The sequence below is a fragment of the Citrobacter sp. BDA59-3 genome (assembly GCF_015167655.1).
GTDB lineage: Bacteria > Pseudomonadota > Gammaproteobacteria > Enterobacterales > Enterobacteriaceae > Phytobacter > Phytobacter diazotrophicus.
This window is the reverse complement of sequence record NZ_CP063427.1, coordinates 2933113-3162313: the sequence shown is the minus strand read 5'-3', so window position 1 is coordinate 3162313 and position 229201 is coordinate 2933113. Positions and strand designations below refer to the sequence as shown.

The window sequence follows — 229201 nt, the reverse complement described above, 5'->3', positions numbered from 1 at the left end:
CGGATGCGCAACGTCAGCAGCAGATGCAAAACGTAAACCCGGCGGTTGTGCTGCGTAACTGGCTCGCACAGCGGGCGATTGAACAGGCAGAGCAGGGAAATACCGAAGAACTGGAGCGTCTGCATGCCGTCTTGCGGGAGCCTTATACAGAGCGCAACGATGACTATAGCCGTCGCCCACCGGACTGGGGTAAAAGACTGGAGGTTAGCTGTTCAAGCTGAGCCTCTATTTCGTTAGTATCAGTTTCCCGGCGTGCGTCTGTCGCAACAGATATTCTTGTCCCTGATGTTCAATGACAACGCGCGCCGAATCCCCCAACAGGGTTTTGCTGTTGATGCGGCGATCCTCAGGATGAATAGTGGCTGGGCTGGCAGGTAGTTTCTCTGCCGGAGTGGTCGGCTTATCCTTGTTCGACATTTCACGCTAACTGTTTGGATATGACAATGATAATTATTATTAATACCTGCCGTGCGGGCTGCAAGTAATATTTGGAAAACCAATCATTTGGGGTAGGGGGAAGCGTCCCGCCGGGAGACCCGACGGGAAAAAGGATTACAAACGTGAGGAGACTGCCGCAGCGAGTTTATCGAGCAATACTTCGCTGTCTTCCCAGCTCAGGCACGGGTCAGTGATAGACTGCCCGTATACCAGCGGCTGGCCGCTGACGATCTTTTGCGTACCCTCTTGCAGGAAACTCTCCGCCATCACCCCCGCAATTGCCGTGGAGCCATCACGAATCTGCTGACAGATGTCATCGCAGACTTCAAGCTGGCGACGATGCTGTTTCTGGCAGTTGCCGTGACTGAAATCGACGACCAGTTGCTCCGGCAGATCAAACTCACGCAAAGTTGCGCAGGCGGCGGCAATATCGTCGGCGTAGAAATTCGGTTTTTTTCCGCCACGCATAATGATATGCCCGTAAGGGTTACCGCTGGTCTGGTAAATGGTCATCTGTCCGGTTTTGTCCGGCGAGAGGAACATATGGCTGGTTCGCGAAGCGCGAATCGCGTCTACTGCAATTCGGGTGTTACCGTCAGTACCGTTTTTAAAGCCTACCGGACAGGAGAGCGCCGACGCCATCTCGCGGTGGATCTGACTTTCTGTGGTACGCGCGCCAATCGCCCCCCAACTGATCAGATCAGCAATAAATTGTCCTGTCACCATATCCAGAAATTCGGTTGCTGTCGGTACGCCCAGCTCATTCACTGCGAGCAGGAGTTTGCGTGCCAGTTCGATGCCATGGTTAACGCGGTAGCTGCCGTTCAGATCGGGATCGGAAATCAACCCTTTCCAGCCCACTACGGTTCGCGGCTTTTCAAAATAGGTGCGCATCACAATTTCCAGTTGCGCACTGTGCTTTTGCCTTAACCCCTGCAGGCGACGGGCATAATCCATTGCTGCGTCCAGATCGTGAATGGAGCAGGGGCCAATAATCACTAATAGCCGTTTATCTTCACCGTTGAGGATTTTCTCGATACGGCGACGGGATTGTGTGACATGTTCCGCAACTGCAAGGGAAACGGGATGCCGCTGCGCGAGCTCTGCCGGAGTAACCAGACTCTCGATGCGCGCAGTGCGAAGTTCATCGGTTTTGTTCATCAGAATTCTCAAAATTTTGTGCTCAAACGGCCAAATGCCGGAGGCGATGCGCACACCTTAAACCAATCCTTGCTTAATTCAATAGCAGGTTGTGATGCGCATCACATCGAAGGCCAGCATGATAGCAAAATTGTAACCTATGTACTAGTGTCTTAGTACATGCGGCGGTTAAGCCCCATCATGTCGAGAATTTTGGTGGCGATCTCTTCTACCGAATAGTTGGTACTGTTTAACCAGGGGATCTGATTTTTACGGTAAAGCGCTTCCACCTCTGCCACTTCCATGCGGCACTGGCGTAATGAAGCGTAACGGCTATTTTCACGGCGCTCTTCGCGAATGGCGGCCAGGCGCTCAGGATTAATGGTCAGACCAAATAATTTATGCTGGAGCGGCTTCAATGAAACAGGCAGAACGAGATTATCCATGTCATCGGCAATAAAAGGATAATTAGCTGCACGGATACCGAATTGCATTGCCAGATAAAGGCTGGTTGGCGTTTTGCCGCAACGGGAAACACCCAACAAAATCACCTGGGCCTGATCCAGGTTGCGCAACGAAATACCGTCATCATGAGCCAGCGTGTAATCAATAGCGGCAATCCGCGCATCATATTTCGTCAGGTTGCCTGGATTTAACCCATGGGTACGATGCGCAATAGGTGTCGGGTCGAGTTTTAATTCTTGCTGTAATGGTGCCACCAGTGCCTGAACAATGTCCTGACAGAATCCTTCGCTTTGTAAAATAATGGTGCGGATTTCAGGCAGTACGATGGAATAAAACACTAACGGACGTACGCCCGTCTGCTGATAGATAGCGTCAATCTGGTCCTTCACTGCTCTGGCGCGGCTTTCATTCTCCACGAACGGCAGCGTGATGCTATTGATGGCAACAGGGAATTGCGACATCACCGCATGGCCTAATACCTCTGCGGTGATAGCGGTACCATCGGAAATATAAAAAACCTGGCGATCCACAGCGCTGTCCATTTTACCCTTCCTGATTGTCATGCGTAATTACCTGAAAGCATAAATTAAAGTCATCCATCTGCGTAGCGTCTTTTCTAAATTTTTAAAATGAAACGGTATTTTTGTTTTTAATGAAAAGTATGGTTCATTTTTATTATGCGCTTAAAAAAAGAATGACTTTGAGGATTTTCCGATTATCGAATACGGAATCGTTGACGGGAAAGTGTCCGAAAAGACAAAAATTTAAATTGCTTGAACGATTCACCGTTTTTTCAGCCGGAATATTTATGCCAGGATGAAAAGGTAGTAAATGCTTTATTACCCCATTCAAATATCACAAAAGGATTGTTTAGATGTCCAACAATGGCTCGTCTCCGCTGGTGCTTTGGTATGACCAACTCGGCATGAATGATGTAGACAGAGTTGGGGGCAAAAATGCCTCCCTTGGTGAGATGATTACTAATCTGTCCGGTATGGGCGTAAGCGTACCCAATGGGTTTGCTACCACTGCCGATGCGTTTAACCAGTTTCTCGATCAAAGCGGCCTGAATCAGCGCATCTATGACCTGCTGGATAAAACGGACATTGACGACGTTTCCGAGCTGGCGAAAGCTGGCGCGCAGATTCGCCAGTGGATAGTCGATACCCCGTTCCAGCCGGCGTTCGAAGATGCGATCCATCAGGCATATGTCAAACTGTCTGCTGATGACGAGCAGGCATCCTTTGCGGTGCGTTCTTCCGCAACGGCAGAAGATATGCCAGACGCCTCCTTTGCGGGCCAACAGGAAACCTTCCTGAACGTGCAGGGGTATGACGCCGTGCTGGTGGCGGTGAAGCACGTCTTCGCCTCCCTGTTCAATGACCGTGCGATCTCTTACCGCGTGCATCAGGGTTACGATCATCGCGGTGTTGCGCTCTCTGCCGGGGTGCAACGGATGGTGCGCTCAGACATCGGTTCTTCCGGCGTGATGTTCTCTATCGATACGGAATCCGGCTTTGATCAGGTGGTATTTGTCACCGCGGCCTGGGGGCTGGGTGAAATGGTGGTACAGGGTGCAGTCAACCCGGATGAATTTTATGTTCATAAGCCAACACTGGCGGCTGGGCGTCCGGCTATCGTGCGCCGCACGATGGGGTCGAAGAAAATTCGCATGGTCTATGCACCAACCCAGGAGCATGGCAAACAGGTGCGTATCGAAGACGTCGAACAGGCTAACCGCGATCGTTTCTCGCTGACCAACGAGGAAGTGCAGGAGCTGGCGAAACAGGCTGTGCAGATTGAAAAACACTATGGCCGGCCGATGGACATTGAATGGGCGAAAGACGGCCATACTGGCAAACTATTCATTGTGCAGGCGCGCCCGGAGACCGTGCGCTCTCGCGGTAAAGTGATGGAGCGTTATACGCTGCATGCGCAGGGCAAAATCATCGCCGAAGGGCGTGCGATTGGCCAGCGCATTGGCGCAGGCCCGGTGAAAGTGATTCACGATATCAGCGAAATGAATCGCATCGAAGCGGGTGATGTGCTGGTGACTGACATGACCGACCCGGACTGGGAACCGATCATGAAAAAAGCGGCAGCGATTGTCACCAACCGTGGCGGTCGTACCTGCCATGCGGCCATCATCGCTCGTGAGTTGGGGATCCCGGCGGTCGTCGGTTGTGGCGATGCAACGGAACGTATGAAAGATGGCGATAAAGTGACCGTCTCCTGCGCCGAAGGCGACACGGGCTATGTGTACGCCGAGATGCTCGATTTTAGCGTGAAAAGCTCAAGCATTGATGAAATGCCTGCGCTGCCGCTCAAAATCATGATGAACGTGGGCAACCCGGACAGAGCGTTCGATTTTGCCTGTCTGCCGAATGAAGGTGTCGGCCTGGCGCGCCTGGAATTTATTATCAACCGTATGATCGGCGTGCACCCGCGTGCATTGCTGGAGTTTGACGATCAGGACGTGAAACTGCAAAACGAAATCCGCGAAATCATGAAAGGTTATGATTCGCCGAAAGAGTTTTATGTTGGACGTCTGACCGAAGGCATCGCAACGCTGGGGGCGGCATTCTATCCAAAACGGGTGATTGTGCGTCTGTCAGACTTTAAATCCAACGAGTATGCCAACCTCGTCGGCGGTGAACGTTACGAACCGGACGAAGAGAACCCGATGCTCGGCTTCCGTGGTGCCGGTCGCTATGTCTCCGACAGTTTCCGTGACTGTTTCGCGCTGGAATGTGAGGCGGTGAAGCGTGTGCGCAACGAAATGGGGCTGACCAACGTGGAAATCATGGTCCCGTTTGTCCGTACCGTTGAGCAGGCGAAAGCGGTGGTGGAAGAGCTGGCACGTCAGGGGCTCAAGCGTGGTGAAAACGGACTCAAGATCATCATGATGTGCGAGATCCCGTCGAATGCGCTGCTCGCTGACCAGTTCCTGGAGCACTTTGACGGCTTCTCTATCGGTTCAAACGACATGACGCAACTGGCGTTGGGGCTGGACCGTGACTCCGGTGTGGTTTCTGAGCTGTTTGATGAGCGTAATGACGCGGTGAAAGCCCTGTTGTCGATGGCCATTCGCGCTGCCAAAAAACACGGCAAATATGTCGGTATCTGTGGGCAGGGTCCGTCGGACCATGAAGACTTCGCGGCCTGGCTGATGGAAGAGGGGATCGATAGCCTCTCCCTGAACCCGGACACCGTGGTTCAAACCTGGCTGACGCTGGCTGAACTGAACAAATAATCCATTACTCCCTTACGATAAAACCTCACTTCTTCCGAAGTGGGTTTTTTTTATGGCGGAAATCCGGCTGGAATAAGTAAATTCTTAGCTGAAACAAAATGTGTTTGCGCACGCTTACCTTAGAGATGTGTCAGCAATCGAATTACACTGGCCTCGTTTTAACACATCTGCACGATTTAAATACTCCAGCCTGTCCTTTGCAGATGCCTCTGATCGCATGTGCTGCGTCAGATATATTTTTCTTTTCGTTTTTTCAGGGAATCTGCGCGACCGCGTAAAGCTGTATGAATGTGGCTGCATTGCCATGCTCATACCTTGCGCTTTTATTTTAGTTGGCTACCAGAACTGCAAAAAAATAACGACAGCCTGCCTGCTGATGGTTACGGATACATTTTGCGATCGGTCAGTCAGAAAACTCTGTCAGGTTATTTATATCGAGATGCGAGAATCTTCTATTCACGCATCCCAATGATCTCATCTCAATTAAGGTAAATGCCATGAAACGTTTATTGCTGATTGCGACCGTGCTCTCCTGCATCGCGCTTAACGGCTGCGCATCGTATAACGATCATATTAAAGCGTGCGACGGAGAGGATGTGAGTACCGCGCATCTGGCCTTTGATTATCTGCCGATTGGCGCGCTACTTGATAACGGAACCTGTGCTGTTACCGGCAACGGTGCGCACTTTAGCAACACGGATGGCGCAAAATGAATTTCTATCAAACGGATACGTTAGCGGCAGTCATTGCACGCCTGAAAGAGCTTACCCGCGAATATCATGCTTATGAAAATACGCTGGCGCAGTTATGTGATGAGGGGGAAAAGGCCCTCAGAATACATAGCGAAGACGCATATAACACTTTTATGTCTGAATGTGGTTCAACACTGGCGGCAATTAAGGTAGAACTATGACGCGATTGTTATTATTGTTAACCGCCTGTATTTATTCCTGCGCAGCTATAGCTGGTCCGGTTAATGGGAATTGGCTGACGAAGGAATCCGTTATCTGTATTAACGGTATGAGTGTAATAAAATATGATTACAACCATGCTGAATTAGCCAATACCACACTGGATATAGCAGTGAATGGCAAAACGGTTCGCACGATAAAAGGCCTGAATGTCTTTGACCATTGGGACAGCACATTGGATGCCGTCGAATTTGTCCATTTTAAATATGACGGGAAGGCGTACAACATCTATATCCAGGACAGCAAAGGGGAAGGCATCATGCATTTTGATTACACCAGCCCCGCCGTAGACTGTGCTGTCATGACAGGCGTTAATGTATGAGGTGGCTTATCATTATCGGCTTCTTACTATTTGCCGTATGGACGATTCAGGATGCCCCCCGATGAGACGCGACAGACGTAACCGCGTCACAGAGTTCTTCCCCGCAGGTTCACCTGCCTCACCGCCTGTTTGAGGGATAAAAAAAAGCCCATCGTGGGAGATGGGCAAAGACTACACACAGCAATTCGTTGTTTCACTCAGGGGATTTCCATGCTTATAAATCAAGGTGTTGATTTATAACCGTGACCTTATAGTAGGCCATCCGGGATTTTAGCGTCGATCAGATTCGTCTCATTAGTTAAACGGCGGTTAAGATTTTGCGGGGAAAACGGCGCAAACCTCCTGTCAGGAGGCTTGCGCACGGGAGGGACAGTAAATAAATGATTAGCAGTGCTTCATAATCATCGAAGCTGGCGTATCATATGCGGGTATCATCTGCATCGTGTATCTCTTCCAGCGCGTCATTTTCCTCCGGCCCTGGCATGGGCGCTTCGTTAACCCAGGCGGAAAAGAGTCGCCATGAAACAGCCAGTAACACCGGACCAATAAACAGCCCGATCATCCCAAATGCCACCAGACCGCCAATAACGCCGGAAAGAATCAGTATCATCGGCAGATCGGCCCCCATACGAATCAGCACGGGACGGATAAAGTTATCCAGCGTGCCGACCACGCAACTCCAGACCAGTAACACCGTGCCCCATGTTGAGTCGCCGCTCCAGTAGAGCCAGATAATTGCAGGCACCAACACAACCAGCGGGCCCAGTTGTACCAGACACGTCATCAACATAATGACTGTGAACAGCGTGGCGTATGGCACTCCTGTCACCGCCAGGCCAATCCCTCCCAGTACCGCCTGCACCAGCGCGGTGACAACCACGCCGAGCGCGACAGCACGGATGGCCTGCCCGGCCAGCAGAACGGCAGCATCGCCGCGCCTGGCCGCCAGACGATAGGCAAAATGGCGAATCCCCTGTGCGACCTGCTCGCCGCGCCAGTACAGCAGAGCGCTAAATAGCAACATCAGGGCACAATGCAACATAAAGCGACCGATATGTGCCGCCTGACCGACAAACCATGTGGTGGTCGTGCCGACATAAGGGCGTACTTTGGCAAGTATCGCGCTGCCGCCCATATCCAGCAGGTTGTGCCAGCCGCTATACAGCTTGTCGCCGATCAGCGGAATACTGTTCAGCCACTCCAGGGTCGGCGGTGTCATTTCACCCGATGTAATGGCCTGAATGACCGGACCGCTGTTATCCACCAGGCTATTAACCAGTAGCGCGACCGGAAGAATAAACAGCAGAATTAATAATAATGTCATCACGATGACTGCCAGTGAGCGGCGACCAAACAGCGCGCGCTGTACGCGCAGAAGCACCGGCCAGGTGGCAATAACCACGGTACCCGCCCAGGCGAAACCAAGAATAAAAGGCTGAACGATCCACAAACAGGCGATGATCATAAGGGCTAAAAACAGTACCGACAGCATCACCTGCGGTACATCCCGGGACTGCGATTGAAAGGCCATAAAACGTAATCACCTTAAGTGAGAGGATGCGAAATCAGTAAAGATAATGATTAATGATTTCAGCGGTTTTTGACAGTCTGATTCTGCCCGTAATTCTGGTGGGCGCATAAGAAAAAAATGTGATACAACGATGGATGCTGCAAGCAAACGATTAACTATTCACAACTACTAACAGTCAGGCAGGGTCAAGAGTAATGATCCCACAGATTTCTCAGGCACCGGGTGTCGTTCAATTGGTGCTGAATTTTTTACAGGCACTGGAGCAACAAGGTTTTACCGGCGATACCGCCACAAGTTATGCCGACAGGCTGACCATGGCGACCGACAACAGTATCTACCAATTGCTACCCGATGCCGTTGTCTTTCCCCGTTCTACTTCTGATGTCGCCTTAATTTCACGCATCGCGGCGGAAGCGCGTTTTCAGTCGCTGGTGTTCACACCGCGCGGCGGCGGCACCGGCACAAACGGTCAGGCGCTGAACCAGGGCATCATCGTTGATATGTCCCGCTATATGAACCGCATTATGGAGATTAATCCTGAGGAAGGATGGGTGCGGGTTGAAGCGGGCGTCATCAAAGATCAACTCAACCAGTTTCTTAAACCCTACGGCTATTTCTTCGCGCCGGAACTGTCCACCAGTAACCGTGCGACGTTGGGTGGCATGATCAATACCGATGCTTCCGGTCAGGGATCGCTGGTCTACGGAAAAACGTCCGACCATGTCCTCGGCGTGCGGGCCGTATTGCTTGGCGGCGATATTCTGGACACCCAACCGGTACCCGTTGAACTGGCGCAGACGTTGGGTAAAGCAAATACCGCAGTGGGGCGCATTTACCGCACCGTGTTCGAACGTTGCCGGGACAACCGTCAACTGATTATCGATAAATTCCCCAAACTCAACCGTTTCCTCACGGGGTACGACCTGCGCCATGTCTTCAATGATGAGATGACCGAGTTTGACCTGACCCGCGTGTTGACGGGCTCGGAGGGAACGCTGGCATTCATTACCGAAGCGCGGCTGGATATCACCCGTCTGCCGAAAGTGCGTCGTCTGGTAAATGTGAAATACGATTCGTTCGACTCCGCGCTGCGTAATGCCCCGTTTATGGTGGAAGCGCGCGCACTGTCGGTTGAAACGGTCGATTCAAAAGTCCTCAATCTGGCGCGCGAAGACATCATCTGGCACTCCGTAAATGAACTCATCACCGATGTGCCGGATAAGACCATGCTGGGTCTGAATATTGTCGAGTTTGCCGGTGATGATGAGGCGTTAATTAATGAGCAGGTTACCTCTCTGTGCGCTCGCCTGGATTCCCTGATGGCGGAAGGGGCGGGCGGGGTGATTGGCTGGCAGATTTGTGACGACCTGGCGGGCATTGAGCGTATCTACGCGATGCGTAAAAAAGCCGTCGGCCTGCTGGGCAATGCGAAAGGGGCGGCAAAACCGATCCCGTTCGCAGAAGATACCTGTGTGCCACCGGAACACCTTGCGGACTACATCGTCGAGTTTCGCGCATTGCTTGATAGTCATGGCTTGAGCTACGGCATGTTCGGTCATGTGGATGCGGGCGTATTGCATGTGCGTCCTGCGCTCGACATGTGTGACCCGCAACAGGAGGTTTTGATGAAGAAAATCTCCGATGATGTGGTGGCGTTAACGGCCAAATACGGTGGCTTGCTGTGGGGTGAGCACGGTAAAGGTTTCCGCGCCGAATACAGCCCGGCGTTCTTTGGTGCGGAACTGTACGCAGAGCTGCGCAAAGTGAAGGCTGCATTTGACCCGGCAAACCGTCTCAACCCGGGTAAAATTTGTCCCCCTGCGGGGATTGATGCCCCGATGAAGCAGGTAGATGACGTGAAGCGCGGTAGCTTCGACCGGCAAATCCCGATTGCCGTGCGCTCATCCTGGCGTGGGGCGATGGAGTGCAACGGCAACGGCCTGTGCTTCAACTTCGATGCCAAAAGCCCCATGTGCCCGTCAATGAAAATTTCCGGCGATCGTATCCATTCACCGAAAGGTCGCGCCACGCTGGTGCGCGAGTGGCTGCGTCTGCTGGCCGATCGCGGTATCGACCCGGTGAAGCTGGAAAAAGAGATGCCGGAAAAACGCGCCAGCCTGCGTTCGCTGATTGAGCGTACCCGCAACAGCTGGCATGCGCGTCACGGCGAGTATGATTTTTCGCATGAGGTGAAAGAGGCTATGTCGGGTTGTCTGGCCTGTAAGGCCTGTTCGACCCAGTGCCCGATCAAGATAGACGTGCCGGAGTTCCGCTCTCGCTTCCTGCAACTTTACCACACACGCTATCTGCGTCCGCTGCGCGATCACCTGGTTGCGACCGTGGAAAGCTACGCGCCGTTGATGGCCCGGGCGCCGAAAACGTTCAATTTCTTTATGAGCCAGCCGTGGGTGCGTTCGCTTTCACAAAAACATATTGGCATGGTGGATCTGCCGCTGTTGTCTGTTCCCTCATTACAACGGCAGATGATTGGCCACCGTTCGGCGAACCTGACGCTGGAACAGCTTGAAACATTGAGCGATGCGGAAAAAGCCACTACGGTGCTGGTGGTGCAGGATCCATTCACCAGTTACTACGATGCGCAAGTGGTGGCCGATTTCGTTCGTCTGGTGGAAAAACTGGGCTACCAACCCGTTGTCCTGCCCTTTTCGCCGAATGGCAAAGCGCAGCATATCAAAGGCTTCCTGCAGCGTTTTGCGAAAACCGCACAGAAAACCTCGGATTTTCTCAACCGGGTTGCGCAACTGGGCATGCCGATGGTGGGCGTCGACCCGGCGCTGGTGCTCTGCTACCGGGATGAATACAAGCAGACGCTCGGTGAGAAGCGTGGCGATTTTCACGTCATGCTGGTACACGAATGGTTGCCTTCTGCACTGGAAGGACGTGAGAATCGCGCCATCAGCGGTGAATCCTGGTACCTGTTTGGCCATTGTACTGAGGTGACAGCGCTGCCTGCTTCCGTTTCGCAATGGACGTCCATTTTTGCCCGTCTGGGCGCGAAGCTGGAAAACGTCAGCGTAGGGTGCTGCGGCATGGCAGGAACCTATGGACATGAAGTCAAGAACCACGCTAACTCATTGGGGATTTACGAGTTGTCCTGGCATCAGGCGCTACAACGTTTACCCCGTAGCCGCTGTCTGGCGACAGGCTACTCCTGTCGCAGCCAGGTGAAACGCGTGGAAGGAAATGGCGTACGCCATCCGTTGCAGGCGCTACTGGAGATAATAGGATGATCTGGAAACGTGAGGTAACCCTTGACGCGCTCAATGCGATGGGCGAGGGCAATATGGTAGGACTGCTCGATATCCGTTTTATTGCAATTCATGACGACTCGCTGGAAGCAACAATGCCGGTTGATAGCCGCACACATCAGCCGTTTGGTTTGCTGCATGGCGGCGCTTCTGTGGTGCTGGCGGAATCGCTGGGTTCCGTTGCCGGATATTTATGTACCGAAGGTGAGAAGAAAGTGGTTGGTATAGAGGTGAATGCCAATCATATTCGTTCCGCACGGAGCGGGCGTGTGCGCGGCGTCTGCCGTGCAGTGCATACCGGTAGCCGACATCAGGTATGGCAAATTGATATTTACGATGAGCAGGATAAATTATGCTGCACTTCGCGCCTCACCACTGCGGTCATCTGAGATAAATTTGCGACAGGGAAACCTGTCGCAAAAATTCATATTTTCTTCATTCATTTTCACATTCAGACTTGTCCATTCGTGCTATATTGGGCGGGTTTGAAAACCGCTTCGATGGCCATCGAAGCCAGACGCTGTAACGCATAAAGACCTAATGAAGTGATTCGTTGTTTCCTTAAGCGCTACTCCCTACAGGCTTACAGGTAACAATAATGCATTCATCGTTTAAACGGGCGTTTTTACATCTACGCCATTGGGGCACATGGGCCGGGCTTGGCCTGCTCTGGTTGCTCGTTCAACTGCCTTATCCTCTTCTCTCCCGTCTGGGAGAAACCCTCGGAAAATTAGCCCGTCCTTTTCTTAAACGTCGCGAACGTATTGCCCGCCGCAATCTGGAACTTTGCTTTCCAAATATGGGCGATGAACTCCGCGAAGCAATGATTGAGAAAAACTTCATGTCGCTCGGCATGGCGCTGTTTGAAACCGGTATGGCCTGGTTCTGGTCTGATAGCCGGGTGCGCCGCTGGTTCGACGTGGAAGGTTACCAGAACCTTGTTGCCGCGCAGGCAAGCCAGCGTGGCGTGATGGTTGTCGGTGTCCATTTTATGTCGCTGGAGCTCGGCGGCCGCGTGATGGGGCTGTGTCAGCCGATGATGGCGACCTACCGTCCGCATAACAGCGAGTTGATGGAGTGGGTGCAGACGCGAGGCCGTATGCGTTCCAATAAATCGATGATCGACAGACGTAATCTGAAAGGTCTGGTGAGCGAACTGAAAAAAGGCGAGGCCGTCTGGTTTGCCCCCGATCAGGATTACGGCAGCAAGGGCAGCACCTTCGCGCCATTTTTCTCTGTCGAAAACGCGGCAACCACCAACGGTACTTATGTGTTATCCCGTCTTTCCGGAGCTTCAATGTTGACGGTGACCATGGTGCGTAAGGTGGATCGCTCAGGTTATTCGCTGCATATCGGCAAGGCGATGACCGATTACCCGGCGAAAGATGAACACGAAGCCGCAAGCTATATCAATAAAGTCATTGAACGTGAGATTCTGCGCGCGCCGGAACAGTATTTGTGGATCCATCGTCGCTTCAAAACCCGCCCGCCAGGAGAAGCTTCGCTGTACCTGTAATTCCTGCCCCCGGTCGGCGCACAGCCGGCCGGTTACTGGTTCGCCAGAACGGACTCCGCCAGTTTTTCTCCTGACAAAAGACGACATCGTCCCCCATCCACCCACGATGGATCTGCCGATATTGCTTACGGAGCAGAACACTGCGCCTTTCGCGAAACGTCACATTTTCGCGGCGATAGCGTATTAATCGAGCTCCGGAATCGCCACTTTTTTGAGCTTAATGACGAAGTGATTTTCATGACGGGTAATTTTCGCGCCGTCGTCACAATATTCGGTTGAGAGCTGGAAAAACGCATCCGCGTCAACATCGAACGCCAGTTCGATTTCACTGTACTTCCCTGAGTTAAGCATCTGATAAACTTGCTTTAAGCTGTGTGCTTTGGCTATCGACATGATAAAAGAACCTCAGAAGTGATGACGAAGTGGTTAAAACCTGACCATTGGTTTATAGCAGGCAGTGGCAAAATTTCCATCCGATAAGCAGGGGGCAGCACGTAACGTTAACAGGGAAATTTTACACCTTGAATAATGTTATATTATAACATAACATCATTTCTTTTCGTAAACCGAGGGACGGATTTTGGTCAGCCATTTTGCAAAAACAACGATAGTTCTGGGGACGCTTTTAGTAAGCGCGAATGCCTTTTCTCATGGTCACCATTCACACGGGAAACCGTTGAGTAAAATAGAGGAAAAAGCGGCGAACGGTGAATTTAACGATAGCGATGTCAGGGACAGAAAGCTGACCGACTGGGACGGTATGTGGCAGTCTCTCTATCCTTATCTGCAAAGCGGCGATCTGGATCCGGTGTTGCGGAAAAAGGCAGAGAAAGACAAGCGTAAATCGTTCGATGAACTGAAAGCATACTACCGCAAGGGATATGCCACCGATATCGATACAATCGGTATTGAAAATGGGGTGATGGAATTCCATGTTGGCGACAATGTGAGCGCCTGTAAATATGATTACGCCGGGCATAAAATCCTGACGTATACCTCCGGCAAGAAGGGCGTGCGTTACCTGTTCGAATGTAAAGATGCCAGCAGTAAGGCGCCAAAGTTTGTGCAGTTTAGCGATCATATTATTGCACCGCGCACTTCCACGCATTTCCATATTTTTATGGGTAATACCTCTCAGGAGGCGCTGCTAAAAGAGATGGACAACTGGCCAACTTATTACCCTTATCAGCTTAAAAAAGATCAGATTGTTGATGAGATGCTTCACCATTAACGGAAAATCTGTGCCCGCTTCGGCGGGCCTTTTGCGTCTTCCTGCGCTTTAGTTTCTCCGCCAGCTCTTGTAGCATAGGCCGCTCATCGGCTTTAACGGTATTTGCAGGAGGCAAAGTGTTTGCCGAATATGGTGTTATCAGTTTTTGGTCTTATTTTATCGGGGCGATTTTCATTATCTTAGTGCCTGGTCCGAATACCTTCTTTGTGCTCAAAACCAGCGTGGCGGGTGGGCTGAAAAATGGCTATGTCGCTGCTGCGGGCGTGTTTATCGGCGATGCGGTGTTGATGTTCCTCGCCTATATGGGGGTGGCAACACTTATCAAAACAACGCCAGTATTGTTCAATCTGGTCCGTTATCTTGGCGCGTTTTACCTGCTCTGGCTGGGGGTGAAAATGCTCTACAGTACGCTTTCTCGTAAGGGAAAAAGCGTGAGTGAGCATGAGGTACATAAGGGCGATATCTTCAAGCGTTCGCTGGTACTGAGCCTGACCAACCCGAAAGCAATTTTGTTTTATGTGTCGTTTTTCGTGCAGTTTATCGACATCCATTATACCAACACGGGAATGGCGTTCTTTATTCTGGCCAGTACGCTGGAGTTAATCAGCGTCTGTTATTTCAGCTTCCTGATTATCTCCGGGTCCTATGTGACACAGTTTGTGAAAACGAAAAAACGTCTCGCAAAACTTGGCAACTCTTTAATTGGTCTTATTTTTGTCGGTTTTGCCGCCCGACTGGCAACGCTGCAATCCTGAATAGCATTAAGGCCTGCGTTTAACGGGCCTTATTGCAATGTCCGGGCAGGCTCCCGATTCCACTTTTTTGATGCCAGGGTCAGGATTAATAGTCGTCATCGGTATCTTTTAATCGGGAGCGGATAACGAGGACAGCAAAGATAATGACAATGGCAAGAATGCCCAGGAACCAACGCATGATGACGGCCACTTTGGGTAGAGACACTATTTAGGCATCTTATCATTATAAGACCTGCGTAATGCATTCATTTCGCGTATGAAAACTATGCATAACTGTGTCTTGTTATTTCGCCATACGGAAGGGCAAACCGTGGACCTGTCGTCGGCGCATCACTATTCTGCGTCGAATTTTTGCTATCTGGCGCGCCGCCCCGGTGCTTTTTTCCTGTGTAAAACAACAGCGGTTTTAAAAAACATACTGAATTTCATAATTGCTGCATTGACTGCGAGCATTGATTAAATAACATCGTTTCCCCAACCCTCACTTTTTGTGGTGTGTGATGAAAATCTATCTGGTCCGCCACGGTGAAACCGTCTGGAATGTTGAAAACAGAATTCAGGGGCACCTTGATAGCCCGGTTACGGAGGTCGGTATCAGGCAGATCTCTGCACTGTGTCGGGATCTGGCAGACAAATCCATTACCTCTGTCATCGCTTCACCTTTGGGCCGTTCAGTGACCGCAGCCGGGCAAATTGCCTCGCACTTAGATTGCCCGCTGCACCTTAATCCTGCCCTTGTCGAACGTCATTTCGGCGAGTTAGAAGGCAAACGCATTAGCGAACTGACAGAGAAAGAGCGCGCGCAGGCTGAGGCGATGCTTTCCGGCAGTTTGGCTATCGGGCCGCAAAATGGCGAAGCACTACAGGATGCCACTCAACGAGTCCTTGACGCGCTGTCAGTCTTGTCAGCCCGGCAAAGCAATGTGTGCGTTGTTTCCCACGGGCACGTTATCCAGTCAGTTATCAATACCCTGGTGGGGAATAATGCAGACCATTTTGAGCGGTACGCGCATTTAAATGGCGCTTATTCAGTTCTGTCCTGCCCGGAAAAAGGGCTCACCGTAGAGAAATGGGGCATATCGACCCATCTTTTTTCCCGAAGTAGGCAATGAGCATTTGTTCTGCTGGCGGTTAAATGTGCCGTATCTCGTTGATTATGCATTTTGTGATGCAGTTAACTTTCTGATATCAGGAAAAGTTTTCGAAGATCCCATTTTTAGCTCCCTATCTCAAAAATAGGTATTACCTATACATCTTTTACTGACGCAGACAGACCTTCCTTGCCGCTGAAAATAGCTATTATTTATCAAATCATTAAACAATTTTTCACTTATCTGTAAAGCCTTCGCACAGAGTCTATGCTTATACCATGAGCTTAAAAAACGGGCAGTACACGAATAACCCTTCGGAATAGAGGTTGAAGTGATAATCATTATCACTAACATAGTGTTATGTCCTTCATGATGTATGACGTGAGGTAGAACTATGGAATTGCAATCAGAGACGTTCGACCCGGCAGACTTTTCCTGGCGCGGGCTAACGATGACACCCGCCGCCGCAGAACATATTCGCGGATTAACCCGTAAGCAACCTGACCTGCTGGGTGTCCGGCTGGGCATTAAACAGACCGGATGCGCAGGTTTTGGTTATGTGCTGGACACCGTCACGCAGCCGGATAAAGACGACCTGCTTTTTGAAAGTGAGGGTGCACGACTCTACGTGCCGCTCGCGGCGATGCCATTTATTGACGGCACCGAAGTGGACTATGTGCGCGAAGGTTTAAACCAGTTATTCAAATTTCATAACCCGAAAGCCCAGAATGAATGTGGCTGTGGCGAAAGCTTTGGGGTATAGGCGGTACTATGTCTCGTAATACTGAAGCAACAGATGATGTCAAAACCTGGACCGGGAACCTCAATTATAAAGAGGGTTTTTTTACCCGGCTAACCACTGACGAACTGGCGAAAGGCATTAATGAAGATGTCGTGCGGGCGATCTCAGCCAAACGTAACGAGCCTGAATGGATGCTGGAGTTTCGCCTGAGCGCATTTCGTGCCTGGCTCGAGATGGAAGAGCCGCATTGGCTGAAAGCCCATTACGCGAAACTCGATTATCAGGATTACAGCTACTATTCCGCGCCTTCCTGCGGAAGTTGTGATGATACCTGTGCTTCGCAGCCGGGGGCCGTTCAGCAAACTGGCGCAAATTCTTTCCTGACTGACGAAGTGGAAGCGGCATTTAACCAACTGGGCGTGCCGGTCCGTGAAGGGCGCGAAGTGGCGGTCGATGCCATTTTTGACTCCGTCTCTGTTGCCACCACCTACCGGGAAAAACTCTCCGAACAGGGTATTATTTTTTGCTCGTTTGGTGAGGCCATTCATGACCATCCTGAGCTGGTGAAAAAATACTTGGGTACCGTCGTGCCCTCCAATGACAACTTCTTTGCGGCGTTGAATGCGGCGGTCGCCTCTGACGGTACGTTTATCTACATCCCGAAAGGGGTGCGCTGCCCGATGGAATTGTCGACCTATTTTCGCATCAATGCCGAAAAAACCGGTCAGTTCGAACGCACCATTCTGATCGCGGATGAAGGCAGCTACGTGAGCTATATCGAAGGTTGCTCCGCACCCGTGCGCGACAGTTACCAGCTTCATGCGGCCGTGGTAGAGGTCATCATCCATAAAGATGCAGAAGTGAAATATTCTACTGTGCAGAACTGGTTCCCCGGCGATAACAACACTGGCGGTATCCTCAACTTCGTGACCAAGCGTGCGCTGTGCGAAGGCGAGAACAGCAAAATGTCCTGGACACAGTCGGAGACCGGTTCAGCTATCACCTGGAAATACCCCAGTTGCATCCTGCGCGGCGATAACTCCATCGGTGAGTTCTTCTCCGTGGCGCTCACCAGTGGTCACCAGCAGGCGGACACGGGCACCAAGATGATACACATCGGCAAAAACACCAAATCGACCATTATCTCGAAAGGGATCTCTGCCGGTCATAGCCAGAACAGCTATCGCGGGCTGGTGAAGATCATGCCGGGCGCCACCAACGCCCGTAACTTCACCCAGTGCGACTCCATGCTGATTGGCCCGGATTGCGGGGCGCATACTTTCCCGTATGTGGAGTGCCGCAATAACAGTGCGCAACTGGAGCATGAAGCCACCACTTCACGGATTGGGGAAGATCAACTGTTCTACTGCCTGCAGCGTGGTATCAGCGAAGATGATGCCATTTCAATGATCGTCAATGGATTCTGTAAAGACGTGTTCTCCGAGTTGCCGCTGGAGTTTGCTGTTGAAGCACAAAAATTGCTGGCTATTAGTCTTGAACACAGCGTCGGTTAAGAATTAAGGAATACACATGTTAAGTATTAAAGACCTGCAGGTAAGCGTTGAAGATAAAGAGATTCTGCGTGGCCTGAGCCTGGATGTGCGTCCGGGGGAAGTGCACGCGATTATGGGACCCAACGGTTCCGGCAAAAGTACGCTATCCGCAACGCTGGCAGGACGTGAAGATTATGAAGTTACCGGCGGCAGCGTCGAGTACAAAGGTAAGGATTTGCTCGAACTCTCCCCGGAAGATCGCGCCGGAGAAGGGGTGTTTATGGCTTTCCAGTATCCGGTAGAAATTCCTGGCGTCAGTAATCAATTCTTCCTGCAAACGGCGCTTAACGCCGTACGCAAATACCGTGAGCAGGACGAGCTGGACCGCTTTGATTTTCAGGACCTGATGGAAGACAAAATCAAGTTGCTCAAAATGCCGGAAGACCTGCTGACGCGCTCAGTTAACGTTGGTTTCTCCGGTGGCGAGAAGAAGCGTAACGATATCCTGCAGATGGCGGTGCTGGAGCCTGATTTGTGCATTCTTGATGAAACCGACTCCGGGCTTGATATTGACGCGCTAAAAATCGTTGCCGATGGCGTTAACGCGCTGCGTGATGATAAGCGCTCTTTCATTATTGTGACGCACTATCAGCGGATCCTGGATTACATCAAGCCGGACTATGTCCACGTGCTGTATCAGGGGCGCATTGTGAAATCCGGTGATTTCACACTGGTTAAGCAACTGGAGGAGCAAGGTTATGGCTGGCTTACAGAACAGCAGTAACGCGCTGCAACAGTGGCATCATCTGTTTGAGCAACAGGGTGGGGCGCGCTCAGAGCAGGCGCAACAGCATCTGCAACAAATGCTGCGTTTAGGGCTGCCGACGCGTAAACACGAAAACTGGAAATACACACCGCTCGACGGTTTGCTAAATAGCCAGTTTGTGACCACGGCGGGTGCGTTGAGCGCACAAGAGTGTGATGCACTCGCATTGCCGGTTGATGCCCTACGCCTGGTGTTTGTGGATGGGTATTACAACGCGACGCTCAGTGACGATATAGCCGGTTCTGGCTTCACCGTGACCATTAACGATGACCGTCAGACTTTGCAGGCCCCGGTGCAGCCGGAGGTGTTTTTACACTTAACAGAAAGCCTTGCGCAAAGCATCACTCATATTAGCGTCGGTCGTAATCAGCGGGCGACCAGGCCGCTTCTGCTGATGCATATCACCCAGGGGCTGGGCGGGGCTGAGATGAATACGGCTCATTACCGCCACCATATCTCACTGGCCGAAGGGGCCGAAGCGACAGTCTACGAACATTATGTCAGTCTGAATACGCATCGCCATTTCACCGGCGCGCGGCTGACCATGGACGTGGCGGCGAACGCCCAACTGCATCATGTCAAACTGGCTTTTGAAAACCCGGAAAGCTACCACTTTGCGCATAACGACATGCGTCTTGGCGCGGATGCAGCGGCGCACAGTCATAGCTTCCTGCTGGGCGGCGCGGTGTTACGCCACAATACCAGTACTCAACTCAACGGTGAAAATACCACGCTGCGTATGAACAGCCTGGCGATGCCGGTGAAATCAGAAGTGTGTGATACCCGCACCTGGCTTGAGCACAATAAAGGTTATTGCAATAGTCGCCAGTTGCACAAAACCATTGTCAGCGACAAAGGTCGTGCCGTGTTTAACGGGCTGATCAACGTTGCGCAACACGCCATTAAAACTGATGGACAGATGACCAACAACAACCTGTTGCTGGGACGACTGGCGGAAGTGGACACCAAACCGCAGCTGGAAATCTATGCTGATGACGTGAAATGTAGCCACGGTGCAACGGTCGGTCGTATTGACGATGAACAGATGTTTTACCTGCGCTCGCGTGGCATTGATCAGCAGGCGGCACAGAAGATGATCATTTACGCCTTCGCCGCTGAGCTCACCGAAGCGATCAGCGACGAAGCGCTCAGGCAGCAGGTGCTGGCGCGCATTGGCCAACGCCTTGCGGGAGGCTTAGCATGAGTTTTTCCGTTCACAGCGTACGCGCCGATTTCCCGGTCCTGACGCGTGAAGTTAACGGGGTGCCGCTGGCGTATCTGGACAGTGCAGCCAGCGCGCAAAAACCGAATCAGGTTATTGATGCCGAAGCGGAGTTTTTTCGCCACGGCTATGCGGCGGTGCACAGAGGGATCCATACCCTGAGCGCCGAAGCCACGCAGCGCATGGAACAGGTTCGCACACAAGTCGCCGGTTTCCTGAACGCCCGGATACCAGAAGAGTTGGTTTTCGTGCGTGGCACCACCGAAGGCATCAATCTGGTAGCCAACAGTTGGGGCAACAGTCAGGTGCGGGCGGGCGACAATATCATCATCAGCGCCATGGAGCATCACGCGAATATCGTGCCGTGGCAGATGCTGTGTGAGCGCGTCGGTGCTGAGCTGCGCGTCATACCGCTCAATATCGACGGAACATTACAACGTGAGGCGCTGCCTGGCTTGTTTGATGCGCGTACGCGGCTGTTGGCGGTCACACAGGTCTCCAATGTGCTGGGAACCGAAAATCCGGTAGCGGAAATGATTGCGCTGGCCCATCAACATGGCGCGAAAGTGCTGATTGATGGCGCGCAGGCCATCATGCATCACACGGTCGATGTGCAGGCGCTGGATTGCGATTTCTACGTTTTCTCAGGCCATAAGCTCTACGGCCCGACGGGGATCGGCGTGCTGTATGTCAAAGAGGACATCTTACAGGCTATGCCGCCATGGGAAGGTGGCGGTTCTATGATTGCCACCGTGAGTCTGACCGAAGGGACAACCTATGCCAAAGCGCCGTGGCGTTTCGAAGCGGGAACGCCCAATACAGGGGGAATTATTGGTCTGGGGGCCGCGCTCGATTATGTCAGCGGCCTTGGGCTGGACGCGATTGCTCACTATGAGCAGACGCTAATGCGCTATGCCCTGAATGCGCTGGCGGATGTGCCCGATTTAACGCTCTATGGTCCGCAGGATCGTCTGGGGGTCATTGCCTTTAACCTCGGCAAACATCATGCCTATGATGTGGGGAGCTTCCTTGATAATTATGGTGTGGCCGTGCGAACAGGGCATCATTGCGCCATGCCGCTGATGGCTTTTTATAATGTTCCGGCAATGTGTCGTGCGTCACTGGTGATGTATAACACGCAAGAAGAGGTGGATCGTCTGGTGGCTGGCCTGAAACGTATTCATCAGTTGCTGGGCTAACAGAGAGGCATACATGGCCGTTTTACCCGACAGAGACAAACTACTGCGCAACTTTGGGCGCTGTGCCAACTGGGAAGAGAAGTATCTGTACATCATTGAGCTGGGGCAGCGGTTGCCTGCGCTCAGCGACGAGGCGCACAATCCGGAAAACATTATTCAGGGTTGCCAGAGCCAGGTCTGGATTATCATGCGCCGTAATGACGAAGGCGTGATTGAGCTGGCTGGCGATAGCGATGCAGCCATCGTCAAAGGGCTTATTGCCATTGTGTTCATTCTTTACCAGCAGATGACCGCGCAGGACATCCTGGCGTTCGATGTGCGCCCGTGGTTTGAAAAGATGTCTTTGACTCAACACCTTACTCCATCCCGTTCTCAGGGGCTGGAAGCGATGATTCGCGCAATTCGCTCCAAAGCCGCCAACATTAGCTAAACTAAATAGACAGCTTTCATCCTGTTACGCGAGGTGCATCCGCGCCTCGTTGGTTATTCAGCTTTCGGCCTCTGCCGTGATACAGGACATCCAGCATGAAACGCGCGTCTACTATAACATTGTCTCTTATTGGCGCTTTTAGCGCTATTCAGATGGCCTGGGCTGTGGATTATCCGCTCCCACCGGCCGGAAGTCGTCTTATCGGTCAAAACCAGACTTATACCGTTCAGGAGAGCGATAAAAACCTACAGGCTATTGCCCGGCACTTTGACACGGCGGCAATGCTGATTATCGAAGCCAATAACACTATCGCACCGGTACCCAGAGCGGGTACGGTCGTCACCATTCCGTCGCAAATGCTGCTACCGGATACGCCACGGGACGGGATCGTTGTTAACCTTGCTGAATTGCGGTTGTATTATTATCCACCCGGCAAAGATATCGTTCAGGTCTTCCCGCTGGGGATTGGTCAGCAGGGGCTTGAAACGCCGGTCACAACCACCCGTATCAGCCAGAAGATCCCCAACCCGACCTGGACGCCTACCGCAGGCATCCGCGCGCGTTCGCTGGCGCAAGGCATTGAATTGCCCGCTGTGGTACCCGCCGGGCCAAATAACCCGCTGGGGCGCTATGCGCTGCGTCTGGGGATAGGCAACGGCGAATACCTCATCCATGGTACCAGCGCGCCTGACAGCGTAGGGCTGCGTGTCAGTTCAGGGTGCATGCGGATGAACGCTGCGGATATTCAGTCACTGTTCTCACAGGTGAATACCGGTACGCGGGTCACTATCCTTAACGAGCCGGTCAAATACGCCGTAGAACCCGATGGACGCCACTATATCGAGGTACATCGACCTCTGTCGCAGAACGTCGGGGAGAATACGCAGACGCTGCCTATCTCTTTCCCGGCAGGCCTGGCGAGCACCATAGAGCAGGGGGGAGGTGACAGGGCGCTGATAGACAAAGCGTTATACCGACGTGCGGGTTATCCCGTCGCCATTCCGGCGAACAAAAGCGGCAAGGTAACAGCGGAAAGCGTTGTGTCGGCACAGAATCGTGATGCCAGCGCAGAGGTAAATACGGAAGAAAGCGGGAAGACCGTGACGCAGTAAAAAACAGGGAAGTGTAAATCGCAGATAAAAAAATGGCGCACAATGTGCGCCATTTCATCACAGGTACTCTTACTTACGGTAAGAATGAGCCTGGTTATCCAGACGCTGGTTAGCGCGAGCTGCGTCGTCTTTAGCAGCCTGAACGTCGGAACGGATTGCGTTCACGTCGTTGCTCAGCTGGTCAACTTTAGCGTTCAGAGTCTGAACGTCAGAAGACAGCTGATCGATTTTAGCGTTGCTGGAGCAACCAGCCAGCAGAGTAGAACCCAGGATTACCGCGCCCAGTACCAGTTTAGTACGATTCATTATAAATACCCTCTAGATTGAGTTAATCTCCATGTAGCGTTACAAGTATTACACAAAGTTTTTTATGTTGAGAATATTTTTTTGATGGGAATCCACTTAAATTTGATCGTTCGCTCAAAGAAACACCGACTTTGAATAAAACGTTAAAAAAAGTGTGATAAAACAGCAAGCTTCCATCGGATTCATCTTAGATAATAAGCAGTTTAAATAGTGAAATCCGATTTGCTTTTTTATTCGGGGTGACTTCTGATATATAAAAAAAGCGCCCGAAGGCGCTTTTTTAAACACGAATATTCGTCCGGGTATTATTACAGGACGTGTACAGATGCCGTGTTGGTGGTGCCGCTGGAGACCAGTGCGCCGGAAACCATGACCACAACATCACCTTTCTGCGCCAGACCGCTCTGTACGGCCAGTTCTTTGCCCAGGCGGTAGAAATCATCAGTAGAGGCGATTTCTTCAACCAGTTGCGCGACAACGCCTTTGCTCAGTACCAGCTGACGTGCGGTGGTTTCGTTAGTGGTCAGCGCCAGGATGGTGGCATCCGGGAAGTATTTACGTACTGCACGTGCAGATTTACCGCCCTGGGTTGCAACCACGATCAGCGGGGCATCCAGTTTTTCAGCCGTTTCAACCGCACCACGGCACACCGCTTCGGTGATACGCAGTTTACGGCTGTCGTTGTTGAAATCCAGACGGCTGGTCATGACGCGATCGGTACGTTCGCAGATGGTCGCCATGATGGTCACAGCTTCCAGCGGGTACTTACCTTTTGCGGATTCACCAGACAGCATGACTGCGTCGGTGCCATCAAGGATGGCGTTCGCCACGTCGCCTGCTTCAGCACGGGTCGGACGCGGGTTCTTGATCATAGAGTCCAGCATCTGGGTCGCGGTGATAACCACTTTACGCGCGCGGATACATTTTTCGATCATCATCTTCTGCGCGAAGATCACTTCTTCAACCGGAATTTCTACGCCCAGATCACCACGCGCAACCATGATGCCGTCAGAGGCTTCGAGGATTTCGTCGAAGTTATTCAGACCTTCCTGGTTTTCGATTTTAGAGATGATCTGGATGTTCTCGCCGCCGTGCGCTTTCAGGTGCTGACGAATTTCTTCCACATCAGAACGCTTACGGATGAAAGAGGCAGCAACAAAGTCAACGCCTTGTTCGCAGCCGAAGATCAGGTCTTGTTTATCTTTTTCAGCCAGCGCTGGCAGAGCGATGGAAACGCCTGGCAGGTTAACGCCTTTGTTTTCGCCCAGGTCACCGTTGTTCAGTACTTTACAGATGACTTTGTTGCCTTCGATGGCGGTGACTTCCATGCCGATCAGGCCGTCGTCGACCAGTACCGTGTTACCAACCTGCAGATCGCTGGTGAAACCTTCGTAGGTTACTGCAACGGTTTCCGTGTTGCCGATAACCGTTTTGTCGGTGGTGAAGGTGAAAGTCTGGCCCGCTTTCAGCGAAACATCATTACCGCCTTCGAGTTTGATTGTGCGGATTTCCGGACCTTTAGTGTCCAGCAGAATCGCCGCTTTTTTACCGGTTTTGCTCATTACGTTGCGCAAGTTCTGGATGCGCTGGCCGTGCTCAGCATAATCACCGTGAGAGAAGTTCAGACGCATTACGTTCATTCCTGCGTCCAGCATTTTTGCTAACATCTCTTCGGATTCGGTTTTCGGACCGATGGTGCAAACAATTTTGGTCTTTTTCATGACAGTCTTAGTCTTTAAGTTGAGAAGGATATGGAAATCACGCTCCGGTTAGTGCGAAGCTTCGGAGTCAAACCTGTGTTACGAAAGTTGCGATGCCACAGTCTAAGGATAGGTGACATCAAAAAAGCGTGCAGAGTAATGTGTGCCTGTGTTTCAGCCCAGCCGGGAAAGTCATAATGTAATGGTTGAGTTTTACAGTTCAATGAGCTGAAACCATTCAAGAGTGAATAGAATGCCATTATACGATGAAAATCGGGCAAAAGGAAAATGAAAACGCTGTTTCAAAAATCATCTGGGCAGTTTCACAACGAAGTGTTATCAACGTGTTAAGTTATCACAAAATTGAATTTGCCTTGTTGACGTGAAATTAAAACCTTTGCCCATAAAAAGGCAAAGGTTCAGCAAGGGATACGGATAATGCGATTATCGAATTATGCTAACAAACCTGTAACAAATGCTCAGGCGTTTAGCATACGATGAACAAGGCTTAACCGATTTAGCTATGAAGCAGTTTCAGCGCATGAGCATGAACCTCGGGGCTACCCGCCGCCAGAATATGCCCGCCCGCCTCAGGACGACCACCGCTTAAAGTGGTTACGACGCCGCCTGCCTGCTCAATAATTGGGATTAACGCCACAATATCATAGGGTTGTAGGGAGTATTCCAGGCAGAGATCAATCTGTCCGGCAGCCAGCATCGCCATGGCATAGCACTCCCCGCCGTAACGTGTCATTAGCGCGGCGTCATCCAGCGCAGCAAAATTAACCTCCGGGAAACGGGAAACAGGTTCTGGAGAGGTGATGTGTAAAATCGCCTGATCCACAGAGAGGCCTTTGCGGGTGTTAAGTGGAGCGGTTCCCTGTGGGCCACTGCGCCAGGCTTGCCTGCCATCTGCCCAAAAACGTTCACCGGTAAACGGTTGGCTCATCATGCCCAGATGCCCACGGCCTTCAACGGTCAGGCCAATGAGCGTTCCCCATACCGGAATACCACACAGGAACGGCCGGGTACCGTCAACGGGATCCAGCACCCACTGCAACGGCCCGCTTCCGGTGATCCCGAATTCTTCGCCCATAATTGAATGGTCAGGATAGCGGGTGTCAATGATGGCGCGAATAGCGCGTTCAGCTTCGCGGTCCGCATCGGTCACAGGATCAAAGCGATAACCCTCTTTCGGTTTTGTGTCTACATGCAGATTTAACTGCGAACGAAAACGCGGCAATGTCTGTTTGTCTGCCGCATCAGCAAGCTCATGCAAAAAAGCGATGTCGGGTACAGCGTGGTTCATGATTGAGTCCTCATCAACGAAATTAGCGTCAGTCTTCCATGCTCGTTATTGCTCGATTGTGCATTTTTATTGATTTTTCTTCAAATAATTCTGATGAATTTGTTGCGCAATCAATGTGGGTATGAGGTTTACCAAATAAAGTGAACATAATCGAGCGTATCGGTTCTTGCGGTCTCCCCGTTATCGGATGACAGAAAGTGCAAAGCACAGGACATACAGGCAATGGATACTCAAACACCAGACGTCGTGGACGTATGTATCGTCTCAGGACGAATCCTGGTCAATTATGTCAGAACCCGGAGTGATAAAGATGACGATAAAAGTACTTGGCTATGCCGCACAATCGAGTAAGGCTCCCCTTGCTCCGCACTATTTTGAGCGTCGGGATCCCAGAGCGGATGATGTGGTTATCGATATTCTGTATTGCGGTGTGTGCCACTCCGATTTACATCAGGCGCGCAACGATTGGGGATTCAGTCAGTATCCGCTGGTGCCGGGGCATGAGATTGTGGGTCGCGTCACCCGCGTGGGACCGAAAGTCAGCAAGTTCCAAGCCGGAGATTTAGTAGGGATCGGCTGTATGGTCGATTCCTGTCGCGAGTGTTCATCCTGTAAACAGGGGCTCGAACAATATTGCGAAGAGGGCAACATTCAGACGTACAACGGCATTGACCGCCATGACCACATGCCGACCTACGGCGGTTATTCGCGCTCTATTATCTGTAGTGAAGATTTCGTGTTGCGCATCCCGGAAAACCTGGATGTACAGGCCGTTGCGCCGTTACTTTGCGCGGGCATTACCACCTGGTCGCCGCTGCGTCGTTGGGGCGTAAAAGCCGGCAGCAAGGTCGCCGTCATTGGTTTGGGCGGGTTAGGGCATATGGCGCTGAAACTGGCGCATGCGATGGGGGCGGAAGTGACGTTGTTCACCCGCTCACCGGGAAAAGAGGCGGATGCGCGTCAACTGGGTGCGCAACACGTGGTGCTCTCGACCGATCCGCAACAGATGGATGCCGTGAAGGGGCAGTTTGAGCTGATTATCGACACCGTACCTTATGCCCATGATATCAATCCGTATATGCCAACACTGACGCTGGACGGCACACTGGTGTTTGTTGGTCTGTTAGGCGATATTGAACCGGCGGTCAGTACATTACCGATGATTCTGGGGCGTCGTTCTGTATCCGGTTCGTGTATCGGCGGCATTGCCGAAACGCAGGAGATGCTCGATTTCTGCGGTAAGCACAATATCACGGCGGATTCAGAGGTGATTCGTATGGACCAGATCAACGATGCCTTTGAACGTTTGCTGAAAAGCGATGTGAAATACCGCTTCGTTATCGATATGCAGACGCTGGTGGAATAAATAGCGCATTTGACGGCAGAAAAATCCTGCCGTCTATTATTAATGCACCGGGTAGGTGGACATCTGTGTGGCGAGGACAAATTTCGCCCACTGTTGCAAATACTGCGGGCTGGAATGACACAAAACATACTGCCCGACAGGGGTCACACACTGTTCCACATCATTATTAAATGTCGAAATCCCAACGAAAGTGCCGTCGCGGGCCATCAATGTTTCGAACTGATGCGTGGCTTTGAATCTTCCTGGTCCCAACTGCTGACGGCCGAAGAAATAGGCCTTCCGGTTAACGACAAGACCGTCAGAGCGTTGCTGGGGACCCCAGGTTGTTAACACCTGATCGGGATAGCTACCGAGGTTGGGCGAAATTTTGGGGGTAACAATCTGCTGTTCAAAGGTGATGGAAGCCTGATTGACCTCATGCTGGTTGGCTGCGGGGCTGGCGGAGATAACCTGTTCAAATGTTCCGTTCGTCGTCGCGGCCACACAGACATTGCCCTGTTGTGTGAGCGTCACATCATCCGGTACGGCAAGTGTGGCGCCACTTTCCAGATGCGTCCATAGTTGAAAACGAAAGCCTTGCAGAACATTGATCGGTACAGCGGATACGCTCGCGGTGCTGTAAAGCCGGTTCACGTCATCCGAAGTTTTGGCCGCTTCCTCAAACGTTACGGTATTGCCTTTATTGAACGTCAGACCGCCGCAGGTAACCGTGACGCTCGATACCGGGTTTGTGACAAACGCATAAGTGCTATTCGAGAGACTCACGCTGCCGTTTAGCGGTTCGTTGGACTGCGCAAGGTCATTGAGCAGAGTGGCTGGCCATCCCCAGCTGGCGGGGACCGTCCCGTTTTTCAGCCCTCCGGCAACGATAGCAATAACCCTGCCTTGATCATCGTAAACCGGCCCGCCGGACATGCCCGGGAGCAACTGAGATGAAAAACGGATCACCGATTGCTGAGTGTCGATGTCCGTACCGGAGAGGCTTTGGGTGTTTGCAATCGGTAACCATTGCCCCAGAACTGAGCTGCCCGCGACGCCCATTCGCACATCCTGTTCACCGATGGAAAGCATTCCCAGCCCATACCCCAGCGCCTGATAATCGCTATCCGGATTACCCGGCGAGGTTTGCGACAAACTGTTTTTTGTGGGTGGGGCGTTCACGATTAATAGTGCCAGATCGTTGCGTTTCAGCACCCGCGCCAGTTTGGCCGTTGCGAACGGCTGTCCTGGGGCATTTTCATACCAGAGCTCGATGCTGCTGCACCCCCCAACCACATGCCAGGCGGTAACCACATGTTTAGCATCGAGCCAGGCGAAACCAGTTCCATTGCGCGCTGGCGTGCTGCCATTACAGGATCTGGCCTGAACTAACATCACCGATTGTTCAACTTGCTCGGTGATGTGCGCCGGAACCTTTGCTGAGAGGGTGAAAACGGGGATAGCTGCTGCCAGCAGGACGTAATAGTGGTGTTTACGCATTGTTATTCGACCCCACAAATATAAAACAACGCTGCCTGACCAATTTTTTCACGCCGTTCTGGCGGCAAATGCATGATTTTTTCAGCTAATGACTGCCAGTGCGGCCCTTGTTTTGCAAGCCATGCCATTTGCTCGTCAACCGTCCCACTACGACGCTGGGCAAAGTCACTGCAAAAATCGGGAATGCCGGCATACAATGTCGAGTGTGTCGAACCTGGCGTATCAACGACTTTTACGCCCTCAGCCACCATGCCGTATTTCATTCGCATCACAACCTGTTGGATCCGATTGTCCTCGATACCCAAACGTTTCAGTTCAGAGACAAGCTGTTCCGAGGTTGGGGAGAGGGTGTCATGGGTTCGTATCCAGATACTCACAGGGAGTGTGACGATCATGGCGAGGGCAAAGGAAATAATTCGGGCGTGGTTAAGTGCGCCCGCTGTAAGCTTTGTTGAGCCAGCAAGACCAAAGAAGGCGGTTGCCACTGCCAGGACCGTAGTTAATACCGTTGACGTCACACTGGCTGTCGTTAGCCCAGTGAGAAGACCGGTGAGAACACCTAACGTCAGACCCGCAAAGATATCCGCCAGCATCTGCCTTGCCATGCTTGCCTCCAGGACGTCTAAAACTAGATGCGTGTTACCGTCAGTTCCACGCTGCCATTGTTGTTGCCATACATTTGCCAGGCATCATTGGCAAAGGCATACAAATAGCCGCTCTTTTGCGGCGTAAAAGTACACTCTGAACCAATGCGGAACACCTCATGAGGCAGAAAGTTGGTGGCGTTTTTCGGTGGCGTTTCGGGCAAGACGTCATTGGCGACCATCCCCATTAAGGCAAACCATGGGGCATCTTCTTCACGCCTGGTATACCAGAAATCCGCCTGGTGATTATGTGTCAGCTTTTGATACAGCGCTTCGGCTTTCCCTAACAAAGATGCTGCCATTTGTACCGCTTCTCCCGGCTGAAATTTCCCGTCATTGGTTCCCTGTGGGCCACATATAATACTGCTGTCTTTCCACTCGCCGGTGGCGCTCAGACGATAGGCCACGCCGCCTTCCAGATAGATTCCGGTGGCGTTCCAGTGCTCGCGGGCATAAATCTTCCGGGTGTCGGCTTCGCCTGTTTTTTTTAAGATAATGCCAGGCCAATAAATGCCCTGGAGGATAGAAGGGCAGGTGTGGCGAGTCATGGCAGACGCATGGAAGGGAGATGCGGGTAACTCAAAACAGGGCACATTACGCGGACGGGTTTTCAGTGATGCGAAGACGCCGGTGACAGAATCATGCAATTGATCGAGTGGGTCGGGCTTAAGTTGTTTCAGCACATCGTCCCGGAACTGCAAACCCAGCGCCTTCGCCTCTTCTATCATCCACTCCAGCGCACCGTCGGAGAGGCCGCAACGTGAGTAGCCGCCGCCAATATCGGAATGGACGCCGGGAAACCACAACTGGACAACATCCGCATCAGCAGGTACATCGGTCCACAGCGTAGGGATAAAACTTTGCCTTTTTTCATCAATCGCAACCGCATGACGAGCGTGCCGGATATTGTGGCTCAGCGCGGTGTCATGAAAACGGTAGTTATTGGCGTTGTCGATAAGATTCAGTATGACCATATCATCCGGCACGCCCAGCGCCCCGACGGTATCCCAGACGCCGATAAAATGGACCGGAAGATCGGTTCCATCTTTGTGTAAGGGCCATGCCGGGGCTTTTGTTTGCGGGTCGCGATAGTGGGCAAAAATATCGCTGACGGCAGACCAGATATCGCTCTCACTCATTCCTGCAGGATTCAGTAACCCACAGCGGGAGATCATCCCGGACAAGCTGCGCACGGTATAGGCCCCACGGCTGAATCCAAATAACCAGATGGTTGCACCGGGCTGGTAATTGCGCGCCAGCCAGTTGTAGGCGCTCATAATGTTGTTATCCAACCCTTCACCGGTTCCTCCGCCGACAACACGATTCCACCACCCGCCATCGGTACCGACGCCGGGATGGTAATAAACCTGTTGTTCAGGTATGACGGACAGCGCATTACGCATTTTTACGACGTTGGTGGGGGCTGGAATTCCGTTATCCATTTGATCTGGCGTGTTCCATGTGCCGTCGCAGAATACGATCAGATGCATTTTGGATCTCCAGTTAACCGGAAAAAAAAGTGCGGCTAATGACGATCCAGTAATAGTTTATTGCGGAGTTTTTCGCGTATATCTTTAAAAGAAGACGCTAACCTGCGGGAAATTTGTATTTTCACAGGTGAAAGAGCGGGAATACACGATAAGCGAAACGGTAAATGCTGGCGTTGCGCAAATGGAAATGCGGGATAAACGGAAGAGGGAAATAAGGTGTTACCGAGAATGGTGCGTCCGAGTGGACTCGAACCACCGACCCCCACCATGTCAAGGTGGTGCTCTAACCAACTGAGCTACGGACGCACTAAAGAGATGGTGCGTTCAATTGGACTCGAACCAACGACCCCCACCATGTCAAGGTGGTGCTCTAACCAACTGAGCTATGAACGCATTGTTGTGCCTGACAACGGGGACGAATATTAGCGGCAGCCTTGTGATGTGGCAAGAAGAAAATCGCTATTTTCTACCGGAATGCGCCCGACTGCGGAACTTTTATACATGAACGGCATATTTCACTGATGTTAAAGGATAATGATTGAGCAGAATGCATTTCCGAAGCATTGCTTTGACGATTATCCGCACAGTACGTGATTTTGCGTCTTCCCTCCGGCATTACATTTTATGGCGCAAAAAACCGCAATGCGCCATGTCCTTCGCTTAACGGACAGGAGTAAGCACCGGTTGACCTGTAAAATAGGCCTGCAGGTTATCTAACACTAACTTGAATTCCCCATGCGATAGCCATCAGCAGTGCCATCGCATGATCGGCGACGGAGGTATCACCGGTCCCCGGTCCATGGGTGATGGTGATATTTCGCGCTTTTGCAGCCGATAGATCGATATTTTCATAGCCGGCACCCAGCGCGCAGATGATGTTGAGTTTCGGGAGTGCTGTTATCGCAGAGGCATTGAGGCCGGTCGAACCGTTGGTGAGGACGGCGCGGATGCGCTCGCCGTCGTGTTCTACAACCTTCACACGATCCGACGCTGTGGGGCATAGTGTATTTCAAAGCCCGCAGCGGCATGCCGGGAAAGGTGCTCTGATGCAAGTTCAACCGTAACAAGTAAAGGGATCGACATAACGGAGCCTGAGTATACTCAACTGATTTTAAGGGGAGGGTTAACACATTCAGGAATCTGCGGGAGATATATAGCCTGAGAATGATCCTCATGTCACACAAAAGCAAGCGACGGCCGGGGCTATCGCAAGACAATTGTGTGACAAAAAATCAGGTGAGATAAAACAGATGAACCAGAACCGCGCCAATCAGCAGCCAGCAGGGAAGCGAGAAATAAAAGACGCTTTTATTGTCACGTTCGCTTTTCATGACGAGCAACACCGCAAATGCGATGACCAGTAGCGCGATAAAGACGAGTGTGAGTGGCTTGCTGACGGCAATCATCTTCAGGGCGGTAAACAGAAGCAGAGTGGAGGCTATGGTAAAAAGCTTGATTTTTCGCGTGAAAGCCACGAAACCTATAACAAAGTAAGTTAACGCAACAATGCCAGACATCAGGCGCTCCTTTTGCTGAATGTCTCTCGTTTCACCAGGATGTTTTGGATATCTTCGCGCATTGAAAGCCGGTCGCCTGGTAAGGAAACGTAGCCGCCCGATGACGGCTACGCCGATATTAACGCGCGGCGCGCTGCAAAATGATGGACGATGGCTGGCGCTGCAGGAAACGCATTCTGAGCATCATCAGAATAGCCGCCGACGTCAGCCCAATGATAAAGCCCATCCAGAATCCCGCCGGGCCCATCCGATCAACCACCAGGTCGGTTAACGCCAGTATATAACCTGCCGGTAAACCCAGTACCCAGTAGGCGGTAAAGGTAATAAAGAAGATAGAACGTGTATCTTTATAACCACGCAGAATCCCGCTGCCGATAACCTGAATCGAATCGGAAATCTGGTACAAACCGGCCAGCAGCATCAATTGCGAGGCCAGCGTGACGACCTCAGGATTGTCGTTATAAAGCAGCGCGATATGCTCACGCAGCGCAACGGTAAAGATAGCGGTCAGTACCGCCATGCACACTCCCACGCCAAGGCCGGTGTGTGCGGCTGTTTGTGCGTCAAGCGTGGATCCTTGTCCCAGGCGAAAGCCGACACGGATTGTGACGGCGGCGGCAAGCGACATCGGCAACACGAACATCAGCGAACTAAAATTCAGGGCGATCTGATGACCTGCCACATCCACAATGCCCAGCGGCGATACGAGCAGGGCCACAACGGCAAAGAGGGTCACTTCAAAAAAGAGAGCCAGCGCGATAGGCAGACCAAGCTGTACCAGACGTTTCAGAACGCTCAGATCCGGTTTGCCAGAATGCGTTTCATTGCGAATGTCACGCATGGACCCCGCCCGTTTAACGTACGAGAGCATGGCGACAAACATCACCCAGTAGACCGATGCCGTTGCCACGCCGCAACCCACACCGCCCAGCTCCGGCATGCCGAAATGACCATAAATAAAGATGTAGTTAATGGGAATGTTCACCAGCAGGCCGAGGAAACCCATCACCATGCCGGGTTTGGTTTTCGCCAGCCCCTCGCACTGATTACGTGCAACCTGAAAGAACAGGTAGCCCGGCGCACCCCACAGCAGGGCGCGTAAATAGCCCACGGCTTTATCCGCCAGTTGCGGATCGATGTCATGCATGGCGTGAATAATGTAACCGGCATTCCAGAGCACGATCATTATCAGAATCGACACCGTCGCGGCCAGCCAGAAGCCCTGACGTACCTGATGCGCAATACGCTCGCGACGCCCGGAGCCGTTAAGTTGCGCCACCGTCGGGGTCAGTGCCAACAACAGTCCATGACCAAAAAGGATGGCGGGCAGCCAGATAGAGGTCCCAATGGCGACAGCAGCCATATCGGTGGCGCTGTAACCGCCAGCCATAACCGTATCAACGAACCCCATTGCGGTTTGGGCGACCTGCGCGAGGATCACCGGGATAGCCAGGGCGAGCAACTGGCGCGCTTCTGTAAAGTACTTCTGCACTGAAAACACCTTGGTATAGTTGTTATATGCGATGAATGTTTAATTCATTAAAAATATAGATGTGTCTTCTGGTCCGGGACACTGCGGGGATGGTCAGAAATCCAGCATAGCGTTAAGCATTGCGATCAAATCCTTGTTCATCTTGCTTTTCCGTTTGAGTAAACCAGTCAGGCGATCACGCCCATCGGGTCGGTTGTGAATAAAGGAAAGGCGCCGGGAAAAACCAGCACGTAAAAAGCGTCGGGGTACGGTAACGCGTGCCCGAAAAGTATCGTCGTCTCCCGTCTGTACCCGGGATGTTAACGCGAAGCGGTTGTTTCTTTATTCTATTATCAGAGTTACAGGCAAATCTTACAGCTTGTTGCACATTTTTGCCACGTTAACGATAAGTGAACGTTATCAGTCCCACTGTTTTTGGCAGGGGAGCACTGTACGTCAGTTCCCTTACCTTATGTCTGACATTAAAAAGAGAGGCTGAACATCATGGAATCTGACGCGGCGAAGCAAATTCTTTCGCTCTACGAAAAACATGCTGAAGAGTTCGCCAGGCAGCGCTCTCGTCAGCTATTTGAAAAAAAATGGCTCGACAAATTTATACAGCTACTCCGGCCGGGCGGGCATATTCTGGATATCGGCTGCGGAAACGGAAAACCCATTGCTGAGTATTTTATTGGCAGCGGCTTTACGCTCACGGGCGTGGACGGTTCAGCGGCGATGATTGCACAGGCGCAGGCGGATTTCCCGACGCAACGCTGGATCCATCATGACATGCGGCATCTGGCAATGGATGAGACCTTTGATGGTCTGATAGCCTGGGACAGCTTTTTTCATCTGACACAGAACGATCAACGCGCCATGTTTCCCCTTTTTGCAGCACTTAGCCACCCGGGCAGTGCATTAATGTTTACCAGCGGTACGTCGAATGGCACAGCGATGGGGACATTCGCCGGCGAGCCGCTGTATCACGCGAGCCTCGCGCCTGAGGAATACCGGAAGATCCTGGCACAGCACGGGTTCACCGTTGTCGATGTACAGTTTGAGGATCCGGCGTGCGGTTATCACTCTATCTGGCTGTGTAAGAAGGTGAATTGAGATTATCGTGTGGTTTTATACCTCCCTTGCCATCATCCGCCCCGCGAGGCTGGCAACATGATTTTCCTCCTGTTATTGTGCGTTTTAGAAAACGGCGGTGCCGTAAATGACATACAGGAGTGGTAGGCATGTTTACTGGTATTGTACAGGGCACGGCAAAACTGGTGTCCATCGATGATAAGCCCAATTTCCGAACTCACGTCGTCGAGCTACCGGATCATATGCTGGAAGGGCTTGAAACCGGGGCGTCGGTGGCAAACAACGGTTGCTGCCTGACGGTCACGGAGATTAATGGCAGCCATATCAGTTTTGATTTGATGAAAGAGACGCTGCGCATCACTAATCTGGGTGAGCTGGCGGTCGGCGATGCGGTAAACGTTGAGCGCGCGGCAAAATTCAGCGATGAAATTGGCGGGCATTTAATGTCGGGCCATATTATGACTACCGCGGAAATCGTTAAAATCCTGACCTCCGAAAATAACCGTCAGATCTGGTTCAAGGTACAGGATCCGACGCTGATGAAATACATCCTTTATAAAGGCTTTATTGGGATTGATGGCATTAGCCTGACGGTGGGCGAAGTGACGCCAACCCGTTTCTGCGTGCATCTGATCCCGGAAACATTGCAGCGTACCACGCTTGGCAGTAAAAAATTGGGTCATCGCGTGAACATCGAAATTGATCCGCAAACGCAGGCGGTTGTCGACACGGTTGAACGCGTTCTGGCGGCCAAAGAGGCAGCGGCCGCTGTTGTCAGTAACGACGAATAATCCCGCGAAAAAAGAGTGAGCTAATAAGGGAGAATATGAAAAGTATTCTCCTTTTTTATGCCAGCAGAAAAGGGGTGTTGGTTGATAAGCTGCACGGTATGACAGAAAGAAAAAACCCCGCAAAAGCGGGGTGGGCTGTTAGCGTGCTACGCGAAGTCCGTGTTCAATACCCCGGCTGAATACCACCTGCCAGAGTTGAATATCCCGCGCACGGAAAGCGCCTGCGCAGGCGTTCAGGTAGTAACTGAACATGCGTTTAAACCGTTCGGAATAGTTATCGGCGATTTCTGGCCAACTGGCGAGGAATCGTTCATACCAGGCCATTAATGTTTTATCGTAGTCTGCGCCGAAATTATGCCAGTCTTCCATCACGAAATGGGACTCACTGGCATTCGCTATCTGCCGCACTGACGGAAGGCAGCCATTGGGGAAGATATAACGATCAATCCAGGGATCCACATTATGATCGGTTCGCCGTGAACCAATAGTATGTAGCAGGAAAAGACCATCCGGTTTGAGGTTACGATCAACGACGGTAAAGTAGGTGTCGTAATTTTTAGGACCGACATGTTCGAACATACCGACAGAGACGATGCGGTCGAACTGATCGTTCAGATCGCGATAATCCTGCAGGCGAATATCGACATCCAGCCCCAGACAACGCTGTTGCGCGTGTTTTTGTTGCTCGGCAGAAATAGTGACACCCACGACGCTGACCGCGTAGTTTTGCGCCATAAATTGCGCCAGACCGCCCCAACCGCAGCCAATGTCCAGCACGCGCATCCCTGGCTTGAGCTGAAGTTTTTCGCAAATCAGGCGTAATTTTGCGATCTGCGCGTCTTCAAGGCGCTCAGCATCTTTCCAGTAGGCGCAAGAGTATTGCATCTGCGGGTCCAGCATGCGGGTAAAAAGATCGTTACCCAGGTCGTAATGCTCTTTCCCGACGATCCATGCGCGTTTTTTGGATTGCAGATTAAATAATCTTGCCCCGGCGATACGAAGGGTATCTTTTAAATGACGCGGAAGCTGTTTTTCCAGCCCGGCACGCAAGACTTTCGTAAAAAACACATCCAGCCGGTCACATTCCCACCAGCCGTCCATATAACTTTCCCCCAGTCCGAGCGACCCCTCCTGCAAAACACGTTTAAAAAAATCAGGGTTTTTAACCTGAATATCAGATGCCGACGGCCCATTAACCTGGATACCGGCGCGGCTCAATAACTCGTTTGCGATACGGAACCAGTTATCATCCCGTACGCTAACCTCTTCTATACACGATGAACTCATAACTTCTCCACCACCAGCAAGTGATCAGAACCTTAAAAGAGCGTAGACGCTTTTTGAGGTATGTGAGAAATCTCACGGTTTGCGCCGTGAGGCTGATATCCGACGTAGAACAGAGGAAGGGAGATGACCCTTGCCAGAAAGGCCTTCCATGGACAAACGGGAGCACTCCGGCTCCCGTTAATACTTAATATTTATCGTATTTGTAACTAGCCGGAAAAGAGTATAGGCCTCAAAATCCGGTGATACAACAGAAAACTGTTAGCAAGCTAATCACTAAGCTGTAACATAGTCGCTCATGAAATTACGCGTGCGAGGACGATTCACTGGTTTCATCTGCTTGATAACTCTCACTTTCCTGGCGCTGCATACGGTAGCCAAAAGCGACCAGAACGACCGTTGACAGCATCACGCTGGTGGTGGCGAGCAGCGGTTGGGTAATCAGAGCCGATACCACCAGGCTTGCGACAAAACAAAGCCCTAACTGCAGTGTATTCTGCAAGGCGGCCGCCCGTCCGGTAGCCTGCGGGAAGGGGCGCAACGCCTGAGCTACGACAATCGGATAGATTGCGCCATTTGCCATCGCCATCAGACAGAAGGGGAGCAGCAGGGCGGTCAGTGAGGCGCCAGGCATTAACCCCACGCCCCAGGTTGCCGCAACGCTCAATGCGAAGGTCAGCAGCAACCACGGTAATAAACGGGCACCAGACCATTTCTGCAAGGCGGCGCGACAGCCGTAGCCCCCGACCAGAAAGGCGATGGTTTGCGGCACATAACTCAGGCCGATAACTGCCGGGCCGTAGCCCATTTCATGAAGAATAAACGGTGAACCGGTAAGCCAGGCAAAAAAGCTTGCTGAGCAGGCGGCATAAATCAGCACGTTGCCACGATAGGCTTTATCGCGCAACAGCGCGGCGAAGGTCAGCGCCTGTGCGGTTTTTGCTGGTTTCTGCGCGCCAGGACGCAGACGCAGTGCCGGAAGCATCAATATGACGGTGATAACAAATAATGTGGCGAAGATCGCCTGCCAGGAGAAGTGCGCCAGAATCCAGCTACCAAGCAGCGGCGCAAGGGCAGGCGATAACCCCACCAGCGGCATGATGGTGGCAAAAATGCGGTTTGTACGCTGCGCCGGATAGTGATCTGTCACCAGCGCCTGCCAGGTCACGGCAGCAGCACAGACACCGACCGCCTGGACAAAACGCAACACCAGCAACAAGACAGCATCCTGAACCCACAGCATACCAAGGCAGCCGACGGCGAAAATGGCCAGGCCGCTTAGCAAAATGGGTTTACGGCCATAGCGATCCGACAGCGGTCCCCAGACCAGTTGGGCAACGGCAAAGCCCGCAAGGAACAGGCTCAGCGTCGCACTGACCGCTGCGGCAGAGGTATTTAAATCTTGCTGAATATCGGCGAACGCCGGCAGGTACATATCGGTGGCCAGAAAGCCCAGTACGCTTAAGCCCGCGAGCCAGACTAAAAATCCTTTTCCAGGTTGCATGGCAGATCTCTTTTTTATGGCAGGTTAACAGGGCTCCAGAGTCTAAGGAGTGCAAGTCGGCTTGTGAAACGCTAATATTTGCGCATTGGTTTCAAAATTTTTGCAGGCAGATTATGTGGTCAGAATATTCTCTCGAAGTGGTTGATGCCGTGGCGCGAAACGGCAGCTTTAGCGGTGCGGCGCAGGAGTTGCATCGCGTGCCTTCTGCGGTCAGCTATACCGTGCGTCAGCTTGAAGAGTGGCTGGCGGTGCCGTTGTTTGAACGTCGTCACCGGGATGTGGAGTTGACGCCGGCTGGCGTGTGGTTTTTGAAAGAGGGGCGTTCTGTTATCAAAAAAATGCAGATCACCCGTCAACAATGCCAGCAAATCGCCAACGGTTGGCGGGGGCAGCTATCTATCGCCGTCGATAACATCGTCAAACCGGAACGTACGCGCCAGATGATTGTCGACTTCTATCGCCATTTTAGTGATGTCGAACTGCTGGTCTCCCAGGAGGTGTTTAACGGTGTGTGGGATGCGCTGGCCGACGGGCGTGTCGAACTGGCTATCGGCGCGACCCAGGCGATTCCTGTCGGGGGCCGATTTACTTTTCGCGATATGGGCATGCTGAGCTGGAAATGCGTGGTCGCCCGCCATCATCCGCTGGCGACAATGGCATCACCGCTAAGTGATGATACATTGCGCAACTGGCCCTCACTGGTACGCGAAGATACTTCCCGCTCGCTGCCTAAACGTATCACCTGGCTTTTGGATAATCAGAAGCGGGTTGTCGCCCCGGACTGGGAGTCATCTGCGGCCTGTTTGTCTGCCGGGCTGTGTATTGGGATGGTGCCTGCACATTTCGCCCGGCCGTGGATCGATCGCGGTGAGTGGGTTGCGCTGGCACTGGAAAACCCCTTCCCGGACGCCGCCTGTTGTCTGACCTGGCAGCAGAATGATGCCTCACCGGCGCTGAGTTGGTTACTGAGTTATCTGGGCGACAGCGAAACGCTGAACAGGGAATGGCTGCGGGAGCAGGAGTGAACTGCTCCCGGCAGGATCAACGGCGATAGTCGCGGAACGGACCATCGGCAACCGAGCGGCGTTCAATCAGGCGCGGATGCACTTCAATCGACTGTGACTCTTCACGTTTGTTCACGATACGGTCAAGCAGCATGTTAAACGCGGTTTCCCCCAGCGAGTCTTTCGGCTGGTGAATGGTCGTTAGTGAAGGGGTAAAGAAACGCGAATTGCGTACGTTATCATAACCGATCACCGAAATATCCTGCGGCACGCGCAGGCCCATTTCGTCTGCCGCACACAACGCGCCCATTGCCATAATATCGCCGCCGCAGAACACCGCGGTCGGGCGAGAGGACTGGGTCAGGATCTGTTGCATGGCGCGATAGCCGGACTCCGGTTCAAAGTCACCCTGCACGATCCAGTTTTCTGGCACGGTGATATGGGCCTCTTCCATCGCTTTCATAAACCCGCTCAGACGGCCTGCGCCCGTGTTGCGCTCAAGGGGGCCTGGGATAACGCCAATTTCACGATGGCCGCGTTCAATCAGGTAACGGCCAGCCATATAGCCGCCGGCAAAGGCATTATCGATCACCGTATCGGTAAAATCGGCCTTCGCTTCACCCCAGTCCATGACCACCATCGGAATGTGGCGATACTCTTCCAGCATGCTGAGTAACGATTCCGGATATTCAGAACACATGACCAGCAGGCCATCCACACGTTTTTGCGCCATCATGGACAGGTAGGCGCGCTGTTTTTCCAGGTTATTCCAGGCGTTACCGAGAATAAGGGTGTAGCCTTTCTGGAAACAATTTTTCTCAACCGCCTCGATGATCTCAGCGAAATAAGCCGCCTCGCTGCTGGTCGCCAGCAGGCCAATAGATTTTGTGTGATTGACTTTCAGGCTGCGGGCAACCGCGCTGGGGGAGTAATGTAATTCTTTAATCGCCGCCCAGACGGCGTTACGCGTCTCTTCTGCAACGAAACGCGTCTTGTTAATTACGTGTGATACGGTTGTGGTGGAAACGTTTGCTCGCTTCGCTACGTCTTTAATCGTTGCCATCAGATCTTACTCCAGACCATATCGTAAACTCCTGATAATACATAAGGTAAACGTTTGCCTTCCATCACCCTGTACCCATAGAAGGGATTGCAATACGCCGGGAAAAAGACACTGGACGTCAGGAGGGGAGTCAATGGCCGGTACGCTAATAAATTTAGCGTCGAATTTTGTCTGATCTTGACCAAAAGGGGAAGTGCTAAAACGTGTATCACCCTAAATCCTGCAAGATTTTTACGATTATTTGTGCAAAAATGCGTTACATCACTTTTTGTGTGGAAATTAATAAGGAGAAAAATTGATGAGCACCGACCTGAAGTTTTCTTTAATGACTACCGTGATTGTACTTGCCCTGATTGTTGCTGCCGGGCTGACTGCCGCGCTGCATTGATTTATCCCGAGGGAGAGGCTTCTCTCCCTCGTTTTACTCCTCGATTGTCATCAAATTAGCAATAGTCTTTTCCCATTTCGCTAACTTCTGTTTTTTGTGATTAATGTCATACTTTTGACTTCTGTGACGGTGTCGCGCGTCGACACGGCAATTCCGGAGTCTATTTATGAAAATTAATTTCCCACTGCTTGCCCTGGCGATTGGCGCTTTCGGCATCGGTACGACCGAATTTTCCCCCATGGGGTTACTCCCTGTTATCGCCCAGGGCGTGGATGTCTCGATCCCGGCAGCGGGTATGCTTATTAGCGCTTATGCCATTGGCGTGATGGTTGGAGCACCGTTAATGACGTTGCTGCTTTCACACCGGGCGCGACGTAATGCGCTGGTATTTCTGATGGCAATTTTTACCCTGGGCAATGTGCTGTCGGCACTTTCACCTGATTACACAACACTGATGCTCTCCCGCATTATCACAAGCCTTAACCACGGCGCTTTCTTTGGGTTGGGTTCTGTGGTGGCTGCAAGCGTGGTGGCAAAAGAAAAACAGGCAAGCGCAGTGGCGACCATGTTTATGGGGCTGACTATCGCCAATATTGGCGGTGTGCCCGCAGCAACCTGGCTGGGCGGGGCGATTGGCTGGCGCATGTCGTTCCTGGCGACGGCGGGGCTGGGGGTTATCGCCATGGTCAGTCTCTATTTTTCCTTGCCGAAAGGCAGCGCCGGCGAACGTCCTGATGTACGCAAAGAGCTGGCGGTCTTAATGCGACCTCAGGTGGTTTCCGCGTTGCTGACGACGGTACTGGGGGCAGGGGCGATGTTCACGCTCTACACCTATATTTCACCGGTACTGCACCGTATTACCGATGCCACCCCAGACTTTATCACCGCGATGCTGGTGCTGGTGGGCGTTGGATTCTCCATCGGTAACTACCTTGGCGGCAAGCTGGCTGACCGCTCGGTCACGGCGACCCTGAAAGGCTTCTTGCTGTTATTGATCGTGATTATGGTTGCGATCCCCTGGCTGGCGCGCAGTGAAATCGGTGCGGCAATCAGCATGGTTATCTGGGGCGCGGCAACCTTTGCGGTAGTGCCTCCGTTGCAGATGCGTGTTATGCGTGTGGCACATGAAGCCCCAGGGTTGTCGTCGTCAGTCAATATTGGCGCGTTTAACCTGGGCAATGCGCTGGGGGCAGCGGCAGGGGGGGCGGTGATTTCGGGTGGTCTGGGGTATACCGTTGTGCCGGTCACCGGGGCGATTATTGCAGGTATGGCGTTACTGTTGGTGCTGTTTTCCGGCAGAGCCAGCGCAGAGCGCACCTGCACAGCAGCGGAGTAAAAAACAGGAGGGTTTCCCCTCCTGATGATTACGCGGCGAGGTTCTTCGCGACAAACTCCCAGTTGACCAGCGCCCAGAAATGCTCCAGATAGTTTGGACGGGCGTTACGATAGTCAATGTAGTAAGCGTGTTCCCACACATCCACAGTCAGCAGCGGCGTGGCGTCGGTGGTCAGCGGTGTTCCGGCATTTGATGTCGAAACAATGGCCAGTTTGCCATCGGCGTTTTTCACAAGCCACGTCCAGCCTGAACCAAAGTTCTTCACTGCAGCATCCGTGAATTTCGCTTTAAACTCAGCAAAGCTGCCAAAAGCTTCGGTGATCGCAGCAGCCACTGCACCGGTTGGTTCACCGCCTGCGTTCGGGGCCAGACAATGCCAGTAGAAGGTGTGGTTCCAGACCTGGGCTGCATTGTTAAACACGCCGCCCTCAGAGCTACGAATAATCTCTTCCAGCGTTTTGCCTTCCAGCGGGCTGCCTTTAATCAGGTTGTTCAGGTTGGTGACATAAGCCTGATGATGTTTGCCGTGATGGTACTCCAGTGTTTCCGCAGAAATGTGCGGAGCCAGGGCGTCTTTTGCATACGGTAATGCAGGTAATTCGAACGACATTGCTTCACTCCTTATTGTTGTAATGCACTCAATAACCTTATTGAGTGTAAGGATAGGGTAGCAAATCGAAAGGGGAGAAAAAAGAGAGAGTTACCTGCCGCATTAGCGGCAGGCAGGAGATTAGCGGATGGTTTTTGGCGTAACCACTCTGCGGGCACCCACATAATGACGCTGCCAGTAATCTTCGCTTAATGAGGTAATCTGAATATCCTGGCCGCTACGTGGTGACTGAATGAATTTGCCGTTGCCGACATACACACCCACGTGATCCGCGGTACCACGACCCTGTGTACGGAAGAACACCAGATCGCCGCTTTCCAGTTCCGCAACGTTGACCGGAGAGGCATCACGCAGGTGATACATTTCGTTCGCGGTGCGAGGAATACGGAATTTCACCAGATCTTTATAGGCGTAATAGACCAGACCACTGCAATCAAAGCCGGTCATCGGGGAGGTGCCGCCCCAATGGTAAGGTTTGCCAATCTGATTCATCAGCTTGGACATGGCAGTTTTCTGTACTTTCTGGATGCGGACTTTGTGCGCATCGGAAAGCGCAACAAGTTTGCTGTTTTTCACTTTTACACAGTGCGCTTTATGGCCTTTACGCTTTGTGCATTTTTCCGTCATAGCGGTAGCGGCGATGGGTTTCGTGCTGGTTTTACTGTGACGGGAGGAATTCTTACTGATGGTATTTTTGCTGCTGGTTGACGATTTTTTCGTCACTGCCACTTTTTTATTTCCGGCTTTAGCCGTTGTTTTTGTTTCGGTGCGACTGCTTTTCTTTGATGTTTTTTCTGTGGTGGTTTTTTTCTTACTCTCGGATGCTTTCGCCAGATGCGTTGTCTTATGCACGGCCGAACCTCGCGTCTGCTCGGAAGCATTCGCTAATGGCGTGAAAGTCAACGTGGTGAACAACAAAGCACAGAGCGTGATCGAAGCTGTATGAATTCGCGCCACTGAGCAATCCCCTGATAAGTGCAGGCATTCAATAATGCTTGCGTATGATTTAGAACCGCGTCGATTCTAATCTAAAAAAAGCACAAAAGTTAATAGGGTTTTTGCATCTAAAACTGTGTTTCGTTAGCAAGCGCAAAAAAAATCACCAATTGGCTCTGGAAGAAGCTCAAATGTTGAACTATTGGCGTGCGGTGAAACGTAAGATAAGTGATATTTTAAAAGCAACTTATCGCGACAGACGATAAAATAATGAGTGGTGAACAAAATGTTATTTTCGGTTACGCACCTTAACCGTTACAATGACGACTATCTGCCGAAAAGAAGTTGAAGGAAGCAAGACAATGAGCTCTACCCTTGAAAAAATCCAGCGTCAGATCGCTGAAAACCCGATTCTCCTGTATATGAAAGGCTCTCCGAAGCTGCCAAGCTGCGGCTTTTCCGCACAGGCAGTGCAAGCGCTCTCCGCCTGTGGCGAACGTTTTGCTTACGTTGATATTCTGCAAAACCCGGACATTCGCGCCGAGCTGCCGAAATATGCAAACTGGCCGACCTTCCCGCAACTGTGGGTTGATGGCGAGCTGGTTGGCGGGTGCGACATCGTAATCGAAATGTACCAGCGCGGCGAATTGCAGCAGCTGATCAAAGAGACGGCGGCGAAATACAAATCCGAAGAGCCGGACGCGGAATAATCATCGCAATAAAAAAGCGACCTTCGGGTCGCTTTTTTTATGCCTCGCTATCTGCGATGGGTAGCGGCCAGCCGCCCAGCCGTTTCCAGCGGTTAACTATCTCGCAAAACAGCAGCGCAGTCTGCTCAGTGTCGTACAGCGCGGAGTGCGCCTGGCTTGCGTCAAAATTAATGCCGGCGGTGGCGCAGGCTTTTGAGAGCACCGTTTGCCCCAGCGCCAGCCCGCTCAACGAGGCGGTATCGAAAGTGACGAACGGATGGAACGGATTACGCTTAAGGGATGCACGCTCAGCGGCAGCCATCATAAAGCTGTGGTCGAAGGTGGCGTTGTGAGCCACCATAATGGCGCGATTACAGTTCTGATCTTTAATACCTTTACGCACCATCTTGAAAATAGCGTGGAGCGCGTCGTGCTCGCTCACGGCACCCCGCAGCGGGTTATTCGGGTCGATACCGTTAAATGCCAGTGCTTCCGGCTGCAGGTTCGCTCCCTCAAACGGTTCAACATGAAAATGCAGGGTGCTGTCAGGCATTAACCAACCCTGGTCGTCCATTTTCAGCGTGATGGCAGCGACCTCCAGCAGTGCATCGGTTTTGGCGTTAAACCCGGCGGTTTCAACATCAATCACGACAGGGTAAAAACCGCGAAAACGGTCGCACAGACCGGTAAGTTGGGCGTTATCGGACATTGGAGTCTCTTGCTAAGGGAAAATGGCAGCGCATTATGGCAAATTTTGCGAAGGGATGTAAAACAGCGGGCGCCACAGGCGCCCGTAAAGCATTAATTGCCCAAACCGCGTCCCGCGTCTTTGGCTTCAATCAGTTCGACTTTATAGCCGTCCGGATCTTCAATAAAAGCGATAACAGTGGTGCCGCCTTTTACCGGACCCGCTTCACGCGTTACGTTGCCGCCATTTTGACGAATACGCTCACAGGCTTCTGCCGCATTATCCACTTCCAGCGCGATATGACCGTAAGCGCTGCCCAGGTCATATTTATCTACGCCCCAGTTATAGGTCAGTTCGATAACTGCCGTTTCTGTTTCCGGACCATAGCCCACAAAGGCCAGTGAGTATTTGTATTCCGGGTTTTCACTGGTACGCAACAACTGCATGCCCAGCACTTTGGTGTAGAAATCGATGGAGCGTTGCAGGTCGCCAACGCGCAGCATGGTGTGAAGTAAGCGCATAATGTCCTCTTAAGCGTCAATGAATTGTCATTCGAAACAGAGTTTTAGTATAGCGGCGGATCCCTGCCGCTATCAACGAAGTGATTATAAAGAAGGGTAGTCGGTATAACCTTCCGCGCCACCGCCATAGAAGCTTTCCGGGCGTTGCGGGTTCAGTTCTGCTTTGCGCTGCAGGCGTTCAACCAGATCCGGGTTAGCGATGTAAGCACGACCAAAGGCCACGGCGTCAATCAAGCCTTTCGCAATCAGATCTTCTGCTTTTTCTACCGTGTAGGCGCCAGCACCGATGATGGGGCCGTGGAAACGCTCACGCACTTTGCGACGGAACGCCTCGGTGTAAGGCTGACCGCCTGCCCAGTCCGGCTCGGACATGTGCAGATAGGCAATCCCGCGTTTACCCAGTTCTTCAATAAAGTACAGTGCGTCTTCTTCTTCATTCGGGCCGTTATCGGTGTTCTGGAAGGAACCGATAGGGGAGACGCGAATACCGATGCGATCCGCATTCCAGGCAGCGCTGACGGCATCAACAACTTCCAGCACCAGGCGGGCGCGGTTTTCGATGCTGCCGCCATACTGGTCGGTACGCTGGTTGGCAGACGGTGACAGGAACTGGTGCAACAGATAGCCGTGGGCAGAGTGCAATTCGACTAAATCAAAACCGGCTTCACGTGCGTTGATGACCGCCTGACGAAAATCATTGACGATGCCCGGAATTTCGCTGGTTTCCAGCGCTCGTGGCATCGACGTGTCTTCGCGGGTTGCGTTGCCGTTGGCGTCACGCAAAGAGGTCCGGGTACCTGAACTGATCGCCGAAGGGGCAACAGGTGCCTGGCCGCCAGGCTGCAGGCTGGTGTGAGAAATGCGCCCGGTGTGCCAGAGCTGAACCGCCATATGGCCGTTTTCAGCGTGTACGCCGGCGGTGATTTTTTTCCATGCGGCAATTTGTTCCGGGCTATGGAGGCCCGGCGCGCCTGCATAGCCTTTCGCTTGTGCAGAGATTTGGGTCGCTTCACTGATGATTAGGCCAGAACTGGCGCGCTGGCGGTAGTATTCGCCCATCAGCGGAGTCGGGATATCGCCAGGCTCAATGCTGCGCAGACGTGTCAGCGGAGCCATCAGTACACGGTTTGGGATGGTAATCGCGCCAATTTTCAGCGGCGTAAACAAATTGCTGGACATAAATTCTCCTGAATAGACCGGTCGACTAGTAAAGTGGGAAATAAAAACGCCTGTTAGAGAGGCGCTGCAATAATCGTTTTCGCATGGGCCAGCGCACTTTCCAGCGGCACGGCACTGCGTGAAATCTTAGCCTGCAGATTGGCACCCAGCCACAGGGAATAGAGCACCTGCGCCTGGGTCAGCGCATCACCAGTAAAGGTCAGACACTGATCACGGCGGCCGCTTTCCAGCGCCTGTGCCAGTAAGGTGATAATGCCACTGGCACCTTTGTCCATGGCTTCGCGCATCGTTTCTGACAGGTCACACACCTCGGCAGAAAGCTTGACGGTCAGGCAGCCGCTGATAATCCCCTGATCACAAAACTGGATCAGTGTCTGCTGATAATAGGCGAGCAGACGATCGCGATAGTTTCCTGCGCCTGTGGCAAAATGATCCGTCAGACGCTGGTGATACCCGGCATAATGACGTTCGAGCATCGCAACCCCGAATGCCTCTTTCGAGCGAAAATAGTGGTAGAAAGAGCCCTTCGGCACTTCCGCTGTTTTCAGTAATTCGCTTAACCCCATGCCCGTAAAACCGCGATGCATGCATAAGCGTTCGCCGGTTTCCAGCAGGTGTTCGCGGGTATCGTGTTCAGTATTTCTGCTCATGGGCACAATCTACTAGACCGATTGGTCTATTGCAAGTAGCAATAGATGCGATCTCAATCTTGCAGGTTCCGCGCGCGCAGTCTTCAATAAAGAGAGACGAATACTACAGGAGGCGATGCGTGCCAGAACAACTGGAGTTTTTCCCCGTCCAGAGCCCGTGCCGGGGAATATGCCAGTCAGATGAGCGGGGATTTTGCCGTGGCTGTATGCGCAGCCGCGAAGAACGGTTCAACTGGCAAACCATGAGTGACGCCCAAAAACAGGATGTCCTGCGCCTGTGTCGTCAGCGTTTTCTGCGCAAATTACGGGCGAATAAAGCACTCCCGCCTGAAGAACCTGAGCAACCTTCACTGTTTTGACGCCATAATTGCGTATACTCATGGCAAATTATTGCTGAGGAAGTGGTTATGGTTCAGAGAATTACCCTTGCGCCGCAGGGACCGGAGTTCTCCCGTTTTGTGATGGGTTACTGGCGACTGATGGACTGGAATATGTCTACCCGTCAGTTGGTGAGTTTTATTGAGGAGCACCTGGATCTCGGTGTCACCACCGTCGACCATGCGGACATCTACGGTGGTTATCAGTGCGAAGCGGCTTTTGGCGAGGCGCTCAAGCTGGCTCCCCATCTGCGTCAACGCATGGAGATTGTTTCTAAATGCGGCATCGCCACCACTGCCCGTGCTGAGAATGTGCTGGGCCACTATATCACCAGCCGCGATCACATTATCGCCAGCGCCGAACAGTCATTGGTGAATCTGGCGACCGAACGTCTGGACCTGCTGCTCATTCATCGCCCGGATCCGCTGATGGATGCCGATGAAGTGGCTGAGGCGTTTTTGCATTTGCACCAGAGCGGCAAAGTGAGTCATTTTGGCGTGTCGAACTTCACCCCGGCGCAGTTCTCCCTGCTCCAGTCGCGCCTGCCGTTTACCCTGGCGACCAACCAGGTTGAGATTTCTCCGGTTCACCAGCCGCTGTTACTGGACGGTACGCTCGATCAACTCCAGCAATTGCGCATTCGCCCGATGGCCTGGTCCTGCCTTGGCGGTGGACGTCTGTTCAACGACGAGGCGTTCCAGCCACTGCGTGATGAACTGGCGAAAGTGGCGCAAGAGCTGAATGCCCAGAGTATTGAACAGGTGGTGTATGCCTGGGTGATGCGTCTGCCGTCGCAGCCGCTGCCGATTATCGGTTCCGGAAAAATTGAACGCGTCCGTTCGGCGCTGGGGGCGGCAAGCCTTGAGATGACGCGCCAGCAGTGGTTCCGCATCCGCAAAGCGGCCTTGGGTTACGATGTTCCCTGATAAGCGCTAAGGTGACTTTCCGCCAAATCTTTTTCCCTGGTTTAAACTTACAGGGCAAAAGCCAAAAACGGAGGTCATATGAAGCGTTTTAGTCTGGCAATGTTGACACTGTTCGTCTGCGCCGGTGCGCAGGCGGCAAGTACCGAAGTGAAGATGAACCTCGTCACTGCCGAGGGGACGGGGCAGTCCGTCGGCACGGTGAACATCAGCGAAACCGATAAGGGGCTGAAATTTACGCCCGATCTAAAAGGACTCCCGCCCGGTGAACATGGCTTTCATGTTCATGCAAAAGGATCGTGTGAACCTGCGTTGAAAGACGGAAAACCCTCTGCTGCCGAGGCGGCTGGTGGTCACCTCGACCCCGATAAAACCGGTAAACATGAAGGCCCCGAGGGGATGGGGCATTTAGGAGATTTACCGGTGCTGGTGGTTAACAACGACGGTAAGGCGACCGATGCGGTGGTTGCGCCGCGCCTGAAAAAACTCAGTGACGTGAAAGACAAAGCCCTGATGGTTCACGTTGGCGGCGATAACATGTCTGATTCGCCGAAACCGCTCGGCGGTGGCGGGGCGCGTTACGCCTGTGGTGTTATCCGCTAGCGGAATCGGCCAGTGTGCCTGCTGCCGGGGCTTGCTCCAGTTGCGATAACGAGCAATACAATCGCCAGATAAGCGATGCCAGTTCCCGTGCGGCAGGTTGATGATGGCGTGCCAGCGCATCACAAATCCGTTGCAGTTCGCTAAGCGTTGCGGCCAGTGGGCGCTGTTGCACGCCGCGTTCACTCATCACATCGCGTAACAGACTCAGACAGAGATCCCTGACTTTCGACAAGGGATCTGAGCGTGCCTCCCAGTCGCGCAGTTGCCAGACCACATGCGAGCAGTTGAGCAAAACCACTCCCCAGCGTAATAACCAGCGGCGGGCGAGCGCATCTTTGCTGTTACTCAACTGACTAATATGGTGATAAACCACCGACTCAAATTCATGCTCGCTCATCGTCGGCATTCGGCTGAGCTGGTCGACAAAGCCTCGCCGAAGCGCACGAATATGACGGCGGCTTTTGCGTGCATCTGACCCTGGGCGCAAAACGGCAAAAGAGAGCCACGCCAGCGCCACGCCGAGAATTTTCGCCAGGTCGTCATTTAAAAAATCCGCGAGATCATAGACTGGAGGATTGGTCACCGAAATAAACGATCCCATAAAAACAATCAATTGCCCCCATAATCCGGCCAGTTTGGGCATTTGGAGCTTGAGCAACTGCATCGTGGTCAGCAGTGGCAGCAAAAATAACAAGAACACCCATAAATCGCTGATCTGTACCATCAGACCAAACTTCACGACGAAACTGAATAATGTCAGCAACGCGAGCGTACGTAGAAGAAGCGTCAATGAATTAAACGGGGCGGGAGAAACCGAATAGAGTACGCAACTGATGGCGGCAAGGGTCAGCGCCGCATCGCCGTGCTCCCACTGGCTGGTGATCGTCCAGGCGCCCACCAGACTCAGTGCACAGAAAGTACGTATCCCGCTCCATAGCGCCTCGGCGTTATCGGTAAAGCGCGCCAGAGCACGGCTTCTGGGCAGTGTAAATTCGGTTATCGGGGTGGCATTTTCAAGGCGCGCCAGCCACCGGCTGCTGGCAAGATACAGTCGGCAGAAATAGCGCAAGCGGTGCCAGAAGGCGCGGTGCCGATAGTCGTCGTCATTCACCGGCGCGAGAGGGGCAATAATGCGCGCTACGGTATAAAAGTGCGCACCGGGCCGGGCGAGCTCCGCCAGCAACGTTTCGAGTATTGCTCGCGTATTCTCAGGCGGATGCGGCCAGTTCAATAGCAGGCGGCGCAGGCTGGAGATAACGCTGGTCAGACGTAACTGCTGATGGAGCAGGTGGTTGAGAAGCCGGTTCTGACGACGAAAACGATAGTGGCTCCAGAAAGCCTGGATGCGCAGCAAATTCATGGTCAATATCTGCCCAATCACATTTTCATGGGCGGTGCGGATGGCGTCGGTTATCTCCTGTTGCCAGAGCAGGCTGGCATGTTCGAGCAGGCGGGCGTGCATCTTTTTCAGCGCGCTCAGCAACGCGGTACCGTCAGACGTGCTCGGCATGATCATCATCATCATGCCGCCACAGCAAATCCCCAGCAGCACCTCACAAACGCGCGCCTGGGCGATATCCCACAGTTCGGTGGTGTCCGTAATATTGACCACCGGAAAGGCAATAATCGCGGCGGTGTACCCCGCAAGCTGGAAGGCGTAAGCGACGTTATTACTGAACTGCGCGCAGGCCCAGGTACAAAAACCTATCCATGCGGCCATAGCGAACAGAAACAACCACGGATCGTTAAGCGTATGTCCGGCAATGATCATCGCCGCCGTCGCTCCCAACAGGCTGCCCGCGACGCGACCGAGACTTTTACTGATCACCCCGCCCACGGTCGGAAAACTCACGACGGCGGCAGAAGTCATTGCCCAGTAAGGCTCATCCAGATTGAGGTAATAGGCGACGGTCAGCGCCAGGCACATCGCAATACTGTTGCGCATGGCGTACCGCCACTGAGGACGCGTCGCGGTAAGCCAGGGCAGGGGAAACGCGATTTTCACTTCGCCCCGCCGATCGATACCGTGCAGGTGGTGCCGGACACCAGTGTCACATCGGCGGGCAGGGAATCGAACTGAATCCGAACAGGCACGCGCTGGGCCAGACGCACCCAGGGCACATTCGGCTTGATGTCTGCCACCAGACCGCTGTCGGTCTCGACGCTCTGGTCATAAATTGCCCGACCAATACTGGAAACGTGACCCTGTAACGTGATATTGCCGCTATAGAGAACGATTTGCGCCGCAGCACCTTCGCGAATATGACGCAATTTTGTCTCTTCGAAATACCCCACCACATAAAAAGAGTGGCTGTCGATGAGTGCAAACAGCGGTTGCCCGGCGGTGGCGTAGTTGCCGGTGCGGGTGGAGAGATTGGTTATCCAGCCGTCTACCGGGGCTTTTACCTGCGTTTGTGAAAGCTGCCATTGCGCCTGTTGCAGGGCGGCCTCGGCCGCATTGACGCTCGCCTGCATCGCCTTCACATTGATATTTGCGGTATCGAGATCTTCTGCTGAAATATAATTTTTCGACAAATGGCGGCGACGGTTGGCTTCATTATTGGCTTTGGAGAGATCGGTCTGCGCGCGCGCCAGTTGCGCCTGGGCATTCAGCACGGCAATTTTGTACGGTGTGTCGTCGATTCGGAACAGAATATCGCCCGCTTTAACCAACTGGTTGTCTTTGATATTCAGCTCAGTAATGCTTCCTGACACCTGCGGGGTGATGCTGACCTGCTCGGCGCGGACTTTACCGTCGCGCGTCCAGGGGGCCTGCATGTAGAAGTTCCATAACCACCAGGCAGCGGCGAGCGCCACGGCCAGAATCAGTAACGTCGAAAAGTATTTAAGTGATTTCAGGCGCATAGTTACCACATGATCAAAAAGCCGAGAGACAGACTGATAGCGATCACGAAAAGTGAGAGATCCATCAGGATGGGATGCCAGATATCCCCTGCGTACATCCAGTCACGCAGTAAGCGATGCAAAACCAGCCACACCATAAACCCCAGCAGTACTGCTTTAAAGATAGGGGGAAAGTAGACCGAAGCGCCGAAGATCAGGTCCTGCAGGGGAAATTCCGGGGAGCGAATTGTCAGCGTCAAAAGCGTTAGTCCTTTACAGAAAGGTTCACCGGTTCGTTTTGACGGCGAAGACCGCCAGACGGAGATATTAAGAATGGGCGAACACGGTGAAGGCAGCAATGCATTTGTTTTAGCAATATAAATGCTGCACACTATTCTAAAATGAGTATAATAACTTAGCAAGCTAATTATAAGGAGATGAAATTGGAATCGCCATTAGGTTCTGATCTGGCACGCTTAGTGCGCATCTGGCGTGCTCTGATTGACCATCGCCTGAAACCTCTGGAATTGACGCAAACGCATTGGGTCACGCTGCATAACATTCATCAGCTGCCTCCCGATCAGTCGCAAATTCAACTGGCAAAAGCGATCGGCATTGAGCAGCCTTCGCTGGTGCGTACGTTGGACCAACTGGAAGAGAAAGGGCTTATTTCTCGCCAGACCTGTGCCAATGACCGCCGTGCAAAACGGATCAAATTGACAGAAAAAGCTGACCCGATCATCGAAGAAATGGAAACGGTGATTAAGCAAACGCGGGGCGAAATTCTTTCCGGTATTTCACCGGAAGAGCTGGATTTGTTGATTAGCCTGATTGCCAGGCTGGAACAGAACATTATTGAGTTGCAGTCGCGAGACTAACGCTCAGCTGTAATTAAAAAGCCTCGCATCGGCGAGGCTTTTTTTATCCCAACGTTCAGGTTGTCGCCTGCGAAGGCAGTGATGCCATTAACGCGGGGAGACGGTAACCTGGCGACCATTGCTTGCCAGTGCGACACGCTGGCCTGCGACGAAACGGGAGTTGCCCTGTTTCTGCACAACCATAATGCTGCTGCCATCGTCTTTACGAATTTCCAGTTCCACACCCTGTGATTTATTCATCGCACCCTGTACGCTCTGACCGGCTACGCCACCCGCCACAGCACCCGCCGCTGTTGCAAGAGAACGCCCGGTGCCACCACCCACGGTGTTGCCCAGGAAGCCACCCAGTACCGCGCCACCCAGAGCGCCGACAACGTTGCTGTCGTCACCTCCCTGGATCTGTACCTGACGAACGTTAACAATGGTGCCGTAAGTGACATTTTGTACTTGTTTGGCTTCTGAGGCGGAATAGACATCTCCGGAAAGAGTACTGTCATTAACACAACCCGCCAGAGTAAATCCAACCAGCGTAACTGCCAGTGCACGTAACATCATCTATGAATCTCCTGTTCACCAAAACATGCTCAGTTGAGCATCCGTCATGGTTAAATTATATGGCATTTAGTCACACCAGGTCACATCTTCTGCCAAAACATAGCAAAAATAATAACAATGATGGATTTAACCGGTCCTAAACAAGCCGATTATAAGCGTCTGCCGCTGTTTTTCCTTCAGTGAGCTCTGATTTGATTGTTAAAAAGTATTTGTAATCGATAGCTTTACAAAACACTTTATGGTGGAGTGAGCGTCTAAAGCCCTGCAACGAGGAAGGCGTATGAAATCGGGTCGCTATATTGGCGTAATGTCGGGAACAAGCCTTGATGGTGTGGATGTTGTGCTTGCCGCTATTGATGACAAGATGGTCGCCCAACAGGCCAGTCTCACCTGGCCGATGCCGATAGCGCTGAAAGAGGCTGTTCTGAGCATTTGCCAGGGCCAACCGCTCACCCTGTCGCAACTGGGCCAACTGGATACGCGTCTGGGCAAACTCTTTGCCGAAGCTGTCCTTGCTCTGATGGCGCAAGAACAACTCAGTGCAAAAGATATCGTGGCTATTGGTTGCCACGGTCAAACCATCTGGCATGAACCCACCGGCGATGCGCCTCATACCCTGCAAATTGGCGATAACAATCAAATCGCCGCGTTAACCGGTGTGACCGTGGTCGGGGATTTCCGCCGCCGCGATATTGCCCTTGGCGGGCAGGGGGCACCGCTGGTCCCGGCGTTTCATCATGCGTTACTGGCACATCCCATCGAGCGCCGGATAGTGCTGAACATCGGCGGCATCGCCAATATCTCACTACTTTTCCCGGACAAGCCGGTCCGCGGTTATGACACCGGGCCAGGAAATATGCTGATGGATGCCTGGATTTGGCGTCAACTTGGCAAGCCTTACGATAAAGACGCCCAGTGGGCGAGTGGTGGGAAAGTCGTCCTGCCGCTGCTGCAAAACATGCTCAGCGATCCCTATTTTGCTGCACCCGCGCCGAAAAGCACCGGACGTGAATATTTTAACTATGGCTGGCTTGAGCGTCAGTTGGCTATTTTCCCGGCGCTGGATCCGCGCGATGTCGAAACCACGCTGGTAGAACTGACGGCGGTGACGATTTCCGAACAGGTATTGTTGTGCGGCGGCTGCGAACGGTTGCTGGTCTGTGGCGGGGGGAGCCGTAATCCGTTGTTGATGGCGCGCCTGTCTGCGCTGCTGCCGGGTACTGAGGTCACCACGACGGATGAGGCGGGAATCAGCGGCGATGATATGGAAGCCCTGGCCTTTGCCTGGCTTGCCTGGCGTACGCTGGCCGGTTTACCCGGCAACTTACCTTCGGTAACGGGGGCATCGCAGGCCAGCGTGCTGGGGGCTATCTATCCGGCTAATCCGCGACAGAATCAGAGTTAACTGACTTTCACCCAGGCTGCGTACCGTTAGACTCCGGGGTTTACGGAGGATGTTATTCGCGTCCTCCATGACCAGGACAGTCTCGGGAAAACCTAATGAAAAGAGTGTTAATCGCCTGCCTGCCCGCGCTTCTCGCCGGGTGTAGTTACTACAACCAGTTTGTTGAGCGCATGAATACGGATACGCTTAACTATCAGTGTGACGAAAAGCCGCTTACGGTGAAATTGAACCATCCCCGCCAGGAAGTGAGTTTTATTTATGACAATACGCCGCTGATCCTCAAGCAAGGTCTGTCGGCGTCGGGGACACGCTACACTGACGGTATTTATGTTTTCTGGTCGAAGGGTGATGGCGCCACGGTATACAAGCGCGATCGCATCGTACTGAATAACTGCCAGTTACAAAATCCGCGGCGTTGAGATTTTCGCAAGGGGGGGGCACAATAGCCCCACCTGATAATTCATCTTGCTAACGCCATGTCTGATAACGATCAATTGCAGCAAATCGCGCATTTGCGCCGTGAGTACACCAAAGGCGGCTTGCGCCGCGCCGATCTTCCCTCCGAACCGTTGCCGCTGTTTGAGCGCTGGCTTGGTCAGGCGTGTGAAGCCAAACTCGCCGACCCGACCGCGATGGTCGTTGCGACTGTTGATGAAACAGGCCAACCTTACCAGCGTATTGTGCTGCTCAAGCACTATGACGAGAAAGGGCTGGTGTTTTATACCAACCTGGGCAGCCGCAAAGCCCACCAGATCGAGAAAAACCCGGCTATCAGCCTGCTGTTTCCGTGGCACATGCTGGAGCGCCAGGTCATGGTGATCGGTAAAGCTGAGCGCCTTTCTACCCTCGAAGTGGTGAAGTATTTCCACAGCCGTCCACGCGACAGCCAGATTGGTGCGTGGGTCTCGCAGCAATCCAGCCGGATCTCCGCGCGTGGCATTCTCGAAAGCAAGTTCCTTGAACTCAAGCAGAAGTTCCAGCAGGGCGAAGTGCCGTTACCCAGCTTCTGGGGCGGCTATCGCGTCAGTATTGAGCAAATGGAGTTCTGGCAGGGAGGCGCGCATCGTCTCCACGACCGTTTTTTATACCAGCGTGAAAATGACGCATGGAAAATTGATCGCCTCGCGCCGTAAACCCTGAAAAATGTTGCGCTAAGCGCTGGTGCTCCTGCATCCGGCGCTTTATTCTATGTAACTTTCGCAACTGGCGAAAAGTCGTGTACCGGCAGAGGTGCAGTCGTTTTAAATGGAGAATTTGATGGCAAGCAGTAACTTGATTAAACAATTGCAAGAGCGCGGGCTGGTAGCCCAGGTGACGGACGAGGAAGCGTTAGCAGAGCGACTGGCGCAAGGCCCGATCGCGCTCTATTGCGGCTTCGACCCTACCGCCGACAGCTTGCATTTGGGGCATCTTGTTCCATTGTTATGCCTGAAACGCTTCCAGCAGGCCGGGCACAAACCTGTCGCGCTGGTGGGCGGCGCGACGGGGCTGATTGGCGACCCGAGTTTCAAAGCCGCTGAGCGTAAACTGAATACCGAAGACACGGTGCAGGAGTGGGTGGATAAAATCCGCAAACAGGTTGCGCCGTTCCTCGACTTCAACTGTGGTAAAAACGCGGCGATTGCGGCCAACAACTACGACTGGTTCGGCAATATGAACGTGCTGACTTTCCTGCGCGATATCGGCAAGCACTTCTCCGTTAACCAGATGATCAACAAAGAAGCGGTGAAACAGCGTCTGAACCGTGACGATCAGGGTATCTCGTTTACTGAGTTTTCCTACAACCTGCTGCAGGGTTACGACTTTGCCTGCCTGAACAAACTGCACGGTGTGGCGCTGCAGATTGGCGGTTCCGACCAGTGGGGGAACATCACCTCCGGTATCGATCTGACCCGTCGCCTGCACCAGAATCAGGTCTTTGGCCTGACCGTTCCGCTGATCACCAAAGCTGACGGCACGAAGTTCGGCAAAACCGAAGGTGGCGCAGTCTGGCTCGATCCGAAGAAAACCAGCCCGTACAAATTCTACCAGTTCTGGATCAATACCGCGGATGCTGACGTTTATCGCTTCCTTAAATTCTTCACCTTTATGGACATTGAAGAGATCAATGCTCTGGAAGAAGAAGACAAGAACAGCGGCAAAGCACCGCGTGCCCAGTATGTGCTGGCCGAGCAGGTGACCAAACTGGTTCATGGCGAAGAAGGGCTGGTGGCGGCAAAACGCATTACCGAAAGCCTTTTTAACGGCAACCTGAGCGATCTCAGCGAGGCGGATTTCGAGCAACTGGCGCAGGACGGTGTGCCGATGATCGAAATGGAGAAAGGCGCAGACCTGATGCAGGCGCTGGTAGACTCGGAGCTGCAGCCATCTCGTGGTCAGGCGCGTAAAACCATCGCCTCCAACGCGGTCACCATCAACGGTGAGAAACAGTCTGACCCGGAATATTTCTTCCAGGAAACGGACATTCTCTTCGGTCGTTATACGCTGTTACGTCGCGGTAAGAAGAACTACTGTCTGGTGTGCTGGAAATAACCGGCAGATACGCGAAACATGAAAAAGGAGTGGGAAACCACTCCTTTTTTATGGCAAAAGCGTGGAAGATTAAATCCCTTCTGCGGCCATTGCGGCGGCAACCGCCGGACGAGAGGCCACGCGTTGCATATAGTTGGCAATATTCCCGGCCTGCGGGAAGTTCAGTTTCACCGCTACCGCCCAGCGCAGTACCGTGAACAGGTATGCATCGGCAATGGAGAAGTTTTCGCCGTTAATCCACTGTTGGCCTGCCAGCGCCGCGTCCACATACTCCAGTTTCTTTTCCAGCAGAGCGCGGGCGGTAGGTTTGAACGCTTCCGGCGTATCCGGACGAAACAGGGGAGTAAACCCTTTGTGCAGCTCAGTTGCCACGAAATTCAGCCACTCCAGCGTTTTGTAACGGCTCAGGAACCCCACCGGCGGCAGCAGGTCGCTTTTCGGTGCGCTGTCAGCCACATACTGCATAATCGCCACGCCTTCGGTTAACAGGGTGTCGGCATTGATTGCCAGTGCCGGGATCTGTCCTTTCGGATTGATGGCCAAAAAGTCATCACCATTCTCCAGGCATTTTTTTGCTAAATCCACGCGTGCCAGTTCAAACTCTTTACCTGCTTCACGCAGAACAATATGGGAAGCCAATGAGCAGGCGCCTGGTTTATAAAACAGTTTCATTCTTCACTCCGGTGGTTGAATTCGGGCATAGGTTATTACCTGCAGGTATAAAAAAAAAGCCGTTAACGTGCGTTAACGGCTTTCTGCTGAAACTCTGCGCAATCTTATGCTGTCGCTGTTTCCGACGCTTTCGCGGCTTTATCGCTATCATCACTCTGCGTCATGCGGTTTAGTTTCGGCGCGGCGAGGATCATCAGCGCGGCGATAACAGCAGTCACAATACCGATTTGCAGGAAGACGTGACCGTAGACATCCAGTGACATCAGTGGGTCGGTGACGTTTTCCGGGATAGCCATCTGGTTTGCGACGTAGCCTGCGATGATGTTCGCACCGGCGGTCGTCAGGAACCAGCTACCCATGATAAAGCCCATCAGACGCTGTGGAACGAGCTGTGCCACCATGGCGAGGCCCAGACCGGAAATCATCAGTTCACCGATACTCTGCAGCCCGTAGCTCGCAACCAGCCAGTTTACGGAGACGATACCAGCATCAGAGGCGAACTTCGCGCCCAGCGGCAGGATCAGGAATGCACCTGAACACAGCACCATACCGATGGCAAACTTATACGGCATTGGCAGGGTATCGCCCATTTTGTTATAGATAGCAGCCAGGATCGGGCTACCAATAATAATCCAGAACGGGTTCAGCGCCTGGAACTGCTCCGGTTCGAACGTGATACCCAGCAGCGTATGTTCAACGTTACGAATGGCGAAGAAGTTCAGCGATGTCGGCATCTGGCTGTACAGGACGAAGAAGACAATGGCCTGCAGCATCAGAATGAAAGCGACGATCATTTTACGACGCGCCGCGCCCTGCAGAGCAAATGTCTCTTTTGCGAAAAGGCACACGATGCACAGTGCAACCACACCCAGCACCATACGTGCGATGCCCTGGTTATGCAGCAGCCATGTGGCGATGGTAATCAGGATAGCAACGCCGACGATGGTCGCCAGCAGGTAACCCATACGAACCGGCTCGAAGTCAGGTTTAGAACCGTAGTTTTTGACCCAACGCTTGCAGAACGCGAAGTTCACGATGGTGATCAGCAGACCGACGACGCTCAGGGCAAACGCGGTGCTCCAGCCAAATTCTGCAGCCAGCCACGGGGTAGCCAGCATAGAGAAGAATGAACCGACGTTAACAGCCATGTAATACATGGTGAATGCACCGTCGAGACGCGGGTCATCTTTTGCATAGCAGGTGGAGAGCAGGGAAGACGGGTTGGCTTTAAACAGACCATTACCGACGGCGATCGCCGCCATACCCATATACACGATACTGGCATCATGACCAGACCACGCTACCAGTGCGTAACCGATGGCCAGCACAATGGCCCCCAGCATGATAACGCGCTTTGTCCCCAGAATTTTATCGCCCAGCCAGCCGCCAATAGCGACAAGACCGTAAACCAGCGCGCTAAAAGAGGAAAACAGGGTAATGGAGTCCGCTTCGGACATACCCAGTTGTTTAACCAGGTAGACAGCCATGATCCCCTGCAGACCATAGAAGCCGAAACGCTCCCACAGCTCGATGGAGAAGATCAAATAGAACGCTTTAGGTTGTTTGAAAGCGTTCAGACTCACACTTTCGGTTGGTTTGTTTGCAGTTGACACATAGACCTCTTTTTTTACATCCCATATTAATGGGGTGATTCGAGACGCGATGCCCAGTATTCATCGCGCTTATAATTATTGCGGGAGGGAAAACGGCGGGTAATGTTCCTGATCCTGGGATTCGAGGCAAGGCTTTTGTAATGATCTGTTACATTTATCTTTAGCGATATTATAATCCAGTGTCGGAAATGTTATTCAGAGTTAAATTTTGCAGGGTAATTAAAGGCAGTTTTTTTCACTAATGCAGACCGGTAAAATTTGGTCAAAGGTGATATCTTCTGCTGTTAAGCGGTAATGGCAGTTTATCAGCCTGGTCTGATTATAATTAATGGTCTTATGTGTTGGTTTAACCCCTGCATGACACTCTCTGACCTTGTTTTCGTTCAGCTAAAGATCCTTTTTTTAACACGCTTGCATCAATGTGATAAAAATCACACATCTGTAGAATTTTTTTGTCATAAAAAAACATTGGCTCTGATTAAAAGCTAATAAGCAACAGATAATATGATAAAAATGCGAGTTATGCCGTATAAAGCGCGTTAACAAGAAAACATTACAGGTATGCATTTTTGCTTATAGCAAAGTATGAACAGCAGAACCCATTACTCACGCCTATTGCCTTGTTCATCAGAATGCAGTAGATCAATGTTTTCACGGATTTTTTCCTATAAATGAGCAAGTCGATGACAGTGTTACGCGATACTGTCAAAGTCCTTCTTTCGTAACTCTTTGGAGTCATTTCATGAACGTGCATTCGTGGCTTAACGCACTACATATCATCGCGGCGATAATCTGGATTGGTGGAATTTTTGTCATGGCCACGGCTGCGGCCTGGTGTGCACAGGCGGTGGGCAAAAATGCGCCGACGGCGACAGCGCTGGCGGCATTTGTGCGCAACTGGAGTCGTAAAGTCACCACCCCGGCGATGATCGTGCTGTGGGGCATGGGGCTGGCGATGGTGCTGGCACATGGACAGATGCCGCATCTGTGGCTGATTCTCAAACTGGTGCTGGTGGTGTTGCTGTCAGGTATTCACGGAATGTTATCCGCAACTTTACGTCGCCTTGCTGGCGGTGAAATCACGAAGGTGCCGGGGATGGTGCCACGCGCCACGACCATCGTCATTGTGGCCGTGGCGGTCATCATTTTGCTGGTTGTTTTTAGACCGTTCTGAGTAAAGCGAATTCAGAGCTCGGTTTTGCTCTCGAATTCGCATAAATCTTCGATAATGCAGGAGCCGCAGCGTGGCTTACGGGCGATGCAGGTATAGCGGCCATGCAAAATCAGCCAGTGATGACAATCGACCTTAAATTCCGCCGGGACGACGCTCAGCAGCTTTTCTTCAACCTGCTCAACGTTTTTCCCCGGCGCGAAGTGGGTGCGGTTACAGACGCGAAAAATATGCGTATCAACAGCAATGGTCGGCCAGCCAAAGGCCGTGTTCAGTACCACATTAGCCGTTTTCCGCCCGACACCCGGTAGCGCTTCCAGCGCCGCACGATCTTCGGGCACCTCGCCGCCGTGTTTTTCCACCAGAATACGGCAGGTCTTAATGACGTTTTCCGCTTTAGTATTAAACAGACCAATGGTCTTAATATAGGATTTGACCCCCTCGACACCCAGCTCCAGCATGGCGTGCGGGGTATTGGCAACCGGGTAGAGCAGGGCAGTTGCCTTGTTCACGCTGACGTCGGTTGCCTGCGCAGAAAGCAGTACCGCAATCAGCAGTTCAAAAGGTGAGTTGAAGTTAAGCTCTGTCGTCGGGTGCGGATTGGCATCCCGCAGGCGGGTGAGGATCTCCCGTCGCTTTGTTTTGTTCATCAGGCCTTCCCGGGCACCGTGTGGGCAGTTTCGTCGGCAACGGTCGCTGCACGACGTTTCTTCGTTCTCTCGTCAATCAGATATTTGATGGCCAGCAGCATGCCAAGGCCGATAAATGCCCCCGGCGGCAGCATGGCCAGCAGGAAGGACGAGTCGGTATGGAACACTTCAATACGCAAAACTTTCGCCCAGTCGCCCAGCAAGCCATCCGCGCCGTCAAATAAGGTTCCGTTGCCGAGGATTTCACGAATCGAACCCAGTGTAAACATGGTGCAGGTCGCCCCCATGCCGATGGCAAAGCCATCAAGGGCAGACAATCCCGGGCTTTTTTTGGCAGCAAACGCCTCCGCGCGCCCCACCACGATACAGTTGGTGACAATCAACGGAATAAAGATACCGAGCGACTGATACAAACCGTAGGCATAAGCGTTAATCAGCATCTGTACGATGCTCACCACGGAGGCGATGATCATTACGTAAATAGGAATACGGATTTCAGACGGCGTCCAGTGGCGTACCAGTGAGATCGTAAAGTTGGTCAGCGTCAGCACAAGCGTAGTGGCAAGGCCAAGGCCCAGCGCATTGGTCGCAGTGGAGGTCACCGCCAACAGCGGGCACATGCCTAATAACTGAACCAGCGCGGAGTTATTCTTCCATAACCCCTGGACAATAATGTCTTTAATTTCGCTCATGGTTACTCTCCACAGGTCGGTAAACTGGAAAGTTGTGCGGGCAGCGTCGGCGCGTACAATCCGGCGCGTTTCACCGCATTGACCACCGCTCGCGGGGTGATGGTCGCTCCGGTGAACTGATCAAAATCGCCACCGTCTTTCTTCACTGCCCAGTGCGGGTCATTGGCCCCTGCGATTTTCTTGCCCGCGAAATGGGTGATCCAGTCAGAAAGACGCAACTCTATTTTATCGCCCAACCCCGGCGTTTCGTGATGCTCGATCACGCGGGTGCCAAGAATGGTACCGTTAAAATCGGCGCCTACCAGCAGTTGAATAACGCCGGAATAGCCGTCGGGTGCCGTCGCTTCAATGACCGCAGCGACCGGCGTATCGTCTCTTCGGGCTATATAGACTTTATGTTTGCCTTTCCCCAGCGCCGGGTCATCAACCACATAACAGCTCTCCTGCAAGGCGTTATTATAGATGTCGCCAGGCAATACCTGACCAAACAATGCCTTTTGCTGCTGCACCGCCTGGTCGGCAATGGTCGATTTGGTCAACTGGTGAATTGCTGCTGTCATTCCGGTTGAGGCCGCCGCGAACAGCGTCAACGTCATGCCGTATTTACGCATGGTATCTAGCATGGCGACTCCTTAACGATGGCCGTACACGCGTGGGCGTGTGAAGTAATCAATTAATGGCACGGTAATGTTTGCCAGCAGCACGGCGAAGGCCACGCCGTCCGGATAACCGCCAAAACTACGGATAAGCCAGACCAGTAATCCCGCCAGGGCGCCGAAAATCAGGCGGCCTTTATTGGTTGTCGAGGCGGTAACCGGGTCGGTCAGAATAAAAAACGCGCCCAACATAGTGGCACCTGAGAGCAGATGCAGTTGCGGCGACGCCAGACTTTGTGGTGAGAAAATCCAGCCCAGTGTTGAACAGACAGTCAGCGAAACCAGGAAGGCTACCGGGATATGCCAGCGAATGGTTTTCTGCCACAGCAGGAAGATACCGCCAAGCAGATACCCCAGATTGACCCACTGCCAGCCCGCACCCGCCAGCACGCCGCTGTAAATGGCCGATTTGAGGATCTCATCGACCGGATGTCCGGCATGAAGCGATGTTTTAAAGGTATCCAGCGGTGTTGCCTGGCTGATGCCATCAATCCCCATTCGCAGGCTATCCATCGTATGGCCGGTAGCTGCATGCCCAGTGAAGATGATTTGTACGGCATCCATCAGGCCCGGAACCGTTTTGGCTATCTCAAAAGGTGGTAACCAACTGGTCATCTGTACCGGGAAGGAGATCAGCAGGACCACATAGCCGATCATTGCCGGGTTAAACGGGTTATGCCCAAGGCCGCCATAGAGTTGCTTAGCAATGATAACCGCGAACACCGTACCCAGCACCACCATCCACCAGGGGGTAAAGGGCGGAACGCTGACCGCCAACAGTAAACCGGTCAACAGGGCAGAGTTGTCCCCGAGGATGGCCCCGATTTGCTGTTTACGCAGCCGTAATACCAGCGCTTCTGCCGCCAGCGCACTCCCGCAGGCAAGGATAATCTGCAACAACGTTCCCCAGCCGAAGAACCAAAGTTGTGCTGCAATACCTGGCAGGGTCGCAAGCACGACCAGCAGCATAATGCGCGATGTCTGGCGCTGATTATGGGTATAAGGGGAACTGGCAATTCTGAAAACCATTTAATCCTCGTTAACTGCTTGCTGTGCGGCTTTTTTTGCCTGAACCCGGGCGATAGCTGCCGCTACGGCCGCCTTTCGGGGATCGTCATTTGCGGCAGGCGCTGGTGCGGCCTGCTGTTGTAATTTTTTGGCTTTTGCCCGCGCGATAGCGGCTTCGACGGCTGCCTTACGCGGGTCGACAGGTTCAGCGGCAACGGGGGCCGGGGTTTCCACCGGCACGACGACGTCGCTGGCGCCTTGCTGTTGTAATTTTTTTGCTTTTGCCCGGGCGATAGCGGCTTCGACGGCTGCCTTACGCGGGTCGACAGGTTCAGCGGCGACGGGGGCCGGGGCTTCCACGGGCACAACGACGTCACTGGCCGCTTGCTGCTGCAATTTTTTGGCTTTTGCCCGTGCGATAGCAGCTTCGACTGCTGCCTTGCGCGGGTCGACAGGTTCAGCGGCGACGGGAGCCGCTTGCGTGTCTGTGGCTCCGGCTTTACGGGCTTTAGCGCGTGCAATCGCCGCTTCGACGGCTGCCTTGCGCGGATCGACAGCTTCGCTGGCGACAGCGTTACTTTCCGGCACATCTTGTTGCTGCGCTTTTTCTGCCTGACGTGCGCGCGCCTGCGCCTTACGCGCCTCGCGGGCGGCAATCACCTCGCTATTATCCGGTACGCTTCCGGCCTGAACCACGATGGGTTGCGCGCTGGTGGCCTGTTTTTCACGCACGCGGGCGAGGGCAGCGTCAATTGCCTGCTGATCTTTTGCGGCAGGCTGGACGGCGGCTTTTTTGTGGCGCTCAGCGCGAGCGGCTTTTTCCCGCTCCAGGCGCGCCTGACGCGCCTCAAAGCGCGCTTTAGCTTCAGCGTTGCGCTTTTCTTCCTGCGCAATGGCGTAAATTTCGGCTTTTTCCTGACGAAAATACTGGACCAGCGGGATATTACTTGGGCAGACCCACGCGCAGGCACCACACTCAATACAATCGGACAAATTGTGCGCAGTGGCTTTGTCATGCTGCTGGCCTTTACTGAACCAGTAAAGCTGCTGCGGCAGCAGATCCGCCGGGCAGGCATCGGCACAGGCGCTACAGCGAATACAGCCTTTCTCTTCCTGCTGCTCACCCATTTCACTGGCCGAGGGCGCCAACAGGCAGTTGGTAATTTTCACCACCGGAACATCAAGCCAGGGCAGGGTAAAGCCCATCAGTGGCCCACCCATGATGACCAGTTGTTCAGCGGAGGGACAAAAACCGGCATGTTCCAGCAAGTGACGCACCGGTGTCCCCAGACGTGCCCAGACGTTTCCTGGTTTGCTGACGCTCTCCCCGGTCAGTGTTACCACACGTTCGGTGAGAGGTTCGCCGTCGATAATGGCGCGTTTAATGGCATAAGCGGTGCCGACGTTTTGCATCAGCACGCCAATATCGGATGAACGACCACCGTGCGGAACCTGCTTGCCGGTCAGAATCTGTGTCAGTTGTTTTGCACCGCCGGACGGGTATTTGGTTGGGATGACGCGTAGCTGGATGTCATGCGAACCAGCCAGTACCGCACGCAGCATGGAAATGGCCTGCGGTTTGTTATCTTCAATACCGATCAGCACCTGGCGCGGTTGCAGAATATGCATCAGAATGCGCACGCCTTCGACTATCTGCGCGGCGCAGTCCTGCATCAGGCGGTCATCAGCGGTGATATAGGGTTCGCACTCGGCGGCATTGATAATCAAGGTCTCGATAAGATCGCCGCCACTTTTCAGCTTCGCGCCGGTCGGGAAACCCGCACCGCCCAGCCCGGCAACGCCAAACTGGTGTATACGCTCAATCAGCGCGTCGCGATCGCGAGAGCGATAATCGCTCCAGCCGTCACGTTCAATCCAGCGATCTTCTCCGTCAGCCTCAATAATGACGCTCAGTTCGGGCAGGGCTGAGGGATGCGCGGTAGAGTGGGGGGCAATGGCGACAATAGTACCGGAGGTTGGCGCGTGGACTGGCAACATCCGCCCGCGACCACGGGTCAGCGGTTGACCACGTAGCACGCTGTCACCCACATTGACGCACAGTTCACCCTCAGCACCGATATGCTGTTTTAACGGTATAACAAATCGCGTCGCCAGCGGAAGCTGGCGCAGCGGTGTACCACTGGACTGTGTTTTCATCTCCGGCGGATGGATACCGCCGTGGAAATCCCACAGTTTGTCTTTGCGAAAAGCAGAAAATAACTTAAGCATGTTGTTCCACGGGAATGATGCGCACGGGAATGGCCTGCAGGTCCCATTTCCAACTGGCGGTGGTCGTCTCCACCGGGCGCAGTTCAATACACTGCGTCGGGCAGGGATCCACACAGAGGTTACAGCCGGTACAGAGTTCACTCATTACCGTGTGCATGGCACGGGTCGCGCCGACAATGGCGTCGACCGGACAGGCCTGAATACATTTGGTGCAGCCGATGCAGTTCGCTTCATCAATAATAGCGAGCATGCGTACCGGTTCGGGCACGACGACGTCACCGTCGATAGGCTGCGGCTCCACATTTAACATTTCGGCGATTTTCAGCATCACCGCTTCACCGCCGGGTGCGCAGCGGTTAATTTTCTCACCCTGCAGGCCAACGGCCTCGGCATAAGGGCGACACCCAGGGTAACCGCACTGCCCACACTGGCTCTGCGGCAAGAGATCGTCAATTTTCTCAACGACGGGATCGTCTTCTACCGCGAAACGACGCGAGGCATATCCCAGTACGACACCAAACAACAACCCGAGCACGCTCAGGGCCGCGATGGCAATCCAGATTGCATTCATTACAACTTCACCAGACCACTAAAGCCCATAAAGGCCAGAGACATCAAACCGGCGGTAATGAGGGCAATCGCATTACCGCGAAACGGTGCGGGCACATCGGCGACGACAAGACGTTCACGGATGGCGGCAAACAGCACCATGACCAGAGAAAACCCGACGGCGGCGGAAAATCCGTACAGCGCGGATTGCAGGAAATTATGCCCGAGGTTGATATTTAGCAATGGCACGCCCAGCACCGCGCAGTTAGTGGTGATAAGCGGCAGAAAAATCCCCAGCAGGCGATACAGCGCCGGGCTGGTTTTGCGCACCACCATTTCGGTGAACTGCACCACCACGGCAATAACCAGGATAAACGCCAGCGTACGCAGATAGATGAGATCCAGCGGAATGAGCAGCCAGGTATCGATAATCCACGCGCAGATAGACGCCAGCGTAATAACGAACGTTGTGGCAAGCCCCATGCCCATCGCGGCTTCGAGCTTTTTCGAAACCCCCATGAACGGGCACAGGCCAAGAAATTTCACCAGTACGAAATTATTGACCAGAACGGTTCCGATAAATAGCAGCAGATAGTCTGTCATTATTTGGCCTGAAATAAAAAAAGCCGCCTATTATCGGTCAAACAGCACCGGGCGACAACAGGATAACTGTAAGGTTATTACGGGTTCACAAAGGTCGCTTTGACCCGCTGCGATCGCTTGAAATAGGGCACAATCAGCGCGGCGGCGAGTAATGCCGATAAAAGCCCGCGTACCGCCACGTCGTCAGAAACAGGGGAGAAGGCAAAAGCTTTTAGCGCCAGCAGCACGCTAATCAGTAACCAGATAATCATATGTTTCAGCACGCTACGGCGGCGTTTAAAAAAGGCGATAATCAGCCATAGTGTGTAATACCAGACGCCTGCCGCCAGGGCAAAAGAGGCAAACCAGGTCAACAGTTCCGCCAGGGGCCGTACACCGATGGCGGCAATGACCAGCGGAACCTGAGTTTTAGCGACATCCACGAGCCGCAACGTCTGGCCCAATAACGCGACCAGCAACCAGGCTAAAGGCGCAAGCAGCCAGCCGCCGATTCTTTCTGCAGATGTCGTTACCATGCTTGTTCCTCACAGGCGGTCACTGATTTATCGGCCGAGGAGTATAAAGCATTATGCGCCAGATGCCAGTGGCGTTATTGCACGTAATGCCACACGGACTTTGGTACACGGCCTATATCGAACAGGCGGCCACCGGAAACCAGCTCAGCCCGGCGATGATCGGCGGCGCGATACATGTTAATGATTTCTTCGTTGTCGGTCAGTGTGTAGTTAAGGTGATCGAACAATTTTTCCAGACTTTCAAGTGAGCTGATTTTGCGGAATTTTAATAAATAATCCTGAACGGTCATTTTAAGCGTTATCCATGTTATAAAAAGGCATTAATACATTCGCGGGTATTTCGTTCGAATAATAGTCGGGCTTATCAGGACGTAAATTGTCTCTGAATGTATCGCCATGAAATTAGGAATTTTCTTTAAGGTTAAATGGATGCCAGAACGGCATCCGTCAAGAAGATTAGCGCTCTTCGCCACGCCTGGCAATACGCAACGCAGTACCATAATTAGGTATACCCGCGTTCGCTTCACATTTTATTTTTTCTGCGCGACGATACTCTGTTCCGGCGGCTGGTAATTATCGATATGACTGGCGAACACCAGAAGAACGGTCGAAACACCCAATACAACCCAGCCTGTTAATTCAATAATCCGATTGATGATAGTGGCCATAACTCTACAACTCCCTCAGGTCTGATTTGGGATGTTACCTGGGCGAACAGCGGACGACAAGGGACCGACGCCTGTTTTTGGAAAATTCCGTATCATTAAAGTAATTACATGAGAAACCCTGTTTTCACGGTTAAATTCCTTAAGCGCATATGTCGCTGTTGTCCCTGAAAGAGAGATGGTGTGAAATACACGTTCCAATAACGAGAGGCCGCTTTATGAATGACAATATCCGTGTCGGACTAATTGGTTACGGCTATGCCAGTAAAACTTTCCATGCGCCGCTGATTGACGGCACGCCGGGAATGGAGCTGGCGGCAATCTCCAGTAGCGATGAGTCGAAAGTGAAGGCGGACTGGCCGGCAGTGTCGGTCGTATCAGAACCGAAACATTTATTTAATGATCCGAAAATCGACTTAATCGTCATCCCCACGCCTAACGACACCCATTTTTCGCTCGCCAAAGCCGCGCTGGAAGCGGGCAAGCATGTCGTCGTGGATAAACCCTTTACGGTGACGTTGTCACAAGCAAGGGAACTGGATGCGCTGGCGAAAAGCTGTGGTCGCGTGCTGTCTGTGTTTCATAACCGGCGCTGGGATAGTGACTTCCTGACGCTGAAAGCCTTGCTGGCCGACGGTGCGTTAGGCGAGGTGACCTTTTTTGAATCACACTTTGACCGTTATCGCCCGGAAATTCGTAACCGCTGGCGTGAACAGGCGGGGCCGGGAAGCGGTATCTGGTACGATCTGGCCCCGCATTTACTGGATCAAGCCGTCAACCTGTTTGGTCTGCCTGTCTCGCTGACGGTGGATCTGGCGCAACTGCGTCCAGGCGCACAGGCGACAGATTATTTCCATGCGGTGCTCTCTTACCCACAGCGCAGAGTTATCCTGCATGGCACGATGCTGGCCGCGGCGGAATCAGCGCGTTATATCGTGCACGGTACCCGTGGTAGCTACGTGAAGTTTGGCCTCGATCCGCAGGAAGAGCGCCTGAAATCGGGTGCGAAACTGCCGCAGGAAGACTGGGGATACGATATGCGTGACGGGGTATTAACCCGAGTCAATGGCGATGCCCGTATTGAAGAAACCTGGCTCACGGTGCCGGGCAACTATCCGGCCTATTATGCGGCAATTCGTGACGCGTTAAACGGTGCGGGAGAAAACCCGGTTCCGGCAAGCCAGGCCATCCAGATAATGGAACTTATCGAATTGGGTATTGAGTCGGCAAAACATCGCTCGACGCTCAATCTGACCTGAATAAAAATGCCGCTCAAATGAGCGGCATTTTTTTACCCCTGTAAAACCTTTTCTTTGAGAGCCTGTTTTTCAGCCGCAGAGAGAAACGCGATTTCCAGACCGTTGATTTGCGCCTGGCGAATCTGTTCGCGGCTCAGTCCTGCGGCAGGGGCGGCAACCTGATACTCATGACCAATCTCCACACCCTGCACGGCCGGATCGTCTGTGTTAATCGAGGCCAGTACGCCATGCTCCAGGAAGGTTTTCAGCGGATGTCGTGCCAGTGACGGCACGGTGCTGGTCTGGATATTGGACGTCAGGCAGGATTCGATACCGATACGCTGTTCGGCCAGAAATGCCATCAGTGCCGGATCTTCAATTGCTTTGACCCCATGACCAATACGCTCTGCGCCCAGCTCGCGAATCGCCTGCCAGATGCTTTCCGGGCCAGCCGCTTCGCCCGCATGCACGGTGATATGCCAGCCTGCGTCGCGCGCACGGTTAAAGTGGGGCAGGAACAGACTACCGGGGAAACCCAGCTCATCACCCGCCAGATCCAGCGCTGTGATGCTCTCACGATGAGCCAGCAACGCTTCAAGCTCCTGTAAACACGCAGCTTCACCAAAGGTACGGCTCATGATGCCAATCAGGCGTGCCTCGACACCAAACGCCTGACTGCCTTCGTGCACGCCAGCAATAACCGCTTCAACCACGCCAGCGACAGGCAGATTGTGCGTCATCGCCATGTAGCCAGGGGAGAAACGCAGCTCAACGTAATGCAGACCCTGGCGTGCGGCATCTTCCATATTCTCATAAGCCACGCGACGGCAGGCATCAAGGGAGGCCAGCACTTTTACGCCCCAGTCCAGCTTCGCAAGGAAACTCACCAGATCGGGTTCGTTGGCGGTAACCTGCACGTGCGGCAGCAATGTTTCAAGCGTTTGCGCGGGAAGGGGAAGATTAAACTCACGGCCAAGATCGAGAATGGTTTGTGCCCGAATGTTGCCGTCCAGGTGGCGATGAATATCAGTTAATGGCAAGTTGGTATCAATCATGGTCGCACTCTTATTTTAAGTAAAGTGCGATACATTATACCACATGTCAGCAGCGCATTAGCATTAGTGGTAATAGATTGAATTTATGATGAAGTTTTACGCGTGAAAACGTAAAAATGACCGCGGACTGTTGGCACTTTCTTTATCTCCCCCTGCAGCGATTACAGGGGGAGTCATGACGTTATATTTCTAGCCATTCAGCAGACTAGCGAACAACAAGCACCGGGCATTTTGCGTGGCGGACCACCGCTGCGGCATTTGAACCTAACAAATAGGTGGTCATATCTGGCCGGTGTGAAGCAATGATGATGAGATCCGCTTGAATGGTATCCGCGAGTTTAAGGATCTGATCCTTTGGCGTCCCGGTAACAGCATGCGTCTGCACTTTTTCCATTGGAATTTTAAACGTTTTGACGATTTCATTCAGCCGCGATAACGCCTCTTCTTGCAGGTCTTTTAATTTTGGTAATGCTGCTGAATATGCCAGTCCCAGCGTTGAATAATAAGGATGAGAAGGGATAACCGTCAAAAAATGGACTTTCGCAATATTAATAACGGCGTGTGCCTGAACATACGGGATGACTTGTCGGGTCAGTTCGCTTTCGGAAATGTCGATGGGTACTAATATGGAGCGATACATATAGACCTCCTGTATGAATTCATACAGGCTAAATAGTATGCTATTAGCCACAAAAAAAGTGTATGATTGGTTTCAGTTCCCGGTAAATAACAGCAATTACGACTTTTGTCGTAGCATCGATTTTATTTTTCAAGCGTAACGGTTGAGCGGCGCATATAGCTGAAAAAAGCCCCTTGGGTAAGGGGCTTTAGGGTTACTGCTGCGGCACCGCAGGTTCTACAGGAGCGGTCGGATCATCCGGCGTTTCCGGTGAATCTTCCTGCTGTGGCATTGAGGGCAGGCCAAACATGCCGACAAATTCGTCCAGCGGCATTTTCTCGCCGTTCAGTGTCACCTGACCGTTAGCGTATTGCAGGCTGGTGCCAATGGTGTTGTTTTCGAGGGTCGTAATACGGAACATCTGACCCATTGCCGCCAGGCCTTTTACCTGCTGGCTTGCCAGTTTGGCTGCTTCATCCTGTTGATAGCCTTCCAGCTTCGCAACCTGAGTCATAAACTCAACGGCCATATCCATCGGGATAGTTAGCTTGCTGTCCAGCGACTTAACATTTTTGTCCACTTCCTGGGCCAGCGTCTGCGGCGGCGCGCTAACAGCCGTATCGGCGGCAGGATTTTTCAGGAACAGGGAGAGGTTGAGTGCCGTTTCGCCTTTGCTGTTCTTCCAGCTCAACGGAGCAATGGTGATGACAGGCTCACCTTTTAACAGCAACGGGAAGGCATTAAAGAAGGCTTCCGCCGCCTTTTGCTGATAGAGCGCCGGGTCCTTCATGACATCTGGCTGTGCCATCAACGCCTGTGTCTGAGCGTTATACTGCTGGCTAAACTGGTGCCAGGCTTCGCCGTCAATCTGGCCAATCTTCAGCGTCAGGTTGCCACTGCCCATCTCCTGATTCTGGATTTTCAGGCTCTGGATGGTGTAGTCGAGTTGGCTGTTAATGGTTTTGTTATCTTTCGCGACCTCAGATTTGCCGTTCAGATTCATCCCTTCAATGACCGCCATCTCTTTGTTTTCAATAGAGATAGCCAGCTTGTCCAGCGTCACTTTCTGGCTGCCAACGCGCTCGTTAAAGCTGGCAAGTTGGGTCGAGCCTTCCGTTTTCAGGTTATTGAGGGAAAGCTGAATTTTCTGACCGTATTCGTTAACCGTATCAACCAGCGCGCTCTGCGCCTCGCCGCTGACGGTAACCGCATTGCCGTCTTTATCGGAACTGATGCGGAATTCACCCCCGCTAAAGGCCACTTTCTCGCCCTCTTTTTCCGAGTTAAGCGGGTGCAGCGTGAGATCCGTACGAGTATCGCCACTGTAAGCGATGCGGGTCTCTGCGACGAACGGCGATTGCCCTTTGGCGATATCAAACAGCGGCTTCGTCATCTCATTGTTGACGAGCGTGGAATGTACCGATGCCATCGATGGGATGACGTTCAACTTTTTAAGTTGCGCCAGTGGGAAGGGACCATGATCAATATTTTCATGCAGTACGATGGTCTGGCCCGGCTTAAACCATGGGTTTTCCTTACCCTCGACCGGTTTTACCACCAGTTCCATCTGGCTGCTGAACAGGCCCCGATGGTAGTTTTGAGAAGATAACTCCACGCTGGCCTCAGGCGCGGTACGTTTAATTTGTTCATTCGCCTGGCTGATCATCTCCCCCAGACGGCTTTCAAGCTGTTTCCCCGTGTACCAGGCACCACCTGTCCAGATGATTCCGAGCGCAATAACAACTCCGGCAGCAACCAGCGTTTTTTTCATCGTTATTATCCCTAAAAATAAAACCAGGCGGGATCATCCGCCTGGGTATGTGAAAAGGCTCTGTAGAGCTTAGCAATCCTTGCTAAAAAGTTCAGTAACTAGTTGAGCTTATTGTAGACCCGAGCCAGTCTACCCACACCGCTTACCGTCACAGGCGACTCGCTGGCACTTATAAATGCCGACTCGCCGGGTTTGAGCACCAGAGTCTCATCCCCTTTGCTGAGTACGGCTTCGCCTTCCACACAGAACAGGATAGCCGCGCTCTGCTGCGCAACATCGCTACCGGTGGTAGAGAGGTCATGCAGCGAAAATGCAAAATCATCAACCGGGATCGGGAATTCCAGGCTGTAAGCCTGTTTTACGGGTTGGGTCAATAATTCACTGGCAGCTTTGGGGGTGAATTTCACATTTGCGACCAGTTCCGGAATGTCGATGTATTTCGGCGTCAGCCCTGCGCGTAGTACGTTATCAGAGTTGGCCATGACCTCCAGCGCCACCCCCTGAAGATAGGCATGCGGGGTTTCGGCGAACAGGAACATCGCTTCACCGGGATTAAGTTTCACCACATTGAGCAGCAGCGGGGAGAACAGGCCGCTGTCATCAGGATAAAACTCGGAAATCACACGAATGGTTTCCCACGGTTCGCCCTGCTGGCTATTGAGTGCCGCTTTCAGCACCGCCAGCGCCCGCGATTTTTCATCGCCCTTTAAATTCAACAGGCTGGCGAACAGTTGGCTCAGGCGTTCCGCGCCGGGTTCTTGCAGAAAATGAGCAATAGCCTGGTTGGCGCCCGCCACCGGTTGTAGCAGAGAGACGATTTCGGAGAACGGACGGAAGGCGTTCATCGCCAGGAAGGGCGTCAGTGCAAAGACCAGTTCCGGTTTATGGTTCGGGTCTTTGTAGTTACGCTCGGCCGCATCGAGTGGAATACCGGCGGCGTTCTCTTTCGCAAAACCGATTTCAGAGGCCTGTTTGTTCGGGTGCACCTGAATGGACAGCGGCTGGGCGGCACACAGCACTTTAAACAAAAAGGGCAACTCGCCAAAACGTTCGGCGACTGCGCTGCCCAGCAAGCCTGCTTTGTCCTGTTCAATCACCTCGCGAAGCGAGTGAAGGTTACCCTGCGCGTCCCGCACTTTTGAGCTGCTCCTGGGGTGTGCGCCCATCCACAACTCGGCCATTGGCTGGTTGTCCGGGTTAGCGACGCCATAGAGTTCCGTTAACGCGTTTTTACTTCCCCAGGCATAGTGCTGCACTGAGTTAATGAGTTTTTGCATTATCCCGCCCTTCATCATGGTCAACTTAATTGCACGTATTAAAGCAATAAATTTGTTCGAAGTAATCAGAGCAGGCAAAAAGTCGTACTAGTCTCAGTTTTTGTTAAATAATTGTGTAGGATATGCGGACTCGCTTTTTTGTGGCAGATGGATGTCCTGCCGAAACAATAACCAGTTCGTGCTGTAAGTGAGAGAACAATGTCGAATAAACCTTTTTATTATCAAGAGCCTTTTCCGCTGAAAAAGGACGAGACCGAATATTATTTACTCAGTAGCGATTACGTTTCCGTCGCCGATTTTGATGGTCAGGAAGTGCTTAAAGTCGATCCTCAGGCGCTGACCCTTCTGGCGCAACATGCCTTCCACGATGCCTCTTTCCTGCTGCGCCCGGCGCATCAGCAACAGGTTGCCGATATTCTCAGTGATCCGGATGCCAGCGAAAATGACAAATATGTCGCGCTGCAATTCCTGCGTAACTCCGAGATTGCCGCAAAAGGTATTTTGCCCACCTGCCAGGATACCGGCACAGCCATCATTATGGGTAAAAAAGGGCAGCGTGTGTGGACGGGGGGCGGCGATGAGGCGGCCCTGGCGCGCGGCGTCTATAACACCTTTATCGAAGATAACCTGCGTTATTCGCAAAACGCCCCGCTGGATATGTACAAAGAGGTCAATACCGGGACTAACCTGCCGGCGCAGATCGATTTGTATAGCGTTGACGGCGACGAATATAAATTCCTTTGCATCGCCAAAGGGGGCGGTTCCGCCAACAAAACCTATCTGTATCAGGAAACGAAAGCGCTGATCACCCCGGCGAAACTGAAAGGTTATCTGGTCGAGAAAATGCGTACCCTGGGCACCGCTGCCTGTCCGCCGTACCACATCGCGTTCGTGATTGGCGGTACCAGCGCAGAGGCCACGCTCAAAACGGTCAAACTGGCCTCGACGAAATATTACGACGGCCTGCCAACCGAAGGTAATGAGCACGGCCAGGCGTTCCGTGATGTGCAACTGGAAAAGGAACTGCTGCTTGAAGCCCAGCAGCTTGGCCTGGGCGCACAGTTTGGCGGCAAATACTTTGCGCATGATATCCGCGTGATTCGTCTCCCGCGCCACGGTGCCTCTTGTCCGGTGGGGATGGGGGTATCCTGCTCGGCTGACCGTAACATCAAAGCCAAAATTAACCGCGATGGCATCTGGCTGGAAAAACTGGAGCAGAACCCCGGCAAATACATTCCGGAATCGCTGCGCCAGGCAGGCGAGGGCGAAGTGGTGAAGGTCAACCTTAACCGTCCGATGGAAGAGATCCTCGGCCAGCTCAAACAGTATCCGGTCTCCACACGCCTGTCGCTGACCGGGACGATCATCGTGGCGCGTGATATTGCGCATGCGAAGCTTAAAGAGCTGATGGATGAAGGCAAGCCGCTGCCGCAGTATGTGAAAGATCACCCCATCTACTATGCGGGACCAGCGAAGACGCCTGAGGGGTATGCTTCGGGTTCACTAGGCCCCACCACCGCCGGGCGTATGGACTCGTACGTTGACCAGTTGCAGTCACAAGGTGGCAGCATGATCATGCTGGCAAAAGGCAACCGCAGCCAGCAGGTGACCGATGCCTGCCATAAACACGGCGGTTTTTACCTTGGCAGTATCGGCGGGCCGGCGGCGATTCTGGCGCAAAACAGTATCAAGAGCCTTGAATGTGTGGCCTACCCGGAACTGGGGATGGAAGCTATCTGGAAAATCGATGTTGAAGATTTCCCGGCCTTCATCCTGGTGGATGACAAAGGTAACGATTTCTTCCAGCAAATCCAGTCGGGCCAGTGCGCCCGCTGTGTAAAATAAGAACTGCCGCCCTTCGGGGCGGTTTTTTTGCGCCGGTTAAGCGCACGAAGCAATAAACGTCGTCATAGCAAGCATCAATACTTAAGCTTTGTTTGCAGGTGAGCAATGTCGGTACTCAACATCACTTCGTAACAGGGAGAAAGTAATGACAACGCATCGTAGTGAGAAAGATTCGATGGGCGCGATTGACGTCCCGGCAGACAAGCTGTGGGGGGCGCAAACCCAACGGTCGCTTGAGCATTTCCGCATCTCGACGGAAAAAATGCCGGTCTCGCTTATCCACGCACTGGCACTGACCAAACGTGCGGCGGCAAAGGTCAATCAGGATTTAGGGCTGCTGGCGGCAGAGAAAGCACAGGCCATTATCGAGGCGGCGGATGAGGTGCTTGCCGGAAAACACCCGGATGAATTCCCGCTGGCTATCTGGCAAACAGGATCCGGCACCCAGAGCAACATGAACATGAACGAGGTGCTGGCGAACCGTGCCAGTGAACTGCTGGGCGGCGAGCGTGGCATGGGGCGTAAAGTGCACCCGAACGACGACGTCAACAAGAGCCAAAGCTCAAATGACGTTTTCCCGACGGCGATGCACGTGGCGGCGGTGATTGCCGTGCGCGAACACCTGCTGCCTCAGCTTCTGGTGCTGAAAAAAACGCTCAACGAAAAAGCGATTGCCTTCGCCGATATTGTCAAAATTGGTCGTACTCACCTGCAGGATGCCACGCCGCTAACGCTCGGCCAGGAGATTTCCGGCTGGGTGGCGATGCTGGAACATAACCTCAAACATATCGAACTGAGCCTGCCGCACCTGGGCGAACTGGCGCTCGGCGGTACGGCGGTGGGAACCGGGCTGAATACCCACCCGGAATATGCCAGACGAGTAGCAGAAGAACTGGCCGCCTTTACCCGGCAGCCGTTTATTACCGCACCGAATAAGTTTGAGGCGCTGGCCACCTGTGATGCATTAGTCCACGCCCACGGCGCGCTGAAAGGGCTGGCGGCATCACTGATGAAAATTGCTAATGATGTGCGCTGGCTGGCTTCCGGCCCGCGCTGTGGGATTGGTGAAATTTCTATTCCGGAAAATGAGCCGGGCAGCTCCATCATGCCGGGTAAAGTTAACCCCACCCAATGTGAAGCGATGACCATGCTTTGCTGTCAGGTGTTAGGCAACGACGTGGCGGTCAATATGGGCGGCGCATCCGGCAACTTTGAGCTCAATGTCTTCCGCCCGATGGTCATTCATAACTTCCTGCAGTCGGTGCGTCTGCTGGCCGACGGTATGGAAAGTTTTAACGAGCATTGTGCGGTGGGGATTGAGCCGAACCGTGAACGTATCGACCAGTTGCTCAATGAGTCGCTGATGCTGGTGACCGCTCTGAATACCCATATCGGCTATGACAAAGCGGCAGAAATTGCCAAAAAAGCGCATAAAGAGGGGCTGACGCTCAAGGCCTCGGCGCTGGCGCTCGGCTATCTGACGGAAGCCGAGTTCGATAGCTGGGTGCGCCCGGAATCGATGGTGGGCAGCATGAAGCCCGTTTAATCAGCAAGATAGAGGTGCAGCCGGGGGATAATTAGCGTCAACGGCTGTGCCTGCGGTTTAAAACGGTGCTGGATATTGTCCTCCTGGTAATTCAACAGCTCGCCGATGTCCGGCACTTTCCCGCCATGTTCTTCACTCACCAGCGCAATCAGCGGCGTCGGGCAGGCGTACTGCACCTGCTTTTGCGAATCCGCATACCAGACGCGAGCAATCGGCTGCACCTTTACCGGACGTTTGATTTTCAGGCGAGCCTGCTGCGGTAAAGAGGCAATCGCGGCGTACTCTTGCTCAAGACGCTCCTGCCACTGCTCGCGAGTCCATGGCGCGACGGCGCGCGGCGATTTACGGCTTTTATCAAGCAGTGCAAGCACCTCATCGCGGGTGAAATTCTTGATGATATGCTTGTTAGCCCAGCCAAAGCGCAGGGTGGCGGGATCGCGAATGGCGGTTAACGTGCGGTAGGCATTCAGGGTAATCAATCCGGGTAAATGGCGATGCACCCACTCGAAGCGGGCGGTCGGTGCCAGCCCGGAATCGACGGTCACGATGCGCTCAAAGGTCATTTTCAGGGCATTGATGGTGTTAATGGTCTGCTCCAGTCGGTCGCGGGTCGCCATATCCACCTGATAACAAATGACACCCGGCAAACGCACGGCGGCTTTACTGCTACGGTTTTCCGACTGCTGCTGAATAAACAGATGGGTATAGTGGCGCAGGGCCGCGTCGGCGGCACGCTTGCCCACCCGCTGCTTTACCTGAATGGTGGGCAGCGGCTCGTGCTCCGCGCCTTTGGCGACGTCCGGCAGGGTGAAGACACGGCCCGCCAGTAAACGGCAATCGGAGAGTTGTCCTTTCAGGACGGCCAGTTCCTGTTCGAGCTGGCGAAAAGTGGTGTTCAGGCGTTCTATCAGGTCGTACGCTGCCATTTTATCATTCCTTTAGTTACAACATACTTATGTTGTAGCACACCCTTCCACGCCTTAACACTGTGCACGTCACGCTTTTCAGGTGAGGGAGGTGTCGTGCCAGACCGGCCATTGAAAACAAAAACGGGCGCCGCCTGCATCGCTCTCTTCACATCTCACTTCGCCGCTCATTGCCTGGGCGATGGAGTGCACAATGGCAAGCCCCAGGCCACAACCGCCCGTCGCACGGTCTCTGCTGGGGTCGAGGCGCACAAAAGGCTCAAACACACGGCTACGCTCATCCGGGGCAATACCCGGACCGTCATCTTCGACAATCAGGCTTGCCTGCGAGCCTTCAAGCTGTAATGTCACTTTTACCGTATTCTGGCAGTAGCGCAGGGCATTATTGATGAGGTTATCCAGCACGCGTTCCATCAGGCGCATATCCAGTGAACCATAGTCGCCGGGTTGGTTATGGAGTTCCAGCTGGTGGTCGGGGTTGACGTTGCGGGCATCCAGCATATAACCGTCCAGCCATGCGTTGAGATCGGGCGTGGTCAGTTTCAGTTCTGTCTGCGGACGGTCAAGGCGTGCATAGGTGAGCAGCTCCTGAATCAGTCCTTCGAGTTGCCCGATATCGCGGTTCAGCGCGCTACGTTCGCTATCGCTGAGGTTGTCGCTCATCTCCAGGCGATAACGCAGCCTGACCAGCGGCGTGCGCAGCTCGTGGGCCACGCCATCAATCAACATTTTCTTACTGGCGATCAGAGCGTTGATGTTATCCGCCATCTGGTTAAAGGCGATCCCCAGTCGTTCAAAGCTGGAGGTGCTGTCAAAATGAATGCGCTCTTCCAGATGACCTTCGCCAAAGCGCTGGGCGGCGGATTCCAGCCGCAGCATCTCCTGCCAGTGGGGACGCATCCAGATAAACACCGGGAAAGCCAGTGAGATAGCAATAAACGCCATCAACGCCATATCGAGCAGACGCATTTCATGCAGATAAAAGAGGTAGGGGACCGGGCCGACTGCCAGGACATAGTGGCTGCGTGGAATACGCTGGATAAAGGTGTATTGCGAATCCAGCGCGACAATATCGCCTTCCTGTAGCCGTTGTTGCGCGGGGGCTTCCAGCGTGAACTTGCTCATCGGTTCCACGCGCATGTTAAAGGACAGGTTCAGGTCCAGCTCTTTGAGCGTTTTGTTCCACTGGTGCGGTGGGATTTCACGTAGTTCGCTGCGCATCAGGTACAGCGAACTTTTCATCAAATCGTCCAGCGACTGTCGCCCTGCGCGCTCGGCGGTGAATTTGTAAACCAGCCCGACCAGCATGGTCATCACCAGAAAGCAGACAAACAGCAACAGATAAAACTGGACGAAAAGTTTTTTCATGGCGACACCCGCGAAGAGGACCGGACTCAGTTATCCCAGGCGTGTGGGGCGAAAAGATAGCCTTTGTTGCGCACGGTTTTAATACGGAAAGGCTCGGTGGCGTTATCGAGCAATTTTTTGCGCAGGCGCGAAATGGCCACATCAACACTGCGATCCATTCCGTCATAGGTCACACCGCGCAGATTTTTCAGTAACGCATCGCGGTCCATAATTTGCCCTGCGTGGGTGGCCAGTTCCCACAGCAGATCGAAATCGGCGGTTGAGAGAACAACCTGCTCGCCAGCCAGCAGCACCTGCCTGTTGACCGGATCGATGGTCAGCGTGCCAAATTGCAGCGTCTTATGCTGCTTTAGCGATGACGGCGCGGATTCTTGCTGTGTGGCACCGGCCTGCTGGCGTAAATGCAGTCGCAGACGCGCCAGTAAAACCGCAGGTGGGGTGGTTTTAAGAATGTAGTCGTTCGCGCCCATTTCCAGCGACAGAATATGGTTCATATCACTGTCAAGAGAGGTGAGCAGGACGATAGGGCCGGTCCACTGCTGGCGTAAATCGCGGCACAGTGTCATCCCATCTTTGCCGGGGAGCATGATATCCAGAAGAATCAGATCTGGTTTTTCACGGGCGATGACCTCTTCTGCTCGGTCACCACGCGGTTCAACTATCACATCCATATCGTGTTTGCCCAGATATGCCGCAATAAGTGCGCCCACTTCCGGGTCATCTTCCACAAAAACGATTTTATTCATATATCATCGTGATGAGTCAAAAAGATGAACATACACTGCCTTTATTGATCCTGCCATTAATCTTTTCTAAACAAGCTCCCCATCCGCTATGCTAAAGGCCTTTGTTGGCATTATGAGAAAGGGAACGTGATGGCGCTGGTGATAAAAGCGGCAATTGGCGCGCTGGTGGTGTTATTAATTGGATTGCTGTCAAAAACGAAAAATTACTATGTCGCCGGGCTAATACCGTTATTTCCGACCTTTGCTTTAATCGCCCATTATATCGTGGCGACCGAGCGGGGAGTGGAAGCGCTACGCACCACCATCGTTTTTGGTATGTGGTCCATTATTCCCTATTTTCTATACCTGCTGTCACTGTGGTATTTCACCGGAATTATGCGGGTGGGATACGCGCTGAGCGCTGCGGTACTCTGCTGGTGCCTCAGCGCCTGGCTGCTCATTTTTATCTGGAGCCGCCTCCACTAGCGTAGCGGGCGGCCGCCATCGACGCCAAATGTGCGTCCCGTGACGTAGCAACTGGTCAGCAGATAGTCGACCAGATCGATTATCTCTTTTTCGCCCGGGGCGATTTTCATCAGCGATTTATTGAGTGCCTGCTGACGGTATTCCGCGTCATCATCGTCATTAAACAGGATCAGCGCCGGGGCAATGGCGTTGACTTTCACTTCTGGAGCCAGCTTTTTGGCAAAAGAGCGGGTCATATTATCCAGCGCAGCTTTACTGGCGGCATAGGCGATATGTTTGTCGCTTCCGCACTCAACAACATAATCGGTAAAGTGAATAATATCGCCAGCGGCATGCCCGAATCCGCGCAATAATCTTTCCAGCGCATGGTTAAGTAAGTAGGGGGCATGAACGTGGATCTGCAGCATCCGTGAAAGCACATCGGGCAGCGCAACGCCGGGTTTTTCACCCGCCCAGTCGCCCGCATTGTGAATAATTGCCCGCAGCCCCTCGGTTTTCTCCTTCACGATATCGGCGAAGGCCAGCACCCCTTCATCGCTGCTGAAGTCTGCCTGAACGCACAACGCGCCCGCGGCGGTTAACTGTTCAATCGCCGGATAGAGCGTCCGGTAACTGACGATAATCGGCTGCTGTTGGCTGAGAAAATGGTGGGCGAGGGCGAGACCGATGCGACGGCCTCCTCCGGTAATCAATATCGGGCGTGTCTTCGAGTTTCCCATCGAATGCGTTCTCCTTCTCAACGGGGCGCATACGTTGCTTACCCCATCAACTTCCACGTGGCGGGAACGGCGGCGATCAGTAACAGACCAATCAGCACTCTTTCCCGGCGTTTAAGCAGACTGGCTATGTCATGCGTGTGGCGTGCGTAGATAAAGACCAGCAGCCCCGGCGCATAGAGCACAACCGACAACAGCAAATGCATCGGACCGGATGCATACAGTAACCATAAGCCATAGAGGCTGGCACCGATAGCGACGACGCGGTGCAACGGGCGACGAGAGATTTTCAGTAAAAATGCTCCGACAAGGAAATAAGGAACCAGAATCATCTCTGAGGCAATGGTCAACAGCGTATTGTAATCGGAACCTGTGAGCCAGATCAGCACCAGCGAGACCTGTACACTGATATTGGTTAACCACAGCGACGCCGCGGGCGCATTATTCTTATTCTGTCGGGCAAAAATACGTGGAAACGCCTGATGGGTGGCGGCCAGTAGCGGCACTTCCGCTGCCATGATCGTCCAGCTCAGGTAAGCGCCACAGACCGAGACAATCAGCCCGGCGGCAATAACCACATCGCCCCAGGAGCCCATCAGCCTGACCATCAGGCCTGCCATTGACGGATTACGCATCGCCGCCAGTTCCGGGCGCGGCACCACTCCCAGCGACAGCAGTGTAACCAACAAATAGACGCCGAGGGCAGCCAGCACTGCCAGCAGGGTGGCGCGTCCCACATCGTGTTTGTTGCGCGCGCGGGCGGAGACGACCACAGCGCCTTCAACCCCGATAAACACCCACAGGGTAATGAGCATGGTGTTTTTCACCTGCTCCCATACCGGTACACCCAGGGCGATACCGGAGAAATCCAGGCTAAAGGTATCGTAATGGAAAGCCATGGCCGCCAGCACAATAAACAGGCCAAGCGGCACCAGTTTGGCGAGCGTCGCCGCGAGATTAATACTCGCCGCCGTCTGCACGCCGCGCAGCACTAATGCGTGAACAAACCACAGCAGCAGAGATGCACCTACCATCGCCTGCCAGGTGTTACCGTCGCCAAAAAAGCGCAGTTCTGGCGTATCGGTAAAGAAACTCAGCGCAGAGAAGACAATCACTAAGTAGGAGACGTTGGCGATAACGGCGCACAGCCAGTACCCCCAGGCAGAACAAAAACCAATAAGTTCGCCAAAACCTTCCCGGGCGTAGGTAAAAATACCGCCGTCCAGGTCCGGGCGAAGACGCGTCAGGATAAGCATGGCGAAGGCGAGCAGTAATATCCCCGCGCCGGTAATCGCCCAGCCAATCAATAAAGCCGCGGGGCTGGCGATTTCCGCCATATTTTGCGGCAGGCTGAAAACGCCCGCACCGAGCATTGAGCTTAATACCAGCGCAGTTAAAGCGCTCAGGCCAAGTTTCTTTTCCATGGGTATCCTGTTATGAACGGGCTCAATCCAGAATAATTATTTTGCTTATGCGCATAAAAATGGTGGATATCACTGAGGCGCGGGATTTTACGGAGAGTCGTAATGGCATGCAATGCGTGACGGCTTAATTTCGCGAAAAAAATAAAAGGCGACCCCAGGGCCGCCTTTAAAATGGAGGGTTACTTATTTGTACAAATCAGCACTGATGGTGATGTTGCTACCATTTTCCTGCCACTGGCGGGTGATGTGATAGTACTTGGCACCTTTCGCCGCGGCACGTTTCGCAACCTGATAAGAGATCTCGGTCATGTTGCCGTAGTTACCGGTGAACTTGATGCTGTCGAACGGAACCATCTGCGCAGCCGTGATTTTATTCACTTCTTCGATTTTTTTTCCATCAGGTAACGTGACAGTGTAACGGTTTGAGGTGGAGGATTGTGTTTCAAAGAAACGACCCACTTCAGCGCTCGGCGCAGCGGTAGTTGCAACGCCCGGGATTTCTACTTTCTTGGCTTCTTCACCGCCTTTAGCTAAGGCAGCACGGCCTGCTTCAGAATCACGTGGAATGGCATCCGGGCTCTGCAGTACACGTTTTTTGGCATCAGCTTTATAGATATATGCCGTAATCCGCTGGTTGCCACCTTCGTTGGCATCAACCTGGCGAACGATATAGAAAGAGGCAGCCCCTTTCGCTTTCGCGGCCTTGGTGATGGCATCGTTTACTTCCGGCTGTGAGCGATAGAAACCCTGTACCGTAACGGTATCGAACGGTTCCAGCTCAATAGCATCGGTCTTCGGCAACTCAGTGACGCCATTGATGACCCGCAGTTTTGGCGCATCGGCTTTCGGCGCATCGGCTTTATACAGGTCCGTGGTGACACGCTGGTTGCCGCTCTCACCATAATCGGATGTGTCTACAACATAAAACGAGGCCGCGCCTTCTTTATCAGCACGGCTTGAAGCGGCTTTAACGGCATCGCCAATAGAGTTAAAGCGACCGGTGATAACAACGCGATCGTAGGGCTTCAATGCTGACGCTTGCTCCGGCGTTAACTCTGTCGCTGCGTTGACTGACAGGGTCGTAACGGACAAAAGTGCTGACGCCAGGAGGGTGTACTTAAGCTTCATAAAAATGATCCTTCGCCTTGCGCAAACCAGATACTGGTGTTGTTGTTGACTTAAAAACGTCGCTGATTATTGCATTTAATCAACACGACTGTCTGCGTCATTTTTCACTGAGTGTGCTACACGCCAGACGTTTTACGATAACGTTTAGTGATATGTTGAAAAAACAGGCTGTTGACCTGCAAAAGTCATAAAGCATATGCGTTTTTTAAGTTAATACATTGTTAAAAGAGCAATGTGTAGTGGAGATTAATCATGTTTTACCGCTTCGTCTGAGCGGAATATCGGCTTGTTTAAATGAATTAAAGGGAAATAACCCTGTCAGCCCTGCTACCCGCCCGGTTTTCACAGATAAAAAGAGAATTTCTGTTTTCTGGCGGTAGATCACAGGCGTTATTTTCAGTAGGTTATAGAAAGTTTGTTACTGTTTTATTTTCCGGGATGCAGTCTGTTTATTTATCTCTGGCAGGCAATATCATGCCCGGGCATCACTGACAAACCATCATCTAAAATCGATGGAAGGGAAAACTATGCGTATTGGTGTACCAAAAGAACGGTTGGCCAATGAAACCCGCGTTGCGGCGACGCCGAAAACGGTAGAGCAATTGCTTAAATTGGGTTTCACCGTCGCGATTGAAAGCGGCGCGGGCAAACTGGCAAGCTTCGATGACAACGCGTTTACCCAGGCTGGCGCAACCGTGGTGGACGAAAATAACGTCTGGCACTCTGACGTTATCCTCAAGGTGAATGCACCGACGGATGACGAAATCGCCTTGCTTAATCCGGGCACGACATTAGTCAGCTTTATCTGGCCTGCGCAGAATGCGCCGCTGATGGAGAAACTGGCTGCCCGTAATATTACCGTCATGGCGATGGACTCTGTGCCGCGTATTTCCCGTGCCCAGGCGCTGGATGCATTGAGCTCAATGGCCAACATTGCTGGCTATCGCGCCATTGTGGAAGCAGCCCACGAATTTGGCCGTTTCTTTACCGGGCAGATCACCGCCGCAGGTAAAGTCCCGCCAGCGAAAGTGATGGTCATTGGCGCAGGCGTTGCCGGCCTGGCGGCTATTGGTGCCGCCAACAGCCTCGGGGCAATTGTCCGTGCGTTTGATACCCGTCCGGAAGTGAAGGAACAGGTCCAGAGTATGGGCGCTGAGTTCCTTGAGCTGGATTTCAAAGAAGAAGCCGGTAGCGGCGACGGCTACGCGAAAGTGATGTCCGAAGCGTTTATCAAAGCGGAAATGGAACTCTTTGCCGCCCAGGCGAAAGACGTTGATATCATCGTCACCACCGCATTGATTCCGGGTAAACCGGCACCGAAACTGATCACCCGCGAGATGGTGGATTCCATGAAATCCGGCAGCGTGGTGGTTGACCTGGCGGCGCAAAACGGCGGTAACTGCGAATACACCGTGGCGAACGAAGTCGTCACCACGCCAAACGGCGTGAAAATCATCGGTTATACCGACCTGCCAGGCCGTCTGGCCGCGCAGTCTTCCCAACTTTACGGCACCAACCTGGTCAACCTGCTGAAATTGTTGTGCAAAGAAAAAGACGGCAATGTGACAGTCGATTTCGAAGATGTGGTCGTGCGCGGCGTGACCGTCATTCGCGAGGGCGAAGTAACCTGGCCGGCTCCGCCGATTCAGGTTTCCGCGCAACCGCAAGCTGCGGCGAAAGCGGCACCTGCCGCCGCGAAAGAAGAGGCTAAACCCACATCGCCATGGCTGAAATACGGCATCATGGCGCTGGTGATTATTCTCTTCGGCTGGCTGGCCGACGTTGCACCTAAAGAGTTTCTTGGTCACTTCACTGTCTTCGCGCTGGCCTGCGTGGTCGGTTACTACGTGGTGTGGAACGTCTCCCACGCCTTGCATACCCCGCTGATGTCGGTTACTAACGCAATCTCCGGCATTATCGTCGTTGGCGCACTCTTACAAATCGGCCATGGTGGCTGGGTCAGCTTCTTCAGTTTTATCGCTGTACTGATTGCCAGCATTAATATTTTTGGTGGTTTCACCGTCACTCAGCGCATGCTGAAAATGTTCCGGAAGAACTAAGGGGTAGCACATGTCTGGAGGATTAGTTACAGCTGCATACATTGTTGCCGCGATCCTGTTTATTTTCAGTCTGGCGGGGCTATCGAAACATGAAACGTCCCAACAGGGTAACCGTTTCGGCGTTGCCGGGATGGCGATTGCGCTGATTGCCACAATTTTCGGGCCTGACACTGGCAACGTAGCGTGGATTATCGTTGCGATGATCATCGGTGGTGCTATCGGTATTCGCCTGGCGCGTAAAGTTGAAATGACCGAGATGCCTGAGCTGGTTGCTGTACTGCACAGCTTTGTGGGTCTGGCCGCGGTGCTGGTTGGCTTTAACAGCTACCTTTACCACGAACCTGGCATGGAACCGATCCTGGTCAATATTCACCTGACCGAAGTGTTCCTCGGCATCTTTATCGGTGCCGTCACCTTCACCGGTTCTATCGTGGCGTTCGGCAAGCTGTGCGGCAAGATCTCCTCAAAACCGTTGATGCTGCCAAACCGTCACAAATTGAACCTTGCGGCGCTGGTGGTTTCTTTCGTCCTGCTGGTGATTTTTGTTCGTACTGAAAGCGTGGGCCTGCAGGCGCTGGCGCTACTGGTGATGACGGCGATTGCGTTGGTGTTTGGCTGGCATCTGGTGGCCTCTATCGGCGGTGCTGACATGCCGGTTGTGGTCTCGATGCTGAACTCCTATTCCGGTTGGGCGGCAGCGGCGGCGGGCTTTATGCTGAGTAACGACCTGCTGATCGTCACCGGTGCGCTGGTGGGTTCTTCCGGTGCGATCCTTTCTTACATCATGTGTAAGGCGATGAACCGCTCCTTTATCAGCGTTATCGCTGGCGGCTTCGGTACCGACGGTTCCTCTACAGGGTCCGATGAAGAAGTGGGCGAGCACCGTGAGATCAACGCCGAAGAGACGGCTGAGATGCTGAAAAACTCACACTCTGTCATCATCACCCCAGGCTACGGCATGGCGGTCGCACAGGCGCAGTATCCGGTTGCTGAAATTACCGAGAAACTGCGTGCGCGCGGCGTGAAAGTGCGCTTCGGTATTCACCCGGTTGCGGGGCGTTTGCCGGGCCACATGAACGTCCTGCTGGCGGAAGCGAAAGTACCGTATGACATCGTGCTGGAAATGGACGAAATCAACGATGACTTCGCCGATACTGACACCGTACTGGTTATTGGTGCGAATGACACCGTTAACCCGGCGGCGCAGGACGATCCGAAGAGCCCTATCGCAGGTATGCCTGTTCTGGAAGTGTGGAAAGCGCAAAACGTTATTGTGTTCAAACGCTCTATGAATACCGGCTATGCTGGCGTCCAGAATCCGCTGTTCTTTAAAGAGAATACCCAGATGCTGTTTGGCGATGCCAAAGCCAGCGTCGATGCGATTCTGAAAGCGCTGTAATTCTCTGCGCGTATCTCAACCGCTCTTCGGAGCGGTTTTTTTTTGTCTGCGTCTATACTTTTTCTCTTCACGGCTTTGATGAGGGAAAGAATGGAATTTTTATCACGTTTCGATTTGATATCTTTAATGATGACGCCATCGTTCTGGATTGCTGTCTTCACGGTCGTCATCATTACGATATTGGCCTACTGGTTGCTTAACCGTTTACTGCGTATCGTTGGTAAAGGCGTGCAGAGCTGGGGTGATAAGCATCAAAGCACGCAGAAAATGCGTCTGGTGCTGAATGATATGTTAGTCAGAACCAGCAAGGTGCTGCTCTTTATCGCCGCGTTTCTTTTTAGTCTGCGTTTTGTTGAACTCCCCACAAATCTCTCCGCGACAATCAGTCATGCCTGGTTTTTGGTGCTCGCCATTCAAATGGCGCTCTGGTTTGATCAGGGGATTATCTCCTGGCTGCATCAGTTGCGTTATGAACCCGGTATGCATAAAAACCCGGTGACGCTGGTCATCACCGGACTGCTGCTACGAATGCTGGTATGGACCGTGATGCTGCTGTCAATTCTGGCGAATGTCGGGGTAAATATTACCGCTCTGGTGGCAAGCCTCGGCGTCGGCGGTATTGCCATCGCCCTGGCGGTACAGACTATCCTCAGCGATGTCTTTGCCTCTCTGTCGATTGGTTTTGATAAGCCTTTTGAAATTGGTGATTTCGTGGTGTTTAACGATGTCGCCGGGACGGTTGAGCATATTGGCCTCAAAACCACGCGCATACGCAGTTTGAGCGGAGAGCAGATTGTCTGTGGTAATGCCATTCTTCTGCAACAGACGCTGCATAACTATAAACGTATGCAAACCCGACGTATCGTTTTTACTTTTGGTGTTGCGTTGTCAACGCCGCCGGACAAACTCCGTAAGATTGGCGAGATGATCAAAACCATCATCAATGACGTTGGCGAAACCAAATTCGACCGCGCTCATTTCCTCGGTTTCGGCACCGATCGACTCAACTTTGAAGTTGTCCATATCGTCAATACCGCGGATTACAACAAATATATGGATATCCAGCAGGAGATTAATATCCGCATTATGGAGCAACTGGCGGCGAATGACGTGCAACTGGCGCTGCCGACTACCGTGGTTAAAGGACCCTGGCCCGCTGGCGTGCCGGATGCCGACAGCCAGCAAGAGACGATGACGGGAACGCGCAGTTAAAACAGGCGTATCTGAAACACCTTACTGACACAGGCGCGCCGCCTGACGGTGAACCACCCGGGCGCGCACTATGTCGTAGATCCAGTTAAACGCCATGGTGTAGGGAAGGAAGAAGAGGAAAAAGCCGATCTCCAGTAAGAACGCTTCTACCAGGCCGATGCCAAGCGTCAGCGAGGCTATGGTCACGCCAATCACGATAAATCCCCCTTCAAACCCCAGCGCATGGCAGGCGCGGACCTTCGCGGTACGCGCCAGGCGATGAACCGGCCAAAGCCTGTCAAACAGTGCATTGTAAATCACGTTCCAGATCATCGCCGCAGTAGCCAGTAACAATGTCAGTCCACCCATCTCCAGCACCGGGCGCTGCATTATCCAGGCGCTGGCCGGGGCGCAAATGGCGGTGGCGATCACTTCGAAGCTCACCGCGTGAAAAATGCGCTCGGCCAGACTGCGGCGCTGTACGGCAGGTTGTTGCATGATTTTGGGTCCTCTTTGTCGTTTGACGGGCTTAGCTGAGAGGATTTTTATCGTTTTATGAGATAAATTAAAGATAGATACCATCGATAAAATAGATATATTATGCGCTACTCTCCTGAAGCTCTGACTGCCTTCGTTGAAACCGTTGCCTCTGGCTCCTTCTCTGCTGCCGCGCGGAAATTGCGCAAAAGCCAGTCCACCATCAGTACTGCCATCGCTAATCTGGAAGCAGACTTAGGCGTGGCGCTCTTTGATCGCTCAGCGCGTCATATCCGGTGCTGACGCCGGAAGGTGTGAGGGCGCTCAGCTACGTGCAGGCCATTCTCGCCGCCAGCGATAAACTGGATGAGCTGGCGGTCTGGCTGGCGGGGGAAACGGAAACGCGGCTGACGTTCATCCTTTCCGATACGTTGAACCCGGATACGCTGGCGGATCTGTTGGGAGAGTTCGACAAGCGCTACCCCCATACCGAATTTGAGTGTCTGATTGGCGAAAACGAGGATGTCATCGATCTCCTGCAAAAAGGGCGGGCACAGTTAGGCTTAACGGAAGCCCGCAATGCCTATCCGACGGACATCGGCGCGATGCGCCTGCCAATGCAGAGTCAGATGGATATCTACGTGGCGCACGGGCATCCGCTGGCGCAGCAGGGGAGTGTCTCTGAGGAGCAATTACGCACCTGGCGTGAACTGCGGCTTAATACCTATCTGGAAAACCGTAATACGCCCGCGCGCGGCCCGGTATGGTCTGCGCCGAGCTATCTGCTGTTGCTTAGTATGGCGGAACAGGGGTTTGGCTGGTGCGCATTACCCTGTGCGCTGGTGGATGAGTTTTCCGGGGCAAAAAAATTGACGCGGGTCGATGTGCCTGGCTGGCCGCAAAGCATCCCTGTCGACATGTTGTGGAATAAAAAACAGCCGCCCGGTGTTGCCGGAAGCTGGCTGCGGCACTATTTGCAACACTGGCGAGGTCAGCAATAAAAAAGAAAACGCCCGCGAGTGGCGGGCGTTTTGCTGCGTGTTAGGGTTAATCGTCTTCTTCGTCATCCAGTTCAATCGGGCTCTGGTAGTCGTCCGGTTTGATGACCAGCAGATCGCAGCGCAGGTGGTCGATCACCTGTTCAGCGGTATTTCCGAGGAACGCGGCGGATATCCCGGTGCGCCCGACGGTGCCCAGTACGACGATCCCCGCCTGTAAATGTTCCGCCAGATCCGGAATGACCTCTTCCGGCAGGCCTTTATTCACATGGGTCACTTTTTCATCAATACCGAATTTCTGCCGCAGGGCTTTCATGGCAATGAGATGTTGGCCGCGAATCGCGTCGTTATAGACGCTCGGGTCAAATTCCGGCAGTTCAATGGCAATGTTAATCGGGGTTACCGGATAGGCGCCAACCAGATGAACTTCGGTGTGGTTGACCTGTTCTGCCAGTTGCAGCGTCTCTTTCACCAGCTTTTCGTTCAACGCATTGTGATAGAGCTCTTCGCTGGCAAGATTGACCGCCACCAGCGCTTTCCCGCCTTCCGGCCAGGGCTGATCTTTGACCATCCAGACCGGGCAAGGGCATTTACGTAGCAGATGCCAGTCGGTGGGGGTGAAGATAACTGATTCCAGTTTGTCATGCTGGTGGGCCATTTTCAGCAGCAAATCATGACCGCCGGACATCACTTCCTGAATAATGGCTTCGAAGGGACGGTTATGCCACACCACTTTAATATCAATAGGGACGCCAGCGTCTATATAGTACTTTGCCTGTTCACGAATCCAGGCCGTACGCTGGCTGATCACGCCTTGTCTCATGGCTGTGCGTTCGTCAGGGGACAGAAGGGTGGTCATCTCGTAAGAGAAATCATAGATCGGCAGGAAAGCTTTAATCCGGCCGCCAATCCGTTGATGTAAATACACGGCACGTCGTAATGCGGGCTGATCGTCCTGGTTAGGATCGATGGCGACCAGCATATTTTGATACTTAGCCATACAGGGTCTCCTTACATCTGTCACCACAGTCTGTAAATACAAGATAACCTATAAGTACTGAATGAAACAGGGAAAACCTTTTGCCAGATCAATAAATCAGAAAAATTTAAGCGTCCGGCAAAAGGTCAAAAGGAGGGGGATAAAATCAGGCGACGTTACGCGAATGTCCGGCAAGCTGAGCCAGGATATCGCTGTTCTCGATGGTGATATATTTGCCTTTCACCGCCAGCATACCGCTCTTCTGGAAACGACCCAGCAGACGGCTGATGGTTTCTACGGTGAGGCCTAAATAGTTACCGATATCGCCACGTGTCATGGTCAGACGGAACTCACGCGGAGAGAAACCACGCTGAGCGAAACGACGGGACAGATTATAGATAAACGCGGCCAGGCGCTCCTCGGCGTTCTTTTTCGACAGCAACAGGATCATGTCCTGATCGCCTTTGATTTCACCACTCATCAGGCGCATCATCTGCTGACGCAGGTTCGGCATTTTGCCTGACAGGTCATCCAGCGTTTCGAACGGGATTTCACAAACCATTGACGTTTCCAGCGCCTGAGCAAAGCTCGGGTGATGGCCTGTGCCAATGGCGTCAAAGCCGACCAGATCGCCCGCCAGATGGAAACCGGTGATTTGCTCGTCACCCTGTTCAGTAATGGTGTAGCTCTTGATCGTGCCGGAACGAATAGCGTAAAGCGATTTAAGTTCATCCCCAGCTTTGAACAGAGTTTGACCTTTCTGGATGGGCTTTTTGCGCTCAATGATGTTGTCGAGCTGATCGAGCTCGTGTTCATTGAGTGTGAAGGGGATGCAGAGCTGGCTAATACTGCAATCCTGGCAATGGATTGCACAACCGCCAGACTGAATGCGTCGTATAATTCGCTTTTCCGGGATCATAGGTCTGCTCAAGCCGTAATTGATTTTAGTCAATTTTATCATCTTTTTCTTGAACACGTAAGCCTGGCGAAACGTCAATTCAGTAGAATTAAAACAGGTGTGAAAAACGATGAAACAGGGGAGAAGACCATCTCATTGATATTCCATCGTTTCAGTAAGGCTTTTACCACAGAATGCCGCGAAAAAGAGCACAAAGAGCCTCTTTTTTTCACAATAGCAAGTAGCCTTCGTGCCGCAACAACCACTCTTTACGTTGCACGCCACCTGCATAGCCGGTCATGGTGCCGTTGCGGCCAATCACCCGATGGCAGGGAACCACAATACTGACCGGATTTGAACCGTTCGCGGCACCAACCGCCCGCGCGGCACCGATTCGTCCGAGCCTCTCCGCTAACTGACCATAATGCATCACATGGCCACACGGGATCTCACGTAACGCTTTCCAGACTTCACGTTGAAAGGGGGTACCCGCCGTGGCGGTTGGCAGAGTATCTATCACCGCCAGATCGCCCTCGAAATAGTCCAGAAGCTTGCGGCTTAATCCACCGGGATTCGTGGCAGGAATGCGCGTATAACCTTCCTTGCGATAATGAATATCCAGCAGTTCATTCATGCGTTCACTATGTTCTTCCCACTCAACCGCGCGCAAATGAAATGTTTCGTCGCACAGTACCCACAGTGGACCCAGCGGAGTGGCAATTTTATCCTCAAGTAGCGTAAGCATCGGCAATCCTTTCTCTAATATCGCAATAGCACAGGGGGAGTGGCGCAATCTAGCACGATCAAGAAAGTGACTCTATACCCCATTAGAGGCGCAATAAATCAAAGAGAATCGAGAAAGATTATTAATTATTCATGGGGTGAATATTTTCTGCAATAGAAAGTGTGGAATTAGTGAATAGATGATATATTCTTTATTGTTGTGGAAATAAAAAAATAGAGCCTGCCGACATCCGTCAGGCTCTACAGTACACACAGCAACGCGTCCGTTCGATAATTATTTTAAACTTCATCCTTGCGCGGTAAATATAGTTATAGTTCCCGTGTCAGAGAATTCCAGTATGAAATGGTGATTAGTTTCACGATAATTTAACTTAAATGTTGGAGGTTAATGACAGTAAACTTGTAGTTAAGTGGGGTTAAATAGCACGCGAAATTAATTTTCGATAATTGCTTCAAATACCTCACTAATTGTCAGCCATTAATTGAATATCAGGCATTGTGGCGGGCTGCCGCGCCCGCTATAGTAAGTCCCTCAGATGTAGCGGGAGGACAAAACCATGAACCCTGATGACAAATCACTGTTTCTTGACGCCATGGAGGATGTCCAGCCACTTAAGCGCTGTGCCGATGTTCACTGGCATCCGGCCCGAAACACGCGTGCACCACAGCATATCGATACATTGCAACTTGATAACTTCCTGACCACCGGGTTCCTTGATGTCTTACCCCTTGATACACCGCTGGAATTCCGCCGCGAAGGTTTGCAAACCGGGGTGATTGATAAGCTTCGCACCGGCAAGTACTCCCAGCAGGCCAGCCTCAGCCTGTTACGCCAGCCCGTGGAGCAGTGTCGACAACTGCTGTTTCGCTTTGTGCATCAGGCGCGGCAAGATGGATTGCGTAATCTCCTGATAATTCATGGGAAAGGGCGCGACGATAGCGCCCATGCCAATATTATTCGCAGCTATCTTGCCCGCTGGTTAACCGAATTTGACGATGTTCAGGCATTTTGCGTCGCACAACCGCGTCATGGCGGCAACGGCGCATGCTATGTGTCATTACGCAAATCGGCAGAGGCGAAGCTGGAAAACTGGGAGCGCCACGCCAAGCGTAGCCGCTAACTGGCGGCTACTGTGCCAGCGGGATATCCTCAATTCGGGTGGTCCAGGCTGGCGAGAGCAGGTGTCGTTTCATTGACCAGGCCGGGGTCACGCCCTGGCCGGCAAACCACATTTTATTACCTTTCTTGTTCATGAGATCCATTACGCACATCAGTGTCTGGCTATTTGGCCGGGGGGCGTACTCATCGAATAAATTAAGTTGTGCAACGCCTTGACTAAAGAAGTCTCCTAATATAACACCCGCTTTTTGATATCGCGGACCTTGCTTCCAGATAATATCCAGGCTACGCGTTGCTGCGGCAATAATATCTCTGGTGTCCTGGGTGGGGGTGAGTAGCGTAATTCCTGCGCTGTTGCTGTAATAAGGTTCATCAGGATCGTGTGGACTACTTTTTATAAACGCGCCGATATATCGGCAATATTGATGCTGGGCACGTAATTTTTCTGCTGCTCTGGCCGCCCAGGTACTGATACCTTCACGGACTGAGGAATAATCGCTAATTCGCTGACCAAAAGATCGCGAACTAATAATTTCATGCTTTGCCGGAGAGAATTCCTGAAAACCGAGACAGGGTTCGCCACGCAGTTCGCGAACGGTTCTTTCGAGTACCACGCTGAAGTTTTTGCGGATAAACCATAAATCGCATTTCGCCAGATCCAGCACGGTGGTGATATTCATGGTGTTCAGCTTTTTCGTCAGTCGTCGACCAATGCCCCAGACCTCTTCTACGGGGATGGCTGCCATCAACCGGTGTTGCCTGGCGGGGGTTGAGATATCCACCACGCCTTTGCTCTGCGCTGGCCACCTTTTGGCTGCGTAATTTGCCAGTTTAGCCAGCGTTTTTGTCGGTGCGATGCCCACCCCGACGGTCAGCATGGTGCGTTGATAAACGGTATCGCGAATATATTTACCGAAGCGTTTGAGGTTGGGAATACCGGAAAGATCCACAAACGCTTCATCAATACTGTACTGATCTACCCGCGGGCAAATTTCCTCCAGCGTCGTCATTACCCGCTGGCTCATATCGCCATATAAGGCGTAATTGCTGCTGAAGACCGCCACGCCATGCCGCTGCAACAGATCTTTTTGTTTGAAATAAGGCTCCGCCATACCAATGCCCAGAGCTTTGGCTTCGGCTGAGCGGGACACAATACAGCCATCGTTATTTGAGAGCACCACCACCGGTTTACCGCTCAGGTCGGGCCGCCAGACGGTTTCACAACTGGTGTAGAACGAGTTCACGTCAACAAGGGCGAACATGATGATCTGGCCTCTTTTATAAATACTGTTTTTATATACAGTACTTCTGGCATTTGAAATGATCAAGTGGCTTATTCGCCTGGGTAGGAGGAGCAGAAAATAAAACGATCATCGGCACTGGGTCTATCAGCCCCATGCGCTATGTGATCCGCTTACCGGCGTAACGGGGCGGGTACGGTATACGAAGACCATGCGCCCGCGCTCAACGGGCAGTTACAAGATCTTCATGACGATGCGTTACAGCAGATCGCCTCTCTTGAGGGAGCATGACAAGAGACGATGCTGTCAGTGTGAAATTGTGATTGAGGGCAGGGGGAAGCTGACACATGAGCCCTCTTGTCAACCCCGAAAATTGACTGGTCTGGCGTGTGCCACCATAAAGTTAATGCCTGTCGTGTCGATATATATTGAGCAACTTTGCCTCTTCCCTGGACCATAATATGCTCAAAAATATACGCGTCATCACCGGCATCATCATTGCCTTGTCGGTATTTTGTCTGCTTCAGCTAGTTACCGGCGGGCTTTTCTACTCTGCTGTCAATAATGACAGAGTGAACTTTCAGAACACGGGCATCCTTAGCGCACAGCAGGAAAATCTTGGCGATAGCGTCAATACGCTCATTAAAACACGCGTCACCGTTACCCGTGTGGCGATCCGCTTTCTGAAAAATCAACGCGATCCGGCGTCGCTTGCCAGCATCGATAAGCTACTCACTACCGCCACTGAATCCCTCAATAAAGCCGAGGGGTACTTTAACAACTATAAAAATACACCGCGTGTCGCAGGGCAGGATGCCGGGTTAGCCAATGAAGTTTCGCAAAACATCACCAAAATGCATGACGTGCTGCAACAGTCCATCACCTTCCTGAAGGCAAACAACTACGAAGCTTATGGCAACCTGGATGCCCAACAGGCGCAGGATGATATGGACGCCAGCTATGCGAAATGGCGCACAGAAAACAACACCTTCCTGCAGGCCGCCGCACAGGAAAACCAGAGCAGCTTCACCAGCATGCAATGGACCCTGGGCGTAATTCTGCTGGTGGTGATCGCGGTCATGACGGTGATCTGGCTGGGGCTGCAACATCTGCTGCTTAAACCACTGCACAGCGTGATGGGACATATTCGCGCTATTGCCGACGGCGACCTGACACAGCCGATCTCCGCCGAAGGCCGCAATGAGATGAGCCAACTGGCAGGTGGCCTGCACGAGATGCAATCCTCGCTGGTCAAAACCGTGAGCGCGGTGCGTAACAGCTCCGATTCGATTTATACCGGTGCGAGTGAAATCTCTACCGGCAACAACGATCTCTCTTCCCGCACTGAACAGCAGGCCTCGTCACTCGAAGAGACCGCCGCCAGTATGGAGCAGTTGACCGCGACGGTGAAACAGAACACCGATAACGCCCGTCAGGCTTCTAACCTGGCGAAAAATGCCTCCGACACCGCAGCACGCGGTGGCCGCGTGGTAAGCGATGTGGTACGCACCATGAGCGAGATCTCCAGCAGTTCGCAGCAGATAGCCCAGATAACCAGCGTGATCGACGCCATTGCCTTCCAGACCAATATCCTCGCCCTGAACGCCGCCGTTGAAGCCGCGCGTGCGGGTGAGCAGGGGCGTGGGTTTGCCGTGGTTGCCGGGGAAGTTCGCACACTGGCCAGCCGCAGTGCACAGGCGGCAAAAGAGATCAAAACGCTGATTGAAAACTCCGTTAACCGCGTCAATTCCGGCACCTCGCTGGTGGCCGAAGCGGGTAATACCATGCAAGAGATCGTTAATGCCGTAACGCGCGTAACCGATATTATGGGCGAAATCGCATCGGCCTCGGACGAGCAGAGTAAAGGTATTGAGCAGGTGAGCCTCGCGGTATCGCAAATGGACAGCGTTACCCAGCAGAACGCCTCGCTGGTGCAGGAGTCCGCTGCGGCCTCAGCCGCACTGGAAGAGCAGGCTGAACAACTGCGTCAGGCCGTCGCGGTCTTCCGCGTCAATGGTCACAGCGCGCTGTTGCAAAGCAAACCCGGGAAACCGACCATTGCCCCGCGCACGGCCGTTGCTTCCACCGCACCTGCTGTTGGCGACGGTAACTGGGAAACGTTCTAAATTTATCCCGGCGGGTAACCTGCCGTTATGCTCTATCCCTTAAAGGAGACGCATGGCAGCAAACCGCACCGTTCTGGCCCCCTCTCTCCAAAGGAGAGAGGGAACAACCCGCGCCATCCCCATACTCACTCCTGTTTTAATTCCCGCAAAACCGACAACAGGTGCGCGGTCGACATCTCATTTTCCCCCTCTCGCCAGGCTAATCCTAACTCCCGCCACAATGCGGGCTTTAAAGGACGAACCGCGACGCGCTTATCAGCGGAGACGGGCGTGCCCGATTCAAGCGGCAACAGCGTGGCGCCATAACCTGCGCCCACCAGACTTTTTATCGCATCGTTGTAATCAAGTTTGATTCGCGGTACAGCCCGGTGTCCCGTTTTTGCAAGCCACTGATTTGTCAGTTGTGATAAGTGGGTACCGGAACCATTCAGAATCAGCGGTTTTTCAATCAACCATTGAGGCGACACCACATCCGGCAGATCCCAGTTTGCAGGCAGAAACGCGACAACAGGATCCCGCCGCCAGGCATCAATTTCCAGGCCATTACCCCGCAGTTGTGGGAGCGCAACAATACCGATATCGAGTGAACCGGATTTCAGTTGCTCAAGCGTTTGTTGAGATGTGAGTACGGTAATCTGTACATCGATATTCGGATGAAGCCGCGCCATTTTTTCAATAGCCTGTGGCAAGAGATTGGCGATAGCCCCTGTAGATGCACCCAGTCTGACCTGTCCGGTCAGGCCCTGCGCCTGGCGTGAGATATCGTCAAGGACATATGCGGCATCAGCGAGTAAGCGGCGCGCATGGGTAACCAGCTTTTCGCCAATCGCCGTCGGCCTGACGTTGCCTCGTGTACGGGAAAGCAATGTCGCCCCCACACGGTTTTCAAGTTCGGAAATATGCAGGCTGACCGTTGGAGGCGACAAGTGCAGTCGTCCGGCAGCCTCATTGAACGAGCTGGTATCGGCAATCGTTATCAGTGTGCGTAACTGATCAAGGTTAATCTCACGCATCAACATACCTCAGAAAAACTGAATTTGACGTAAAGATAATTCAACTTTACCCACACTAAAACCTGGCACAACATCAATGTCATAAAATTTTATTCGTGACCGGGAAAACACAATGACTAACGTATTTATCGATGGCGAGCAGGGCACCACAGGCTTACAGATCCATGACCGACTGCGCGGTCGCTCAGACATTACCCTGATGACGCTGCCTGTTTCGCATCGCAAAGACACACGCCTGCGGGCCGGGATGCTCAACAACTGCGATATCGCAATTCTGTGTTTGCCCGATGAGGCCGCTCGCGAAGCGGTGGCCTTGGTGGAAAACCCGCACGTGCGGATTATCGATGCCAGTTCAGCTCACAGGGTTACGCCCGGCTGGACATATGGTTTTCCTGAAATGAGTGCCGACCAGCCCGAACGCATCCGGGCGTCAACGCGCATTACGAACCCAGGCTGTTACCCAACGGGCGCGATTGGTCTTCTGCTCCCGCTGGTCAATGCCGGACTGTTGCCTGCCAATTACCCCCTTTCTATCCATGCTGTTTCCGGCTATTCGGGCGGGGGAAGGGCGGCGATAGAACAGTTCGAAGGCAAGCAGACCGATTTGGCGCCCGCGTTTCAGGTCTATGGTTTGGGTCTCAGGCACAAACATGTTCCGGAAATTGCGCGCTACGCAGGGCTCTCTGTGCCGCCCGTCTTTATGCCTGCTTACGGCGCGTACCGTCAGGGGATCGTGCTGAGTGTGCCGTTGCAGCAACGCCTGCTGCCCAAAAATGCCAGTGCCGTGGCAATCCATGCCTGCCTTACAGAGCATTACAGCCATAGCCGGCATGTAAAGGTACTGCCCCACATAACAGCGGGTGATACAGAGCGCATCAACCCGGAGCGCCTGAACGGTACTAATGACATGGAGCTTGGCGTTTTCTCAAACCCCGAAAATGGACAAATACTGCTGACCGCCGTCTTCGATAACCTGGGCAAAGGGGCATCGGGCGCTGCCGTGCAAAACCTCAATTTGCTCCTCGATAACCATTAACACGCGGCCAGGGTGTCGGGCTTTTACGCCCGGCGCCAGCCCCCCCGAGCGGACGCTAAGCCGAACATGACAATGTCTCATGTTGCAATGAAATTAACTCGCTTTCTCTCATCCAGAGGCTCTGGCATAAATATGTATTATTAACTTATTGATAACATGAAAACTGCGGAATGAGACACCCGGCCGCTTAATAAAATAAGCCAGTTTTTATGTCAGAACACAGGGTGCAAAATTACAATGAATAAAGATTTCACATTTACCATTAAAAGCAGTCGCTTCGACGAAAATTATAACCCCTCAGAAAATACCCGTATCACCACTAACTTCGCTAATTTGGCCAGAGGCGACAATCGTCAGGAGAATCTGCGTAATACGCTAGTGATGATTAATAACCGTTTCAATGCTCTGGCCTATTGGGATAACCCGCGCGCCGACCGTTATTCTGTTGAACTTGACATTATCTCCGCTGAACTGAATATTGGCGATGAAGGCAATGATATTGCGTTTCCGGCAATTGAGATATTGAAAACGAATATTGTTGATAAAGAAACAAACGAACGCATAGAGGGCATTGTCGGAAATAATTTCTCGTCTTATGTGCGGGATTATGACTTTAGCGTATTGCTCTTAGAGCACAACAAAGGCCAGGAGAAGTTCAGTATTCCGGATGACTTTGGCGACTTGCATGGCAAGTTATTTAAGCATTTCGTCAATTCCCGTGCCTACAAAGAGAACTTCAAAAAGTCACCGGTGATCTGCCTGAGCGTGTCCAGTAAAGATATCTATCATCGCACGGGCAATCAGCACCCTGTATTAGGCATTGAATACCAGCCCAACGGCACGTCGCTGACGGAGCAGTATTTCAACAAAATGGGCCTGCGGGTTCGCTATTTTATGCCGCAAAATAGCGTTGCGCCGCTGGCTTTTTATTTCTCGGGTGATTTGCTGCGCGATTACACCAGTCTTGAGCTTATCAGTACCATCAGTACGATGGAGACGTTCCAGAAGATTTATCGACCTGAAATCTATAATGCTAACGCTGTCGCCGGTCACTATTATCAGCCAGACCTGAACCACCAGGATCATTCATTAACCAAAATTGTGTATGACCGTGAAGAGCGCAGTCAGTTGGCTATTGAGCAGGGCAAATTTACTGAAGAACACTTTATTAAACCCTACAAAAATATTCTTGAACAATGGTCCGCTAACTTCGCTCTTTAATTAACCAGGATTAAAAGGTCATTTATTATGAAAACATTGCTTCCCACCTCAACGGCTGGCAGTTTACCCAAACCGTCCTGGCTTGCCGAGCCGGAAAAACTGTGGTCGCCCTGGAAATTACAAAATGAAGAGTTAATTGAGGGGAAAAAAGATGCCCTGAGTTTATCTCTCTACGATCAATTGCGGGCAGGGATTGATATTGTCAGCGATGGCGAACAAACGCGCCAACATTTTGTCACGACCTTTATTGAACACCTCAGCGGCGTTGATTTTGAAAAACGCGAGACCGTCAGAATTCGCAATCGCTACGATGCGAGTGTTCCGACCGTGGTAGGTGCGGTGGCGCGTCAAAAACCGGTTTTTGTTGACGATGCCAAATTTTTGCGGCAACTGACTAAACAGCCCATTAAATGGGCGTTGCCCGGACCGATGACGATGATCGATACGCTCTATGATGCCCATTACAAAAGCCGTGAAAAACTCGCCTGGGAATTTGCGAAAATTCTCAATCAGGAAGCCAAAGAACTGGAGGCTGCGGGGGTTGATATTATCCAGTTTGATGAACCGGCTTTTAATGTCTTCTTCGACGAGGTGAACGACTGGGGTGTTGCCGCATTAGAAAGAGCCATTGAAGGGCTGAAATGCGAAACGGCGGTACACATCTGTTACGGCTATGGCATTAAGGCCAATACCGACTGGAAAAAGACACTGGGCTCTGAGTGGCGGCAATACGAAGAGGCGTTTCCCAAACTGCAAACATCGAATATCGATATCATTTCACTGGAATGCCATAACTCGCGTGTTCCCATGGATCTGCTGGAACTGATTCGCGGTAAGAAAGTGATGGTAGGGGCGATTGACGTGGCGACCTCGACCATCGAAACGCCTGAAGAGGTCGCCAGTACGCTGCGTAAAGCTCTCCAGTTTGTTGATGCCGATAAGCTTTACCCTTCTACTAACTGTGGCATGACGCCGTTATCGCGTCGGGTCGCCAATGGTAAGCTCAATGCATTAAGTGCGGGTGCGGAAATTATCCGCCGGGAACTTACGGGAAAATAACGTCACTCGATTGGTAAATTTAAAGAATGCAGTCCGGGTCAGGTGAGGGATAAATATCGTCCTTGACTGAATAACCGAATTATGGAATATCTGTGGTGGCCGCGCTAAAAGATGTAGCACGGCTACTATATCACTTTTTGATTGCTTAAATCTGCAAGCAGTATTTATATAATATATTTTTGTTATCCCGTTGTGATTGTTGTACTCGCTCACCGGGCGATAATTTATTTAATGCCTCTCTTTGCGATAGTCACCTGTTTTATATATGATTTGTTCTTTATAAAATAAATAACATTCAAAACTATTTAACCTTGCTTAATGCCAAGTAAGGGTTCCTTAACTAAAATTTTATCTATTGCAGATATAAAGATAAGCCCATCGGCGCCGATAAAAATAAAACTGTATATGCGCTGATGAGGCTGAACATGACCATTCTTAAAAAACTGACCTTAATATTTATTTTTTCAATTGTGATAATGATCACCCTGGGTGGACTTAGTCTGAAAGCGCTCAACAACGCACAAAACAGATTCGAATATGTGACAACAAATAGTATGCCGAGTATCAGTAAACTCAGTGAGGGGTTGCTACACAGGGAAGAGGCGAGGCGTCAGATTCTCATGTCGTTGCTGGTAAACCAGATAGATGTATTTGAAAAACACATAGGTACAGCAACCAGTGAGTTAAATAAAGTTCAAAGCATATTAAATGAATACCAGTCAAATCTGATTTCAGACCAACATGATGGTGAATTAATTAAAAAAACCATCCGCGCGTTTGAAGACTATAAAGTAAAAGTGATGGACATGAAAAGTGTCTATGAGAAAGACGGTATTGATGCGGCGAGATTAATGGTATCCGATGGAGGAACTACGGCCACTGCTTCTGTGGCGCTTAGCGCGGCGATACAAGAAATGCTGGAATATAACTATAAAATCGCTGTTAATTATGCCGAAGAGAACCACAATCAATATCACGAAACAGTGTGGTTTTTGAGCATCATCATTATTGTTGCAGTGGCACTTATTGCCCTTTTCTCATGGCAAATCCTGACCTATCTGAAAAAAGGGTTACGTACTCTTCAGGAAAGCATGGCAACTATCAGCGATACGCTGAATCTCACCCTACGATTAAATATTGATAAAAACGATGAGCTGGGTATTACGGCAAAGAGTTTTAACGGGCTGGTTGAAAAAATCAGAGGGGTATTATCAAGCGTAAAAGATGCAAGTAAAGAAGTCGATACCGCTGCGAATGAAATTGCGGTCAGTAACGACGACCTCTCTTCACGGACTGAATCTCAGGCCTCTTCTCTGGAGGAGACGGCGGCAAGCATGAATGAGTTGTCAGTTACCGTCAGTCACAACATGGATAACGCTAAACAAGCGAATGCGTATATTGGGCAGGTCCAGTCGATAGTCAATGAAAGCCACCAGGAACTCGGTGCGCTGAAAGGGTCTATTGACGATATTTCGTTATCCTCAAGCAAGATTGCAGAAATTACATCCATCATTGATGGTATCGCTTTTCAAACCAATATTCTTGCGCTTAACGCTGCGGTGGAAGCCGCGCGTGCCGGTGAGCAGGGTAAAGGGTTCGCCGTAGTGGCAGGGGAAGTGCGCTCTTTATCCCAGCGCTCCTCCGTTGCTGCCCGCGATATTCGCGACTTAATTGAAGAGGCGCTGAAAAATATCAACAAAGGGGTCGTGTATGCGGCAAGTGTGACAACGAAGATGAATAATGCGCTGGGAATGGTGGATGAAACGACACAGCTTATTAATCAGGTAAACCACTCTTCCGGCGAGCAGAGTTATGGCATCGAACAGGTCAATATTGCAGTAAGCCAAATGGAAGGTAACCTGCAACAGAACGCGGCGATGGTAGAGCAGATGGCCACTGCGGCAAACTCGTTAAGTCAGCAGGCCAGTACGCTGTTGAAAGAAGTTGAAGCGTTCCACCTGTAAAGTACACCTTATCGCCACAACAGACCTGCCCCTGTTTCGTTTCAGACATCAATAAAATATGGGGCAGGCCTGTTTACCGGAGATCAGGCTGCGACTCGTGGTGACTATAAGTCAATCACCAGTTCCCCGGAGTGGCTACGGGAGCAGCACAGCGCGATATGTTGCGCGGCGGCGGATTTCTCTGCGGCCGATTGCACGGTATCCCGGTGATCGACAACGCCGTCGACAACCGGCGTCAGGCAGGCCCCACAGATCCCCATCTCGCAGGAAAGCGGTACCGCCACGCCATTATCCTGTAGCACTTGCGCGATACTCTTATTCGCCGGTACCGGCCATTTCTCCCCGCTTGACGCCAGGGTAATCGTAAAGGTCGCTGCATCTTGCGCGATCGCCGCCGGGGCAACAGGCGCAAAGGCCTCGCTGTGGATATGCGTCTCCGGCCAGCCTTTTTTCAGGGCAGCGTCCCTGACCGCCGCCATAAACCCCTCGGGTCCACAGGTGTAAATACGCTGTTCGTCGCCGGGGACGGGAAGCATGGTCGCCAGCCACTGACGTGGGCTCTCCCCCTCAGCGGAACAGTGCACCACACAAATACCGTGTTTGAGTGGTCGGGAGAGTTCGCGCAAAAATGCGGCCTCTTCACGGCGTTTAACAAAATAGTGCAGTATAAATGGCCTGCCTGTGGCCTCCCGTTGCAGCAGCATTGCATACAGGGGAGTGATGCCAATCCCCGCCGCCAGCAGCAGAACCGGGCCATCATCGCGCAGGGCAAACAGGTTGCGCGGTGCGGAAATCAGCAGCCTCTGGCCGGGGCGTAGCGTCTGGTGGATATAGCGTGAACCGCCACGCGATGCGCGCTCCTGCGCCACGCAGATAAGGTAACTCCCCGCTCTGTTGTCACCTGTCAGGGAATATTGGCGGATCAGGCCGCAGGGCAGATGCACATCAATATGGGCGCCGGGCTCCCAGCCGGGCAGGGGCTCGCCACTGGCGCTAACCAGCCGCACGGCCAGACTTCTGTCGCCCTGACACCATAATCCGTCAACCACCACGTTCAGCATCTCGTTCATGGCGCACCTCAAACCAGGAAAAACTCGCCAAAGCCCATTTTTTTCAGGCCACGGCGATAGGCAATCGAACTTCGGTCTGCCGAAATATGGGCTTCCAGCGTCAGATCCAGCGGCAGCCTTTCCGGACGTTGGGTTTCGACCATCAGGCGGTCTTCTTCAAATACGCGCAGGTTAAAGGCATGGACATCCTCAACGGGAACATGCAGATCGAAATTACGTGCGATAGGCGCGAACATGCGGGTCACACGTGAAGAGACAGGTGATGCGGCGTTCATGATCACCAGCCGCGCCTCGCCGGGAAAATGGATCGTCAGCGTGGCGGTAAACGGCAGATGCATTTCGAAATGACGCAGCCACTGAAAGCCATCCGGCGCCTGATGTTGGGAGCTTGCCGGATAATTACCTACCGAACTCCAGTAATCGGCGACAAAACCGAACTCGGTTTCCTGCGGGTTATAATCGGGGACGACCTGATTGCTGGCATCGGCAAAGGTTGCCGTGTGGATCCAGGCGAAGTGGGCCACATCGAGAAATCCTTCCACCTGCCGTCCGGCGAAACCGTTCACTTCAAAAGCGGGGCAGTTGATCTGCTGAAAACCAGCGTCATCCCAGTGCGGCATTGTTGGCAGCGGCTGGGGGTTTTCCGCGTCAAACGCCAGGCACGTCCAGATGAGACCGTAGCGCTCTTCAACCGCATAGGTTAACAGGTTGAGTTTCGCCGGGACTGCCTGGCCGGGGCTGGAGGGGATGCGATTGCAGCGGCCATCTTCGCCGAAACGCAGCCCGTGGTAGGGGCAGACAATCCCTTCGTCGTCGTGAAAACCGAGCGTTAATGGCACGCCACGATGCGGGCAGACATCGCGGGCGACCACCACCTGACCTTTCACGCGGTAAATCACCAGTTGTTCATCCAGCAGCGTTGCTTTGACCGGCGCGGCGCCAATATCACAGGCGCGGGCGACCGGATGCCAGCATTTTGCCAGACGTAACCAGTCCTCCGGTTCGAAGGTGCAACGGACGGGTGGGGTGGGGAGTGCTGTATTCATGGTCATCCTTCCTGCTCACGGAAAAGCAATTGTTTAATTGTTGTAACTTTATTGTTGTCATATTAGGGTGTGCACATCCATCGCCATTAATTCACTACCTCGTTGCAAAAAAGTGTACAGGTGCTGCATGAGTCCATTTTCGCGTTTCGCCCTCTATTTTGCCGAAGTTGCCCGCAGCGGTAGCCTGCGCCGTGCCGCCGAAAAATTGCATATCTCTCCCTCAGCCATTAACCGACAGATCCTGCAGGCAGAGGAGACGTTTGGTACGCCGCTGTTTGAACGGCTACCAGAAGGCTTACGGATGACCACCGCGGGAGAATTGCTCTACGACAATCTGCTGCGCTGGCAAAAAGAGTTTCAGCTTACCCGGCAGAAATTTGATGAGTTGCAGGGGCTTAAGCGCGGCACGGTTAGCGTGGGGATGGTGCAGGCGCTGGCAGAGGGGAGCTTTGCCAGTGCGCTGGCCGATATTATTAGCGGGCAACCGTGGCTGGAGCTGGTGTTACAGGTCGCGGATAGCCATACCGTCAGCCAGAAAGTGCGGCAGGCGGATCTCGATTTTGGCTTGATCCTCGATCCGGAGGGGCAGACAGGGTTAAACGTGCTGGCGTTCGCCGAGCTGGAGATGGGGGTGGTGATGCGCCCGGATCATGAAATGGCCCAGGCATCGGCACTGTCGTTGGGCGAGCTGAGCGAGGCGCGACATATTCTGCCCGGCGCGCCCCTGATTGTGCATGATCGTGTCGGTATGCTCTATCGCCACTACGATCTGGCCCCGGCGAACACCATCAACTGTAACGATATCCGGCTTATCAAATCGCTGGTGTTAAAGGGGAGCGGCGTGACGGTGCTGAGCCTGCTGGATGTGCTGGATGAGGTGAAGAGCGGGCAACTGGCGTTTGTCCCGCTGCGTAACAAGCTGTTGCGTCCGTTGACTCTGGCGCTGTGCACCGCCCCCTCGCGCCAGCTTTCCCGTCCGGCGCAGATGGTCATCCAGAAGCTGACCGCCGTGATGGAGGAGATGCAGATTCTGCACCCGCCGTTGGTCTGATCCCCGGTGGCGCTGCCGCTTACCGGGGCTACGGTGCATAGCTGTCTGCGGGAGGGTTGCCCGGACAAGGCGCCGTGCGCCGCCGCTACGGTGCATAGCTGCCTGCGAGCAGATTATCCCAATGGCCCGCCCTGAATGGTGTCGCACAGCCCGTTGATAATGCGCTCACCGCTCTCTTCCTTGAGTTCCTGATACCAGGCCTGCGTCAGCGCCATATCCTTACCGTGTGTAACATCGCAGCGTTTACGCGCTTTGAGCACCAGATCGCGCACCCGGTCACAGCGTTGCGCTTCATACTCTCGCAGCGCGCTTTCAATAGTGGTCTGCGTACGGAAAATCTCCCCCAGCACCACCGCATCCTCCATTGCCGCACAGCCGCCCTGGCCGATATCCGGCGTCGTGCTGTGCCCGGCATCGCCCAGCAATGCCACTTTGCCCCGCACCAGTTTATCGAACGGCTCGATATCATGGATCTCAATGCGGTTGGTGGTCTGCGGATCAAGTGCGGCGATCAGCCGCTGAACCGGCGGCGCCCAGCCGCTAAAATAGCGTGTTAAATCGTCACGCAGCGTGGCGCGGTCTTCGGCAAGCCCGGCAGGCAACGGCACATCGAAGAAAAAATAAAAACGCCCATCAGAAACCGGCATCAGCGACACCCGTTTGCCTTCGCCGACAAACGTGGTCCACTGCTCGGCCGGGGCCATCGCCTCGTCGATCTTCACCAGGCCGTTCCAGTTGACGTAACCCGCATAGCGGCGTTGCGGCGTGTAGCCCAACACGTAAGGACGCAGCGCCGAATGGCTGCCGTCGGCGGCAATCAGGAAATCCCCGTGCGCTGTAGTGCCATCGGTAAACCACGCGGTAACGCCGTCGGTGTTCTCTTCCACGTTGCTTACACGCTTGCCAAACTGCACCTTATCGCGTCCCCAGTGATTGAGCATTTCGCGCTGCAACTCTGCGCGCGATACCGGGCACGGGCGACCACCAACCCGCTCAACCAGCGGTGCCAGGCTAAATTGCGTCAGGGTTTCGCCCTGACGGTAATCTTTATAGGCCATAAAGCGCATTGGGCCGCCGTAAGTCTCCATCATCTCGCCCATACCCAGATGACGCATGCACTTCACGCCGTTGGGCCAGATGGAGATCGCCGCACCGACGGGTTTGATCTCTTTTACCGCCTCAAAGACGTCACACGCGATGCCTGCATTTTTTAACGCTACGGCAGCGCTCAGCCCGCCAATACCTGCGCCAATCACCAGTGCTTTCATTCTGATCTCCTTTTATCTGCGTATCAGAGGTTCAGCAATTTGCGTACCAGAATGTGCAGACGCGTAACCACAGGGTAAATCGTGCATTGCACTGTTGTGTTGCACTATTGTTGTGCGTATTTGCATTAGTGTTGCCTTTTTGTGAATCAAAAATTTCTTTACTGAATGTCAGGAATCTAAAGTTTCACAGTGATGGCAGGGATCGTTGACTCTGGCCTGCTTTGTGCATCAGGCCGTTGACGCTCATAAATAACAGGATGCAAGACCATGTCTGATGAAAAAAACAACGGTTTATTGTACGGGCTGGAACAGCGGATCCCGCCGCTGCCCGCTTTTTTCAGTGCGTTACAGCATGTGCTGGCCGGGTTAGTCGGGATCATCACGCCGCCGCTCATCATTGGCGCGACGCTGGGGCTGGGCGAGTGGATGCCTTATCTCATCAGCATGTCGTTGCTGGCCTCGGGTATTGGCACGTTTTTACAATCCAACCGCGTATGGGGCATTGGGGCCGGGATGATCTGCATGCAGGGCACCAGCTTTGCGTTTCTCGGCGTGGCTATCGCTGGTGGGATGTGGGTCAAAGGGCAGGGTGGCACCGCCCAGGATGTGATGGCGATGCTGTTTGGTGTGAATGTCGTTGCCGCGCTGGTGCCGATTATCGTCAGCCGTTTTATTGAGCCGCTCAAACGCATCTTCACACCTATCATTACCGGTAGCGTGATTGCCCTGATAGGTATCAGCCTGATTAAAGTCAGCGTGAATAACTGGTGCGGCGGTGTGCAGGCGAAAGATTTTGGCAGCATGAGCAATATCGCCCTTGGCGCAGGCACGCTGGCGGTGATTGTATTACTGAGCTGTGCGAAGAACCGCTGGTTGCGTCTCTCGTCTGTGGTGGTCGGCATTGCTGTAGGCTGTATTGCGGCGGCGCTTGCCGGTAAGTTTCATTTCAATGGCCTGGGCGATACCTGGTTTCGTTTGCCTGCGCTGTTCCCGTTTGGTTTTCAGTTCAATGGCGCCATTTTCCTGCCCGTGGCGCTAGTGTCACTGGTGTGTATTCTTGAGGCCGTAGGCGATCTCACCGCCAACTGTCTTATCTCTCACCAGCCAATTGATGACAGCGCCTTTCGCTCACGGCTGAAAGGCGGCATCCTCGCCGATGGCATCAGTTGTATGATCGCGGCGATGCTCTGCGCTTTTCCGAATACGACCTTTGCGCAAAACAATGGCGTCATCCAGATGACCGGCGTCGCCAGCCGCTTTGTCGGGCGCTATATCGGCGTGGTACTGATTCTGCTTGGGCTGTTTCCGCCATTTGGTGAAATTCTGCGCCAGATCCCACTGCCGGTACTGGGCGGCGCGACCATGGTGATGTTTGGTTGCGTGGTAGCGGCCGGGATCCGCATCATTACCCAGAACCCGTTAACCCGCCGCGACATGCTGATTGTCGGGCTGGCGTTTGGTTTCGGTATGGGCGTCGAAGCCGTACCCGCTTTTCTCGCCCATTTCCCGGCGATTATCGGTAATCTGTTTGGCTCGGCGGCAACCTGCGGTGGTCTGGTGGCGATTGTACTGAATCTGATTATTCCGGAAGAAAAACCCGCTACCGCTGCGAAGACAAGGAGTCACGATGATCGCGCTGAATCACTTTAATCAACTGGAAGCTGATGCCGCGATGGCGCTGTTACAGCCTTGCGTTGCGCTCCCTGGTTGGGCGGCGGCGCTGGTTGCCGCGCGTCCGTTTGCCAGTCTTGCCGCGTTGCACCATACCGCGAAGGCGCTGACGCAATCCTGGGGAGGCGCCGAGCTTGAACAGGCGCTGAGCGCGCATCCGCGTATTGGCGAAAAACCTGATGGGCAGCAGGCGCATGCCGTGTTATCGCGCCAGGAGCAGTCGGCGGTGAACGCAGATGATACGCAACTGGCCGAGGCGTTACGGTTGGGAAATGCAGATTATGAAGCGCGTTTTGGCCGGGTCTTTTTGATTCGCGCCAAAGGGCGCAGCGCAGAAGAGATCTTAGAAGCGCTCAGGCAGCGGCTGACCCACAGTGATGCCGAAGAGACGGTGGTGGCGCTGGCGCAGTTACGGGAAATTACCTTATTACGACTGGCAGGAGCGATTGGCGAATGAGCAGCCTCAGTACACATATTCTTGATATTTCTACCGGCAAACCGGCACCCGGTGTGACGGTGTTTCTGGCGCGTGATGAGCACGTGCTGGCACAGAGCATCACCGACGCGAATGGGCGAATTGGCGCGTTTCCCGTACCGCTGACGCCGGGGCGTTACCGGCTGGTGGCGCAGACAGGGGAGTGGTTTGCGAAGCAGGATGTGGTGACACTGTTTCCCTGCGCGCAAATTGATTTTGTGGTTGCGCAAGGGGCAGAGGAGCATTTCCATCTGCCGTTTTTAATTGCTCCCGGCGGCTGGTCAACCTATCGCGGGAGCTGATTTTGGCTGCGTTTTGACGTGCGGCTGACTCCCCCCGGTGGCGTTATCGCTTACCGGGGCTGCGTTCGGTAGGGTAGCCCGGGTAAGGCGCTTGCGCCGCCACCCGGGAAAGGTATTACTGCGCGGCCTCATTTCCCCCCCATGCACACTGACCATTAATCCACGTCTCGCTGATATTGCGCTCATCACCGAGGGTCATCAGCACAAACAATTGCTCATAAATATCCTTGCTGCGCTCGTTACGCAGGCGCTGCAACGGCGTGACTGCCGGGTCGATAACCACAAAATCGGCCTCTTTCCCGACGGCGAAATTGCCAATTTTATCGTCCAGACGCAAGGCATGAGCGCCGCCAAGGGTGGCATGGTAAAACGCTTCGCTGGCGCGCAGACGATAGCTTTGCAACTGGCCCACTTTATAGGCCTCACCCAGCGTACGTAGCATACTGAACGTGGTGCCTGCGCCTACATCCGTGCCAATGCCCATACGTACCTTGTACTGCCAACTGGCGGGCAGGCGGAACAACCCGCTACCGAGAAACAGATTCGAGGTCGGACAGAACGCCACCGCGGAGCCGGTATCATGCAGACACTGCCACTCCTCATCATGCAAATGGATGCCATGCGCAAATACGCTCCCCTCGCCGGTCAGCCCATAATGATGGTAAACATCGAGATAGCGCGCATGCTCTGGCCAGAGATCGTTCACCCACGCCACCTCATTCGGGTTTTCACTTAAATGGGTCTGTAGCCAGGTCTGCGGAAATTCCTCGCGCAAACGGCGCACCGCATCAAGCAGCTCGGGTGTCGAGGTCGGCGCAAAGCGTGGCGTAAGGGCGTAGCCCAGTCGCCCCTGGTGTTGCCAGCGCTGGATCAACTCACGTGTTTGCCGGTAACTCTCTTCGGCGGTTTCACTCAGGTAATCCGGTGCATGGCGATCCATCATCACTTTACCGGCGATCAGGCGCATGTTGAGGCGCAACGCTTCGCTAAACAGGGCATTGACCGACTCCGGATGCAGCGTGCAGAACACCATTGCCGTGGTGGTACCGTGGCTCAGCAACTGACCAATAAAGAAACGGGCAATCTCTGCCGCGTAAGCCTCATCGGCAAACTGGCTCTCTACCGGGAAAGTGTAGGTGGTCAGCCACTCCAGCAGTTGTTCGCCAAACGCGCCAATCATCTCCGTTTGCGGGTAATGCACATGGGCATCGATAAAGCCAGGCATCAGCAGCTTACCGCGTCTGTCGGTGTAGCCTTTTTGCGCATCCAGATGTTGTTCTCCCTCCTGCCAGGTCATTCGCGCCTGGATCTTTCCGTCGCGAATAAACAGCAGCCCGTCCTCAATAAAACGCGCATTAAGGGCGATATCGTCTGCGTTATCGCAGACCTGGGCAATATCAAACAGCGCACCGCGAATCGCGACATGGTAGTCAATCATCTTTTCTGCCTTCATTGTTTCCGTACGGGTAAAAAGTAATGCAAGATGAGTGCCAGCGTATGGCGAGGCGTGGGGTGTGGAACCCCCTTACACCGGGCTGTAGAGTAAGCGTGAAAAGCTGGTATTCAGTGGTGAGAAGCGCGCGTGCGCATCTTCCGATAGGGCACTCGGGGTCAGTGCTAACGGTGAAAAGAGATGCTTTTATTACAATTCAAAGCAAGCTGATTGGGTTTTGTTTTCACGTCGTCAGAGACGCCATGGCAAAAGTCCCTCAAATTTTCGAAACATCAAGCCCGGCTGCTTTCAGGCGATTGACAATTTTAATCATTTTACTAACCACTGTTCTGAATGATTGATTGACGCCAATTCGGTCACACACCACGTCGCTAGGGACATGCTTCAACTCATCAGCATATTTAATAAGTTGCAGGTGCATTTCAGCCGATTTAGCGCGAGGTGGTGCGTCACGCAGAGCCTTTTTAATCTCTGCATAAATCTGTTCCTGATTATCCATTAAGTAAGCCTTAATTGTTTCGCTGCTAAGCAATACTGAGAATCATTTACTTTTAACACATATTCAAGTGATCAATGGAAGGTATTGTCTCCACATTATGAAGATATATCCTCGTTGTAAATTTTAGCAGCTTCTTATGCCTTTTCACTCCGTTGTCGGCAGGCCCCTATGGTACAAATTTTTTGTTGTGCCCGCGTTTATAGCAGTCGTTTTTGACAGAAGGACCGCGGTGCTCTGTGGCTTTTGTGCCTCTTGCGAAACCCAGCGTACGGCCATGCATGTCGGCATTATGTAAGAGACCACACAGGGGACTCACGTAACGTGGTCGCTAAGAATAATAAAATAAGAATACGTGGGTAAGGGGCTTATATTCATGGTGTGAGTATTTGAACTATTTGAAATAGTGGGTATTAAGCAATACACTCACTCCCCCCATTAATTTCCCGGAAGACGGAAGGTGAAATTATTCTCAACACAACGAATTGATGCCTGGTTATTAACAGAAGATTTAGCTGAAAGCTTTCAGCGTTATATCGTGGACAACAGAGACTATTTTTCGCAATTTGAACCTTTACGCGATGAAGCGTACTTTTCCATAGAAAACATTATCGCCAGGATAAAAACCTCTCGTAATGAATTCGAAGAAAAGAAAAATCTGTCAATTGTCTTTACGATGCAAGGCGAGAAGAAAATAATTGGCAACGTCAACTTTACTAATTTTGTCTATGGCGTTTTTCAGGCGTGTTACCTTGGGTTTTCAATTGATCTCGCTTATCAGGGTAAAGGCCTGATGCAGGAAGTGCTCAGCGAGGCGATTCACCATATCCATAAACATTATGGTTTGCATCGTATTATGGCGAATCACCTTCCTGATAATCTACGCAGCGCAAATACCCTTAAACGACTTGGGTTTATTAAAGAGGGATATGCCAGTTCTTATCTCAAAATAAACGGTAAGTGGCAGGATCACGTTCTCAATTCGCTTGTTCTCCCGGATAATTAATTCACAGGAACAGTCAAAAAAGAAGCAACGCAAGGGGGCTGGCATACCGCTTTATCGCGTTATCAAAGGCTTCGCCGCTCAGCAGTCCTCGCGTTTTTCAGCCCATTTGAGCATCGCATCGAGCGACGGGCAAAGCGCCTGGCCCCACTCGGTGAGCCGATATTCTACCTTTGGCGGCACTTGCGGATACACCGTGCGCGAGACGAGACCATCGGACTCCAGTTGTCGCAACTGCTGGGCGAGCATCTTCTGCGAAATAGCGGGGATCAGTTTTTCAAAATCTGAATAGCGCTGTACTTTTCCATCGAACAAATGAAAAAGAATAATTAATTTCCAGCGGCCTTCGAGAAGGCGCAGAACCTGTTCCACGCCGCTTGCGGCAGTTTCCGGCGTATATAACTTACTCATAATTCAGTAGCTCACTTTTTCGTGCGTACTTGTTTATTTCACAGTCTATGTTGAATATACCCGCACTGTAAATAACGGGAGTCAGGAGCCATGTCTTTACTATTACCGCATGCTATTGCGACCTATTTTGCGATAAGTAATGGCGGCGATATCGCCAGCGTTCAGCACTGTTTTACCACCGACGCTATTGTAAAAGATGAAGGTAAAACCCATCACGGGCACACGGCGATCGCGGCATGGCAACGTGCCGCGCAGGCCGCGTTTGACTACAGCGTTGAGCCGCTTGAAATGCATAGCGAAGGCGAGCGGGTCATCGTCACTTCGAAGGTTGTCGGCAATTTTCCCGGCAGCCCGGTAACGCTCAGGCATGCCTTCGGGCTGGTGGGTGACAAAATCAATACACTGGAGATTGTATGATGGCCTTAGATCTTGATTTCCAGGGCAAACGCGTGCTGGTGACCGCAGGCACCAAAGGCGTCGGCAAAGCGGTCGTCGGGCTATTAAAACAGTTGGGCGCCACAGTGTTAACCACCGCGCGCCATGTACCGACGGAATCTGTTGCCGATGCCTTCGTGGCGGCAGATCTCACCACGCCAGAAGGCTGTGCCTGCGTGGCGCAAGCTGTGCAAGTACACCTGGGGGGCGTCGACGTCATCATTCATGTGGCGGGGGGCTCTACGTCACCCGGCGGCGGGTTTGCGGCGCTGGGCGAAGAGGAGTGGCAGCAGGAACTCAACCTTAATCTGCTGCCCGCGGTACGCCTGGATCGGGCACTGCTACCAGGGATGCTGGCGCAGGGGAGTGGGGTCATTATCCACGTCACCTCTATCCAGCGTGAGCTGCCGTTACCGGAATCGACAACCGGCTACGCGGCGGCCAAAGCGGCGCTCTCGGCGTACAGCAAAAGCCTGTCGAAAGAGGTGTCGCCAAAAGGCATTCGCGTGGTTCGCGTTGCCCCCGGCTGGATTGAAACAGAAGCCTCGGTGGCAATGGCGGAGCGACTGGCGCAGCAGGCGGGAACCGATTACGAAGGCGGAAAGCAGATAATCATGAAGGCACTCGGTGGGATCCCGCTGGGGCGCCCATCAAAACCTCTTGAAGTGGCGAATCTTATTGCTTTTCTGGCGTCATCGTGCGCCGCCGCCATCACCGGCACGGAATATGTGATAGATGGTGGCACCGTTCCAACAGTGTAACCCTGGCTTAATCGGCTTGTATTCGAGCCGATTAAGACCATTCGTAAGCCGGACTTTTACGGTGTAAAAGCAAAAATTAAAGGTTCAGCCCGCCCGCGATAGTAAAAACGCCGCCGGTGATATCCCTTACGGATCGGCCAGATAAGTCACCATGGCAGCAACATTCTTCGAATGTGTCAATAAAGCTTGCACTCCTGAAAATAAACCAGCCAGCATCTTTCTAATTAAAAGAACAATTAAAAATAACCTTTTTTGTATAATCACTGAACGACTATGATATCTATTATCATTTCACCAACAACATCCTGAATAATATTACCTGCGGATTAACGGATAGCTATTATTCAGCGTTAATACAATCTTAAGACTCAATAGCCACAATCGTGGAATGCGCATTTTTATATATGAGCAATACTGGTGTTATTAACCTGCACATTTACTGGAAAACAGAAACATGCATCTTGAACGACACAGCATTGAAAGCGTCGGATGGTTGAGGGCTGCTGTACTGGGGGCGAATGACGGCATTGTTTCCACTGCCAGTCTTGTGCTTGGGGTGGCGTCTGCAAAGCCTGAGCCTTCAGCCATTTTACTGGCGGGTGTTGCCGGGCTGGTGGCTGGGGCAATGTCGATGGCAACCGGGGAGTATGTTTCCGTCTCCTCTCAGTATGATACAGAAAACGCGGCGCTCGCCCAGGAAAAAAAGGAACTGGAAACAGATTATCAGGGAGAGGTACAGGAGCTGACTTCCCTGTATATGCAACGGGGGCTGGAGCCCGCCATTGCCAGGCAGGTTGCAGAGCAGCTTATGAAGAAAGATGCGCTTGATGCCCATGCCAGGGAAGAACTTGGGCTGACAGCTACGAACTCTGCGCGGCCTTTGCAGGCGGCCCTCTTTTCGGCTGGGAGCTTTTCTGCCGGTGCGGCGTTACCCCTCATCGTTGCCTGGCTCGCTCCCGCAGCGCTGGTTTCGTTCTTTATTATTCTTTCGACCCTGTTATCACTTGCGGTCCTGGGTTATATATCCTCGGCGGTGAGCAAAGCCAATCCGGTCAGGGCCATCATCAGGATTACCTTCTGGAGCACTATGGCCATGGTTTTGTCGATGGGAATAGGTCATCTTGCCGGGCAAGCTCTGTTTTAGCGCGCGTTAATTCTCTGGAAAGAGAAACAGTGTCAGTGAACCGTTGAAAACAGTTGGCGGGTCGGCAACGTGCCGGGCAAACATTAATCATGGGGCTTCCCATAACGCGATAAGATAATTCACTTCACTGGACGGGTCTCATGACGTTTATGAACATTTACCGTTCATGTTGAATTGAGAAAAGCCCCGGTTAAAACCCTGACCGGGGTCTTCACATAAGATAAGCGATAACTTTACAGACCCAGTTCCGAAAGACCTGGGTGATCGTCCGGGCGACGTCCCAACGGCCAGTGGAATTTGCGCTCACTCTCTTTAATCGGCATATCGTTGATACAGGCGAAACGGCGATGCATCAGGCCATCGGCTTCAAATTCCCAGTTTTCGTTGCCGTAAGAGCGGAACCAGTTACCCGAATCATCATGCCATTCATAGGCGTACCGCACGGCGATACGGTTGTCAGTAAACGCCCATAACTCCTTAATCAGGCGATACTCCAGCTCTTTTTTCCATTTGCGGCTGAGAAATTCTTTGGCCTCTTCACGATTATTGGCAAATTCAGCGCGGTTACGCCATTGCGTATCCAGCGAGTAGGCCAGCGCTACTTTTTCGGCATCGCGGCTGTTCCAGCCATCTTCTGCGAGGCGCACTTTTTCAATCGCCGATTCGCGCGTGAAAGGAGGAAGGGGCGGGCGAGGTTGAATATCGGGCATGCTTACGTCTCCTGCAAATGTGGATATTTCAAAAGAAAGCGTTTTTGTTACTCAGGCCTTATGCAGGGGCCTGCTCCAGCAAAAGTTTCGCAACATCCCTTGCATTGTCGGCGGCGCTGTTATCCCCCATCACATAGGCGAGGGTGATGGCGCCTTCCATCAGAATCAGCAGTTGTCTGGCCAGCGCGGCCGGTTGTTCAATGTTTAATTGCGTAGTGAGTTCGAGCGTGTAATCGAGCAATTTTTGTTTATGCCGTTTTGCTATCTGGCGGACGGGATCGTTAGGGTCACCCACTTCTCCGGCCGTGTTGATAAATGCGCAACCGCGAAAACCGTCTGACTCAAACCAGCTCTTGAGCACGCTGAACATATTCAGAATGCGAGCCTGAGGCGTATCGCCTTTATCAGATTCTGTTCTGAACCACTGCATCCAGCGTTCATCACGCGCATTCAACGCGGCGGCTGCCACGTCATCCTTGGTCGCGAAATAGCGATAAATACTTTTCCTTGCTACGCCTGAGGTCTTAACCAGAAGGTCCATGCCGGTGGCATGGATACCGTTCTGATAGATCAACTGCTCAGCGGTAGTCAGGATTTTTTCTCGAGTAGTGCCTGGCGTCTTGTTCATAGAATAAAGGTAGAACGATCGTTCTACCTGGTCAACACTTATCTGCAAAAAGTTACTGAGCCGCTTCCCGGGCAACGCAGACGCTGCTTGCCGTGCTGCGCAACGCAGGTCACTGATACCACCCGGCGACGCGTTTCTTTGCCGGGGACAGTCACTTCCTGCATCGATCTTTTTAAAAAGCGATAAGGCGAAACAGACGTTTAACCACACAAATAACCCGTTGCGATCAGTTTCCCGTTTCTTCAATACAATCAAAAAATTGACCTGTATCAATAACCACATAAGAGTAATGGTTTCCCGCTTCGATTGACCCTATAATCTCCGTCCCTTTTCATGTCTTAAGTTTAAGCTGGAGGATACATGGAGCTCAGCCGGAGGCAGTTCTTTCGAATCTGCGCGGGCGGTATGGCAGGAACCACTGTTGCATCTCTCGGATTTTTATCATCTTTTTCCGTTCATGCGGAAACACGTCAATACAAACTCTTAAAAGCAAAAGAGACGCGTAATAACTGTACCTACTGCTCAGTCGGTTGCGGCATGTTGATGTACAGCCTTGGCGATACGGCCAAAAATGTTAAAGAAAGCATTTACCATATTGAAGGCGACCCGGATCACCCGGTAAGCCGGGGCTCATTGTGTCCGAAAGGAGCAGGCGTGCTGGACTATATTCACAGCGAAACGCGCCTGAAATACCCTGAATACCGTGCGCCAGGCTCGGATAAATGGGTGCGTATCAGTTGGGATGACGCCATTAACCGCATTGCGCGGTTAATGAAAGATGACCGTGACGCGAACTTTATCGAAAAAAATGCGCAGGGACAGACCGTCAACCGCTGGACCACCACCGGCATGCTCTGCTCCTCGGCCGCCAGTAATGAGACCGGCATTCTCGATGGCAAATTTACCCGCAGCCTCGGGATGGTCGCTATCGATTGCCAGGCGCGTCTGTGCCACGGGCCGACCGTCTCTGCGCTGGCACCCACCTTTGGTCGCGGTGCGATGACCAACAACTGGGTAGATATTAAAAATGCCAACGTGGTGCTGATCATGGGCGGCAACGCCGCCGAGGCTCACCCGGTGGGCTTCAAGTGGGTCGTTGAAGCACAAACGAAAAATGACGCCACCGTGGTGGTGGTCGATCCGCGCTTTAACCGCAGCGCCGCCGTGGCCGATCTCTATGCGCCCATCCGTGCGGGATCGGACACCGCGTTCCTGTTGGGCGTCATCCGTTATCTGCTGGAAAACGATCGCGTTCAACACGACTACGTGCGCCATTACACCAACGCCAGCCTGCTTATCCGCGACGACTATCAGTTTGAAGATGGCGTGTTCAGCGGCTATGACGCGAAAAAACGCCAGTACGATAAATCGAGCTGGTTCTATCAGTTGGATGAAAAGGGCAACGCGCTGCGTGACGAGACGTTAAGCCATCCGCGTTGCGTCTGGAACCTGCTGAAAAAACACGTCGAACGCTACACGCCGGAAATGGTCAACCGCCTGTGCGGCACCTCACTGGCCGATTTCAACCGCATTTGCGAGATCCTTGCCAGCACCAGCGTGCCGGATCGCACCGCGACCATCCTCTATGCGCTGGGCTGGACACACCACAGCGCCGGGGCGCAAATCATCCGCGCCGCAGCCATGCTACAACTGCTGCTCGGGAATATCGGTATGGCGGGCGGCGGCGTCAACGCGCTACGCGGTCACTCCAACATTCAGGGCTATACCGACCTTGGTCTGCTGTCGACCAATCTTCCCGGCTACATGCCGCTGCCGTCGGAAAAACAGCCGGACTACCAGACCTATATTTCGCAAATCACCCCGCCGGCGCTGGGGGTGAATGAAGTGAACTACTGGCAAAACACACCGAAATTCTTTATCAGCATGATGAAAAGTTTCTGGGGCGAGCATGCGACGGCAGAGAACAACTGGGGTTATGACTGGCTGCCGAAGTGGGATCGCCTCTATGACGTGATGACCCAGGCCGAGCTGATGCTGGAAGGGAAGATGAACGGTTACATCGTGCAGGGCTTTAACCCGCTGGCGGCGTTTCCGGATAAAAACAAATCCTCCCGCGCTCTCTCGAAGCTGAAATACATGGTAGTGATTGACCCGCTGGTAACGGAATCGTCGAATTTCTGGCAGCACCACGGGGAGATGAATGACGTCAATCCTGCGGATATCCAAACGGAAATCTTCCGTCTGCCGTCATCCTGTTTTGCCGAAGAGAACGGTTCGATTGCCAACTCCGGGCGCTGGCTACAGTGGCACTGGGCGGCGGCGGAGCCACCAGGCGAAGCGTTGCACGATGGCAAGATCCTCGGGCGTTTGTTTATGCGCCTGCGTGAACTTTATCAGCAGGAAGGGGGAGCTAACCCGGCACCGCTGATGAACATCAACTGGAACTATAAAGACCCATACGATCCGCATCCGGAAGAGATTGCCCGTGAAGCGAACGGAATGGCGCTGGCCGATCTTTATGACGACAAGGGGCAACTGATTGCCAAAAAAGGCCAGCAGCTCAGCAGCTTTGCCCAGCTTCGTGATGACGGCACCACCAGCAGCTTTTGTTGGGTGTATTGCGGGTGCTGGACAGAGCAGGGCAACCAGATGGCCAACCGCGATAATAGCGATCCGTATGGCCTTGGCTGTACGCCGGGCTGGGCGTGGTCGTGGCCGGCAAACCGCCGTATCCTCTATAATCGCGCCTCTGCCGACCCGGCAGGGAAACCGTGGGACGCCAAACGTGCATTGCTGCACTGGGATGGCAAAAAGTGGAGCGGGATGGACGTGGCGGATTACAGCCAGGCCGCACCGGGCAGTCATGTCGGGCCGTTTATCATGAACCCGGAAGGGGTGGCTCGCCTGTTCTCCCTGGACAAAATGAACGACGGGCCGTTCCCGGAACATTACGAACCGATTGAGTCGCCGATTGGCACTAACCCGCTGCATCCGGCGGTGGTTTCCAGCCCGGTGGCGCGTATTTTCCATGATGATATCGCCAATATGGGCAAAGCGGACGCCTTCCCGTATGTCGCGACTACCTATTCCATTACCGAACTGTTCCGCCACTGGACCAAACACGCGCGTCTCAACGCCATCGCTCAGCCCGATCAGTTCATCGAAATTGGTGAAGCGCTGGCACAGAAAAAAGGCATTGCGGCAGGCGATACGGTGAAAGTGAGTTCGAAACGCGGCTTTATCAAAGCGAAAGCGGTGGTGACGAAACGTCTACAGACGCTGACCATAGACGGTAAGCCAGTGGATACGATCGGCATACCCTGTCACTGGGGTTTTGAAGGGGCAACGCGCAAAGGCTTCCTTGCCAACACGCTGACGCCATCGGTCGGTGATGCCAACTCGCAAACGCCGGAGTACAAGGCGTTTCTGGTTAACATCGAGCGCGTGTAAAGGAGGGAACCTATGGCTATGCAATCACAAGATGTTATCAAGCGTTCCGCAACCAACGGGCTGACGCCGCCGCCTCAGGCGCGGGACTTCCGCGCGGAAGTGGCAAAACTTATCGATGTCAGCGTCTGTATTGGTTGTAAAGGCTGCCAGGTCGCCTGTTCTGAATGGAACGATATTCGCGACGAGGTGGGCTACTGCAACGGCGTGTATGACAACCCAACCGACCTGAGCGCGAAGTCCTGGACGGTAATGCGTTTTAGCGAAACCACGCAGAACGACAAACTGGAATGGCTTATTCGCAAAGATGGCTGTATGCACTGCTCGGATCCTGGCTGTCTTAAGGCCTGCCCGTCTGCCGGGGCGATCGTTCAGTACGCCAACGGGATTGTGGATTTTCAGTCCGAGCACTGTATTGGCTGTGGTTACTGCATTGCTGGCTGTCCGTTTAACATCCCCCGGCTGAACCCGGACGATAACCGTGTCTATAAATGCACACTTTGCGTTGACAGAGTCAGCGTCGGCCAGGAACCGGCGTGTGTGAAAACGTGCCCGACCGGGGCGATTCAGTTTGGCACCAAACAAGAGATGCTTAACGTGGCCGAAACCCGCGTGGGGCAGCTTAGAAAGCGCGGATACGACCACGCGGGTGTCTATAACCCGCAAGGCGTGGGTGGCACGCACGTGATGTATGTTCTGCATCATGCGGACCAGCCTGCGCTGTATCACAACCTGCCAAACGATCCGCAGATTTCCACGCCGGTCAATTTATGGAAAGGCGTTCTCAAACCGCTCTCCGCTGCCGGATTTATCGCCACCTTTGCCGGGCTGATTTACCACTATGTGGGAATAGGGCCGAACAAAGAGACGGATGACGACGAAGAGGAGAAGGGCCATGAGTAAAAGCAAAAGGATCCTGCGCACAAAGTTTATTGACCGCGCCTGTCACTGGACGGTGGTGATCAGTTTCTTTCTGGTGTCACTTTCCGGCATCGCGCTCTTTTTCCCCACCCTGCAATGGTTAACCGAAACCTTCGGGACGCCGCAGGTAGGGCGCATTTTGCATCCCTTCTTCGGCGTACTGATTTTCGTTCTGCTGATGTTTATGTTTGTCCGTTTTGTGCATCACAACATTCCTGATAAGCAGGATATTCCGTGGCTTAAAGGGATTATTGAGGTACTGAAAGGTAACGAGCATAAAGTGGCGGATGTCGGGAAATATAACGCCGGGCAGAAGATGATGTTCTGGAGCATCATGAGCCTGATTTTTGTGCTGCTGATCACCGGCGTTATTATCTGGCGACCCTATTTTGCCCATTATTTCTCCATCACCTTTGTGCGCTGGAGTTTATTAATCCACGCGACGGCCGCGATTGTGCTGATTCACGCCATTCTGATCCATATGTATATGGCGTTCTGGGTAAAAGGCTCGATTAAAGGCATGATTGAAGGCAAGGTCAGCCGCCGCTGGGCGAAGAAGCATCATCCGCGCTGGTATCGTGACGTTGAAGCGGCCGAAAATAAGGCGCAAGAGGGTAAATCTTTATAATGTCATGGCGACCACTGCGCTGCGGTGGTCGCTGTTGTAAGGCATTGCGTTTGATCTCAGAAAACCCGCAGGTTTTGGCATTTAAATAGACAAGTATGATTTATCGCCGCGTGCTCCATACTCTCTCCATTAACTGAACAATATAAATCAATCATCCTCCGACACAATATCGACTGTGCCCAGGAGGAACCATGAATAAACTTAATTACATTCTCAAATACGCTGAATATTTAATCCGAAAAAGCAGGGTGTTTGTTACTACGGATCTTTATTTTCATACAGCCGCGCTCAACAAAGTTTCCGAACGCCCGTCAAACCTGATGAAGCCAGTGACATTGAGTGAGAAAATTTGTCATCGTCTGGTATTTGATCGCAACCCTCTTTATACATTACTGGCGGATAAACTCGCCGTTAGAGAATATGTCCATGTCAGAACCAAACGGGTTAAAACCATCCCCTTGATTGGCGTCTATCACCGTGTGGAAGATATTGACTTTAGCCAGTTACCCGAACGCTTTGTGTTAAAATGCAATCATGACAGTGGAAGTGCGGTAATTTGTACCGATAAAGGCAGATTTGAGCCTGCGAAAGCAGTAAATAAATTAAAACTAGCCCTCAATAAAAATATGTATTACACCACCAGAGAGTGGCAGTACAAATCTATAATACCGGTTATTCTCTGCGAAGAGTATATCGATATTTTTTCTGGGGCAGTGAAAAAACAGACGCCTGAAATGTTAAGAATACACTGCTTTCATGGTGTGGCTTGTTTTGTTGAAGCCGATTTTACCGATGAAAGCGGTAATGAGTACATTAATGTTTATGACAGATCATGGAAGCTACAACCTTTCCAGATGGAATACCCAAACACACCTGATGCCGTTGAGGAGCCAACATTATTCTATAACGCTATTATTGCGGCTCAGGAACTCGCAGGAGAGATTGACTATGGTCGTGTCGATTTGATGCTGCAAGGGGATGAAATCTATTTTAGTGAAATAACATTAAGCCCCAGGCGCGGGAAGCTAAAGATCACACCTGCAAGCTGGAACGTAAAATTAGGGGAGATGTGGGATCTGACGTTGTGTAAAAACAGGCTCAATTGAGCCTGCATTGTTATTTTTGGTCCTGGCTCACCGGCCACGACAGTGTAAAAATTGAGTGATTTTCTGGTGTCAGGGTGTAAGTTGCATTCCCGCCGTGGGCGAGCATGATCGCTCTGACCACCGATAATCCTAAGCCACACCCCTCAGGGTGACTCTTTCTTGCATATTCTCCACGTTGAAAAGGCTGAAATAAGAGACTGTGGAGTTCCTCAGGAATGCCAGGGCCGCTGTCTTCAACGAGGATGACGTTCTCTTTCCCGACAATGCCATTTTTTACCCGTAGCGATCGTGACGATGAGTATTTTAAGGCATTATCAAAAAGCACGGTCAGGCATTGCATAATGCGCATAGGGTCACAGAAACAGCGCTGGTGCTCAAGTTCGGTTGCGATAGTAAAGTCTTCGCGCTGAAATTCCGGCGAAAAGTTATCCAGCACACTGCTAATCGTTACCTCAAGATCGGTCTCACTGAGGGTTAGCGTATATCCGGCTCCGCCGTAAGAACTAACAACCCGCAGATCTTCGATTAAATGCGCCAGGCCTTCGGTTTGCTTAAGCAGGTTTTGGAACAGTACGGGCGCGGGCTCGAACACACCGTCAACCAGTCCTTGCAGCCGTCCTCGCAGAATAGTCACCGGGGTTCTAAGTTCATGAGCGATGGCCGAATTCCATAAATTGCGCTGAATATCCAGTGTCTGCAGTTTTTCTGCCATTTCGTTGAAATCATTGACCAGATTATTCATCTCTCCCAACTGAGAGCTTGTACAGGTTGCCCTTGCGTCAAGATTGCCCTGTGAAATCTGTTTCAGGCTATACGCTACCGCATTTAGCGGCGTCAAAATTCTTGAAGAGAGTTTCACCGTAAAGAAGAGAGACACGACCAGACTGGTCAGCGAAGCAATCATGATCCACAGCCAGTCCACCAGGGTCATCTCATCTTCATTTCCTGTCAGGGCACCCCCCGGCAGATAGTAAATTAAGAAACTATAAAATAAATAAGAGCCCAGGATGGCGATAGCAATAATGATGAAGGTGAGCGACACCATATAGGTCAATATTTGACGACTAAGAATAGGGTCTTTTCTCATTTATTCTCACCCAGGCGGTAACCCAGCCCTCTGATACTCTCCGGGATCCCTTTGAGCCCCGCATTCTCAAGCTTTTTGCGCAGCTTACTCATGTGGCTGTCCACGGTTCTGTCCAGTGAATCACCTTCTGGCAGGCAGGCATCAAGTAACTCTTCGCGTGAGCATACCTTACGCGGATTTCGCGCCAGATAGGTGAGAAGTTTAAATTCCGTCGTGGTCAACACCGGCGTGACGACCTCATCCGTGACGGTTATCTCAACATAAAAATCATCAGGATAAATGGTCAGGCAAGGCGTTCTTATCGGCCTTGTATTTGCAACCTCTGTGTTTACTTTGGTTCTGCGTAGTACAGCTTCAACCCGTGCAATAACCTCCGAAGGGTTAAACGGTTTTATCACATAATCGTCAGCCCCGAGCCGCAGCCCCATCAATTTATCGATATCCTGATCAAGTGCCGTCACCATGATAACCGGTACGTTACTCTCTTTGCGCAAGGTTGTAAGAACATTCCATCCGTCATAAACAGGCAGATGGATATCAAGTAAGATGAGGTCTGGTTTGTGCAGGCGAGTAAAATTAATTGCCTGCTCACCATCCCTGGCCCGGAAGGTTTTCATACCCGCGCGTTGCAAATAGCTTATCAGTATGTCGGCAATTTCATCGTCGTCTTCAGCGACAATGATCAGGTTATCGTTGTTCATTTTATCTTCCATCAGTACCGATGATAGAAATTACTCTATCTTAAAAGATCTTATGTCGTAATTGTTTAAAGGTTATTGAATACAATATGCGTAAAGTTTGCATGTCTGATATTACTCCCTGTTAAGAACAATCTGACAGCCACGGTTCGAAAAAGTTTCATTTTCATGTGTTTTTCCGAAAGATCTAGAGTATGTGAGGGCTTCTCCATACTGGCTACACAATCCCGAAATAAACAATCAACAATCTGATGCAATCATTTTCATCTGAAGAAACCCGGCCAGACGCCGATTGCTATTCATTTCAAGATTTATAACGTCTAAAGCCAGCGCTTTATGCGTAATTTATGCGTGCCAGATTGTGTCAGGGAAAACAGTATGAAAGACATTGAACGTATTTTTCAAAAGGTAATTTGGGACTCTTTTTTATTTTTTCTGGTATCATGCGTATTACTCTTTCCGTGGTTGTTTGTCGCGCACGCTATTGAAGAAAAAACGGATGTGGCGGTCATCTCATTGCCCCTTGCGTTCGCGTGTGTCGTTATCGCTTTTTTCTTTTTTATCACCCAGAAGAAACCGGGGGCATTAAAGGAGTTAGCCGTCATAACGTTCTATGTCGTTGTTGTCTTTATTTATACTATTCTGGTGTTCAATTTACTTCTCAATATCATGCCGGGTCTGGATGATTTTATATTTTATTATGGGTGTTTTTTGAGCATTTTTTTCTTCGGTACGCCAGTGTACTTATTGATGCGGATGATTTGGACTTTTTTCACAATGAAATAATGGAGTGAGACATAAATGTAGAACAATGTCTGGCTCCACACTCTTTCCATAAACCTGCCATACGTGGTCAATATCAACTTCTTATCATTGGCATTCATTTTTCGCAGATGACTTTGCGCCGGGTAACCTGGAGCAGGCTAGTGAGCCGTTTTATTTTTTTATGAACGTTATGTCAGTTGACTGGAATTATTTCTGATGCCGCATTTTTTTATTGAAAGACCCATTTTTGCCTGGGTGGTCGCGCTGTTTATTGTGCTGACCGGCATATTGTCCATCCCACGACTGCCCGTCGCGCAATATCCGGCGGTCGCACCGCCTGGTATTATCATCTCGCTCAGTTATCCCGGCGCCAGCCCGGATGTCATGAACACCTCTGTCGTTTCGCTTATTGAACGCGAGATCTCAGGGGTGGATAACTTACTCTATTTTGAATCGTCCAGCGATACCACCGGCATGGCTTCGATCACGGTAACGTTCAGGCCAGGTACAGACATTAAACTCGCCCAGATGGACCTGCAAAACCAGATAAAGATTGTGGAGCCGCGTTTACCGCAGGCTGTGCGGCAAAATGGTATTAACGTTGAGGCCGCTAATTCCGGGTTTCTGATGATGGTGGGTTTAAAATCCCCCACCGGCGAATATCAGGAAGCGGATTTAAGCGACTATTTCGCCAGAAATTTGACGGATGAACTGCGACGTGTGCCGGGTGTGGGGAAAGTCCAGCTCTTTGGCGGTGAAAAAGCGCTGCGAATCTGGCTTGATCCCATGAAATTACACAGTTACGGGCTCTCTGTTACGGACGTACTCACCGCCGTGAGTCAGCAAAACGTGATTGTTTCACCTGGCAGAACGGGAGACGAGCCTGCGGTCGCGGGTCAGACCGTTACCTATCCGATCACCGTCAGAGGGCAACTTACCTCGGTTGAGGCGTTTCGTAATATTACCCTTAAATCGGCGGTCTCCGGTGCGCGTCTGACACTGGCCGATATTGCCCGCGTTGAATCCGGGTTACAAAGCTATACCTTTGGTATACGTGAAAACGGTGTACCCGCAACGGCGGCCGCTATCCAGCTTTCGCCCGGTGCAAATGCTATCAACACGGCGTCCGGTATCCGTGCGCGGCTGGCTGAGCTGTCAGGTGTACTGCCTGAGGGAATGGAATTTACGGTTCCTTTTGATACGGCACCTTTCGTTAAACTTTCCATAACGAAAGTGGTGGAGACATTCGTTGAAGCGATGGTTCTGGTGTTCCTCGTCATGCTGCTTTTCCTGCATAAAATCCGCTGCACGCTGATCCCTGCCATCGTGGCGCCCGTGGCGCTGCTGGGCACCTTTACGGTGATGCTATTAAGCGGTTATTCCATCAACATTCTGACCATGTTTGGTATGGTACTGGCTATCGGCATTATCGTTGATGACGCCATTGTCGTGGTCGAAAACGTCGAACGCCTGATGGAAGAAAAGGGGCTCTCCCCGAAGGAAGCTACGCGGCAAGCTATGCATGAAATCACGCCCGCAATTATTGGTATTACCCTGGTGCTTACGGCGGTATTTATCCCGATGGCATTTGCCGGAGGGTCTGTCGGAATTATTTATCGGCAGTTCTGTATCTCTATGGCAGTGTCTATTTTACTGTCCGCCTTTCTCGCCCTGACGCTCACGCCAGCACTCTGCGCAACGATATTAAAGCCCCATCATCATGCCTCCCGCAAAGGCCGCGCGTTTTCCGCGTGGTTCAACGGTCGGTTTCATGCGCTTACTGCGTTTTACGCATCCGGCCTCGGATTTGCTCTGAAACGGACCGGACGGATGATGCTGCTGTATGCCGCGCTGTGCATGGCGCTTTTTTTGGGGCTCTCTTCATTGCCGTCGTCGTTTTTACCGGATGAAGATCAAGGCTACTTTATGTCGTCAATCCAGCTTCCCTCAGACGCGACGATGCAGCGTACGCTTAAGGTGGTTCAAAAATTTGAAGAGGAAATCGCCAGCCAACCGGCGATTGAAAGCAACATCATGATCCTTGGATTTGGGTTTTCGGGCTCTGGTCAGAACTCGGCGATGGCTTTCACCACACTCAAGGACTGGAAACACCGCGAAGGGACAAGCGCTCAGGATGAAGCTGACCATATCCAATCAAGAATGGAGAGTGTGTCCGACGCGGTAACCATGAGTCTGCTTCCTCCGGCTATTTCTGATATGGGGACCTCATCCGGTTTCACTTATTATGTGCAAGACCGGGGAGGAAAGGGCTATCAGGCACTAAAAAAAGCAGCGGATGAACTCGTCCAGCGCGCCAATAAGAACCCGTATTTGAGCGATGTCTATATTGATGGCCTGCCGGAGGGATCAACACTTACCCTGAACATTGACAGGGAAAAAGCCGAAGCCATGGGGGGCTCGTTTGATGAAATCAATCAAACTCTTTCGGTCGCAACGGGATCTAACTATGTCAATGATTACATCAATAATGGGCGGGTTCAGCAGGTCATTGTTCAGGCTGATGCGCCGTTCCGTATGCAGCCGGAACAGCTATTGCGTTTATCGGTTAAAAACCGCCAGGGCGAGATGCTGCCAGTGTCCACGTTTGTGACGCTTGCCTGGCATGTCGCGCCACAGCAACTGAATCGCTACCAGGGTTATCCTGCCATTCGAATTACCGGAAGTGCATCCACTGGTGAATCTACAGGTACCGCAATGGCGGCAATGGAGGAGCTTGCAGAAAACTTACCGTCGGGTTTTGCGGGCGAGTGGGCAGGCAGTTCATTACAGGAAAAGGCCTCTGCATCGCAGCTTCCGGGGCTCATTGTACTGTCGATGTTAGTGGTATTTATGGTGCTCGCCGCGCTTTATGAAAGCTGGTCTGTTCCCTTCGCGGTTATGCTGGTTGTTCCGCTGGGGCTACTCGGCGCCGTGCTGGCAGTCATCGTTGCACAGATGACGAACGACGTCTTTTTTAAAGTCGGTCTGATAACCCTGATTGGGCTCTCCGCCAAGAACGCCATTCTGATCATTGAATTTGCGAGACAATTAATGCGCCAGGGCAAAAACGTCATCGAAGCGACCCTCATCGCCGCCGGACAGCGTTTGCGCCCGATACTCATGACCTCTTTAGCGTTCACACTGGGCGTGGTGCCCCTGATGCTTGCTAAAGGGGCAAGTGACAGCACGCAACATGCCATTGGGACAGGGGTGTTTGGCGGGATGATCAGTGCAACGGTACTCGCTGTTTTCTTTGTTCCCGTCTTTTTCGTCGTGATTGTCCGCTTTCTTGAAACGCGAAACCTGGAACACAAGAAGACCCGTAACGATTAATCTCCGCCTTCGTTCGTCATTTATTGCATCAATAGCGCTACCATCGCGATAAGCGCCGGTAGCGCCTGAACATAAAGGATTTTCTTGCTGGCGGTTGCCGCGCCAAACACCCCGGCGATCAACACGCATGCCAGGAAGAAAAGCTTGACCTGAAATCCGGCATCGCCCAGCCATAACCCCCACAGTAAACCGGCGGCTAAAAAGCCGTTATACAGCCCCTGATTGGCGGCCAGCACGCGGGTGTCGCGGGCAAAATCAGCGCTCAGGTTAAACGCCTTGCGGCCGGTTTTGGTATCCCACAAAAACATTTCGAGAACCAGAATGTAGACATGGATCGCGGCGACAAGCGCGATGAGGATAGTTGCTAACACAAGAAACCTTAACGGATAAGAGCAGGGTATCTGGAGTATAGATAACGGCATAAAAAAACGAAGAAAAATCACTGCGTTTTAACGGGCGGATGCGGGTTAATAAATCACGTCATTAACCCGCCCCGTTTTAGCATAAGGGATATTTTTTAAAGGCGGGCAACGCCTCACAGGAACGGGCAAGTGAGGCAATGTTTTTAAAATCGTCGGCCAGCACCACATTCGGGATCATCGATTGAATAAAGGTCCACACCACCGTGCTGGTGACGGTAACCTGATCGGGGCGCCGGGCGGCAGCGCGGCCTGCCAGCAGCGTGTCCCACTCCCGGCAGGCGGCTAACAATTGCTGGGTCACGCGCGCTACCCACGGCTGATGCTGCTTTTCTTCCGGTCTGAGATTGTGCTCGTAAATGTTTTGCACCGCTTTTTCGCAGGCGGCAAGCGCCACCCCCAGCAGACAAAGATCCTGTGCCAGCGCGCCAGGCTCCGCAGGGAGTAATTTCTGGTCTGCGCCTGCCTGGGCCTCGAAATAATGCAAGATAAGGGATGAGTCCATTAACTGCACGCCGTTATCCAGCAGCAGTGTCGGCGCTTTGACGACCGGATTAATGCGGGCGAACGCCTCAAATGAGCGAAAAACTGACAGCGGCATACTTTCAAATTCGATGCCATAGAGTTCCAGGGATACCGCAACACGCCTGACGTAAGGCGAGTCCATCATACCAATGAGTTTCATCTTGATTCCTGCCCCTGGCCAGCAACAGCCGTTAAGTGATTGACCGCGGCACCTGCCCCGGTAACGAAAACAGAGAGACCATAGCGTAAATCGTTGTGGGCGAATATCACGGGTTTCTAACCTTATGTGTTAGTTTTTCTAACATCTTGCGCGGTTATCGCATAGCCTGTAGACGGCGTTAAAATTAACGGGCATAACACCATCCTGGGTTATCAGTAACCGCTGTAATAACGTCAGTTGGGTAGTAACGTTAACCTTAACCTGATGGCCCCTGTGTTTGAGGAAAGCACTATGTCGGATTTCCCCCCTATCGCCAGCCTGCGAAGCTTTGAGGCGGTTGCACGCCTGGGTAGCGTGACGCTGGCAGCAAAAGAGATGAACGTGACCCATTCCGCCATCAGCCAGCAAATCAAAATCCTTGAGGCGCTGGTTGGCGTAAAACTGTTTATCCGTCACGGGCGCGGGGTGCAGATTAACGAAGAGGGGCGGCTCTATGCGCTACAGATACGCGAGGCGTTGAACCACATCTCGGAGGCCACCCGGCTGGTGCAGGTAAAGCCGCGCACGATGGAACTGACGCTGGCGACGGTGCCGTCTTTTGGCAATCACTGGTTGCTGCCGCGCCTGATGCGCTTTCGCGAAAAATATCCCCTGATTTCATTACGTTTGCAGGCCAGCCTGACGGTCACCAGCCTGCAACAGGAGGGCATCGATATTGCTATCCGTATGGGGCAGGGCGACTGGGAAGGCATGGAGAGCCGCTTTCTTTTTTCTGATGAGCTGATTGTCGTTGCGGCGCCTGGCTACAACAAGGGCAACTTACCCGCCACACCGCAAGAGGTGGCGAAGAGCGTCATTATCTTTTCGACGGAGTCGTGGAAAAGCTGGTGTCTGAATGCCGGGCTGGAAAAAGAGATCGTGCCCGCGGGATTGCGCATCAATGATTCGAACCTGGTCCTTGAAGCCGTGCGGCTGGGACGCGGTATTGCGCTGGAGCGCCGTTCTCTGGTCCGGGACGCTATCGCGCGGGGTGAGCTGGTACAGATAACGACGTTCACAGCGCCGTATCCCTGGCACTACTGGCTGGTGACCTCTCCACAGGCGGAGAAAGCGCGGGAAATCTCGCTTTTCATCGCCTGGCTTGATGAAGAGATCGCCCTGTGGCGCGAACAGATGCAGTAAAGCCCGAATTCGCCAGGCGGCGGAGAATTCGCTATCATCCGCTCTCACTTTTTTGCCGGGCAGCCTGATGTCTGAGATTATCGATACCTTTATTGCCCCGCCGTGCCATGACGAGATAGAGATCCTCTGGCAGGACGAACATCTGGTACTCATCAATAAACCCGCCGGGCTGCTCAGCCTCTCCGGGAAAAACCCGCAAAACCTCGACTCGGTGCATCACCGGCTGGTTAACATATTCCCCGGCTGTACCCTGGTCCACCGCCTGGATTTCGGTACCTCCGGGTTGATGGTGGTGGCACGCAACAAAGCGATAAATGCCGCGATTTGCCACCAGTTCAGCCAGCGCACGGTAAGCAAGGTCTACACCGCGTTGCTGTGTGGGCATCTGGCCGATGACGACGGGGTGATCGACGCACCGATCGGCAAAGATCCGGCGCTCTTTCCGCTGATGTCGATTTGCGCTATTCACGGCAAACCGGCACGCTCCCGCTATCGGGTCGTGGAACGTTTTTATCAGCAAGGGGAAGACAGGGCGTTACTGCCACTGACGCGGGTTGCACTCATCCCGGAGACCGGGCGCACTCATCAGTTGCGCATTCACTGCCAGCATCTGGGTCATCCGATTCTGGGCTGCGATCTGTATGGTGGCCTGACGCTACCGGGCACGGCGCGAACACCACGACTGATGTTGCACGCCAGTGAACTGCATTTTGTGCATCCGGTCAGCGCAGCGCCGATAAACGCCTGCCACGCCAGCCCGTTCTGAACAGTAGATACTGTGAACGTCTTCAACCTTTTTAGCCATGGCTGACTCATTTTCCCGCATGCCAACCACAGCGACATCTTTGTGCCCCCCTGGCGCAGAGCGTGCAGCGAGGGAGTTGAGTCCCCGCTGAAATCGGTGAGACGAAGACCCGATGACAAGGGCAGGCCGCCAGGGATGGCGGACTGAGGTTTGTCGGGACAGGACAAAATCGTCCGGAACGATTTTGAACAACGCAACGCGTTGGCCCGAAGGGCGAGCCCCAGGGATGGGGCGAGTAACTCGAGTCAAACCGACCGCAGGCAGCGGGGCGGGAGGCGAACGCAGTGCGAAGCACCGATTTCTTTGCGGGGCCGCGGGGATTGTAAAGGGGAACGCGGTGTTCCCCTTTACCCGTTCACGTGTCCGAAGGTGACATGTCGCCATGAACATACGGTGAACGGAACCCGCCTCCCGAGCTGCATTTTCCCCCTCACCCAGGCCCTCTCCCCTAGGGAGAGGGGACCGATCGTGCTCGCAGGGGGTCCCTCCTCCCTCTACGATCGGGCACCGAACCCGTAGATCCGGATGAGGCGCCGGGAAGATGCCCGGCGCGCTACATAAGTGCGGTGGGAAAGGGGTACTAAACGTTGCGGATTACCACATCAAATCGTCAGGAATTTTGAAATCGGCGTACGGATCGTCTTCGTCCTGCACTTCTTCGCTTAGCGCGCTGTTTAAGACAATGTAACTCTCATCGCGCTGGGCAATTTTATCCGCAACGACGGCGGGGATGATCGCGTATTCGCTGTCGCCGTTACTGTTGGTCACCAGGCGCGCGATGGCGAGACGGCCATTGATCAGTTGAGTCTGCGTTGCCTTATCCACAACGACCTTTTTGATAAGGTTATTGTCGGTGAAGTTGAAATCGATATTGCCTTTGGCAATGACAATCCGGTTCATCTCAATAAGCTGCTTCACCTGCGCTTTATACTCTTTTGATAATGCCGCCTGCTTTTGTTGCTCGCTCAGTTGCTTATCGCGCTCGATCTGGGCTTTTTTATTCTCTTCTACCGCCTCTCTTGCCTCACGAGCCTGAACGCGTGATTTCTTGGCCGTTCTCTGGACTTTGGCCATCTTCTTGCTGGTCACTAAGCCTGCTTTCAGCATCTGCTCTTGTAAGGTGAGTTTTGTCATCGTCGTTTCTAACCTGGTAAAGAATTTGCGTGATTATAACGATAATTGTCGCGGATGTAACAGGTGCGCCCGCGCCCGCGACGTTACGCGCCCTAAACCAGACGCTGACATAAAAAAGCGCAGCGGAATCAATTGTTACATTTATGTATCATGCTACTGACTTGAAAACTCGCTACTCTCTCTTCTTGTGAGTATTACACGACACGAAGGTTTTTAACCTGCTGATTTTAAAATGGAATGCGTGAAGGGCCGCGTGCAAACAACGGCACATATTCCCGTTCTGTGAATGCGAGACCATCGCTGGATTGCCACGTAAGAAGAGGTTGCATGTCTTTACGATCGCTACAGGCACTGTGTTTAGTGAATTTTTTCATGGCGGATGTCAGGGACGGTCTTGGCCCTTTTTTAGGGATCTTCCTCACTGAACATCACTGGCAAACCGACAGTATTGGCTGGATGATGACGCTTGGTGGTCTGGCAGGGCTGTTGGCCACGATGCCCTCCGGGCTGGTTGCTGATGCGTCACGGCATAAGCGGGCAATTCTTATTACCTGCGGTCTGCTTATCACCGCCGCGACGCTGCTGCTCTGGGTATTCCCGACACTCTATATCGTCGGCTTTTCTCTGCTCGTCACGGGCGTGTCTGCGGCTTTTATTGCCCCTTTGCTCACTGGCATCACGCTTGGGTTAACCGGCTCATCCGGCTTTAACCATCAAATGGGCAGAAACGAGGCGTTTAACCACGGCGGAAATATGAGCGCCGCAATACTGGCGGGTGTGCTGGTGTTCTACTTTGGCACAGATGCCGTGTTCATTTTGATGACCGGTATGGCGATTTGCGCCACGATGGCGGTGTTTGCTATTCGCCATGAGGATATTGATAACCGCGTCGCTCGTGGATTAAGCGGCAGCGCGGATCCTGCGGCGCTTCCCAAATTGTCCGTTATTATCACGCACCCTGCGGTCATCACCCTCGGGGTCACGCTGCTGCTTTTTCATCTGGCTAACGCCGCGCTGTTGCCGATGCTCAGTATGCGCGTGGCATCGGCGCCGGGCGGGGAGATAAGCGCGGGCGTGTATGCGGCGGCGACGGTTGTCATTTCACAACTGGTGATGATCCCCGTAGCCTTATTCGCGGCGGCCAGAGCGGAAAAATATGGCTACCCGCTACTGATTGCGGCGGCATTAATAGTGCTGCCGCTGCGTGCGGCGCTGGCCTGCACCTCAGCCGACCCGCTCTTTATGATACCGGTGCAGATTATGGATGGCGTGGCGGCAGGGCTTCTGGGTGTGGCGGTTCCGGGCTACATCGTCAAGTTGCTGGAAGGCAGCGGCCATACCAACGCCGGGCAGAGCTTTGTCATGCTGTTGCAGGGGGCTGGTGCGGCATTCAGTCCGGGCCTTGCGGGTACCATTGCGGCAAAATACTCCTACAGCGTGGCCTTTGCCGTGCTGGGGGCAATTGCGTTACTGGCGCTGCTTATCTGGACTCTGCGCCGCTTTTTTTATGGAACCCGCGAAGAGCGACGATCTTATTGAGGCGGCGCGAAAGGGAAAATAATGAACAGGGGAGTGAGATGATTTTAACGACCATGCCAGGGCTTATTATTCGGCGTTTTCACCGTAAAGACGCGGCGGCGTTTTTTGCGTATATGGCTTCGCCGCGCGTGCCCTGTTTTTATGATGAGAAAATGCGTTCCCTGGCAGAAGCCCAGGAAGAGGTGGCCAAACGCGCCAACGATGAGAGCCAGTTCGCGGTGTGCCTTAAAGAAAGTGACGCGCTTGTGGGACATCTTTTTGCCGATAACAGCGGCGAACCGGATCCGCATACCTGGAGTGTAGGCTGGCACTTCAACCCGCAGTATGAAGGGCAGGGATTTGCCACCGCGTCGGTGAGCGCGCTGTTTACTTATCTCTTTACGCAAAAAGAGGCCCGACGCCTGTATGCCTATGTGGAAGACTATAATCTGCCGTCGCAAAAACTCTGTGTCCGTCTGCATATGCGACAGGAAGGCTGCTTTAAGGAGTTTGTCTCGTTTACAGATGAAGAGGGCGAAGAACGGTACGACTCTACGTTTGTCTATGCGCTGCTTAAAAAAGAGTGGCAAGCAAGGGGCTGAGGCCGGCGATGTCGCCTGGCAGTGCGCCAGTTCAACTGTCAGGTTTTCTTCGCGATAAATAAGACAATCCGGTAACCGTGTTAATGTATTACCGGATTGTCTGGTCATTAACTATAAATAACAGGTGTTATACGGGCATTCAGGCCATTTTAAATACACTGACTAAATCTTTAAGCACTCTGGCCTGTTCATTAAGCATTTCTGATGCTGCCACAGACTCTTCAACCAGGGCCGCATTTTGCTGGGTCGTGGTATCAATCTGACCGATGGCGATATTAATTTGATGCACCCCTTCGCTTTGTTCCAGGCTCGCCTGTTCAATCTCTTTAAGTATATTTGAGACGCTATCGACGTTTTGCACCAGACCATCCATTTTGCCGCTCACCTGGCGCACCATATCCAGGCCGCGGGAACTTTGCTGCATGGAATTTTCAATCAGAGAACGAATATCTTTTGATGAATTTGCGGTTTTTTGCGCGAGAACGCGAACTTCCTGGGCAACGACCGCAAATCCTTTTCCGTGTTCACCTGCGCGGGCGGCTTCGACCGCTGCGTTAAGTGCCAGAATATTGGTCTGGAAAGCAATAGAGTCGATCAGACTAATAATGTCAGACATTTTGTCCGCTGAGTTGGTGATATTGTGGATCTCATGGGTGAGAGATGACATTAATTTTTCATTATCTTTGGCCGTGATGCTGGCATTTTCTGAAAGGAGGGAAGCATTCGCCGTATTACTGCCGGTATTTTTCACCGTTACGGAAATTTGCTCCATCGACGCGGCGGTTTGTTCTACAGAGCTGGCTTGTTCCTCCGTTCGCGCTGACAAATCCCGCGTGCCAGCCATGATTTGAGAGGCGCCCGTCGCGATATTTTCCGCACCACTGCGAATTTCCGTCACGATTTTTCGTAATTCTTGCTGCATATGGGCAATAGCCCCTGTCAGAATTCCCGTTTCATCTTTAGAGGTGATGACAATATCGGTACCCAGATCGCCCTCTGCAATACGGGTTGCTGCGCTTACAGCATGATTGATAGGGCGGACAATAGCACGTGAAATCAGAATAGCCATGATGATACCAAGGGCCAAACAGATCAGTGAAACAACGATCATGGTCGCCTTGCTCACTGCATAGTCACCGAGAAAACCCGTATAGGATGTCTGCATTTCATTACGTTGCAGATCGATAAATTCTATTATTTTCCCCTGATACTGGCTTTCATAAGCGCGGGTATGAGTGGTGTACTCACTGACGGCGGCCTCAGGATCGGTTTTAAGATTTTTTATCACTAAAGCGCGTGACTGAATGTAAGCTGAGCGAAATTCAGATATCTTATTTAATAATAATTGTGAGGGTTCATCGTCTGCTTTTTCCTTTAGCTGTTCATATAACGCCGTTACGTCTTTACTTTTAGCATTCAATGCCTGCAAAAGCTGATCTTTTCTGTCTGGTTCTTTTTCTATAATTGCGTTAAGTAATAACGTTGTCGCGTTATTGACCTCTCTTATAACATTATTACCAAGGGCAGTCGTCGGATAGTCTTCCGTTACGATCTTGGATATTTTATCTTTAGCTTCATTAAGCCTGAATAGAGAATTTGCTGAAATAAAAACCATCAAAAGCAATATCACACTAAATGCCAGTAATATTTTATTTTTGATACTTAAGCCTTGTGTTTGACTGTTGGTCTTAACTTTTTTCATTATTCTTTCCTTGTTAAATTTGAAGTTATGCCTCTCTGCTCCTGCAGAAGGCATTTAATACACATCGGCATAAAGCCGATTATGCTTAGCTATTGATCGTTAAAAACTAAAAAAATTAAATTATTGATAGCTTGTGTCTATTGGAATTAATTCGATTGATCGATGGAATGTTGCATAAATTTAATGCAACAAATTTATTGAACGATTTGTGCTATTATTCGCAATCTGTATTGAAAAGGAGGAAGTTGGCTTTTAACCGCCGAATTGCTAAGGGAATTTAAAAAGAGGCGAACAGAGGTATGAGAGGAAGCCTGACGAATGACACAAAGAGTTAACCTGCAGGACATAAGCAATTCTTGATTATCGCAGTCGATCTGACAGCGCATTGGCCTGCGTTTCGTGCTTTTCCCTCTCTTTTCTAAAATTACCTTATAAAACGCTTCTGTCAGGCGAAGCGGCTAACGCCGCAATTGGCTTTTGAACTTATTCACTATAGTCAGATTAAGTTATAAGAAATACTTCCGTAGACATTATTATCGTGTCAGAAAGCCCTTTTGTTACTGTGCCAGTAAAAATATAAAAACTTATCTTCTGATATCGATTTTTGGATAAGGTTAGTGTGGCGGTAATAAAGTCATTTATAAATTTTTTTTGTGTCACTGCCTGTTTGTGTATAAGCAGAGATTGCGTGGTAAAATATCGAAAAGTGAATAGTTGTAATGGAATAAAAGGCAGTAAAAACCATGGTTTTTTATAAATTATTTCATTTATTTTTTACATTAGACAAGAGTTGGCTCTGCTCCGGATGATTTTTTACCCGATGAATCTAGCAGGTGTTCGTGACTGTAAAATTGTGATACTCCTGGTTATGTACATTGTTAAATAGTCTATGGAATTCAGGGCAGAGAATGAAAAGACGTTATGTCATTGCAGATGTTTTTACGGATACCCCGTTTGTTGGCAACCCAGTCGCCGTCGTCTTAGATGCACAGGGGATGAGCAACAGGCAAATGCAGCAGATTGCCGCCGAGTTCGGCTACAGCGAAACGACGTTTGTGCTGCCGCCCGCCGACAGGGCAAACACGGCGCATGTGCGCATTTTTACCCCCACGCGGGAAATTCCTTTCGCCGGGCATCCCAATGTCGGCACTGCCTTTGTGCTGGCAAGCTATGCGGCGGCAAACGGCGAGACGCTGCCTGAGATATTGCAGTTTGAAGAAGCGGCGGGTCTGGTACCCGTTCGTCTGCTCAAAGACAACGGCGTGGTGAGCGGGGCCGAACTGCGGGTGCCGGAGCCGTTATCCTGCCGTTCCGAAGTGAGCCCGGAACAGGTCGCTGCCTGTCTGTCGCTGGAGACAGACTGCATCAGCACGGCTGTGCATCAGCCGCTGGTGGCTTCGGTGGGGCTGCCATTTCTGATTGTGGAGCTCGCCTCCCGCGATGCGCTACGCCGCTGCGTACCGAATTTACAAGGTTTCCGGGCTGTTCTGCCACTGGACGGCGCAGTCTCCATTTATGCCTATACCCTGGACATAGCACAGGAAGAGGACTGTGATTTGCAGGCGCGGATGTTCACGCCGAGGATGACCGAAGACCCGGCGACAGGCAGTGCGACGGCTGCAGTGACGGCACTGCTGGCTTCGCTTCACGCTAAGACGACGCTCTCTTTGCGCGTCAGACAGGGAGTGGATATGGGGCGCGCCAGCCTGCTGTTGGCAGAGTATGATGCCTCGCAGGGCACACCGGTTGTGCGGGTGGGCGGCAGCAGTGTGATCACGATGGAAGGGACGTTTACGCTGTGAGGTCATATCCGCCTGGCATGAGTGCGCCAGGCGGGCGCTAAGCGAGAAGGTGGACAGTCACCACAGGCTGCCGCCTTCCCGATACAGACTGATGGGGCGTTACTCGTTGCCCCATTGATTGAGGAAATTCGCGACGTCATCGATACGCTTTTCACTGATACCGGCTTCGCGGGCCATCTCTTGCTGCGCTTCTTCGCTGATCTCTTCGTTATTCATTAAGCGGGTGATCAGCAACTGGAAATAGTAGGCCAGGGGATCGCGCTCTGACTCGCTTACCGGCTTCTCGCTTTCCGTCGAATACTCATCCACGATGTCATAAAATTTAAGCGGTATTTCGTTGTTCATAAGTCTTTCCCTAAGGTCTGAGCCAGTTGATGCTGCCGATGTGGTTTAGATAATAGCAGTCTTATTTTACTGCCCGAGGGAAAATTGCCGGATTAATACGGCAACATCCAGGAGGGCAGAAAATCGTGCCGACAGGCGGCGCATGGACCGCGCACGAGGTCGGCACAGGGGAAGCCTGATGATGTCAGACTTTGAGCATTTTTACCGTGGCTTCAACGTCAATTTCATCTTCCGAGAAGATTAATGTCGTGCCCTGGAAGGTGGTGATCGCCAGTTTTTTTACCGAGCGCATTTCGCCAGGTTTCTGCGCGGATTTCGGCTTGATGTTGTTCATCAGAAGCCCCACCGACAGCACCGCATTTTCTTTATCGATCCCGGTTTCAACTGGCACTTCTTCGCTGAACACCACGAAAGACTTGATCGAGGCGAGTTTCAGGCGCTCACCTGCAATATAGATGTACTTGCTTTCCGGGATAACTTTGACCGCATACGCGGACAAGCCTTTGTTGTTGGTGGTCGGTTCGAAGGTCACTGCGGCATCTTTCTTGATAAGATCAGGGTTGGCGACCTTAATCACATGAAAGTACCGGTTTTCGCCGTTTTCATCTTTGATAAATCCAAAACCTTTATCTTTAAACCACGTTGTGATTGTTCCGTTCATCGCCATTACCGCCTGATTAATCGTTTATCTACTCAATTTTTGCAGCGCGCAGTGTAAAGCACAATGTCCGCGCAGACTACGTCTTTGGATTAAGTGTGAGTGATAAAGTTGGGGGATGTCGAGGTGATGCGCTAAAGCCTGCGAACGTGCACGTTCGGTTACCTTGCTCCTCCGGGAATAGGGAAGGGGAACAGACGCCCCCGGGCCTTCCTGGGCGCGCCTGTCAAATCATTTCCCGAGAATATTGTTTACCGCTGCGATGTGACCCGGCTTATCTTTCTGGTTCGAAATGACCTGAATAATAGTGAATTTTTTGTTGGCGACAGCAATTAAGGTTGCCTGAAACACGTCAGTACCGTCCATATTGCTGGTGGCCTCAATGTGATAAACCTTCAATCCCTTCACGTTTTCCGTTTTTTCACTGACAACCTTATAAGAGGGAGAGGCTTGCTTCTGCTGATCTTTAATGGATTTCAGGCCCGTGAGAAAATCATCCTCACTGGCAGCACGGGCCGCCAACGGGATGTCTTCTTCACCAATAATAAGCACACGTTTAGCCTGCTTATTGACATACATTTTCCCAGGCGCACCGCCAGGAACGGGCTGAACCTCATAGCCCTGTAATTGGAATTCCTGCTTTCCATCCAGAAGAGAGATTGTTTCAATCGTGGCGACTTTTTGTTCCGTCGTCTGCACTTCGGCGGCTGATGCCACATTCACTGTGCAACCCAGCGTTACGGTAAAGAATATTGCGGCTGACAGGTAAGATATATTCTTTAACTTCATTGTGAGCTCCTCATGGTGTTATTTCCTTTTTTTGAAAACGCAGGGGGTACAGCGTAGAAGCTAAGTAAGCAGGCAGCAAGGTGGGATAGCATATTCCATTTCGAATTCTTTTTTATGCCCGATAATGCAGACAAAACCACACAAATAATGGGTGGGAACATAAAGGCAGTGTCTCCTCATTCTTTTTGATATGAAAAATAATAACGCAAATTGCGAATTATCCTATTGCACGAGGGGCAGGTGTTGTTAGTCAAGTGGTAATTTGTTACTTGTTGTTTTTATTGAAATGAATATAATTTATCGCATGAATTTCCCCTGGTGCTTACTCAGCAACGTTACGGCCAAATCAGATATTTCCCTGATTTTTTCTGAGGCCTTAATTTAATACAGAAACCATTGTGCCCATCCCAAACTGGAATTGCTGCTGAAAATAACTTTCCTGTTTCCATTACTAACAAAGGTAGGTTTACAATCAGAATCTACCATTTGTAAAATAGTGTAAGCATAGCAAGAGGGCACTTTCCTCTTTAACTTGTACAGTAAACTCCTTCCGGTAATCTCCGCGAAAGCAGTTTTTCCCATTACAAACAGTGGATGAGTTAATAACGTTGAAAAGCATAACGGAATTGAAAATGGGTTATACAAAAGTACTCTTTTGGCTACTGTTAACCCTGTTTCTTATACCAGCGATCACATTAGGTTTTGCTGAGTACGGGAATAGATCACTCAATCAGGAATACACGCAATTCTTTATTGAGGATGCACAAAAACAACACCAGGATGCCGGGAAACTTGCCGGGTTCCTGCAAGAGAATCCGCCTTCAAGCGTTTGCGGCCCGGTTACCGAAGATCTGCTCAACTATAAAAAAGCGGTCTGCGCACCAGGTTCTGAACTCTGGCAGTTCTACATGATTGACAACGTTGCATTCTGGACGTTGATTGCCGGCTGTTTTGTACTGCTGATGATCGTGTTATTCAGCGCACTGGCCTTCAGAAACCGTAAGAGCCAGTTGTTAAGCCTGATGCTGGCACGGCCATTCCTGATGTTAGCAGGTTCACTTGAAGTGATTGTTCAAGGGGTGATGCTGGTCTGGCTCTCTTTCTGGGGAACCGCCTTCTTCACGCAAACCTACTATCCAAAACTGGTTATATTAGTCGGATTGATGGTGCTGGCGGGTATCTACTACATCATCAAAGGCATCTTTAAAAAGCTCCCGCCTGAGGAGAATATCGAAGGTGAAGTCGTGAGCCGCGAAGCCGCCCCTGCACTGTGGTCACGGATTGATGCGCTGGCTGCCAGAGTAGGAACAACCCCGCCGGACCATGTTATTGCTGGTATCGACGCCAATTTCTACGTTACAGAAGCACCGCTGCGCGTTAATGACCATCTGCTAACGGGCCGCAAACTCTATGTCAGTATTCCGCTGTTGCGCCAACTGACGCTTGCGCAGGCTGATGGCGTCATGGTTCATGAACTGACTCACCTGCATGAAGGGGACACGGCATCGGGCGCGTTACTGGGGCCGAAGCTCCACCGTTTCGATCTCTATATTGCCCTGATGAGCGAGAATGTGGCCACGCTCATCGTCTACTATCCGCTGTATTTGTATCGCATGCTGTTTGAACTGGCATGGCAACGCAACAGCCGCGAACGTGAGTTCGTTGCCGATAGCAATGCCTCCGCGCTCATTTCACCTGCCGCGATCATCGAATCCCTGATCAAAATTTCAGCGTATGCGAGTTATCGCTATGAAGTTGAGAGGGATCTGTTTGCCAATAACGCGCTGCATGAGAGTGAACTGGGGATCCGCAAAACCATCGCCGCCGGTTTGCCTGCACATGTAAATTCGCCCGGTTTTATCAGTGCCATGCGTGAACATAATGTGCCGCATCCCTTTGATTCACACCCACCGCTGACTGAGAGGATGCGTAACGTTGGTTTTTCCGTCGAAGAAACCGCCTATGCTGCGGTGGCAGCGGAACTCCCGACGGAGAGTTGGGTCGATTTAATGCCCGTTGCCGACAACATCGAACAGCAGCTTTGGCAGAAATATGAGCGTGATTTCTCGTCTACGCATGAAGAGAGCCTGGCCTGGCGCTATCAGCCCACGGGAGAAGAAGAGACCGCGCTGGTCCTTAAATATTTCCCGAATGTTCCCTTTACGCTGAAAGACGGTTCGCAGGTCGAAATCACCTGGCAGGGCATTGTGTTGCCGAAAACGGCTGAACTGCTGGACTGGGATAATGTTAAAAATATCAACGTCCTCAGAAACTTTGGCCGGGATACCCTGCACGTACAACATGTGCAGCCGAACGCCCACGGCAAAAAACGCAGCAAAATTCCTCTGCCGGGCCTGAAGAAAGAGATTGAGAGATTCAAGCAAGTGCTGGCCTGGTACTGGCACCGCCATCAGACGGTACGGTCGCTGCTGCAACAACCCGAAACGGTGACTCAGCACGACGCATAAATAACCAGTGGCTCAACCCTGTGACAGGGGTTGAGCTACAACTTTTATTCATCATTATTAATGAGCTTTTCGCTGCGTGATTAGGCAAGGCTGTCATGGGAAAACCTTAGCCTCAGGCGTTTGACCGGTCACTCAGTTCCTCGCGCGTTGGACCTTGAAAGTAGATGCTGCTGATATGGCAACTGCGCGGTTGAGTCAGCACGAAACGAATCGTTTCCCAGACCGATCGTCCATTCAACAGGCGTTCCCCCATTCTGGATTGACCATCGACAAACGTCTCTAACCCCGTAAGTTCAAAATCCGGCGGATACAGCCCGGTAACACGGATATTTTCTTCAGACAACTGCTGTGACAGTTTAGTTGTAAACCCGCTGAGACCGTGTTTGCTGGCGAAAAAAGCGGGATGCGCAATTGAGTCCGTAAAATTCGGGACGCCACATGAAGATATTATTGAGATGATATCAGCACTGTCTGAACGTCTTAACCCAGGCAGCAACGCCTGAGTCAACAGGATCGAACCTGTCAGACCTGAACTGACGGTATTAATAATTTCTGTGTCAGGCTGATCGTCTAGCCTGCCTGACAACCACTGAGCGGCATTGAGAATTAAAATGTCTATGGGCTTGTCTGAGGTTAAAAGCTGTGAAGAAAACTGAGAAACGGATTCAGGTCGGGCTAAATCGCAGATATACCCTTTTGCAATGCCGCTTTCAGCAGTGATGATGCGGCAGGTTTTTTGAATATCCTCAGACCGCCGCGCGCAAAAATCCACCTCAACACCCTCTCGGGCCAGCCACACGCACAGCGCCTGGCCAAATCCTCCACCTCCACCGGTAATAACCGCTCTTTTACCTTTGAGCATCTCTATGCCTCCCTTTCTTAATGACTCTGTGTGGATGCAGATATACAGGAGGAGGGGGAGTGACATCTTTCCGTTCGTGCCATTTGTATAGGAAGATGAATGAGCCGCACCGTAAATGGATTCATGGCGTGCCAGGGGAGTAGCAGCGTCCGCTGTTGGCTCGGAGCGGTCAAACTGACTGATCTGAAGGTCCGTTATGAGCGAGGAGCGGATGTTGAGGTAGCTCCGTCAAACACCAGAAAATAACTGATACACAGTCTGGTAATGAATTAATCGTATTCAATTAAGCGGGATCTGATTGAATAGCCTTATATAGCAATATGATTTTAATCAACAAATGATTACGAAATTGATTGTATTTTTAAATGGCTAGCAAAATTAATTAAAAAGGAATTGGCGTGAAAGTAATAACATTAGCAATTGCAACACTATTCTTGGCCAGTTGTGTACCTGCTATCAAAGCACCGTGGCCGAAATCGGATATGTATATAGAACCCACTGGTCCGGACACCGCGAAGATTAGAGTCTTGGGTTTTACTGACTCAACCCGTGTAGTCACCCATAGCACATGCGACAACTCCACATCGATTCATGGCCAACTGCGAGATCCAAATTCACCAGAACGCAAGTCACCAATAACTGACAAAGGATATAAAAAAGCAGATTTACCCCAAGATGGATACCCGCTTGATTATTATGAGTTCAAAGTGTCATCAGAAGGTATGACATCAATATCGTCATCGTTTTCTCCAACACCTGGTTCGATATGTGTATTAAATTCGGGCTGGTTTAAACCAGAAAAAGGTGCATTGTATGAACTGCGAAATAAAGTAGATCGTAATGGTCGTGCTTGTATAGGACAGTTTTATCGAATAGACGAAAAAACGGGTAAAGCCATACAACAATCCTATTCTAAAAAGACAGTAGATGAAATACTGGGCTGCAAAGCTTAATCTGAGCATACACGTCGAGGTCCTGTCTGCAAAAAAGACCGCTTTAGTGGTCTTTTTAACTGCCCGGTCTTACTTTCCTTGCTTACCAACACACCCCGATCATTTCGCAGAGCGTGAGGTGGCTTCACCGCCTATAACACCAATCAGCGCTCGTGTTGAATGATATAAAGGCCATTACATAAACCAGACCCTGCTAAGGAATCACTGGGGCATAGTAAAGTTCTCATTTGGCAAGAAGCAGACCGGAGTGGTAGCTTGGTCTGCTTAGAGCGAACAGCGGACATGCCTGCTCTGGGATAAAAGCTGTCGATTAAAGTGCGCACGATATAACTTCAATGGTGTCATTGATATCCAGGATGAGGCCATACTATAGCAGTTCTGCTTGATTTCATAACAAAACAAAATCAACTGCTTGGCAGCTCATCGGATAAATACACATCGACAGCCAGCAAGTCAAAAGTAATATTTTCTGATAAAAACTGAATGCTGAAATGCCTGAACATCGGCGATCTATGACTCGACACGCGACTCCATGTTTTCAGGTTATCTCTCAACCACTCTGAATCCATAAACTCCGTCAACTTACCTAGCCCGAACTCACCTTGAGCATCATCAAACTCAAAAATAGCCCCTCCAGGAAACGGTTCCCGGATGAAACATCGAGCATTGTTGAACGTAATCTCCCGCCTTAAAGCCAGCACAATCTCTTCGTTATTTACGACAATTTCTTTTTCATAATCAATATCAAGTATTACATCCAGTCCAACAGAGCGGAACGATACCCTTGACTCACCATATGCAGGTAGCCACTCGTATGGATCCAATATTAATTTTGGATGACCTTTCTTCATGAAAACGCCTGTTTGAATTGCCCTGCACCTGTCAGAGGCACTTTGTTAATTTTTCACTGGATCTGCTGTCAGGTCATTTAAACAGCGTTCACTTGTAATACAGCAATAACTCAGGAAAAACCGGGGCAGCTCTGAGCGAGGAGCGGAAGTTGAGTTACTTGGCGAACAGCAAGCCACAAATTATCAGGCTCGGTTACTGGATCACTGCTTATTAATCATTAAATCTTATCCCAGAAATTTAATAAAAAACTATGCTACTAAGGAACTTAGCACAGCTTTGGCATTCAAAATGGATATTTTTCCGATAAAAATCTCATTAATGCTGAGACATTTTTTAAATTATGACTCACCAGACTGTGCTGCGAATGAGCAAGCCTTAATATTTCGTAGTCTTCTGCCAGTTGGCCTATATCTAATTGATTCGGCTCATTATATGGGTCAAAAAGGGATTCCGATGGGATATTCCAATAAAAATCTTCATCTAGCGGAACACTATCCATGCCACGCCGTTTCATTTCAAGGAATATTGTATTGACGATCTTTTCAAGAAAACTGAGTTCAATTTGCATATTTAGCCCTTAACATTTTGGAATTTATTTATTTTATGAGGAATAATCTTAGCCTCACAACCAAATTTGTACTCATCGCTTTTATAATTTTGACTTACTGTTTTTCGCTGTGCCCCATTGACACGAATGTAACAATATCAGCAATGTCCGCGCCTGGCACAAATCTGCCAGTAGCAGTATATCAGGAGGCCAAAGCAAGAAGCTGGTGTTAGCGCAGAGTAAGAAAGAGCCAGCCACGATGACTGGCTTTTTTGGCGTTATCTATGCCAGCCACCCAGTCGCAGCAAGGTAGTCCCTTGATTGGGAATTCGTGAAATCAATCATTTTGCTCAGGATGATTACAGGGTCGGTGCCCTTTGCCTTCTCGGTATTGTAAATCTGCATCCGCTGAGCATCCATTTTCGATGCATTATGGTAAAACTGACGCTTGTAGTCATCGCCAACTTTTTCGCCGGTTGAAGCCAGTTTGATATCTTCCATCCTGTTGGTCTTGATCGACTCTGTCAGGTCATAGCTGATATCACTGCGGCTATAAGCCATATCATGAGCGAGCCTTTCTGCATCCTGAGAGCTAGCTTGTGCATAGCGTAAAATGTCTTCCTGTACCGCAGTCCTCGATCGTGTTGCGCCGTTGCTCATGGTTGAAGCTTGCGCCTTGTCTGACGACATAGCGTTTAGGTTATCAGTCGCTTTTGCCATCAGATTTTTGAAAGTCTGTTGCAGCTCTGTTTTTCTATCGATGGTGTTCAATAGCGAAGTTGTACTTCCAATTCCTTGAATTGCCATTTTCTACTCCTTCAGTTAGTAAGCCTTCCCATTCTAGTAATTACAATGCGCAGCCATGCGACAAATAGCGGGTGAATTAGCATCCATTTCTTGCGTGTGGGTACTGCGGGGTTTTTTATGTTTAGGTGATGACAAAAATCAGATATGACCTGCTCCAGACGCTTCAACTTTAGTAATTCCGTTGAACATCCGCTCATGGCACAAAGCAGTCATCTCAACTATTGGACATTCCTGATGAGCTTCCGATTAGACAACCCTAATAAGCTTTGACAATAAAGTCGGGATGCCAGCGAAACCAGCCTGTAATGGATGAAACTCGCGCCACAGATCTGCTCAGCGCTTCATTAGTTGTGCATTCCGGTGGCGTTCTGCCATGTAACGCCCCGGAGATGTTCCCAGTAATTTGCGAAAAAGAGTTGTAAAGCTTGGTACGCTCTCGTAGCCGAGCGAACCGGCAACCTGTTGGATCGATACTCCCTTTGCAAGCCATTCGACAGCGAGCATGATCGTGAGTTGCTGTCGCCAGCGGCCAAAACTCATACCGGTCTGTCGGCTTATCAGACGCGCAAGCGTTCGCTCACTGAAGCCAAGCCGCTTTGCCCAGTCGCTCAACGTTCCTTTTTCTGCTGGCGATTGAAGCATCAGGTCCGCCATCCGGCGCAAACGTGTATCGACAGGCATTGGTAAGTGAAGGTTCTCGGGCGGGGCTGTGGTGAGTTCATCGATCATCACATCAAAAAGACGGGTTTCTGCTCCACCCTGTTGGTAAAAAGCGGGAAGGTGCGCAGAGCGGATCAATAATTCGCGCAGCAGAGGCGTTACCGATATGGCACAGCACGTTGCAGGCAAGCCCGCCGCTAACTCTGACGCAATGAACGTGTTGTACCCCTCCAGGCCACCCGCAGCCTTGAGACTGTGAGCGATCTCTCCGGGTATCCACATCGCGCTGCCCGGCGGCACAATCCATAGTCCTCCGGCAACCTCACAGCTCAGCGCGCCCTTTTGCACAAAGATGACCTGCCCTTTCTGGTGGGCATGCGCTTCCAGCTCAAACCCATTCAGGTCAGTGAGGAGAAAGCCCATTGTTACAATTGGGCGAGGGAGCGTATCCGGGTCGATCCAGTCGGCACCGGCCAGCGACTGATTAAGTATTGGCATCCAACCATTATGCTCAGACGTCTCGCCATGTGGCAAGATTGAATAATAATTTGTCATTTCTTCGCAATGACGACCGGTTGCCAGTTCCTTATAGTCCCTTTTGTCGCAGACGCATTTTCTCTCCGGAGGAAATCCCGTAAGCAAATGCTGGCCAGCCGGTGATCAGAATGATGGACTCACTAAACAAATCGACGCACGTGAAACGGTTCGTCAGTGGCCTCACTTTTCCAGATTATCCAAAACAGCGCCTTCGCCACACGATCTGCTCCGAACCAAAAAGGAACAACCATCATGACCGAACAAAACTGCACGTTACGCGGCGACTACTCGACAGCGCGTCTTACCCAGCGTTACCGCTTTGCCGATCCGAATATGGATTTATTCTTCCTCGGCGCGTTGGGCTGGGGGCCGACGGGCGGGCTTTCGGTGGGCGAAGCCTTTCATATTGCGTCGCACATTGAGGACGGTAACCCTGACACCTGGACACAGGCCTTCGAGCGGCAAGGTGAGGTGCTCACGGCACAGGCAGAGCGCTGGGCCGGACAGGGCGTAATGCGCGCAGCCGGTGAAACCCGTCTTAAAGCGTTTGCCTGCTACCGTTCAGCGTGGCAGTTCGTCCTGCCGGGCGCATATTTTTCGGCTTTGTTTCGCAAAGGCCAGGAGTTGTTCGATCAGGCCATGCAAGAGTTGGGCTTACCGACAACGCGCTTTGAGGTCGCTTATTCCGGCGGTAAATTACCGGGCCATTTTTTCCCTGCAAACGACCAGGCAGCACCGACAATCCTGATTATCGGTGGCGCGGATACCTGCCACGAGGACCGTTTTCTGTCACAGGGGCGCTATTATCTGGAACGCGGCTATGCGGTTGCTCTGGTCGATCTGCCGGGGCAGGGGTTGGTGGCAGAACAGAGCTTGTACTGGGAAGCTGAAATTGAACGACCGATCGGTGCAGTGATCGACACTCTGGTTGCCCGTTTCGGCGTAAATACACAAAAGCTGGCTATGCTCGGCATGAGCCTCGGGGGCTATTTCGCCTGCCGTGCGGCAGCGGAAGAACCACGTCTTGCGGCCATTGTCGCGACACCCGCGCTCTCACGTCCCGAAGAATTATTCCTTGCCGCTGCCGGAGCAACGAAGAAAGAAACGCACACTCCATCGGATGCAGCCCACCGCAATATGCAAGTTCTGCTCTGGAAGGCTGGCGTCGCTAACCTGACAGCCCTGGCCGATAAGTGGCAAAGCGCCACCGCCGCTTCCGCGAAGGTTAATGTTCCCTTTCTCACTGTTGTTGGCGGCCAGGAGGGTGTCGTATGGAAGCAGCAGAGCATCGAATGGCACAACGCCATTCCGTCGGCGAATAAGCGATTAACGATGCTGGATGCAGAAACGGGCGCTGACGCCCATTGTCAGGGCAACAATCCCCTGCGCCTTGTGCAGGAGGTGGATGCCTGGTTGCGTGAGGTTTTGTGACAGCAAACTTGCCGGGGGTCACAACCAGAAAAAGTCAGATGACCAGGGAAGGATACCGTTATCTGGTAAACGAGGGGTATCAGGCCCCTCTGCGCGTAGTTAGTGTAAAATCGAGATATTGGAACGGCGGCTCTGAGCGAGGAGCGGACATACAAGAAGAGGGAAGCTGGCTTATCCCAATAATGAGCTTTTGAGTGACGAGGCATACTCATTGGAAAATACGCCATAAAGTAACTTTCGATGGTATGGTGACATTCTTACCACGAAAAGAGGAAACACTAATGATTGTAAGGACCTGGCACGGTTGTGTTCCGCTAAAACATGCTGAAGCTTTTGCGAAACACCTTGAGAATACCGGTGTAAAACATTCAAAGAGCATATCTGGGAACAGAGGCGCTTTTGTGCGTAGAGAAACCCAGGGGGATTGGGAGCATTTTTTCCTGGCGACTTACTGGCAGGATCTGCAGTCGGTTAAGGCATTTGCCGGAGAAAGCTATCACGTAGCGGTGACGTACCCGAGTGACGAAGAATTTGAACTACTTTCCGATCCTTACGTTTTCCAGCATGTAGTGGAGAACGTTGCGCCGCTTTAGCTTCGTTTCCGGGGCAACCTGTCAGTTACCCGAATTTTTTAAAATATCCATACTCATTTAATGCCCTTAGGGCCGCTCCTGGCGTCCAGGGGACATCCGGGCACGGCAGATTACCCCTGGACGCGCTGTCAATTCTGCCCAAGTCATGCAAACCGAAATCATTGGAACGGCTCATGAATATCCAATTCACAAACATTACCCCGGCCAGCCCAGGGTTTACGGAGTTAAAATTAAAGAGCATGGCTGAAGGATTTAACATGTTACACCGACTGGAAGAAAATTGGCTAAACGGACAGAACCGCTTTGACATGCCCGGAGAAAAACTGCTTGGGGCTTATGCTGATGATTTCATTGTTGGCGTGTGTGGACTTAACATCGATCCCTTTACGAAAATAACTGGCACCGGACGTCTGCGGCATCTCTATGTAGACACGGCATGGAGAAGAAATCATGTTGGCAGCGGTTTGCTCAGTGAAATACTAAAAGATGCTGGCCTCTGGTTTGATTTTATCAACACAAACGCACCATCATCGGCATTCACTTTTTATGAGCGAGCCGGCTTTGTTGCTTTATGTGATATGGATAAAGTTACACACCACTTTTGCCTGAGAAAGCAAGCACGGTAGTACATTCTCGTTTTGGACACAGCGCCGATAGTGTCCTGTATCAGATGGCCAGGGCATCTTCTTTGTATTGACGATTTTTTCAAGAAAACTGAGTTCAATTTGCATATTTAGTCCTTAAAATAGCGCCGGGAAATCTTCGAGCGTATAGAGCTTTAAAATCAGGCGCTCGGTTTCAAGCTGTGGTGCTTGCTCTATCAGCATGGTTTTCCCTTTATTCTTAGTTTTATGATTTATCAAATTTACCGCCATGAGCATATTGGTTCCAAAAAATCGGCAATTTTTGCTCATAAAAAGACGCGCTGAACGTCTCTGTTTCCATTTATCACTGTCTGGCAGACTGTGGACCGCGATAATCGCCTCCCAGGGCTTTAATCAAGGTGATATCGGTGCTGAGCCGCTGGGCCTCGATATCCAGCAGCAAAAGCTGCTGCGCGATGGCCGGACGACGCGCCTCCTGCGCCGCATAGTAGCTGACCAGTCCGCGCTGATGGTGCGCGCTGGCGCTGCGGGTGGTCATCATCGCCGCCGCGACTTTCTGCTGCTGTAGCGCGGCCTGCTGGTTCAAATCGTTCAACTGGCTGGAGCTGATCGCCACGTCGCGCACCGCGTCCAGCACCGCCTGGTTGTACTGCTTAATTAAAATATTGCTCGCCGTACGCGTCGATTTCAGGCTGGCGTTTAAGCGCCCGCCGTCAAATAGCGGCAAATAGAGCCCCGGCAGCAGGTTGATCTGCTGGAATGAGGACTTAAACAGATCGCCGACGCTCAGCGCGTTGTAGCCCCAGAAGGCCTTGATATCAAAGTGCGGGTAAAACGCCGCTTTTGCCGCGTCCACCTGGTTCATCGAAGCGCTGACGTAGCCGCGCAGGGCCTGTAGATCCGGGCGGCGGGCCAGCAATTCAAACGAAAGCGAATCCGGGAGCGTCTCCTGCAGCGCCGGTAGCGCCACCGGGTGGATCTCCGGCATGCTATGCGCATCAGCGCCGATCAGCGCCCGCAGGGTTTCCCGGTACTGCGTCAGCGTCCCCTGCGCCGTAATCACCTGCTGCTGCGCCGCCAGTAGCTCCGCCTGGGCGTTGGCGACATCGACGCTATCCTCAACGCCGCGCGCGGTACGATGCTCATGCGCCTGCACCGAGAGCCTGCCGATAGCCTCCAGCTCATTAAGTAATGCGATTTTCTGGAAGGTTGCCTGCATTGCGAAATAGAGCTGGGCGACGCTGCTGGCGAGATCCAGCTCGATACCGGCGGTCTCCGCCTGGCGGGCGTTCTTTTCGCCAATCGCGGCGGCGACGCGGGCGCGGTCGGCGCCCCATAAATCGATATTCAGCGTCGCCCCTACGCCGACCGTATTCAACGTATACCAGGGGCCGTTTTTATCCACCGGCAGAGAGAAGGAGTAGGGCCAGGTGAACTGTTTATTGGTGACCCGCAGACGGTTTTGCGCCGCCACGGCGGTGGCCTGCACGCCCATTGCCGACTGCGCCAGCTCGACCGTGGACTGCGATTGCGAAATACGCAGCCGCGCCGCCTGCATGGTGGGGGAGTTCTGCAGCGCGCGATTGACCAGCATATTTAGCTGCGGATCCTGATAGCCTTCCCACCAGCGCGCCGTTGGCCAGCCGCTGTTCGCCAGATGGATCACCTGCGCCAGCTCGGCCTGCTGCGGGTTGACCAGCGGAACCTGGCCGGGATCGTCCTGAATTAATGCGCACCCGGTTAACAGCGTCAGGGCGAAGGCAAACACCGGGGATCGCGCGGCGCGTGGGAGAGTGGAGGTTTTAATCATGATTGCATTGCCTGTCGCGGAATATCGGAAGACGCAAATGGCCACGCCGGCAGGGCGGCCAGCGCGTTGACCAGCGGCGCGCCAAATGGATTCGCCGGGTCCGGGAGAAGCGCCTGAGGGCGTTCTACGGCAGTTTGCCGCGCGTCGATATCGGCAGCGTAGCCTTCAAGCCGCCGGGCGCAGCGGGGTAAAAAAGTATCCCCCGCCGCGGCGTACAGACGATAGCCTTCGCTGAGGCGCAGGATCTCTTCCGCCTGATGGAACGTCGCCCGCACCGGCCAGTTTTTGGCTTCCGGCCACGGGTGGGCGTAGGTTCCCAGCGGCTCGGCGGCTACCCGGTTGATTAAGGTTTCGCTCTCGGTCAGCGCGGCAAAGAGCGGCACCAGTTGAACCTCATCGTCGCTTGAAAAGAGGGTCTGCGCCAGCTGGCGATAAAGCTGCGCCAGACGCGCTTTGAGCTGCGGGGCTTCGCTATCCGGCCATAAATAGAGATGTACAATCGAGGAGACCAGCACGCCGAGCAGGATACCGATAACCCGGTCGCGCAGTTCGGTAAGGTTGCTGAGCGGGCCAAACCAACTGAGGAACGCCAGCGCAAAGGTGAAACCTATCTGGATCCCGGCGTAGGCGATGCGCTCTGACCCTGCCGCAATCCACGCGGCCAGTGCGAACACCGGCAGGGTCATCGCCAGCAGGCCGCTCAGCGAGTCGGTCCAGGGCTGCACAAAGACAATCAGGAGCAGCGCAATCAGCGTCGCCAGCAGCGCGCCGCCGATGCGTAGCCACGTTTTCTGCAGGGTAGCGCCCAGACCCGGCTGGGCGACAATGACGCAGCTCAGCATAATGGTGTGGATGCCCTGCCAGTCGGCGGCGGTATAGAAAACGTAGCACAGCAGCGTCGCCAGCAGCGTTTTCAGGGCAAAATGCAGATAGGCCGGATTGGACCACGCGTCTGGCAGCAGCAGCGGCGCTTTTTCCACTTCACCCTGCGGTAACGCGATGGCTTCGCCGCGCGCCAGCCGCGCCAGCACCCCGGCGATCTCCTGCAAAATGGCGCCGTTATCGCTATCGCGTGGGACCCTCAACGGCTCAATATCCACCGCCGTGGGGCTGGGCAAATTATCCGCCAGCGCGTTCAGCTCGCGGGCTATCCGCTGGCGCATATCGGGATGGTCGCGGCCCGGCTGTAGCAGCGCCGTCAAATGGTAGCAGCGCAGCGCGGCGGCCATCAGCGATTGCCAGGCCTGCGGGCTGGCGGCAATCTCCGGCGTGGCGCGCGCGGCCTGCTGGTACAGGGACTGCAACTGGTTAAACTGGACGGCGATCTCTTTAAAGGAGGGTTGCTGCGCCCCGCCATCCGGTTGGCTAAGAATCCGCGACGTCTGGCGCAGCATGACCACCAGCCGGGCTTTAAACTGATAGCCGGGGAACGCCTGTTGGAAACAGGCGTTGACCAGCAGCGTCACCAGAATGGCGGTGCTGATCGCCACCCATAGCCACAGCAGCAGGCGTACCAGAATTTCGCTCTGGCTGGTCATCGACGGGAAGGTCTGGGCGTAGATGACCGCCAGCGCCACCACGAAAAACGCCAGCCCCAGCTTGCCGAGCACCCGCATCAGGTAAATGGCGCAGAAGAACAGGATCACCGAGGCGACCAGGCGAATCAGCGGATAGTCATAGGTCCACTTGATAATCAGCAGTACGCCGCCCAGGGCGACGCTGACGGTCACCACGAAAACCACGCTGACCAGCTTAATCATCAGGACGTTAGGTTGGCTAACGTAAAACACCACGATCAGCGCCACGGCGAGGAAGGGAATATGCAGCGTCATAAACAGCACGATCAGCACCGCACAGCTGAGCGTCAGGCGCAGGGTATAGTTCGCCCGCCCCGGCGCATCGCGGAGTTCCCGGGTCAGAAACGGCCACAAGCTTTGCATGCCGTCTCCTTATTGCGGCTGGAGAACGGCGCTGGCGGAAGCGCCCATGCGAAACAGGCTCGGGTCGGGATCTTTGACGGCGATTTTTACCGGGAAGCGCTGGGAGACATGGACCCAGTTGATGCTCTTCTGAATGACCGGCAGGCCTTCAATGACGCTGCCGCCGTCGGGCAGAACGCCGGTGCCGACCGAGTCGACTACGCCCTCGAAGGTGCGGCCATGGTTGGTCATTACGGTGATTCTGGCCGGAACGCCGGGTCGCACACTCTGCAAGTCGGTTTCGCGGAAGTTCGCCACCACGTACCAGTGGTCGTCATCCAGCAGGGTAAAGACCGGCTTAAGGGCCGAGGCGTACTGGCCGATCGTCGTCTTCAGCGCCACCACCACGCCGTTAAACGGCGCGCGCACTTCGGTAAATTCGAGATGCAGCTCGGCCAGCGCAATTTGCGCGAGGATCCCCGCGCGCTGCGCCACCATGGCATCGATGCCGGTCACCGCGGCGTAAGCCTGTTTCGCCTGCAGCAGGGTGGCCTCCAGTTCGGCGCGCGCCGCTTTTTCGGCCGTTCGCGCCTGATCCAGATCTTCTTGCGAGGCAAACCCCTGCGGTACCAGTGGCTCAAGGCGTATACGTGAAGAGGTGGTCTGCTTAACCAGCGCTTTAGCGCGTTCAACGGCGGCGCTGACCGACTGCGCGTTGTACTCCTGCGCTTTGATCGTGCGCTGGGTCAGCATAATCTGCGCATCAAGCGTGGTCAGCCGCGCTTTGGCATCATCAAGCATCGCCTGGTAGGGACGCGGGTCGATACGGAACAGAAGATCGCCTTTTTTCACCCGCTGATTGTCGCGAATCGGCATCTCGACGATCCGCCCGCTCACTTCCGGCACCACGTCGATGGTGTCGGCATACACGTAGGCATCGTTGGTTTCCGGAGAGGTTTGTAGCTGCCAGATAACCAGAATCAGCGCCACGATCGCGGCGAGAACGAGCGCCAGCAGGGGCCATTTTTTGCGGATAACGCTTGAGCGGGATTGGGTCATAGGGATCTAGTTTACGAAGAGCAGGAACCACAGAATCGTGGCGAACAGGAACATCAGCGCCAGATAGCTGAAGACCAGAGGAGAAAATCGCGACTGCCATCCTTGACGCACAATCAGGATATGGCAGGGAATAAGTAACAGCGCGGCGCCTAATAAGCAGAAAAACCAGCCGGGAAATGCTGCGCCTAAAACCGGAATCGCCGGGGATAATGAGCAGCCGGAGAGCGTAAATAGCGAAAATAAGAGCGCAGGGCACGCCAGCTTAACAATGCGATTCAAGACGAAATACCTGAGTGCTCGGATTAAGGTGAAATAAGTTTAATCTCCTTGATTGTGAAAGAAAAGAAACTCATCAGGTATCTCAAACAGAACGTCTCTTTTCCTCTGGTTACATTGTTTTGTGATCATCTTGCATCACCACGAATATAAAAGTAAAACTATATGGATTGTCTGCATTTTAATTCCTGTAATCAAAGGATTACAAAAAATGCCGTTGGTGTTTTTTACACCCTAACTCTATATGGCCCACCTGGTTATGCATAACACCATATATGAAACATTGCTGGAAGCACCCGGCCCGCAAGGCTCTCTCAAAGGCACCTTGCTTAGCCCCTGTGCGAAGCCAGAACAGGTCATTCTGATTATTCCCGGTTCTGGGCCGACTGACCGCGATGGTAATAATCCGCTTGGGGTTAATGCGTCAACGTATCGGCTTCTGGCGGAAAATCTGGCATTGAAAGGTATCGCAACGTTGCGGGTGGATAAGCGTGGAATGTTTGCCAGTTCAGCGGCGGTAACGGACGCCAATGCCGTGACAATCAGTGATTATGTAGAAGACGTACGTTCCTGGATAACGGTATTGCAACAGCATCTGGAAACTCCCTGTATCTGGCTTCTCGGGCACAGTGAGGGGGGAGTCGTGGCACTGGCGGCGGCGCAGGAACCTGATGTCTATGGTTTAATGCTGGTCGCAACACCTTCGCGCCCGCTGGGGGATGTATTAAGAGAACAGCTTAAAGCCAATCCGGAAAATGCAATTCTGCTGGACGATGCGTTTTTTGTTATTAACGAACTGGAGCAGGGTAGACATGTTAATGTTCAGAACAGGCATCCTGCTGTGCAACATTTATTTTATCCGGCGGTGCTGGGATTTCTTATAGACATTTTTTCCTTTAATCCAGTTCATTTGATCGCGCGTATTACTAAACCCGTACTGGTATTACAGGGGCAACGCGATCTCCAGGTAACGGAATATGATGCCCGACAGTTTAAGGCAGCCAACCCGAAAGCAACCCTTGTTCTTTTACCGGATGTAAACCATGTTCTTAAAGCGGTGAACTCTGATGACAGGGAAGAGAATAATGCGGCTTATACAAACGCATCGCTTCCCCTGGCGGCCGGAGTGGTTGAGGCCATTGTGCAGTTTCTGACGCAGAACGGTAACCCCAAAAGCTAAGCTGCCACTCTTTAATTAATAGACAATCCGGGAGTTGGGACGTTGAAAATTGACTGGCATAGCGCATTGCTCACCCGCTCCACAGCCATAGATAAACACTACAAAAACACGCAAAACGTTCGTCGTTTCATGATGGAACAGTGCGGGGAAAACTTCCGTTTCGATCGTGATTTCATGGCCTGGATCCGCAATGATATCCCCAAAAATCTGGGCGATGTGGTCGATGAGTGGAAATGCAGACAAGGTTTATAAAAGAAGATTTTTTATTCGCCTCAAGCAGACAGACTGGAGAATTGTCAGGTCTGTTATGAGCATAGTAGGGGTTAGCATGAAAAAACGTGTATCCGTAATTATGCTTTCTTTTCTGTGTGTGCTGTTATCGGCGTGCAATGATATGAAAAAGATAGAACCGGAAAAATATTTTACGGGTTCGCAACTGGTTTTGGCTAAGGCTATCCAGGCGGCAGATCGTGACTCTGTTATCCGTCTGTCAAAAACAACCGATCTGAATACACCGGGAAACGAGCATTTTACCCTGCTGCTTTTTGCTCTGAATGAGGTTATGTATAACGGCAATCCTCAAAAAAGGTTAGATATTGTCACGGAACTTGTACGCGCAGGTGCGGATCCCCAACAAGCACAACCGAATGCACGCGGCACACCGGCTCAAATGATGGCAATGGGTGATAAAGATATATGGCTTAAAGCGCTTCTCGACGGCGGACTTGATCCTAATTCCCGGGATAAATTACTCAATGTTCCTCTTATCTTTTCAGCGCTAAGTGCAAAAAATACAGCCACGCTTGCGCTTTTGATTGAACGGGGAGCCGATATAAATACGCGGGATACCCTGGGTGAGACGCCACTTGTTGACGCTTTTTTCCGCACTGATTTTGATAAGGTCTATTTCTTACTCGAGCATGGTGCGAACCCTAATCCAGTAAATAAGCAAGGCCGTTCTTTCAGTCAGATGCTGGACAGGAACCTTCAACAGGTTAAGCAAGGTACTGAGTACTATGATCATGTAGTGAAATTAAAAGAAAAAATAGACAGCATGTCTCAATGATCTGTTGGCAAGGGGTGATACTCGATTGCCCGCACCATAATTCGGCGCAGCCATCGATTGCGATAATCCGGTGTCACATCTCCGCTTCCCCTGGCGGCCGGGGTGGTTGAGGCCATTGCGCAGTTTCTGACGCATAATGGTAACCCAAAAGCTAAGCTGCCACTCTTTAATTAATAGACAATCCGGGAGTTAGGACGTTGAAAATTGACTGGCATAGCGCATTGCTCACCCGTTCCACAGCCATAGATAAACACTACAAAAACACGCAAAACGTTCGTCGTTTCATGATGGAACAGTGCGGGGAAAACTTCCGTTTCGACCGTGATTTCATGGCCTGGATCCGCAATGATATCCCCAAAAATCTGGGCGATGTGGTCGATGAGTGGAAACGCAGACAAGGTTTATAGAAGTAAATTTTTTAATCGCCTCAAACAGACAGACTGGAGAATTGTCAGGTCTGTTATGAGCATGTATGGAGGGAGGGGGCGAAGACTCAGCGCCTCCCATGTCGACCAATTTCCCAATAAAACTTATAGGACGATAGCTGAATCAGTTAATTCTATTGCCGTTTGTCAGTGTGCCGATATCCTGTGAACATGACCATGGAGTAGGGGTTAGCATGAAAAAACGTGTATCCGTAATTATGCTTTCTTTTCTGTGTGTGCTGTTATCGGCGTGCAATGATATGAAAAAGATAGAACCGGAAAAATATTTTACGGGTTCGCAACTGGTTTTGGCTAAAGCCATCCAGGCTGCAGATCGTGAGGCCATTCTCCATCTGGCGAAAAATACTGATCTTAATAGCCCGGGAGCCGAGGAGCTGACACTTTTATTTTTCGCAATGAATGAGTCTTTTTACAATAATAACCCTCCTGAGCGATTGCAGATCATAACGGATTTGGTTCGCGCGGGAGCAGATCCTCTACAGCCGCAAATGAATATGCCGGGTAGTCCTGCTGAAATTACCGCAAAAGCTGACAAGGACATCTGGCTGAAGGCGATGCTCGATGGTGGGCTGGATCCTAACGCCAGGGATAAGGTGTATCATGAGGCCCTTATTTTTTCGGCAATTAAATCAACAAGTAATTCACCTCTGGCGCTGCTAATCAAGCGGGGAGCCGATATCAATACACGAGACTCCTTAGGCCAAACGCCACTTGTCGAGGCTTTTTTTAGATCCGAATTTGAGAAGGTTTTTTTTCTGCTGGACAATGGTGCTGATCCCAACCCGGTGAATAAGCAGGGTCGCTCCTTCAGGCAGATGGTCGATTTTGAACTTCAGAGGGTTAAGAAAGGCGGTGAGTATTACGATAATTTATTGAGATTAAAAGAAAAGCTTAACAGTATGCCTCAATGATGTATTGGAAAGCGTGTTAAGAGGCTATACAAGGCTCTGGAACTTAAAGGACAGAGCCTGCGCCACATGAACTCAGACTGTGTCCGGGAAATGCCAGTTAAGGGATAATGCGCGCGGCTCTGAATTGTCTGAACAAATTGAAGAACATGGTTCGTTTCAGGTGATAGAACAGTCACTTTCGCAGATGACAGAAATTTGCTGATGGCCGCTAAACCTGGCTTCTGCTTCATTCTGTACCGCAGGGATTTTATATCCGCTTTGGCGCGAAGTGGCCAGCATAAAGGGACGTGCTGGAAATCATCTGTCTATTTAGCATAGTCGTTCTTTTACGATCAGAATTGAATAACGTAGTACTGACATTGTTATTTTGCCATTAATAACAATCAAAATTTGGCTCATCAAATTGGGAAACTTCCTTTGAACTTTACGCGGTTATTTTATTCTGCCTTTAGCGATAAATTACAATCATCATAAAACAATGGCGCTGCCACCTGGTGACAACAATATTATTATTTGCTGAATTTTTCATGAAAAACAATACCAGGTAAGCGGCAACCTAAAAGGCTTTTATTGTTAAAATATATGCTTTTTTAATGTGATCTTAGTCACAAAAATCATTTTGCTGATAACCGCAAAATTAGTGCGCCTAATAACAAAGGAAATCAGCATGTTTAATATCCGTAGGATCGAACCGGCTTTTAAAGAAGATATGTATGGTTTCACGCAGAGCCTGCTCAGCTATATCAATGGTGAAACGAATAAAACACCAGATAGCGAAAAACTGCGTGACATAACGCACCGGGCCTATCATCAGGGCGCAGTTGCGGACCAGAAAATTGCCCAGCATGCCCTTTTTATTATTTACCAGAGTGTTCTGGCTCACCCGCTCTCCGCCCCTGCATCCCGGCAGTACGACCCGGCGTTGCTGGAAATTAAAAAAATCATCGAGAATGAATGGCTGGAACATGAGTTCGGGCAACTTTCTCTACCCGCAGAGGTGAATTCAGCCCCGCGTTATGGTGATTTTTTAAAAACGGTGTGGCATGCACATAATGCTTCGCATCATCCCCTTTTTGAGTTTCTGGAAAAGGATGCTTCAACGGAGCAACTCTATTATTTCTTCAAAAGCGACAGCGCACTTAATCTGATTTTCTTTGATCTGGTTGCCTATACGCTGATTGGCTCCCAGCCGGAAACCCGCGGTACTATCAGTGAAAACCTGTGGGATGAAATAGGGCATGGTGACAATGTGTTTACGCACGTCAATCTCTATAAAGATGTGCTGGCGCGGCAGGATATAAAACTGCCAGAAAACCATTATATCGACATGTACGGGGCAGAAGCACTGGCCGGACACAATGCCTTCATGATCGGTTCTGTTAACCGCAGCCACTATTACAAACTGCTTGGGGTAATGGCTATGACGGAGGTGCTGGATCCGCCCCAGTATGAAAAACTGGTAAATGGATGTCTGCGTCTGGGTCTTATCGATCGTGATGTGAAATATTATACGGAACATATCACCATTGATATCAAACACGGGGATGACTGGCTTTATAACGTCATTGATGTGATTGCCGGGAAGTACCCTGAGACCCGCCGGGAGTTCTATCTCGGCAGTTTACTGAGGCTGCGGACCGCGGAGCGCTATTACGATCAACTGATGCAGAAATTGATGCAACTCTGATGATGATATCGGCCCGGAGGGATCTCCGGGTTTTTAATTATGCTGAACAGGAGTGGATGTGTGGCTTACTTACTGCTGGCGCTGGCCGCTATTTTCTGGGGTGGAAACTATGTTGTGGGGCATATACTGGTTCAGTACGTTGACCCCTACGGACTGAGTCTGATCCGCTGGGGAGGGACAACCCTGCTGATGCTTTCGTTTTACTGGAAGCGATTCTGCGTCGATTTCGCCTCGTTGCGAAAGCATATTCGCATAAACATTCTCCTCTCTTTCCTGGGGCAGGTCTGTTTCCCGCTCAGTTTATACATAGGCCTTCAGTACACAACCTCCCTTAACGCAGCTATCTACATTTCCAGCACACCCTGCCTCGTTCTGCTTATTAACCATTTTCTTTTCCGCGAATACATATCAGCGCGCAATATTGCGGGTGTCGTGGCCAGTACGGCGGGGGTGCTGTACCTCGCATTTTCCAGTGCCAGCGGTAACGGGCGGATGCAGGCTTTTGGCCTGGGGGATGTACTGACCATTATTTCCGCGTTGAGCTGGGCGTTTTACTGCGCATTTCTGCGTTTTAAAGACACCACGGTAACAAATACATCCTTTGTCGCTTTCAGTTCCCTGTTGGGGACTTTAATACTCGTACCGATGTTTATTCTCCATGCCGCGTTTGCAGAGGCGTATCGGGGCGTTATTTATAGTGTGTCACCCTCTGTTATCATCGGTATCCTTTATCTGATTATCTTCCCGTCATGGCTGTCATATGTGTTCTGGAATAAAGGCGTATCGCTGATTGGTACTACCCGAAGTGAGATTTACACCCATCTTATCCCTGTCTCCGGCGGTATTATGGGCGTCGTATTTCTGGGCAATGAACTACACACCTACCACATCGTCACACTGGTTCTGATTGTCTCCGGTATCGTCTGCTGTTCGTCCCGACATTCCGTCAATAACCGCCCCGAACAGCAGAGTGAGCGCTCATAAGATTGCAGCGCCACCGATACGCCGGGTACGTACTGGCACGAAGCAGACAGGCCGAAGCGCGGTCTGGTCTGCTATGAGCGAATTGCGAACATATCCAGCCCCGCATCAATGCGATAACGTCAAAACAAAAGTGTGCTTAAATCAGAGATCCCTAAGTCAGAGTACTTGTAATGACATCTCAGGAGTCTAATGTGCACGTTGAAACATCCCGCTTATCTCTTCGTCCTGTCCTGGCATCAGATGTCGCCGATCTGTTCAGGATTTATGGTGATCCGGCGACGAACACATTTAACCCCGCCGGGCCATACCCGGACATTGATTATGCAAAAGCGGTGCTCATTCGCTGGCTCGACCATTGGCACACTCACGGGTTCGGAAACTGGGCAATATCACTGCGCGATCGTCCTGAAACAATCATTGGTTTTGGCGGGCTGAGCATTCGAAGTTACGACGATATTATGATTAATAACCTTGGCTACCGATTTTCAACTGACGCATGGGGAAAGGGGCTGGCCACAGAATTTGCAACCTATGCGCTGAGATATGGATTTGAAAATATCGCGTTTACCGAGATTTTCGCTGTCGTAAGACAAAACCATCTGGCGTCGCGCAAGGTGCTTGAGAAAGCAGGGTTACGCTATATCAAAGACATTTATGATGTTAACGATGCGCCGCCAAGCCTTCTGTTTTCACTCACCGTGGATGAATGGCTGAGTCATTCAAAATAGTCTGGATTAACGCCTGCTCTGAGTGTGACGCGGGGCCGACGCCCTCTGAGAAATGCCTTCCGGGAATATTTCCCGAAAGGCTGCAAAGATGATGATTGCATATCTCCCTGAATACGCTTGTACGTCTAAAAAGATACGAATCCTTTCGCTGCGCTTTTTTAAGCCAGTCCCGCGCCCGCCAAAGGCTTACAGACATAGACGGTTTCTTTAATGCCGGTTTTAGCTTCGTACTGTGCCGCAACGGCCTCTTTCACCGCAGGCACCAGCGCTTCCGGCACCAGCGCGACCACGCAGCCGCCAAATCCGCCGCCGGTCATGCGCACGCCGCCTTTATCGCCGATGGTGTTTTTCACGATCTCCACCAGAGTGTCGATGTGCGGTACGGTGATTTCGAAATCATCACGCATGGAGGCATGGGATTCCGCCATCAGAACGCCCATACGCTGCAGGTCGCCTTTTTCCAGCGCGCTGGCGGCTTCCACGGTACGCGCATTTTCGGTCAGCACATGGCGGACGCGGCGGGCAACCACCGGATCCAGTTCGTGCGCGACGGCGTTGAACTGATCGATATTCACGTCACGCAGCGCTTTTTGCTGGAAGAAACGCGCGCCGGTTTCGCACTGCTCGCGACGGGTGTTGTACTCGCTGCCCACCAGGGTGCGTTTGAAGTTACTGTTAATGATGACGATGGAGACGCCCTCCGGCATGGAGACCGCCCTGCTGCCCAGCGAGCGGCAGTCGATCAGCAGCGCGCTGCCTTTTTTACCCAGCGCCGAGATAAGCTGGTCCATAATGCCGCAGTTACAGCCGACAAACTGGTTTTCCGCTTCCTGGCCGTTCAGGGCGATTTGCGTGCCGTCCAGCGGCAGGTGGTACAACTGCTGGAACACGGTGCCGACCGCCACTTCCAGCGAGGCGGACGAGCTCAGGCCCGCGCCCTGCGGCACGTTACCGCTGATCACCAGATCCGCGCCGCCAAAGCTGTTGTCACGCTTTTGCAGATGTTTCACCACGCCACGCACATAGTCTGACCACTGCTGTGAAGGGTGGGTCACAATGGGGGCGTCGAGTGAGAATTCATCCTGCTGGTCGTCGTAATCGGCGGCGATAACGCGCACGGTACGATCCTGACGCGGTGAACAACTGATCACGGTCTGGTAATCGATGGCACAGGGCAGCACAAACCCGTCGTTATAATCGGTATGTTCGCCGATCAGGTTTACGCGCCCCGGCGCCTGGATGGTATGGGTGGCAGGGTAGCCAAATTTTTCAGCAAACAGGGACTGTGTTTTTTCTTTCAGACTCATGGTTAAACTCCGGATTCGCGGAAATGAATATCGCTGACCGCGCGCAGACGTTCGGCCGCCTGTTCTGCCGTCAGGTCACGCTGCGTCTCAGCCAGCATTTCATAACCGACCATAAACTTACGTACCGTGGCGGAGCGTAATAACGGCGGGTAAAAATGCGCATGCAACTGCCAGTGGCTCTGATCCTGTTGGGTGAAGGGGGCCCCGTGCCAGCCCATCGAGTAGGGGAAGGAGCACTGAAACAGGTTATCGTAGCGGCTGGTCAGTTGCTTAAGGGCCAGCGCCAGGTCGCCACGCTGCGCGTCGGTTAAGTCGGTGATCCGCCGGATATGCGCTTTGGGTAACAGCAGCGTTTCAAACGGCCAGGCCGCCCAGTAGGGCACCACGGCCAGCCAGTGTTCGGTCTCAACGACGGTGCGGCTGCCGTCCTGGCGCTCGCGTTCAGCGTAATCCACCAGCATGGGGGAGCCGTACTGGCGGAAATAGGCGTTCTGCAGACGGTCTTCGCGTTCGGCTTCATTGGGCAGAAAGCTGTTGGCCCACACCTGGCCATGCGGGTGCGGGTTCGAGCAGCCCATGGCCGCGCCTTTGTTCTCAAAAACCTGAACCCACGGGTAAGTGCGGCCCAGATCGGCGGTCTGTTCCTGCCAGGTTTTCACCACCGCTTCCAGCGCGCTCAGGCTCAGTTCCGGCAGCGTTTTGCTGTGATCCGGCGAGAAGCAGATAACGCGGCTGGTGCCGCGCGCGCTCTGGCTGCGCATCAGCGGATCGCTGCTTTGCGGCGCATCCGGCGTGTCGGTCATCAGTGCCGCAAAGTCATTGGTGAAGACATAGGTGCCGGGGTAATCGGGGTTTTTATCGCCGGTGACGCGCGTGTTCCCCGGGCACAAAAAACAGTCGGGATCGTGGGCCGGCAGGGTCTGTTTCGCCGGGGTTTCCTGAGCCCCCTGCCAGGGGCGTTTGGCGCGGTGCGGCGACACCAGAACCCATTGAGCGGTCAGCGGGTTGTAACGGCGATGCGGATGATCGACCGGATTAAATTGCATCATGATTTACCTTGTTTAAAAGCCCCTCCGAAGAGGGGTAACCGGCTGTGCGGACGTTGCCGTGTGTTTATTCATGGTTTGGCAGGGCAATATCTTTGCTGACACGCAGTCCGTCATTGTCAAAAATCATGCAGTGCTGGCTGTCAAACGCGAGTGTGATTTTTTGCCATGGGCGGAAGTGTACATCGCCGGGGAGGAGGATTTTAATGTTGTCGTGACCATAGCACTGGCCGAAGAGATAGGTATTGTTGCCAAGTCGCTCCACCACTTCGCACTGGAACTCCAGTTGCGTGCCGCGCGTGACATCCGTAGAAAGATGTTCCGGGCGGATCCCCAGCGTGACTTCCGCGCCAGGTTCAAGACGCGACGTAGTGATTGCCAGCGTTAATGTGTGCCCCTGGGCGAGCGTTACCGTCAACTCGCCAGGTTGCCACGCTTGTACTGTCGAAGGCAGGAAATTCATTTTCGGCGAGCCGATAAACCCGGCGACAAAGCGGTTTTTCGGATTGTAATAGAGCTCCATTGGCGAGCCCATCTGCTCAATATTGCCGTAATTCATCACCACGATTTTATCGGCCAGCGTCATCGCTTCTACCTGATCGTGGGTGACATATACCATGGTGGTTTTCAGCTCCTGGTGCAGGCGCGCGATATGCAGACGCATCTCGACGCGCAGCTCGGCATCGAGGTTGGAGAGCGGTTCATCAAACATAAACACGCGTGGGTTGCGCACAATCGCGCGACCAATCGCCACGCGCTGGCGTTGACCGCCGGAGAGCTGTTTCGGTTTTCTGTCCAGCAGATGGCTGAGTTGTAAGGTTGTGGCGACCATCTCCACCTGACGGCGAATTTCCTCCTTCGGGACTTTATTGACCTTCAGGCCGTAACCCATGTTTTCCGCCACGGTCATATGTGGATAGAGCGCGTAAGACTGGAACACCATCGACACGCCGCGATGGGCGGGGGCGACATCGTTCATCACCTCGTCGCCAATCAGGACTTCCCCTTCGCTGACCTCTTCCAGGCCAGCAATCATGCGCAGCATGGTCGATTTCCCGCAGCCGGAAGGGCCGACAAACACGGCAAACTCACCGTCTTCAATCGACAGATTCACATTGTTCAGCGTCACCGTGTCGCCAAAGCGCTTGGTGACATTCCTCAGTCGTATATTGGACATCAACGTTCCCCGAAATTAGTAGCCGTTATGTGCAGCGATAAGCGCGTTGTCGGATGCTTTTGTTTTACGTATAACAATCAGGCGACAGGCTTGCTCTACCGCGAAAATTCATGCTCAGACTATAACTTCCAGTGTTTTAGCGCCCTATATCGAATTTCCATTTCTGTTGTGTCTGTCACACAACTGACAGTTAATTCTCGTTTTGTTAGCCACTCAAGCGTAACGTATAACAAATCCAATTGAGCGCATGAATACGTTTTAACCCCAGTGATATCAGGTGATTTTAACGTTGCCTCATCGGATGTCGCACCATGAAAACCACTAAAATGTTATACCTTGACATGAGGGTGATAATGAAAAAGAGAACACTTACCGCACTGATCCTCTCTGCACTGGCTGCCGGCCAGCTTATTAGCCTGTCGGCGCATGCGGCAACAAAGCAGCTTAACGTCTGGGAAGACATTAAAAAGTCCGTTGGTATCCAGGACGCCGTCAAAGACTTTGAGCAAAAGTACGACGTTAAAGTGAATGTTCAGGAGATGCCCTACGCGCAGCAACTGGAAAAATTACGCCTGGATGGCCCGGCAGGCATCGGGCCGGATGTGCTGGTCATCCCCAATGATCAGTTGGGTGGCGCGGTTGTGCAAGGGCTGCTGGCCCCCCTGAATCTGGACAAAGAAAAGGTTGACGCCTTTACCCCGGCTTCCATCAACGCCTTCCGTCTGGACAACACCCTGTACGGCGTGCCGAAAGCGGTCGAAACGCTGGTGCTGATTTACAACAAAGACCTGATCGACAAACCGCTGCAAAGCCTGCCGGAGTGGCTCGACTACTCGAAGAAACAGCGTGAGCAGAACAAATACGGTCTGTTGGCCAAGTTTGACCAAATCTATTACAGCTGGGGCGCTATCGGTCCGATGGGCGGTTACCTGTTCGGGAAAAACGACAAGGGCGGCTTCAACCCGAAAGATATCGGCCTGAATAAACCCGGCGCGGTGGAAGCGGTCACCTTCCTGAAAAAATTCTACAGCGAGGGGGTCTTCCCGTCGGGGATCCTCGGTGATAACGGGCTGAACGCCATTGATTCACTGTTTACCGAGAAAAAGGCCGCGGCGGTGATTAACGGCCCGTGGGCTTTCCAGCCGTATGAGGCCGCTGGCGTTAACTACGGCGTGGTGCCGCTGCCAAATCTGCCGGATGGCAAACCCATGAGCTCCTTCCTGGGCGTGAAAGGCTATGTGGTCTCCACCTGGAGCAAAGATAAGCAACTGGCGCAGCAATTTCTCGAATTTATCAACCAGCCGCAGTACGTGAAAACGCGCTATATCGCTACCCGCGAGATCCCGGCGCAGAAAGCGATGATTGACGATCCGATGATCAAAAACGACGAGAAAGCCAGTGCGGTCGCGGTGCAGGCCGCGCGTGCAACGGCCATGCCGGGCATCCCGGAGATGGGTGAAGTCTGGGGGCCGGCAAACGCGGCGCTGGAGCTGAGCCTGACCGGCAAGCAGGAGCCGCAGGCCGCCCTCGATGCCGCCACCAAACAGATCCATATGCAAGTTGAAGCCATGCAGGCCAGTAACCAGTAACCGCTTGTTGTAGCAGAACGGGAGGGCAACCTCCCGTTGTCAAAAAGGAGTCGTACGTGATTATCAGTCCCAGCGAGAATTTTGCCAAAACGCAAGGTGCAGGCCGTCATGCATGGTGCGGGCTGCTGCTGGCCATCGTGCCGGGCTTTGGTCAGTTCTATCACCGTCAGTGGCTAAAAGGCCTTATCTTCCTTGTACTGTTGAGCAGTTTTACCGGCATTTTCTATGATTTTCTGCGCGAAGGACTCTGGGGGTTATACACCCTTGGCGAAGAGGTGCCGCGTGATAACTCCATCTTTTTACTGGCGGAAGGGATCATCAGCCTGTTGATCATCGCCTTTGGCGTGATGGTCTGGTATCTGTCGCTGCGCGATGCATGGATTAACGGTAAAAAGCGCGATGAAGGTAAGCCGCTTAACAGCGTGCGCAAGCAGTATCAAATGCTGCTCAGTGATGGGTTTCCCTATCTGATGATCACCCCCGGCTTTATTCTGCTGGTGTTTGTGGTGATTTTCCCAATTCTGTTCGGCTTCTCCATTGCCTTTACCAATTACAACCTCTACCACACGCCGCCCGCCAAACTGGTGGACTGGGTGGGATTAAAGAATTTCGTTAATATCTTTACCCTCTCGATCTGGCGCTCGACGTTTCTTGATGTGTTGCAGTGGACGGTGGTCTGGACGCTGCTGGCAACCACTCTGCAATGCACCGTTGGCGTACTGCTGGCGATTCTGGTCAATCAGAAAGATCTGCGGTTTAAGCCCCTGGTACGCACCATTTTTATTCTGCCGTGGGCGGTGCCGGGCTTCGTCACCATTCTGGTCTTTGCCGGGATGTTTAACGACTCCTTTGGCGTGATTAACAACGCTATTCTGGCTTTCTTTGGTGTTGCGCCGAAAGCGTGGCTTACCGATCCCTTCTGGACGAAAACAGCGCTGATCATGATGCAAACCTGGCTCGGTTTTCCGTTTGTCTTTGCCATGACCACCGGGGTATTGCAGGCCATTCCTGACGATCTGTACGAGGCGGCGAAGATGGACGGTGCCAGCACCTGGACCCGGTTACGCACGATTACGCTGCCGCTGGTGCTCTATTCGATCGCGCCAATCATCATCACCCAGTACACCTTTAACTTTAATAATTTCAATATCATCTACCTGTTTAACAACGGCGGCCCGGCGGTGGCAGGGGCGAACGCCGGGGGCACCGATATTCTGGTGTCGTGGATCTACAAGCTGACGATGTCCTCATCGCAGTATGCGATTGCCGCGACCATCACCATTTTGCTGTCGATTTTTGTCGTCGGCCTGGCGTTGTGGCAGTTCCGTGCCACCAAATCCTTTAAAAATGACGACATGGCATAAGGGAAGAAAAATGGCTAAATCACAAAGTATCCGCCGCGAAAAGTGGATCCGCCTGTCGCTCTCCTGGCTGGTTATCGTGCTGGTATCGCTTGTCATTATCTATCCGCTGGTGTGGACGGTCGGTGCCTCGCTGAACGCCGGTAACAGCCTGCTCAGCACATCGATAATCCCGGAGAACCTCTCGTTCCAGCACTATGCCGATCTGTTTAACGGCCAGGTGAACTACCTGACCTGGTACTGGAATTCAATGAAGATCAGCCTGCTGACCATGATATTGACCTTAATCAGCGTCAGCTTTACCGCGTACGCCTTTTCGCGCTTCCGTTTTAAAGGGCGGCAGAATGGCCTGATGCTGTTTTTGCTGTTGCAGATGATCCCGCAGTTCTCTGCGCTCATCGCCATCTTCGTGCTGTCGCAACTGCTGGGGTTGATTAACAGTCATATGGCGCTGGTGCTGATCTACGTTGCCGGGATGATCCCGATGAATACTTATCTGATGAAGGGGTATCTCGATGCCATTCCGCGCGATCTGGACGAATCGGCTCGCATGGACGGGGCCAGCAACTTCCGCATCTTTATCGAGATAATCATGCCGCTGTCAAAGCCGATTGTGGCGGTCGTGGCGCTGTTCTCCTTCACCGGGCCGCTGGGGGATTTCATTCTCTCCAGCACCATTTTACGTACCCCGGACAAATACACGCTGCCGATTGGTCTGTACAACCTGGTGGCACAAAAAATGGGTGCCAGTTACACCACCTACGCGGCGGGTGCGGTGTTGATCGCCGTGCCGGTGGCCATTCTCTACCTTGCCTTACAAAAATATTTCGTCTCCGGCCTGACCTCCGGCAGCACTAAAGGATAACCACATGAAAAGATTTACACCCGCTCTGCTTGCTGTTTGTCTCTGTAGTTTGTCCGCCAGTTCGTTTGCCGCCGACGGGTTAAAGACGCGCCCGTTCAGCGGCATGCCTGCCGACTTTATTAAAGGGGCGGATATCTCAACGCTGTTGGATGCCGAAAAGCACGGGGCGAAGTTTTATAACGACAAGAATCAGCCGCAGGATGCCCTCGTAATCCTGAAAGCCAATGGCGTGAACTATGTGCGCCTGCGTTTATGGGTCGATCCGAAGGACGCTCAAGGCCAGGCATATGGCGGGGGCGATAACGATCTGGCGACCACGCTCGCGCTGGCAAAACGCGCGAAAGCGCAGGGCATGAAGTTGCTGCTCGATTTCCACTACAGTGATTTCTGGACCGATCCGGGCAAACAATTCAAACCGAAAGCCTGGGAAAAAATGGATTATCCGCAGCTAAAAGCTGCGATCCATGACTATACCCGCGACACCATTGCCCGCTTTAAACAGGAGGGCGTGTTGCCGGATATGGTGCAAATCGGCAATGAAATTAACTCCGGTATCCTCTGGCCGGAAGGCAAAAGCTGGGGGCAGGGCGGCGGTGAGTTTGACCGGCTGGCGGGGCTGCTCAATTCCGCCATTGACGGGCTCAAGGAGAATCTGAAAAACGGTGAACAGGTGAAGATTATGCTGCACCTGGCCGAAGGCACCAAAAACGATACCTTCCGCTGGTGGTTTGATGAAATCACGAAACGCAATGTGCCGTTCGATGTGATTGGCCTGTCGATGTACACCTACTGGAACGGGCCGATCAGTGCGTTGCAGGCCAATATGGACGACATCAGCAAACGCTACAACAAAGATGTGATTGTGGTGGAAGCGGCTTACGCCTATACGCTGGCCAACTGCGATAACGCCGAAAATAGCTTCCAGGAAAAAGAAGAGAAAGCGGGCGGCTACCCCGGCACCGTGCAGGGGCAGTATGACTATATCCACGATTTAATGCAGTCGGTTGTCAATGTTCAGGGCCATCGCGGCAAGGGTATTTTTTATTGGGAGCCGACCTGGATTGCGGTCCCCGGAAATACCTGGGCGACGCAGGCGGGAATGAACTATATCAACGACAAATGGAAAGAGGGAAATGCACGGGAAAACCAGGCATTATTTGATTGTCAGGGAAAAGTGCTGCCTTCGGTAAAAGTATTTAATTAACGCTGGTGTTGTAAATTTCAGGATCTTTAATATGAATAAATTTGCGCCTTTAAGCCCGAAGGTTGTCTCGCTATTGCATGGCGCGGACTATAACCCGGAGCAATGGGAGAATTACCCCGGTATTATCGATGACGATATAGCCATGATGAAACAAGCAAAATGTAATGTCATGTCGGTCGGGATATTTAGCTGGTCAAAACTGGAACCTCGGGAAGGGGAATTTAATTTCGGCTGGCTGGATTCGGTTATTGAGAAGTTATATGCGGCGGGAATTCATATTTTCCTCGCCACACCGAGCGGTGCCCGGCCTGCCTGGATGTCGCAGAAATACCCGGAAGTGCTGCGCGTCGGGCGCGATCGCGTCCCGGCACTGCACGGCGGGCGGCATAATCACTGCATGACCTCGCCGGTCTACCGGGAGAAAACGCTGAAAATCAATACGCTGCTAGCAGAGCGCTATGCGCAGCATCCGGCGGTACTCGGCTGGCATATTTCCAACGAATACGGCGGTGAATGTCACTGCGATTTATGCCAGCAAAAGTTCCGTGACTGGCTGAAAGCCCGTTATCAGACGCTGGAAAACCTTAACCACGCCTGGTGGAGCGATTTCTGGAGCCACACCTATTCAGACTGGTCGCAAATTCAGTCGCCGTCGCCGCAGGGTGAAGTGTCGATCCATGGGCTGAATCTGGACTGGCGACGTTTTAACACCGCTCAGGTCACTGATTTCTGCCGCCATGAAATTGCCCCGTTGAAAGCGGCGAATGCGCAACTTCCGGTGACCACCAACTTTATGGAGTATTTCTACGATTACGACTACTGGCAGCTTGCGCCAGCGATCGATTTTATCTCCTGGGACAGCTACCCCATGTGGCACCGGGACAAAGATGAGACGCAGCTCGCCTGCTACACCGCGATGTACCACGACATGATGCGCTCGCTAAAAGGAGGCAAGCCGTTTGTGTTGATGGAGTCAACGCCGAGTGTCACCAACTGGCAGCCAACCAGCAAAGTGAAAAAGCCGGGGATGCATATCTTATCCTCGTTGCAGGCGGTGGCGCACGGTGCGGATTCGGTGCAGTACTTCCAGTGGCGTAAAAGCCGCGGTTCGGTAGAGAAGTTCCACGGTGCGATCATCGATCATGTTGGTCATCTTGATACCCGGGTCGGGCGTGAAGTGTGCGCGCTGGGCGATATGCTCGAAAAACTCACCCCGGTGATGGGATGTCGCACCGATGCACGTGTGGCGGTCATCTTTGACCAGCAAAACCGCTGGGCGCTGGACGATGCCCAAGGGCCGCGCAATAAAGGCATGGAGTATGAAAAAACAGTAAATGAACACTACCGCCCGTTCTGGGAAAAAGGCATCGCGGTAGATGTCATTAACGCCGATGCGGATCTGAGCCGTTATCAACTGGTGATCGCGCCCATGCTTTACATGGTTCGTGAGGGGTTTGCACAGCGCGCCGAAGCGTTTGTCGCGGCGGGCGGGCATCTGGTTACCTCTTACTGGACCGGCGTGGTGAACGAGAGCGACCTCTGTTATCTCGGTGGTTTCCCAGGCCCGCTGCGCAAACTGATTGGCGTCTGGGCCGAGGAGATCGACTGCCTTGACGACAATGAACGCAATCTGGTGCAGGGGCTGGCAGGGAACGATGCCGGATTACAGGGGCCGTATCAGGTGCGCCATCTGTGCGAACTGATACATGCCGAGAGCGCTAAACCGCTGGCTACTTATCGGGATGACTTCTATGCCGGCCGCCCGGCGGTGACTGTCAATCAGTTCGGCAAGGGTAAAGCATGGCACGTCGCTTCACGCAACGACCTGGCGTTCCAGCGCGATTTCTTTGCCAGCCTTATTGATGAACTGGCCTTGCCGCGTGCCGTTGAGCAGGATTTCCCGCCGGGGGTTGTGGCAACAGCGCGTACCGACGGGGAAAGCACGTTTGTTTTTATCCAGAACTTTAGCGCCCAGCAGCAGACGATCACCCTGCCACAGGGCTATCAGGATTGTCTGTCCGCCGCGTCCGTCAGTGGTTCGCTGGTGCTGACGCCGTGGGATTGCCGTGTTGTTCGCCGTCAGGCGTAATGTCTGACTTATGCGCCTGCCCATTCGGGCAGGCTTTTTTTTATCTGTTGAAAATCAGGAGTCGATGATGGTGAGTCTTAAATCTTTCCTGCACTACTTCTCTGAACCGAAAAATACCGCGGCAGTGCCCATCAGCGAAGCCGAGCTGCAATTGATCCAGCGGCTGGCAAAGGCATTTGGCGGTGCGGAGAACATTGAGAACGTGGATGCCTGTCTGACCCGTTTACGGGTGACGGTGAAAGATCTGTCCGTTGTGGATCCGCAGGCGCTGCAACATGAAGGGGCGCTGGGGGTGATTATTCTCGGTCAGCAGGTGCATGCGATATTTGGCAAACAGTCAGATGCGCTGCGCAAATTACTGGATGAACATTTCTTTTCCCGCACATAAATAAAAAGGGATACCCGTGAGGGTATCCCGAAATACAAAAAAGAAAAGCAAAGGCAATATAAATACTGTCAGGTAATAACCTGGCAGTTCTCGGAGATAAATAACGAGGGTAATGCATTAATAAACAAAATCATCTCGCGTTATATCGCGACGGCAGCACTGGAGATAACCAGGGCTTATTTATATAAGCAACCTGTATTAACAGATGTAGCCAATTAAGCGATAACGGGAAAGATAATGTTTATTTACCACCAGGCTTCAACCTGTACGCCAAAGTTCCATGTGTTATTTTTGGTCCCATCTTCAAATGATTTGCCATTTTCTGAATCATTTAAATAGGAAGCAAAGACACGTAGCTCAGGGCGTGACATAAATTCCGGTCCATCTGCCAGACCCACCGCGAAGGTGTATTTTTCGCCGCTCTGTTTGTAGTGGGTACCGTTTTTGTAGTCATCTTTCTGGTAGAAGCCGCCAACTTCACCGATCAGGCGCACGTAGTTGGTCATCTGATACTGCGCGCGGCCCACCAGTGAAACCAGACGGGTTTTGTCGGTATATTCCGTAATATCGTTAGCAGAGCCGTAGGTCAGCACGTGGTTCAGCGAGAACTTACTGGTAATCGGAATGAGCCCGGTGTTGATCACGCGGTAACCGCTGGCATCGTTGACATAATGCCACATGTCGTACCAGCCGCCGCCCTGCGATACCATGTTCTGCGCCAGCCCTTTGTTGGCATATTGCAGCACCAGTTTGTTGTAGCCGCCAAACATATCCTGACTGATTTCGCCAGTCACCATCACACCGTCATCCGCTTCGTATAAGCCGCCGTACTCTTTCTGCTTTTTCGTCGGATTTGGCATCGCGTAGTCAATGCCGAACTCGGTCCAGGCGCCTGACCACGGCTTCCAGCCCGCATAGCGAACGTCGATATAGTTGATATTGACGTCATTATCATTATCGACGCGGTAATCAACGTCATTGGCGTCACCCCGGATCCAGGCTACCGAGACTGCGCCCGGCCCGACGCTGTAGTTTTCAATCCCCGCCCCGGAACCGGAGATATTCCAGTACTTGGTATCGATGATGTGCAGGTCGTGACGCTGGTAGTAACGCTTACCACCCCAGATGACCGCATTGGGATCGTTGGGGATAAGCCCTTTAATTTGCAGGTTCAACTGGCGCAAGCCGAATTGCGCGTCGTCACCAATGGTAGTTTCGTTGTCGTTAGAACCGTCGGAAACCATGCTGACCATACTGTCGAGGTAAAAACTTACATCATCTTTTTTGTAGACTTCTGAACCCAGTTCCAGCTCACCGTAGGTATCGGTTTCGTTACCCAGACGACCCAGTTTGTTCTTTTGCCACTCAACCTGCCCGCCATCGCCGGACACGCCTACACCGCCGCGCAGGTAACCGTGAAAGTCGATAGGGACAGATGTCGCAGCCAGCAAAGAAGTTGAAGTCAGCGCAGTGGCTAACGCAAGAGAGAGAGTGCGTAGCGTAGTGTTCATATCATTCCTCTTATTGTTTTGTATTACGTTCACATAAGCAGTGTCATAAAATGCCTAAATGTAAAAACAGGCAAACTAACGATTGTGAATATGTGATTAACTGCAAATAAATCAGCGTTTTTTGTTACCGTTAGCGAATCTGTTCACAATGCTGGAGGTTGTGAGCGTCATACTTATTTTGTTAAAATGAGGCAAGGGGATGTGTGGTGAGCGTTTTTTCAGGTTGCCCCTGTTACACTTGGCGTATAACAACATAAGGAACCGGACCATGAAGTCTAAAAGTGCAACGCTGGAAGACGTAGCCCGTCATGCGGGTGTCTCCTACCAGACCGTGTCCAGGGTACTCAACAAATCTGCCAATGTATCCGAAACCACGCGTTTAAAAGTGGAGAAATCCATAGAGTTATTGCGTTATGTACCGAACCGGCTGGCGCAGCAGCTAGTGGGTAAGCAAAGCCAGACCGTCGGTCTGGTGACCACCTCTCTGGCACTCCATGCCCCTTCGCAGGTGGCGGCGGCGGTGAAACGCTACGCCAACCTCGATGGCTACCAGGTGTTGATTTCAATGATCGATGAGAACGTCAATCAAGACATTCAATCCGCCATCAACGAACTCAAATCACAACTGGTAGACAAAGTGATCATCAACGTGCCGCTGGAAACCGAAGAGGCCCAGCGCATCGCAGCTGACAACGATGACATCGTTTGCCTGTTCCTCGATGTCGATCCCTACAGTTCCGTGTTTAACGTTTCGTTTAACCCGGCTGACGGCACCCGTGCCAGCGTCAAACACCTTTATGAACTGGGCCATCGGGAGATTGCGCTACTGGCCGGGCCGGAAACCTCCGTGTCGGCCAATCTGCGGCTCAAAAGCTGGATCGACACGCTTAGCAGTTATGGACTGAAACCAGTGACTGTTTTTCATGGCACCTGGGATGCGCAAAGCGGTTACGCGGGCGCGTTACAGATGTTACGTGAAACACCGAATTTCACCGCCGTGCTGGTGGGGAACGATCAGATGGCGCTCGGCGTGCTGAGCGCATTCCATCAACATCAGGTCGCCATTCCGGGGGAGAAATCAGTGGTGGGGTATGACGGGACCTATGAAAGTTCGTTCTTCCATCCGGCGTTGACCACCGTTTCGCTGGATCTCGATTTGCAGGGCAAGGAAGCGGTGCGTCGTCTGCTTGATAGCGGCCACGGTGATTCAGCGCGCAGTTCATCTGTGTTGCCAGCAAAGCTTATCGTCCGCCACTCCACCGGGGCAGTGCAGGAGCAGGGGATTAACCTGCAGGATATCGCCCAGCAATTGCAGGAAATTGCGCATAAGTTGTGGAAATAACGCTCAGGCGTCTACTGACGCTCAGGCGTTCCATAGCAAAAGCCCGCCGCGTTTTGCTCAATCCATATGAACAGTGCTCATACGGTATGGATTCGCAAAACGCTCTGTTTATAAAAAACAGGACTGTCAGGATGAGCCTTACGTAGATTGGGGCTCATCCACGCGTGCTCATGCCTGATCAGTCATAGGGGCGGGAAATGATAACAGACAAATAACCGCTATCAGTCAGGCGTGTCAGTTGGCGGATGCGGTTGGTCTGATGGTGATCTCTGTTGTATCGACGCTCTCAGGGGCTTCAATGACCTGCCGCACGGCACGGGCAATATCCGCAGGTTTTAGTGCCACAGAACGGTAGACATCCATCGCCGCCCTGGTTTGCGGATGCGTAATGGTTGAGGCAAGGTCACTTTCCACAACACCTGGATTGACACAGGTCACGCGAATAGTGGGGCTTTCCTGACGTAATCCATCCGAAATCGCGCGGACCGCGAATTTCGAGGCACAATAGACGGCGGCGGTTGGTACGACAGCAAGGGCGCCGATCGAGCCAATATTGATAATCTGGCCGGAACCCTGCGCTTCCATCACGGGAAGCACAGCGCCAATGCCCCAGAGCACACCCTTGATATTAACGTCTATCATACGCTCCCATTCATCCTGTTTACCTGCGGCAAGCGGAGAAAGCGGCATGATACCCGCATTGTTGATCAGCACATCGACGCGACCCCATTTATCCAGCGCGTCCTGCACAAAGCTTGCCATCGACAGGCGACTGGTGACATCCAGCTCTCGTGCTTGAGCAACACCGCCCGCACCGCGTATTTCTGCGGCAATGGCTTCGATACGCTCCAGCCTGCGAGCTCCTAATAGCACCTTCGCGCCTGCGTTTCCAAGCTCTCTGGCAATCCCTTCGCCAATCCCGCTTGATGCGCCGGTAATTAATATCACTTTCTGCATAGCATGCTCCTTTAGTTGAGTTCGAAACGATCATAGAACGTCACGATTGTTTCCAGTATCCTGCTTTGACTGGACTCACTGGTTAGCAATGTTAAACAATGAAAATTGATCTCAATCTCTTACCCGTATTTCTCGCCGTGGCAGAAGAGCGTAATTTCAGCGCCGCTGCTGCACGCCTGGGCGTCACCCGATCGGCGATCAGCCAGGGAATAAGGCGGCTTGAGGATGCGTTCGGCACAATGCTGGTCATGCGTACGACTCGCTCAGTAACCCTGACGGAAGCAGGGGAACGGCTAAGAGAATCTCTGTCATCACCGTTATCCAGTATTGACGCGGCGTTCGAAGAGATAGCGTCGGATAATGTGCCGCGAGGATGTCTGCGGATTGCAGTGACCTCGATAGCCGAGGCGTTTCTTTCTGGCCCGCTGATTGCCTCGTTTGCGGCTGACAACCCTGCCGTAACGGTTGATATTGTGGTGACCGATGAAGAGTTTGATATTGTGGCTGCGGGTTATGATGCTGGCGTAAGGCTTGGGGAGGTGATCGAAAAGGATATGATTGCCGTCCCGCTTACCGGAAAGCAACGTGAAATGGCGGTTGCCTCGCCCGCGTATCTTGCAGCGCATAACGCCCCTGTGCACCCGCGTGAGTTGATTCACCATCGTTGTATCGGCTGGCGTCCTGCCAAAGATGTCGCCCCTTATCGCTGGGAATTTGAGGAGGCGGGGGAACCTTTCAATCTGGCGATTGAACCGCAGATCACGACGAACGATCTGCGCCTGATGTTGCGGCTCGCGCTGGCCGGTGGTGGGATTACGTTTGCCACGGAGGATACATTCAGACCTTTTGTTGAGACCGGGCAACTTGTCTCACTGCTGGATGATTATCTGCCTTATTTCCCGGGTTTCTATCTCTACTTTCCTCATCGCCGCAATATGGCGCCCAAACTCCGTGCCCTTGTCGACCATGTCAGGCGATGGCGGCAGCAGGAACTGTAATAGCGGAGAATAGCGCTAAAAAGGTAGAATGCGACAGGTGGGTCAACATCCAAAAACTCACCTGGTTAATCCATATTCTGTAAATTCAAAAATCCATATTTTTTAAAGATGGTATTTAAGTTGATTTTTTAAATTAATAACTTAATTAATGATGTCACTTTTATGTTTTTTTGTGTAATTGTAAAGTCCATCACAGAAACACAGGTTACAGCAAATTCGTCCATATTTTCGCATGTCACTCACTGACACTCTGGCCCGGCGCTGATTTACTTTCATTCGATACCTTACTTTTTTGCAGGCAGGAAAAATGGCTTCTATGAGTAGTGATTCTGTAGTGTTACCGCGCGCACTACGTGATACCCGACGCATGAATTTGTTTGTTTCTATCTCGGCTGCTGTTGCGGGGCTGTTGTTTGGTCTGGATATCGGGGTGATTGCCGGTGCATTGCCCTTTATTTCCGAGCATTTTGCGCTTTCCAGCCGTTTACAGGAGTGGGTCGTCAGCAGCATGATGCTGGGCGCAGCGCTAGGTGCGCTTTTCAACGGGTGGTTATCATTTCGTCTTGGGCGTAAATACAGCCTGATGGCGGGCGCAATACTTTTTGTCGCAGGTTCACTTGGCTCTGCTTTCGCCCACAATGTTGAGGTGTTGCTGCTCTCCCGCGTGCTGCTGGGCGTTGCGGTCGGCATTGCCTCTTATACTGCACCACTTTATCTCTCTGAAATGGCGAGCGAAAATGTGCGTGGAAAGATGATCAGCATGTACCAGTTGATGGTCACCTTAGGCATTGTGCTGGCGTTCCTTTCCGATACTGCTTTCAGCTACAGTGGCAATTGGCGAGCCATGCTCGGCGTGCTGGCGTTGCCTGCGGTTGTCCTGATTATTCTGGTCGTGTTTCTGCCCAATAGCCCACGCTGGCTGGCCCAAAAAGGGCGACACATTGAGGCGGAAGAGGTACTGCGTATGTTGCGCGATACTTCTGAAAAGGCGCGCGATGAACTGAACGAGATCCGCGAAAGTTTGAAGCTGACGCAGGGTGGTTTCCAGTTGTTCAAAGCTAATCGTAATGTGCGCAGAGCCGTGTACCTTGGCATGCTGTTGCAGGCGATGCAGCAATTCACGGGCATGAATATTATTATGTATTACGCGCCACGCATTTTTAAAATGGCTGGATTTACAACCACTGAGCAGCAGATGATCGCCACCCTTGTGGTTGGGCTAACTTTTATGTTCGCCACTTTTATTGCGGTATTCACCGTCGATAAAGCCGGGCGTAAACCTGCGCTGAAAATCGGTTTTAGCGTGATGGCTATCGGCACGCTGATCCTCGGATACTGCCTCATGCAGTTCGATAACGGTTCGCCATCAAGCAGTCTCTCATGGCTTTCAGTCGGTATGACGATGATGTGTATTGCAGGGTATGCGATGAGCGCGGCACCGGTTGTATGGATCCTGTGCTCTGAGATCCAGCCTTTAAAATGCCGTGATTTCGGAATTACCTGTTCAACCACCACAAACTGGGTATCGAATATGATTATCGGCGCAACCTTCCTTACCCTGCTTGACGCGATTGGCGCGGCGGGTACGTTCTGGCTCTACACCGCACTCAATCTGGCTTTCATTGCATTAACGTTCTGGCTGATTCCGGAAACCAAAAATGTGACGCTGGAACATATTGAACGTCGTCTTATGACGGGTGAAAAACTGCGTAATATTGGGATGTAATTTATCGCGCGTAATTTATCCCGCATTGGTGAGCAGTAAAGCAGGTTAATTAATAAATTAGCCTGCTTTAATCCAGAATCCTTACCGACACACTATCTTTGCTAAATTATGGCCGCTGCGGTGAGCCAAATTTTGCAGCAATCATTTCCGATGTGGGTTGTATTCCCCCAAGACTCCACTGTTCCGGTTCATGCTCATCAATTCGGACCCATACCGAACGCCGAAACTCAGGATCGCCTTTTCCCTCAATTTCAACAATAAGGTCAGTCATACGACGTAGTAGTTCATTTTTTTGCTCCGGGCTCAAAATCCCTTTGATAGTTTGCACATTTACGAAGGGCATTGTATTCTCCTTAATTAGCTAGGTCTTAAAATCATACTCAGATTAAGAGGCAAATAGACAGATGTCAAAAGATAATTCATTACCGTACCTGTTACCTGAACTTTGCGGGCTGGCTGCGGCAGCGGAACTCCTTGGCGATCAATGGGTTTTGTTGATTCTAAGAGAGGCTTTTTACGGAGTGACGCGCTTTGAAACGATGCGTGCACATACAAAAATTGCAAAACAAACACTGGCAAACCGATTAAAAAAAATGACTGAACTCGGTCTGCTTTGCAAAATCCCTTATCAGGAAGAAGGGACACGTGAACGCTATGAATATGTTCTCACACCCAAAAGCCGATCGCTGGCACCGCTGCTTATTTCCCTGATGGAGTGGGGGCATAAAAATATATTGCATGATGAGCCACATATTTCCTTAGTGGATAAACGTACGGGGGATGTCGTGCACAGTGCCTTCGTGTCAACAAAAGGTGATGTCGTTGAGGCTAAAAATCTGCAGATAGTGGCTTTAACACGTTAATTTGCCTGTTAACGTTGTTGTCGCGCGTTTTTGAGGGTGAATTAAAAACTCATATTTTACGTCCATCTCAGGGACTGCTCAGAAAAGCCTGGCGGGCAGAGGGGCTGCCAGGCGCGAGAAGCCGATATTCCGTCACCTGCTGGCGCTGACGTGGCCGTCTTCATATCCTCACATGATTGATATAAGCCTGTAAGCCTTCTGCGAGAATATCGAACACCGCTTTACAGGCCTTGCTGTGGCGCAAATCCTCATGCATCACCAGCCAGGTATCGAGATGAAACGCAAAAAAATCAGGCATCACTCTCTCTAACGGAACAGGAAAATCAGCCAGTTGAACCTGACACATTCCTATACCCGCACCGGCGCGGATAAGGTTCAATTGCGCCACATCACTGTCAGTGCGCACGGTAAAGCGCTCACGATTTAACTGAGGAAAGTGTTTCAGTGCCTGTAAAATAAAGGGCGTCGTTTTATCAAAGCCCACAAGCGTATGGGTGAACAACGCGTCAATACTCTCCGGTGCGGCGTGGCGTGCCAGATAGGATGGCGAGGCATGCAGACCAATTTCAATACTGCCTAACCGACGCGCAATCAGTTGTTCCTGCACCGGTGTGCTCATGCGTACCGCAATATCCGCTTCCCGGTTCAATAAATCCTGCATTCGGTTAGACAGCACCAGTTCAAGGATAAGCTGCGGATAATCTTCTTTAATTCGTGCAATCAGAGGTGGCAGCACCTCAGTGCCGATAATTTCGCTCGCCGAAACGCGAACCACGCCATGTAAGCCGGCGGAGTGGGCACTGAAGCTGGCAGCCGAACGCGCAATCATACTGGCGGTGTTTTCCATCGCTTGTGCATGGCCTTGCAGCGCGGCTGCCGCATCCGTGGGCTGCAGGCCCGTTTGCGAACGTGTAAACAAAACCAGACCAAGGGCGGATTCCAGTGCCGCTATGTGACGCCCCGCAGTGGGCTGGGTAATGGAAAGCATGCGTGCAGCCCCTGACAGGGAGCCTTCTTTCATCACCGCCAGGAAGGTTCGATACCATTCCCATGGAATATTTAGCTTCATACAAAAATGCATACCTGCTGTCTGATGTTATGCAATTACATTTAGCTCGTACAGGCACTACGATGTCAAGCAGACATCCGGCAGAGGTAAAACAATGAAAAACCCAAACAAGGTACTCATCCTGGGCGCAACAGGCGGAATCGGTGGCGAAATCGCCCGTAGACTCATCCGCGAAAAATGGGACGTTCATGCGTTGCGTCGCAGCGCCCCGCAGAATGCAGAGCACGGGAGCATGACGTGGATAGAGGGTGATGCGCTGAATGCTGAGCAGGTCGCGGCTGCCGCGTCAGAATGCAGTGTGATAGTCCATGCTGTTAATCCGCCAGGTTATCGAAACTGGGAACAACTGGTTTTGCCAATGTTACAGAACACCATCAATGCCGCAGAGAAAAATGGCGCATTAATCGTTCTCCCCGGTACCGTTTACAACTACGGGCCGGACGCCTTTCCACTCTTGCGGGAAGACTCTCCCCAACAACCTGTCACCCGAAAAGGGGCAATACGGGTGCAAATGGAGAAGGCCTTATTCGCTTACGCGCAGCGCGGCGGAAAGGTGCTGATTCTGCGCGCCGGTGACTTCTTTGGCCCTGACGCAGGCAACAACTGGTTTTCGCAGGGATTGATCAAACCGGGGCAACACCCGCGGATAATTAAAAATCCTGGCAAAGCCGGGACAGGCCATCAGTGGGCCTATCTGCCGGATGTCGCCGAAACGCTGGTTGCGCTGTTGGCCCGTCGCGATCACCTCGACTCTTTTGCCTGTTTTCATATGCGAGGACACTGGGATGCCGATGGTACGGCAATGGCCGGAGCCATACAGCGTGTCGTGCAGCTTGCAGGTGTTAACGCGAAGGTAAAAGCATTTCCCTGGTGGCTCATCTCGGCGATGGCGCCTTTCAACACCACGCTGCATGAAATGCAGGAGATGCGCTATTTATGGGAACAGGCAATACAGATGGACAACGCAAAACTGATCGCTTTTTTAGGCCACGAACCGCATACCCCGCTTATTGAGGCTGTGCGTAGCACTTTAATCGGCCAGGACTGCATCGATCAGGCGTTATTCACGTATTCGTGAGCGGATCTCTTGCGTCTGGCGGCCAGAACTGCCGACGCAACACTGCCGGGCTGGTTGATAATATCGCTCAGTAGAACAGTTCCAGCAGCAGAGCGGTGATCCCGCTTTAGCGCAGGCCATCGCTATGTTTCTGTATCGTCTATGGCGTCAGCCGATAGTGCGATTGTACCAGACCCGACGGGAAGCTGCGGCTTGATAACAGCGTCAAATTGATATCCTGGAGCAGGGAGCCGAACAGCGGTTTTCCCGAACCGAGCAGGACTGGAACGGTAGTGATAACAATATCGGCGACCAGCCCTTCGCGCAGGAACGACTGGATCACCTTCCCGCCATCGATATAGACGCGATCTGCGTTCTGCGCTGCCAGGTCAGCAATGACCTCTTTTGGCGTGCGGCATGAGAACTGCACTTTGCCCTTTAGCGCCTCGGGTACCGGCGTATCGGTTAGCTGTCTGGAGAGCACCAGCACGGGGCGATCATAAGGCCATGGGTCAAAAGTCAGCACCTTCTCATAGCTCCCTCGACCCATCACGATCCAATCTTTGTCCGCGATGAACGCCGCATAACCATGATCTTCTGTCGGGTCATCGCGCTGCAACAGCCAGTCGATATCGCCATCCTCTCGGGCGATGTAACCATCAAGACTGACCGCGATAAAAACGTGTGTGCTGACCATCAAGTGCTCCCTGTTCAGGCTGCATATATTGAGTTGAGTGACGTTGGCATCATACAGCAATTACATTGCTACCAAAATTGCCTTGCCCGCCTCAAATATAGCCATGAAACCAATGTCATGGTCGTTATTAATTGCAATGGTTTAGTATTTATATTAACTGAGTGCCGCGCTGTTGTGTTACTTGCGAAATTAACGCTAAGTTCTAAATTCAAAAAATTACATATGATGAGTAAAACTCACAGTAACCGTGATTTTAAACAGTTTTTCAGCCCCACAGGGATGATTGATAATAAATTACTCGTTATGAGTAACGTTGTGATTTTACTTTAATCAATCAACTTATCTGAGAGCATTCATGAAAAAAGTCGCTATCGCGCTATGTGTTTATCTTCTCGCATCTTGCTCTAAGCCCCAGGGGCCAGCACAGGAGGTTATGAATCAACAGATGGTGACCCCGGACAGTACGAAGTCCCAAACCAGTGTTACCATTACCCGACAGGAACAATCATCACTGTTAACCAGCAGTATGGGACTGTGCTCATTTCTGGTTAATATAGATGCTATTGATGTCGCGTTATTGCGCCAGAATCAATATGTCACAACTTATCTCGATAATGGTCCGCATATATTAAGAGTGAGCAATAGCTGTAAATCAGTTGGGTTAGGCATCCGAAAATCACTGAAAATCAACGCCGAGGGAACCCCGCAAAAATATGAAACTAATGAGGGTTACTGGGGGCAGTATAATATTTGGCGAACTGGCTGAGGTCACATAGACGCATGCGCAAATTGTTTCTCGAAAGAGGATACTCTGGGATACGCAGGTTTATCACAGGGTATCGTCAGGCGAGACAAGACGATGCATGACCAGCGTAAAAGAGCAGCCTTGTTGCGAACTGTCGACCGACATGTGCCAGCACAGATGTTCGACAATGCGCTGAACAATCGATAATCCAAGCCCTTCGCCATGTTGAGAAGAGCCAGACTGAAAGCGCTGAAAATGATGAGGCGCAATGCTGGACGGCAGTCCTGGACCGGTATCTGTGATCGTTAACGTGGCGCCGCGTAACGTCAAAAGAACTTCGCCTTCAACGGTGTACTGGTACGCATTGCGCAGCAGGTTCCATATGACACTGCGTGCCAGTTCAGCGTTGGTCGCCAGATGGATGTCCTGTGGCGCGTCCAGCCTGAGTTTGACGTTTTTTCGTGCCAGCCAGGGCTGGCAACGCGCCATACACTCTTCAATTAGGGGGCGTAGCGAGACATTGGCGATGGGAAGCGTATGCGGATCCCGCGAGAGTAAAAGCAGGCATGTCAGTTGCCGCTCCATTTCCTGCGTGGTGCGCACGGCGCGCTCGGCGACGGGCACTAAATGGCTGTCAGCAGGCAACTGATGCACCAGCGTTTCTGCGGCACCGCCAATGATAGCCAGCGGTGTGCGTAATTCATGGCTGGCATCGCCTGCAAAACATCGCTCACGGTTCAAGAACCGCTCAAGTTCATCACTGTGTTGGGCAAATGCGCGCGCCAGCACGCCGATTTCATCATTAGAATCCATGAAAGGTAGGGGCTTCTGGTTAAGTTGTACTGCGTTCGCCAGCCGGGTTATCGGAACGGTAACGCGCGCTGAGGTGAGGCGTCCCATCCAGAATGCACCCAGGATACACACCGCAATGACAAGCGGTGCGAAACCGTCGATCAGCAACTCAAGCCCGGCGTAGGGTTCGCCATCCTGCAGAAAATAGAAGCGCTGTGCATTGCGTTCAAAGACCAGCAGGTGGCGGTAGGAAGACGCTTCCAACAGGTGGTAGCCCGGTGCGTACCGGACCAAGGCATCGGGGGCGGTTTGGGTGTCATACAGCAGGCTACCGGTGGGCAGGGTAGGCACTACGCCACTGGCAACCTCTTCTTCCAGATGCGGTGCCGCGTTGTCGAGGTTTTCTGTCATTGCCCAGGCTCTGAGTTCATCGTAGTCAAGCTGTTCGGCTACGATAAGAACCGCCATGACGGCAACCATCAGCAGGACAAACGAAACAGTAATACGCGTTTTGAGCGTCATCTGACGGTAAAGGGATTTCATGATTACTGGGCTGCCCTGGTCGTTATTCTTGAGAAGCCTCGAAAGGCCTGTGCAGGCGAAAACCGATGCCATGAACTGTTTCTATCAGTGCAGGTGTGAAGTTTTTGTCAATACGCTGGCGCAAATCATGAATATGTGTGCGTAACGCACCGCTTTCCGGCGGCTCATCGCCCCAGAGCAGGTACTCCATCTCATGCTTTTTAACCACACCCGGTGCCGCACGCATCAGACATAACAGCAATTTATGTGTGCTGGGCGTCAAATTGATAATTTGTCCCTGGCGCCATGCCTGCGGTGCGCTGACATCCACGAGCAGATCTTCCCATTTTAGCGTCCCCTGAACTTGTCGGCCCTGAGCCCGGCGGACCAGTGCCTGGATGCGGGCATCCAGTTCCCTGAGAGAAAAAGGTTTAATGAGGTAATCGTCAGCCCCAAGCGCAAACCCCTGCACACGGTCATCGACGGGATCGCGTGCGGTCAACATCAGCACTGGCACCGGGTTTTGATAGTCGCAGCGAAGTTTGCTACAGAGTGTCATGCCATCCATACGCGGCAGCATCAGATCAAGAAGAATAGCGTCGTAGTTATTCTGCGTTGCCATACGCAGGCCTGTGACACCGTCACGCGCATCATCCAGCACATAACCCAACGGCTCGAAAAAATCATAGAGATTGGCAATCAGTTCGGGGTTATCTTCGATAATAAGCAGGCGAGTCATAAGAAAATTGACGTATTCATAAATGGGCCGAATACCTTAACAACTTCCTGACACTGACTTATTGATACTCAGCACATTTCTAACACGCTGAGAACTGAGCATGTTTCTTCGTCTTTCGTCGTTTCGGCTCAACCCGGTACAACTGACCTGGGTCGCAGCCCTGTTTTTTACGACCATGGGTAATATTTCGCTGTGGCAAACATTGTGGTCGCATGTTGAGTTCACCTGTGTTCAGCAGGTGCTGTTCTTTATCAGCCTGCCGGTTTCCCTTTTCTGCTGCATAAACCTTTTCCTGACACCGGTAATGATGTTGCCGTATTTACGTAAGCCCTTGTTAGCCGGGCTAGTGGTTATCAGCGCGGGTTGTACTTACGTCATGCTGCGCTACAACATACTTATCGACTACAGCCGGGTGCAGGATTTTTTTGAAGGCGCGCCGATGGCGGAACTCATCGCATCTTTCTCTCTGCCTCTGGCGATCTGCCTGCTTTTTCTGGGGCTCTTACCTGCGGCGGCGATGATGTTTATACCGACGAAAAAAACAGGGGGGCCCGCAGATACCCTTTTTTGGTGGCTGAGCCATATTTTGCTGAACCTGACGCTTCTTGCGGCAATGCTACTCGCGCTTAACAAGGATTACGCTTCGCTGCTGCGTGATAACAGACATATGAAAGATCAGGTCGTGCCGTTTAACGTTGTCACCAATACCCATCACTACCGGAAACAGAAATCGGGCGTAAAAATTCACCCTTTACGGGCCATGGCGAAAAGGGCTACCCGTATTGTTATGATGTCAGACGCAAAAGCCGATGAGTGACTGTCTGGCAGGCGAGCCGCGAGATCTTTATCTGCGCGATGATGAAAACCAGCGGCTGTGGTGATGGTTATCTGGCCCGACAGATTAAACGGCCGGGCGAGGAGAACGTGTCAGAGCGGGTAGCAAATCTCTTCCGGCCGGCGCTGCATAATGACTTTACCGTGACGAACAGACGTCAGCACTTTGGCCTGACGGCACACTGCATCGTAGTCATTTTTCGCATCCAGGATAAGCAGGTTCGCCGGGCGCCCTTCGGCAATGCCGTAGTTATCACCTAAGCACAGCGCACGGGCACTGTTATCGGTAATCAGATCGAGGCAGCGCTGCAAATCCTCATACCCCAGCATGTGGCAAATATGCAGACCGGCATCGAGAATACGCATGATGTTGCCGTTGCCCACCGGATACCACGGATCCTGAATGGAATCCTGCGCGAAACAGACGTTGATCCCGGCGCGGTCCAGCTCTGCCACCCGTGTTACGCCGCGACGTTTCGGCCAGGTGTCGAAGCGCCCTTGCAGGTGGATGCTTTCGGTCGGGCAGGAGATAAAGTTGATGCCCGACGCTTTAAGCAGGCGGAACAGTTTCGAGCAGTAGGCGTTGTCGTAAGAACCCATGGCGCAGGTATGGCTGGCGGTGACCTGTGTGCCCATCCCACGCACCCGTGCTTCTTCCGCCAGCACTTCCAGGAAGCGTGATTGCGGATCGTCGATTTCATCACAGTGCACATCGACCAGACAGCCATGGCGCTGAGCCAGATCCATCAAAAAGCCCAGCGAGCTGACGCCTTTATCGCGGGTATTTTCGTAGTGCGGAATGCCGCCCACCACGTCGGCGCCCATCTCGATAGCGCGCGTCATCAGCTCCCGGCCTCCGGGGAAGGATTCAATGCCTTCTTGCGGAAAGGCGACGATTTGCAGGTCGATAAGATGGGCCGCCTCCTTTTTCACTGCCAGCATCGCCTCAAGCGCCGTCAGGGAAGGATCGGTCACATCAATATGGGTGCGCACGTGCTGCACGCCGTTATCGCGTAACATACCGATGGTTTTCAGCGCCCGCTGGCGCGTATCTTCAACCGTTACGCTCGCTTTGCGCTGGCTCCAGCGGGCGATACCCTCAAACAGCGTACCGCTCATATTCCATTCCGGCTCACCCGCGGTCAGGGTGGCATCAAGATGGATATGCGGTTCAACGAACGGCGGGATAACCAGCTTTTGTTGCGCGTCGATATCGCTGGCGTCAGCCGTCTGCACGGCGGCCTGCGGGGTGATGCTCTTGATCACGCCGTCATGTAAGCCGAGGGTATAAAGCGATTCTTTGTGGCGCAGGCGTGCGTTGATAATTTTCATGAGTATTCCCGTAAATGGTTTTGTGACATACGCCAGATCGTTAACGCGACCGAGGCGTTGAGGTGGAATTGCGGATGGTTAATCGGATAGCTGGTCAGCTTTTCAATGCGTTGGATGCGTTGATGTAACGTGTTGCGGTGAATGCCAAGCCGCCCGGCGGCTCTGATCACGTTTCCGTTCTCCTGGAGCAGTGTTTCCAGCGTCTCCATTAATAGCCACGGACTTTTGCGATCGCGTTCTATCAGGCAGCCAAGGGTGTCGTGCATAAAATCGCTCAGCAGCGCAGGGTCGCCGATGGCAGAGAGGAGCTTGATAAAGCCCAGTTGTTGATAGTCGGTAATGCGCTGGGCCGGGCGCAGAGTATCGCTAAGATCCAGGGCCTGACGCGCCTGCGACAGCGCGCGCTGATAGTCCTGTAATTGCTGCACCCGTGCGGAGAGACCACACAGTAGCGACAGCCTGTCGTCACCTTCCGCCAGCGCGAGCAGCCACTGTGCTAACCACTTTTTCTGCTGATAAAACTCACCGTCCTCATCCGGCAGCAGGAAGATAAACATATTGCTGCGCTCGACCAGCGGAAAGGGATTGTCCTGCTGATTGAGCTGCTGCTGCAATCGCTGACGGATGGTGCGTCGCGCCTGCTGTAACCAGGCCTCGGCCTGCCCGGGTGGAAACTGGCGAAACAGGTTTTGTATCCCCTCAAGACGCAATGCCACCACCCGCAGGGGGCGGCTAAAATCCAGTTGTTGGTGGATAGCGCGTTGCTGCAGGATGTGCAGATCGGGAAAATCGCCGGTTAACAGTTGCAACAGAATATCGCGCTGCGATTGCAGGGCATTTTCACTGCGCACCAGCGCGGTACCGATGCGTTCGGTGACAATCACCATCTTTAACAGATACGGCTGTTCGATCAGCGGAATGCCCAGCTCGTCGGCCAGTGCGATCAGGCGAGGGGGGATCGCCTGAATATACGCATCGCCGGTGAGGATCACCATCCCGGCTATCCCGCGCTGTTTGCCTTCCATCAGTAAATGGATCAGGTTGTCTTCATCGCGGGGATGGTTGATGCCGGTGATAAAGACCAGCTCCCCGCCCATGATCCATTCGGCGATATTTTCATTTTCCGCCACGTAGTACCAGCGCACCGCCAGTTGCAGTCCCTGTTTACCGGCACGCAGGCGCATCGGGGAGAGTTCCTCCAGGGCGAGGATTTCGCTGACTGTCAGGCTCATAACTACTGCTCTGCGACCGAATCAGCGGCGGGCTGACGTTTGCTCAGACGCGTCAGGGCGATGTAGAGCAGCGCGGAGACGGTAATGCCGACCAGCGGGGCGATCCACGGCGACAGATACGCCACCACTGCGCCCACGGCATAGGCGCCCAGTCCCAACCAGTTGAAGCGCGGCAAACGGGCCGTTTGCAGCAGAGGATAACGACCGCCGCGATAAAACCAGTAGTCGGCGAGGATCACGCCGCCGATGGGGGGAATGATGCTGCCCAGCAGCACCAGGAAAGGAATCAGCATTTCATACATGCCGCCAATCGCCAGCACAATGCCGACGCCAGCGGCGACCACGGTCAGGGTACGGCGGCGCTCGCTACGCAGCAGATGGCAGGCGGCGGCCGAGACGTTATAAATCGTCGGCCCCTGAATAGTCAGCAGGTTGAGGCATAGCATCACCACCGCGGCGACCGATAGCCCCTGCAAAATCAGCACTTCCACAATATCGGCCTGCTGATAGACGATAGCGCACCACGCTCCGGCAACAATCATCAGCCCGTTACCGATGAGAAAGCTGCTCATACTGGCAACGATAGCGGTGCGGCTGGAATTGGCCAACCGGGTCCAGTTTGTTGCCTGGGTCGCGCCGCTGGCAAAGGTGCCAAAGACCATGGTGATAGCCGCAGACCAGGTCATGGTTTCGCCCGGTTCAATTTTTGTCATCGCCTGCCAGCCACCGGCGTGATGGGCGGCCAGGTACATTGACACCACCAGCAGAATAAACATCAGCGGCACCGATACGCGCGACAGCGCATCCAGCCCCTTGTAGCCCACCAGCGCGGTGACGCAGAACAGGATGCCGAACAGGATCATCAGCGGGATGGTCATGGCGGCGGGCAGGGCGAGGATTTTGACCAGTGAGATGGCGACCGTTGCGGTCCCCCAGGCGTACCAGCCCAGTTCGGCAAAGCCGAGAATACAATCGGCGAGCTTGCTGCCGATCTCCCCGAAGCAAAAGCGGCCCATCAGTACGGTATTCAGCCCGCTACGGGCGGCAATCCAGCCGAGCGAAGCGGCGTAGAGGGCCAGCAAAAAGTTACCGATAACTGCAATCCATAAAAGATTGACGATAGAAAAGGAGACGCCAAGTTTGCCGCCTGCGAACATCGTGCCGGTAAAAAAAGTAAAGCTGAATAAAACCATGGAGATCGAAAATACGCCTTTACGTCCGGAGGCGGGCGCTTCGACGAGCGGAAAATCATTGCTGTTTGACATTGTGAAACCTCTGTGTGGCTATCTGAATGGCTATGCAACAAATAGCAAGAGGTATGCCAAAAATGGCCGGGCAGAGGTAACACAATGAAGTGTGCACATTGCACATAAACCTTGAGTATTCGGCAGGGAATTGTCAGGAGAGTGTGCATGGTGCCATTTTTCGCACCATAACAGAGCAGCGCCGCAGACACCTGTTTCGCTGTATATCCACCTGGTAGAGAGATATGAGGTGTGCCCGGAAACGGGGACATTTGCATCTCCGGGCTGTGATTCAGGCTGTGGTGAGTATGAAGTTCACGGTTTGAAGCTGTTCATACTAATGATCAACGCAATACCTAAATTGAGGTGTCTTAATCAACGGGACAGAACGATTAAAAGGCGGCGCCGCCATCATCCTGTTCGGGTCGAACTAAAGCCCGCCATTACGGTCAACAGCAGCGCGGCAATCGCTAAGCCGCTGGCCAGCCAGAGCGGGGCAGTCAGTGTTAACGTGTCGACGAGCTTTCCTCCGGCCCAGGCGCCTGTGGCAATTCCTGTGTTAAAAATCCCGACATAAAGCGCTGCGGCGATTTCCACGGCCCGAGGCGCCGCTTTCATCATCCAGGTCATCAGCCCCACTGACAGCCCACCGTATGCCAGCCCCCAGAAAATCAAAATAGCGCCGCCACCCATAACGGTTTGCCCTTTGCTCAGAAACAGCACCGGTGTCACTACCAGACCGGTAGCGACGACCATTAGGGTGAGCCGCGTATGATGGGCAGCGTAGATGCCCACAAGAAAGTTACCCATAATGCCCGCGATACCGTAAGCGAAGAGGATCGCCCCAATCCATTGGGCATTGAATCCTGACACGGAAATCAACAGCGGGCGTACGAAGGTAAAGGCCGCAAAGTGGCTGGTGACAAGCAACAGCGTCAGGAGCAATCCTGCCAGTAATTTGCGGTTAGCCAGTTGTGCAAAGAACTGGCCGATATTGGCACAGACAGCCACAGGCAGTGTCGGGATAACGACAAGATGGATCACCAGTATGAGTGCGCTGAAAAGCGCCATGCAGCCAAATGCCCAGCGCCATCCAATCGCATCACCAATAAACGCCCCCAGCGGCACACCCAGTACCGATGCGGCCGCAACGCCGCCGAATATAATGGATGTCGCCAGACCCACCGCGCTTTCCGGTACCAGACGCGCCGCCAGACCGCCCGCAATCGCCCATATTCCGCCCATACAGAAACCAACAAGTGCCCGCGCTATCAGCATAATGATCAGGTTGGGCGCCAGCGCCGAGGTTAGATTGGCCATCACTCAGAGCACCAGAAGGCCACACAGTATCACGCGGCGATCTATACCCCCCGATGCGATAACCACAAACGGCGCGAATAACGCAGCAAGGAGTGCTGGTAAAGAAATCATCAGCCCCGCGTTTCCTGTCGTGACAGAGAGCGTCCCGGCGATGGCTGTCAGCAAGCCCACTGGCAGCATTTCCGTCGTCACCACAGAAAATGTCGCCAGACCGACGGCAAGGACCGGTGTCCATAAACCACGAGCCGTTGTTGTGCCAGATAATATATTCATTAATCAGTTCCTTATGTGAACACCGTATCAGGCACAATTATCCTGACGACGAAGCGTAAAATGGCTCAGAAATGCGATGAGCAGCACAGTGACGCCAGCGCAGAGCGCAACGGCGAAACCGAACCGCGCGCCGCTGTTATCAACGACCTGACCGGCTATCGCCGCGCCCAGCGCAACCCCCACATTCAGCCCGGCCAGTAGCCAGGTCATGCCCTCTGTTAACTGATGTTCATCCACCTGGCGTTCAACGAGCGACATGGCGACGATCATCGTTGGGGCAAAAAAAAAGCCTGCCACCAGCACGGCGAGGGTCAATGTGGCGAGGTGGGTGACAAGGATCAGAGGAACCGTGGTGGCTGCGGTTGCCAGCCCCCCCAGCCACAACAGTCGACTGAGTGGGGTTTTTAACCTGAATGAACCAAACAGCAGCCCAGCCAGGCACGAACCGATGGCGTAGGCGGCTAAAATCAGGCTGGCCGCCGCCGGATATCCCCACTCTCTGGCATAAGCGACGCTCACGATATCCACCGTGCCGACAATCATGCCCATCCCGACCATAAGCAGTGTCAGAAGCCGTACACTTTTCATCCCAATCACTGCTCCCCGGTTCGCCGTGGCGTGCGTGGTTGTCACCGTTGGCGGTTCCGTACCCCGTTGTATCACCAGGGCAAAAACCCCCGAGATAAGCAAAAGGAGAGCCAGCAGCAGGCCCGCTTGCGGAAAAAGCGTAATGGAGAGGCCAATAGAGAGCGGTGCCCCCATGATAAACGTCAGTTCATCAAGTACCGTTTCGAGCGAATAGGCGGTTTGCAGACGGGGCTCTCCTCGATAGAGCGCCGTCCAGCGCGCTCGTACCATGGCTGACATGCTGGGCACAAACCCGGCCAGGAAGGCTCCCGCAAACAGGATCCAACAGGCGACATCCCAGTGAGACCCGGCTATCAGGATGAGGAAACCGAAGATACTGACCGCGGTCGCCGCAGGCAAAACGCGGGACTGTCCATAGCGATCCACACAGCGAGAGATCTGCGGCGACAGCAGGGCGCAGGCCAGCACAAAGGTGGCTGAAATCGCCCCCGCCAGGCCATAGGCTCCCTGTTTTTGCGAAAACAGCGTGATCATGCCGATTCCGGCCATGGGCAATGGGAGTCGTGCCAGCAGGCCGGCAGCGGTAAACCGGACAGTACCGGGTGCAGAAAAAAGGTCTCGATAGAGCGTTGCCATCTCATTCTCCATTCGCATTTGCTTGCCACAGCGCGGTGGCGCAGCGACAATTCATACAGGGCGTATGAATGCAATCCTATATTCATACGTCACGCATGTAAATAATCATTCACTGCGTATGTAAAGGAAAAATCATGGTTCGCCGTACCCGTGCTGAGATGGAAGAGACAAGAGCGACATTGCTGGCGACTGGCCGTCAATTTTTTAAAGAATATGGTTACGCTGAAACCTCAATGGATGATCTGACGTTGCAGGCAGGGCTGACGCGTGGTGCGCTCTATTATCACTTCGGCGATAAAAAAGGCTTGCTGGCCGCGGTGGTGGAGCAGATCGATAACGAGATGGATCAACGCCTGCAGGCGATTTCCAGTACTGCAACAGATCCGTGGGAAGGTTTTTGCAACCGTTGCAGGGCTTGCCTTGAGATGGCGCTGGAGCCTGAATATCAACGCATTATGTTGCGCGATGCAAAAGCGGTACTGGGCGGTTTCTCACCGGAATCACAGCGTCATTGCGTGCAATCAATGCAGTCCCTGATTCGCGATCTGATCGAGCAGGGCATTATTGAAGAGGCCGACCCGCAGGGGCTGGCATCATTGATTTACGGGAGCCTGGCAGAAGCCGCGTTCTGGATTGCCGACGGTGATGAGAGCGATAAGCGCCTTGCACAGGGCATTGCCGCGCTGAATCTGCTTCTTCGCGGATTACGACCTGCTGAATAAAGCGCCTGGCGTGAGGCGTTGTTAATCCTTGTCTGCGTCGTGTTGATGCAAAGGCAGGGCTGGTATGTACCTGTCAGAACTACAGCGCAGCTCTGTCGTGTTAATGCTGGACATCGTTATGTCGATTCCAGCCTGTTGGCCCCATTAATGATGTCTGGCCCCTTGCCTGAAAGCATGTTTTTTAGCGAAACAGGCGCAGAGAAACGCAACAGCCATAAACGCCAGGAGCGCCCATGGAAATGATGCTGCACCGACATTATCAAGGCGCAGGATAGGGCCGATTGGCGAGGTCTGGCCCGATAGTGCCAGAAAGGGGCCGATAAACGTATAAAGAATGTTGTGTGCTGTCATCCAGAGAAAAATGACTGCCAGAACCGGGCGAACGCCGGGCATCAGGAAGACGTTCCACACCGATAATGGATTAAGGTAAAAAATCGCGTGGCGTTGAATGCAGGATGGCGCGAAAAGCGGCTGTAAATGCAGCCGGGCATGAGAAGCCAAGCTGATAAGCGACCTGTTTAATTGAGACGCCATTGGCGAGAAGATCTAACGAAGCACAAATCCTGGCTCTCTGCTTCCATGTTCTAAAACTAAATCCCGTATCTTTAATAAATAATCGCGAGAATGTTCGTTCGGACATGGTGGCGATAAAAGACAGATCGCTAAGTGATGCTTCCCAACGGTGGTTAACCAATAATTCTCTGGCCGCACAGGCTAATCGCTCATCATGCGGCATTGGAAGCTCTGCAGCTAAGGGGGGCGCCTCGCTGAGAATCTCCAGAAGTAACAGAGCCATTTTCCGTTGGCTCGGTTTGTTGTAGTCATCACTAAAGAGCCCGGCTATCAGCTCTTTCACCAGTGCTGTAGCCGTAATCACATGCACCTGGTTACTCTTGGTAAAATTCGCGCATTCTGCGATAAGGCTGCGGCTGAAATAGATGGCCCGCAGGTCAGTATGTGAAAGCAGGTTGTAACTATGGATCTGCAGAGGCGGTAGCCATAATGCACGCTGAGGCGGTATTACCCACCGGTCATTCTCTGTTTCAACCAGCATAACTCCCCTGGTGGCAAACAGCAGTTGCCCCTCAATATGGTGATGGGGAGGGTCAGTCTCTCCACGCTGATAACTTATCGCGGTGCTTGACCACCCTGTGGCTTCATCATGTCTTGGCGCTTTATCTATACTACCTGGCATTTCAGATTTAGCTCCTGCACTTATGATAGCGACTCTGGAACCATCCGAAGTAAAGCCTTACTGGATGGAGGCGTCATTTAATTTGCAGAATATCATAGGTATTACAGGAGCCTATCCTAATGCGAGTACACTTTATCGTTCATGAAAGTTTTGAAGCACCAGGCGTATATGAAACATGGGCCAGAAGCCACGGTCATGATGTGACTTTTTCACGCGTATACGCAGGCGATGGGTTGCCATCTGATGCTGAAGGCATCGATTTCCTCATCGTTATGGGCGGCCCGCAAGATCCAGCCACAACAGTGGAAGAATGTCCGCACTTCGATTCTAAAGCCGAGCAGGCGCTCATTTATTCTGCTGTTAATACCGGTAAGGTGGTTATGGGCATCTGCCTTGGTTCACAGCTGATCGGTGAAGCCCTGGGCGCGCCGTTCGCACACAGCCCTGAAAAAGAGATAGGTAAATTCCCGATCATGCTGACAGAAGACGGCGGCAACGATGAGATGTTCTCTCACTTTGCGAAGACGCTCGAAGTTGGCCACTGGCATAACGATATGCCGGGTCTGACGCCGGATGCGAAAATCATCGCTTACAGTGAGGGATGCCCACGTCAGATCGTTTCATACACAGATCGTGTCATTGGTTTCCAGTGCCACATGGAACTGACGCCGGATATTGTGGAGCAGCTCATCGAACATTCTGCGCAAGATCTGGACCGCGCCGCAGAATATCGCTTCGTTAATACACCAGAAGAACTGCGTGCGCATGATTACAGCGAAATGAACCAGGTACTGGTTGATTTTCTGGACAAGCTGGAAGCGCGTTACAAATCTGCTTAACCACAGAATAAAGCCTGGCGATGCTTTTCTCCGGGCTTATGTTAAGTTTTGCTATGCGTAAGACACAGTGTTCTTACCGATATGCCCGGTAATCAACATCAACTTTGCGCCGTCGGAATCGCCGCCTGGAATGCGAAAACTCTGCAAGATAATTCCACTTCCACTTCCACTTCCACTTCCACTTCCACTTCCACTTCCACTTCCACTTCCACTTCCGCCTCTGGCACTAAGCAAATATTTTGTGTTACGAAGCTATTTATTGTGCCGACGGGACGCTCAGCGGCGATTCAATATCGCCTTATATTGCTCAGGATATCTTGCTTAATTTCTGGTGCATGAAATCAATCAGCGCTCTTGTTTTTGCAGGCAAAAAACGCCGATCTGAATAAAGCGCGAATAATTGCAATGGCGCTGCCGATTGCTCAAACTCAACCTCGATTAACCGGCCATCGTTAATGTAGGGTTGGCAGGCTTGTTTCGCCAGAATTGCAAAACCGACGCCTGCTATAGCGGCTCGTCCTGCCATCTCTCCGCTGTTTACCCGATAATGCCCGTTAACCTTAATTGTCTCGAATCCCCCCTTTTTATCGACAAACTGCCAGGGCGCGCCTTTTAGTGCACTGACCGTTGTAATACAGGGTAACTCTTCAAATTGCTGTATATGCGAAGGGGTGCCATAACGCTGAATGACGGCGGGGGCGGCAACAACGGTACAAGGGATGGTCATCAGATGACGGGCTATGTAGTCACTGTCATCCATCTGACCACGGGTAACAATGACAGCTAAATCCAGATCATCGCGAAGGGATTCTAAACCTGACAAATTTGTGACACAGCTGATCTCCAGTTCCGGGTACTGACAGGCGAAATCAGCAATAACAGAACCCAGCAATGCAGGACCTATTTCATTGGGAATACAGATGCGTAATGGGCCTTTGAGTTGCATCTGCCGCAACGTTAATTCTGTCTCAGTTTGCTCAAGCGCCTCCAGCAATGGCTTCGCCCGAATGTAGAGCAGATGCCCCGCCTGGGTGAGTTTCATATGGCGGGTGCTGCGCTCAATGAGCTGAAGATTCAGTTTTTCTTCTAACTGAGAAATACAACGACTCACGTTGGATGTCGGCATTTCAAGGGCTTTCGCTGCCCCCACAAAACTCTCTCTTTCAACCACAGCAATGAACACTTTAAGGCTGGTAAAATCCAGGGCCGCACGCATCAATTATCCCATTATTGATAACAATAAGTGCCATTTTTACCACCTAATGCGCAGCATTGATAGCAGTTACACTCGGATATCTTTCATCCACAGGTTGCTTGCTATGTCACAGGCCATACAGACGTTTAATCATAAAGCCCTCATGCGTATTGCCATTGTAATGGCTTTTATCCAGTTCACGAATGCGCTGGAATATATGATGTTCAATCCTATTTTTGCCTTTATGGCGGCAGATTTTGCAGTTCCCGCATCCTTCTCAGGCTATGTGTCCGGTATGTATACATTGGGGGCAGTCATTTCGGGCGTTATCGCTTTTTACTGGATTGGTCGTTTCAATAAGAAACGTTTTTTAATCGCCAATATGGCACTATTAGGCCTGCTGACACTTTTGACGACATTTACCTCCAGTTTTAGTCTTCTGCTTATATTACGATTCTGCGCAGGGTTGGTCGGCGGTACGACAATGGGTGTGGGTACAAGTCTGTTAATAAATAATGCACCGGCGCATTTGCGCGGAAAAATGTTGGCGACGGTAATTGCGTCATTTTCGATGGTAAGCATTGTAGGAATGCCCACTATATTATTTTTGTGCTCACACTATGCCTGGCATACTGCGCTGTGGTTAATCAGTTGTTTTTGCCTGGTCTCTTTACCCTTGATAGGCTTTATCATCCCCAGGGATACGGTCCCATCAGGCGTGAAGACCAGATTGCCTATTGATACGCAAACCTTATTTTTTGCCTCTTGTACGGCACTGGCACAATTTAGTCCAATGCTGATTATTCCCATTTTAACGCCATTAATGACGCAGTATATGGGGGCACAACAAAACCTGTTGCCCGTATTGTTCTTAAGTGGCGGGATTGCAGGTTATCTGTCTACAAAAATAACAGGTGTTCTAACAGCGCGTTTATCCACGCTAATGCTGGCAACACTATCAACGCTGTTCTTTGTGGCAAGTTTGCTGATTCCTGCAGTGGGTTATCATAATGCAGGTCTCTTTATGACCTTATTTCTTGGCGCCTCATATAGCCGACTTGTTTGCGCTTCGGTGGTGGCTGTCCAGTATCCCGAGGATGAACAACGAGCCGGTTTTTCTTCATTACAGACAGCCATTATGTTCCTGATAACCACTCTTGCATTCTTTCTGTCTTCTTTATTATTACCTGACCAGGGATTAACCATGCAAAATCTAAACAGACTGTTGGTTGTCAGTGCATTAGCGGCATCTGGATTTCCTGTAATGGTCATACTGTTTCAAAAGAAACTGGCTAAGCGGACTATCCAGCCTGAGCCCTCTATCATTGATTAGCACAACGTTCGTTGCCGGCACTAATCCGCCACTAAAAGAATCATCAGAACGCTTCTTGCTGTTTAAGCAAAAGTTTGACGGTATGTTGATCCTCTTTTTGCATGTAGCGTTAAAAATGAATGTGCGAAAAATTCAGTTTTTAAGTGCCGCAAGGATTGCGGTTTCCATTTTCTGTGGGGTGATGAAGGGCGCAAAACGTTTGAGCGGTTTACCGTCGCGTCCGATCAGGAACTTCGTGAAGTTCCACTTGATTCGCCCACCCAGCACGCCGGGTAATTCCTGTTTCAAATAACGAAACACCGGGTGCGCTGCGCTTCCGTTGACTTCTATTTTCTCGAACATCGGGAAGCTCACACCGTAGTTAATCTGACAGGTCTGTGCGATTTCCGCGGCGCCACCGGGTTCCTGTTTACCGAACTGGTTGCAGGGGAAACCCAATACCACCAAACCCCGGGCAGCGTATTTTTTGTAGAGCGCTTCAAGGCCGCCGTATTGTGGCGTGAAGCCGCAATGGCTGGCGGTATTCACGACCAGGACCACCTTACCCGCGTAGTCGTCCATAGGGATAAGCTGGCCGCCCAGGCTGGTGGCTGACAGTTGGTAAAAGGTAGTCATAGCGAAATCCTCAAAGCAGAACCAGTTCGATGTCGACATTGCCACGTAGCGCGTATTGCCGGGGCAGGGCGTGAAGGGGAGATCTTGCTCCTGTGAGTGTGGCAGGTGCGGGATCATGTGTGATACATCTTTGCAAAGTTGAACAAAAAGAACAACAAACAGGCGACTTTTGTGCTTTGTGAGAGTTTACACTCGTATAGAATAGGGCTCTTCATTAGTTTGAATCGCCACGGCTTAGGTAGCCATGTTATCGGTGGGCATATAACCTCCGATTTCCGCCCCTGGCATGAGGCGGACTAGCAAACAGAGCTGAAAGTCCGCTATGAGCGAGAAGCGGAAGTTGGCACTTTTGTTCCCACAAGAGTGGCTACTGAAACAGTCGCAATTCACTTTGCTGACTTTGGTTTGTGACAAAGGAGTCAGTGGATACTGAAATGAACGAGGTATCTGCCATATTGTGCTTCAATGACAAACTCTTCGTGCAGGGAGCCATACCACACTGGTGGGCTGGTGATAAGAGTAAAGAACTCTGCATTACCGGTCATTTCATTGAGAGCATCGGTAAAATTGGCGAGGAGGTTCTGCTTGAGTGAGGAAGGCAGAAGTTGCATGTCCTCATGCTCAAAGAACCATAAAGCTACTGTCTCCATAAATATTTTTTGAGAGCATGCTTTAAGTTGTGGGTGCCAGTATGCGGACGGAAACTTATCTGTGATGGATGAGTGATACATCGCCAAAGACGTCAGTATACTGTCACTTTCCTCCAGTTTAATCACAAAATAGTCTGATACACGGTTTGCCGCATCATTCATACAGCCTACAGCCCGCATAAATCCTGTAAGTCGTTCCGCATATTTATCCATTTTTCCTCTCTAAGCACGTTGCCCTATCTGAATCCGTGAATAAAACTACATATGAAGAGTAATGTTTCAGGACATTACAACATGTCTGTGAGTGTCCATGTTAAACAGCGTGAGGAGATATGAAAACCTTGAACGCTCCAAGTGACTAAGACAGACTGCTGTAACAACTTCCGCTCCTGGTACGGAGCGGACAGAAATTAAGGTCACAAGGTTCGCTGCGAGCGAGAAGCGGAAGTTAGTTTGATATGCCCTCTAACCCCATATAGGCTTTGTTTTGTCTCAAACCTCGTTCCCGTGACGATCCCTTCCGATTAACAGTATTGATTCTATATCATTGTTTTTATAATGAGAGAAATTCGTAGAGAAAAAAGTAACTTGAATAGCCTTAACCTTTATACTAATGTTTCTTCCACGCCACTTTATTTCGCTGTCACAAAAATCAACCATTTGAGGGATAACATATGAAAGAGAATTTATTTTTTCATGTTCTTTGGATATAGCCCCTTGAATTTCAGCTTCTACAATAGAAAAAAAGTCATTGGATGTATATTTATCTTCATAGTAGCTATTCCAGATAAGGAAAAACCACCCTTCAACTGGGTGTTCAGAATGATTACACTTTACAATCTTATCAATTAGGTTATTAATAGATGCTTTTCTTTTTGATGCATGCAATGGATATATCAGCTTAAGTTCGGCATGGCCTTTAATATCTGGCGTATCATGTTCATCGCAAACATAAAAAGTTATATCTCTCTTTGCGTCTTCATTATAACAAAAAAACCTGCCAGTCGACTTTTCATGGTATTTGTCATTTATCAATCCGCACAATTCTGCTGACAACCATTGTTCACAAGAAGACAAAATAAACCTGCTAGCATATTCATGCTGCTTGCATGAAAAAAGATGATACATCACATCAAAAATGTAACCAGGAGAAAAAAAGCCAAATCATCCTTCATGTGAAATAATCTCCATAAATGAATCAAAAAATAGCGAGCTCAAATCTTCACTGAAACCAGGAGCCTTTAGCTCCTGGTTTTCTTGGCTATGGTTTAACTTTTTGTTTGTGAGTTTAATCACTGAAACAATACTTTTCATTGCGTTTTTTGCCTCATAAAAACCCACTCCATTTAGTGATAATTTTAAAGTAAAGAAACTCTCCCCGCGAGCAATTTCAACCTCACCAGAATATCTCATTTTAAGTTGTTCGCAAAAAACGGAAAGCCAAATTTCAGATGGACACAGTTTTGGTTTTAACCTTACGGCAATACAATAAAAAAGACCATTATGAAAGCTGGTGTTACTATAATCTAAATCACAAACCTCAATTTTATTTGTAACCTGAAAGCTCATGACATCACCGTATTATATATGTTGGTATTTTTCATACGGAGTATTCATATTAGTGCATGACACCTCCGTGTTATTATAATGCGACATCCTTTAGCTCCTCTTGATTTTAGAATTGGCTAAATGTCATTCATTGAACATGAAATTGTAGCCTGATGATTCCTATCACCTTCAAGGAAAAATGAAGTATAGGATGTAATCATTTCTTCAAGTACCTCAAGAGGGATCATCATTGCTAGAATGTTCAATTATCTTCAATATACTACGTGTAATGTCATATTGAAACAAAGTCGGTTTGTTTGCTCTAAAGTTTGTACCCGGATATCCAAATGAAGGGGCTCTTATGACATTGACCAGCTCCCTGTTAATCAGCATAAACTGATGTCAGAAACGTCTGCTCCTGGCACAAAGCGGCCCTCCGATCTCCGTTTTGCACGTTAGTACGAACCGATATACGCTGCGCGATAAGATTCGCTTCTGCCCATTGCTCAGTCGTAGGAACCCTTATCGCGTCTGTTAAGGTTTGAAGAAATCCGTTTCTTGCAACCTTTATCAGTCCCGTGATGCAGGATAATTATGGCTAATATGCCTTGAATTCATAAGGTTGAAATTGATCCTCACGCGATGGGCAAGTCGCCCAACATGACAACACTGTGGCTTTCCTGGAACATGCTTATGATTTCGCTTCGCGGCCCCTCGCGCCAACGGGAATCCGCATAAAATTGCGCAAGAACGGCCTCCATTTTTGCTAAATTTTGAAACTCGCGGACGAGATAATAGTTATCGTTGTCATGGAGTGAGTTACCAAATCTCAGGACGTTGATGCCGCAAGATGTATGGAGGGGGACGCTCTGGCACTTCTATTTTCCGGCCCTGGACTGCGCGTCGGGATAAAAACGAAAAAAACGCTTTTTTTATCGAATAGATTCAGAGGGTGTGGCGTTTATCCATCATCAACACACTGATGGAATCATGTTTATGACTGCAACAACGCCGCCGCCACTAAGACAGCGCTACGATAGCTTTACCCTGGCACTGCACTGGGTCACTGCAGCCAGTGTCATTTTCCTGTTTGCAAGCGCACATATCTGGGAGCAACTGGAGCGGGGAACGCCACTGAGAAAAGGCTTGCAGGCCGCGCTTTTTCATCACTACCTGTTACGGGACAGCCTACTGCGTCGTATGCTGCCTGGCCGCTTTTCGTTAATCCGGAGCTCACTATGAACCTGTCTTCGTTATTACATTCCGCATTTATTCAACGTCTGGTGCCTGCGGTGTTTGTTCTGCTAAGTACGCCGGTTTTTGCCGCAGGTGACGATAATACCAACAGCAAAACGCCCGATTGCCCCACAGGGCAGGTCTATGACAGCGCAAGAAAACAATGCGTACCCGAGAAAACAAGCCAGATTAGCGATGAAGATAAAACGCGTTATGCGTACCATCTGGCAAAAAAAGGGGAGTATCAGGCGGCCCTGGATCTGCTCAACACGCTGAAAAACGGCGATACTGCAGAGGCCTGGAATTACCGGGGGTATGCCACGCGTAAGCTGGGGCGTACTGATGAAGGTATCGGCTATTATCAGCGCTCCATCGCCCTTGACCCGACCTATGCCAAAGTACGTGAATACCTGGGTGAAGCATGGTTGGTGAAAGGGCGTCCTGATCTGGCAAAAGCGCAATTGAAAACCATTGCCACACTTTGCGGCCAGCGTTGCGAGGAGTACAGGGATCTCCAGGCCGCTATCGACGGTCATCCTGAATCCTGAGTAATGGTACGAGGATAAAAAAATCACTACCAGTGACGTCCGTCAGCATCTTGCTGAACATCTGACACGCCTGTGGCGTTATGGGCTGGTTCTGTCGCGTAACCGCGAGGTTGCCGAAGAACTGGTTCAGTCTACCTGTGTCCGCGCGCTTGAAAAAAGCGCGCAGTTTACCCCCGGCACACGCATCGACAGTTGGTTATTCACTATCCTGCATTCCATCTGGATTTCAGAGGTGCGCGCCCGCCGGGTGCGCCTGGGGCAGGGGTTTGTCGAAAGCGATGAATTACTGGCACCGGAGACGAATGAACAGGATGAGGCTCGCCTGCACTATGGGAAAATTATGCAGTACGTGAGCGCCTTGCCGGAAGCACAACGCAATGCGGTATTTCTGGTGTATGTCGAAGGTTTTACCTATCAGGAAGCGGCGGATACCTTGTCTGTCCCGATTGGCACTATCATGAGCCGGCTGGCTACGGCAAGGGCGAAAATCGCCCAGCTTATTCACACGCCGCACCCTGTACAGGAGAAGCGATATTGAAATCAATGAGATTTACAGCACCGTACAGCGATGAGGCGATAGTGGCCTGGCTGGATGGCGAAATGCATGCAACCGATGCAGAGCGCTTTGAAGCTGCGCTTGGTCAGGATGAGCAACTGGCTGCACGAACTGAAATGTTAAGGCTTAACCAGACAGACATTGCCAGTGCCTTCGCGCCACTTCTGAATGAGGCTCCGCACTCTCGCCTGGAGGCGCAATTAGCCAACGTACTCGCCCAACCATCGGCTACCGCAGCCAGGGCCACGGGTGTCAGCCGACGTGCATTGATCGCAGCCTCGCTCAGTTTTCTGGTAATTGGCTCAGGGCTGGGCTATCTGGCACGTCCGGCAACGCGGGCTCAGGGGGAGAGCGAAAAAATTCGTGACCTTGAAGCACAGTATATGTCTTTGTACAGTGCGGAAACGTTGCTGGATGCGGACAGTTCCCCATCAGCCTTGCAGCGTGGATTAACACGTACTGCGCAAGACATAGGTTTGCAGGCGAATGAGCAGCAACTTGTATTGAGCGGGGCAGAGCTGAAAATGGTACGAATGCTACGCTATGACAGTACCTCGATTGCACAAATCGCCTGGATGCATGCCGATTACGGCCCGATGGCGCTGTGTATTTCACCGGATGGCAAGCCCGCCAGCCCTGAATTGAATCACGAGCAGCGCCATAAGATGAATCTCGTCTGGTGGCACTCCGGAAGATACCAGTTTGTGTTGATTGGCCGTAACCCTGCATCCCAATTGAAGCAAAACGCACTGACGTTGCAGGCTGCAATTTCATAGCAAAAGAGAGACGCCGGCATGCCAGTAAAGGGCTGCCGGCTATGCTTATACCGCCTGATGTGGGCGAGCCTGAATCTCAATATTGATTGTCACGCTGTCATCTACCAGCGTGGCGAAACTGTCCATATTGAATGCTGAGCGGGAAATCGTCGTTGAGGCGTGCAGGAAAAGGTTATCCGCCTCGGTGAGTCCGTTGTTCTTGCCTGGCATTGAGGCATCCAGAATGACCGGGCGCGAGACGTTCTTCACCGCCAGTGTGCCAAAAATTCGAAAATGGCCCTGTCCCAGAGCCACCACGCGGCTGCTGATGAACGTGATGTTCGGATAGCGTCCGGCGTCAAAAAAAAGGCTGCTTTTCATCTGCCAGGTTAACAGCCTGTTAGACGCCTTTAGCGTCGCCACGGGAATGGAAACATTGATATTGTCACCTTCTTCGTTTCCGCCATTGAGTGCAATACTCCCGGTCACATCTCCGAGGCTGGCCTCAGAAGTATCTCCAAAGGCATGCCAGGAGAGAGTGATCGTCGTTTTCTGCGTGTTGATACTGTAGTTAGCCGGGCTGGCACAAACTGAAAAGGAATTGATGAATAATACGAGGGCGAAATAAGGCACGATACGCGTCATGTTGATGATCCTTGATGTGTTTAGCGAGTAAACGCGCCAGCCGTGTTTTTTATTCGATTCCTGCTTCACATTGAGTGTGAAACAGCGTTATCGCGATCGGTTATTTCCTTGATTAACCCTGGCTGAGGTATGCGTTTTTCCTCAAAGGCAGCCTGTCTGTTGATGAGAACCCGGCGGTTTTTGTTTCAATAAAATGATGGGCAGGTATGTTAACCTTCACTGGTAGATAAAGGTGGTGGTGTTATCAAACCTCTACTCTCATTCTTGATGTCAGGTCCTATGGAGTTTGCGCCATGAGTTCGAAAGTAATTGAGCCTCTGATGTCAGATTTATATTTCTTGGAACCTTTGGATAAGTCCCATGCACATAAAATGTATGCAGGCTTATGTATTATTGATGATTATAAGTATATACCGTCCAACCCACCTGCAAGTGTAGATGAGTTGACAGCACGTTATGAGAGAATATCGCAGTGTTACTCCCCGGATAAAAGTGAAATATGGCTAAATTGGGTCATTATACATCGTAAGTCTGGTGCGTATCTGGGGTATGTCCAGTCAACCATTATGGTTGATAAAGGGTGGGCATATATTGCTTATCATGTGTTTGGGCGCTATCAAAAAAAAGGAGTCGCAAAACAATGTGTACGGATGTTGATAGATTTTCTCTTTAATAACTACAATTTATCTCATGTTGATGCCCTGATTGACTCTCGTAATCTGGCCTCAATTGGTTTAGTAGAGTCTTTGAAGCTTAAAAAAATTAATGAGTTAAAAGATGCGGATTTTTTCAAAGGATCTACAAGCACAGAATTTCATTACAGGATTTTTGCTGATGAATGGACTATGGAGGTGTGAGTTTAGTTTATAAGCATCATTAATTGGAGTATGAAAGATAATCTATGGCAAAGAGGTATGGGATGTTCAACAACTTATTATTTGTTGAAATTCATAACCATACAGATAATGAAATATTGCTATTCGCTATGCCATTTTCCTCTTTCACGTGGTTTCATATAAAACCCGACTCATGAGTCGCCTGGGATTGAAGCCATGCGCAAAACCAGAACCTACGCCAACATAAGAAAAACATCAGACGCGATGACCTGAAAGGGATAATGTGGACGGCGTTAATGGCCAGGTATGCTTTATGAAGTCGCTTTAGCTAACGTATAACATATCTGGCGTATATTTTCGTATGCCAGGGCATCAGAGCCCACGGCAAACATTTTCGGCGATCCTGGCAACATCTCCCACAGGAAGTTTTTGATATGCATACAGATAAAAAATTTCGGTTATATCGTCCCCTTAAGGGTATTACACATACGTTTGGCGACGAGTGGTTTGCATTGAGAGCAGAGGCCTTCGCACGTTTTTTCGGCACGCCGACATTTCTGATTGGGCAGACATTCGCTGTGATCGTGTGGATTGTTCTGAACGTGGCAGGCGTTGTGAAGTTTGATCCTTATCCCTTTATTTTACTTAACCTGGCGTTCAGTATTCAGGCTGCTTATGCCGCTCCGCTGATCCTGCTGGCACAAACCCGTCAGGCGGAGCGTGATCAGGCGCATGCGCTGGCAGATGCCCAACACCGCGAAGATCTGGACGAGGCAATGACGAAGCGCCAGATACTTGCCGAGGAACAGTCGGCGCAACTGCTGGAATTGCTCAAACAAAATACCCAGTTGACCGAGTTGACCCGGGAAATGGCCGAGCGTATCGAAGCACTCGCCTTGCAGCTTGCACAGCATGAGCTTCATAAACCGTAGGCGTGAGTAGCCCCGGATGGAGGCGCAGGTGCCTTATCCGGGCAACGCCCCTGCATAGCGTGAGCTTAATTCGCAGAAGACTATGATCACCACCTGGGGATATTATTTCCGCACCAGAAGCATCATGACTCTGCCTGTGCTGTTTGTAACGCTGGCAGCGCTGGCGCTACGTTTATCTTTCACTTTGCAATGAGACTGATATGAGCAATATCACCATTTATCACAATCCGGCCTGTGGCACGTCGCGCAACACGCTGGAGATGATCCGCAATAGCGGTACTGAACCGACCGTTATCCATTATCTTGAGACGCCACCGTCACGCGATGAACTTGTCAAACTCATAGCGGATATGGGGATCAGGGTACGGGAACTGCTGCGTAAAAATGTTGAGCCGTATGAAGAACTGGGGCTTGCGGAAGATAAATTTACTGACGAGCAGATAATCGACTTTATGTTGCAGCATCCGATCCTGATTAATCGTCCCATTGTGGTGACACCGTTGGGGACGAAACTGTGCCGTCCTTCAGAAGTGGTGCTGGATATTCTCCCTGATGCGCAGAAAGGGGCGTTTGCTAAAGAAGATGGCGAGAAGGTCATTGATGGGGCAGGTAAGCGCCTGAAATAAATCTCAAAGGGGGCAGAGGTCCCCTTATGATGACTTATCCATTCCTTGCTGCCGCTCTTTCCGGTACGGCTCATCGCGTCAGTGTACTGGCACTATTACCGCGCAAACTGTTTCTGGCATATTAATATTCTGCAATGAAATTACATTGTATTAAGCTGGTTTAATTTATTGATAAAAAACAATAAAATTAATATCCATGCTATGTGTTAATAAGGAAATTCTTAAAAGGAATTATAAATTGTAAAATTTATACATTGCTTAAAAAGGGCTTGATATGCTGTTGCTCTCTGGGAGAGAACAAGACAGGAAAAAAATCATGCTTTTAAATGAAAAAGCTGCCCCTTATGAAAAAGAATATAGGGTTAAGCGGCATGGCAATAAGAGCATTAAAAATATATTTCTTAAAAGTGACCGCCGTTTTAAGAGTTATATGGGCCTGAATTTTAGAAACGCTGATTTTGCTGGTGAAGATCTGTCATTTAGTGATCTGAGAAATGCCGATTTTTCATATGCATGTTTACGCGGGGCAAATCTTAGCTATTGCTCTTTGAAAGGGGCAATCTTTGATTATGCCAATTGTTATGGTGTGAACTTTACGGAAAGCGATCCTGAAAATGCGAGTTTTTACAAAACGGTTTCCGAGTCAGACGCGTTATCTGATTCCGTAGTAAAACCCAATCTGCTGGTTTCCATCTATATGCCCACGTGGAACAGAGAGGAATTAGCAAAGCGCGCTGTTGAATCGATCCTGAAACAGGAATACGAGAACTGGGAGTTGATCATTGTTGATGATTTCTCTCCCAATTACCTTAACCTTCAAGGGTTTATTGAAGGTCTGGCGGACCCTCGTATAAAATATATCAGAAATGATTTTAACTCCGGCGCTTGTGCTGTGAGAAATCAGGCGATTAAGCTTGCGAATGGTTATTTTATCACTGGCATTGACGATGATGATGAGTGGTTGCCAAACCGTCTCACATCCTTTCTCAAAGAACAACACAAACTGAATCAGCATGCATTTTTATATGCCGATGATTATATTTGTGATGCGTCAGGTTATCTCTCGCTGGAGAGTTTAAGGCTTTATCCAAAACCAGATTATAACCAGCAATTATTTAACAAAAAGAATATTGTCGGAAATCAGGTTTTCACCTTAACATCGCGTTTGCAAACTGTCCTTTTTGATACGCAGCTTGCCGCAGCGCAGGATTATGATGCGTTTTACCGACTGGCAGAGCAATATGGCGGACCGTTTAAACTGAACCTTGCCACGCAAATTCTTTATGTAAACCACGGTGAAGTAAGAATAACCGCTTCCAGGAAGAAATTTTCGGGTTATTTCTCTTTTTATAAAAAACATAGCGATAAGTTTGACAAGACAAGCAAGAAGTACCAACTTTTCACACTTTACTATATTCGCAAAAAACCGATGTCTTTTCGGGTTTTTAGAAGCTTACTGTGCTTACGCAACGTTAAGCGTTACATGATGCTGCAAACTGTGTTTAAGGATAAGAAATTCTAAAACGTTACGGGCAACCCGTTGCGTATGGTCAGTCAGCATCTTCAACTCAAGCTTATTGGGGCTTAACAACCACGATCACCGCTTTCTGGATGAGCGCCTCAGCAGGGACGCTATTCTCAATATCTCATTCACGCCGGATGTCGCGACCCGCTATTGCGGGTCGCGCTATTGTCCGCCAGCGTCACCGGATCCTCCACCTGTAAAAACACCTTTTTAGCGCAGCGCTGGTAATGCAGCGGTGTTAACCGCCAGTGAGGCGTCATATGCGCCCGCATAATGCGTTTACTGTGCATTGCGCAAAAATTCGCATCTCTGCTTTACATTTCATTCATGATATTGATAATCATTATCAAAATATTTCTTATTGTTGTTATTTGTTTATTTTACGGAATGATCCCCAAAAAAGATGGGGAATAATGATTGAGGGTTGTTTGCATGCGATTTTCCCCTTTATACGGCGCGATGGCTTTGGTCTTTACGTCGCCGCTTTATGCGCAGGATGCGACAAGTAGTGATGATGAATTGATTGTTAGCGCGACACGTACGGAGGGGTCACGTAATGATTCCCCCCAGGTCATTAAGGTGATAAGCGAAAAAGAAATTGCCCAGCAACGGCAAATCACCTCGGACACCTCACAGATCCTCAGCAATTTACTGCCGTCATTTTCGCCTCCACGACAGAAAATGTCCGGCAGTGGAGAGACGCTTCGCGGACGTATGCCGCTGGTGATGATTGACGGTATTCCACAGTCAAACCCGCTGCGCCCGACCGGGCGTGAAATGCACACCATTGACTCATCGATGATTGAGCGCATTGAGGTGATCAAAGGGGCGAACGCCAGCAACGGCGTCGGCGCCACGGGCGGTGTGATAAATATCATCACGAAACGCGCGCAGCCGGGCACCGTAAACCAACATTTCAGCGTGGAAACCATCACCCCGACGGCGGAATTTGACCGTGATACCCAGGCATATAAAACCAACTACAGCATCAATGGCAGCGAAGAGTATATCGACTACCTTTTCTCGCTGAGCTATGAAGATCAGGGTCTGTTTAAGGATGCGAAGAATCACGCCATTGGTGTTGATAATACGCAGGGTGACCTGATGGATTCCCGCGCATGGGACATGCTGGCCAAAGTGGGATACTGGCTGGATAACGATCAGCGCATACAGTTGAGCCTCAACCGTTACCGTCTGAAAAACAAAGATAACTACGTCAGTGTGAGGGGCGACCGCGACGCTGGCGTGCTCACCACCTCGGTGAAGGGCAACCCGGAAGGCAGCGCCCCCCACAACGATGTCTGGACCGTGGGCACAACCTACGATAACCATAACCTTGCGGGCATGAAGCTGACGGCGCTCGCTTACTATCAGCGCTATGAAGCGTTGTTTGGCGCAACCAACTCCTCCTCTTTCCAGGATCCTGCCATTGCGCCCATTGGCACCCTCTACGATCAGAGCCGGGCCTATACCGAAAAGTATGGCAGTAAAATTGCGCTGACCAGGGACGATATCTGGGATGATCGCATCAAAGCGACACTGGGTTTCGATACCCTGTTTGATAACTCGAAACAGGATTTGTGGTCTACCGGGCGCACCTATGTGCCGGAAATTAATTACACCGACCTGTCTCCTTTCCTGCAAATGGAGTTTTCGCCTGTCGAATCGGTGAAGTTAAGCGGCGGTGTGCGTTATGAGTACGCGCGTCTGAACATCGACAGCTATCAGACGGTGTGGGCGAATGACCGTGTGAAAGTGGAGGGCGGAACACCGTCCTTCGACAAGACGCTCTATAACGCGGGTGTGGTGTGGACCCCCATTGAGCCGCTCAGCCTGTTTGCCAGCTACAGTGAAGGCTTTACCGTGCCGGATGTCGGGCGCGTACTGCGCGGCATCGATACGCCGGGGGTAAAACTCAATGACTACAGCGGCCTGCAGCCCATCGTCACGAAAAACAGTGAGGTCGGGTTCCGGGTGCAGCAAGCCCCGTTTGACCTCGAAGCCAGTTATTACAAATCCACCTCGAAACTGGGGAGTCGCGTGGAACTGGTCAATGATGCGTTTGTTGCCCGTCGCGAAAAAACAGAAATTGATGGCGTCGAAATTAGCGCGGGCTACAGCCCTAATGCGGACCACAAGCTGACGTTAGCCTGGTCGCACATGCGCGGTCGTTATGACAGCGATGACAACGGCAGCCTGGATGCGAAACTTGATGGCCTGAATATCTCCCCGGATCGTATCATCGCCAGTTGGTCGGCCAACTGGAATGCCGAACTGAGCACGTTCCTGCAGGCTAACTGGGCGTTAAGTAAAGCGTTCGACGACGCGGAGAAAGACTTTTCGGGCTATGCGCTGGTGGATGCTGCCGTGGGTTACAAACTGCCTTACGGTAAGCTGAATCTCGGTATCTCTAACCTGCTGAATAAGCAGTACGTCACCTACTATTCCCAGAGCGCGTCCGTCGATCCGGACCGCTATTTCGCCGGACGCGGGCGCACAGCCACGCTCGGCTACAGTATTGATTTTTGACTCAGACCGCCCCTTTCCGGGGCGGTATCAATGATGATGAAAAACACATTCTCATTTTCTCTGACGCGCCGCCGCGCGCTCCAGTCGCTGTTGCTGGGTGTTGTCTCACCGACGCTGTTTGCCCGTCAACCGGCCGCGCCGCGCGCCGTGTCACTTTTCCAGGGAGCGACCGACAGCATGGCTGCGCTGGGTGCCACACCCGCTGGCATTGTTGAGTCCTGGACGGAGAAACCGGTTTATCGTTATTTGCGCCCGCAGCTCTCCGGCGTACCACAGCTCGGGCTTGAGACGCAGCCTGCGCTGGAAAAAATCGTATTGCTCAACCCGGACATTATTTTTGCCTCCCGCTTCCGTCACCAGGATGTCGCGCCGCTGTTGCAAAAAATTGCCCCTGTAGCGCTGCTTGATGATGTCTTTGAGTTCAAAAAAACACTGAGGGTCGTGGCAGAAAAGCTGGCGATGAAAAGCGCCGCGGCACAACTGCTTGAGCGCTGGGATGCGCGCGTTGCCACGCTGCGTAACCTTATCCGGACGCGATTTGATACGGCGAACGGCCCGCAGGTTTCGGTGATTGAGGTGCGCCCTGATCATATTCGTAGCTACGTTGCGCAAAGCTTTCCGGGCTCGGTGATGTCCGAACTGGGTTTTGCCTGGAGTGAACAGGCGATGCAGGCGCAAAGCGCTTCGTTACGTTTCTCCGGCATGGAGAATATTCCTTTACTCGACGCTGATATCTTTTTCATTTTACTGCGCGCTAACAGTCCGGCGATTGCCCGGCAGTATCAAATACTCACGGCACATCCGCTCTGGCAGCAACTGCGGGCGGTGAGAGCGGGACAATTATGGGTCGTGGACAGCGTGCCCTGGAGTTTGTCCGGCGGCATTCTGGGGGCGAATCAAATCCTCAACGATGTGGAATATGCGCTACTCAGGGGGCGAGCATGAGAGGGCGATTTCTGCTCTGTGGCCTGTTACTGGTGGTGATGGCGGTAGTCAGTATGATGACAGGTACCCGCTTTTATACCTTCGCGCAGTTAACAAATGCGCTGTTACAGGCGGACCCAACCAGCGCGGTGGATACCATTATTCGCACCTCACGTTTGCCACGTACCCTGCTGGCAATGGGGGTAGGTGCTTTTCTGGCGGTGGCGGGCGGCTTGATGCAGGCATTAACCCGCAACCCGTTAGCCGCGCCGGGGCTGTTTGGCGTTAATGCCGGTGCGGCGTTGATGATTGTGCTGGTGGGCAGTTTTTTCGCCATTAGCTCCCCCTGGGTCACATTGTGTCTGGCGTTTACCGGCGCGTTTGCCACCGGCACGCTGGTCTGGTTGACCAGCCGCATTAGCAAAGGCCCGCTCAATCCACTGCGCCTGGTGCTGGCAGGTGTTGCCATTACCGCGCTGTGTAACGCCTTTACTCAGGCGATACTCGTTATTGACCAGGAAACGCTCGATACCATGCTGTTCTGGCTGGCGGGCAGTCTTGCTGGAAATGATCTTGTGCATCTGTACCCGGTACTGCTCCCTGGCGTGCTGTTGGTGGTCGCTGCCTGCCTGTTCGCCGGGCAAATGAACGTGCTGAACGCTGGCGAAGAGATCGCCCGTGGGCTCGGGCTCAACATCGCACTGGTACGGTTGCTGGCAAGCGTCCTGGTGATTGGACTGGCGGGCTGCGCGGTAGCGCTGGCGGGCAATATCGGCTTTGTCGGGCTTATTGTGCCGCATATCGCCCGCCAGTTGTTTGGCAGCGATCTGCGCCAGTCGCTCCCGGCCAGTGCCGTGCTCGGTGCTTTGCTGCTGCTGGGCGCAGACATTGCCGCCCGGGTTGTGATTTTGCCGCAGGAGGTTCCGGTGGGGGTGATGACGGCGCTCATGGGCGCGCCGTTCTTTATTTTGCTGGCGCAGCGCAGGGGGAACCATGCCGGATAGCCAACTTTTCCGTGTGGGGCCCTTTTCACGCCAGTTCTCGCCGCGTTTGCTGCCAGTATTGCTGGCTTGTTTACTCATCACCATGCTCGTCACCCTTGTGGCGCTGAGTATCGGCGATGTAGCGATTTCGCTGCCGCAAACCTTTTGGCTCCTGTTCCAGCCTGACGCCCGTCCGCAGAGTTTTATTCTGCATGAGTTACGTTTACCGCGCGTGGCGCTGGCGCTACTGGCCGGAGGCGGGTTAGGAATGGCCGGGCTCATCATGCAAACGCTGGTACGTAACCCGCTGGCCTCGCCGGATACCCTGGGCGTAACGACCGGAGCAAGCGCCGGTGCGCTGATATGGCTCTCCTTTTTCAGCCTGCAATACGGCAGCGCAGGGATGCCCTGGGCGGCGATGGCAGGCGCGGCCTGCGCTGTTGGGCTGATTTTCCTGCTCTCCTGGCGTAAAGGGCTCACGCCGCTGCGCCTGATTCTGACCGGTGTCGGTGTCTCGGCGCTGGCAGGGGCGGTCGTCACGTTAGTTCTGGTCTTTAGCCCGCTTACCACCACCTTTTCCGCCTGGGTGTGGCTAAGCGGCAGCGTCTATGCCGCGACCTGGGAGAAGGTGCTAAGGCTGCTGACGATTTATCTCTGGGCACTTCCGGTGGTGGTTTTTTTGCTGCGCTACCTGAAAACGTTGCAATTGCATGATGAGCTGGCGACCGGACTCGGCGTGCGAGTACATCCCCTGCGGGTGCTGTTGTTGCTCGGTTGCGTGGTGCTCTCCGGCGGGGCGATTGCGCTGGTGGGGGCAATGGCTTTTGTCGGTCTGATAGCGCCGCACATTGCCAGGCGGGTGATGCGTCAGGGCTTTTTTGGTCAGGCCTTTGTTACCGTTTGCTGTGGGGGCTGCATGGTGACCACCGCCGATCTGCTGGCCCGAACCCTGTTTCGGCCCGCTGATATTCCGGCCGGGGTTTTTGTGGAGCTGGCCGGTGCGCCGTTCTTTTTATGGCTGCTTATCCGGCAGCGAACGTAACCGATGAGGAAAACGTGTCTCTCACAACGCAAAAGCTGAGCATCAGCTACCACCAGCAACAGGTGATCGATTCGCTGGATTTAGCCCTGCCAGCGGCAAAAGTGTCGGTGCTGATTGGCAGCAACGGCTGCGGTAAAAGCACGCTGCTTAAAGCCATGGCGCGACTGCTGACGCCACAGTCAGGGACGGTCATTCTTGATGGCGCGGACATTCACACCAGCAATACGGCGCAGATTGCCCGCCAACTGGCCATCTTGCCGCAAACCCCCGTCGCACCGGAGGGTATCACCGTGCGTCAACTGGTCAGCCTCGGGCGTTTTCCTTACCAGAACTGGCTGCGACAGTGGTCAGCGGAAGATGAACAGCAGGTGGAGGAGGCGTTACGCCTGACGGGAACCTCCGCTCTGCAACATCGCCCGGTGGATGCGTTATCCGGCGGGCAGCGTCAACGGGTATGGATTGCCATGACGCTGGCACAGGCGACAAACACCGTGTTACTGGACGAGCCCACAACCTACCTTGACCTGGCGCATCAGATTGAGATTCTGGAACTGTTGCGCGGCCTCAATCAGCTGCAGGGCAAAACCATTGTGATGGTACTGCACGACCTGAACCTGGCCTGTCGTTATGCCGATCACCTGGTGGCCGTACATCAAGGCCGGGTGTATGCGCAAGGGGCGCCAAAGCAGATCATGACGGAAGCTCTGGTGAACAAGGTGTTTAATTTGCGCTGTCGGATTATTGACGATCCTTTCTTCCATACGCCGTTGTGCATTCCTTTTCCGGGAGAATCGCATGCTGACGAGTGAGGAACATACGTACCTGCAAACCGTGTTTCGCCTGCGCTCACTCGCACAGGCAGACTGGCGAAGCGTGCCGGGCGAGGCACTGCGGGATGCGCAAACCTGTCGGGAGGTACTTGCGCGCGTGATGCCGCTTATCGGTGCGCCGGACCTGGCGATTGCCGCGTCGCTTTTCGCCAAAAGAGTGGCATTTCTCGCATCCGGAAGTGTGCTTTACGCGATGAGTGTGTTTGATAAAGGCCTGCCGTTATCACTCACGGCGTGTCGACTGGAATATGCGCACGATAACGGTTTGTGGACATCGTCGTTGCCAGCCGATATTACGGCGACGGGGTACGCCCCAGGTGCGCGTGATGCGTGGCGTGAAACCGTTGTCAGTACCTTATTCAGAACGTTTTTCGCGCCGCTGTGGCAGAGCCTGTCACAGGTGAGCGGTTTGCCGGAGCACATTCTCTGGGAAAATACCGCTGTGCGGGTCTACTCCTTATATCAGGGACGGATGGAGGGGCTTAGCGCCGATCAGGAGAAGCGCCAACAGGCGGATTTTGCCTGGCTGCTGGAAGAGGGTGACCCGTCACTGTTTGGCCTGCCATGGAACCCGTTAAGACGTTTTCGTCGGCCCCTGCAAAAAGACGTGGCGGGAAACAGGGTGCGCTTTCGCCGCACCTGCTGTTTTTATTACAAAACGGTGCAACCTGTGGAGTTTTGTCACAATTGCCCGCTGTGTAAGGCAACGTCGTTCTAGATTGCGTGCGCAGCGGTTATGGGCGGGAGCTTAGTGGTATCATACAGCGCGGGCCTGCCAGGGCGAAAAACTCAGGCAGGCAATGAGCCGCAGGGACCGGTAAGGACGCTACGGAGTTCGCTTAAAGGAACCGCTTTTGCAAAGTACCACCCCTGCGCGCAGCCTCCCGGTACGTTATCTTTCAAAAACTGATACTGTATGTCTGTCTCCACCCCTTCAAAGACCACTATTTTAGGTATGCTTTTAAACATCTCTATCAAACCAGGAAGAATATCTTTATTGGTGGATTCTGTTCCTATTGAATCCGTTATCGACTTATCAATCTTAATTTCGCCCACGTCAAGCAAGGAAAGCCAGTTCAGGTTTGAATAACCGGTTCCGAAATCGTCGAGGGCAAACATAATACCGGTCCCCTTAAAAAGGTCCATCGAACGCTTAATATCTTCTGTACCGGAACTTTGCCTTTCTGTAATTTCAAGAATGATCGATTCGCCTGCAACGTTTTCATCTTTTAACGTGCTGAGTAGTTTTTCACGAAACTCCTCCGAGCAGATGTCCGCGCAACTGACGTTGATGCTAAGGGTGATATCGCTGTTCTGCAGTATCGGCGCACACTCTCTAATGGAATGCTCAACCACATACAGGCTAATCTTATTTATTAAGCCATTTTTTTCCGCAAGAGGAATAAATATATCCGGGCCGATACGTCCGATTTGAGGATCCGTCCAGCGTAACAATACCTCGACGCCAGTTATTTGGCGGTCTTTAAGCCTGTAGATGGGTTGATAGACAAAATGCAGCTCGCGGTTTTCGATTGCGTGTTTCAGTCGGGAAAGTAAAGACTCTTTATGTGACACGTTATTAACGTACAGCGCGCCAATCAACAGACCGATGATAAGCGATGCACTAAACAGAGAAATCAGGATATACAGATTGTTTTTGAAAAATAAAGGAAGTGATGTCCCGGCAATAACGCAAATGTCATTCGTACTATTACAGGCATGCTCCGTAAAATACAACCAGAAATGTGCTTTGTTATGTTCTACAGACTCCAGTAATTGTGTGTTTTTCCCAATCATAAAAAAATGATTTTCATGTTTGAAATCACCTATGATGGCATCAAAATCCATCTTATTGGCTTCCTCCCAAAAACGCTGGAAGGCAAAAGGTGACACCGTTATGGCGAAATTACTGGTATAAAAGACGTCTGCCGTAATGTTTTCTTCAATCTGCGCATCAAAGACCCACGTATAGCTCCCCCGGTTGACCTTATTTCTGAACATGTTCAACGAAAGGGGCGCGTTCAGTTTTCCCCAGAGGGCCGAACAGACAATTTTCTCATCCTCAACATAGGCGATATCTTTAATAAGGGGGTAAGGCCACAGCCGTTTACGCAGCGCCTGCTGGTATTGAGCACTGCATGGTTCATAGACCGCAAACTCTTGTCGCAGCCCATCAATCAGTTTAACTTGCGAAATAAGGCTATTGCTGCGTGTCAGAATGGATTCAGCATAATCTTCCAGTTTTTCATGGGTATAGATATAGTACACCCCCAGGCCTGCGCCATACAGGGCACCGAAGGTTAACACTATGGATAATGCGTAAATGCCGATCCTGTGGTGGAGAGTTCTCAGTATTTGCAGTGGCATTGTTGACAACATTCCCCTGTCTTTATGGTTATCCAACGTGCACGCTCGGTACAGTATTAACCTTCTCTCAGTCATGCTCTCAGACCTGAGAGGTAAACCGCACTTATCGTGATTATCGGCCATACTCCCCGGGACTTTATCTGTTATCGCTGTTCATTCCTGCGACCTTCGTCAACACCAGTGGAATGGCGCCATGAATTGCAAAAAAGTAGCCTTTCAAAGGTGAATGTTAAAAAGAGTGATTCCCGTAAAGATTCTCAAAGCAATACAATATTCGACACCCGCAAATATTTAAAAGAGAAATATCTTAACGCCGACGCTGAGATTGACCGTGAATGGCCTGAGCACCGGTCGGTTCAGCAAGGGGAGTGATCAGGTTTGGTTTAACTTTAATGATGCACTGATTTGTCTGCGCCAGCGCGAGTATTTGCGTGGCGGTTAGTTGCTTAACCGTCTGAATTAATTCAATGTCCATGTTTAAAAAGCTTTCGGCTTGTTTGGCATCTTCAGTTGCTACGCGTTGTGCCAGTAAAAGATATGACAAATTAAGATTGTGAATTTCTTTAAGGACAGAAACTTGTGTGGTCATTTATACGCCGGATTAAGAAACGGAAGAGAGAGGTGTTCACCAGGAAAACCCGCTGCTGTTATGATACATGCAAAATACAACTTTCGTGTGAAAATTTACATTATTTTCACAATGCGGTTATATCTGCCTGGAAATTATTTTTTTTGCATGGCATTATTAAAGTGATTTAATAATGAAAGTCATTCGCGTTGGCGTTACGGAAATTATGTTTCTATAACAGAGAAAACCTGATGGCTGGCTAATATGCTATTAGCCGTTTTTAACGGCATCTTCACGGTCCTGGCTGTTGCCCAGGGCACGCTTCGCGCACCAGATGCGCTCCATGTTCATCCGGCACATCTATATTCACTTTATAACGATCTTATTCCCATATTTCGCATATACGAAAGCGAGGTGTTATGGTCACTTAATCTGACCAGGATCAAAAACTATTCCCCTTAATTAATATAAAAATGCATGATGTTCCGCCACCCACCATTCTAATTCTGTTTTTCAACTTAGCTTACTCAGGAACGGTTAATATATTTATTACCAAAAAATCTTTTTAGTCACACTTCGTTTATTACTAGAGTTGATTTCCGGACAATTTTGAAGGAAAACAACCATGACCTCAACCCAGCGCATTGCCCGTCACGATACTGATTTACTGGACATTTACCCCGTTGCCGGAAATATTGGCGCGGAGATACGCAATATTTCGCTTTCGGCTGATCTTGATGATAACCATATTCAGCAAATTGAAAATGCACTCGTAAAATATAAGGTTTTATTCTTCCGTAAACAGCATCATTTGACCGATGAAGCCCATCAGGCCTTCGGTGCGCGTCTGGGTAAGATCGTGGCGCATCCTACGGTGCCGTCGCCTGCGGGCACCAAATTGTTCGAGCTGGATGCCTCCAAAGGTGGTGGTCGGGCTGACTCCTGGCACACTGATGTCACCTTTGTGGATGCTTTCCCGAAAATATCCATTCTGCGCGGTGTCACCATCCCGGAATATGGTGGTGATACCGTCTGGGCGAATACCGCATTAGCCTATGAATTATTGCCGGAATCGTTAAAACAATTTGTCGGCACACTGCGCGCTATTCACAGTAATAATTACGACTACGGCGCAGAACGTATTGTCACCGAAGAACATCGCCTTAATCACCATAAAAATGTTTTTGTCTCTTCCGTATGGGAAGCGGAACATCCGGTAGTACATGTTCATCCGGTAACCGGCGAGCGCGCCTTATTACTTGGTCACTTTGTGAAAAAACTGGTCGGCTTTAACAGCCGTGAATCGGCGCAGCTTTTTGAATTACTGCAAAATCGTATTACTCGCCTGGAAAATACCGTGCGCTGGCAGTGGCAGCAGGACGATGTGGTTATCTGGGATAACCGCAGCACTCAGCATTACGCCGTCAATGATTATGGCAACCAGCCACGTCTGGTCCGTCGCGTCACTATTGAAGGCGAACCGGCCGTCGCCATTGACGGCAGCCGTAGCCGCACCGTAACTCGTCCGCAGGATGCCGTAAACGAAACCCCAGACAGGGAAGTGAACTATGCAGCGTCGTGATTTACTCAAGGCTATGGCGGCGTTCGGGGTCTACAGCATGATCCCGGCTATCGCGCGGGGGGCAAATGTGGCCCGCAAATATGATGGCGTGACGCTCAATGTCTCCACCTTCAGTACCGCCTGGCCGCAACTGATTCGCCAGTGGCTGCCGGAATTTGAAGCCCTGACCGGGGCAAAAGTGCAGCTCGATACGCCTGCTTTCCCGGTTTACAACCAGCGTGCCGACCTGGAACTGTCGACACGCGGATCGGCCTATGACGTGGTCAACGTCACCTTTATCTACACCAGCCGCTGGATCAACGCGGGTTGGCTGACCCCGTTGGATGAGTTTGTCGCCAATCCCAATCTCACGCCGGCTGACTGGGGGTTACAGGATTTTCTGCCTGCTACCCTGGCGGCGGAAACCGGACGCGATGGCAAATTGTACGGCATCCCTTATGTGGTGGAAGCCATGCTGACCGGGGCCTCACGCTATGATCTGATTCAACAGGCCGGGCTGGCATTCCCGAAAACCACCGATGATCTGGTGAAGGTTCTACAGGCGGTGAACAAGAAAGAGCGCGTCGCCGGGTATGTCACCGACAATCACTATGGCTGGACCTTTATTCCCTATCTGCAGGCCTTTGGCGGCAACGTGTTCCGCGCGCCGCCGGATGACCTGTTCCCGACGCTGGATACCCCGGAAGCGGTGCAGGCGGCTGACTATTTTGCCCGCCTTATTCGCGAGTTTGGCCCGAACGGCGGCATCACCTATACCGCCGACCAGTCCTTGCAGGCGCTAAAACAGGGAAGGGTGAACCTCTCTGACGCCAGCCAGACCTACCTCGCACAACTGGGCAATGCGGAAAGCTCGCGCACTCTGAACACGGCTCATTTTGGCCCAATGGTCAACGGGCCAAAAGGGTGGTTCCCCGGCATGGCGACCCATGCGCTGGGTATCCCGGCAGGTTCGAAAAATAAAGAGGCGGCGTGGGCGTTTATCCAGTGGGCGCTTTCGAAACAGAACACGGCACGCACGCTGGCCGCCGGATACGGTTCACCGACCCGGCGCAGCGATATCGACTCGCCGGTGTTCCGTTCTAAGCAGGTGATCAACGGCGTCGATCTGGCGCAGCTTTCCATTGATGCCATCGACCAGGCGGGCAAGGGCGGTTACATGAAATACCGCACCGTGGAGTTTTATCCGCAGGTTGACCAGCAATTGAACAAAGCCATTGCGCTTATTGCCTCCGGCCAGCTTTCGGCAAAAGAGGCGATGGCCCAGGCGCAGGCCGGGACGATTGCGGATTTAAAACGCGCCGGGGCGAAGATTTAGAGCCTGAATACAGGCTATTTTATTTGTCATTTTGGCCCTGGGCAGGGCTCACACAAAACGCATAGCGTTTTGAACGCCCGTTAGGGCGGCCCGGAGGGTGTGCGAAGCTAATAATCCTCACGTACTTCAAGTACGCTCCGGTTGTTCCGCGCTGTCCGGGTCCAAACTGCCTGCAACAATTACGCCTGTAGTTCAGGCTCTATGGAATTGAAACGATGGCACAACTCAAAAGCTGGCGTCAACGCCAGCATTACGCCTGGCTGCTGGGGTTATCGCCGTCGCTTGTGGTGCTGACGCTGTTAACCCTGGTCCCGGCGGCGGCGCTGCTGGTCACCAGCCTCACGCCGTTCAGCCTGACTAACCCGGAAGCGACATTCACCTTTAGCAACCCACTGGTGAACTATCAGCAGTTGCTGCATGACGACCGCTTTCTCAACTCGCTGGTGACGCAGCTTAAGCTATCGGTGGTGAGCGTTTTCTTCCAGGTGCTGATCGGACTGCTGCTGGCGCTGCTGCTGAATGGCTCATCGCGGCTGCTCAACGGGGTGCGTACTTTGTTGCTCATCCCTATGGTACTGCCGCCGATTATCGTGGCGCTGATCTGGAAAATTATCTACACCCCGGACATCAGCCCGCTGCACCAGATTCTGGAGCGCATCAACCTGCCTCTGAACTCGCTTATCGCCAACCCGGACACCGCGCTGTGGGCGATAGTGGTGGCCGACGTCTGGCAGTGGTTTCCGTTCACCATGTTGATGGTGCTGGCGGCCCTGCAAATGGTGCCCAGTGAACCGCGCGAAGCGGCAAGCCTCGACGGTGCCTCGTCATTCAACATCTTCCGCTACATCGTATTGCCGCACCTCAAACCGGTACTGGCGGTGTGCGTTCTGTTTCGTCTGATCGACAGCTTCAAAGCCTTTCCGCTGATTTACATCCTCACGGACGGCGGACCGGGCTCGGTGACAGAAGTCACTAACTACTACGGTTTTATTCAGGCTTTTAACTTTTCCTGGTGGGGATACGGCAGCGCCATCGCGGTGGTGATCCTGGTCGGGGTGTTTATTTTAAGCTGGCTGATTGGCCGTGCGGGGTGGAATGATGACAGTACAGCACACTGATGAACGCCGTCCGCTCGCGCTCACCGTTACGCGGCGCAAAAAGTGGCGTTTCAAAGGCAAGCGCACGCTGGCGGCGTTACTGCTGCTGGTGTTGTTTCTCGCACCTTTCCTGTGGATGGTCATCATGTCGTTGCGCCCGTCGATGGATGCGTTCGACCTGACGCTGTTTTTCACGCCCACGCTGGAGGCGTATCGCCAGTTGATTGCCGGGAATTTCCTGCAGCCGTTTGGCAACAGCCTGATGGTCAGCGTGATTTCCACGGTATTTTCGCTCCTGCTCGGCGTACCTGCCGCCTGGGTGCTGACGCGCTGGCGTTTTCGCGCCCGTCGTTATGTGGCGCTGTGGATCCTGGTGACGCGCATGGCGCCCCCCATCGCCTTTACCATTCCGTTCTTTCTCGCCTTTCGCTGGCTTGGCCTGCAGGACACCATTATCGGACTGGCGCTTGTCTATCTCACCTTTAACCTGGCGGTCGTTATCTGGCTGATGCAGACCTTCTTTGCCGCCATTCCGGTCACGCTGGAAGAGGCGGCGTGGATGGATGGCTGCTCCCTGTGGGGCAGTTTCTGGCGGGTGTCGCTGCCGCTGGTTAAACCGGGCCTCGCGGCGACTGCCATTCTCTGTTTCATCTTCTCGTGGAACGACTTTTTCTACGCCCTGATTTTAACCCGTACTAACGCCATTACCGCCCCGGTCGCCATTGTGAATTTTCTGCAATACGAAGGGTGGGAGTGGAGCAAAATCGCCGCCAGCGGCACGCTGGTGATGTTGCCGGTGGTTGCCTTCACCCTGCTGGTGCGGCGCTATCTGGTACAGGGCTTAACCGCTGGTGGACTTAAGGATTAATAATGGCAACCCTGACACTCAACAACATCGCAAAACGTTTTAACGGGCAGACCATTATCCCTGGTCTGGATTTGACCATTCACCACGGCGAATTTATTGCCCTGGTGGGGCCGTCCGGCTGTGGAAAATCAACGCTGCTGCGTATGATTGCCGGGCTGGAGGGTATCGACGGCGGCGAGCTGATTCTGGACGGCGAGGTGATTAACGATCTCTCGCCCCAGGAGCGTAACATGGCGATGGTCTTTCAGAACTACGCGCTCTATCCGCACATGACGGTGGCGGATAACCTCGGTTTCTCGCTCAAAATGCAGGGCGTGGCGAAGGCGAAAATTGACAGCCAGGTGCGCCAGGCCGCCGACACGTTAGGGCTGACGCCGCTGCTGGCGCGTAAACCGTCGCAGCTTTCCGGCGGGCAGCGCCAGCGTGTGGCAATGGGCCGCGCGATCCTGCGCCATCCGCGTCTGTTCCTGTTTGATGAGCCGCTCTCTAACCTCGACGCCAAACTGCGCGTGGAGCTGCGCACTGAAATCAAGGCGCTGCATCAGCGGCTTAACACCACCATGATTTACGTCACTCACGATCAGATTGAGGCCATGACCATGGCTGACCGTATCGTGGTGCTGCGCGACGGGCATATTGAGCAGGTGGGCACGCCGCTGGAGTTGTACGACCGCCCGGCCAACGCCTTTGTTGCGAGCTTTATCGGTTCGCCATCAATGAACCTGTTCACCGGACACGTGGAGCGGCCTGGCATCGTGATGACCGATGACGGCATTGCCCTGCCGGTAGCCCAGACGCCGGGGCTGGATATCGGGCAGCGAGTGCTCTATGGGGTGCGACCACAGCACTTTGTGCTGACGCCGGGGGCGTCGATCGATGCCCATGTCAACGTGGTGGAACCCACCGGTTCGGAAACGCAGATCCTACTCAATATCGGCCAGCAAAAAGTGACCACGCTGTTTCATCAGCGCGTGGCGGCACTGCCGGGTGAAACGTTGAAAATTCTGCCGGATGCCCGTCATGCTCATCTGTTTGATGCCGCAAGCGGCGTGCGACTCAATTAACGCTGAGGGAGGTAATGAACAGGAACGCGATTGTCTTTGGCGTCGATGGATTAATGATGCCGCCTGTCAAAAAGTCGCTGCCGCAACCGCGCCTGTAGAGTTATTGCGTGACGTTGTCACTTAATATCAGAGCCCATGGGTATGTCATCTTAACCCAGGGGGAGGAGCGCGACAGACGGGCGCAACCATTGCTTATCGGCCTGGCGTTAAACGCGCTACCCTCGACGGTTCTATAATGCAGGCGTTACTGGCGCCAGATGGGACAGAAAGATGACCGAACATCGTTATACCCGTTACGGGAGTTTGCAAAACAAAGTGGTGGTGATCACCGGCGGGGCCAGCGGGATTGGCGCGGATCTGGTGGCGGCGTTTCGCCAGCAGGAGAGCCGGGTACATTTTCTGGATATCGATATGACGGCGGGGAGTGCGCTGGCGCAGGCTCGTGGCGCCTGTTTTCATCCGGTCGATGTGCGAAATATTGCCGCGTTGCGCGAGGCAATCAACAACATTGCCGCCCGGGAAGGCCGCATTGATGTGCTGATCAATAACGCCGCCCGTGACGACCGGACCGATACCTTCACGGTGGAGCCGGAGGCCTGGCGCGAGAGCCTGGCGGTGAATCTTGACCACCAATTCTTTGCCAGTCAGGCCGTTGCCGCGCTGATGCAAAAAGGCGAGGGCGGCAACATCATTCTGACCAGCTCCACCAGCTTTATGAAGGGCAGACCGGGCATGTCCGGTTACACCACGTCAAAGGCGGCGATTGTCGGGCTAAGCCAGACGCTGGCGCGCGAACTGGGGCCATCGGGCATTCGCGTTAACTGCATCGTGCCGGGGGCGATTTCCACCCCACGTCAGCAGGCGCTGTGGCGCACGCCGGAATCCGAAAAGGAGATCCAGGCCATGCAGTCGCTGGATATCACCCTTGAAGGCCGGGACGTTGCCGCTATGGCGCTGTTTGTCGCCTCCGATGACGCCCGTGGCTGTACCGGGGGGCTCTTTTTTATCGACGCCGGTATCCGCCTGGTGTGACCGCATCTTCACCCCCGCACGCTGGCCGCGCGCACGTGCAGGGCGCGCCGGGGCGTCGTGATGATAGTGGTGACGACGCCCACAATATGCGCGCCTTCCTCCTCATCAATGTATACCGTGCGATAGTTTTCGTTCTCTGCCACCAGGCGCGGCGGTGAGAGGCGTAAACGCCGGACGGTAAAACCGCTCAGCAGGCGGGCGACGACGATATCGCCATCCGCCGGTTGCAGGCTGCTGTCCACCAACAGTAAGGAGCCGGGCAGGATCGCCGCGCCGCACATAGCATCGCTGGCGGTGCGCAGTACATAGGTTGCGGACGGGTGGCTAATCAAGTGTGCCACCAGGTCGATCGCGCCTTCGATGTAATCGGCCGCCGGGCTGGGAAAAGCGCTGGTTGTCATTGCATGTCGCTCCCACGTAATGGCAGGCATAAGGCTGCCTGACAAACCTGTAGACGTCCTGATAAAGGTGAGGCTTTCGCCGCTGAAACATCCATGGTTACTGTTTTTATGTTTTACTGTGTTTATATACAGTATCGCCAAAAAGGAGTATCGATCAAGCCGCCTCGCTGCGATTTTTGTGAAGAGATTGATGGCACAAGGATTTTTGTTGGATGATGAAAAAATGCGCGATTCGGGTATTTCTGGCCCTCGTCTGGCCGCAGGCAACCTTGAGAATAATAAGGGAAAAAACGCTATTTTATTATTTCGCGGCGGTGGACGTTTTTTACATTCACTGGGCCAGCCACTACACTTAGCAGCAGTTTAACCATTGGATGGCGAAAATGACGGCATTGAAAACCCATAATTTCTTTTTTATCGTTCTGTTGTTGCTGGTCAGTGTGGCGTTTTTTAGCCTGATCCAGCCGTACTATGCAGCTATTATCTGGGCCGTTATTCTGGCGCTTATTTTTTATCCGCTGCGGGTGAAATTATCCGCCTGGTTACGGGGGCGTGACGGCATTGCTTCGTTGCTGACTGTACTGCTTATCTGCGTATTGGTTTTTATTCCATTAATGGTTATTGTTACGTCACT

The 229201-nt window shown here is 52.2% G+C and carries 223 protein-coding genes, 2 tRNA genes, 1 other RNA gene and 6 pseudogenes (2 of these 232 running past the window's edge); 120 read left to right on the top strand and 112 right to left on the bottom strand.

The window, feature by feature from the left end:
* On the top strand, positions 1-221 hold the end of the coding sequence (selO, locus tag IP582_RS14860) for a protein adenylyltransferase SelO (protein ID WP_193793659.1). The gene continues 1222 nt to the left of window position 1, outside the view; 221 of the gene's 1443 nt are visible here — the last part of the coding sequence; the start codon falls outside the window, past its left edge; its stop codon occupies positions 219-221.
* 4 nt (positions 222-225) lie between these two features.
* Here selO and hemP read toward each other — a convergent pair whose 3' ends face one another.
* From hemP to ppsR, 3 genes are all read right to left on the bottom strand, one after another.
* Positions 226-417: a hemin uptake protein HemP gene (hemP, locus tag IP582_RS14855; protein ID WP_075203641.1), complete on the bottom strand. Its 192-nt coding sequence runs from the start codon at positions 415-417 to the stop codon at positions 226-228.
* Between the two features lie 135 nt (positions 418-552).
* Entirely contained in the window at positions 553-1599 is a 1047-nt protein-coding gene (gene aroH / locus IP582_RS14850; RefSeq protein WP_041851790.1) for a 3-deoxy-7-phosphoheptulonate synthase AroH, read from the bottom strand.
* A 152-nt stretch (positions 1600-1751) separates the two neighbouring features.
* A complete protein-coding gene (gene ppsR / locus IP582_RS14845; protein WP_041851595.1) occupies positions 1752-2585 on the bottom strand; it encodes a posphoenolpyruvate synthetase regulatory kinase/phosphorylase PpsR in 834 nt (277 codons plus the stop codon).
* 332 nt (positions 2586-2917) lie between these two features.
* Here ppsR and ppsA point away from each other — a divergent pair, with 332 nt between their 5' ends.
* From ppsA to IP582_RS14825, 4 genes are all read left to right on the top strand, one after another.
* Positions 2918-5296 (top strand): phosphoenolpyruvate synthase, encoded by a 2379-nt coding sequence (gene ppsA, locus IP582_RS14840; protein ID WP_193793658.1) that lies wholly within the window; start codon positions 2918-2920, stop codon positions 5294-5296.
* 497 nt (positions 5297-5793) lie between these two features.
* Entirely contained in the window at positions 5794-6009 is a 216-nt protein-coding gene (locus IP582_RS14835; RefSeq protein ID WP_041851593.1) for a hypothetical protein, read from the top strand.
* Positions 6006-6209: a hypothetical protein gene (locus IP582_RS14830; protein ID WP_041851592.1), complete on the top strand. Its 204-nt coding sequence runs from the start codon at positions 6006-6008 to the stop codon at positions 6207-6209. The genes IP582_RS14835 and IP582_RS14830 overlap by 4 nt, the downstream gene beginning before the upstream one ends.
* The gene (locus IP582_RS14825; protein WP_110295468.1) at positions 6206-6589 is read left to right on the top strand and encodes a hypothetical protein; all 384 of its coding nucleotides are present in this window, start codon (positions 6206-6208) and stop codon (positions 6587-6589) included. Before IP582_RS14830 ends, IP582_RS14825 begins: the two co-directional genes overlap by 4 nt.
* A 136-nt stretch (positions 6590-6725) precedes the next feature.
* Here the strand turns inward: IP582_RS14825 and rprA are convergent.
* Both rprA and ydiK read right to left on the bottom strand, forming a co-directional pair.
* An RNA gene (gene rprA, locus IP582_RS14820) (antisense sRNA RprA) lies at positions 6726-6833 on the bottom strand.
* 174 nt (positions 6834-7007) lie between these two features.
* Entirely contained in the window at positions 7008-8120 is a 1113-nt protein-coding gene (gene ydiK / locus IP582_RS14815; RefSeq protein ID WP_193793657.1) for an AI-2E family transporter YdiK, read from the bottom strand.
* A gap of 194 nt (positions 8121-8314) precedes the next feature.
* Between ydiK and IP582_RS14810 the strand changes: the two genes are divergently transcribed.
* The 3 genes from IP582_RS14810 (at position 8315) to lpxP (ending at position 12905) form a co-directional block, all read left to right on the top strand.
* Positions 8315-11371 carry an FAD-binding and (Fe-S)-binding domain-containing protein gene (locus tag IP582_RS14810; protein ID WP_193793656.1) on the top strand — a complete coding sequence of 1019 codons (3057 nt, stop codon included), beginning with the start codon at positions 8315-8317 and terminating at the stop codon, positions 11369-11371.
* Positions 11368-11778, top strand: coding sequence for a 1,4-dihydroxy-2-naphthoyl-CoA hydrolase (menI, locus tag IP582_RS14805; protein ID WP_079498111.1), 411 nt, complete (start codon positions 11368-11370; stop codon positions 11776-11778). The genes IP582_RS14810 and menI overlap by 4 nt, the downstream gene beginning before the upstream one ends.
* A gap of 209 nt (positions 11779-11987) precedes the next feature.
* Positions 11988-12905 carry a kdo(2)-lipid IV(A) palmitoleoyltransferase gene (gene lpxP / locus IP582_RS14800; RefSeq protein WP_193793655.1) on the top strand — a complete coding sequence of 306 codons (918 nt, stop codon included), beginning with the start codon at positions 11988-11990 and terminating at the stop codon, positions 12903-12905.
* 183 nt (positions 12906-13088) lie between these two features.
* Here lpxP and IP582_RS14795 read toward each other — a convergent pair whose 3' ends face one another.
* On the bottom strand, positions 13089-13298 hold the full coding sequence (locus IP582_RS14795) for a hypothetical protein (protein ID WP_041851586.1): 210 nt from the start codon (positions 13296-13298) through the stop codon (positions 13089-13091).
* Between the two features lie 187 nt (positions 13299-13485).
* Between IP582_RS14795 and zinT the strand changes: the two genes are divergently transcribed.
* The 10 genes from zinT (at position 13486) to IP582_RS14745 (ending at position 23006) form a co-directional block, all read left to right on the top strand.
* Positions 13486-14136 carry a metal-binding protein ZinT gene (gene zinT / locus IP582_RS14790; protein ID WP_193793654.1) on the top strand — a complete coding sequence of 217 codons (651 nt, stop codon included), beginning with the start codon at positions 13486-13488 and terminating at the stop codon, positions 14134-14136.
* Positions 14137-14252: 116 nt separating this feature from the next.
* Entirely contained in the window at positions 14253-14891 is a 639-nt protein-coding gene (gene leuE, locus IP582_RS14785; RefSeq protein WP_193793653.1) for a leucine efflux protein LeuE, read from the top strand.
* Between the two features lie 500 nt (positions 14892-15391).
* A complete protein-coding gene (locus IP582_RS14780) occupies positions 15392-16003 on the top strand; it encodes a histidine phosphatase family protein (RefSeq protein WP_193793652.1) in 612 nt (203 codons plus the stop codon).
* Positions 16004-16376: 373 nt separating this feature from the next.
* Complete coding sequence (gene sufA / locus IP582_RS14775) at positions 16377-16745, top strand: Fe-S cluster assembly scaffold SufA (RefSeq protein WP_193793651.1); 369 nt, start codon at positions 16377-16379, stop codon at positions 16743-16745.
* A gap of 8 nt (positions 16746-16753) precedes the next feature.
* Positions 16754-18238, top strand: coding sequence for a Fe-S cluster assembly protein SufB (gene sufB / locus IP582_RS14770; RefSeq protein WP_193793650.1), 1485 nt, complete (start codon positions 16754-16756; stop codon positions 18236-18238).
* 16 nt (positions 18239-18254) lie between these two features.
* Complete coding sequence (gene sufC / locus IP582_RS14765) at positions 18255-19001, top strand: Fe-S cluster assembly ATPase SufC (protein WP_041851580.1); 747 nt, start codon at positions 18255-18257, stop codon at positions 18999-19001.
* Positions 18976-20247, top strand: coding sequence for a Fe-S cluster assembly protein SufD (sufD, locus tag IP582_RS14760; RefSeq protein ID WP_110295474.1), 1272 nt, complete (start codon positions 18976-18978; stop codon positions 20245-20247). Before sufC ends, sufD begins: the two co-directional genes overlap by 26 nt.
* On the top strand, positions 20244-21464 hold the full coding sequence (gene sufS, locus IP582_RS14755) for a cysteine desulfurase SufS (RefSeq protein WP_193793649.1): 1221 nt from the start codon (positions 20244-20246) through the stop codon (positions 21462-21464). The genes sufD and sufS overlap by 4 nt, the downstream gene beginning before the upstream one ends.
* 13 nt (positions 21465-21477) lie before the next feature.
* Positions 21478-21894: a cysteine desulfuration protein SufE gene (gene sufE / locus IP582_RS14750; protein ID WP_193793648.1), complete on the top strand. Its 417-nt coding sequence runs from the start codon at positions 21478-21480 to the stop codon at positions 21892-21894.
* 95 nt (positions 21895-21989) lie between these two features.
* Positions 21990-23006 carry a L,D-transpeptidase family protein gene (locus IP582_RS14745; RefSeq protein WP_193793647.1) on the top strand — a complete coding sequence of 339 codons (1017 nt, stop codon included), beginning with the start codon at positions 21990-21992 and terminating at the stop codon, positions 23004-23006.
* A gap of 69 nt (positions 23007-23075) precedes the next feature.
* On the opposite strand, the gene IP582_RS14740 is transcribed toward IP582_RS14745, so the two are convergent.
* The 3 genes from IP582_RS14740 to IP582_RS14730 form a co-directional block, all read right to left on the bottom strand.
* Positions 23076-23312 carry a major outer membrane lipoprotein gene (locus IP582_RS14740; protein ID WP_007374746.1) on the bottom strand — a complete coding sequence of 79 codons (237 nt, stop codon included), beginning with the start codon at positions 23310-23312 and terminating at the stop codon, positions 23076-23078.
* Positions 23313-23620: 308 nt separating this feature from the next.
* On the bottom strand, positions 23621-25033 hold the full coding sequence (gene pykF / locus IP582_RS14735; protein WP_041851575.1) for a pyruvate kinase PykF: 1413 nt from the start codon (positions 25031-25033) through the stop codon (positions 23621-23623).
* A 496-nt stretch (positions 25034-25529) separates the two neighbouring features.
* On the bottom strand, positions 25530-26321 hold the full coding sequence (locus IP582_RS14730; protein WP_193793646.1) for an inositol monophosphatase family protein: 792 nt from the start codon (positions 26319-26321) through the stop codon (positions 25530-25532).
* A 310-nt stretch (positions 26322-26631) separates the two neighbouring features.
* On the opposite strand from IP582_RS14730, the gene IP582_RS14725 reads away from it, so the two are divergent.
* Positions 26632-27687: an NAD(P)-dependent alcohol dehydrogenase gene (locus IP582_RS14725; RefSeq protein ID WP_193793645.1), complete on the top strand. Its 1056-nt coding sequence runs from the start codon at positions 26632-26634 to the stop codon at positions 27685-27687.
* A gap of 39 nt (positions 27688-27726) precedes the next feature.
* On the opposite strand, the gene IP582_RS14720 is transcribed toward IP582_RS14725, so the two are convergent.
* From IP582_RS14720 to mdtK, 8 genes are all read right to left on the bottom strand, one after another.
* Positions 27727-29166 (bottom strand): serine protease, encoded by a 1440-nt coding sequence (locus IP582_RS14720; protein WP_193793644.1) that lies wholly within the window; start codon positions 29164-29166, stop codon positions 27727-27729.
* 2 nt (positions 29167-29168) lie between these two features.
* Positions 29169-29771, bottom strand: a complete 603-nt coding sequence (locus IP582_RS14715; RefSeq protein ID WP_193793643.1) for a hypothetical protein — start codon at positions 29769-29771, stop codon at positions 29169-29171.
* 23 nt (positions 29772-29794) lie between these two features.
* Positions 29795-31300, bottom strand: coding sequence for a DUF2235 domain-containing protein (locus IP582_RS14710; RefSeq protein ID WP_193793642.1), 1506 nt, complete (start codon positions 31298-31300; stop codon positions 29795-29797).
* Between the two features lie 229 nt (positions 31301-31529).
* Positions 31530-31606, bottom strand: a tRNA-Val gene (locus IP582_RS14705).
* Between the two features lie 10 nt (positions 31607-31616).
* Positions 31617-31693: transfer RNA gene (locus IP582_RS14700), tRNA-Val, on the bottom strand.
* A 316-nt stretch (positions 31694-32009) separates the two neighbouring features.
* Positions 32010-32279 carry a hypothetical protein gene (locus tag IP582_RS14695; RefSeq protein ID WP_193793641.1) on the bottom strand — a complete coding sequence of 90 codons (270 nt, stop codon included), beginning with the start codon at positions 32277-32279 and terminating at the stop codon, positions 32010-32012.
* Between the two features lie 253 nt (positions 32280-32532).
* On the bottom strand, positions 32533-32817 hold the full coding sequence (locus tag IP582_RS14690; protein ID WP_193793640.1) for a hypothetical protein: 285 nt from the start codon (positions 32815-32817) through the stop codon (positions 32533-32535).
* Positions 32818-32935: 118 nt separating this feature from the next.
* On the bottom strand, positions 32936-34309 hold the full coding sequence (gene mdtK / locus IP582_RS14685) for an MdtK family multidrug efflux MATE transporter (protein WP_079498098.1): 1374 nt from the start codon (positions 34307-34309) through the stop codon (positions 32936-32938).
* A gap of 483 nt (positions 34310-34792) precedes the next feature.
* Here mdtK and IP582_RS14680 point away from each other — a divergent pair, with 483 nt between their 5' ends.
* Both IP582_RS14680 and IP582_RS14675 read left to right on the top strand, forming a co-directional pair.
* Positions 34793-35401, top strand: coding sequence for a class I SAM-dependent methyltransferase (locus IP582_RS14680; RefSeq protein WP_193793639.1), 609 nt, complete (start codon positions 34793-34795; stop codon positions 35399-35401).
* A gap of 128 nt (positions 35402-35529) precedes the next feature.
* On the top strand, positions 35530-36171 hold the full coding sequence (locus tag IP582_RS14675) for a riboflavin synthase subunit alpha (RefSeq protein ID WP_193793638.1): 642 nt from the start codon (positions 35530-35532) through the stop codon (positions 36169-36171).
* Between the two features lie 138 nt (positions 36172-36309).
* Here the strand turns inward: IP582_RS14675 and cfa are convergent, their stop codons facing one another.
* Together cfa and punC are read right to left on the bottom strand one after the other, a co-directional pair.
* A complete protein-coding gene (gene cfa / locus IP582_RS14670) occupies positions 36310-37458 on the bottom strand; it encodes a cyclopropane fatty acyl phospholipid synthase (RefSeq protein ID WP_041851568.1) in 1149 nt (382 codons plus the stop codon).
* A 301-nt stretch (positions 37459-37759) separates the two neighbouring features.
* Positions 37760-38959: a purine nucleoside transporter PunC gene (gene punC, locus IP582_RS14665; protein ID WP_193793637.1), complete on the bottom strand. Its 1200-nt coding sequence runs from the start codon at positions 38957-38959 to the stop codon at positions 37760-37762.
* Positions 38960-39072: 113 nt separating this feature from the next.
* Here punC and punR point away from each other — a divergent pair, with 113 nt between their 5' ends.
* Entirely contained in the window at positions 39073-39984 is a 912-nt protein-coding gene (punR, locus tag IP582_RS14660) for a DNA-binding transcriptional activator PunR (RefSeq protein WP_193793636.1), read from the top strand.
* Positions 39985-40000: 16 nt separating this feature from the next.
* On the opposite strand, the gene purR is transcribed toward punR, so the two are convergent.
* Positions 40001-41026, bottom strand: coding sequence for an HTH-type transcriptional repressor PurR (gene purR / locus IP582_RS14655; protein WP_041851565.1), 1026 nt, complete (start codon positions 41024-41026; stop codon positions 40001-40003).
* A 298-nt stretch (positions 41027-41324) separates the two neighbouring features.
* Here purR and IP582_RS14650 point away from each other — a divergent pair, with 298 nt between their 5' ends.
* Both IP582_RS14650 and IP582_RS14645 read left to right on the top strand, forming a co-directional pair.
* Positions 41325-41414, top strand: coding sequence for a YnhF family membrane protein (locus IP582_RS14650; protein ID WP_193793635.1), 90 nt, complete (start codon positions 41325-41327; stop codon positions 41412-41414).
* Positions 41415-41580: 166 nt separating this feature from the next.
* The gene (locus IP582_RS14645; protein ID WP_193793634.1) at positions 41581-42750 is read left to right on the top strand and encodes an MFS transporter; all 1170 of its coding nucleotides are present in this window, start codon (positions 41581-41583) and stop codon (positions 42748-42750) included.
* Between the two features lie 28 nt (positions 42751-42778).
* Here the strand turns inward: IP582_RS14645 and sodB are convergent, their stop codons facing one another.
* Entirely contained in the window at positions 42779-43360 is a 582-nt protein-coding gene (gene sodB / locus IP582_RS14640) for a superoxide dismutase [Fe] (protein WP_079498092.1), read from the bottom strand.
* A gap of 120 nt (positions 43361-43480) precedes the next feature.
* Positions 43481-44317, bottom strand: coding sequence for a C40 family peptidase (locus IP582_RS14635; RefSeq protein WP_193793633.1), 837 nt, complete (start codon positions 44315-44317; stop codon positions 43481-43483).
* Between the two features lie 341 nt (positions 44318-44658).
* Between IP582_RS14635 and grxD the strand changes: the two genes are divergently transcribed.
* Positions 44659-45006 (top strand): monothiol glutaredoxin 4, encoded by a 348-nt coding sequence (gene grxD / locus IP582_RS14630; protein ID WP_041851561.1) that lies wholly within the window; start codon positions 44659-44661, stop codon positions 45004-45006.
* Positions 45007-45043: 37 nt separating this feature from the next.
* Here the strand turns inward: grxD and rnt are convergent, their stop codons facing one another.
* From rnt to IP582_RS14610, 4 genes are all read right to left on the bottom strand, one after another.
* A complete protein-coding gene (gene rnt / locus IP582_RS14625) occupies positions 45044-45694 on the bottom strand; it encodes a ribonuclease T (RefSeq protein ID WP_193793632.1) in 651 nt (216 codons plus the stop codon).
* 92 nt (positions 45695-45786) lie between these two features.
* A complete protein-coding gene (gloA, locus tag IP582_RS14620; protein WP_041851559.1) occupies positions 45787-46194 on the bottom strand; it encodes a lactoylglutathione lyase in 408 nt (135 codons plus the stop codon).
* Positions 46195-46278: 84 nt separating this feature from the next.
* Positions 46279-47373, bottom strand: a complete 1095-nt coding sequence (locus tag IP582_RS14615) for an alkene reductase (protein ID WP_193793631.1) — start codon at positions 47371-47373, stop codon at positions 46279-46281.
* Between the two features lie 53 nt (positions 47374-47426).
* Positions 47427-48023: a TetR/AcrR family transcriptional regulator gene (locus IP582_RS14610; protein ID WP_041851557.1), complete on the bottom strand. Its 597-nt coding sequence runs from the start codon at positions 48021-48023 to the stop codon at positions 47427-47429.
* Between the two features lie 119 nt (positions 48024-48142).
* On the opposite strand from IP582_RS14610, the gene IP582_RS14605 reads away from it, so the two are divergent.
* The 3 genes from IP582_RS14605 (at position 48143) to sodC (ending at position 49927) form a co-directional block, all read left to right on the top strand.
* Complete coding sequence (locus IP582_RS14605; protein WP_041851556.1) at positions 48143-48382, top strand: DUF1289 domain-containing protein; 240 nt, start codon at positions 48143-48145, stop codon at positions 48380-48382.
* Between the two features lie 48 nt (positions 48383-48430).
* Entirely contained in the window at positions 48431-49327 is an 897-nt protein-coding gene (locus tag IP582_RS14600) for an aldo/keto reductase family oxidoreductase (protein ID WP_193793630.1), read from the top strand.
* A gap of 78 nt (positions 49328-49405) precedes the next feature.
* Positions 49406-49927 carry a superoxide dismutase [Cu-Zn] SodC gene (gene sodC / locus IP582_RS14595; protein ID WP_193793629.1) on the top strand — a complete coding sequence of 174 codons (522 nt, stop codon included), beginning with the start codon at positions 49406-49408 and terminating at the stop codon, positions 49925-49927.
* Here the strand turns inward: sodC and IP582_RS14590 are convergent.
* Genes IP582_RS14590 through IP582_RS14580 form a run of 3 tightly spaced genes read right to left on the bottom strand, consistent with a single transcriptional unit; the run spans position 49917 to position 53031 of the window.
* Positions 49917-51932: an FUSC family protein gene (locus IP582_RS14590; protein ID WP_228007900.1), complete on the bottom strand. Its 2016-nt coding sequence runs from the start codon at positions 51930-51932 to the stop codon at positions 49917-49919. The two genes, sodC and IP582_RS14590, sit on opposite strands and share 11 nt — an antisense overlap.
* The gene (locus IP582_RS14585) at positions 51929-52792 is read right to left on the bottom strand and encodes an HlyD family secretion protein (protein WP_193793628.1); all 864 of its coding nucleotides are present in this window, start codon (positions 52790-52792) and stop codon (positions 51929-51931) included. The genes IP582_RS14590 and IP582_RS14585 overlap by 4 nt, the downstream gene beginning before the upstream one ends.
* Before the next feature lie 2 nt (positions 52793-52794).
* Complete coding sequence (locus tag IP582_RS14580) at positions 52795-53031, bottom strand: DUF1656 domain-containing protein (RefSeq protein ID WP_041851551.1); 237 nt, start codon at positions 53029-53031, stop codon at positions 52795-52797.
* A gap of 177 nt (positions 53032-53208) precedes the next feature.
* Here IP582_RS14580 and slyA point away from each other — a divergent pair, with 177 nt between their 5' ends.
* Positions 53209-53649: a transcriptional regulator SlyA gene (slyA, locus tag IP582_RS14575; RefSeq protein WP_041851550.1), complete on the top strand. Its 441-nt coding sequence runs from the start codon at positions 53209-53211 to the stop codon at positions 53647-53649.
* An 87-nt stretch (positions 53650-53736) separates the two neighbouring features.
* On the opposite strand, the gene slyB is transcribed toward slyA, so the two are convergent.
* Positions 53737-54204: an outer membrane lipoprotein SlyB gene (slyB, locus tag IP582_RS14570; protein WP_071195338.1), complete on the bottom strand. Its 468-nt coding sequence runs from the start codon at positions 54202-54204 to the stop codon at positions 53737-53739.
* A 280-nt stretch (positions 54205-54484) separates the two neighbouring features.
* Here slyB and anmK point away from each other — a divergent pair, with 280 nt between their 5' ends.
* From anmK to tyrS, 4 genes are all read left to right on the top strand, one after another.
* A complete protein-coding gene (gene anmK, locus IP582_RS14565; protein WP_041851548.1) occupies positions 54485-55609 on the top strand; it encodes an anhydro-N-acetylmuramic acid kinase in 1125 nt (374 codons plus the stop codon).
* 95 nt (positions 55610-55704) lie between these two features.
* A complete protein-coding gene (gene mliC / locus IP582_RS14560; protein WP_079498085.1) occupies positions 55705-56028 on the top strand; it encodes a C-type lysozyme inhibitor in 324 nt (107 codons plus the stop codon).
* Positions 56029-56085: 57 nt separating this feature from the next.
* Complete coding sequence (gene pdxH, locus IP582_RS14555; RefSeq protein WP_041851546.1) at positions 56086-56742, top strand: pyridoxamine 5'-phosphate oxidase; 657 nt, start codon at positions 56086-56088, stop codon at positions 56740-56742.
* 124 nt (positions 56743-56866) lie between these two features.
* Entirely contained in the window at positions 56867-58141 is a 1275-nt protein-coding gene (gene tyrS / locus IP582_RS14550; protein WP_193793627.1) for a tyrosine--tRNA ligase, read from the top strand.
* A 69-nt stretch (positions 58142-58210) separates the two neighbouring features.
* On the opposite strand, the gene gstA is transcribed toward tyrS, so the two are convergent.
* Together gstA and dtpA are read right to left on the bottom strand one after the other, a co-directional pair.
* Positions 58211-58813 (bottom strand): glutathione transferase GstA, encoded by a 603-nt coding sequence (gene gstA / locus IP582_RS14545; protein ID WP_193793626.1) that lies wholly within the window; start codon positions 58811-58813, stop codon positions 58211-58213.
* A 104-nt stretch (positions 58814-58917) separates the two neighbouring features.
* Positions 58918-60426: a dipeptide/tripeptide permease DtpA gene (gene dtpA, locus IP582_RS14540; RefSeq protein ID WP_193793625.1), complete on the bottom strand. Its 1509-nt coding sequence runs from the start codon at positions 60424-60426 to the stop codon at positions 58918-58920.
* A 742-nt stretch (positions 60427-61168) separates the two neighbouring features.
* On the opposite strand from dtpA, the gene IP582_RS14535 reads away from it, so the two are divergent.
* Positions 61169-61600 carry a CopD family protein gene (locus IP582_RS14535; protein WP_193793624.1) on the top strand — a complete coding sequence of 144 codons (432 nt, stop codon included), beginning with the start codon at positions 61169-61171 and terminating at the stop codon, positions 61598-61600.
* A gap of 11 nt (positions 61601-61611) precedes the next feature.
* Here the strand turns inward: IP582_RS14535 and nth are convergent, their stop codons facing one another.
* From nth to blr, 10 genes are all read right to left on the bottom strand, one after another.
* Positions 61612-62247, bottom strand: a complete 636-nt coding sequence (gene nth, locus IP582_RS14530) for an endonuclease III (protein WP_041851541.1) — start codon at positions 62245-62247, stop codon at positions 61612-61614.
* Positions 62247-62939, bottom strand: a complete 693-nt coding sequence (locus IP582_RS14525; protein ID WP_193793623.1) for an electron transport complex subunit E — start codon at positions 62937-62939, stop codon at positions 62247-62249. The genes nth and IP582_RS14525 overlap by 1 nt, the downstream gene beginning before the upstream one ends.
* Positions 62940-62941: 2 nt before the next feature.
* Entirely contained in the window at positions 62942-63562 is a 621-nt protein-coding gene (gene rsxG, locus IP582_RS14520; protein ID WP_193793622.1) for an electron transport complex subunit RsxG, read from the bottom strand.
* A gap of 9 nt (positions 63563-63571) precedes the next feature.
* Positions 63572-64624, bottom strand: a complete 1053-nt coding sequence (rsxD, locus tag IP582_RS14515) for an electron transport complex subunit RsxD (protein WP_125124442.1) — start codon at positions 64622-64624, stop codon at positions 63572-63574.
* Complete coding sequence (rsxC, locus tag IP582_RS14510; protein ID WP_193793621.1) at positions 64625-66832, bottom strand: electron transport complex subunit RsxC; 2208 nt, start codon at positions 66830-66832, stop codon at positions 64625-64627. It abuts the gene before it with no gap.
* Positions 66825-67403, bottom strand: coding sequence for an electron transport complex subunit RsxB (rsxB, locus tag IP582_RS14505; protein ID WP_193793620.1), 579 nt, complete (start codon positions 67401-67403; stop codon positions 66825-66827). Before rsxB ends, rsxC begins: the two co-directional genes overlap by 8 nt.
* Positions 67403-67984, bottom strand: coding sequence for an electron transport complex subunit RsxA (gene rsxA, locus IP582_RS14500; protein ID WP_041851535.1), 582 nt, complete (start codon positions 67982-67984; stop codon positions 67403-67405). The genes rsxB and rsxA overlap by 1 nt, the downstream gene beginning before the upstream one ends.
* 77 nt (positions 67985-68061) lie before the next feature.
* Complete coding sequence (locus IP582_RS14495; protein WP_193793619.1) at positions 68062-68499, bottom strand: DUF2569 domain-containing protein; 438 nt, start codon at positions 68497-68499, stop codon at positions 68062-68064.
* Positions 68500-68573: 74 nt separating this feature from the next.
* Positions 68574-68789 (bottom strand): transcription modulator YdgT, encoded by a 216-nt coding sequence (ydgT, locus tag IP582_RS14490; protein WP_041851533.1) that lies wholly within the window; start codon positions 68787-68789, stop codon positions 68574-68576.
* 240 nt (positions 68790-69029) lie between these two features.
* Positions 69030-69167, bottom strand: a complete 138-nt coding sequence (gene blr / locus IP582_RS14485) for a division septum protein Blr (protein WP_041851532.1) — start codon at positions 69165-69167, stop codon at positions 69030-69032.
* Positions 69168-69382: 215 nt separating this feature from the next.
* Between blr and IP582_RS14480 the strand changes: the two genes are divergently transcribed.
* A complete protein-coding gene (locus tag IP582_RS14480) occupies positions 69383-70423 on the top strand; it encodes an oxidoreductase (protein WP_193793618.1) in 1041 nt (346 codons plus the stop codon).
* A gap of 32 nt (positions 70424-70455) precedes the next feature.
* Here the strand turns inward: IP582_RS14480 and add are convergent, their stop codons facing one another.
* The 4 genes from add to manA form a co-directional block, all read right to left on the bottom strand.
* Complete coding sequence (gene add, locus IP582_RS14475) at positions 70456-71457, bottom strand: adenosine deaminase (RefSeq protein WP_193793617.1); 1002 nt, start codon at positions 71455-71457, stop codon at positions 70456-70458.
* Between the two features lie 205 nt (positions 71458-71662).
* Positions 71663-72097, bottom strand: coding sequence for a universal stress protein UspF (gene uspF, locus IP582_RS14470; protein WP_193793616.1), 435 nt, complete (start codon positions 72095-72097; stop codon positions 71663-71665).
* Positions 72098-72290: 193 nt separating this feature from the next.
* Positions 72291-73847: a YdgA family protein gene (locus IP582_RS14465; RefSeq protein WP_041851528.1), complete on the bottom strand. Its 1557-nt coding sequence runs from the start codon at positions 73845-73847 to the stop codon at positions 72291-72293.
* Positions 73848-73945: 98 nt separating this feature from the next.
* Positions 73946-75124 (bottom strand): mannose-6-phosphate isomerase, encoded by a 1179-nt coding sequence (gene manA, locus IP582_RS14460; RefSeq protein WP_193793615.1) that lies wholly within the window; start codon positions 75122-75124, stop codon positions 73946-73948.
* Positions 75125-75322: 198 nt separating this feature from the next.
* Between manA and fumA the strand changes: the two genes are divergently transcribed.
* Positions 75323-76969 carry a class I fumarate hydratase FumA gene (fumA, locus tag IP582_RS14455; RefSeq protein ID WP_193793614.1) on the top strand — a complete coding sequence of 549 codons (1647 nt, stop codon included), beginning with the start codon at positions 75323-75325 and terminating at the stop codon, positions 76967-76969.
* Between the two features lie 145 nt (positions 76970-77114).
* Positions 77115-78515, top strand: coding sequence for a class II fumarate hydratase (gene fumC / locus IP582_RS14450; RefSeq protein WP_079498068.1), 1401 nt, complete (start codon positions 77115-77117; stop codon positions 78513-78515).
* On the opposite strand, the gene tus is transcribed toward fumC, so the two are convergent.
* From tus to rstA, 3 genes are all read right to left on the bottom strand, one after another.
* Positions 78512-79441: a DNA replication terminus site-binding protein gene (gene tus / locus IP582_RS14445; RefSeq protein ID WP_193793613.1), complete on the bottom strand. Its 930-nt coding sequence runs from the start codon at positions 79439-79441 to the stop codon at positions 78512-78514. The two genes, fumC and tus, sit on opposite strands and share 4 nt — an antisense overlap.
* Before the next feature lie 78 nt (positions 79442-79519).
* On the bottom strand, positions 79520-80809 hold the full coding sequence (rstB, locus tag IP582_RS14440) for a two-component system sensor histidine kinase RstB (protein ID WP_193793612.1): 1290 nt from the start codon (positions 80807-80809) through the stop codon (positions 79520-79522).
* A gap of 26 nt (positions 80810-80835) precedes the next feature.
* Positions 80836-81555, bottom strand: coding sequence for a two-component system response regulator RstA (gene rstA / locus IP582_RS14435; protein ID WP_071195325.1), 720 nt, complete (start codon positions 81553-81555; stop codon positions 80836-80838).
* A gap of 129 nt (positions 81556-81684) precedes the next feature.
* On the opposite strand from rstA, the gene IP582_RS14430 reads away from it, so the two are divergent.
* Complete coding sequence (locus tag IP582_RS14430; protein ID WP_193793611.1) at positions 81685-82020, top strand: GlpM family protein; 336 nt, start codon at positions 81685-81687, stop codon at positions 82018-82020.
* On the opposite strand, the gene folM is transcribed toward IP582_RS14430, so the two are convergent.
* From folM to ydgH, 3 genes are all read right to left on the bottom strand, one after another.
* Positions 82017-82739 carry a dihydromonapterin reductase gene (folM, locus tag IP582_RS14425; RefSeq protein WP_193793610.1) on the bottom strand — a complete coding sequence of 241 codons (723 nt, stop codon included), beginning with the start codon at positions 82737-82739 and terminating at the stop codon, positions 82017-82019. The genes IP582_RS14430 and folM overlap by 4 nt on opposite strands.
* A 38-nt stretch (positions 82740-82777) precedes the next feature.
* Positions 82778-84160: an amino acid permease gene (locus IP582_RS14420; protein WP_193793609.1), complete on the bottom strand. Its 1383-nt coding sequence runs from the start codon at positions 84158-84160 to the stop codon at positions 82778-82780.
* Positions 84161-84343: 183 nt separating this feature from the next.
* Entirely contained in the window at positions 84344-85288 is a 945-nt protein-coding gene (ydgH, locus tag IP582_RS14415; protein WP_041851518.1) for a DUF1471 family protein YdgH, read from the bottom strand.
* A 527-nt stretch (positions 85289-85815) separates the two neighbouring features.
* Between ydgH and pntA the strand changes: the two genes are divergently transcribed.
* The 3 genes from pntA to IP582_RS14400 all read left to right on the top strand — a co-directional run bounded on the left by pntA (position 85816) and on the right by IP582_RS14400 (position 89959).
* Positions 85816-87348 (top strand): Re/Si-specific NAD(P)(+) transhydrogenase subunit alpha, encoded by a 1533-nt coding sequence (gene pntA, locus IP582_RS14410; protein WP_193793608.1) that lies wholly within the window; start codon positions 85816-85818, stop codon positions 87346-87348.
* A 10-nt stretch (positions 87349-87358) separates the two neighbouring features.
* Positions 87359-88747, top strand: coding sequence for a Re/Si-specific NAD(P)(+) transhydrogenase subunit beta (gene pntB, locus IP582_RS14405; protein WP_071195321.1), 1389 nt, complete (start codon positions 87359-87361; stop codon positions 88745-88747).
* 90 nt (positions 88748-88837) lie between these two features.
* Positions 88838-89959 carry a mechanosensitive ion channel family protein gene (locus IP582_RS14400; protein ID WP_193793607.1) on the top strand — a complete coding sequence of 374 codons (1122 nt, stop codon included), beginning with the start codon at positions 88838-88840 and terminating at the stop codon, positions 89957-89959.
* A gap of 21 nt (positions 89960-89980) precedes the next feature.
* On the opposite strand, the gene IP582_RS14395 is transcribed toward IP582_RS14400, so the two are convergent.
* Positions 89981-90436, bottom strand: coding sequence for a multidrug/biocide efflux PACE transporter (locus IP582_RS14395; protein WP_193793606.1), 456 nt, complete (start codon positions 90434-90436; stop codon positions 89981-89983).
* A 102-nt stretch (positions 90437-90538) separates the two neighbouring features.
* On the opposite strand from IP582_RS14395, the pseudogene IP582_RS14390 reads away from it, so the two are divergent.
* Positions 90539-91416: pseudogene (locus IP582_RS14390) on the top strand (LysR family transcriptional regulator).
* Between the two features lie 46 nt (positions 91417-91462).
* Here the strand turns inward: IP582_RS14390 and uspE are convergent.
* The 3 genes from uspE to ogt form a co-directional block, all read right to left on the bottom strand.
* Positions 91463-92413 (bottom strand): universal stress protein UspE, encoded by a 951-nt coding sequence (gene uspE, locus IP582_RS14385; RefSeq protein WP_071195317.1) that lies wholly within the window; start codon positions 92411-92413, stop codon positions 91463-91465.
* A gap of 145 nt (positions 92414-92558) precedes the next feature.
* A complete protein-coding gene (gene fnr / locus IP582_RS14380) occupies positions 92559-93311 on the bottom strand; it encodes a fumarate/nitrate reduction transcriptional regulator Fnr (RefSeq protein ID WP_061495443.1) in 753 nt (250 codons plus the stop codon).
* Between the two features lie 208 nt (positions 93312-93519).
* On the bottom strand, positions 93520-94035 hold the full coding sequence (gene ogt / locus IP582_RS14375; RefSeq protein WP_041851510.1) for a methylated-DNA--[protein]-cysteine S-methyltransferase: 516 nt from the start codon (positions 94033-94035) through the stop codon (positions 93520-93522).
* Positions 94036-94591: 556 nt separating this feature from the next.
* Here ogt and smrA point away from each other — a divergent pair.
* Complete coding sequence (smrA, locus tag IP582_RS14370; RefSeq protein WP_193793605.1) at positions 94592-95155, top strand: DNA endonuclease SmrA; 564 nt, start codon at positions 94592-94594, stop codon at positions 95153-95155.
* Between the two features lie 7 nt (positions 95156-95162).
* On the opposite strand, the gene umuC is transcribed toward smrA, so the two are convergent.
* Entirely contained in the window at positions 95163-96416 is a 1254-nt protein-coding gene (gene umuC / locus IP582_RS14365; protein ID WP_193793604.1) for a translesion error-prone DNA polymerase V subunit UmuC, read from the bottom strand.
* 440 nt (positions 96417-96856) lie between these two features.
* On the opposite strand from umuC, the gene IP582_RS14360 reads away from it, so the two are divergent.
* Entirely contained in the window at positions 96857-98521 is a 1665-nt protein-coding gene (locus IP582_RS14360) for a methyl-accepting chemotaxis protein (RefSeq protein ID WP_041851508.1), read from the top strand.
* Positions 98522-98646: 125 nt separating this feature from the next.
* On the opposite strand, the gene IP582_RS14355 is transcribed toward IP582_RS14360, so the two are convergent.
* Complete coding sequence (locus IP582_RS14355) at positions 98647-99534, bottom strand: LysR family transcriptional regulator (protein ID WP_193793603.1); 888 nt, start codon at positions 99532-99534, stop codon at positions 98647-98649.
* Between the two features lie 112 nt (positions 99535-99646).
* Between IP582_RS14355 and argC the strand changes: the two genes are divergently transcribed.
* The 4 genes from argC to IP582_RS14335 all read left to right on the top strand — a co-directional run bounded on the left by argC (position 99647) and on the right by IP582_RS14335 (position 104814).
* Positions 99647-100570, top strand: coding sequence for an N-acetyl-gamma-glutamyl-phosphate reductase (gene argC, locus IP582_RS14350; RefSeq protein WP_193793602.1), 924 nt, complete (start codon positions 99647-99649; stop codon positions 100568-100570).
* A gap of 237 nt (positions 100571-100807) precedes the next feature.
* Complete coding sequence (locus IP582_RS14345) at positions 100808-101791, top strand: DUF1852 domain-containing protein (protein WP_193793601.1); 984 nt, start codon at positions 100808-100810, stop codon at positions 101789-101791.
* A 27-nt stretch (positions 101792-101818) separates the two neighbouring features.
* On the top strand, positions 101819-102850 hold the full coding sequence (locus IP582_RS14340) for a methionine synthase (RefSeq protein WP_193793600.1): 1032 nt from the start codon (positions 101819-101821) through the stop codon (positions 102848-102850).
* A 425-nt stretch (positions 102851-103275) separates the two neighbouring features.
* A complete protein-coding gene (locus IP582_RS14335; RefSeq protein WP_193793599.1) occupies positions 103276-104814 on the top strand; it encodes a methyl-accepting chemotaxis protein in 1539 nt (512 codons plus the stop codon).
* A 104-nt stretch (positions 104815-104918) separates the two neighbouring features.
* Here IP582_RS14335 and IP582_RS14330 read toward each other — a convergent pair whose 3' ends face one another.
* A complete protein-coding gene (locus tag IP582_RS14330; RefSeq protein WP_193793598.1) occupies positions 104919-105884 on the bottom strand; it encodes a PDR/VanB family oxidoreductase in 966 nt (321 codons plus the stop codon).
* 8 nt (positions 105885-105892) lie between these two features.
* Positions 105893-106930 (bottom strand): molybdenum cofactor-independent xanthine hydroxylase subunit HpxD, encoded by a 1038-nt coding sequence (hpxD, locus tag IP582_RS14325; protein WP_193793597.1) that lies wholly within the window; start codon positions 106928-106930, stop codon positions 105893-105895.
* Between the two features lie 127 nt (positions 106931-107057).
* On the opposite strand from hpxD, the gene hpxR reads away from it, so the two are divergent.
* Positions 107058-107981, top strand: coding sequence for a LysR family hpxDE operon transcriptional regulator HpxR (gene hpxR / locus IP582_RS14320; protein WP_108701142.1), 924 nt, complete (start codon positions 107058-107060; stop codon positions 107979-107981).
* A 113-nt stretch (positions 107982-108094) separates the two neighbouring features.
* Here hpxR and hpxO read toward each other — a convergent pair whose 3' ends face one another.
* Complete coding sequence (gene hpxO, locus IP582_RS14315; protein WP_193793596.1) at positions 108095-109249, bottom strand: FAD-dependent urate hydroxylase HpxO; 1155 nt, start codon at positions 109247-109249, stop codon at positions 108095-108097.
* Positions 109250-109516: 267 nt separating this feature from the next.
* Here hpxO and IP582_RS14310 point away from each other — a divergent pair, with 267 nt between their 5' ends.
* From IP582_RS14310 to uraH, 3 genes are read left to right on the top strand one after another with little or no spacing between them, the layout of a single operon-like run.
* Complete coding sequence (locus IP582_RS14310) at positions 109517-110899, top strand: nucleobase:cation symporter-2 family protein (protein WP_071195303.1); 1383 nt, start codon at positions 109517-109519, stop codon at positions 110897-110899.
* A complete protein-coding gene (uraD, locus tag IP582_RS14305) occupies positions 110877-111377 on the top strand; it encodes a 2-oxo-4-hydroxy-4-carboxy-5-ureidoimidazoline decarboxylase (RefSeq protein WP_193793595.1) in 501 nt (166 codons plus the stop codon). The genes IP582_RS14310 and uraD overlap by 23 nt, the downstream gene beginning before the upstream one ends.
* On the top strand, positions 111374-111697 hold the full coding sequence (gene uraH, locus IP582_RS14300; RefSeq protein ID WP_193793594.1) for a hydroxyisourate hydrolase: 324 nt from the start codon (positions 111374-111376) through the stop codon (positions 111695-111697). The genes uraD and uraH overlap by 4 nt, the downstream gene beginning before the upstream one ends.
* A 115-nt stretch (positions 111698-111812) precedes the next feature.
* Here the strand turns inward: uraH and guaD are convergent, their stop codons facing one another.
* Together guaD and IP582_RS14290 are read right to left on the bottom strand one after the other, a co-directional pair.
* A complete protein-coding gene (gene guaD, locus IP582_RS14295) occupies positions 111813-113135 on the bottom strand; it encodes a guanine deaminase (RefSeq protein WP_193793593.1) in 1323 nt (440 codons plus the stop codon).
* Between the two features lie 271 nt (positions 113136-113406).
* Positions 113407-113649: a hypothetical protein gene (locus IP582_RS14290; protein ID WP_041851492.1), complete on the bottom strand. Its 243-nt coding sequence runs from the start codon at positions 113647-113649 to the stop codon at positions 113407-113409.
* Between the two features lie 457 nt (positions 113650-114106).
* Here IP582_RS14290 and IP582_RS14285 point away from each other — a divergent pair, with 457 nt between their 5' ends.
* A complete protein-coding gene (locus IP582_RS14285) occupies positions 114107-114652 on the top strand; it encodes a GNAT family N-acetyltransferase (protein WP_193793592.1) in 546 nt (181 codons plus the stop codon).
* Positions 114653-114730: 78 nt separating this feature from the next.
* Here IP582_RS14285 and IP582_RS14280 read toward each other — a convergent pair whose 3' ends face one another.
* Positions 114731-115060, bottom strand: a complete 330-nt coding sequence (locus tag IP582_RS14280) for a helix-turn-helix domain-containing protein (RefSeq protein WP_193793591.1) — start codon at positions 115058-115060, stop codon at positions 114731-114733.
* 90 nt (positions 115061-115150) lie between these two features.
* On the opposite strand from IP582_RS14280, the gene IP582_RS14275 reads away from it, so the two are divergent.
* From IP582_RS14275 to IP582_RS14265, 3 genes are all read left to right on the top strand, one after another.
* Positions 115151-115477 carry a nuclear transport factor 2 family protein gene (locus IP582_RS14275; protein WP_079498032.1) on the top strand — a complete coding sequence of 109 codons (327 nt, stop codon included), beginning with the start codon at positions 115151-115153 and terminating at the stop codon, positions 115475-115477.
* Positions 115477-116256: an SDR family oxidoreductase gene (locus tag IP582_RS14270; protein ID WP_193796283.1), complete on the top strand. Its 780-nt coding sequence runs from the start codon at positions 115477-115479 to the stop codon at positions 116254-116256. Before IP582_RS14275 ends, IP582_RS14270 begins: the two co-directional genes overlap by 1 nt.
* 454 nt (positions 116257-116710) lie before the next feature.
* A complete protein-coding gene (locus tag IP582_RS14265; protein ID WP_193793590.1) occupies positions 116711-117400 on the top strand; it encodes a VIT family protein in 690 nt (229 codons plus the stop codon).
* A gap of 233 nt (positions 117401-117633) precedes the next feature.
* Here IP582_RS14265 and IP582_RS14260 read toward each other — a convergent pair whose 3' ends face one another.
* The gene (locus IP582_RS14260) at positions 117634-118110 is read right to left on the bottom strand and encodes a nuclear transport factor 2 family protein (RefSeq protein ID WP_041851487.1); all 477 of its coding nucleotides are present in this window, start codon (positions 118108-118110) and stop codon (positions 117634-117636) included.
* A gap of 58 nt (positions 118111-118168) precedes the next feature.
* Positions 118169-118738: a TetR/AcrR family transcriptional regulator gene (locus IP582_RS14255; RefSeq protein WP_193796282.1), complete on the bottom strand. Its 570-nt coding sequence runs from the start codon at positions 118736-118738 to the stop codon at positions 118169-118171.
* Positions 118739-119098: 360 nt separating this feature from the next.
* On the opposite strand from IP582_RS14255, the gene fdnG reads away from it, so the two are divergent.
* The 4 genes from fdnG to IP582_RS14235 all read left to right on the top strand — a co-directional run bounded on the left by fdnG (position 119099) and on the right by IP582_RS14235 (position 124801).
* Complete coding sequence (gene fdnG, locus IP582_RS14250) at positions 119099-122149, top strand: formate dehydrogenase-N subunit alpha (protein ID WP_193793589.1); 3051 nt, start codon at positions 119099-119101, stop codon at positions 122147-122149.
* Positions 122150-122161: 12 nt separating this feature from the next.
* Positions 122162-123049, top strand: a complete 888-nt coding sequence (gene fdxH, locus IP582_RS14245) for a formate dehydrogenase subunit beta (protein ID WP_193793588.1) — start codon at positions 122162-122164, stop codon at positions 123047-123049.
* Complete coding sequence (gene fdnI / locus IP582_RS14240) at positions 123042-123695, top strand: formate dehydrogenase-N subunit gamma (RefSeq protein ID WP_193793587.1); 654 nt, start codon at positions 123042-123044, stop codon at positions 123693-123695. The genes fdxH and fdnI overlap by 8 nt, the downstream gene beginning before the upstream one ends.
* A gap of 191 nt (positions 123696-123886) precedes the next feature.
* A complete protein-coding gene (locus IP582_RS14235; RefSeq protein ID WP_193793586.1) occupies positions 123887-124801 on the top strand; it encodes an ATP-grasp fold amidoligase family protein in 915 nt (304 codons plus the stop codon).
* Positions 124802-124811: 10 nt separating this feature from the next.
* Here IP582_RS14235 and IP582_RS14230 read toward each other — a convergent pair whose 3' ends face one another.
* The gene (locus IP582_RS14230) at positions 124812-125888 is read right to left on the bottom strand and encodes a HAMP domain-containing sensor histidine kinase (protein ID WP_193793585.1); all 1077 of its coding nucleotides are present in this window, start codon (positions 125886-125888) and stop codon (positions 124812-124814) included.
* The gene (locus IP582_RS14225) at positions 125885-126589 is read right to left on the bottom strand and encodes a response regulator (RefSeq protein ID WP_041851482.1); all 705 of its coding nucleotides are present in this window, start codon (positions 126587-126589) and stop codon (positions 125885-125887) included. The genes IP582_RS14230 and IP582_RS14225 overlap by 4 nt, the downstream gene beginning before the upstream one ends.
* Before the next feature lie 375 nt (positions 126590-126964).
* On the opposite strand from IP582_RS14225, the gene IP582_RS14220 reads away from it, so the two are divergent.
* Together IP582_RS14220 and IP582_RS14215 are read left to right on the top strand one after the other, a co-directional pair.
* Positions 126965-127372, top strand: coding sequence for a transporter (locus IP582_RS14220; RefSeq protein ID WP_193793584.1), 408 nt, complete (start codon positions 126965-126967; stop codon positions 127370-127372).
* 195 nt (positions 127373-127567) lie between these two features.
* A complete protein-coding gene (locus IP582_RS14215) occupies positions 127568-130684 on the top strand; it encodes a multidrug efflux RND transporter permease subunit (RefSeq protein WP_193793583.1) in 3117 nt (1038 codons plus the stop codon).
* A 20-nt stretch (positions 130685-130704) separates the two neighbouring features.
* On the opposite strand, the gene IP582_RS14210 is transcribed toward IP582_RS14215, so the two are convergent.
* Positions 130705-131055 (bottom strand): DUF1304 domain-containing protein, encoded by a 351-nt coding sequence (locus IP582_RS14210; protein ID WP_041851479.1) that lies wholly within the window; start codon positions 131053-131055, stop codon positions 130705-130707.
* 127 nt (positions 131056-131182) lie between these two features.
* Complete coding sequence (locus IP582_RS14205; protein WP_193793582.1) at positions 131183-131788, bottom strand: glutathione S-transferase family protein; 606 nt, start codon at positions 131786-131788, stop codon at positions 131183-131185.
* A gap of 291 nt (positions 131789-132079) precedes the next feature.
* Between IP582_RS14205 and IP582_RS14200 the strand changes: the two genes are divergently transcribed.
* Positions 132080-132970 (top strand): LysR substrate-binding domain-containing protein, encoded by an 891-nt coding sequence (locus tag IP582_RS14200; protein WP_193793581.1) that lies wholly within the window; start codon positions 132080-132082, stop codon positions 132968-132970.
* A 67-nt stretch (positions 132971-133037) separates the two neighbouring features.
* Complete coding sequence (locus IP582_RS14195; RefSeq protein WP_193793580.1) at positions 133038-133736, top strand: RluA family pseudouridine synthase; 699 nt, start codon at positions 133038-133040, stop codon at positions 133734-133736.
* Positions 133737-134369: 633 nt separating this feature from the next.
* Here IP582_RS14195 and IP582_RS14190 read toward each other — a convergent pair.
* Positions 134370-134909, bottom strand: coding sequence for a DUF2058 domain-containing protein (locus IP582_RS14190; RefSeq protein ID WP_041851475.1), 540 nt, complete (start codon positions 134907-134909; stop codon positions 134370-134372).
* Positions 134910-135236: 327 nt separating this feature from the next.
* Between IP582_RS14190 and IP582_RS14185 the strand changes: the two genes are divergently transcribed.
* Together IP582_RS14185 and IP582_RS14180 are read left to right on the top strand one after the other, a co-directional pair.
* Complete coding sequence (locus IP582_RS14185) at positions 135237-136448, top strand: MFS transporter (protein WP_193793579.1); 1212 nt, start codon at positions 135237-135239, stop codon at positions 136446-136448.
* Between the two features lie 38 nt (positions 136449-136486).
* Positions 136487-137029: a GNAT family N-acetyltransferase gene (locus IP582_RS14180; RefSeq protein WP_193793578.1), complete on the top strand. Its 543-nt coding sequence runs from the start codon at positions 136487-136489 to the stop codon at positions 137027-137029.
* A gap of 139 nt (positions 137030-137168) precedes the next feature.
* Here the strand turns inward: IP582_RS14180 and IP582_RS14175 are convergent, their stop codons facing one another.
* A complete protein-coding gene (locus tag IP582_RS14175; RefSeq protein ID WP_193793577.1) occupies positions 137169-138731 on the bottom strand; it encodes a methyl-accepting chemotaxis protein in 1563 nt (520 codons plus the stop codon).
* Positions 138732-139639: 908 nt separating this feature from the next.
* On the opposite strand from IP582_RS14175, the gene IP582_RS14170 reads away from it, so the two are divergent.
* The gene (locus tag IP582_RS14170; RefSeq protein ID WP_193793576.1) at positions 139640-140533 is read left to right on the top strand and encodes a PhzF family phenazine biosynthesis protein; all 894 of its coding nucleotides are present in this window, start codon (positions 139640-139642) and stop codon (positions 140531-140533) included.
* 99 nt (positions 140534-140632) lie between these two features.
* Here IP582_RS14170 and IP582_RS14165 read toward each other — a convergent pair whose 3' ends face one another.
* From IP582_RS14165 to IP582_RS14155, 3 genes are all read right to left on the bottom strand, one after another.
* Complete coding sequence (locus IP582_RS14165) at positions 140633-140878, bottom strand: YmjA family protein (protein ID WP_193793575.1); 246 nt, start codon at positions 140876-140878, stop codon at positions 140633-140635.
* Between the two features lie 184 nt (positions 140879-141062).
* Positions 141063-141545 (bottom strand): cold-shock protein, encoded by a 483-nt coding sequence (locus IP582_RS14160; protein WP_041851468.1) that lies wholly within the window; start codon positions 141543-141545, stop codon positions 141063-141065.
* Between the two features lie 222 nt (positions 141546-141767).
* Positions 141768-142325 carry a hypothetical protein gene (locus IP582_RS14155; protein ID WP_228007898.1) on the bottom strand — a complete coding sequence of 186 codons (558 nt, stop codon included), beginning with the start codon at positions 142323-142325 and terminating at the stop codon, positions 141768-141770.
* A gap of 632 nt (positions 142326-142957) precedes the next feature.
* On the opposite strand from IP582_RS14155, the gene IP582_RS14150 reads away from it, so the two are divergent.
* Complete coding sequence (locus IP582_RS14150; RefSeq protein ID WP_193793574.1) at positions 142958-144793, top strand: M48 family metallopeptidase; 1836 nt, start codon at positions 142958-142960, stop codon at positions 144791-144793.
* Positions 144794-144905: 112 nt separating this feature from the next.
* Here IP582_RS14150 and IP582_RS14145 read toward each other — a convergent pair whose 3' ends face one another.
* Positions 144906-145655: an SDR family oxidoreductase gene (locus tag IP582_RS14145; protein WP_193793573.1), complete on the bottom strand. Its 750-nt coding sequence runs from the start codon at positions 145653-145655 to the stop codon at positions 144906-144908.
* Positions 145656-146053: 398 nt separating this feature from the next.
* On the opposite strand from IP582_RS14145, the gene IP582_RS14140 reads away from it, so the two are divergent.
* On the top strand, positions 146054-146608 hold the full coding sequence (locus tag IP582_RS14140) for a hypothetical protein (RefSeq protein WP_193793572.1): 555 nt from the start codon (positions 146054-146056) through the stop codon (positions 146606-146608).
* Positions 146609-147012: 404 nt separating this feature from the next.
* Here the strand turns inward: IP582_RS14140 and IP582_RS14135 are convergent, their stop codons facing one another.
* The 4 genes from IP582_RS14135 to IP582_RS14120 form a co-directional block, all read right to left on the bottom strand.
* Entirely contained in the window at positions 147013-147459 is a 447-nt protein-coding gene (locus IP582_RS14135) for a hypothetical protein (RefSeq protein ID WP_193793571.1), read from the bottom strand.
* Between the two features lie 284 nt (positions 147460-147743).
* Complete coding sequence (locus IP582_RS14130; RefSeq protein ID WP_193793570.1) at positions 147744-148028, bottom strand: hypothetical protein; 285 nt, start codon at positions 148026-148028, stop codon at positions 147744-147746.
* A gap of 261 nt (positions 148029-148289) precedes the next feature.
* The gene (locus tag IP582_RS14125; protein WP_193793569.1) at positions 148290-148814 is read right to left on the bottom strand and encodes a hypothetical protein; all 525 of its coding nucleotides are present in this window, start codon (positions 148812-148814) and stop codon (positions 148290-148292) included.
* 333 nt (positions 148815-149147) lie between these two features.
* The gene (locus tag IP582_RS14120) at positions 149148-150029 is read right to left on the bottom strand and encodes a helix-turn-helix domain-containing protein (RefSeq protein WP_228007897.1); all 882 of its coding nucleotides are present in this window, start codon (positions 150027-150029) and stop codon (positions 149148-149150) included.
* 234 nt (positions 150030-150263) lie between these two features.
* Here IP582_RS14120 and IP582_RS14115 point away from each other — a divergent pair, with 234 nt between their 5' ends.
* The 3 genes from IP582_RS14115 to IP582_RS14105 all read left to right on the top strand — a co-directional run bounded on the left by IP582_RS14115 (position 150264) and on the right by IP582_RS14105 (position 152661).
* A complete protein-coding gene (locus IP582_RS14115) occupies positions 150264-151442 on the top strand; it encodes a S9 family peptidase (RefSeq protein WP_193793568.1) in 1179 nt (392 codons plus the stop codon).
* A 281-nt stretch (positions 151443-151723) separates the two neighbouring features.
* Positions 151724-152035: a hypothetical protein gene (locus IP582_RS14110; RefSeq protein WP_193793567.1), complete on the top strand. Its 312-nt coding sequence runs from the start codon at positions 151724-151726 to the stop codon at positions 152033-152035.
* Between the two features lie 173 nt (positions 152036-152208).
* Positions 152209-152661 carry a GNAT family N-acetyltransferase gene (locus IP582_RS14105; RefSeq protein ID WP_193793566.1) on the top strand — a complete coding sequence of 151 codons (453 nt, stop codon included), beginning with the start codon at positions 152209-152211 and terminating at the stop codon, positions 152659-152661.
* Positions 152662-152983: 322 nt separating this feature from the next.
* Here the strand turns inward: IP582_RS14105 and IP582_RS14100 are convergent, their stop codons facing one another.
* The 4 genes from IP582_RS14100 to IP582_RS14085 are packed head-to-tail and all read right to left on the bottom strand — an operon-like array spanning position 152984 to position 157707.
* Entirely contained in the window at positions 152984-154450 is a 1467-nt protein-coding gene (locus IP582_RS14100) for an MdtP family multidrug efflux transporter outer membrane subunit (protein WP_193793565.1), read from the bottom strand.
* On the bottom strand, positions 154447-156390 hold the full coding sequence (locus IP582_RS14095; protein WP_193793564.1) for an FUSC family protein: 1944 nt from the start codon (positions 156388-156390) through the stop codon (positions 154447-154449). The genes IP582_RS14100 and IP582_RS14095 overlap by 4 nt, the downstream gene beginning before the upstream one ends.
* Before the next feature lie 9 nt (positions 156391-156399).
* Positions 156400-157428: a multidrug transporter subunit MdtN gene (gene mdtN, locus IP582_RS14090; RefSeq protein ID WP_193793563.1), complete on the bottom strand. Its 1029-nt coding sequence runs from the start codon at positions 157426-157428 to the stop codon at positions 156400-156402.
* Between the two features lie 6 nt (positions 157429-157434).
* Positions 157435-157707 (bottom strand): YtcA family lipoprotein, encoded by a 273-nt coding sequence (locus IP582_RS14085; protein ID WP_193793562.1) that lies wholly within the window; start codon positions 157705-157707, stop codon positions 157435-157437.
* Between the two features lie 256 nt (positions 157708-157963).
* Here IP582_RS14085 and IP582_RS14080 point away from each other — a divergent pair, with 256 nt between their 5' ends.
* From IP582_RS14080 to IP582_RS14045, 8 genes are all read left to right on the top strand, one after another.
* A complete protein-coding gene (locus tag IP582_RS14080) occupies positions 157964-158884 on the top strand; it encodes an alpha/beta hydrolase (protein ID WP_228007896.1) in 921 nt (306 codons plus the stop codon).
* A gap of 42 nt (positions 158885-158926) precedes the next feature.
* Positions 158927-159136, top strand: a complete 210-nt coding sequence (locus IP582_RS14075; RefSeq protein ID WP_193793560.1) for a DUF6434 domain-containing protein — start codon at positions 158927-158929, stop codon at positions 159134-159136.
* Positions 159137-159212: 76 nt separating this feature from the next.
* Entirely contained in the window at positions 159213-159950 is a 738-nt protein-coding gene (locus tag IP582_RS14070) for an ankyrin repeat domain-containing protein (RefSeq protein WP_193793559.1), read from the top strand.
* Positions 159951-160147: 197 nt separating this feature from the next.
* Positions 160148-160357 (top strand): DUF6434 domain-containing protein, encoded by a 210-nt coding sequence (locus IP582_RS14065; RefSeq protein WP_108701167.1) that lies wholly within the window; start codon positions 160148-160150, stop codon positions 160355-160357.
* A 212-nt stretch (positions 160358-160569) separates the two neighbouring features.
* On the top strand, positions 160570-161307 hold the full coding sequence (locus IP582_RS14060) for an ankyrin repeat domain-containing protein (RefSeq protein ID WP_193793558.1): 738 nt from the start codon (positions 160570-160572) through the stop codon (positions 161305-161307).
* Positions 161308-161974: 667 nt separating this feature from the next.
* On the top strand, positions 161975-162994 hold the full coding sequence (locus IP582_RS14055) for an iron-containing redox enzyme family protein (RefSeq protein WP_193793557.1): 1020 nt from the start codon (positions 161975-161977) through the stop codon (positions 162992-162994).
* Between the two features lie 60 nt (positions 162995-163054).
* A complete protein-coding gene (locus tag IP582_RS14050; protein ID WP_193793556.1) occupies positions 163055-163978 on the top strand; it encodes a DMT family transporter in 924 nt (307 codons plus the stop codon).
* A 191-nt stretch (positions 163979-164169) separates the two neighbouring features.
* The gene (locus IP582_RS14045; protein WP_193793555.1) at positions 164170-164706 is read left to right on the top strand and encodes a GNAT family N-acetyltransferase; all 537 of its coding nucleotides are present in this window, start codon (positions 164170-164172) and stop codon (positions 164704-164706) included.
* A gap of 158 nt (positions 164707-164864) precedes the next feature.
* On the opposite strand, the gene galK is transcribed toward IP582_RS14045, so the two are convergent.
* From galK to IP582_RS14030, 3 genes are all read right to left on the bottom strand, one after another.
* On the bottom strand, positions 164865-166013 hold the full coding sequence (gene galK / locus IP582_RS14040; protein ID WP_193793554.1) for a galactokinase: 1149 nt from the start codon (positions 166011-166013) through the stop codon (positions 164865-164867).
* Positions 166014-166015: 2 nt separating this feature from the next.
* Complete coding sequence (galT, locus tag IP582_RS14035) at positions 166016-167062, bottom strand: galactose-1-phosphate uridylyltransferase (protein ID WP_193793553.1); 1047 nt, start codon at positions 167060-167062, stop codon at positions 166016-166018.
* A 64-nt stretch (positions 167063-167126) separates the two neighbouring features.
* Complete coding sequence (locus tag IP582_RS14030; protein WP_193793552.1) at positions 167127-168236, bottom strand: ABC transporter ATP-binding protein; 1110 nt, start codon at positions 168234-168236, stop codon at positions 167127-167129.
* Positions 168237-168589: 353 nt separating this feature from the next.
* On the opposite strand from IP582_RS14030, the gene IP582_RS14025 reads away from it, so the two are divergent.
* The 6 genes from IP582_RS14025 to IP582_RS14000 all read left to right on the top strand — a co-directional run bounded on the left by IP582_RS14025 (position 168590) and on the right by IP582_RS14000 (position 175732).
* Positions 168590-169825, top strand: a complete 1236-nt coding sequence (locus IP582_RS14025; RefSeq protein ID WP_039078787.1) for an extracellular solute-binding protein — start codon at positions 168590-168592, stop codon at positions 169823-169825.
* Between the two features lie 56 nt (positions 169826-169881).
* Positions 169882-171189, top strand: coding sequence for a carbohydrate ABC transporter permease (locus tag IP582_RS14020; RefSeq protein ID WP_193793551.1), 1308 nt, complete (start codon positions 169882-169884; stop codon positions 171187-171189).
* A gap of 10 nt (positions 171190-171199) precedes the next feature.
* Complete coding sequence (locus IP582_RS14015; protein WP_039078789.1) at positions 171200-172051, top strand: sugar ABC transporter permease; 852 nt, start codon at positions 171200-171202, stop codon at positions 172049-172051.
* A 4-nt stretch (positions 172052-172055) separates the two neighbouring features.
* Positions 172056-173255, top strand: coding sequence for an arabinogalactan endo-beta-1,4-galactanase (locus IP582_RS14010; RefSeq protein WP_193793550.1), 1200 nt, complete (start codon positions 172056-172058; stop codon positions 173253-173255).
* A gap of 31 nt (positions 173256-173286) precedes the next feature.
* Positions 173287-175344, top strand: a complete 2058-nt coding sequence (locus IP582_RS14005) for a beta-galactosidase (RefSeq protein ID WP_193793549.1) — start codon at positions 173287-173289, stop codon at positions 175342-175344.
* Positions 175345-175411: 67 nt separating this feature from the next.
* Positions 175412-175732 (top strand): PTS transporter subunit EIIB, encoded by a 321-nt coding sequence (locus IP582_RS14000; protein WP_193796279.1) that lies wholly within the window; start codon positions 175412-175414, stop codon positions 175730-175732.
* 245 nt (positions 175733-175977) lie between these two features.
* Here IP582_RS14000 and IP582_RS13995 read toward each other — a convergent pair whose 3' ends face one another.
* Complete coding sequence (locus tag IP582_RS13995; RefSeq protein WP_039078793.1) at positions 175978-177243, bottom strand: maltoporin; 1266 nt, start codon at positions 177241-177243, stop codon at positions 175978-175980.
* A gap of 268 nt (positions 177244-177511) precedes the next feature.
* On the opposite strand from IP582_RS13995, the gene IP582_RS13990 reads away from it, so the two are divergent.
* Positions 177512-178585 carry a LacI family DNA-binding transcriptional regulator gene (locus IP582_RS13990; protein WP_193793548.1) on the top strand — a complete coding sequence of 358 codons (1074 nt, stop codon included), beginning with the start codon at positions 177512-177514 and terminating at the stop codon, positions 178583-178585.
* A 234-nt stretch (positions 178586-178819) separates the two neighbouring features.
* Here IP582_RS13990 and IP582_RS13985 read toward each other — a convergent pair whose 3' ends face one another.
* Positions 178820-179542, bottom strand: a complete 723-nt coding sequence (locus tag IP582_RS13985) for an SDR family oxidoreductase (RefSeq protein WP_039078795.1) — start codon at positions 179540-179542, stop codon at positions 178820-178822.
* A 98-nt stretch (positions 179543-179640) separates the two neighbouring features.
* Here IP582_RS13985 and IP582_RS13980 point away from each other — a divergent pair, with 98 nt between their 5' ends.
* Both IP582_RS13980 and IP582_RS13975 read left to right on the top strand, forming a co-directional pair.
* Positions 179641-180540 (top strand): LysR family transcriptional regulator, encoded by a 900-nt coding sequence (locus IP582_RS13980; RefSeq protein WP_193793547.1) that lies wholly within the window; start codon positions 179641-179643, stop codon positions 180538-180540.
* A 307-nt stretch (positions 180541-180847) separates the two neighbouring features.
* Positions 180848-182266 carry a sugar porter family MFS transporter gene (locus tag IP582_RS13975; RefSeq protein WP_071195486.1) on the top strand — a complete coding sequence of 473 codons (1419 nt, stop codon included), beginning with the start codon at positions 180848-180850 and terminating at the stop codon, positions 182264-182266.
* Between the two features lie 106 nt (positions 182267-182372).
* Here the strand turns inward: IP582_RS13975 and IP582_RS13970 are convergent, their stop codons facing one another.
* Positions 182373-182609 (bottom strand): tautomerase family protein, encoded by a 237-nt coding sequence (locus tag IP582_RS13970; RefSeq protein ID WP_193793546.1) that lies wholly within the window; start codon positions 182607-182609, stop codon positions 182373-182375.
* Positions 182610-182670: 61 nt separating this feature from the next.
* Between IP582_RS13970 and IP582_RS13965 the strand changes: the two genes are divergently transcribed.
* Complete coding sequence (locus IP582_RS13965; protein ID WP_193793545.1) at positions 182671-183129, top strand: helix-turn-helix domain-containing protein; 459 nt, start codon at positions 182671-182673, stop codon at positions 183127-183129.
* Between the two features lie 160 nt (positions 183130-183289).
* Here the strand turns inward: IP582_RS13965 and IP582_RS13960 are convergent, their stop codons facing one another.
* Entirely contained in the window at positions 183290-184198 is a 909-nt protein-coding gene (locus IP582_RS13960) for a LysR family transcriptional regulator (RefSeq protein WP_193793544.1), read from the bottom strand.
* A 94-nt stretch (positions 184199-184292) separates the two neighbouring features.
* On the opposite strand from IP582_RS13960, the gene IP582_RS13955 reads away from it, so the two are divergent.
* Complete coding sequence (locus IP582_RS13955; RefSeq protein WP_193793543.1) at positions 184293-185276, top strand: NAD-dependent epimerase/dehydratase family protein; 984 nt, start codon at positions 184293-184295, stop codon at positions 185274-185276.
* Positions 185277-185415: 139 nt separating this feature from the next.
* On the opposite strand, the gene IP582_RS13950 is transcribed toward IP582_RS13955, so the two are convergent.
* Complete coding sequence (locus IP582_RS13950; RefSeq protein WP_193793542.1) at positions 185416-185952, bottom strand: dihydrofolate reductase family protein; 537 nt, start codon at positions 185950-185952, stop codon at positions 185416-185418.
* A gap of 433 nt (positions 185953-186385) precedes the next feature.
* Here IP582_RS13950 and IP582_RS13945 point away from each other — a divergent pair, with 433 nt between their 5' ends.
* Complete coding sequence (locus tag IP582_RS13945; RefSeq protein WP_193793541.1) at positions 186386-186718, top strand: hypothetical protein; 333 nt, start codon at positions 186386-186388, stop codon at positions 186716-186718.
* Positions 186719-186781: 63 nt separating this feature from the next.
* Here IP582_RS13945 and IP582_RS13940 read toward each other — a convergent pair whose 3' ends face one another.
* Both IP582_RS13940 and IP582_RS13935 read right to left on the bottom strand, forming a co-directional pair.
* Complete coding sequence (locus IP582_RS13940; protein ID WP_193793540.1) at positions 186782-188032, bottom strand: HAMP domain-containing sensor histidine kinase; 1251 nt, start codon at positions 188030-188032, stop codon at positions 186782-186784.
* 22 nt (positions 188033-188054) lie between these two features.
* Complete coding sequence (locus IP582_RS13935; protein ID WP_193793539.1) at positions 188055-188750, bottom strand: response regulator transcription factor; 696 nt, start codon at positions 188748-188750, stop codon at positions 188055-188057.
* 100 nt (positions 188751-188850) lie between these two features.
* Between IP582_RS13935 and IP582_RS13930 the strand changes: the two genes are divergently transcribed.
* Positions 188851-189567 (top strand): phosphoethanolamine transferase domain-containing protein, encoded by a 717-nt coding sequence (locus tag IP582_RS13930; protein ID WP_193793538.1) that lies wholly within the window; start codon positions 188851-188853, stop codon positions 189565-189567.
* 110 nt (positions 189568-189677) lie between these two features.
* On the opposite strand, the gene codA is transcribed toward IP582_RS13930, so the two are convergent.
* The 5 genes and pseudogenes from codA to IP582_RS13905 form a co-directional block, all read right to left on the bottom strand.
* Positions 189678-190916 (bottom strand): cytosine deaminase, encoded by a 1239-nt coding sequence (gene codA / locus IP582_RS13925; protein ID WP_193793537.1) that lies wholly within the window; start codon positions 190914-190916, stop codon positions 189678-189680.
* Positions 190913-192148 carry a PucR family transcriptional regulator ligand-binding domain-containing protein gene (locus tag IP582_RS13920; protein ID WP_193793536.1) on the bottom strand — a complete coding sequence of 412 codons (1236 nt, stop codon included), beginning with the start codon at positions 192146-192148 and terminating at the stop codon, positions 190913-190915. Before IP582_RS13920 ends, codA begins: the two co-directional genes overlap by 4 nt.
* A 2-nt stretch (positions 192149-192150) precedes the next feature.
* Positions 192151-193413 (bottom strand): cytosine permease, encoded by a 1263-nt coding sequence (gene codB / locus IP582_RS13915; RefSeq protein WP_193793535.1) that lies wholly within the window; start codon positions 193411-193413, stop codon positions 192151-192153.
* A gap of 390 nt (positions 193414-193803) precedes the next feature.
* Positions 193804-194985, bottom strand: a pseudogene (locus IP582_RS13910) (MFS transporter).
* Between the two features lie 27 nt (positions 194986-195012).
* Positions 195013-196209: an MFS transporter gene (locus IP582_RS13905; protein WP_193793534.1), complete on the bottom strand. Its 1197-nt coding sequence runs from the start codon at positions 196207-196209 to the stop codon at positions 195013-195015.
* A gap of 134 nt (positions 196210-196343) precedes the next feature.
* Here IP582_RS13905 and IP582_RS13900 point away from each other — a divergent pair, with 134 nt between their 5' ends.
* Entirely contained in the window at positions 196344-196931 is a 588-nt protein-coding gene (locus tag IP582_RS13900; RefSeq protein WP_193793533.1) for a TetR/AcrR family transcriptional regulator, read from the top strand.
* 144 nt (positions 196932-197075) lie between these two features.
* Here IP582_RS13900 and IP582_RS25380 read toward each other — a convergent pair.
* Both IP582_RS25380 and IP582_RS13895 read right to left on the bottom strand, forming a co-directional pair.
* Positions 197076-197348 (bottom strand): annotated as a pseudogene (locus tag IP582_RS25380) (hypothetical protein); the annotation flags it as partial.
* 4 nt (positions 197349-197352) lie between these two features.
* Positions 197353-198126, bottom strand: a complete 774-nt coding sequence (locus IP582_RS13895; protein ID WP_193793532.1) for a helix-turn-helix domain-containing protein — start codon at positions 198124-198126, stop codon at positions 197353-197355.
* A gap of 119 nt (positions 198127-198245) precedes the next feature.
* Between IP582_RS13895 and IP582_RS13890 the strand changes: the two genes are divergently transcribed.
* Positions 198246-198965 (top strand): type 1 glutamine amidotransferase, encoded by a 720-nt coding sequence (locus IP582_RS13890; RefSeq protein WP_193793531.1) that lies wholly within the window; start codon positions 198246-198248, stop codon positions 198963-198965.
* A 98-nt stretch (positions 198966-199063) separates the two neighbouring features.
* Here the strand turns inward: IP582_RS13890 and IP582_RS25480 are convergent, their stop codons facing one another.
* The gene (locus tag IP582_RS25480; RefSeq protein WP_255520018.1) at positions 199064-199192 is read right to left on the bottom strand and encodes a hypothetical protein; all 129 of its coding nucleotides are present in this window, start codon (positions 199190-199192) and stop codon (positions 199064-199066) included.
* Positions 199193-199272: 80 nt separating this feature from the next.
* On the bottom strand, positions 199273-200181 hold the full coding sequence (locus IP582_RS13885; RefSeq protein WP_193793530.1) for a LysR family transcriptional regulator: 909 nt from the start codon (positions 200179-200181) through the stop codon (positions 199273-199275).
* A gap of 103 nt (positions 200182-200284) precedes the next feature.
* Between IP582_RS13885 and IP582_RS13880 the strand changes: the two genes are divergently transcribed.
* Positions 200285-201493 (top strand): MFS transporter, encoded by a 1209-nt coding sequence (locus IP582_RS13880; RefSeq protein ID WP_193793529.1) that lies wholly within the window; start codon positions 200285-200287, stop codon positions 201491-201493.
* 132 nt (positions 201494-201625) lie between these two features.
* On the opposite strand, the gene IP582_RS13875 is transcribed toward IP582_RS13880, so the two are convergent.
* From IP582_RS13875 to IP582_RS13860, 4 genes are all read right to left on the bottom strand, one after another.
* Positions 201626-202108: a glutathione peroxidase gene (locus IP582_RS13875; RefSeq protein WP_193793528.1), complete on the bottom strand. Its 483-nt coding sequence runs from the start codon at positions 202106-202108 to the stop codon at positions 201626-201628.
* A 419-nt stretch (positions 202109-202527) separates the two neighbouring features.
* Positions 202528-202971: a hypothetical protein gene (locus IP582_RS13870; RefSeq protein ID WP_193793527.1), complete on the bottom strand. Its 444-nt coding sequence runs from the start codon at positions 202969-202971 to the stop codon at positions 202528-202530.
* Positions 202972-203250: 279 nt separating this feature from the next.
* Positions 203251-203835: a hypothetical protein gene (locus IP582_RS13865; RefSeq protein ID WP_193793526.1), complete on the bottom strand. Its 585-nt coding sequence runs from the start codon at positions 203833-203835 to the stop codon at positions 203251-203253.
* 87 nt (positions 203836-203922) lie between these two features.
* On the bottom strand, positions 203923-204327 hold the full coding sequence (locus IP582_RS13860; RefSeq protein ID WP_193793525.1) for a hypothetical protein: 405 nt from the start codon (positions 204325-204327) through the stop codon (positions 203923-203925).
* 975 nt (positions 204328-205302) lie between these two features.
* Here IP582_RS13860 and IP582_RS13855 point away from each other — a divergent pair.
* The 4 genes and pseudogenes from IP582_RS13855 to IP582_RS13840 all read left to right on the top strand — a co-directional run.
* Positions 205303-205461 (top strand): annotated as a pseudogene (locus tag IP582_RS13855) (cytochrome b); the annotation flags it as partial.
* 83 nt (positions 205462-205544) lie between these two features.
* On the top strand, positions 205545-206090 hold the full coding sequence (locus IP582_RS13850; RefSeq protein ID WP_193793524.1) for a tetratricopeptide repeat protein: 546 nt from the start codon (positions 205545-205547) through the stop codon (positions 206088-206090).
* Positions 206091-206112: 22 nt separating this feature from the next.
* The gene (locus tag IP582_RS13845) at positions 206113-206628 is read left to right on the top strand and encodes a sigma-70 family RNA polymerase sigma factor (protein ID WP_071195509.1); all 516 of its coding nucleotides are present in this window, start codon (positions 206113-206115) and stop codon (positions 206626-206628) included.
* Positions 206625-207422: an anti-sigma factor gene (locus IP582_RS13840; RefSeq protein ID WP_193793523.1), complete on the top strand. Its 798-nt coding sequence runs from the start codon at positions 206625-206627 to the stop codon at positions 207420-207422. Before IP582_RS13845 ends, IP582_RS13840 begins: the two co-directional genes overlap by 4 nt.
* 45 nt (positions 207423-207467) lie before the next feature.
* Here IP582_RS13840 and IP582_RS13835 read toward each other — a convergent pair whose 3' ends face one another.
* Entirely contained in the window at positions 207468-208046 is a 579-nt protein-coding gene (locus IP582_RS13835) for a YceI family protein (protein WP_193793522.1), read from the bottom strand.
* A gap of 293 nt (positions 208047-208339) precedes the next feature.
* Here IP582_RS13835 and IP582_RS13830 point away from each other — a divergent pair, with 293 nt between their 5' ends.
* From IP582_RS13830 to wcaA, 6 genes and pseudogenes are all read left to right on the top strand, one after another.
* Positions 208340-208903: a GNAT family N-acetyltransferase gene (locus tag IP582_RS13830; protein ID WP_228007895.1), complete on the top strand. Its 564-nt coding sequence runs from the start codon at positions 208340-208342 to the stop codon at positions 208901-208903.
* Between the two features lie 413 nt (positions 208904-209316).
* Positions 209317-209814, top strand: coding sequence for a DUF1003 domain-containing protein (locus IP582_RS13825; protein WP_193793521.1), 498 nt, complete (start codon positions 209317-209319; stop codon positions 209812-209814).
* Between the two features lie 70 nt (positions 209815-209884).
* Positions 209885-210007: pseudogene (locus tag IP582_RS25375) on the top strand (hypothetical protein); the annotation flags it as partial.
* A gap of 7 nt (positions 210008-210014) precedes the next feature.
* Positions 210015-210440 carry a glutaredoxin-dependent arsenate reductase gene (gene arsC, locus IP582_RS13820; RefSeq protein ID WP_193793520.1) on the top strand — a complete coding sequence of 142 codons (426 nt, stop codon included), beginning with the start codon at positions 210015-210017 and terminating at the stop codon, positions 210438-210440.
* 274 nt (positions 210441-210714) lie between these two features.
* Positions 210715-211011, top strand: a pseudogene (locus tag IP582_RS25565) (pentapeptide repeat-containing protein); the annotation flags it as partial.
* A 126-nt stretch (positions 211012-211137) separates the two neighbouring features.
* Positions 211138-211962: a colanic acid biosynthesis glycosyltransferase WcaA gene (wcaA, locus tag IP582_RS13815; protein ID WP_255520052.1), complete on the top strand. Its 825-nt coding sequence runs from the start codon at positions 211138-211140 to the stop codon at positions 211960-211962.
* Positions 211963-212090: 128 nt separating this feature from the next.
* Here the strand turns inward: wcaA and IP582_RS25475 are convergent, their stop codons facing one another.
* Complete coding sequence (locus IP582_RS25475; RefSeq protein WP_255520017.1) at positions 212091-212225, bottom strand: hypothetical protein; 135 nt, start codon at positions 212223-212225, stop codon at positions 212091-212093.
* 199 nt (positions 212226-212424) lie between these two features.
* On the opposite strand from IP582_RS25475, the gene IP582_RS13810 reads away from it, so the two are divergent.
* From IP582_RS13810 to IP582_RS13785, 6 genes are read left to right on the top strand one after another with little or no spacing between them, the layout of a single operon-like run.
* Positions 212425-214494 carry a TonB-dependent receptor gene (locus tag IP582_RS13810; RefSeq protein ID WP_193796277.1) on the top strand — a complete coding sequence of 690 codons (2070 nt, stop codon included), beginning with the start codon at positions 212425-212427 and terminating at the stop codon, positions 214492-214494.
* A gap of 33 nt (positions 214495-214527) precedes the next feature.
* Positions 214528-215439 (top strand): iron-siderophore ABC transporter substrate-binding protein, encoded by a 912-nt coding sequence (locus IP582_RS13805; protein WP_193796276.1) that lies wholly within the window; start codon positions 214528-214530, stop codon positions 215437-215439.
* Positions 215436-216422 carry an iron ABC transporter permease gene (locus IP582_RS13800; protein WP_193793518.1) on the top strand — a complete coding sequence of 329 codons (987 nt, stop codon included), beginning with the start codon at positions 215436-215438 and terminating at the stop codon, positions 216420-216422. Before IP582_RS13805 ends, IP582_RS13800 begins: the two co-directional genes overlap by 4 nt.
* On the top strand, positions 216412-217443 hold the full coding sequence (locus IP582_RS13795; protein ID WP_193793517.1) for an iron chelate uptake ABC transporter family permease subunit: 1032 nt from the start codon (positions 216412-216414) through the stop codon (positions 217441-217443). The genes IP582_RS13800 and IP582_RS13795 overlap by 11 nt, the downstream gene beginning before the upstream one ends.
* 14 nt (positions 217444-217457) lie before the next feature.
* Entirely contained in the window at positions 217458-218252 is a 795-nt protein-coding gene (locus IP582_RS13790) for an ABC transporter ATP-binding protein (RefSeq protein ID WP_370551771.1), read from the top strand.
* Positions 218239-218991 carry an IucA/IucC family C-terminal-domain containing protein gene (locus tag IP582_RS13785; protein WP_193793515.1) on the top strand — a complete coding sequence of 251 codons (753 nt, stop codon included), beginning with the start codon at positions 218239-218241 and terminating at the stop codon, positions 218989-218991. Before IP582_RS13790 ends, IP582_RS13785 begins: the two co-directional genes overlap by 14 nt.
* Positions 218992-219062: 71 nt before the next feature.
* On the opposite strand, the gene IP582_RS13780 is transcribed toward IP582_RS13785, so the two are convergent.
* Both IP582_RS13780 and IP582_RS13775 read right to left on the bottom strand, forming a co-directional pair.
* Positions 219063-220640 (bottom strand): EAL domain-containing protein, encoded by a 1578-nt coding sequence (locus IP582_RS13780; RefSeq protein ID WP_193793514.1) that lies wholly within the window; start codon positions 220638-220640, stop codon positions 219063-219065.
* Between the two features lie 307 nt (positions 220641-220947).
* Positions 220948-221229, bottom strand: a complete 282-nt coding sequence (locus IP582_RS13775; RefSeq protein ID WP_052249241.1) for a flagellar transcriptional regulator FlhD — start codon at positions 221227-221229, stop codon at positions 220948-220950.
* Positions 221230-221833: 604 nt separating this feature from the next.
* On the opposite strand from IP582_RS13775, the gene IP582_RS13770 reads away from it, so the two are divergent.
* The 6 genes from IP582_RS13770 to IP582_RS13745 all read left to right on the top strand — a co-directional run bounded on the left by IP582_RS13770 (position 221834) and on the right by IP582_RS13745 (position 228166).
* A complete protein-coding gene (locus IP582_RS13770; protein ID WP_193793513.1) occupies positions 221834-222790 on the top strand; it encodes a TauD/TfdA family dioxygenase in 957 nt (318 codons plus the stop codon).
* Positions 222777-224105, top strand: a complete 1329-nt coding sequence (locus tag IP582_RS13765; protein WP_039078832.1) for an ABC transporter substrate-binding protein — start codon at positions 222777-222779, stop codon at positions 224103-224105. The genes IP582_RS13770 and IP582_RS13765 overlap by 14 nt, the downstream gene beginning before the upstream one ends.
* Before the next feature lie 215 nt (positions 224106-224320).
* Positions 224321-225223 (top strand): carbohydrate ABC transporter permease, encoded by a 903-nt coding sequence (locus IP582_RS13760; protein WP_193793512.1) that lies wholly within the window; start codon positions 224321-224323, stop codon positions 225221-225223.
* Positions 225201-226070, top strand: a complete 870-nt coding sequence (locus IP582_RS13755) for a carbohydrate ABC transporter permease (protein ID WP_228007894.1) — start codon at positions 225201-225203, stop codon at positions 226068-226070. The genes IP582_RS13760 and IP582_RS13755 overlap by 23 nt, the downstream gene beginning before the upstream one ends.
* 2 nt (positions 226071-226072) lie before the next feature.
* Positions 226073-227134 (top strand): ABC transporter ATP-binding protein, encoded by a 1062-nt coding sequence (locus tag IP582_RS13750; protein WP_110296313.1) that lies wholly within the window; start codon positions 226073-226075, stop codon positions 227132-227134.
* A gap of 270 nt (positions 227135-227404) precedes the next feature.
* Positions 227405-228166, top strand: coding sequence for an SDR family NAD(P)-dependent oxidoreductase (locus tag IP582_RS13745; RefSeq protein WP_193793511.1), 762 nt, complete (start codon positions 227405-227407; stop codon positions 228164-228166).
* A gap of 8 nt (positions 228167-228174) precedes the next feature.
* On the opposite strand, the gene umuD is transcribed toward IP582_RS13745, so the two are convergent.
* Complete coding sequence (gene umuD, locus IP582_RS13740) at positions 228175-228597, bottom strand: translesion error-prone DNA polymerase V autoproteolytic subunit (RefSeq protein WP_193793510.1); 423 nt, start codon at positions 228595-228597, stop codon at positions 228175-228177.
* A gap of 160 nt (positions 228598-228757) precedes the next feature.
* Between umuD and IP582_RS13735 the strand changes: the two genes are divergently transcribed.
* Together IP582_RS13735 and IP582_RS13730 are read left to right on the top strand one after the other, a co-directional pair.
* Positions 228758-228934: a hypothetical protein gene (locus IP582_RS13735; protein ID WP_193793509.1), complete on the top strand. Its 177-nt coding sequence runs from the start codon at positions 228758-228760 to the stop codon at positions 228932-228934.
* Between the two features lie 16 nt (positions 228935-228950).
* On the top strand, positions 228951-229201 hold the beginning of the coding sequence (locus tag IP582_RS13730) for an AI-2E family transporter (RefSeq protein ID WP_193793508.1). 817 nt of this gene lie beyond the right edge of the window; the window shows 251 of its 1068 coding nt (coding positions 1-251); the start codon lies at positions 228951-228953; the stop codon falls past the right edge of the window.

Bases quoted from the DNA above. Each gene is read 5' to 3' on its own strand.
- hemP (WP_075203641.1), bottom strand. From the start codon at position 417: ATGTCGAACAAGGATAAGCCGACCACTCCGGCAGAGAAACTACCTGCC.
- aroH (WP_041851790.1), bottom strand. From the start codon at position 1,599: ATGAACAAAACCGATGAACTTCGCACTGCGCGCATCGAGAGTCTGGTT.
- ppsR (WP_041851595.1), bottom strand. From the start codon at position 2,585: ATGGACAGCGCTGTGGATCGCCAGGTTTTTTATATTTCCGATGGTACC.
- ppsA (WP_193793658.1), top strand. From the start codon at position 2,918: ATGTCCAACAATGGCTCGTCTCCGCTGGTGCTTTGGTATGACCAACTC.
- IP582_RS14835 (WP_041851593.1), top strand. From the start codon at position 5,794: ATGAAACGTTTATTGCTGATTGCGACCGTGCTCTCCTGCATCGCGCTT.
- IP582_RS14830 (WP_041851592.1), top strand. From the start codon at position 6,006: ATGAATTTCTATCAAACGGATACGTTAGCGGCAGTCATTGCACGCCTG.
- IP582_RS14825 (WP_110295468.1), top strand. From the start codon at position 6,206: ATGACGCGATTGTTATTATTGTTAACCGCCTGTATTTATTCCTGCGCA.
- ydiK (WP_193793657.1), bottom strand. From the start codon at position 8,120: ATGGCCTTTCAATCGCAGTCCCGGGATGTACCGCAGGTGATGCTGTCG.
- IP582_RS14810 (WP_193793656.1), top strand. From the start codon at position 8,315: ATGATCCCACAGATTTCTCAGGCACCGGGTGTCGTTCAATTGGTGCTG.
- menI (WP_079498111.1), top strand. From the start codon at position 11,368: ATGATCTGGAAACGTGAGGTAACCCTTGACGCGCTCAATGCGATGGGC.
- lpxP (WP_193793655.1), top strand. From the start codon at position 11,988: ATGCATTCATCGTTTAAACGGGCGTTTTTACATCTACGCCATTGGGGC.
- IP582_RS14795 (WP_041851586.1), bottom strand. From the start codon at position 13,298: ATGTCGATAGCCAAAGCACACAGCTTAAAGCAAGTTTATCAGATGCTT.
- IP582_RS14780 (WP_193793652.1), top strand. From the start codon at position 15,392: ATGAAAATCTATCTGGTCCGCCACGGTGAAACCGTCTGGAATGTTGAA.
- sufA (WP_193793651.1), top strand. From the start codon at position 16,377: ATGGAATTGCAATCAGAGACGTTCGACCCGGCAGACTTTTCCTGGCGC.
- sufB (WP_193793650.1), top strand. From the start codon at position 16,754: ATGTCTCGTAATACTGAAGCAACAGATGATGTCAAAACCTGGACCGGG.
- sufC (WP_041851580.1), top strand. From the start codon at position 18,255: ATGTTAAGTATTAAAGACCTGCAGGTAAGCGTTGAAGATAAAGAGATT.
- sufD (WP_110295474.1), top strand. From the start codon at position 18,976: ATGGCTGGCTTACAGAACAGCAGTAACGCGCTGCAACAGTGGCATCAT.
- sufS (WP_193793649.1), top strand. From the start codon at position 20,244: ATGAGTTTTTCCGTTCACAGCGTACGCGCCGATTTCCCGGTCCTGACG.
- sufE (WP_193793648.1), top strand. From the start codon at position 21,478: ATGGCCGTTTTACCCGACAGAGACAAACTACTGCGCAACTTTGGGCGC.
- IP582_RS14745 (WP_193793647.1), top strand. From the start codon at position 21,990: ATGAAACGCGCGTCTACTATAACATTGTCTCTTATTGGCGCTTTTAGC.
- IP582_RS14740 (WP_007374746.1), bottom strand. From the start codon at position 23,312: ATGAATCGTACTAAACTGGTACTGGGCGCGGTAATCCTGGGTTCTACT.
- pykF (WP_041851575.1), bottom strand. From the start codon at position 25,033: ATGAAAAAGACCAAAATTGTTTGCACCATCGGTCCGAAAACCGAATCC.
- IP582_RS14730 (WP_193793646.1), bottom strand. From the start codon at position 26,321: ATGAACCACGCTGTACCCGACATCGCTTTTTTGCATGAGCTTGCTGAT.
- IP582_RS14725 (WP_193793645.1), top strand. From the start codon at position 26,632: ATGACGATAAAAGTACTTGGCTATGCCGCACAATCGAGTAAGGCTCCC.
- IP582_RS14720 (WP_193793644.1), bottom strand. From the start codon at position 29,166: ATGCGTAAACACCACTATTACGTCCTGCTGGCAGCAGCTATCCCCGTT.
- IP582_RS14715 (WP_193793643.1), bottom strand. From the start codon at position 29,771: ATGGCAAGGCAGATGCTGGCGGATATCTTTGCGGGTCTGACGTTAGGT.
- IP582_RS14710 (WP_193793642.1), bottom strand. From the start codon at position 31,300: ATGCATCTGATCGTATTCTGCGACGGCACATGGAACACGCCAGATCAA.
- IP582_RS14690 (WP_193793640.1), bottom strand. From the start codon at position 32,817: ATGTCTGGCATTGTTGCGTTAACTTACTTTGTTATAGGTTTCGTGGCT.
- IP582_RS14680 (WP_193793639.1), top strand. From the start codon at position 34,793: ATGGAATCTGACGCGGCGAAGCAAATTCTTTCGCTCTACGAAAAACAT.
- IP582_RS14675 (WP_193793638.1), top strand. From the start codon at position 35,530: ATGTTTACTGGTATTGTACAGGGCACGGCAAAACTGGTGTCCATCGAT.
- cfa (WP_041851568.1), bottom strand. From the start codon at position 37,458: ATGAGTTCATCGTGTATAGAAGAGGTTAGCGTACGGGATGATAACTGG.
- punC (WP_193793637.1), bottom strand. From the start codon at position 38,959: ATGCAACCTGGAAAAGGATTTTTAGTCTGGCTCGCGGGCTTAAGCGTA.
- punR (WP_193793636.1), top strand. From the start codon at position 39,073: ATGTGGTCAGAATATTCTCTCGAAGTGGTTGATGCCGTGGCGCGAAAC.
- purR (WP_041851565.1), bottom strand. From the start codon at position 41,026: ATGGCAACGATTAAAGACGTAGCGAAGCGAGCAAACGTTTCCACCACA.
- IP582_RS14650 (WP_193793635.1), top strand. From the start codon at position 41,325: ATGAGCACCGACCTGAAGTTTTCTTTAATGACTACCGTGATTGTACTT.
- IP582_RS14645 (WP_193793634.1), top strand. From the start codon at position 41,581: ATGAAAATTAATTTCCCACTGCTTGCCCTGGCGATTGGCGCTTTCGGC.
- sodB (WP_079498092.1), bottom strand. From the start codon at position 43,360: ATGTCGTTCGAATTACCTGCATTACCGTATGCAAAAGACGCCCTGGCT.
- grxD (WP_041851561.1), top strand. From the start codon at position 44,659: ATGAGCTCTACCCTTGAAAAAATCCAGCGTCAGATCGCTGAAAACCCG.
- rnt (WP_193793632.1), bottom strand. From the start codon at position 45,694: ATGTCCGATAACGCCCAACTTACCGGTCTGTGCGACCGTTTTCGCGGT.
- gloA (WP_041851559.1), bottom strand. From the start codon at position 46,194: ATGCGCTTACTTCACACCATGCTGCGCGTTGGCGACCTGCAACGCTCC.
- IP582_RS14615 (WP_193793631.1), bottom strand. From the start codon at position 47,373: ATGTCCAGCAATTTGTTTACGCCGCTGAAAATTGGCGCGATTACCATC.
- IP582_RS14610 (WP_041851557.1), bottom strand. From the start codon at position 48,023: ATGAGCAGAAATACTGAACACGATACCCGCGAACACCTGCTGGAAACC.
- IP582_RS14600 (WP_193793630.1), top strand. From the start codon at position 48,431: ATGGTTCAGAGAATTACCCTTGCGCCGCAGGGACCGGAGTTCTCCCGT.
- sodC (WP_193793629.1), top strand. From the start codon at position 49,406: ATGAAGCGTTTTAGTCTGGCAATGTTGACACTGTTCGTCTGCGCCGGT.
- IP582_RS14585 (WP_193793628.1), bottom strand. From the start codon at position 52,792: ATGCGCCTGAAATCACTTAAATACTTTTCGACGTTACTGATTCTGGCC.
- slyA (WP_041851550.1), top strand. From the start codon at position 53,209: ATGAAATTGGAATCGCCATTAGGTTCTGATCTGGCACGCTTAGTGCGC.
- slyB (WP_071195338.1), bottom strand. From the start codon at position 54,204: ATGATGTTACGTGCACTGGCAGTTACGCTGGTTGGATTTACTCTGGCG.
- anmK (WP_041851548.1), top strand. From the start codon at position 54,485: ATGAAATCGGGTCGCTATATTGGCGTAATGTCGGGAACAAGCCTTGAT.
- mliC (WP_079498085.1), top strand. From the start codon at position 55,705: ATGAAAAGAGTGTTAATCGCCTGCCTGCCCGCGCTTCTCGCCGGGTGT.
- pdxH (WP_041851546.1), top strand. From the start codon at position 56,086: ATGTCTGATAACGATCAATTGCAGCAAATCGCGCATTTGCGCCGTGAG.
- tyrS (WP_193793627.1), top strand. From the start codon at position 56,867: ATGGCAAGCAGTAACTTGATTAAACAATTGCAAGAGCGCGGGCTGGTA.
- gstA (WP_193793626.1), bottom strand. From the start codon at position 58,813: ATGAAACTGTTTTATAAACCAGGCGCCTGCTCATTGGCTTCCCATATT.
- IP582_RS14535 (WP_193793624.1), top strand. From the start codon at position 61,169: ATGAACGTGCATTCGTGGCTTAACGCACTACATATCATCGCGGCGATA.
- nth (WP_041851541.1), bottom strand. From the start codon at position 62,247: ATGAACAAAACAAAGCGACGGGAGATCCTCACCCGCCTGCGGGATGCC.
- IP582_RS14525 (WP_193793623.1), bottom strand. From the start codon at position 62,939: ATGAGCGAAATTAAAGACATTATTGTCCAGGGGTTATGGAAGAATAAC.
- rsxG (WP_193793622.1), bottom strand. From the start codon at position 63,562: ATGCTAGATACCATGCGTAAATACGGCATGACGTTGACGCTGTTCGCG.
- rsxD (WP_125124442.1), bottom strand. From the start codon at position 64,624: ATGGTTTTCAGAATTGCCAGTTCCCCTTATACCCATAATCAGCGCCAG.
- rsxC (WP_193793621.1), bottom strand. From the start codon at position 66,832: ATGCTTAAGTTATTTTCTGCTTTTCGCAAAGACAAACTGTGGGATTTC.
- rsxB (WP_193793620.1), bottom strand. From the start codon at position 67,403: ATGAATGCAATCTGGATTGCCATCGCGGCCCTGAGCGTGCTCGGGTTG.
- rsxA (WP_041851535.1), bottom strand. From the start codon at position 67,984: ATGACAGACTATCTGCTGCTATTTATCGGAACCGTTCTGGTCAATAAT.
- IP582_RS14495 (WP_193793619.1), bottom strand. From the start codon at position 68,499: ATGGTAACGACATCTGCAGAAAGAATCGGCGGCTGGCTGCTTGCGCCT.
- ydgT (WP_041851533.1), bottom strand. From the start codon at position 68,789: ATGACCGTTCAGGATTATTTATTAAAATTCCGCAAAATCAGCTCACTT.
- blr (WP_041851532.1), bottom strand. From the start codon at position 69,167: ATGGCCACTATCATCAATCGGATTATTGAATTAACAGGCTGGGTTGTA.
- IP582_RS14480 (WP_193793618.1), top strand. From the start codon at position 69,383: ATGAATGACAATATCCGTGTCGGACTAATTGGTTACGGCTATGCCAGT.
- add (WP_193793617.1), bottom strand. From the start codon at position 71,457: ATGATTGATACCAACTTGCCATTAACTGATATTCATCGCCACCTGGAC.
- uspF (WP_193793616.1), bottom strand. From the start codon at position 72,097: ATGTATCGCTCCATATTAGTACCCATCGACATTTCCGAAAGCGAACTG.
- IP582_RS14465 (WP_041851528.1), bottom strand. From the start codon at position 73,847: ATGAAAAAAACGCTGGTTGCTGCCGGAGTTGTTATTGCGCTCGGAATC.
- manA (WP_193793615.1), bottom strand. From the start codon at position 75,124: ATGCAAAAACTCATTAACTCAGTGCAGCACTATGCCTGGGGAAGTAAA.
- fumA (WP_193793614.1), top strand. From the start codon at position 75,323: ATGTCGAATAAACCTTTTTATTATCAAGAGCCTTTTCCGCTGAAAAAG.
- fumC (WP_079498068.1), top strand. From the start codon at position 77,115: ATGACAACGCATCGTAGTGAGAAAGATTCGATGGGCGCGATTGACGTC.
- tus (WP_193793613.1), bottom strand. From the start codon at position 79,441: ATGGCAGCGTACGACCTGATAGAACGCCTGAACACCACTTTTCGCCAG.
- rstB (WP_193793612.1), bottom strand. From the start codon at position 80,809: ATGAAAAAACTTTTCGTCCAGTTTTATCTGTTGCTGTTTGTCTGCTTT.
- rstA (WP_071195325.1), bottom strand. From the start codon at position 81,555: ATGAATAAAATCGTTTTTGTGGAAGATGACCCGGAAGTGGGCGCACTT.
- IP582_RS14430 (WP_193793611.1), top strand. From the start codon at position 81,685: ATGGCGCTGGTGATAAAAGCGGCAATTGGCGCGCTGGTGGTGTTATTA.
- folM (WP_193793610.1), bottom strand. From the start codon at position 82,739: ATGGGAAACTCGAAGACACGCCCGATATTGATTACCGGAGGAGGCCGT.
- IP582_RS14420 (WP_193793609.1), bottom strand. From the start codon at position 84,160: ATGGAAAAGAAACTTGGCCTGAGCGCTTTAACTGCGCTGGTATTAAGC.
- ydgH (WP_041851518.1), bottom strand. From the start codon at position 85,288: ATGAAGCTTAAGTACACCCTCCTGGCGTCAGCACTTTTGTCCGTTACG.
- pntA (WP_193793608.1), top strand. From the start codon at position 85,816: ATGCGTATTGGTGTACCAAAAGAACGGTTGGCCAATGAAACCCGCGTT.
- pntB (WP_071195321.1), top strand. From the start codon at position 87,359: ATGTCTGGAGGATTAGTTACAGCTGCATACATTGTTGCCGCGATCCTG.
- IP582_RS14400 (WP_193793607.1), top strand. From the start codon at position 88,838: ATGGAATTTTTATCACGTTTCGATTTGATATCTTTAATGATGACGCCA.
- IP582_RS14395 (WP_193793606.1), bottom strand. From the start codon at position 90,436: ATGCAACAACCTGCCGTACAGCGCCGCAGTCTGGCCGAGCGCATTTTT.
- uspE (WP_071195317.1), bottom strand. From the start codon at position 92,413: ATGGCTAAGTATCAAAATATGCTGGTCGCCATCGATCCTAACCAGGAC.
- fnr (WP_061495443.1), bottom strand. From the start codon at position 93,311: ATGATCCCGGAAAAGCGAATTATACGACGCATTCAGTCTGGCGGTTGT.
- ogt (WP_041851510.1), bottom strand. From the start codon at position 94,035: ATGCTTACGCTACTTGAGGATAAAATTGCCACTCCGCTGGGTCCACTG.
- smrA (WP_193793605.1), top strand. From the start codon at position 94,592: ATGAACCCTGATGACAAATCACTGTTTCTTGACGCCATGGAGGATGTC.
- umuC (WP_193793604.1), bottom strand. From the start codon at position 96,416: ATGTTCGCCCTTGTTGACGTGAACTCGTTCTACACCAGTTGTGAAACC.
- IP582_RS14360 (WP_041851508.1), top strand. From the start codon at position 96,857: ATGCTCAAAAATATACGCGTCATCACCGGCATCATCATTGCCTTGTCG.
- IP582_RS14355 (WP_193793603.1), bottom strand. From the start codon at position 99,534: ATGCGTGAGATTAACCTTGATCAGTTACGCACACTGATAACGATTGCC.
- argC (WP_193793602.1), top strand. From the start codon at position 99,647: ATGACTAACGTATTTATCGATGGCGAGCAGGGCACCACAGGCTTACAG.
- IP582_RS14345 (WP_193793601.1), top strand. From the start codon at position 100,808: ATGAATAAAGATTTCACATTTACCATTAAAAGCAGTCGCTTCGACGAA.
- IP582_RS14340 (WP_193793600.1), top strand. From the start codon at position 101,819: ATGAAAACATTGCTTCCCACCTCAACGGCTGGCAGTTTACCCAAACCG.
- IP582_RS14335 (WP_193793599.1), top strand. From the start codon at position 103,276: ATGACCATTCTTAAAAAACTGACCTTAATATTTATTTTTTCAATTGTG.
- IP582_RS14330 (WP_193793598.1), bottom strand. From the start codon at position 105,884: ATGAACGAGATGCTGAACGTGGTGGTTGACGGATTATGGTGTCAGGGC.
- hpxD (WP_193793597.1), bottom strand. From the start codon at position 106,930: ATGAATACAGCACTCCCCACCCCACCCGTCCGTTGCACCTTCGAACCG.
- hpxR (WP_108701142.1), top strand. From the start codon at position 107,058: ATGAGTCCATTTTCGCGTTTCGCCCTCTATTTTGCCGAAGTTGCCCGC.
- hpxO (WP_193793596.1), bottom strand. From the start codon at position 109,249: ATGAAAGCACTGGTGATTGGCGCAGGTATTGGCGGGCTGAGCGCTGCC.
- IP582_RS14310 (WP_071195303.1), top strand. From the start codon at position 109,517: ATGTCTGATGAAAAAAACAACGGTTTATTGTACGGGCTGGAACAGCGG.
- uraD (WP_193793595.1), top strand. From the start codon at position 110,877: ATGATCGCGCTGAATCACTTTAATCAACTGGAAGCTGATGCCGCGATG.
- uraH (WP_193793594.1), top strand. From the start codon at position 111,374: ATGAGCAGCCTCAGTACACATATTCTTGATATTTCTACCGGCAAACCG.
- guaD (WP_193793593.1), bottom strand. From the start codon at position 113,135: ATGATTGACTACCATGTCGCGATTCGCGGTGCGCTGTTTGATATTGCC.
- IP582_RS14290 (WP_041851492.1), bottom strand. From the start codon at position 113,649: ATGGATAATCAGGAACAGATTTATGCAGAGATTAAAAAGGCTCTGCGT.
- IP582_RS14280 (WP_193793591.1), bottom strand. From the start codon at position 115,060: ATGAGTAAGTTATATACGCCGGAAACTGCCGCAAGCGGCGTGGAACAG.
- IP582_RS14275 (WP_079498032.1), top strand. From the start codon at position 115,151: ATGTCTTTACTATTACCGCATGCTATTGCGACCTATTTTGCGATAAGT.
- IP582_RS14270 (WP_193796283.1), top strand. From the start codon at position 115,477: ATGGCCTTAGATCTTGATTTCCAGGGCAAACGCGTGCTGGTGACCGCA.
- IP582_RS14265 (WP_193793590.1), top strand. From the start codon at position 116,711: ATGCATCTTGAACGACACAGCATTGAAAGCGTCGGATGGTTGAGGGCT.
- IP582_RS14260 (WP_041851487.1), bottom strand. From the start codon at position 118,110: ATGCCCGATATTCAACCTCGCCCGCCCCTTCCTCCTTTCACGCGCGAA.
- IP582_RS14255 (WP_193796282.1), bottom strand. From the start codon at position 118,738: ATGAACAAGACGCCAGGCACTACTCGAGAAAAAATCCTGACTACCGCT.
- fdnG (WP_193793589.1), top strand. From the start codon at position 119,099: ATGGAGCTCAGCCGGAGGCAGTTCTTTCGAATCTGCGCGGGCGGTATG.
- fdxH (WP_193793588.1), top strand. From the start codon at position 122,162: ATGGCTATGCAATCACAAGATGTTATCAAGCGTTCCGCAACCAACGGG.
- fdnI (WP_193793587.1), top strand. From the start codon at position 123,042: ATGAGTAAAAGCAAAAGGATCCTGCGCACAAAGTTTATTGACCGCGCC.
- IP582_RS14235 (WP_193793586.1), top strand. From the start codon at position 123,887: ATGAATAAACTTAATTACATTCTCAAATACGCTGAATATTTAATCCGA.
- IP582_RS14230 (WP_193793585.1), bottom strand. From the start codon at position 125,888: ATGAGAAAAGACCCTATTCTTAGTCGTCAAATATTGACCTATATGGTG.
- IP582_RS14225 (WP_041851482.1), bottom strand. From the start codon at position 126,589: ATGAACAACGATAACCTGATCATTGTCGCTGAAGACGACGATGAAATT.
- IP582_RS14220 (WP_193793584.1), top strand. From the start codon at position 126,965: ATGAAAGACATTGAACGTATTTTTCAAAAGGTAATTTGGGACTCTTTT.
- IP582_RS14215 (WP_193793583.1), top strand. From the start codon at position 127,568: ATGCCGCATTTTTTTATTGAAAGACCCATTTTTGCCTGGGTGGTCGCG.
- IP582_RS14205 (WP_193793582.1), bottom strand. From the start codon at position 131,788: ATGAAACTCATTGGTATGATGGACTCGCCTTACGTCAGGCGTGTTGCG.
- IP582_RS14200 (WP_193793581.1), top strand. From the start codon at position 132,080: ATGTCGGATTTCCCCCCTATCGCCAGCCTGCGAAGCTTTGAGGCGGTT.
- IP582_RS14195 (WP_193793580.1), top strand. From the start codon at position 133,038: ATGTCTGAGATTATCGATACCTTTATTGCCCCGCCGTGCCATGACGAG.
- IP582_RS14190 (WP_041851475.1), bottom strand. From the start codon at position 134,909: ATGACAAAACTCACCTTACAAGAGCAGATGCTGAAAGCAGGCTTAGTG.
- IP582_RS14185 (WP_193793579.1), top strand. From the start codon at position 135,237: ATGTCTTTACGATCGCTACAGGCACTGTGTTTAGTGAATTTTTTCATG.
- IP582_RS14180 (WP_193793578.1), top strand. From the start codon at position 136,487: ATGATTTTAACGACCATGCCAGGGCTTATTATTCGGCGTTTTCACCGT.
- IP582_RS14175 (WP_193793577.1), bottom strand. From the start codon at position 138,731: ATGAAAAAAGTTAAGACCAACAGTCAAACACAAGGCTTAAGTATCAAA.
- IP582_RS14170 (WP_193793576.1), top strand. From the start codon at position 139,640: ATGAAAAGACGTTATGTCATTGCAGATGTTTTTACGGATACCCCGTTT.
- IP582_RS14165 (WP_193793575.1), bottom strand. From the start codon at position 140,878: ATGAACAACGAAATACCGCTTAAATTTTATGACATCGTGGATGAGTAT.
- IP582_RS14160 (WP_041851468.1), bottom strand. From the start codon at position 141,545: ATGGCGATGAACGGAACAATCACAACGTGGTTTAAAGATAAAGGTTTT.
- IP582_RS14155 (WP_228007898.1), bottom strand. From the start codon at position 142,325: ATGAAGTTAAAGAATATATCTTACCTGTCAGCCGCAATATTCTTTACC.
- IP582_RS14150 (WP_193793574.1), top strand. From the start codon at position 142,958: ATGGGTTATACAAAAGTACTCTTTTGGCTACTGTTAACCCTGTTTCTT.
- IP582_RS14145 (WP_193793573.1), bottom strand. From the start codon at position 145,655: ATGCTCAAAGGTAAAAGAGCGGTTATTACCGGTGGAGGTGGAGGATTT.
- IP582_RS14135 (WP_193793571.1), bottom strand. From the start codon at position 147,459: ATGAAGAAAGGTCATCCAAAATTAATATTGGATCCATACGAGTGGCTA.
- IP582_RS14130 (WP_193793570.1), bottom strand. From the start codon at position 148,028: ATGCAAATTGAACTCAGTTTTCTTGAAAAGATCGTCAATACAATATTC.
- IP582_RS14125 (WP_193793569.1), bottom strand. From the start codon at position 148,814: ATGGCAATTCAAGGAATTGGAAGTACAACTTCGCTATTGAACACCATC.
- IP582_RS14120 (WP_228007897.1), bottom strand. From the start codon at position 150,029: ATGACAAATTATTATTCAATCTTGCCACATGGCGAGACGTCTGAGCAT.
- IP582_RS14115 (WP_193793568.1), top strand. From the start codon at position 150,264: ATGACCGAACAAAACTGCACGTTACGCGGCGACTACTCGACAGCGCGT.
- IP582_RS14110 (WP_193793567.1), top strand. From the start codon at position 151,724: ATGATTGTAAGGACCTGGCACGGTTGTGTTCCGCTAAAACATGCTGAA.
- IP582_RS14105 (WP_193793566.1), top strand. From the start codon at position 152,209: ATGAATATCCAATTCACAAACATTACCCCGGCCAGCCCAGGGTTTACG.
- IP582_RS14100 (WP_193793565.1), bottom strand. From the start codon at position 154,450: ATGATTAAAACCTCCACTCTCCCACGCGCCGCGCGATCCCCGGTGTTT.
- IP582_RS14095 (WP_193793564.1), bottom strand. From the start codon at position 156,390: ATGCAAAGCTTGTGGCCGTTTCTGACCCGGGAACTCCGCGATGCGCCG.
- mdtN (WP_193793563.1), bottom strand. From the start codon at position 157,428: ATGACCCAATCCCGCTCAAGCGTTATCCGCAAAAAATGGCCCCTGCTG.
- IP582_RS14080 (WP_228007896.1), top strand. From the start codon at position 157,964: ATGCATAACACCATATATGAAACATTGCTGGAAGCACCCGGCCCGCAA.
- IP582_RS14070 (WP_193793559.1), top strand. From the start codon at position 159,213: ATGAAAAAACGTGTATCCGTAATTATGCTTTCTTTTCTGTGTGTGCTG.
- IP582_RS14060 (WP_193793558.1), top strand. From the start codon at position 160,570: ATGAAAAAACGTGTATCCGTAATTATGCTTTCTTTTCTGTGTGTGCTG.
- IP582_RS14055 (WP_193793557.1), top strand. From the start codon at position 161,975: ATGTTTAATATCCGTAGGATCGAACCGGCTTTTAAAGAAGATATGTAT.
- galK (WP_193793554.1), bottom strand. From the start codon at position 166,013: ATGAGTCTGAAAGAAAAAACACAGTCCCTGTTTGCTGAAAAATTTGGC.
- galT (WP_193793553.1), bottom strand. From the start codon at position 167,062: ATGATGCAATTTAATCCGGTCGATCATCCGCATCGCCGTTACAACCCG.
- IP582_RS14030 (WP_193793552.1), bottom strand. From the start codon at position 168,236: ATGTCCAATATACGACTGAGGAATGTCACCAAGCGCTTTGGCGACACG.
- IP582_RS14025 (WP_039078787.1), top strand. From the start codon at position 168,590: ATGAAAAAGAGAACACTTACCGCACTGATCCTCTCTGCACTGGCTGCC.
- IP582_RS14015 (WP_039078789.1), top strand. From the start codon at position 171,200: ATGGCTAAATCACAAAGTATCCGCCGCGAAAAGTGGATCCGCCTGTCG.
- IP582_RS14010 (WP_193793550.1), top strand. From the start codon at position 172,056: ATGAAAAGATTTACACCCGCTCTGCTTGCTGTTTGTCTCTGTAGTTTG.
- IP582_RS14005 (WP_193793549.1), top strand. From the start codon at position 173,287: ATGAATAAATTTGCGCCTTTAAGCCCGAAGGTTGTCTCGCTATTGCAT.
- IP582_RS14000 (WP_193796279.1), top strand. From the start codon at position 175,412: ATGGTGAGTCTTAAATCTTTCCTGCACTACTTCTCTGAACCGAAAAAT.
- IP582_RS13995 (WP_039078793.1), bottom strand. From the start codon at position 177,243: ATGAACACTACGCTACGCACTCTCTCTCTTGCGTTAGCCACTGCGCTG.
- IP582_RS13990 (WP_193793548.1), top strand. From the start codon at position 177,512: ATGAAGTCTAAAAGTGCAACGCTGGAAGACGTAGCCCGTCATGCGGGT.
- IP582_RS13985 (WP_039078795.1), bottom strand. From the start codon at position 179,542: ATGCAGAAAGTGATATTAATTACCGGCGCATCAAGCGGGATTGGCGAA.
- IP582_RS13980 (WP_193793547.1), top strand. From the start codon at position 179,641: ATGAAAATTGATCTCAATCTCTTACCCGTATTTCTCGCCGTGGCAGAA.
- IP582_RS13975 (WP_071195486.1), top strand. From the start codon at position 180,848: ATGGCTTCTATGAGTAGTGATTCTGTAGTGTTACCGCGCGCACTACGT.
- IP582_RS13970 (WP_193793546.1), bottom strand. From the start codon at position 182,609: ATGCCCTTCGTAAATGTGCAAACTATCAAAGGGATTTTGAGCCCGGAG.
- IP582_RS13965 (WP_193793545.1), top strand. From the start codon at position 182,671: ATGTCAAAAGATAATTCATTACCGTACCTGTTACCTGAACTTTGCGGG.
- IP582_RS13960 (WP_193793544.1), bottom strand. From the start codon at position 184,198: ATGAAGCTAAATATTCCATGGGAATGGTATCGAACCTTCCTGGCGGTG.
- IP582_RS13955 (WP_193793543.1), top strand. From the start codon at position 184,293: ATGAAAAACCCAAACAAGGTACTCATCCTGGGCGCAACAGGCGGAATC.
- IP582_RS13950 (WP_193793542.1), bottom strand. From the start codon at position 185,952: ATGGTCAGCACACACGTTTTTATCGCGGTCAGTCTTGATGGTTACATC.
- IP582_RS13945 (WP_193793541.1), top strand. From the start codon at position 186,386: ATGAATCAACAGATGGTGACCCCGGACAGTACGAAGTCCCAAACCAGT.
- IP582_RS13940 (WP_193793540.1), bottom strand. From the start codon at position 188,032: ATGAAATCCCTTTACCGTCAGATGACGCTCAAAACGCGTATTACTGTT.
- IP582_RS13935 (WP_193793539.1), bottom strand. From the start codon at position 188,750: ATGACTCGCCTGCTTATTATCGAAGATAACCCCGAACTGATTGCCAAT.
- IP582_RS13930 (WP_193793538.1), top strand. From the start codon at position 188,851: ATGTTTCTTCGTCTTTCGTCGTTTCGGCTCAACCCGGTACAACTGACC.
- codA (WP_193793537.1), bottom strand. From the start codon at position 190,916: ATGAAAATTATCAACGCACGCCTGCGCCACAAAGAATCGCTTTATACC.
- IP582_RS13920 (WP_193793536.1), bottom strand. From the start codon at position 192,148: ATGAGCCTGACAGTCAGCGAAATCCTCGCCCTGGAGGAACTCTCCCCG.
- codB (WP_193793535.1), bottom strand. From the start codon at position 193,413: ATGTCAAACAGCAATGATTTTCCGCTCGTCGAAGCGCCCGCCTCCGGA.
- IP582_RS13905 (WP_193793534.1), bottom strand. From the start codon at position 196,209: ATGGCAACGCTCTATCGAGACCTTTTTTCTGCACCCGGTACTGTCCGG.
- IP582_RS13900 (WP_193793533.1), top strand. From the start codon at position 196,344: ATGGTTCGCCGTACCCGTGCTGAGATGGAAGAGACAAGAGCGACATTG.
- IP582_RS13895 (WP_193793532.1), bottom strand. From the start codon at position 198,126: ATGCCAGGTAGTATAGATAAAGCGCCAAGACATGATGAAGCCACAGGG.
- IP582_RS13890 (WP_193793531.1), top strand. From the start codon at position 198,246: ATGCGAGTACACTTTATCGTTCATGAAAGTTTTGAAGCACCAGGCGTA.
- IP582_RS13885 (WP_193793530.1), bottom strand. From the start codon at position 200,181: ATGCGTGCGGCCCTGGATTTTACCAGCCTTAAAGTGTTCATTGCTGTG.
- IP582_RS13880 (WP_193793529.1), top strand. From the start codon at position 200,285: ATGTCACAGGCCATACAGACGTTTAATCATAAAGCCCTCATGCGTATT.
- IP582_RS13875 (WP_193793528.1), bottom strand. From the start codon at position 202,108: ATGACTACCTTTTACCAACTGTCAGCCACCAGCCTGGGCGGCCAGCTT.
- IP582_RS13870 (WP_193793527.1), bottom strand. From the start codon at position 202,971: ATGGATAAATATGCGGAACGACTTACAGGATTTATGCGGGCTGTAGGC.
- IP582_RS13860 (WP_193793525.1), bottom strand. From the start codon at position 204,327: ATGAGCTTTCAGGTTACAAATAAAATTGAGGTTTGTGATTTAGATTAT.
- IP582_RS13850 (WP_193793524.1), top strand. From the start codon at position 205,545: ATGAACCTGTCTTCGTTATTACATTCCGCATTTATTCAACGTCTGGTG.
- IP582_RS13835 (WP_193793522.1), bottom strand. From the start codon at position 208,046: ATGACGCGTATCGTGCCTTATTTCGCCCTCGTATTATTCATCAATTCC.
- IP582_RS13830 (WP_228007895.1), top strand. From the start codon at position 208,340: ATGAGTTCGAAAGTAATTGAGCCTCTGATGTCAGATTTATATTTCTTG.
- IP582_RS13825 (WP_193793521.1), top strand. From the start codon at position 209,317: ATGCATACAGATAAAAAATTTCGGTTATATCGTCCCCTTAAGGGTATT.
- arsC (WP_193793520.1), top strand. From the start codon at position 210,015: ATGAGCAATATCACCATTTATCACAATCCGGCCTGTGGCACGTCGCGC.
- wcaA (WP_255520052.1), top strand. From the start codon at position 211,138: ATGCCCACGTGGAACAGAGAGGAATTAGCAAAGCGCGCTGTTGAATCG.
- IP582_RS25475 (WP_255520017.1), bottom strand. From the start codon at position 212,225: ATGACGCCTCACTGGCGGTTAACACCGCTGCATTACCAGCGCTGCGCT.
- IP582_RS13810 (WP_193796277.1), top strand. From the start codon at position 212,425: ATGGCTTTGGTCTTTACGTCGCCGCTTTATGCGCAGGATGCGACAAGT.
- IP582_RS13805 (WP_193796276.1), top strand. From the start codon at position 214,528: ATGATGAAAAACACATTCTCATTTTCTCTGACGCGCCGCCGCGCGCTC.
- IP582_RS13800 (WP_193793518.1), top strand. From the start codon at position 215,436: ATGAGAGGGCGATTTCTGCTCTGTGGCCTGTTACTGGTGGTGATGGCG.
- IP582_RS13795 (WP_193793517.1), top strand. From the start codon at position 216,412: ATGCCGGATAGCCAACTTTTCCGTGTGGGGCCCTTTTCACGCCAGTTC.
- IP582_RS13785 (WP_193793515.1), top strand. From the start codon at position 218,239: ATGCTGACGAGTGAGGAACATACGTACCTGCAAACCGTGTTTCGCCTG.
- IP582_RS13780 (WP_193793514.1), bottom strand. From the start codon at position 220,640: ATGCCACTGCAAATACTGAGAACTCTCCACCACAGGATCGGCATTTAC.
- IP582_RS13775 (WP_052249241.1), bottom strand. From the start codon at position 221,229: ATGACCACACAAGTTTCTGTCCTTAAAGAAATTCACAATCTTAATTTG.
- IP582_RS13770 (WP_193793513.1), top strand. From the start codon at position 221,834: ATGACCTCAACCCAGCGCATTGCCCGTCACGATACTGATTTACTGGAC.
- IP582_RS13765 (WP_039078832.1), top strand. From the start codon at position 222,777: ATGCAGCGTCGTGATTTACTCAAGGCTATGGCGGCGTTCGGGGTCTAC.
- IP582_RS13760 (WP_193793512.1), top strand. From the start codon at position 224,321: ATGGCACAACTCAAAAGCTGGCGTCAACGCCAGCATTACGCCTGGCTG.
- IP582_RS13755 (WP_228007894.1), top strand. From the start codon at position 225,201: ATGATGACAGTACAGCACACTGATGAACGCCGTCCGCTCGCGCTCACC.
- IP582_RS13750 (WP_110296313.1), top strand. From the start codon at position 226,073: ATGGCAACCCTGACACTCAACAACATCGCAAAACGTTTTAACGGGCAG.
- IP582_RS13745 (WP_193793511.1), top strand. From the start codon at position 227,405: ATGACCGAACATCGTTATACCCGTTACGGGAGTTTGCAAAACAAAGTG.
- umuD (WP_193793510.1), bottom strand. From the start codon at position 228,597: ATGCCTGCCATTACGTGGGAGCGACATGCAATGACAACCAGCGCTTTT.
- IP582_RS13735 (WP_193793509.1), top strand. From the start codon at position 228,758: ATGGCACAAGGATTTTTGTTGGATGATGAAAAAATGCGCGATTCGGGT.